Source organism: Nostoc sp. ChiQUE02 (assembly GCF_034531305.2).
GTDB lineage: Bacteria > Cyanobacteriota > Cyanobacteriia > Cyanobacteriales > Nostocaceae > Nostoc.
Map to the genome: position 1 here is coordinate 115,344 of NZ_JAVRBN020000001.1, position 230,686 is coordinate 346,029.

Genomic DNA, 230,686 nt, shown 5'->3' on the forward strand with positions numbered 1-230,686 from the left:
CTCTAGCACTGCGACCAAATCGGGTAATTTCCCAGCCTAACCAACTGCCCCCGGTTGCTAATTCTACCCGTAAATCTTGCCGATAAATTGCGTCGTTAAATAAAATTGTCTCCTGTGGCAACCATTCTAAACAAGCACCAGCGTTAACTTGCATCTCGATGGTTTGTCTAGATTGCAACCCATTGCTGCGGTATATCTTGCTTGCAGCAGCTGTAGTGATTAAAGCTTGGGCTTGGGGTTGGAGGTGGATATTAGAGGATAAGCGATCGCCTCCTACCATTCCCCCGGCTGTGTGTAAAATTACGCTATGACAAACTCTTTCCCCTTCTGGATAAAATGGGCGTTGTACCTTCAGGGGGGCTTGTTGGCGATCGTAAATTAATTGGGTTTTACCCTGGCGATCGGCATAGACTAAATTAAGTTTGCCATGCCAACCTTCTGCTATTTGCGAATTGCAGGTCATTTATAAATTCAAGATTAAAGTTCAGATATCTTATATTTATTTAATGCATTCTCTGCTACTTTACTTGCAATTTATCATTGTTTTTCGCCAAGGTGTACGCTAGTACGATAGACCATATAGATAAAACCACTTTCATCACGAAAGCGCTGATATAATTCTTGAAACCTATCAATAAGCTGTTTGTATGCCAAGCCTTCACGCGGAAGGTAAGAAACACTCATTGCTCGTCCAATAAGTCCAGTTAAATCTAACTGTTGTCTATAAGTAAAATTATATTCACGGATGTTAATAAAATGGGGAGTTACTAACAATGGCTCTACCGATTGCATTCGAGATTCTGCTGGGTGATTATTAGATGCTTCGCGGACTATTCGGCTATATTCTGTAGTTAAGGCATCTTCTTGATCGCGGTTATTCCACACCACAGCCAAGCGTGCTGATGGTTTTAAAATGCGGTGAAATTCCAATAAAGTTGGTTCGGGATTGAACCAGTGGAAAGCTTGAAAACAAGTAACTAAATCAACTGAATTATCAGGTAGTTGGGTAAATTCTGCTGTTCCATCACGAAACTCTATCAAAGGATGTGGTTTAGCAGCTTCTCGCATCGCCGCGTTTGGTTCTATGGCTATAACATTAACCTCCCTTTCAGCTAACAATCTTGAAGCAATTCCTGTACCTGCACCAATATCTGCTGCTACAAGTTGTGAATTTTCACCTAATCCTTCTAAAATAATATCAATTGCATCTGCGGGGTAACTTGGTCGATATTTTACATAATCTTCTGCTCTGTCAGAAAATCGGTTGAGTGGGTTTAAGGTATGTAAAGGGGTTGTTTCAGGATTAATTTGGCTCATGAGTTTTTATGTAAAAGTGGAAGTGCGTAGGCGTAGCCCGTCGTAGACATCGCTGTAGTTCAGAAAAGCGATATCATAACAATTAAACCGCTCCAAACAGTAACATCTACATACAATAATGGAAAGATTGCTAAACATCCACATTGAGAAATTACCTGAAGGCGTTTATTTAGCAACATCTGATGAGCTTCAAGGTTTAGTAGCTCAAGGACGGACTGTTGCTGAAACTTTAGAAATTGCCCGTGATGTAGCGCGTAAGTTATTAGAAGCACAATCTCAGGATCAAGAACTAGATTATTTGCAACCAATAGCTGAACAATTTAACTATCCTTTAGTTGTAGGTCAGTAGTCAATTCATGGGACGGCTAGCTGGCTTTAGCTACAGACAGATTATCAAAATCTTCAAAACCTTTGGCTTTGTTTTTCATCGTCAAGCCGCAGGGAGTCATGAAATCTGGTTTAATCCTGAAACTAATCGTTACACTACTATTCCCAATCATTCTGGTGATATGCCGGAAGGAACATGACGTGCAATTTTAAAGCAAGCTGGTATTGAACCTGAAGATTTTTTTAACCGCTCTTAGTAATAAAGGGGGTTTGTATTCACTATGATTAAGCTTGTTCCTACTATTCTAACCAAGCTACCAAATCAGCAACTTCTGAAAAATCAAGCAAATTTTCTCCCAACTCCTCTAACTGTTCAGCAGATAAATTCCGAACCTGCTCAACTAATGATGCATCAATATCACCAAAGCGCCGTTTAAGCTGACGACGAATCACTTTCAATGCTTCCTTTTGAACGATATCTTGATAAATTACAGATTCTTTTATAATATCCTCCCGCAAAAATTGCCGAGCCAAATCTTTTAAAACTCAAACCTGCGATAAGTTCTATATAACCTGAAATATAAAATCAAAAATATTTTTATACCGCGCCTCTACGATCCATTTCAAAACCATATACATAGATATCAGCAACCTTATAGCGTTTCTCTTTTTCACGCCATTCAATAATGCCAATTTCACTTAAAAAAGAAGCAAATTCTTCAAAGTCTGCTATATCATGTGCTGACTCTTGCCATACTGTTTGTAACTGTTCTTTAGATAAGAAGGCTAATTTACCCTTAAGAGAATCAAAAAATTTAGTCAAATCAGGGTACTCCTCTTTAATTTCTTCACACCGCTTTTCTGATGCTTTTTTCAAACCAAATTCTAAGGATTTTCCTTGAAGTAGACGGTCTGTACGAAATTTGCTTGATGATTGCCCCTTATAGCTTAGTTCTTGTTCTTTTGCTCCTTTCAGTAATATACTTAAACTCCGAGGAAAAGTAGTGCTACTTGAGTCTGTTAATCGTTCATAAACCCATCGAGATACATTTTTAGCTCTATTTCCACCTCGGCGACGACTTCCCCATAGTAATTCTAAGGCTTTATCAATTGCCTCTTCTGTAGCTTGATCAATACTTTCAAAAGCGACAGGAGAAATACGGTCAACCAAATTCTTGAAATCTTCAGATTGTATTGTTTGACGAAGTGCTAATCGTAAAAAATCAATCCTAGTCCACTGTAAGATAATATCCCGTCCAGTAAAATGGCTTTTATTGTCAAAACTTAAACGATTCCATATATCTTCTCTTAAAAAGATTTTAAATCTAATTTCTGTTAATCTGTTAGCATCACAAGATTGCACTAATTGAAATAATCCAGTGAGTGCTTGCTGTCTTATTCCTCCTACTTCAGGAAAATCTTCATCTAAATCATCGTAAAGAAACCACAGTTTTTGAGAATTATTTTTGGCTTCTTCATTAAGCAGAATATCTATGGCATCTTTGACTATGAGCCGTAGTTCAGAGTTAGTAGATAATTCTAACAAAACTTGAGTAGATTCAGACTGCCATCTTTCTTTAGGTAAATTATTAATAATTTTTCTCAATTCACTATACTTTGCACTTTTCTTTCCTTTAGGAAAGTTAAACAAATTTTCCTGATGACATCTAAGTAGTAAATAAGCTCTCCAGAAAGCTTCCCATGTGCCTCTATTTTGTTGTAAAGTTTGATGGATGATTTGAAATTCATCACGAGATGGGCGACTTTCCTGAAATCTACCATGTGCTGACAAAAATACAGTATTATCTAACCGTCCATGAGCTAGTTTTTGAGCAACACTTTTGTGTTTTAGAAAAAGCCAATAAAGTGCAGTTTTTCCAGTGCCTTTTCGCCCTCTAACTAGGCAGGTTGTATCGTCTAAAAATCTTTCAAAATCAGTAGTACGCTGAAATAATAGATTCAAATCTTGTCTTGGATCAGCAGCATTTACTTCAGGAAATTGCAGACTTTCAATAATATTCCACCGATGATCTATTGTATTTAAAACATTGCTACGTTTGAGTTCATCAGTTTTTTCATCAATTAAGTTAGCAATTTTTGTGTAGTAATCTTGCATACCTTGTACAGGATAGCTATCAGCCAAAGCGATTGGCAAAAGATAAGGGACTACTAAAAGTTTTTCTATTGGAGTTTGAGAATTATCTAAATCTGGCTCATCTTCATCTGTTTCATAGTTTTCATTTGTTCCCGTATTTAATCTGTTCAGCAATGAGTACCAAATTTGTTTTACTTTCGACAAACCAATCTCAGTAACATCAGGAACAGGAGAAAAAACAAAATTAATTGATAAATTTTTTAGCCCTTGCAGTGATTGGATTAGTAGTTCTATTCCTTGTTTATTTTGTTCGTTAGGAAAAAGAAATATAATTGCTTCGTCAGCTGCTTGAATTAATGATAAAGCTCCCCATTGATTGATTCCAGTTCTCGAATCAATTAAGATAATATCAGGTTTTAATTGTTCGTAAATTTCACGTTTGAAAAAAGACCAAAGACTTTGATTTCCATCAATAATAGTAGTAGCATGAAGATCATCAACTTTGGAGACATAATCAAGATTAAGACAACCAGCGGGAACAACAAATAATCTTCCTGTGGCGTTAGAGATTTTCACTTCGCCAAATATTTCAGCAATTGTAATACTTGGTTCTACGTCTTCTGGTAAGTAGGAACGCTCATAAAAATAGTCAACTATTCCATACTTTGGTTGTGGCTTGAGGTTGAATGCTGTACTCAAGCCAGGTGCTTCTAAATCTAAATCCACGGCTACGACTTTAAGACCACGTACTGCCAAAATTGAAGCAACATGGGTTAATGCAGTAGTTCTACCTACTCCTCCTTTAAAGGAATAAAAGGTTACGGTTCTGGGTAAACTGGGTTCAGGCTGGGGAAGTTGAGGTTGATTTTGCGGATTTGCTGCTTGAATTGCTAAATCTTGCCAAGTTTGTACTGAAGCTGTATTAAAAGCCTGTGGTGCTGAAAGATTTAGTGAATCTGCTTCTTGAGGCGTATATAAAGAAATAAACCCAGGAGATAAATGAGGAACTTTTGATTTAAGTAAATTAAAACTTTCTTCTTTCCTCTGAGGAATAGATAAATCAATAAAGCGATCGCTTACAATAGTCAAATTCAATAAACCTGATGTAGAAATATTTAAATCAACCCATTCTTGTGAATTATGCACATATTGGTTTGCAATTTCCTGCTTTAGCAAAACCTGCCAATTTTCTTGCATTTGACCACCTCTTTAAAGTTGAGTAGCTTGCTTTTGTAACCACCTCTTAAGATTCTGATAAGCTTTTAACCAGCCTTTGTAACTTTCATCATCAGGCTCAAGGCCACAATAACGCATATCTATAAAATTTTGGCTATTTGGATTTTCCACTTCATTAAGCCATTTTCGCACTTCAGGAAAATGAGCAATTCTAGATTTAAGTCGATTGTGCCGATTTAATGCTTCTATGTAACTATGTCCCGGATTAGTAATAGTATGCCCAGGATTAGTAGAATCTGTCTTCCATTCCTGAGTTGCACCCTTTGCTAAGGTAGCAAAAATCATTGCTTTTAATAAACACTCAATGGTTACACCTCCAAAGTGCATAGCGGCTACTCTTCTTTCCGATTCTTTTCTACATAATATTTCAGTATCACAGTGACGCTGCATAAAAGCGGCTTGGTAATCTTCCATTTTGTTATTTTTTCGTTTGAAACACCTGAATCTTGACACAAAAAAAAGCCGCCTCCACAAGGAAAGCAGCTGTTTTACTAAAAATAATGTAACTACAAAGTATTAGTAATCGAAGTCGCCGCCACCAGCACCAGCGCCAGCAGGAGCGCTATCTTTAGGCTCAGGCTTGTCAACTATAATACATTCGGTTGTCAACACCATACCAGCGATGGAAGCAGCGTTTTGCAGAGCAGAACGAGTCACTTTAGCAGGGTCAACAATACCAGCAGCTAACAAATCTACGAATTCGTTTGTCGCAGCGTTGTAGCCAACGTTGAAGTCTTTCTCTTTCACGCGTTCAGCGATCACAGCACCATTCTGACCGGCGTTTTCAGCAATCCGCTTCAGAGGTGCAGGTAAGGCGCGAACGACAATCAACGCACCAATCAACTCTTCATCCTTAAGATTGCTCTTTGCCCAAACTTCCAATTCAGGAGCAAGATGAGCCAAAGTTGTACCGCCGCCAGGAACAATACCTTCTTCCACAGCAGCTTTGGTGGCGTTGATAGCGTCTTCTAGGCGCAGCTTCTTGTCTTTCATTTCGGTTTCGGTCGCTGCACCCACTTTCACTACAGCAACACCACCAGAGAGTTTAGCAAGACGCTCTTGTAATTTCTCTTTGTCGTAAGAAGATTCGGTTTCTTCGATTTGACGACGAATCTGTTCGACACGAGCCTTAACAGCAGCTTCGTTACCTTCGGCAACAATTGTGGTGCTGTCCTTGGTGATGGTGATCCGGCGAGCTTTACCCAAGCTATCCAGCTTGGTGTTATCTAGCTTCAAACCAGCATCTTCGGTGATTAGTTGACCACCAGTTAAAACAGCGATGTCTTCTAGCAGTGCTTTGCGGCGATCGCCAAAGCCAGGAGCCTTAACAGCAGCCACGTTGAGTACACCGCGTAAACGGTTTACTACCAAGGTTGCCAAAGCTTCTTTTTCGATATCTTCGGCGATAATCACCAAAGGACGACCAGCACGGGCTACTTGCTCTAACACTGGTACGAGGTCTTGTACCAAAGCGATTTTCTTATCGGTTAGCAGGAGGAAAGGCTCATCAAAAACCGCTTCCATCCGTTCAGCATCGGTGGCAAAATAGGGAGAGATGTAGCCTTTGTCAAAGCGCATCCCTTCAGTGATTTCCAACTCGGTGAACATAGATTTCCCTTCTTCTAGGGAAATTACGCCTTCTTTGCCCACCTTATCCATTGCTTGGGCAATCATCTGACCAACTTCTTCGTCATTACCAGCCGAGATCGCACCAACTTGGGCAATGGCTTTGGAATCTTCCACTGGACGGGCGTGTTCAGCAATTTTTTCTACCAAGAAGGCAGTAGCTTTGTCAATACCGCGCTTCAGGGAAATTGCGTTAGCACCAGCTGCAACGTTCCGCAAGCCTTCTTTGACGATCGCATGAGCTAAAACGGTGGCAGTGGTGGTGCCATCGCCCGCAGCATCGTTGGTCTTAGAAGCAGCTTGACGAATCAGAGCTACACCAGTGTTTTCAATGTGATCTTCTAATTCGATTTCTTTGGCAATGGTTACACCGTCATTCACAATTTGCGGTGCGCCAAATTTCTTTTCTAGGACTACGTTACGACCTTTTGGGCCAAGGGTAACAGCTACAGCCTCAGCCAGGATGTCAATGCCTCGTTCCAAGGCGCGACGGGCGTTTTCGTTGTAGATAATGCGCTTTGCCATAGGTGTCTAAATTCCGGGAGTAAGTCAATTTTTTTCTTGAATTGGGCATTGGGCATTGGGCATTGGGCATTGTCTTTGACATTCCCTATTCCCTATTCCCCACTCCCCACTAGATAACAACTGCTAAAATATCTTTTTCAGAAAGCAGTACATATTCTTCGGTGCCGAGCTTGATATCAGTGCCAGCGTACTTAGAGTACAGCACCTTATCGCCGACTTTAATTTCCAATTCCTGACGGCTACCGTCATCATTACGCTTGCCAGGACCAAGGGCGACTACTTCCCCTACCTGGGGCTTTTCCTTGGCGGTGTCGGGCAAATACAGACCACCTGCGGTCTTTTCCTCAGAGGCGCTCACTTTTACGAAAACGCGATCGCTCAAAGGCTTAACTGTAGAAACGCTTAGAGATAAAGCTGCCATAATTATTTTCTCCAGAGTTTAGCACTCTCAACTCCTGAGTGCTAATCTACCGAAAAGTGGCGTCCAATGGCAAGAATTCCTTGAGTACGGGTTCCCGAACTAGAGAGTCATAGATGTACTTAAGTATAAATGCTTAATTATTTCTACCTTTCGGGTTCTGTTCCGTAAGTTACGAAGAGAGTAGGGAGTGGGGAATTAGGAGTTAGGAGTTAGGAGTTATAAAAATTTTCCTCATTCCCTTTCTCAGCAACTTTATTTGCAAAGCTTGGAAATTGTTATAGAACTGTAATCAGGGAGCCGCTCGATGAGTAACAATACAGTAATCCAGTCCAGCCATCAAATCCCCAAAACCACTAAATCCCTAGAATGTAAGACCCTGAGTAATTGTGTAGAAAGTTTAGGACTTGCAAAAATTCAGCGGTACATTTTCATTTGCGCTGACCAGACAATTGCCAATTGCTGCTCAAAACGAGCTAGTCTGGAATCCTGGGAATACTAAAAAAGCGACTTAAAGAGTTAAAACTTGATGAGCCGCAACAGAGTCATCCCATTTGTGTCTATAAAACTAAAGCCAACTGCTTGCGTGTTTCTTGTTCTAGACCCATAATAGTGGTTTACCCTGATGGTGTCTGGTATCGCCAAGCAAACCCGGAAGTTATTGAGCGGATCATCCAAGAACACTTAATAGGCAATAAGGTGGTAGAAGAATATGCAAGAATATGCATTTTGAACCCATCCTTTGCCAGAAACTTCCCCAGTTTCTTGTGAACACCTCATAGAGGCTTAACAACCGAAGGATATGGTACAGCAGTAAGCTTTAAGAAAGTGCGGGTTGGTTTTGAGGTAGGGTCATCTTTAAGCCAATACTTACTTGTGAGTCAGAAGGATTATTATTTAATCAGTGTTTTTTCGCCCGCCACTTTCAATGCGATATATAATAGCGCATTATAGATACTACTGCTATACGTATCCTTGCTGGACTTTTGCTATCCAGCTACTAGTCTCTTGAAAGTGCTCGGCATTTTTGAGACTTCGAGACAGCAAAGGCAAGTTAAGTAGGAAAAAGGACAACATCTCGAATAACCCACCATAGAGGATAAATATTCAAGACTTTGATGGACCGAAGCGCGACAAGTGCCACTGCTATGAAAGAGCCCAGCATGAAAGATCACAAACGACTTCTATTGATTGATGATGACCCTAACCTCATCTTGCTGGTGAAGGATTACTTGGAATTCCGGGGATATGAAGTCATCACCGCCGAAAATGGACGTGAAGCTCTGGAAATTTTAGAGCAAGATGTTCCAGACATGATCATCTGCGATGTGATGATGCCGGAAATGGACGGATATACTTTTGTGGAACAAGTCCGGCAAAACGAACGCACCAGCTGGATTCCGGTTCTTTTCCTTTCAGCTAAGGGACAAAGTGCAGACCGAGTTAAGGGTCTGAATAAAGGTGCTGATGTTTATATGGTCAAGCCCTTTGAGCCAGAAGAACTCGTAGCGCAAGTTGAATCCTCGCTGAAACAAACTATCCGTTGGAAAGAACACCAAGCAAAAGGAGGCGAAAACGGTTCCCGTATCCAGGTTCCCTTCGATGTGCAGTTAACCCCAACCGAACTGAAAGTAGTCCAGTTTGTTGCTAGGGGTTTAGCTAACCGGGAAATTGCTGAAGAACTCAATGTTAGTCAGCGCACGGTTGAAAGCCATGTGTCCAATATGTTGGGCAAAACCAATCTCCACAACCGCACTGAACTAGCGCGGTGGGCGATTGAAAATCAAATGGCTTAAACAAAGTTAAGAGTTAAAAGTTAGGAGTTATGAATTATGAATTTTTTAACTCCTAACTCCTAACTCCTAACTAAGATTTACCACCCATCTTCTTCAGGGCTAGATTGGTGCAAAACTTCTAAATCCAGTTCATCTAGGTAAGTTAGGGCGCTTTCAATCTGAGAAACAGTACCTCGCAGTTCCAGATCGAAGCAGCTATATTGTGGCACGTTTGCGCTTACCAGAGCATCAGCAATAATGACTGTGACACCATACTGAGAAACCAGTCGTGAAATGACTGGTTCCTCATGCAAGTCTTTAGGAATGCGAACCTGGATGCGAGTTTGGGTGCGCCTATTATCTAAAATATCAGTATTAGATTTTACTTGTTTATTTGGAATTGCCATTCTAGCTTCCTACTCGACTTCTGGGATGAAAGTTTTGTTTTGCACGATTTCTTTTAACACTAGCGCCACTTATCCCACCCAGGCAAGCAAGAAAGTATTTGCCTTGGCAAACCATTAATCTAGATGTAGTAAATGTGAAGAATTGCTCATAATTCGGTAGTTATGAGGTTAATTGTTATTTTATAGTGCTTTTCGATCAGCTTGAATATACCCAATAAATTAGGGTTACAACAATTGTTGTAACCCTAATTTATTGGGTATGAAATTTAATACTGAAGTGAGAAATGCTATATATGTTACTTTGTCAAAATTTTAGGGAACTCTATTAATAGAACCTTATAGATTTAGTCTTCTGTTTAGATATCAATAATAATCGATTTTTTAGGATATTTACTTCTGTGTAATGATCTATTGTATAAATCCTTATTGCCCAAAACCTGTTGACGCAGTAAATGCAAACAACCTTATTTGCCGTAACTGTGGGTCAGTTCCTAACAAAGAAATGCGCCAAATAGTAATCTATTTGAGAAAGACAAGTTCACAATTAGTCAGTGAAAACAGTTTTAAATTAAACAAGACTTACCATCAGTTTGAGGTAATACGCCTGTGGGAACAACCGACAGACAGGTTTATGAGTATTCCAGGCCTATTGCCCTTTGCCGTGCTAAGTCAGACAAACGATCCTACAATGGTATTAACCCAAGTAGCCAAAGCAGTTGAAGCAATTAGCCATCGCCAGCTACAAAGAAATATAGCTGCTGCCAGTGGCATATTAGCAGGTCTGGTGTTAAATAAAAACGTAATTAGCAAGATTTTAAGGAGTGAGATTATGCGCGAATAAGTCATTTATCAACAAATCCTAGAAGAAGGCGAAGCGAAAGGGGAAGCTAAAGGCAAAGCCGAAGGGAAAGCAGAAACAACAAGAAAGTTGGCTTTAAATTTGTTGCGAATTGGAATGAGTTTAGAGCAAATTGCTCAAGTTACTGAATTATCTATTGAGCAAGTTCAAGTTTTACAAGAGGAGATTCAAAAATCTTAATCTTAATTAATAGTTTTAGAAAATACGTGGCTATAAAAACATTGAAACCCGCGAATGCAGGTTTCAATGTTTTTATTAATCCGCGCAGACGGAATTGCTTTGTGTAGACGCGATAACAGGTCTAAAATTTAAACTAAAACTCAGCACTTTGTGGTGTACGCGGGAACGGAATCACATCACGAATATTTCCCATACCAGTCATAAATTGCACAAGTCGTTCAAAACCTAGTCCAAAACCCGCATGGGGAACAGTACCATAACGGCGCAAATCAAGATACCACCACAAGTCTTCTGGGTTTAACCCTTGCGCTAACACACGGCGTTCTAAAACTTCTAAACGTTCTTCGCGCTGGGAACCACCGACAATTTCGCCAATTTTGGGTGCGAGAATATCCATTGCGCGGACGGTTTTTTCATCGTCGTTCAAGCGCATATAAAAAGCTTTGATTTGCGCTGGATAATCTGTAACGATCGCAGGCTTTTTAAATAATTGTTCAGCTAGGTAGCGTTCGTGTTCTGATTGTAAATCTAAACCCCAACTCACTGGATATTCAAATTTAACATCAGCTTTTTCTAAAAGTGCGATCGCTTCTGTGTAAGTTAAGCGTTCAAACTGATTATTAATAATATTTTCGGCTGTCGCCAACACAGATTTATCAATGCGTTCATTGAAAAATTCCATATCTTCTGGGCAAGTTTCCAACACATATTTAAAAATGTGTTTGAGAAACGCTTCAGCCAAATCCATATCGCCTTCTAAGTCACAAAAAGCCATTTCTGGCTCAACCATCCAAAATTCTGCTAGGTGGCGCGAGGTATTGGAATTTTCTGCACGGAAGGTAGGGCCAAAGGTGTAGACGTTACTAAACGCCATCGCCATCACTTCCGCTTCCAACTGGCCGCTAACTGTTAAATATGTGGGTTTAGCAAAAAAGTCTTGGCTGTAATCTACTGCTTGGTTTTCTATGCGGGGAATATTCTTTAAATCTAAACTGGTAACGCTAAACAGTTCACCCGCGCCTTCGCAGTCGCTAGCAGTGATGATCGGTGTGTGTACCCACAAAAAGCCTCTTTCTTGGAAAAATTGGTGAATTGCTGCCGAACAAGCATTTCTGACACGGAAAACTGCACCAAAGGAATTGGTACGCGATCGCAAATGTCCAATGGTTCGCAGAAACTCAAAGGAATGGCGTTTCTTTTGCAGGGGATATGTATCGGGATCAGCTTCACCGTAAACTTTCACGGACTCGGCTTTCAACTCAATCCGCTGTCCTTTACCAAGAGAAGCTACTAGTACCCCTGTGACCTCTACAGCAGCACCTGTATTTAATTTTTTCAATATAGCTTCGTAATCTGGCAAATCCTGATTAATGACGACTTGCAAATTAGCTAGTGATGAGCCGTCATTGACTTCAATAAAAGCAAACCCTTTGGACTCGCGTTTCGTCCTCACCCAGCCTTGAACTTGGAGGGACTCATCAGGTTGGCCACTTCGCAATATTTCTGCAATCCGTCGATTTACCATATTTACCCAGCATAAGACTTTAATATCCAGCCTATGATAACGCCCATTCCACCAAAGCGGACGACTTGCCAGAAAGGTTTTTTGAGGCTACGCCAAGAAAATAACTGGCTTTCTAAGTTCACTTCTAGCCTTTCCAACTGCTGTTGAATGTGCCGTAACTCTGCTTTGATTTCTGGTGTCTGAGATTTATTGTGCTTTAGTTGATCCCGGCGCTGTTGCCATTGTGCCTGTTGCTGGCGATCGCGTTGCACTTGATCGTAACGTTCTTTTAAGGACAGGAGCGATCGCTCTACTTCTTCTAATTCTTGTTCAAAATCTGGTTCTGGATTTTCTGCTGACGGCTGTGATTGTTTAGGCGGCTTCATTTACAGGTAGTACAGTAGAAGTAAATGCAAATGTGCCAATAGTTATGTCCCAATCTACCCAGCTGCCGAAAACCAGTCAACTGAATGAACTTAGTACTCTGGAACTAGCTCAAGCCCTCATGGAAAGACTGAGCATTTCCCCTAACGATTGGCATCGCCTCAAGTCTAACCGCAATTCCCGCGCTAATGAACAAGTGGCAGCAGCGATTGTGTATCTTTTAAAGAATCAGCCACAAGAAGCTCAAGCTAGATTAGAACAAGCAATTGGTTGGTTAGATCGCTCCATTTCTGCCCCTCCCTGTCCGACTCACGGCAAAAGTTAAGAGTTAAGAGTTAGGAGTTATGAATTATTATTCAACTCCTAACTTTTAACTCTTAACTCCTAATTACGTTACCGTCGCAGAGATAATCCTCGGCGATTTTCCATTTGTTTACAAAGCCTCAATTCTGTCCCTTTGCGGTTCCACTCCACCTGATCAAAAATTTGATGCAGAAGGCATAAACCACGACCACTTTCTGATTCATCTGGTGGTAAATAGTCTGTTGGCTCTTCATCACTAATAGATGAAGGACTAAAGCCGCTACCCTGGTCTGATATTATCCACCAATATTGATTATCTATTAAGGAAAAACGGACTACAACTGTTTTACTTGGATCGAGATTATTGCCATGTTTAGCTGCGTTTACTAGGGCTTCTTGAAGTCCTAGCCGCAATTCTGCTTGTAACTTTGCTGGAATTTCTGCCAACAGTAAATCTAATATTGGACAAAGATAGAGGGTTGAGGCAAAACTAATAGTGCCCCAATAACGTCCAACTGGACGGAGTGAAATTGTAATCACAAGAGAAACCCCATAGCTTTCAGTTAGCTAGACATCAGTTTGCTATTACAGGCACCCTGATAAAACTTGAGGTGGTCATGCTGCCTTCAAACTTGCGTCTTTAAAACTAAATTTTGAAAATGCTAGGGAGCATTGGCTCTATATATATATGAGTTGGGATTGGCTTAAATATATAGCGGCTGGAATAAGTTTGATAATGAAGTCAGCAACTTAAAAAGATGCTAGTAATTTAAGAGAGTATTGGCATACTCTAGTTAATTGCCGATTTGTAATTTACACAATCCACTTCATATTTTTAAGAACCTATGCAACTTGAATTTCTTTAAACAAAATGAATTTCTATTTTTAGCTTAATTCAATCTTAGCATCTTTAGTATGCACTAGACTACCAATTTCAAATTTCAGTTTTTTTTAAAGGACTTACTACCCCTTGTCCAAATGTGATAGCACAAGAAAAGCGGCAGCTTCAACATGAGCCGTTTGAGGAAAAAAATCGGCAGGTTGCACCCGTGTGATAGTATATTGCCCATCTTGACAAAGTAATTTTAGGTCGCGGGCGAGGGTGGCTACTTTACAGCTGACGTAAACGATCCGAGATGGTTTCAATTGCCGTAAAGTATCTATGACAGCGCGATCGCACCCCTTACGTGGCGGATCGAGTATTACTACTTCTGGTATTGTGCCCATTTTTGGAAGCAATTTCTCTACTGCCCCGACTTGGAATGTCACATTATCAATTCCGTTGCGTTGGGCATTCAAAATAGCTTGTTCCACTGCTGCTGCTTGCACTTCTAATCCTGTAGCTTGACGGACTTTTTTGGCGAGGGGTAAAGTTAAAGTCCCAATACCACAGTAGGCATCAACTAGCAACTCATGCCCTTGAAGATTGAGTTCTGATTGAATTATCTGCAATAGTGCCTCTGCTGTTTCTGTATACACTTGGAAAAATGTATCTGGGCGTACTTGAAATTCCAGTCCAGCAAAATTTTCACGCAGGTGGGGGACTCCAGCGATGCAACGGGTTTCTGATCCAAAGATAGCATTTGTGCGATCGCCATTGCGATTGAGCGACACTCCCACTAACTGCGGATAGCGCTTTAACCATTCCTGGGCTTGGGTTTCAATTCCTGATAAATTCCAGTCTTTCACCACCAAAGTCAGCAACATTTCTCCAGTGTGTCGGCCAATCCGTAAACCAAGATGGCGAATTTGTCCAAGGTGGCGCTGTTCATCATAAATTTGCCAACCCCGTTGTTGGATGTCCTGCTTCACTTCCGCAAGTAAGGGATTTAATCGTGAGTCTTGGACTGGACATTGATTTAAGTTAATTAATTGGTGACTACCTTTTTGGTAGTAACCAGCTTGTACCTGTCCTGTTGCCGATGTACCCAGAGGATATGTAGATTTATTACGGTAGCCGAAAGCAGAAGGGGCGGCAAGTACCGGATCTACTGGTGGTTGGGCAAAACCGCCAATGCGTTCTAAAGCTTGGATAACTTGATTTTGCTTGGCCACTAGCTGGTAATTATAATTAATATGCTGCCACTGGCAACCACCGCATTTATCCGCCACAATACAACTAGGTCTGATCCGGTGGGGGGATGGTTCCAATAGCTGCTGGAGCTTCCCGTGGGCGTATTTGGGTTTAACATGTACCAAGCGGACAATGGCGCGATCGCCTGGAACAGTATCTGGGACAAACACTACACGCTCATCAGCGCGTCCCACTCCATCACCTGTATCACTCAGGTTAGCGATCGTCACTTTGATTAATTCACCCTGTTGCCAAATTATTTTTGTCATTGGTCATTAGTCATTAGTCATTAGTTATTGGTCGTCATTGGAAAGAGACAGAGGGGCACAAAGGTTGGAGTAGAGGGGAAAGAGGTAATTTTTTATTCTCCCCCTTGCCCCCTACCCCTGCTCCCCTGCTTCTTACACATTCCTTACTCCCTCATCTTGCCAAATAGATAAATTCAATACATAAGTAGCTCCGATCCCTTCACTTGTGTACCTCCGACTCGCTAAACTAACAGATAATATTTCAGGTGATTTCAATCATCATGACTGTAATTAGCCAAGTTATTCTCAAAGCTGACGACGAACTGCGTTATCCCAGCAGTGGCGAACTTAAAAATATCAAAGACTTTTTGCAAACCGGCGTACAACGGACGCGGATTGCGGCTACCTTAGCCGAAAACGAAAAAAAGATAGTTCAGGAAGCAACCAAACAACTTTGGCAGAAACGTCCTGACTTTATCTCCCCTGGCGGTAATGCTTACGGTGAACGCCAGCGCTCTCTATGTATCCGTGATTTCGGCTGGTACTTACGTCTAATTACCTATGGCGTGCTTGCCGGCGATAAAGAGCCAATTGAAAAAATCGGTTTGATTGGCGTGCGGGAAATGTACAATTCATTGGGCGTTCCTGTGCCTGGAATGGTAGAAGCGATCAATTCCCTCAAAACAGCCTCCCTTAGCTTACTGAGTGCAGAAGACGCTGCCGAAGCAGCGCCCTACTTTGATTACATCATTCAAGCGATGTCTTAATACAAAGTCTGTGCTGGTTCTAGGAGTATATTTCTGGTCTACTAGAGTGAGTGCAAGATATTAGCACTCGATAGGCATAAGATCCTCAATTTGATCATACCTTCCCCACATTTGGTAGTGGCTGTGGCAAATTCTCTGTCAAGTTACCAACCAGTTGTGGGGAAATTTTATTGGGTATATTTATGGGGTATTGGGCATTTATCAGGGAATACGGACATAAAAAAGCGACAGTCCTTGATTAAGGCTGTCGGCAATTAAGTGTGTTCCCTATTAATGACTCGGCTAGAGTTCAGTTGTCACTAATTATGCCTAGTTAGCGATCGCAGGAAGACGATCCTAATCATAGATAGGTGTGATTCTCGTCACTTGATTGTTACAGCTAAACTGCATATAGCCGAATAATCTCTGAGTAAGAGTAGATTTATGTAAGTTCAGGAGCTAGGAATTTCACTGATCTTAAAAAGTCAAGTTATTTATAAAAAATAAAGCATTTGGTGGAAAATGCGTCTTCATCTTATCTACCTCATGCTTAGAACAATCTTGTTGAGCGCATTCTGGGGTTGTACTGGCCCATCTCAAAAATAAGTTTCATCTGGTAACAGCGTCACAGCTAGCCATTGGATCGCTCCTACAGGCTAGAATTGGCAGCAAAACTGATTCTATAATGTCCCACAGCAAACTGAGCGGGGTAACTATGAAGCCGAACTTGGTAATCCTGCTTGTTCAAAGGGAAATTTCCAAATAAGAGTTATCTGGATTTCTAGAACTGCACTTACAGGGCAAGTAAATCGATAGAATAATGCTCTGTACAATTGGTGCATAATTTCCATGACTGCCACATCTCCTGCTTTCTTTTCCCCTCAAGAAATCGCTGCTGAAGGTCTTAAACCAGAAGAATACGCAGAAATTGTCCGTCGGTTAGGACGTCATCCCAACAAAGCTGAACTGGGAATGTTTGGGGTGATGTGGTCAGAGCATTGCTGTTACAAAAATTCTCGACCTCTACTCAAACAATTTCCCACCGATGGGCCCCGCATTCTCGTGGGGCCTGGTGAAAATGCTGGTGTTGTAGATTTGGGTGACGGACTCCAACTAGCCTTTAAGATTGAATCCCACAACCACCCTTCAGCAGTCGAACCCTTTCAAGGAGCGGCAACGGGAGTCGGAGGTATTCTCAGAGATATTTTTACAATGGGTGCGCGTCCCATTGCCCTATTAAACTCACTGCGCTTCGGTTCCTTAGAAGATGCCAAAACTCAAAGGCTGTTCCAAGGCGTAGTGGCAGGAATCTCTCATTATGGTAACTGTGTGGGAGTACCCACCGTTGGCGGCGAAGTTTACTTTGACTCTGCTTACTCTGGAAATCCTCTGGTGAACGTTATGGCACTAGGGTTGATGGAAACATCAGAAATCGTCAAATCTGGAGCATCTGGCTTAGGCAACCCCGTGCTGTATGTTGGTTCTACCACTGGGCGCGACGGTATGGGAGGCGCGAGTTTTGCTAGTGCAGAATTGAGCGATCAATCCATAGACGATCGCCCTGCTGTGCAAGTGGGCGATCCCTTTTTGGAAAAGTCGTTAATTGAAGCTTGTCTGGAGGCTTTTAAGACAGGTGCAGTTGTCGCCGCCCAAGATATGGGAGCAGCGGGGATCACCTGTTCTACCTCAGAGATGGCGGCAAAAGGTGGTGTGGGAATTGAACTAGATTTAGATAAGATTCCCGTGCGGGAGACGGGGATGGTTCCCTATGAATATCTGCTTTCGGAATCTCAAGAACGAATGCTGTTTGTTGCCCACAAGGGGCGTGAGCAGGAATTAATCGATATTTTCCACCGTTGGGGACTTCAAGCGGTAGTCGCTGGTACAGTCATCGCTGAACCGATAGTGCGGATTCTCTTCCAGGGTAAAGTAGCAGCAGAAATTCCGGCTGAGGCTTTGGCGGAGAATACCCCACTATATCAGCGAGAGTTGTTAGCAGAAGCACCAGAATATGCCCGTCAAGCTTGGGAATGGACTCCTGATTCCTTACCTCCTTGCACAATTGCTGGAATAGAACTCCAAGGAAACCTGCAAAGTTGGAATGATATTCTGTTAACTTTGCTCGATATACCCACGATCGCTTCTAAAAGCTGGGTATATCGTCAGTACGACCATCAAGTACAGAATAATACGGTAATACTGCCAGGTGGTGCAGATGCGGCTGTTATCCGTTTGCGTCCCCTAGAAGAAATCCCCAATCTAAAATCTCAACTCCCAAATCTAAAATTAGGGGTGGCGGCGACGGTAGATTGCAATCCTCGTTATGTTTATCTTGATCCTTATGAGGGAGCGAAGGCAGTGGTGGCAGAAGCTGCACGCAATCTTAGCTGTGTGGGTGCAGAACCTCTGGCGGTGACAGATAACCTGAATTTTGGCTCTCCAGAAAAACCGATTGGTTACTGGCAATTGGCAGAAGCTTGTCGCGGTTTGGCAGATGCTTGTCGAGAATTAGCGACACCCGTCACAGGCGGAAATGTTTCTTTGTACAATGAAACCCTCGATTCCCAAGGCATTCCACAACCCATTTATCCCACTCCTGTTGTGGGTATGGTGGGCTTGATTCCTGATATAACTAAAATTTGTGGTCAAGGTTGGCAAGCATCTGGCGATGTGATTTATCTTCTCGGATTACCTCTGGCATCCCAAAACAGTTTGGGAGCATCTGAGTATTTAGCCGCTATCCACGGGACTGTTGCTGGAAAACCACCACGGGTAGATTTTGACTTGGAACGCCGCGTTCAGAAAGTTTGTCGTGAAGGAATTCGTAATAGTTGGGTACGTTCAGCCCATGATTGTGCTGAAGGCGGAGTAGCGATCGCTTTAGCAGAATCTTGTATTGCTGGCAACTTTGGTGCCGAAATCAATTTAGAAATAGCACCAACGCAGTTAAACCGACTAGATGAAGTGCTATTTGCCGAAGGTGGTGCCAGGATTTTAGTTTCTGTAGCATCAGCACAACAAGAAATTTGGGAATCATACTTACAGGAACATCTGGGTCAAGAGTGGCAAAAACTGGGTAAGGTTCGTAATTTTGAGACGGGTTTGGGGGTTTTCACTACTGATAACCAAGCCTTAATCAAAGTTAGGATCGAAGATATGAACGATCGCTATTCCCACGCGATCGCCAGACGTCTCGCCATCCAAACCACTACTTCTGAGTTCTGAGTATCTAGACTTCACTCAAAACTATTAGCATCCCTGAACACAATTACGGTACTGTTTTAATGGATGGTTAAAGATTTGTTAAGAACTCCTCGACCATCTACATAATCCCAGTGACTTGACCCCCCCACCAGGAGCAAAGCTAGCATGATTTCTATTCATTCTGTCACTTCGGATGAATACCCCGACCAGACCAACAACCCAATCAATAGTCATGAAAATCAGCCTGACAAGCCAGAAGAAGCTTGTGGTGTTTTTGGGATCTACGCCCCAGGAGAAAACGTTGCTAAACTGACCTACTTTGGATTGTATGCCCTCCAGCATCGGGGTCAAGAATCAGCTGGGATTGCCACCTTTGAGGGTACACAAGTACATCTCCACAAAGATATGGGCTTGGTGTCTCAAGTTTTCAATGAATCTGTCTTGGATCAATTGCCCGGTAGTCTTGCTGTTGGTCATACTCGCTATTCCACCACAGGTTCTAGCCGCAAAGTTAATGCCCAACCCGCAGTACTAGAAACCCGTTTAGGTTCATTAGCTCTTGCACACAATGGTAATTTAGTCAATACTGTGCAACTACGTCAAGAGTTGCTTGAGAATAAATGTAACTTAGTCACAACAACAGACTCAGAAATGATCGCTTTTGCGATCGCAGAAGCCATAGATACGGGCGCTGATTGGCTAGAAGGTGGAATTCAGGCATTTCAACGTTGCCAAGGAGCCTTTAGTTTAGTTATTGGCACTCCCGTCGGCGTTATGGGTGTCCGTGACCCTAATGGAATCCGTCCCTTAGTAATCGGCACTTTGGCTGGTAATCCAGTCCGTTACGTTTTGGCTTCGGAAACTTGTGGTTTAGATATCATTGGAGCCGAATACCTGCGAGACGTAGAACCAGGTGAATTAGTTTGGATTACTGAAGAAGGTTTGGCTTCCTATCATTGGAGCCAAAAATCTGAGCGGAAATTGTGTATCTTTGAGATGATTTACTTTGCCCGTCCTGATAGCGTTATGCACAACGAGAGTTTGTACAGCTATCGAATGCGGTTAGGACACCAATTAGCTAAAGAATCTTTTGTAGATGCCGATATTGTTTTTGGTGTTCCTGATTCTGGTATACCTGCTGCTATTGGATTTTCCCAAGCTTCTGGTGTCGCTTACGGCGAAGGACTGATTAAAAATCGCTATGTTGGGCGAACCTTCATTCAACCAACCCAAACCATGCGGGAATCGGGTCTGAGGATGAAACTCAACCCCCTCAAAGATGTGCTGGTAGGTAAACGAGTAATTATTGTAGACGACTCGATTGTACGGGGTACTACCAGTCGTAAACTAGTCAAAACCTTACGTGACGCAGGTGCAATAGAGGTACACATGAGAATTTCTTCTCCGCCTGTAACTCATCCCTGCTTCTATGGCATCGATACCGATTCTCAGGATCAGCTGATTGCTGCTACCAAATCAGTAGCAGAAATTGCCAAGCAACTGGAAGTAGACAGCCTTGCTTATCTCAGTTGGGAGGGAATGTTAGAAGCCACACGAGAAGACACCAATAGTTTCTGTTCTGCCTGCTTCACCGGAGATTATCCTGTAACGATTCCTGAGCAAGTCAAGCGTTCTAAGCTGATCCTAGAAAAGGTAGTGGTGTAGGAATTGGGGGATTAGGGAGAAGAGGAGACAAGTCCACACTCAGACTTTTCGCTCCTGCTCTTGAGAGGCTTTGAATTCTCCTCCTTCTCTAGTCTACGGTGTACACACAAGTCCTAAAATCCTTGTTTGGTTAAGATACAAACCTTTCCTCGTTCCTATGCTCCGCATGAGAATGCATTCATCTGGCTGCTGACTCAATGTCTGATTGGAGGCAGAGCCTCTAATCAGCCATTCCCCCATTCCCATGCTCTGCATGGGAACGAGAGACACTCCAGGCGAAACTTTCAGCAAATCCCAATCAAGTTGATGAATAGGGCAAGTCATCGCCCCATTTACCTTTACTAACTCAACTCAATTGTTCAAACTTAAATTTCCCTTTAATAAACTTGTTAAAGTATTGACCATCAGACGGTGCATTTTCTAAGCCTTCCTTTACACTAAGGGGTACTTTGAAATACTCATAAACACTTCCACTGTCAAATTCAATAGTTAGTGTTTGAGTTGTTGGATCATAACGAAATTCTTTAATCAGGCTGCTGGGAGGTTTGAGTAAGGGGAAAGCGATCGCATCCCGAATACTGGCACAATCGGTTAATAACATCACTAACCGATCAATCCCAATCCCTAAACCACCTGTAGGCGGCATCCCGTATTCCAAAGCTGTCAGAAAGTCTTCATCTACACCTTGGGCTTCTAAGTCGCCAGCAGCTTTCCGCGCCGCTTGAGCTTCTAAGCGTTCTCTTTGATCGATAGGATCGGTAAGTTCTGAAAAGCTATTCCCAGTTTCTCGCCCAACTATAAATAACTCAAATCTTTCCACCAAACCAGGCACAGAACGGTGAGGTTTTGCTAAGGGCGAAATTTCTACAGGGTAATCAATTACAAAGGTAGGTTGAATTAAATTGGCTTCTACCTTCTCTTCAAAGGCTAAATTTAGTAACTTACCAATTGATTGGGCTTCATCTATACCAGGAATAGCAGCATTTTTACTTGCTGTTTTTGCTTCTTCCAAACTTTGGAACGAATTAAAATCCAAGCCTGTAAATTCTTTAACTAAATCGTGCATTGTCACCCGCCGCCAAGGTGGTGTCAAATCTATAGGTTCCCCTTGGTAGGTGATTTGCAATGTGCCGAGTACCTCTTGGGCGACAGTGGTAATAATCCCTTCTGTCAGCGCCATCATATCGTTGTAGTCGGCGTAGGCTTGGTAAACTTCAATCGTCGTAAATTCGGGATTGTGTCGAGTCGAAATTCCCTCATTGCGGAAAACCCGCCCCAATTCAAACACCTTTTCAAAACCACCCACAATCAACCGTTTGAGATGAAGTTCTGTGGCAATTCGCAGATACAACTCCATTTCTAAGGTGTTGTGGTAAGTGATAAATGGACGTGCATCTGCACCCCCAGTCTCACTTTGCAAAACTGGCGTTTCAATTTCCAGAAAATCCCGTTCTTCTAAATAACGACGAATACCGGCAGTAATTTGGGCGCGACGGCGGAAAGTTTGCCGCACTTCCGGGTTTACAATCAAGTCAACGTAGCGCTGACGGTAGCGCTTGGCAACATCCGTTAATCCATGCCACTTGTCGGGTAGGGGCAAAAGGGATTTGGTAAGGATAGTATATTGTTTAACGTAGACAGATAACTCGCCCTTTTCAGTCCGTTTAATAGTACCTTTGGCTCCTAGAATGTCGCCTGCATCTGTAAGTTGCTTCAGGTGATTGAAGGCATCGGCATCAATATCTGCCATGCTTTCTTGGATGCGATTTTTATCCAGATAAAGCTGAATTGTACCGGTTTCATCTTGCAAGGTGAAGAAAGCCAATTTGCCGAAAACGCGACGTGCCATAATGCGTCCGGCTATGGCAACTTCTAAATCAACTTCTTCACCGCTGGGTAAATCGGTAAACTTTTCTTGCAACTGCGCTGCATGATGGGTAGATTCCCAACGATAGGCATAGGGATTAGTCCCTAGCTGCTTGAGCTGTTCTACTTTCTCCAGCCTGGCGGCTCGGATATCTTCTTCCGACATGGTAACGAACTAAATAGGGCAAGATTAATTATAGATGCTGCCAAAGTTGAGAGTAAGAGATAATCGTCTAAAAGTGATGTGCGTAGCTTGCTTCCACGTTCGCGGAGCGTCTCGTAGAGAAGTGTACAAAGCTACTTCGACTGCGCTCAGTACAAGTCAGTGACCACCGCAGGCATCGCCACAGGAAATATACAATGACACAAACTAGAGTGCGCTTGTGGACTGTAAACGAATATCACCGGATGCTGGAGACGGGCATTATTACAGAGAATGAACGAGTAGAACTGATTGATGGGCAAGTTATCCCGATGAGTGCGAAAAATCCTCCTCACGCAGCAACAACGCTGTGCGCGTCTGATTATCTCAAGCGGCTGCTAGCAGAAGTTGCTCTAGTTCGGGTACAAGATCCCATTCAGTTAAGCCAATATTCGGAACCTGAGCCAGATATCTCTGTTGTCCAGATTGATGCGCGAAAGTACATTGATCATCATCCTGCGCCGAATGAAATATTTTTACTCATTGAGGTAGCGGATACAACACTAGAAACAGATCGTAAACAAAAAGCGCCTCTTTATGCTAAAGCAGGAATTACTGACTACTGGATTTTGGATGTGAATCAGCGTCAGGTTTATGTTTTCCGCGAACCGGGTTTGGAAGGCTATAATTTTGAATTTATTTTGCAGGAGGATGCAACGTTATCGTTGATTGCTTTTCCAGAAATTGAAGTCACGATTAATCAACTGTTTCCCTAAGCCTCTCGGACTGTGGGTTAGAAGAATAGTAGAAGTGGGATGGGATTCTAAGAATAAGTTGTACATCGCATTAATAATTAAAATAACTAAGTTAAATAAAGTAACATAGCATTTCCCAAATTAGTTGCTTCTATGTAGTAAGCAGCTATTTCTTTGTAGTATTCTGTTAAGTAGTCTATTGTCTCCGCCTCTGACCAATCTATGATACTCACTCGTTCTTGTTTAATTTCTTCTTGCTTATACCTTGCTATAAAGCCATTTTCTGAAAGTTCCGATAAAGCTTTAGCTACTTGCCTCACTTCATCAGGTGTTAAATATCTGTGTTTACCATAACCTTCTTTATTTCCTATTTCTGTGCCACCCCGAATGGCATTTACCAAGGGTAAATTATCTATATCTAACGTAGGAATCGTGTACTGTTCTACGTGCCGTTGATTATTTATAATTTTATGAACTAGTTTAAAAAAACTCCAATTATTCAATGGAATTTTGGGTAAGTTATTTAGAGAATTTTCACTTACTAAAAAAGATAATTTATCTGTATGTGTGTATCCGGTTAGTAAAAAATGCAGTTCATGCCACGATTTTCCTAAAGATAATTCTGAAATTTGCCACTCCCTCAAAAACTCTGCTTTTGTATTTTCTCTTTGTTGGTTATCTGCCCACTGAAATTTTTTAAATTTATCCTCTGAATCTTTCTGTATACTCAGCCGTGAGTTGCCTGATATATAAATAGCTTCTTCCCAAAAGTGAGACTCAGGCAAATACTTAACACTAAAAAATATATCCAATAGAGATGAATCTCTTTGAAAATTATCTAACATTAAAGGTGATATTTGCTTAAGTTCAGCTACAATACCCATTTATATCTCTTTTTATTCAAAAGGGGCAATTAGTATCTAGTAGATTGAATTTTGTTCTGCAAAAAAAATTCTATAAATCTAAATTTATTTGGTTTTACTGCATTAAACTCATATTCACGATCTGCCGTATTCTTTGATAAAATTGGTATGAGACAGCTAAAATAAAAATTGCTTGCGATCGCTACTAAAAAATTATTAGGCGATCGCTTATTTTAAGCCTTTAATTATGTCCTATTTTTAGCAAATGCCTAGATGAAATAGCTTTCATTTTCAAGTTAGTAAATTGCACGATCGCCTTTACTAAATCTTGCTGTTCTGGTTGCAAATTTAGTTTTTCTAGGGCTTGCTTGATATTATTACCAGCGCGGAGGTTGTGATTAAGTTGGGCACGTTGCGATGTGCTTAACACTGCCTCAATTTCCCTGTTTCTTCTCTGACGCACAGCTTGGAGTTCTTGGCGTTGTAAAGGAGTCAGGTTAATGTCCGACGAGGTGGAATAGTTTGCAGTTTTGGTAGTTTGGGCGAAAATAACACCAGAAGTAGTATTGATTTGAACGGGTGCAGCTAAGGCAATTCCCGGCAGAAAGAGGACAAGAGCAAGAATACTAGCGAACACAGACAGCCATTTTGTCAAGTAAATTGCCATATTGCCATATTGAGAAATGCCTAGATATAACTTATCAAACAGTCGCGATTCTATTTCTTGGCTTGATGGGGTAGGTAACGAATCTCTAGCACTCGTCTGCTAGAGATTCGTTACCCAATCCCTAATATTTAACCTCCAAAACCAGGAATTAAACGCTTGAGGGCACGACCGGCAACGTCGCCATAGCGCAGTTCTCCACACATAATCTTGCCCATGATTTTGGCACCGGAGGGGCGCTTAACACCAACTTTGTAGCCAATGCCAGGAAAGCGATAGAATGCTCCAGCTAATTTTTGCGCCCAAGCCATCTCAGTACCCCATTCTTCATTAATGGCTTCGCTATATTTTTCTAAAGCGTTTGTATCACCAGAAAGTGCCTCATTTATGGCTCCTGCTGCAATCAAACCGCTAAAAATTGACGGACGAATGCCTTCTGCTGTCATGGGATCGACTACACAAGCAGCTTCCCCAGCCAAAACCGCATTTTGGGTATGCAACTTTTGTTTCCCATCCCATAAGCAAAGGGGATAACCATACTGCTTGCTAGTTTTGATATCTACATTAAACGAGCGCGCATACTCATCTAAAATCTTCTTAAAATCCTGGGGTTTGCCGCCGACAAATGTACCGACACCAATGGAATAACCGTCCGCCTTCGGGAAGTTCCAAATGTAGCCGTTTTTCACCAACCCAAACTCGAAGTGAATTGTAGATTTATCCTTCACAGTTGCGGCAACTTCTGCTTCCAAAGCTCCTGCTAAACGGCGTTTCCGGTCTTTAAAGCCTAGCCATTTTGCCATTGGACCTTTGACACCATCAGCCGCGATTAAGTAGCGACCTGTAACTGGGCCATTGGCTGTGTTAACTTGCCAATAGTCACTTTGAAACTCAATACCCGTTACTTCCGTATTATCTCGTAGTTCAGCCCCATGCTTCTGTCCTTGCTGCACTAGGAAATGGTCAAAAATATCTCGTCGCACCATCCAGACTGGCTCTTTAGTGGCAATTTTCGCTTCCACGGGGTCGCCCAAATTCCAGGTAAAGCGAAGGGAGTCGGCTTTTACAGAAATCGCTGGGCTAAAATCAAAGTCAAACCATTGAGCGATCGCTGGAGATACACCACCGCCACAAGGTTTATATCTTGGCAGGGATTCTTTTTCTAATATTAATACTGAGCGACCTTGTTTGGCTAAATGATATGCAGCTGTTCCACCAGCTGGCCCAGCGCCGACGATGATGCAGTCGTACATAAGGCTGAATTTTTGCTCCTCAATTAGTTTATTTTCTATTGAGATACTCGATCAATTTTTGTTTGATACCTCAGAAATGATAAAGGCTGAAGAATTTATCCATCATCCTTCAGCCTCTATACTTCAGACTTTAGACTTTAAACAGTCGTGATGTCTTTTTCTTTTTCTGCCAATAGTGAGTCTATTTTGGCAGTGTACTCGTTTGTCAGTTTTTGCAAGCTATCTTGTTGGTCTTTTGATTCATCTTTGGAGATTTCAGAGGCTTTCTCCTGTTTCCGAATCGCGTCTATGGCATCGCGGCGGATGTTGCGAATAGCAACACGACCCTCTTCAGCATACTTAGATGCCATTTTGACGAATTCTTTACGGCGATCGCTCGTTAAAGGCGGAATATTCAGCCGAATTACAGAACCGTCGTTACTGGGTGTTAAACCCACATCTGAGAGGGAAATAGCCTTCTCAACGATGTTGAGCGTGTTGCGCTCATAGGGCTGAATCAGAATTGTCGAGGCATCTGGCGTGCTAATATTTGCCAGTGATTTTAAGGGCGTAGGCGAACCGTAATAGTCCACTAATACCTTATCTAATAGACTCGCATTGGCGCGACCAGTGCGAATCGTGTTAAAAGCTCGTTGAGTTGACTCAACAGAACTTTGCATCTTACTTTTCGCGTCAGCTAATATCACAAGAACCTCCCACAAGGGTACCGATGGATTCTCCCAAGACTGCTCGGTGGATGTTACCTCGCACCGTTAAGTCAAATACCAGAATTGGGATATTATTTTCTTTACACAAGGCGATCGCAGTACTATCCATCACCCGCAAATCTTTGGCTAAAACGTGTGCGTAGGTGAGGCTATTGTAACGCTTGGCGTCAGGATGAATCTGAGGATCGGCATCATACACGCCGTCTACTTTGGTAGCTTTAAAAATCACTTCCGCATCAATTTCTGCGGCTCTTAATGCCGCAGTAGTATCTGTAGTAAAGAAGGGATTTCCTGAACCCGCACCAAAAATTACCACCCGTCCTTTTTCAAGATGACGGATGGCACGACGACGGATATACGGTTCCGCTAATTCTTGCATCGCGATCGCAGTTTGCACCCGCGTTTGTACCCCTATACGTTCCAGCGAATCTTGCAGCGTCATGGCGTTCATTACCGTGGCAATCATCCCTATGTAGTCAGCGGTTGCCCTGTCCATCCCCGCTGACGCCGCTTTGACGCCACGAAAAATATTGCCGCCGCCAACAACGATGGCCATTTGAACGCCAGTGGCTATCACCTCTGCTACTTCCTCAGCTATTCCTTTGACCACTTCTGGATCAATGCCATAGCCCATGTTGCCCATTAAGGCTTCACCGCTCAGTTTGAGTAAAACCCGTCGGTAATTCGTTCCCATGAAGTTCCGCTTTATCAAAAAAGTTGCAATTGCCTCCAATTTAAGATAACAGTTACAGGGACTATCTATGTCTAGTTACGCCAAATCAATGTAGTACCTATTGGTTCTGTTTGTGGTACATCTATTTCTTGACCTTTAAACAGAGAAGCGATCGCAGTTCTCAAATAATCCTCTTCTACTGATGATGAGTCTTGGCGATAATTGTCAATTCTACCTTTGTAGCGAACTATACCATTAGCATCTATTAGAAAGGCCATTGGTGTTTTTGTCGCGCCAAAACTGCGGGTAACATCTTGCGTCGAGTCCCACAAGTAGGGGAAATTCAAATGGTGGCGCAGGGCAAAAGCTTTCATATTTTCAAAGCTTGACCGAGTTTCGCGATCGCCATCACTACCATTCATGCCAATTAGTGTGAAGCTTTTTGGGGCAAATTCGGCTTGAATGTTTTTTAGCTTGCCTATATACCACTCTACATAAGGACAGTGGTTACACATGGAAATGACGCCAACTGCTCGGAATTTCTCAAGATAACGCCTAAGATGGTGTACTTGACCATCAATTCCTGGCAGTTCAAAGTCTGGTGCATAACTCCCAACAGGAGTATCAATTGTTTCTAGTAGATTCATGTTTTCTGACTCGCAGAACTAGGAACAAGAAAAATATTATTAAATTCAGCGTCAGTTTCCAGTTGCAAACCACCCCTTAGCCGATGCCTCATATTCGACAATCTTATAGACCAAATTGGCTATCGTAAATTGTGAAACTACTGAATCTACCACTGATGCTAATTCACTCACATCTAAAAAATAGGGAAAAGATTACTCACATTAGAGAAGTTATGATTCCTAATACTGACATAATCTAAGTTGTGAGTAAATTACCTCTATCAACAAGATGAAAACTCTTTATACTGGATAAAACTATCAGTTTAATGCTAGTGTTATCAGCCTAGAAGCTTCTGTGGTATATGTATAGGCTATCACTAGAGCAAAAAATTTATTTTTAAAATCTGATAAATTTTATTCAAATTCAAAACAATTTTACTTGCGCCTTCCTACTAAAAGGCTTTTACCCTTGTTTTCATCAAAATTCCCATGACAACCTCAAGTTCAAAAACAGCACTTACCTCTACAAAAACCTGGATTTGGCAAGATTTCCCGATTTGCTATCAAACCCAAGGAACCACTGGGCCAGCTGTTGTTCTGGTGCATGGATTTGGCGCTTCTTGGTGGCACTGGCGGAAAAATATTCCCGTATTAGCGGAAAATTGCCGTGTTTATGCTATCGATTTGATTGGTTTTGGCGCTTCCGCAAAACCTCAACCTGGTGAACAAATTGCCTACACACTAGAAACTTGGGGACAGCAAGTAGCAGATTTTTGCCGTGAAGTTGTCGGTGAGCCAGCTTTTTTAGTCGGAAATTCTATTGGCTGTATTGTAGCTATGCAAGCAGCGGTTGGCAACCCAGATATTGCCTTGGGAGTTGCTTTGCTCAACTGTTCTTTAAGGCTGTTACACGATCGCAAACGGGTAACTTTACCTTGGACTCGTCGTGTCGGAGCGCCTTTACTGCAACGCCTGTTATCTATCAAACCAGTTGGTGATTTCTTTTTCAATCAACTCGCCAAACCGAAAACAGTGCGGAAAATTCTGCTGCAAGCTTATATGAATGCTGAGATGGTGACAGATGAGTTGGTAGATATTCTCACTTCACCAGCAAGCGATCCTGGTGCTGGGGCTGTATTTCTAGCCTTTACTTCTTATTCTACAGGCCCCTTACCAGAAGACCTTTTACCACTACTACCCTGTCCGGCGATTATTTTGTGGGGAACGGCTGATCCGTGGGAACCAATTAAGTTAGGGAGAGAATTAGCTAACTTCCCGCAGGTACAAAAGTTTATTCCTTTAGAGGGAGTAGGGCATTGTCCCCAGGATGAAGCACCGGAGTTAGTCAATCCGATTTTACTCGATTGGATTTGGGAGCGAAAAGCGGTAATAGACTCGACAAAATTAGAGGCATAATTTGCATCCAGTTAACCAAAAATTTTCAGAATGCATATTAGAAATTGATTCTTCCCTTGTAATAAGTTAAAGGGCAATACCTTGGGTTAAGGCTTAACTCTTTGTCAAACAAAATCAATTTTTTAACGAACCGCATACTCCTACGGAGAAGCAAGCTAGCAAGAGCGTCTCGTTAGAGAAGGACGCATAGACACGTTCGCGGAGCGTCTCGTAGAGAAGTGGCTTCCCGTTCGCGTAGCGTCTCCGAAGGAGAAGGGTAGGGCGCAAAGGAAGAGAAGAAAGAGAAAAAAGGGAAGAAAGAAATGCTTAACTGAACTGTATTGAGTTAAAGGGAAAATAGAAAGATAGATGCTATTGTTAGCATCTATCTTTCTTGGGTCTAGTCAGTTGATGTCATGCATTAAGAGAATATGGGGGATGGCTCAAACTCTCTCATAACTTGATTTATCTTGAGCAAGTTATGTGAGTCTTCTACTTTCCCCACTAAGTGCAAACTTTAAATGCAGGAATCACTCAGTGCTTAGGCTTTGCTAACTTAGTATCAACAGTAGCCGCGTCCGTAGCCGCGTCCATAGCCGCGTCCATAGCCGCCGTAGCCGCCACCGTAATCACCGTATCCGCCACCGTAATCACCGTATCCTCCAGATAGAAGCTGCTGTTCTTCTGTCGATAGCTCCACAAGCAAATCAGGTGTAATGTTTTGATCTGACATAATTGTTTGCCTCACTTTTGTACAGAGCCTCACTTTTGTACATAAGTCTTACGCACATGATTACGAAAAACTCAGGTGAGTAATACTTATGCTTTTACTTATATATATTCTTTTGCATGATTAAACTATCCTAAAGTTATAAATTAATAAGCTGTATTTCTAGCAATTCTATTTGATTTATGAAAATTCCAAATTGAAGATTACTAATTTATTAAGAGTGCGTAATGATTAGTTATGGCTATTGTTAAACATAGGTAAGCATCCATGATGACATAATATCTTCATGGATGCAAAATCACGGCTAAAGCCTTGTCTTGAATTTCTCCCGGAAAAAATGTGCTCGTAAAGCGATCAAAACTATTTGGATATGGAGCAATAGGGGAACAGAAAGATAAACACTAATCCTCACAATCTCCTTGCTTGTCTAGTTAACAGAACATAAGAGACTACCAAACTATCTCAAAATCTGATTGATATTGAGAAATTTATATGAGTTTTCTCCTTCCCCTACTCACTAATTGCAAAGTTTACTTTTTGGGTTTGGGTAGGTCAATAGTACCCTTAAGTTTGACAGGACGTTTTTTGTCACCATAAATAACAAACCCTTCAAGTTCCTCAATAGGGTATTCTTTTCCTCCAGATAGAAGCTGCTGTTCCTCTGTCGATAACTCTACAAGCAAATCAGACATGATAATTTGATCTGACATAATTGTTTGCCTCACTTTTGTACATAAGCCTTACGCACATGATTACGAAAAACTCAGGTGAGTAATACTTATACTTTTAGTTATATATATTCTTTTGCATGATTAAACTATCCTAAAGTTATAAATTAATAAGCTGTATTTCTAGCAATTCTATTTGATTTATGAAAATTATAAATTGAAGATTACTAATTTATTAAGAGTGCGTAATGATTAGTTATGGCTATTGTTAAACATAGGTAAGCATCCATGATGACATAATATCTTCATGGATGCAAAATCATGGCTAAAACCTTGTATTGAGTTTTTCCCAAAAAAGTTACTCGTCAAGTAGTCAAAACTACTTGCATCTGGAGCGATAGGGTAACAGAAAGGTAAACACTAATCCTAGCAGTTTCCTTGCTTGTCTCTGGTCTGCTAATTTAGCGCCTTAATAAAACATAAGAGACTGCCAATTTATCTCAAAATATGATTGATATTGAGGAAGTTATATGAGTCTTATTCTGCAATCATTACTTAACATCTTCTCCATTTCCTCCATTTCCTCCATTTCCTCCATTTTCTTTATCCTCGAGATCAGGCAGACCTGTAACCTTGCCGGAAAGTGTAACAGGAAAACTCTTGTCACCGGATTTCAAAGTACCTGTAGCTTTAATACGTCCAGTTTTTCCTCCAGATAGAAGCTGTTATTCTTCTGTAGATAAATCCACAATTAAACCAGGTTTGATGGCTTGAATCGACATAATTTTTTAACCTCACTTACTAATATATAGATTTTACAAACTATGCATGAAAAACAGAGTTGTAATATCTATACTTTTATTTATAACTAGAGTATAAAAATATTCAACTATCCTAAAGTTAGAAAGATAAAACTAAAATATATAGCTTTTGATTTATATTTAATCCTATCCCAGGTTGAATGATTTTTAATAATTGCGCTACAAAAATTCTAGCTTTTATTATGTGAACAAAATTACTGATTTATAACTTTTTGAATGGTTATTACTTTCAGAATTTTTTTTGCTTAATAGTTTTGCTTGAGCTTATAAAGCTTGATATTTGTTTACCTCTATTAATATATGTGTATATATAGCAATAATGAATAGTTTATGAACAACAAAATCCCCGACTTGTCAAAAAAGCCGGGGAGATGTGACTTGCAATTATCACAAATCAAATTTTAAATTCAAAAAGCTACAATTATGAAAATAGATTATTTAAAATTTTACTTATAAAAATCTGCCATCTATTTCCATCTTGGCTAAAAATTGGCAACCCAACTTTTATAGAAGAACCTATGGTAATCTGTGAAAAATTATATCTGGTGTTTTGTGAAGAGACATCACCACCTCCAAGATTTAATGTGCTGTCCGCCGTGCTTTGGATATTAGTTTTTTGGAAGAAAAAATTCCCTTCACTTGGGTAATTTATACTTTGTCCAGCAGTTAGGCTTTCTTGTTCTTCTTCAGACAGATACCTAAATAACTCAGGATTGTTGAATTTAGAATTTTCAGACATGGTGTTATCTCCTCACACTGAGCAAAATTTTCATAGTGATAGAAACTTTAAATGCTCTCCTTGTTGAGATAGAAAAGTTTCTAAAGTCCCTTGTAGTTTCACTTGACCTTTATCTAGTAGCACGATCCAATCAGCGCGATTGATGACGCTGGGACGATGGGTAATCAAAATTGTGGTTTTGTCTTTTCGGTATTCCAAGAGCCGATCTAGCACGTGGGATTCGCTTACCGGATCAAGTCCGGCAGTTGCTTCGTCTAAAATCAGTACAGGTGGATTAGTAAGGATGCCTCTGGCGATCGCTAATCGTTGTCTTTGCCCACCAGAAAGATTTGCCCCAAATTCCCCTAAAACAGTTTGATAATTATTCGGAAGTTGACTGATAAAGCCGTCTGCATCAGCAATCTGACAAGCTTTGACAATTTCCTCAAAGGAAATATAAGGCATTCCTAAGCGGAAATTATCCAAAATTGAACGACTCCAAAAGTGAGGTTCTTGGGGTACATAAATTACTTGTTGTCGCAGGCAATCCAGGGAAAGGTCTTGGATGTTAAAAAAACCAATACGGATATTACCAGAGTTTGGTTGATACAAGCCTGCGAGCAATTTTGCTAAAGTACTTTTACCACAACCAGACTCACCAATCAAAGCAATCACCTTCCCTCCAGGTAACTTGAGAGAAAAATTTTCTATTAAATCAACTCTGCCAGCATGGTGAAATTGGAGATGGGAACAACGAATATCTGCATTCTCAGAGATTTGTGCAGTCGGCTTTTGACCGCTACCGACTACTTCTGGTGTAGCATCAATAACTTCCAAAAGGCGAGAGATTGCTGTTTGGGAGTGAATATATTCATCTATTAAACCAACTAACGAGTTAATTAAAGCCAAAACGTTAACCTGTAAAATATTAAAAGCTAGCATTTGACCTATGCTTAATTCGCCTTGAATTACCAGAATGCTCCCTAGCCCAAGTATGATGATGCCGCCAATACTGGAAATGAGTCTCGCAACAGTACCGTTAATAATTCCAATTTGGATAGTACTGTAAGTGAGATTGGCTAGGCGACCAAAACGACTTTGAAGTTCATCCCAGAATTGGGGAGCGGCGTTTGTGGTTTTGACTACCTGTGCGCCCTTAAAGGTTTCTACTAAAACGCCTTGATTTTCTGACCCCAAGACCAAGAGACTGCGGGTCTTTTGCTGGAGAATGGGCAAGAAAGGCAGAGTAGATAGAGTCATTAAGAAGATAATGAAAATGACTACTAGCGTCAACCGCCAGCTATAAAACAGCATGAAGCAGAAAGAAACTATGGCAATGAAAAATTGACTTGGTAAAAGAACTACAATCTGTGATACCAACTGGTTGATTTCGTTGATATCTCGCAGTCGGCTGATGATTTCGCCACTACGGCGAGCTTCATAGTAATTTAAAGGTAATTGGAGAATTTTTCGCCCAAACTCCAAGACTAGCCCTAATTGTAGCCGTTGACCAAAATGAGCAATCATGATGGATTGCAATGCTTGCAGACCACTGCTGAATAAGCTCATGACGATAACAGCCAGAACCACAACAGTGAGTAACTGGGTATCGCCGCGCACAAGAACATCATCTGTCAGCAGTTGGATGAGGATTGGGCTACTGAGAGCGAGCACACCCAGGACAATATTGATCATCAAAACTTGACTCAGCAATCCCCCATAAGGCAAGATCCGCATTAAAAAGCGCCCTAAGCCAGCTTTTGCTTTTTCTTTGGGCTGCTTAAAAAAGCGATCTGGATCTGGCTCTAGTAAGAGCATCACGCCATTCCAGGCTGCTGTTAACTCTTCTCGATTGATATAACGGATACCTACACCTGGATCGGCAATAACATATTTTTTACCCCGTTTGTCGTACAAAACAACCCAGTGGTGGCCCTGCCAATGAATAATTGCTGGTAAGTTTATTTCTGTGATTCTGTCTACGATCGCAGGTGAAGCTTTAACTGCTCTAGCATTGAAACCCAGATTCTCAGACCCGCGTTTTAGACCCAGCAAAGTTGTTCCTAGCTGTCCAGTCCCTACTGCTTCTCGGCTGCGATTGATGCTTAAAAAATGCCCGTAATGTTTGGAAATCGAAGCTAGACAAGCTGCTCCACAGTCTTCTTCACTCAACTGGGAAACACACTGATAATTTTTACGGAATTTAAATAGATTAAACATATTTACCGACCTTTAAAATTGGTACACAAAGTTAGCAGAGCAATTTTGAATTAAAAATCCGCGATTAATCGGGCTTTTCTGAGAATGAAATGAAGTACCGTTTCTTGGCGGGAAATAATATCTGCTCTACCTTCCATCCCCGACTTTAGATGACACTGGCGATCGCCTCTACCCAAATATGGTTTTTGCGGTTGAATAGTTACCTGATAAGCGAGTACCTGCGCCACGTTCTGATCTACGTTGTTTTTTAAAGTTGGTAGAGCATCTGGTGCAACTGTTTCGACGGTTCCTTGGAGAGTCCCATAGTCTGGATAGGGACAAGCAGAAACCTGCATTTGGACTTTTTGACCCGCTTTCACCTTGTCAATATCTTGAGCCTGCACACGAGTTTTAATTAACAAAGGAGCTTTGAGGGGAGCAATCTGAGCGATCGCTTCACTGGGTTGTACTACCTGTCCTGGGTTGCGAAGATTCAATTGCAGCAGGGTTCCGGCGATTGGCGATCGAATTACACTTTTATTTAGATCGGTTTTTACTTGTTGTAGTTCTTGACCACTGCGATCGAGTTGCTTTTGCAATTCAAGGCGCTGCTGTAAAAGAGTCTCTCTTTCTTTGTTCAAAGCGGCTAAGGTCGCTTCACCTTTTGCTTGTTCCTGCTTAATCCGTTCAGATGCCACCGTTACAACAGCATTACTAGGATTGATCGCGGTTCTAGCCTTTTCTAAGTCCGTTTGTGCAACCTTAAAAGCGTATTCTTTTTCCTCCATGAGATTTTTAGCGTTAGCTTTAGCTTCTTCTAGCTTCGCCTCAGCAGACTTAACCGCTTGTTCTTTTTCCTCAAACAGATTGCGAGGAACTGCTCCCGATGCCACTATCGGCTGCAATCGCTCTCTTTGTAGCCGAGTTAATTTCAAAGCTGCTTCCGCCTCTTGAACCGTTGCTGTTAAGACTTTTTCTCGCAGTAATCGCTCTTTTTGCAGCTTCGCTAAGGTCAAAGCTGATTGTGCTTTTGTCATATCAGCTGTAGCTTTAATTTGCTGATCTTGATAGTTGCGTTGAATACCACCTAACTCAGCTTGTGCAGCCATAATTGTGCGGTTAATTAAGTTTGTCTGAGCCGCAATCTGGACATTCATTTGACCGAGTTGAGCATCAATTTGATTTAGTTGTAATTGACTCTGCTGAATACTGCTTTCTAATTGACTCTTTTGAGTCTGGAGTTGAGAATCATCAATGTAAGCAATAGCTTGTCCTTTAGTTACCACCTGATTTTCTTGAACATCGATCTTTTGAATGGTTCCGTTCATCGCAGACTGGACAATTCGTTGTTCTCCAACAGGTCGGATGCTTGCAGGGGCTTTAACCGTGACGTTGTAATTGAGAACCGATGTAAGACTCACTCCTGCCACAAAAATAGTTAGCAGAATTCCTCCTCCAAAGTTTGTCCATTTCCCGATATGGGGGAGAAACTCGTTGACTTCAACTAAATGAAGTTGGTCTGGATTGGGTTCATTAAACCTATTCCAAAAAGAGTCATCCTCTGTGCGTAAGGATTTCACGGTATTGCACCTTTTGTTATGAATGGATAGATGAAAAAAATCAGGTTATCTAAAAGCCAAGCCTGCTGCACTAACACAAAGGCGTCGATAAATCCCTCTAAATAAGATGTTTACGGCTTACCTGCTCAAAACAGGCAATAAACAATTGAGAATACTTTGTTGCAATAGGTATCTACTACGCTAAATAGTGAAACGGTAACATATGCTGCTAACAGCGACAAACATGATGCTTTGCAATGTTCTATAATCAAAAAAGGGGGAAGAGAAAGGTATGCGCGACGCGCTGAAATCACCTTCCTCACATTTCTAACGTGTGCAACGCGTTAAAAAAAACGTAGGAGAACGCTCAAACTCCCTCAAAGTCCTCACTTACGTTGAGCGAGTTATAATAGTCTCCTTCATCCCCCTTTTATTCCAAAAACGCGATAATTTAGTGCGACATTATTGTTAGCCCCACTTGCGCGATCCTAATGAAAAATCAGCATCACAGAGATTGATTGGTAGATGCAGTTTTGCGGAAAGTCTTGAGTTTAGATATTTGGATTATATAGATAGCACATCTGTAGACATGAGATTTCTGAAATCTGCGATCGCTTCTACAAATAAATGAGAAGAAAGCTTGAGTGGCTAAATTGCTTAACACCACCTAAATAGCATAGTCAAGTTTGTTATTTGACTAAACAAATCGTCATTCTTAACTATTTAAAAGCCCATACTCGCCATTCCCTGCGTAAATTTGTTTTTGAAGCGCTCTGAAGTGACAACTTTTGCAGGTTATTCGTGGGAATGGTTAAAGAATAGAAACGACGGATAAAGCCGTAATTTCCCTGGAAACAGATCTACCCAAATCGATCTGATTATTTGATGTGACATGATTGTTAGCCTCGTTAGCCTCACTTACGTTCCTCTTTGATAAAAGATTCCAGAGGCTAACTCGCTTATGCAGTGTTCCCTAAAGCATTTAACCAGATAATTAGGCTCTACAAAAGGGAAAATCACAGGAAAGCTCTGGAATCTAGGGCTGGTTCCAGCACCTAAAAAGGGGAAACCTTGAGCACCCATATTACTCAGCACTATCACAATAGCCAAGTTTGCAGTACCATCTTGAAAATTGAACAAGATGGCTCTTGCAATATCAGCTATTTTGATCAAAGTTGGACATTCTAAGTAGGAAAGTAGCAAAAGAGAACAAGTCAGATGAAAAAATAGATTTATTCTTCACTTTTGACTGTTTGAGAACCCTACTTACTATTGCCTGCTTAAATTTGCCAAGTGCTTTGGTGTGATAGCTGATTTTTCAAGCTATCTATGCTTCGCCACCTTCAGTACCAGTACCAGTACCAGTACCAGTACCAGTACCATTGCCAGTACCGTTCTCAGTACCATTGCCAGTACCATTTTCAGTACCAATTGGTGAGCTACCCAAGGCTCCAATCCCTGTAGGAATTTCTACACCCAAGCCCAAGAAATCTAGTGCAGCCGTATTGACAGTATTAGTAAAGCCTGCGGAGGTAGCGGTGCTACCGTGGGGACCGGAAGTGGTTCTTCCAAATACAGCACTTCGTTTGTTACCAAAATTGCTGCCGCTTAAGTCAAAGTCGGCACCACCGACTAACATCTGTTGTTGCTTATCAGATAAATCATTAAGCAACTCAGATGTAATTATTTGATGTGACATGATTGTTAGCCTCACTTACGAAATTAGGTGGGTTGACCACCTAAGACCCAACTATAAGGATTGTTTGTCATGATTTCATAAACCTGGAGACATAATTGAAAATTGGATTTTTGTTTCTTAAGGTAGATATAAAATCTTTGATTTCTTTTAGATATACTAATTGCATAGAGTAACAATGGTTGATATTCGGTGTTTTTAAACTGATTTAAAGTAATTGAACATATATTTATGATTTTGCATATCTACAACCACTACCTTTAGATTATTAGGTTTGCGTATATAGTAATAATTTTTGCTTAAGTGTCGGGAAAAAATGCATAAGCAGTTGCTAAAAATAGACAAGCTGTCGTAATCGTTGTAATGACAGTAACTTCCTTTGTAACGAGTCGTTACTGAGAGCATCTCGATTTGGCAAACATAAATGCCAAATGACTATAAGTTGTGACTAAAGGAACAAAGCCTGCTTTTGCAGGCTATTTATTAACTAACGATGAAATTTTGGCACTGTCTCTCAAGGCAATTAGTAACTTAAGACTAACTGACTTAAAAAGTAAGCAAGCGCTGCACTACCCAAAGGAACTGTCAAATTGTCAATACCCAAAAATGAAAAAGCTTCTAAAGCCGTAGCTATAACTGCCACCATTAGTGATATCGCCCAAGTTTGCCAAGCGTTTCCTTGAGTTCCAACTAAAATCAAACTGCTGACGACATAGCTAACAAGCATCATAGTCAGGGAGCCTTCCCAACTTTTTTCTGACCCAAAAATTTTATACTTATTTTTACCAAAGCGTTGCCCAATCAAAGCTGCTAGTCCATCTCCCCAAGTCATGATCAAAATTCCTAGTGCTGCATACTGGGGTTGTTGCAAGTACCAAAACCAGGCAACTAAAATACCGAAACTGATAGAGTAAAAAAATGTCCCTAAACTTTGGCGTCCAACGCTATTAATACCAGGAAGAATAGAAAATCGGTAGGATAATAAGGTGATTGCACTCGCTAAAATTGAAGCTGTAATCCCGACGCTAGCAGGAATATATAGCCACCAAGCCAGTAAAATCACATTACCAGTGCCAATATGAACTATCTTCCGCACGATTTCTGGCTCGTTGGTGAAGCGGTTTACCACCCATGCAATCAGGAGGATGAGTAACACCCAAATTGCAGCGATGGCAATTTGCAGCCATAAAAGCGGAATTGAGGTGAAGTCAGAAAATGTAATTAACAAAGATACAACAAAATGAAAATTTTTACCTTTGTTACTAATTTATAAGATTTAGGTAACTGCAATGAAATTATTATTGATTTGGCTGATTCGGGGCTACCGAATGTTTATCTCGCCATTGTTTCTCCCAACTTGTCGCTTTCAACCAACTTGTTCGATGTATGCTATTCAAGCCATTGAACGATTTGGAGTATTGCGTGGTAGCTGGATGGCAACTCGGCGGATTTTGCGCTGTCATCCGTTTCATCCAGGTGGTTATGATCCAGTACCAGAAGTGGTGGAAAAAGTGACAGAGTAGTAATTTAGTACAAATTTGTTGGATTTAGGGAAGGCGAGATGCGGAAGTGACAAGAGCGGTAAATTATTAAAGGAAGTATCGCTGGGTATAGCCATTTGGGAAGATGTCAACAGTTGAGGTTGTCATCTACCTTGGGAAGGTTAAATAATTTAATTTAGACTTACCATGATTAATCCTACTGCGATTTCTATACCCGAACCACAAATTCCCAATCCTCAACCGAACCCGCTACCGAGTCCCGAACCTGTACCAGGACCAGCGATTCCCCAACCCTTACCGGGGCCTGTACCAGAACCAGTACCTGCTCCCATTCCTCAAACAGTTCCAGGGCCGATTCCTCAAACAGTTCCAGAACCAATTCCCCAAACCATACCGGAACCTGTTTGAATTACCTTTGTAATGTAATCCAAAATCCAAAATCTAAAATGCTAAGAGCCGGAATTGTCGGACTTCCCAACGTCGGAAAATCTACTTTATTTAATGCTGTAGTTGCTAATGCCAAAGCAGAAGCAGCTAACTTCCCTTTTTGCACGATTGAACCGAATGTCGGCGTTGTCGCAGTACCGGATGAGCGGTTAAATGTTCTTGCTAAGATTGCCAGTTCGGCACAAACTATCCCGGCGCGAGTTGAATTTGTAGATATTGCCGGTTTAGTTAAAGGTGCAAGTCAGGGTGAGGGACTAGGGAATCAATTCCTGTCCCACATCCGGGAAGTTGATGCGATCGTCCATGTGGTACGTTGTTTTGAGAATGACGATATTATCCACGTTGCTGGTTCTGTTGACCCAGCGCGAGATATTGAAATCATTAATATAGAATTGGGTTTATCAGATTTAGCCCAAATTGAGCGGCGAATTGACCGCACTCGCAAACAAGCTCGTACCAGCAAAGATGCACAGTTTGAAATCACAGTCTTAGAAAAATTAGCTGCGGCTTTAAATGAAGGTAAATCGGTGCGTCAGGTGAGCTTGAATGAAGAAGAAACAGTAATTATTAAAGGACTGGATCTACTCACTTATAAACCGATTATCTACGCCGCGAATGTATCTGAGGATGAGTTGGCAACTGGTAATCATTTTGTGGAAACAGTGCGGCAAATTGCAGCAACTGAAAATGCCCAAGTTGTAATAGTTTCGGCTCAAGTTGAAGCTGAATTAGTGGAATTACCAGAGGAAGATAAAGCTGATTTCCTCGCGTCTTTAGGTGTGGAAGAAGGCGGTTTGAAATCATTGATTCGGGCAACTTACATGCTTTTAGGCTTGCGGACATATTTCACTTGCGGCCCTAAAGAAACCCGCGCTTGGACAATTAATGCTGGAATGTCTGCACCTCAAGCTGCTGGCGTAATCCACAGTGATTTTGAGCGGGGATTTATTCGCGCCGAAACAGTTGCTTATAAAGACTTGGTAACAACTGGTTCGATGAATGCTGCGAAGGAAAAAGGGTTGGTTCGCAGTGAAGGGAAAGAGTATATTGTGCAGGAAGGGGATGTAATGTTGTTCCGATTTAATGTGTAGGTGTAATTAATGAGTGGCCGTTATCAATCAGATAATGGTCAACCCACACCAAGTTGCGATCGCTCTAAATAACTTGACAAAAAGTTTGATATGTGCATATTACTTAATGTGGTTGCTAGGCGATCGCAAATAAACCTGCCAGATAGCAGTTCGCACAAGTTATCAAAGGACATACTTCAGCTACTTCCACCCACAATATATACATAGGAACCCAAATTCTCATCATCTGTACCAACAATCACACCGCCTGCTGCACCGGGAACAAGTTCCATTCCTTCAATTTTGTGGTAATCAGAGCGGTAGAGGGGAACAAGTTGAGGATTTTGATGCCATGTAATTTTGTTACCATGCAATCCCAGATAACCAGCGACATATACAGCTGATTGAAATGGGCCATCATCTCCGGCATCACTTGCTGAGGTGATGTACACAATTCCTACGGGATCTACCTTAATATCTGAAATATGGCGAACATTGCCAGATGGAAACGGTACTTTCAAACTGGCAGAACCTGCGAGAGTAATTTGATATTTAGCTAAGTCAAACACTCCCCAAAAAATAGTTGCTGGTTGTTCTCCTTCACCTCGATGTCCCCAAATAGCAACTAATTTTCCGTCTATATTTTGCAATCCAAATGCTTCAAAATTATTTCCTGGAATAATTCCTGGTAGATTGAATTCCTTGAGAACCGAGATGGTCTTATTGGCAGGCTCTAACTTGATGTAATAAGCTTTTCCAGAACTGCTTATAGCGATAAAAGAGGATTTTGTTTTATCTGGAACAGATGTTAAAGCTTCTAAGTCGATGGGTAATTCAGTATTATTTGGCCAGTTCAAGGGTAAATATTCAGGTTGGTTCTTCCCCTTAATGCTGATGATTGCGATACGAACTTGGTGTTTTTGTTTGTTGTCATGGACAATCAGAAAATCGAGCGTATTGCTTTGCTGCTCTATCAGAGCTATACCACTGATACCGAAAGGGATGCCACCGCGAACCGGACGCCAATCTTGCGCCTTAACTTGCACAGATATGAGTAACAATGCACTCAAAATTATTATATTGATGATTAATCTGAGAAACCGAGGCATATTGATTTAGCCAAGCTGTGAGTATCAGTAAGAGAAGTGCGTTAGCCGATGCTCAAGCATATCAAATCTAAGCAATTTGCACCCACATCAATAAAGCAGCCTTTTGTACTCACAAGTATCAGGATACTTACGTAATTGCTTAACTCACGATAGTACTTTCTGTAAAGAAAGCAATAATTCGTTGACGGTATAGGGCTTCGACAAAAACGTATTGACACCAATGGCAGCTGCTGCATTGAGCTTATTGTCAGACATCAGTCCACTGCTGGCAATAATTCTGACTTGGGGGTTAATTTTTCGTAGGGTACGGATGGCAGTTAAACCATCCAAGGAGGGCAGCATCATATCCATCAGTACGGCACTAATTTTGTCCCTATTTTTAGCGTATAGCGCGATCGCTTCAATGCCATCACTGGCAACTAAAATTTTATAGTTGTGATCTTCTAGTGATGTTCTCGTAATCTCTTGAATCGCAGCTTCATCATCCACAACCAAAATCAATTCTCCATGTCCTGTTTGTGGTGGCAAATCTTCTGGGCTGAGTGTTTCCATTCCTCCTACTGCTGGCAAGTAAACTTTAAAGCTAGTGCCACTTCCCGGTTCGCTATACACATTCACAAAACCTCCGTGACTTTTAATAATCCCCAGTACGGTGGAAAGTCCTAAACCAGTGCCTTGTCCTACATCTTTTGTGGTAAAGAATGGCTCGAAAATTCTATCTAACATTTCTCTAGGAATCCCAACTCCAGTATCAGAGACAGTAATCACTATGTAGGCTCCCTCTTTGGCTTCCAGGTTCATGCGGGCATAATTTTCATCAATCAACAGATTTTCGGCAGAGATACTCAAAGTACCGCCATTAGCCATAGCATCGCGGGCGTTAACACAGAGGTTCATCAGCACTTGATGTAGTTGGGTACTATCCCCAGAAACCATCCACAACTCCTGCGGTATATCAGTGCTGATTTCTATGGATTTGGGAAATGTCTCTTTGAGAATCTTGGCTACTTCCACAATCAAATGCTTGAGTTGCAAAGTGATCCGCTTACCTCCCACACCTCGCGCAAAGGACAGCACCTGTTTGACTAAATCAGCGCCGCGTCTAGCGTTGATTTCGAGAATTTCCAGTAGATGGCGAGTTCGCTCATCTGCATTGGGAAATTTCAGCGGTAGCAGTTGCGCTCCTGCCAGAATCGGTGTCAGGATATTGTTGAGATCGTGAGCAATGCCGCTAGCCAAAGTGCCAATACTTTCCAAGCGTTGAGCGCGAAACAATTGGGCTTCTAAATGTTTTTTCTCCGTAATATCTGTGTCAACGGTGAGAATTGATTTAGGCTTACCCTGTTCATCGCATACTAAACTCCAGCGACTAGCAACAAGGATTTCCTTACCCATTTTAGTAAGTTTAGTTAACTCACCTTGCCACTTACCTTTACTAATAGCTTGTAACAGAGCCGCTTCGATTTCCGGTGAAGGTTCGTCATACAAAAGCTCACTAGCATTTTTGCCCCAAGCCTCTGTAGCTTGCCAGCCGTAAAGTGTTTCTGCGCCTTTGTTCCAGAAGATAATTTGATTGTTTAAATCTCGCACGCAAATGGCATCTGTAGTGACATCTAGTAATGCTGCTTGTTCGCGGATTTTTTCTTCTGCCATTTTGCGATCGCGCTGCGCGGCTTGCCGTTCGCTAATATCGATACTGGCGCAAGTCACGCCGACAACTTCTTGCGATTCATTTCGCAATGGCTCGACAGTTAAATCGTAATATCGAGTTGTATCTTTGATTGTAATTGAGACTTCCTCTCGCGTTCCTATGCCTGTGGTTAGCACCCCACGTTTAATTGCAATCAGATGTTGAGCATCTTGTACTGGGATGATATCCAAGTCTTGTTTGCCCAATATTTCCTCAACAGTCACTCCAGATGGGGGATTGTAAACCCAGGTGTACCGTAACTCTCGATCTTGGTTGTAGACAAAGATTGGAGAGTTTTTCAGGGCAACCCGAAATCGCTCCTCACTATGGCGTAGTGCGTCGTCTGCCCGTTGACGTTCGATGGCATAACGCATTGAACGCACCAGCAAGTCGCCAGTTACTTGCCCTTTGACTAAATAATCCTGTGCTCCTTCCTGCATTGCCCTAATTGCTAGGGTTTCATCGTTTATCCCCGTGAGCACAATTATCGGAGTGGCTTTTGCTTGATGGTGAGCGATGACAAAGGTTTCCAGTCCCTGGCTATCTGGCAGCGAGAGGTCTAACAGAATTACATCAAAAATTTCCTTTGCTAAGTAGTTAAGGGCTTCATAAAGTCGCTCAACGGGCATCAAATCAACTAAAACTGTGGTAACTTCCTTTAAAAACTCTTGTAATAAAAAGACATCACCAGGGTTATCTTCTACTAACAAGACCTTAATATTTTTACCTGCCATTTCCACTACTCCGGTGGCAGTTTTACGATCGCAAACCAAAAATTTTCTATTGATTGTACAATTTTAACGAATTGATCGAAATCTACTGGCTTAGTTATATAACAGTTTGCACATAAATTATAAGCTTTGAGGATGTCTTCTTCAGCTTGGGAAGTCGTCAAAATTACTACAGGAATTCGCTTGAGGTTTTCATCTCCTTTAATTTCTGCCAGTACTTCCCGCCCATCTTTTCTAGGGAGATTTAAATCGAGCAGCACAATATCTGGATGGGCTGCTTTGACATATTTTTCCTGCTTTCGCAAGAATGCCATTGCCTCTACACCATCTTCGACCACATTCAAGTGAATGGAGATTTTGCTATCTTCCAGGGCGATGCGTGTGAGTTGGGCATCGCCTGGATTGTCCTCTACCAACAAAACCTCAATAGGCATAATCGCTGTTATGGTACCCACGATTGCTTACCTGCTCTATCTGGAATTGTGAAGTAGAAAGTCGAGCCTTGACCCAGTTTCGACTCAACCCAGATCCGGCCGCCGTGGCGTTCTATAATTTTCTTACAAATTGCCAGACCAATTCCAGTACCCGGATACTTATCTCTACCGTGCAATCGCTGAAAAATTATAAAAATTCGTTCAGCATACTGGGATTCCAGACCAATACCATTATCGCGCACCCAGAACAACCATTCATCTGCCGACGGGGTAACATTTAAACTTTCCCCATCTGGGTTTCCATCTGGCTTCGCTACCCCGATGTGAATTTGTGGCTGCTGATTCTGGCAAAATTTGATCGCATTGCCAATCAGGTTTTGAAATACTTGTGTCAGTTGGGTAGGATCAGCCATCACTTCCGGTAGAGTATCATGAGTGACAATTGCCTTACTATCGGCGATCGCAATTTGAAGATTAGCGATCGCCTGTTCTAAGACAACACTACAATTTACTGACATAAAGGGCTGCCCACGGGTGCTGACGCGAGAATAATTCAACAAATCATTGATTAGGGTCTGCATTCGTCGGGCCCCATCTACTGCGTAGTTAATAAACTGATCGGCATTGGCATCTAGTTGAGTTTTGTATCTTCGCTCTAGTAGTTGTAAATAACTCGTTACCATCCGCAATGGCTCTTGCAAGTCATGAGAAGCCACATAGGCAAATTGTTCTAATTCCGCATTAGAACGAGCGAGTTCCTGACTTTGCTGGCTTTGTTTTTCTAATAGTTGCGCTTGAGATAAAGCAATCCCAATTTGGTTAGCTAATTGCTGTAACAACTCTGTCTCAAAGTTATTCCACCGTCGAGGTGCGGCACACTGATGAGCCAGCAACAAACCCCAAATGCCGTCCCTGACGAGAATTGGCACTACGAGGTTAGCTTTGATAGCAAACTGCTGAAGAAATTCTCGATGGCATGGTTGAATGTGAGCGGTTTCAACGTCTTCCATTGCACTCACTCTTCCTTGGCGATATCTTTCTATGTATTCTTCTTTAAAGCAGGGGTCAAAAATATTTTTTCCCAGAATTACCGGCCAACCAGGTAGCACCGCCTCTTGCACTACTGTTCCCGAACCATCAGCTTCCAGTTGAAAAATTAAAACTCGGTCAGCTTGTAGTAATTTTTGTACCTCTGTCACCGTCGTTTTAAGAATTTCGTCTATTTGCAAAGATTCTCGAATTTTTAGGGTGATTTCGGCAAATAGTTGCGATCGCAAATTCTGCCGCTTTAATTCTTCATCTGCCTGCTTGCGATCTGTGATATCAGTATAAGAACCCACCATGCGAACTATATCACCCAATGCGTCCCAAAGTGCCTGTCCTCGATCTAGAATCCATTTATAGCTGCCGTCTTGGCACTGGACTCGATATTCACAGACATAAAACGGTGTTTTCTTGGCAAAGTGGTCTTGGAAAGCTTGAAGTACCCAATCTCGCTCATCGGGGTGGATTCGTTTTGTCCATTCATCCCAACCGTTGGAAACTTCGTGGTCTTTATAACCGAGCATTTCCTTCCACCGAGTTGAGAAGAACACTTCATTAGTCTTAAGGTTCCAGTCCCAAATACCATCATTATTACCATGTAATGCTAATTGCCAGCGTTCTTCACTCTCTCTTAGTGCTTCTGCCGTTTTCCGTCGTTCAGTAATATCTTGAAAATAAACAGACAAACCGTCTTTTGCCGGATAGGCGTGGACTTGAAGCCAGCAGTTTAGTGGCGGATAAAACTCCTCAAATTCCACACTCGCCTGTTCTAAGATTGCCCTGTGATACTCACGATGGAATGTTGTATCGACGATTTCTGGAAACACCTCCCAGATGTTTTTACCCAAAAGCTCATTCTGTTTTTTTTGCAACAGCCGTTCTGCTTGACCATTAATGTAGGTGAATCGCCATTTTTTATCTAAGGCAAAAAAACCATCAGTGATGCTTTCGAGAAGATTGGCGATGCGGGTTCTCGCAGCTTCAGATTGAGCGCGGGCTGCTTGCTCGTGCGTCATTAGTTTCTCGGTAATTTCCGATACCTCAGTTACATGACGCCTGAGTTCTAATTGGTCGATTACCAGGCGACTCAGAGCTACAAGCGCTTCCACTTGTTTTTGGCTCAATTTTTTTGGAACTTGGTCAATTACGCACAGAGTTCCCAGCATATCTCCCAACGGGGTAATTAAGGGTACACCTGCATAAAACCGCACATAGGGATAGCCAGTTACTACGGGATTATTTGCCAATTTTTCATCAGCTAGGGTATCAGGAACCACCACAACATTACGCCGCTCTTGGCAAAGGTAAGATAACCCAACACTCCGGGGCATTTCTGATACATCTAAACCTACTTTTGCCTTAAACCATTGACGGTTTTCATCAATGAAATTTACCAAGGATATGGACGTGCCACAAATAAATGCCGCTAACTGAGCAAGATTGTCGTAGGCTTCTTCGGGTTCGGTGTCAAGAATTTGATACTGGCGGAGGGCTTCTAACCTCACCGCTTCTGTATCAGTATCAATGTGTCTAGCTTTCATTAACTTTTCTTTATAAATTCTAATTTTATATCTAGTCAGTAGCTTGGCTACTTTATAAATAGCTTAACGCCGTGTACAACCTTTATTTACTCTAACTTAACCCCCCAGACCCTTCCCTATGAAGCTATCCATTAGATATCTGGTGAAAAAGAATATAGAGACGTAGCATTGCTACGTCTCTATAAGGGTTTTGGATGATGTCTATTAGCCTGATTTTTTTAATATTTGCCAGAGCGATCGCTCACTAAATCCCGTAGCTTTAAAGCTACATTGTCTATTCTCAATAAAAGTTAAGCGTATATGAATTCGCCAACAACATCATAAATATAGGGAAGAGATATAGCATTGCTATTTCTCTCCCCTGTCTTTAAATCTATTCAACTGTTCTGTCAGTTGCTAAAAACTTTGTAAGTACTTACGAAGCAAAGATTCAATCTACTCTAAACCACCGAAACCATTAGCACCAGCACCAGCCCGAATGATAGCTGCTTGATCTTCAACTGCTGTAGCCGCAGTTAGTGCAGCTGCTGCTGCATCAAGGAATGGATTTCCGCTACCAGTCGCGGCCGTTGCATCAGTAAATGTGGCTGGGCTGACAACCAGACTATCTATGGTTTCTTGGTTTGTTCCTGGGTCTGTAATAGTAGGTGTAATTGTTAAGTCTCCACTGAAGGATGCGCCAGTAGGTGCAATCAACTCACCACTGACACTTTGAGAAGCACCTGATGGTCTCACAACTGTTACAGCACCACGAACAGCAGCTTGACCTGCACTTGCTGGCGCAGCCAGGATATTACCAACGCTAACCAAACCCAACAAGCAGATGCTTCCTTTGACGATTGCAGAAATTTTCATGATTAACAAACTCCTCGTGTTGTTTATCTTTGCGTTTTCAATATAACCATTACCTTTCATAAAACTTTCAGTAATCATACTGGAGTTTTTCAAAATCCTGGCGGTCATAAATTAAAAAAACTAATAGACTAAATCGTTAGTGCGGATCTCAACAAGAGCAGTAAAATCTAGATAAAACGGAGATTCAACAAGACTTGTATCTACTTAATGCCTGTATTGAGCTTGTGGTAATACTTACCAAGTTCAGGATTTGAAAAACCAAATTAAAAAAGTATTACAGGTAGGGCTTTAGACTGCTTCTCACAACATAATTCTCTGTAAACTCCACTTGATAATTACTCAGAGATTTTTAGAAATGCCCATGTCATATCTTTGCTAAATCTTAAATGCATCTTCATGGGTAATATGCCGTGGGCAACGATTTACACCCCTAGACTTATTGCGGTTCTTATATGGATGCAATATTTTGTCAGGCGGGACAACTTTAAGCCACTACCATATTCCAGAGAGTTGAAAACGGCTATAAAATCTAGTTATAGGTTTGGGATGAGTGATTCTCTGAAAGAGACGCTATGCGCGATCGCACATAGCACGCACCAGAAGCGATGTCTACGATGGTCACTGAGCGGCTGGTGAACGGAGTCGAACCATGTCTCTCGTAGAGAAGTGCGGGCTACGTCTACGCAAAAAAACCAAAAATTTCTTGTTAATGTTGGCTTTCCTGCCCACACGGGTTTATTTTTTTGTCTTTAAATACAAATAGATTTTTGATTTCAGCATTATCTCTGTCCCTTACCAGTAGCGAGGTAGAGAATCAGCACAGCCAAAAGTTGCCTCAGCGTTATGCTCAAGCACCATTTAATTTACTATGTTTATTGTCCCCCAGTTTAATGGGCCACATCTGCCTGCCCTTAGGTCATTATGGCAAAATCTAAGAAAAGCGCTACTCCCATCAATCTCAGCGATCCACAATATTATCTTAACCGAGAGTTAAGCTGGTTAGAATTTAATGGCAGGGTGTTACATGAAGCCTGTGACGATCGCACCCCACTTCTGGAACGTCTCAAGTTTTTGGGAATATTTAACTCTAATTTGGATGAGTTTTTCATGGTGCGCGTTGCTGGTTTAAAGCAACAAGTAGAGGCAAAAGTTAGCCTATTAACTCCCGATGGTCGGACACCACAACAACAGTTAGACGATATTAGGTCTACCCTCATTCCCCAGGTCAAGAAACAGCACCAACATTTTGAGCAAGTACTTCGTCCGCTACTAGCAAATCACGGCATCCATATTCTGGATTACATAGATTTGAATCAAAAACAGCGAACTCATCTCAACAGTTATTTTGAGGAACAAGTCTTTCCAGTTTTGACTCCTCTGGCTGTTGACCCTAGTCATCCCTTTCCTTTTATTTCTAATCTCAGTCTGAATCTGGCTGTTGTAGTCAAAAACCCAGATACCGAAGAAGAATTCTTTGCCAGAGTCAAAGTCCCCAGTGTTCTCCCACGATTTTTACCGATACCGCCTGAGTTGGGAGATCAGAACAACGACAAACCTGCCCACTGGACTGGAGTACCTTTAGAACAAGCGATCGCTCATAACTTGGAATCTCTATTTCCAGGGATGAACATTCAAGAATATCATCCGTTCCGCATTACCCGTGATGCCGATTTGGTTTTAGAAGAAGATGAGGCAGATGACTTATTGTTAGCGATTGAACAGGAACTACGAAAACGGCGGCTGGGTGGAAGTCCAGTCCGACTAGAAATTCAGTCCCAGACTCCTGAAATAGTGCGATCGCGATTATTGCAAGATTTGGAATTAACAGAAAGCGATCTTTACGAAGTAGATGGTCTTTTGGGTCTGCGGGATTTGATGTATTTTATGTCCTTGCCATTGCCAGAACTCAAAGATCCACCACGCCAATCTGTTGTACCATCACGCTTGCAAAGGCTGAGAGAACCGAGTTTAGACCCAGATGCCCTGGAGACGGACGAAGGAAAAGATTTTTTTGCAGTGATTCGGGAAAAGGATTTGCTAGTACACCATCCCTATCAATCCTTTTCGGCTACAGTGGTGCGCTTTATCACCCATGCCGCCTACGATCCGAATGTGTTAGCCATCAAAATGACCCTTTACCGGACTTCTGGCGATTCGCCCATCGTCAACGCCTTAATTGCCGCCGCCGAAAATGGCAAGCAGGTATCCGTACTGGTGGAATTAAAAGCGCGATTTGATGAAGAGAATAATATTTACTGGGCAAAACGACTAGAAAGAGTTGGAGTTCATGTTGTCTATGGTTTAGTGGGGCTGAAAACCCATAGTAAAACCGTCATGGTGGTACGGCGCGAAAAAGACCGGATACGTCGCTACGTGCATATTGGCACTGGTAACTATAACCCCAAAACGGCGCGACTGTATACAGATTTGGGATTGTTTAGTTGCCGTGAAGAATTGGGTGCTGACATCACAGATTTATTTAATTTCTTGACAGGTTACTCAAGACAAAAGTCTTATCGAGAGTTGCTGGTTGCGCCTGTGAATATGCGCGATCGCTTTTTGGCACTAATTCACCGCGAAATCGAAAATGTTCAAAATGGATTTTCTGGACGCATTGTTGCCAAAATGAATTCCCTAGTCGATCCACAAATTATCGCCACTTTATATGAAGCTTCCCGCGCCGGAGTACAAATAGACTTAATTATTAGGGGCGTTTGTTGTTTGCGCCCAGGACTCAAAGACATTAGTGAAAACATTCGCATAATCAGCATTGTCGGTCGCTTTTTAGAACACTCTCGGATTTATTATTTTCATAACAATACACAGGAGGAAATCTATATCGGCAGTGCCGACTGGATGCGCCGCAACCTAGATCGCCGAGTCGAAGTAATTACCCCAGTGAAAGACCCAGATATTGCTAAAGATTTGCAAGAAATTATGGGAATTATGCTCGCAGATAATCGTCAAGCTTGGGAATTACAAGCCGATGGCACTTACATTCAACGGCGTCCTTATGATGATTCTCCAGAAGCTAATTCACAAAAGCTTCTCATGAATATGGCATTACGCTCAAGTGGTGTAGCCTCAAACTTGAATTGATTAAAAAATAACTTACTTATACCTTGACAACTAGCTCAACTTAGGTTTCTGAGAAAACTTGAATTTTGTGAGCAGTTACCTAAGTTATTTCTCATGGCTTCACACAAGTTATTCAACCATAGGATAGAGTTAGTGCTAGCACTTGTTCCCATAAACTAGAGGGGTTATTCTGAATAATTTCGTCTTTCCCCTCAATGTTAATGTTATCCTGTGAGCTTTCTACCTTGCGTGTTCTAGTAGTTGATGACCACGAGCTAACTCGTTTAACCTTACAATTGGTTTTTTCTTGCCAGGAAAATATTCAAGTAGTAGGTTTAGCCAGTAATGGTGAAGAAGCTATAGAAATGGTTAAACGTTGCCATCCAGACGTAATTGTTCTAGATTTACAGATGCCAGTTATGGATGGCTGGAGTGCGTCTAGTCACATTAAAGCTATATCTCCGAACACCCAAATCCTTGCTTACTCTTCAGTGGAAGATGTAAATTTTCAGGGCACAAAGACCATGTCAAGCTTTGATAATGTTTGCAAAAAAGATGTACCTACAAGCGAACTCATTGCCTTAGTTAGGCAGTTAGGTCAGCGTACAGGAGATGGTTCAGTTGCAGGATAAATGATAAAGCTATGTTGCTTCGCCAACTCAGGCTTAGTTCAATTTTGGGGATTTGAGCACATGATAGTAATGAGGAGCGTCGATATAGCCTGAAGTTGAAGGTTAAACCGACGCAATTTTTAATGAATTCTACTCTACCGGAATAGTGCGTCTAAATTCATCAATTAATTCATCCAGTTCTTCCAAAGCCTGATTTACGTCAACTCTCAAAGTTCCCAGGTTTGGTTGCTCTAGTAGGCTTAACAGGTACTCACGTTTACTTTGAACTGCGACAATTCGTTCTTGTATAGTCTGTAAATCCATCATTCTTTTCCTATCTTTAACTACCTTTAAGTTTAAAGTTAACTCAAAATCCAATATTCTGGGGCGCTATAAGTCATTGGTAATTTATTATACTTGTTAGTCCTGAGAAACTTTCCGTGTCTCTCGTACCCCTACTCTTCAAGCTTTCTACGCGTAGCCTCTGACTTCTGTTTGTGTCAGTCTTAACCTGGCAATTTTCAGTTTGTTGAATACTACCGAATGGGGACGATATTCTTTCCTAATTTGTTACCCATAGCCGATGATAATAAAACTGAGGTATTCAGACTTTATACTAATTTAAGCTCATGCTACGCCAAATCTCTTTAGGAACACTCGGTCTAACTATCGGCGGTATATTAACCATCATTGGCTTCGTCGCCTATGCTGATAATAATGCCACACTCAATCTTGTCGGATTTTTTTACGGGATTCCTCTATTGTTGGGAGGGTTGGCGCTGAAAGCTAATGAACTCAAGCCAGTACCCCAAACTACGTCACCGTCAGCATTGGTACTGCGGGAACAGCAAGCAACTGATACTCAAAATAAAATTCGCAAAGATATCACCCGATATTGTTACGGTCAAGATGCTCATCTAGATACAACCCTTTCTTTTCTGGGTTTGAGTCCCACAGACCAGGAACGTCCAACAGTCACAGGGTTGCGAGAAGAAGAAGTCAATGGGAACTATGCCCTAATTTTAGAATTTGATTCACCTCTAATACCAATTGATGTGTGGCAAAAAAAGCAGGAAAAAATGACTAACTATTTTGGTCCTGGATTGGAGATTCAAATAACGCAGCCATCTGAAAATACAATTGAGCTAGCGCTGATCAATACTCCAAAAGAGTCCCTAGTCAGTAGTCAATAGTCAATAACAAAAATTATTGTTACCCAAATGCCATGCTTTTATGGCTTGTCGTTAACCACTTTTTGTAACAGTCAAAGTGCCACGCTAATTGACATCCCACCTATAACTTAAGTTCTGGATTAATAGCTTCTGTCCACTCAGCGTGGACTTCAATTTTCCCTTTCACAGAAGATGGCCATATACATCACTTAAAATCTTGTGTTTAATCCTCTTAAGAAGACTTTAGCTATTAGCCTCGGAATTTATTTCAAGGTGGGATAACAACGAAGTGAAAGATTTCAAAGATGTTGGTAATGACAAAGTTTTGAAGTATAAGGTTTCTCTCCTGCTTTCTTTGTTCGCACAATGTCTCCGTCAGGAGAAGTTCTGATGCCTGCAACAAACTACACCAACGCATAGCACAGCGTTAACAAGTTATTGAGCATCGGAGCCTACTTTTATTGTTAACTCCTTTTGGGCTTCACAACTGACCAAAAAGTTACTTTTCTAAACGAACTGCATACCACTGTAAATATTGCCCTGGGCCAATATCTAATTCGCAGCTGGTGTCGAGTAAATATTGTGCTTGAGCTTCCACAGTATCAAACTTTTGCAAGTCAGGCGGCAAATCTTGAATTATAAGTTGTTGGAGAGTTGTTTTGAGCTTTTCTAATAACTCTAATTGTGTCAGAAATTGTTCTGGTTGATTTGTTTCTAGTACCACAAAATGATCCTGTTGATACATTAATGAGTCTGGCATTTTAAAGATTTAGTAAATGTAAATAGGTTTTGACTTTTTTTGTAAAAAGTTCTGGTTGTTTGTGTACTCAAAAAGATGGCGGTTTTATGTGCTGTCTGTGAAGCAATTATAGGGTTTAGTTGTTAAACATATTAATTTTTGTTTATTATATTTATATTTAATATAACCTTAGCTAGTAAATTGGTATCTTGATGAATAAACAATCTATTTTTTAATATAACTAGATATACTGAAACGAGTTCAATGATACATGAGAATTTTTACTTAATTTATTAATTCATAATGACTCGAAGATTAAGCTTTACACTAAGCTTAACCTTAATCTTATGTAATTATACTAAATGTCCACAAGCCTTGCGAATAGACTAAATAAATTTAAGTCAGGTGATATTAGTCTTTAATATTAGCTATCTTCTGAGAACGTTTCGGCAATTGCTTTGCCCTGTCTCACTAGATTTATAAACTAACTACATAACTACATAATTAAGGTATGCATTTGCAATTCTCAAACAAATTGCAATTTAACTTTAACAATGGGGAAATATAAAAGTAACATTTCCTCCCATAACCATAGCCGAACAAAAAGGTAGCAATTGCCTTCGTGTTCCAATTATAGATTGTCTATGCAACTTAGTTATCTACCGCTTGCTTGGCTCAATAACATTGAGCGGTCTGTTGTCAAAAAACAGTTGATTGTGAAGCCAGACACACCTTTGCCGCAAATCCTGGCATTGAAGAAAAGAGCGATCGCTCCCATGCGATTGAGTTGCACAGCCTTTTTCAGGATAGTCCCGCAAGTGGAAGGCAACTCATGTCAGGCATAAGCCCATTTTCTGTTTCTAAGCAACCACCACTGATTCTTGTGGCTGATGATGACAAGACTATTCGAGTATTGTTGCGTAAAGCTATGGAACAAGAAGGTTATCGAGTGGTCGAGGTCAATGATGGTAAACAATGTTTAGATGCTTACGAGACTATCAAACCGGATATAGTTTTGCTAGATGCTGTAATGCCTGTGATGGATGGCTTTACCTGCTGTAAGCACTTGCTCCAGATTGCCAGGAATAATTTAATATCAGCCCTTGCAACTTTTGATACTGACTCGACCCATAACAATACTGTGATTTCCAAGATATGGGAGCGCACTCCCATATTGATGATCACATGCTTGGACGATGAGGAATCCGTAAACCGTGCTTTTGACGCAGGGGCGACTGATTATGTCACTAAGCCAATTCATTGGCCTGTATTGCGTCAACGGTTGCGCCGACTGCTACAGCAAGCGCAAGTTTACAAACAATTAGAGGCGGCAAACCAAGCTTTGCATCACCTTGCCAATGTAGATGGCTTAACTGAGTTGGCTAATCGTCGCCGCTTTGACGATTATCTTAATACTCAGTGGATTAATCTTGCCCAAGAGGGATCTCCCCTGTCAATGATTTTGTGTGATATCGACTTTTTTAAATTTTATAACGATAGATATGGCCATCCTGCTGGAGATGTCTGTTTACAAAAGGTGGGTGCTGTCTTAAGCCTTAAGGCACAAAAGCATCAGGATTTAGTAGCGCGTTATGGTGGTGAAGAATTTGCTGTAATTATGCCATATACCCCTGCATCTGGTGCAGTTCACGTTGCCGCAGCGATACAAGCGGGAGTCAAAGATTTGCAAATTATTCATGACGGGTCTGCGGTGAGTGAGCATGTCACTCTCAGTATGGGCGTGGCAACTGTTGTCCCGACTTGGGAATCTTCACCTTCAGATTTGATTGTGTTGGCAGACAAAGCACTCTACCAAGCTAAAGCTGGGGGGCGCGATCGCTTTATCTCAAGTTCTTAATTGTCATTAGTCACTTGTACTGAGCATAGTCGTAAAGCCTGCGGCATAGCTACGCTTAGGGCGCAGCCTCTCCAAGAGTTGTATTAGTCATTAGTCATTTGTGAATGCCCAATCCCTAAGAAGGATAAACTGGCAGTGTGAAGTGGAACCATGCTCCGTTATTGGGGGCAGAGTCCACCCAAATTTGACCATAATGTGCCAAGATGATGCGTTGGCATAGACAAAGGCCAATGCCATAACCTTCTGTACCTTCATCCCGTTGCAGGCGGAAGTGGTTTTCAAAGATGCGATCGCGATTCTCTACAGGAATACCAGGCCCAGTATCGCCAATACTAAACTGAACTTTTTGGGTAGTGCGGTGCAATCCGGCAACGCTAATCTTGCCACCTTCTGGGGTGTATTTGATGGCATTATCCAACAGATTTATTAGCACTTGGCGGATGCGTTCTGGGTCAGCATATACATAAGGTAGGTCATTGGGAATATCCGTTTCTACCTTTTGGGATTTGGCTGTGTAGCGATCGCCCAATTCTTCCAGTATATCTAAGCACAGGTTACCTAGCTGGACTTTTTGTGGTAAAATTGGAAACTCTGTGTCTTTGCCACGACCTACCTGCAAGAGGTCAGTAATCATCCGATCAATGATCTTAGTTTGATTACGGGCTTGTTTTAATAGATGCGCCGTCAAGGATGGTTTAAGGCGCTGGAATTGGCCTGTCTCTAAATTGTAGTTAGATTGCAGAGTTTCGATCGCGATCGCGGCAGCAGTTAGCGGATTGCGGAGATCGTGTGCCAGCATAGCAATCACCCGGTCTTTAAACTGTAGCTGCTCTTGAAGATTATCTTTTTCCTGTTTCAAGCGAAAAATTTCGTCTGAGAGTCGGATTAGTTCAGCAGAAACAGCAACAGAACGGATAGTGGATTTGGGTGATGTTACCCTAGAATTATCGTCTATACGTTCTTGTAAGTCTTCCTGTAATTTCAAGTAAGCGTCTACAGCGGCTTGCCAGCGAGGCCACCAGTTTTTCAATTGCGCTATGATATTACTCCCAGCCAGAACCTGTTGTGGTTCCGGATGGATTTTGATTAAAGCTGGCGTTGCTACCAATTTAAAATGTTCTGCTAAGTAAGGTTGTTGTCCAACATCGATAGTTTGAAGTTCAAAACTATACTCAGCCTGCAATTCTTTTAAGTAAGCACGTATTCGCTGCACTTGTTGTCGGGACTTTGGACGTCCATCGACAAATAATAGCAGCTGGAGTGGAGCCTCAGAATAAATAGGCTGATCCTGGGAAACTTGCATGTAATCGTATTTCAGCACTGGTAACAACCCGGTGACGCTTTACAGAAAGTAAAATGGACTGACGGTTGTCGATGGTCGTTGTTTTTTCTTCAATTTAATATCTATTTTAGATTTTCATACTCTTATCCGATCTGCGTTTTTGACATTAGACATATCTTTTTAAGCCTTTTGCCCCCTTTTGGTTAACTTCATCTCCAAGAAACACCCTTGCCCTTGAATATAAGTCTTAATTTGCCCTGAATCAAAAATTTTCGCCAGAGCCAGCAGGTGAAAGGTTTAATACTATGTCAAATCGGCTAGTACAGCACCATGTCAATTCGAGTACTCGCTTTGAATAAGCGATCGCCGAACCAAACGCAGATGCTAATTGTATCTAATCTATCAGGAAGCTGTTAACTGTTCAGACCAAGTTTGTAGAGGGTTTTCTCAACCGCCAGTGCATCCGATGAAGTGTCTTTTTTGCCTCTACCCAATCATTAGGTAGGATTGGGTAAACAGCCGTAGCTAAATATGTACTGCCTCTACAAGTTGCAAAGCGAACTCTGTACCCAGCTTTCCTAAAAGAACCCTTTCCCTATCCCAGAATAACCGGGGGATGGGTTGCCTGAGGGAAAGCTTTGGATAACATAGAGGCGATGCCTACGGCGGTAAACTACGCACTTTTAGAGAAAGCACTCACTGCTTTCGAGGCTGCCAAGAAACTCTTGACTACAGCACAAGTAGCACTTTTCCTAGAAAATCAATTTAGAGATACTAAGGAAACTGCTGCGACACTTGACTGCTTTACCTATGACCCCAGTCGCCAATAATAACGAACTTACGCTAAGTTCCTGGAATTGCTTAACACTGGCATTTTCCAGCTATTGCCTTATTCAGCTTACCATCGTTAGATGAATAATTTCTAGAATCGACTGTAAGCCAGTGTTAGCAAACTTGATCTATTCCCCTCCTTGAGTGAGGCTAAGGAGGGCTTTAGTTCTAGTCTATCACTTCAGTTGCTTGGCGTAGGCTTTGCCCGCCGTAGGCATCGCATCAAATTAGTGGATCTGGAAGTAGATTAAAGCTTTTGCTAGCTATGCTATTCTTTGGCGAGTTCTTAATCAGTTATTCGCTCTACCAACTGAATATTTCCAGAACTATCTTAAAAATTGATTCTCAATCTAGTAGTCTGCCACATTAATTTTGATCAGTTCGTGGTGGGTAACTCTAGCCCTCATCTAAGCACTAAAGTGCTTACTACAAACTCCCTTAACCTCTCATAATCGCTGTGGTGGAGTACTAGGGCATGTCATCAATTAAATCTGAAATTGGCTCATGGCAAGGATTTCAGGAGTCTTTGTCACAAAAATACTAACAGACTCAATCCCTTATCTGATAAAGCTTTTGGCTCCTAATTGATGACACGCCCTAACTTAGAACGCCAAAATTACAAAACTTTTATCTAGCAAGCATTCTAGATTTGTTTCTGTTTTTTTTCAAAAATGTTAGTTTGCCAGAATTTTAGGGAATTCTATAAATAAGCATGGGAATTATCAAAACCTAATGGCTGTAAAACGAAGACAATACGGTAGCTTTTGCTACCGTTTACTCATTTTTTGAGATATCATCACCTTTACTAATACGAAAAAGAGCAGGGAAAGAAGCAAGGGGGCAGGGGGCAAGGGGAAGAATACAAAATTACCTCTTTCCCCTCTGCCTCTTCCCAATGCTCCATTCCCATTTAATGAACAGTCTGCGCTAGGGTAGGAATTGAAACTCAATTTGTGATTTCCTGTGCCTCCCTGCAAACGTCCAGCTGTATTTCTAATTTGGACTGTTCTACTCACTTCGTTAACAGCCTGTGCTAACAGTCCAGTCGCCAAAAACCTTGAGCAATCTTTGGCGGCAGATCCGAAACTGCAAAGCAATCCAGTTGTCTTTGGAGAATCTCAGAGTAACCAACCGCAAGCACAGCAAAACGAATCAACAGTTCAGTTACCTGCTGATTTTCCTAAAGATATCCCACTATATTCCAATGCCAAACTACAGGAAGTTACACCTGCTAGCGGCTCAGAGAACAGAGTCTCAACTCGTTGGTTGAGTTCTGACCCCAGCAACTTTATTGCTAGCTTTTATCGCAGCCAGTTTCAAACAAATAACTGGCAGATTTTGCAACAGCCAACAGATGATGCAGGAGGCACTTTTGAGGCACGTCGTAACGATTTGCTGTTGAAGGTTTCTATTCAGCCTCAATCAGTTACTAACGCCACACCCAATCAACCCCAAACAGCCACTGAATTACTGATTGAGTACGTACCGAATAGTACCGCAACAGCACAACCTACCCTAACTACAAGTCCTAACGAAACTACTAACGCCGCTCCTCAACCAGGAGATCCACAGTTCATTGGCCCGGTACCACCTGCAAACTTGACAGCACAGCCACCAAGTACCACTAATAACCAAACAACATCTATAGCCACAGCGGAATCTCAAGCATTCAACGATCTGAACAAGGCACCGCAAGAATGGCGGCAACACATCCAAGACTTAGCTACATTAGGTGTTTTGTCTTTAGAGCCAAAGACAACTAAGAGCAACTCTACTGCCACAACTAACCAGTTTGAACCCGGTAAAATCGTTACACATCGGGAATATGCTCGTTGGCTAATTGCTGCTAACAATGCTATTTACGCCAGCAATCCAGCTAAACAAATTCGTTTGGCATCAGAAACTACTCAACCAGCTTTTAGTGATGTGTCCGCAAAAGACCCTGATTTTCCAGCAATTCAGGGATTAGCTGAGGCTGGGTTAATTCCCAGTCCTTTGTCTGGTGATTCTACAGTAGTTTTGTTTCGTCCTGATGCACCCCTAACGCGGGAACAGTTGCTGCTGTGGAAATTACCTCTAGATACTCGCCAAGCTTTACCCTCTGCTAACTTAGATGCAGTTAAACAAACCTGGGGTTTCCAAGACACTGCGCGAATTGACCCCAAGGCTTTAAGAGCAGTGTTAGCTGATTACCAGAATGGCGAACAATCGAATATTCGGCGGGTATTTGGCTATACGACTCTGTTTCAACCCAAAAAATCAGTAACTCGTGCTGAGGCTGCTACGGCTTTGTGGTATTTCGGCAGTCAGGGAGAGGGTGTGTCGGCTACTGAGGCTTTGAAATTAAAGCGAAATTAAAGGGATGTCTACGAAGAGTTATGCCATTCTGTTGCAGTTAGTTGATCGTTAGCAGAAAAGTGGCTAATGCCCATGCTTTAGCATAGAAAGTTTGCGATTTCTTTGTAATAGGCTTATTTTTTATCAAGAAAATGTAAATCTAAGTATTTTCAGCGTTTTTACCTGTGTTTGATAAATTTTTGAGGCATAGTTAAGTAAAACAACGTAAATGAACTCAATAGACGTACTTAGTTTTGAAGTAAGTCAAAAGACAAGTTGTCAAACTATGCCCTTTGATTACTTTTAAACAAATTAAAAAATACCACGGGTAAAACAAATATGAAAAAACAAGCTTTAGCGGCAGGATTTGTTCTCTTTTCTTTCATGTTGCCACTCAAGGCAAATGCTGCGAGTTTTACCAAGTTTTATGTATTTGGCGATAGTCTTTCTGATACTGGCAATGTTTTCGCTGCTACTGGTGGTTTAGTTGCTCCAACAACAGCCATTCCCCAAGATCCACCCTACTTTCAAGGGCGTTTTTCCAACGATCGGGTGTGGGTAGACTACCTCGGAGATCAGCTAGGATTAAAACCCTCTCCATACATTACTTTAAATCCTACTATTCCCAACCAAGGTATTAACTTTGCTGTCGGTGGTGCTAATTCTGGTCAGGGTAATGCTATTGTTCCTAGTGCGCTGTTACCGGGAGTACTAGAGCAAGTCGGCTTATTGACACAACCGATTCTACAAGCCAATCAGAAGCTTGATCCAAATGCACTTTATGCTGTATCGGGAGGTGCAAATGATTATCTGTTTGGTAAAGCTATCAATCCGGCTCAAACAGTCCAGAATTTATCAGATGCAGTAGGGTTACTTGCCTCATCTGGTGCAAAAAATATTTTAGTCTTTAACTTGCCTGATTTGGGCAAGATTCCATTTGCATTTGCTACAGGTCTATCTAGCAACTTGACTGGTTTGACAATTGACCATAACAAGAGATTAGCAGAGGAATTAGACAAATTTAGCAACAACTCGGATTTGAATCTAACGTCTGTGGATGTGTTCTCCCTATTTAATCAAATAGAAGCAAATCCAGGAAAATTTGGGTTTCAAAATGTGACTACCCCTTGCGTAGTCGGGAATTTACAGACAACCATCAGTGTATGCCCTCAACCAAAGGATTATTTATTCTTTGACTCCGTGCATCCAACAACAGGCGTTCATAAGTTAGTTGCAGATGCTGCACTGGCGGCGATTGAGGCTAAGTCTGTTCCTGAACCTGCGATAAACTTGGGGATTTTAGCTCTCGGTGCTTTTGGTGCGGTAGGAGTGCTGAAGCGTCAACAAAAAAGATTAGCGCTTGGAGCAACAGGTCGGGTTGTTGATGCACAATTGTCTCATACAACAGTTGAAAACTAAACTAACTGTATTGATGTGGGATTACGATCGCTTATTTCAAATTATTGAAGAATTAGTTATGCACCATTCCCCTAGTGGTGCAGAAGCTGAGATTAACCAATTGTTGATGAAACGATTTGCGGCGCTGGGTGTGGAAGTCTGGTGCGATCGCGCCGATAATATTATTGCCAAGATTCCAGGGAAAAATCCAGACCGAGCAATTGCTATTACTGCTCATAAAGACGAAATTGGCGCAATTGTCAAGAGTCTCGGTGATGAAGGTCGTGTGGAAGTCCGCAAACTTGGCGGTTCTTTCCCGTGGGTTTACGGCGAAGGCGTTGTCGATTTAATCGGAGATAACAAAACCATTAGCGGCATTCTCAGCTTTGGTTCCCGCCATGTTTCTCACGAATCGCCCCAGAAAGTGCAACAGGAAGATACTACTGTTAAGTGGGAAAATGCCTGGATTGAAACCAAGCTGACATCTGCTGAATTAGAAGCAGTTGGCATTCGACCTGGAACTAGAATGGTGATTGGCAAGCATCGCAAGCGTCCAATTCGGTTAAAAGATCATATTGCCGGTTACACCTTAGATAACAAAGCTTCTGTTGCCATTTTGCTAGCTTTGGCTGAAAACGTGAAACAGCCAGCTGTTGATGTTTATTTAGTGGCGTCAGCAAAAGAAGAAGTGGGGGCGATTGGGGCGCTATTTTTCACTCAAAATCAGCGTTTAGATGCCTTGATTGCTTTAGAAATTTGTCCCTTATCTGAGGAATATCCTGTTAAAGATGGGGAAAATCCTGTACTTTTATCTCAAGATGCTTATGGGATATATGATGAGGGGCTAAATGGACAACTGCGCCATAGTGCCAAGCAGTTAGATATGCCAGTGCAGTTAACAACTTTGAGCGGATTTGGTAGTGATGCCTCGATTGCTATGAAATTTGGCCATGTTGGGCGTGCTGCTTGTTTGGCATTTCCTACCCAAAATACACATGGCTATGAAATTGCTCATCTAGGAGCGATCGCTAATTGTATCAGTTTGTTAAAAGCTTTCTGCGAAACTGAGTTTGAGTGAAGGTTAAAAACTCATTCACTTGGCGAAAGAGAATGTATAAATTGAAGTGCGTAGTTTGCCGTCGTAGGGATTATTTTTACAAGCATTTTGCTAAATGCTTGATTTGTGTCAAACTTGACTATTGAGCAATACTTTTATCAAAGCCGATGATGGGATTTGAACCCACGGCCTGCTGATTACGAATCAGCTGCTCTACCACTGAGCCACATCGGCGTACACAATCTAAAAGTATAGCATGATTTAATCATGGTAGATCAAAATCCTAAAAATCGCCTTAATCCTGAACAGTATGCCAGCCTCAAAGCAGAAATAGCCGCTCCTTATCGTGGCTTACGACAATTTTTCTACATTGCTTTCGGTGCTTCTGGTTCACTCGGTGCATTTGTCTTTTTCTTCCAAGTGCTTGCCGGACGCGATGTTGAGAGTGCTTTGCCTAGTTTAGCTCTCCAAGTCGGAATTGTTGCCTTAATGGTCTTCCTCTGGCGCTGGGAACAGCGTCGGCAACGACGCCCCCAATCGGCTAAAAATCCTAATTCCTGAAGGGAGAAATTTTAGCTATTCAATTGTTTACTGCTTTCGTTTTATATATCTTTAATATTCCTCAAATTTATTAATGCTTTTATGAAGTTTAAAATATCAAGAAATAAAAAATAAAAAAATTATTAGGAAATCCCAAAAAGCAAAAATTACTGAGAAACTAGAAATCGTTGAAACGGGGTCAGCCAATATAAAGACCCTGACCATAAAACCAATCACATTCAAATGGGGTCAGTTATATTTAAAGACCCCAAATTTTATGTTTAAAAAATCCGAAAACTAATAAAGCTCACATCAATTGGAAGCGCCAGACTGATAATTTGTTAGTCTGGCGCTTCCAATTTGCTAACTTGGCATTTACTGAACTGTTACCAAATAGGATGAAGGAATTGGTTGAGCACGTCCAGCATTGACGAGTGCCTGGTAAACAAAGGCAGCAACTTCGGCTCTAGTCGCCTGACGATTAGGATTGAGTTGCTTTGTTGTGGGATAGTTGATCACTAATTGCCGTGCAGTTGCAGCAGCAACAGGAGCGATCGCATAATTAGGAATCTGGGCAGCATCAGTGTAAAAGGAAAGGACATTCTGATTATTTGCAGTTAAGCCCAAACCATTAGCTAAAGCGACTAACGCCTGCACTCTCGGAATTTGCTGCTGTGGCTTAAAAGTGCCATCGGGATAACCAGAAACAAATTGACTCTGGTAAGCAGATTGAATTGCAGCATAAGCCCAGAAATTGCTTGCTACATCCTTAAATTTAATTGCTGCGCGTTTGGTTGGTGGTGTTAGGGCTTTAGTGACAATAGTGGCGAATTGAGCGCGGGTTACAGGTTCATTGGGTTTAAAGCTGCCATCAGGAAAGCCAGCAATAATATTTTGGGAGGCTAAAGCTTCGATGTAGGTTTTTGCCCAGTAATTTGCTGGCACATCCTTAAAGGCAACGGGCCCTCCAGGTGGTACGTCAACGGTTGCGGCAACGAAATCTACTGAGCCGAAAATCTTTTTCTGATCGATATCGTTGCCAACAGCGACAATTTTACTGGTTTTAGTGGCGTTGTTCACATCATAACGAGTGTTATTGCGGATAAGATTGCCACCAGGATTTTCGTTGGTGCCAAGGTCGGGTGAAGCGTTGACGGTCGCGACTACTCCATCCCGCTTATTGTTTTGAATAACATTCTTACGCAATACGGGCTTCGCTGACTCTGAGATAAAAAGACCGTCTTGGTTTTCGACGATTTGATTTTCCACAACTAGGGGTGTGGAAGTGCCACCGATCGCTAGACCAAAACCAGTATCCTGAAATAAGTTACTCCGAATTTCTCCTTGGGCAGCTCTAGCAACTGAAATCCCATTGCCTTTGTTTTGCACAAAGAGATTACCTTCGATTTTGGGATTGCCTGTACCTGTGACAAAAACACCCTCTCTGACACTGTTAGTAAAAGTACTGTTTTTGATAATGGGATTAGTTGACTCCACCCACACAGCCGTACCGCGGCTATTTGGGTTAGTGACGGTGACACCAGTGATGGTCGTATCTTGCTCGGCAAGGATGGTAATGTCCTGTCTGGCAAAGGTGCGACTCGTGTAGAAACCTCCACCTGTAATCAATATTGCCTGACCTTTAGTAGCTTCATCACCCCGCAGTGTCACTCCTGGTTTAAGCAAGAGTGGGAAGGTTTCGCCACTTTCCTGGTTATAGTTTCCAGGTGCTAATTGAATAACTGCACCTGGTTGGGCTTGACTGAGAGCGAAACTGATGCTTTTGTAGGGTGCAGTTGAGGTTGCACCACCACCAGCACTATCTGCACCTGTTGCGGGATTAACGTAAATTACTGCGGCTGTTGCAGGAGCTTGCGCTGTGAGAGTTGGGGCAATGCCTGCTGGGTGATTAGCACCAGCATTAACTTCACTCGGTAGTAGTATTGACCCACCGGAGACAACTAATAAAGCCGTTAGTCCGGCTCCGACGCGCAAAGTATATCTAAGATGACTACTAGAAAAAAGGCGAAAATTTTTCGCTGGAGAAATGTGAAAACCCCGATATTTCATTTTTTCCGTCTGTGATGTGCTGAATTACGGTATGTCGAACAAGGTTGAAGGTAGCAGCTTTATAGCTACTGTAAAACCCATGCAAAACTATACTGGATGATTAGCACTGATTCAGCTAAATTCCTTAGATAGATCACAGAACTTATACATTAGTTATATTGTGTTATTCAGAAAATTCGACTAGTACACTGTAGCGGAAGTTTGCCTACCTTTAACCTGTTGCTCAAGCTTCTTGTCTAGTTCATTGAGATGGTAGCTGGATTTTTGCGGTGCTGTACTAGGGACGTTCAAGATGAGTCCATGTCTATCGACAAGTCTCTCGCTGTCTTGTCTAAGTGCTCATCCTGCCTTTGCTACTGAATGATTTATTTTTTGGTATTCCCTCAAGCCAGATGCCGCAACTAATTCTGCTGGAATATCATCACAGGAAAAGCAAACCTATTGGAAATTCGGAGAAATGCGTTTTAATTTTTTGGGTTGCGCCTTAGTTTCAGTAGGCAGTACCTGTCTTCTACTTTTGTCCACTCCTGCCTTTGCTGCGGAACAAGTAGTGCTGAAGTATGGTATCTTCCGTGAATCACTTTCTGTAGAGGAACTTTCCACCTTTGCCCAAACAGGTGAACTCTCACGTTCACTAAGAGTTAATTTAGCTTTAGCCCGACAAGACCCCAAAGCCGTTCGTCAGTATTTAACGGAGCCAGTGAAGGTAAACCCTGTATTTTTAGATAAAGTGCTAAATAGCCAGATTGGTAATATTATTTTGGATCAAATTAGTCAAGTTATTTCTACACCGTCTCGGAGAGCAGATCGGCAGGCTTTAAGAGCCGCTTTGGTACTTTCTGCGAGTCAAGACGGGCAAGTGTCGCTGATTGAAATTATTAAGAATTATCCCACAAATGAAGTAGAAGTTGATGGCGATCGCTTGGAAAGTGCATACCGTCAACTTCGTCGCTTGCAAACAAGCTTACAAGATTTATTTGGTGTTTAGTAAGCTAAAGTTTCTAAAGTTTCCCTTAAATACCGTTGTACCTGATGTTCCAAGCGAATTCCCTCTAATTGAGCATCGCGTTCTAGTTGCCAGCGCTGAAAACCGGAACTAGTGGAGATCGCGCATTTGAGGCTATACCAAATTTCAGTATCAGCAGAAAATTGGCGATCGCTAGAAGCTGGAATTTGAGCCATAGTTTCTCATTCCTTTGTTTTAACTTCAACGGTAAATTAGGATGGGGCACTTGTACTGAGCAAAGTTGTTGGCGTGGTCACGTAGCTCTGTCGAAGTGCAGCCTCTCGTAGAGAAGTATTGGGCATTGGTTATTAATTATTTCCTCTGCTCCCCTTCCTCCCCTGATGCTTATTTCTAGCCTCTTAAAGTAAATAATATTACTTTGAGGGCTACTAAGAATCTGTATTAATCCTAAACAAAGATTGCAACAACCGGGGCACCATTTGATTAACCCGCACCCCTAAAATTGTGAAATCCTGCTTAATCTTTTCTAAAGATAATGGCTCTATGCCAGCGAATTCTGTGTCATTAGTCACTAAAACTCGCATTACACTCACAGGTATTTGTAAAAATAGATTGCTGCCCAAAAACGCTAATCCCGCAAGCAATAGTGCAACGCTACGCCATTGTGGGAGAAATTTAGCTGAATTTGCTACTAATGGGGCAATTTGGTAAAGCTGCCACAGCACCCAAACCGACAATACTGCTGCGACTAATGCCAGGATCCGATTTAACTTTGTATTAATTAAACAGAGAATTTTTCGCTGCCGCTCAGTCAGATTTTCTGGCTTTAGGGCTATTCCTAAAAGAGCAAATATATAAAAAGGGCGACGTAACTGCATCCATAGCAGGGGGAGAATACCAATGGCAGCAACTAAAAATAGCTCCATCCACACTGGTAAAAACGGCTCGCCTACAGACAAAAACAATAAGCAGAGGACTAAAAAAACAGGCAACGTCGCTAATCCTGCGACGTGAATCCACAAAATAGGTTCAGAGCGAAATGAATGCATATTATAAAAAGTTATGAGTTATGAGTTAGGAGTTAGGAATTAGCAGCTTTTAACTCCTAACTCCTAATTTACCACTCCTAACTTCTAACCATCTTACCCTCAACACTATCTCGTTAAGGTGAGAGTGCGGCGCTTCGTAACCATTTGATAGGCTTCGATGATGTCACCTTCAACCCAATCATTGAATTTATCCATGCCGACACCGCATTCATAACCGGCGTTGACCTCACGAGCATCTTCTTTCATCCGTTTTAGGGAGTCAAGGACGCCTTCATAGATCACCTTACCGCCGCGTCGCACCCTGACTTTGCAGTTGCGAACTAGCTTGCCAGATTGAACGTAGCAACCAGCAACCGCACCACGACCGACTGGAAAGACGGCACGGACTTCGGTTTGACCCAAGGGTTCTTCCACCAACTCTGGTTCCAAAAGACCTTCCAAGGCATCTTGGATATCTTCTAGGAGTTTGTAGATCACGTTGTATTCCCGAACATCTACACCCGCTTCATCGGCGGCTTGTCTAGCGCCACTCGCAAAGGTGGTGTTGAAACCAATAATTACAGCGTTACTGGCAGCTGCTAAGTCGATATCTGTCTCGGTGATTTCCCCAGCAGTAGCCAACAGCATCCGAATTTGGACTTCGTTTTGGGGGATTTGCTTGAGCGCTCCCACAATGGCTTCTACAGAACCTTGTACGTCTCCTTTCAAGATCAAGTTGAGTTCTTTCAACTCGCCTTCTTGTGCTTGAGCCGACAGCGTTGTCAGGGTAACACGACCTTGTAAGAGGCGGGATAGGCGTTGTCTGTCTGCGCGATCGCTAGCGAGTGCTCTGGCTTCTTTCTCGTTTTGGAAGACCTCGAACTCGTCGCCTGCTGCTGGCACATCACTTAAACCTAGTACCTCGACAGCAAAGGAAGGAGAAGCAATGTCTACTCTCTTGCCTCTGTCATCCACCATCGCCCGGACTTTACCGAAAGCCGAGCCAGCTACCAAGATATCTCCCACATGCAAGGTGCCATTCTGAATTAGCAGGGTAGCAACTGCTCCCTTGGCTTTATCCAGATGTGCTTCAATGACAGTTCCTTTGGCGGTACGATCTGGGTTGGCAGATAGTTCTGCAACCTCTGCTACTAAGAGAATCATCTCTAAGAGCGTATCCAGGTTTTCACCTCTAATCGCGCTCACGGGAACCATGATCGTCTCACCACCCCAGTCTTCTGAGGTCAGACCATACTGGGTGAGTTCTTGTTTAACGCGTTCTGGCTGTGCCCCTTCTTTGTCAATTTTGTTGATTGCAACAACAATTGGCACTCCCGCTGCTTGGGCGTGGCTAATGGCTTCAATGGTTTGGGGACGGACACCATCATCAGCAGCCACTACCAACACAGCAATGTCTGTTACCCGCGCTCCTCGTGCCCGCATAGCTGTAAAGGCTTCGTGACCAGGAGTATCCAGGAAGACTATCTGTTGCGGTTTGCCCTCGTGTACTACATCCACATGGTATGCACCAATGTGTTGAGTGATCCCGCCAGCTTCGCCAGCAGCCACTTTTGTTTTGCGGATTGAGTCGAGCAGGGTTGTTTTACCGTGGTCTACGTGACCCATAATTGTCACGACTGGCGGACGGCGGTGGAGATATTCTAGGTCTTCTGCGCCGACCATTTCCGTAACTTTCCGAGCTTCTGCTTCTCGCTCGGCGGTTTCGACTTCTATTTCTAGTTCTTTTCCTACCAGGGTAATTGTGGGAATATCCAGATTTTGGGTGATACTCACCGCCATGCCTTTGAGGAACAGGATTTTAACAATCTCTGTATCGGGAACGGCTAAAACGTCAGCCAGTTCTTGCACAGTCAACGGGCCTGTGATCGTGACCTTTTCGGGACGGTCACGTTTTGTATCGGCTTCTTGTTGGCGACGGTTCTGGTGATGGTCGCGGCTGGAACCAGACTTGGAACCAGACTTTCTACTTCCTCTAGCAGTTGGGGCGCTAGCAAGGGTTGCGGCTGGCATCTGTACAGGTCGAGTCGCTTTCGGTTTGGGAGGACGAGCAATGGAAAGGCTGACTTGGACGGTGGCAGGTGAGTCGAGATCGTCATCATCGAGCAAATCTTCTTCAAACTCATCATCAAGTATTGGCTTGATCCGCTTGCCTTTGACGCCAGCTTTAGCCTTCTCTTTAACTTCGTCAATTATTTCCTCTTCTACCCACTTTTTCCCACCTTTGGTCGGGCGAGGCGGACTTGGGCGTTTCAAATCGAGGAGATCGGGTGCGACTGGTTCATCACCCAACCCTTGAGATTTGCCGGCTATTCCTGACATTTGTCTGGGTGGAGTAGCGATCGGCATTGCGGCTGCTACAGCTTCACCTGGACGTGCTGGTCTGGGCCGTTGCCCTTCTCCTAGTTGTGATGGTGCAGATGGTCTATTGCCCCTCTGCTCTGGTCTGGTGGGTGAAGGGGTGGGACGACTTGTTCTTTGTGGTGCACCTTGTGGGGACTGGTCAGTTGGTAGTTTAGCAACTCTCGGCTTAATTTGATCGCGATCGCCTTCCACGGGTCGTAGCCGTTGATCGCGTTTGAGGATCGGTTTATCTGCCTGAGAGACTGGCTCATCTGCCACCTGGGCTTCTTCCGCCGCAGGTCTGGCTGGAGGGGCAACTAGTTGTGGTTTTTGAGGTTTTTCCGATTTCGGTCTGGGTGGAACTATTTTTTCCGGTTTTTGGGATGCTATTTTTTCCGACGCCTGATTTGGATTAGGCGTTTGTTCCAAGTCAGCGATCGGAGGTTGTTCTTGAGTCTCAGATTGAGTCCGGGGTACAGGTCGAGTTGGTACCGTCGGCTTCATGGGTGAGACTGGTGTCGCGAAAGGCCGTGGAGGAGAGGGAGGATTAGCTTCAGACAAGGCAGCTTGGGTATTGGTAGCAAGTGACGCCTCGGAGGCGTTGGAAGTAGTATTTCTCAATATTTTGGGTTTGCGTATTTCCAAAATTTGCTGTTTGTGGGGTGCAGCAGGTCGGTTACGTCCGCCGTTCGGTGGTGAATTTGGCTTATGGCTGGTTGTACCTAGTTCCTTTTTGGCTGACACATTCGTAGCTGCAAGCTTTTCTGCTGCGGCCCGGATGTTTTCTGCCTCGGATTCTGAAATCGTGCTGCTATGACTTTTGACCGTGATACTGAGCTGGCTGCAAATTGCTAGTAGCTCTTTGTTATCCAAATTCAATTCCTTTGATAATTCATAGATTCTAACTTTGCCGTTGGTCATCCACTCTTCCCCTTTAATTTACAGTTTTAGCGGATGGTTGCCTGGTTTGCGACATCTCCATCCTTGGATTACTGTTTTTAGACTGCCGTTCAGTTTTTGCCGGTGCCTCCAATCAGGAAAGAGAGATGTTTCGGTTTAATAAAGGCATCCCCACCAGGAATGATGGTTAAGGGACACCCATAAAAATTTTTTAAATAAAAGATTTTTATAGGAACCCTGGACGCCGAACTGCGCCTGAGCGCTACCAGGTTGCCATTTTGTACTTTCTTGTTTTGTTGATTCTGAGTCTTCCACAACACAATTGATTACATCTTGTTCTGGGATTGTTGCCTCGCCCCTCTTGTTATTGGAGAGCCGAATGCCTTTTACACCCATTTACTATTTTGGCACTAACCTTAACGATCAACACAGGGTGTGATGAAAGCGCGACTTCGGCTTTCGACACAATTCTTCTGGTGATTACGTCACAAAGTTGTTCCAACTAAATTTGGTTTTGGGTATTATTGGGGGCTAGACGTTGCGACAAGCTTTGGTACAGTGTTTCTGGCACTGATGCATGTAGCGATCGCCCTAGTCGATTTTTTTTTTGAGCCGCTTGTAGGCAACTCGTTTCCGGACAAATATAGGCGGAACGCCCCATGCCCTGATCTAATTGTACCTTTCCCGATGGAAAGACGCGGACAATCCGCCAAAACTCATCTTTTGAGCCTACTTTACGGCAACTAATACAGCGCCGATAATTTGGTTTCATCGGTTCTCTGCAATCTCAGTCCAGGATTTTGGATGTAAAAAGAAGTTTATTATTACTATTTTTTACTTATACCAAGTAGCTTTTGAGAAAATAATCCTTGAGACTGAAACTACAATCTACAGTATCAAAACTTTACAAAATTAATCAATTACTCGTCATCGTTATTGTCAAAACTATCCTCCTCTTCTAATTCCTCCTGATTTTCATCCTCTAATTCTTCCTCAAAGTCCAGATCATCTTCCTCTGATTCCTCTGATTGATATTTTGTTCTTACAGCTGTAAATTTGGCATCCTCTCCCGCATAGTCATACTTAGCTTTGTCTTTGATGTCAATTTTCCAACCAGTCAGACGGGCTGCCAAACGGACATTTTGTCCTTCTTTCCCAATGGCCAAACTCAGTTGATCTTCAGCGACGAGTACGTGAGTTTGCCGGGATTCAGGATCCATAAGGCGTACTTCATCTACCCGTGCTGGACTTAAGGCATTGGCTATGTATGTTGCTGGGTCTGGCGACCAGCGAATTACATCTATTTTTTCACCGCGTAATTCGTTGACTACCACTTGAATTCGCGATCCCCTGGCTCCAATACAAGCGCCAACTGGGTCTACATCGCGATCAAGAGTATCTACTGCTATTTTAGTCCGGGGGCCGACATAACGGGAGGGTGGGTTTGCCTCCCTAGCTACGGCAACAATCCGTACCACTTCATCTTCAATTTCTGGGACTTCGTTGGCAAACAGATAAACTACCAAACCAGCATCAGCACGAGATACAAGCAACTGTGGCCCTCGTTGCTGACCTTGGGAGACTTTTTTGAGGTATACCTTAAAGGTGGCATTTGCCCGATAATTATCGTTGGGCAACTGTTCCCGCTTCGGTAATTCGGCTTCCACTTCTGGCTGACCAAAGCCGCTGCTAACTGCCAAAACCACCGATTGCCGCTCAAACCGCAGGACTCTTGCTTGCAGCACAGTTCCTTCTAAATCTTGGAATTCTTCTTGCACCATCTGGCGCTGTTGATCCCGTAATTTTTGTGCAAGTACCTGCTTGGTTTGCATCGCCGCCATCCGACCAAATTCTCCTTGATCGGGAGTAACATCCAGCACTACAGAGTCCCCTAACTGCGCTTCGGGAGCTACTTGTTGAACTTCGTCTAGGGAAATTTGGTGGTCTGTGTTATTGACTTCTTCGACAATGGTTTTGGTGGAAAGAACGCGAAATCCTTCTCCTTCAATATCGAGTTCTACTTCAAAATTCTCAAAATAATCTTCATCAAACTGTTTGCGCTCTAAATTTTGGGCACGACGATAACGTTCGTATCCTTTGAGCAGTGCTTCTCTAATAGCTGATTGAACCGCAAGCCGGGGTAAATTCCGCTCGCGACTTATACTTTCAATTAATTCTTTTAATCCAGGTAAAGTAACCATTGACATAAGCAATCTCCTTTAAAAATTAGGGAGTGGGGACTGGGAGCTAGGGACTGGAGACTGGGGACTGAAAACTACGCATTAGAGCCAGGGATTAGAGAATAGCTTTACACTAATCCCTAACCTCTAGCCCTTAACCTTTAGCCCTTAGTTCCTAATCTCTAGCCATGAGCTAAGGTGCTCTAGTCTCTAACTCCTGAGCCATAGCCCTTGTGTTTATCGGTGCTCGTCTAGCTGCACCTTAGTAATTAGGGAGCGAGGAATTTCGACTACACGACCTTTTTGGTTTAAGTAAAGTGCTGTCTCATCCCGGCGAATCAACTGACCAGTCCACTCTTGTTGTCCGTCGTAGGGTGGCGAAGTGGAGATGATGACAGGAAATCCTTTAAAGGAAATAAACTCCCTGTCAGTGACCAGTTGCCGCGAAATACCAGGACTAGACACTTCCAAGACATAGGCATCTGGAACGATTTCCGCAGCATCTAAGGAGGCTTCTAAAGCACGGCTCATCCTTTCACAATCGTTCAAACCGGTGTCTTGCTGAGGATTGCGAATGTCTACCCGCAACACTGGTGGACTTTGGTTGGTGTGAAAAACCACGCCAACCACTTCCAATCCCAGTTCTTCTGCCACTGGTGTCGCCAAATCAATAATTTGTGGAACTAAAGGATGAGCCATGAGAGAATTCAATAAAAAAAGTGGGCTTCGACCCACTTCCTGCGATAGGTATATCTTCCAAGAAGTCTTGTGACGAACCAATGATGATTCGCCTAATTCGAGTTTAGCGCATTTCTTGGATAGTCAATAGGCATTGGGCATTGGGAAGAGGCAGAGGGGTAGGGAGCAGAGAGCAAAGGGGAAAGAGGTAATTTTGTATTCTCTCCCTTGCCCCCTGCTCCCCTACTTCTTACCCTTCCCGTATTTCTGGGAGAGTACTGCCTTTATCCACTACTGCTGGAACTGATACTTGTGTTCGTAGCTGCCTGGTTTGCTCGATGATTTGGTCTATGTCTTCTTGGGACAAACGCTGGACGTAGTTGATTTTGATTTCCTCTAAGAAGTCAAAAAGTAAACTCTGAATTTCTGAAAGTACGTGTTTTTCCTTTATTTCCGCTCCCAAGGCGTCGCTGAAGCTTTGTACGAGTTGACTGGTGAGTTTTGCACCAACAGGGTCTTCAACAGCACTAACTAAAGTTTTGTAAAGATTAGTTGTGATTTGAGTCGCCATTTGTTCACTTAATTGGCTTTGGGCTTGTCCCACGCCAGGGAGGTTCTGGAGGTTGCGGTAGACGGGAACTTGATGAAAAACGGTTTCAATGTTGTGGCGCAAAATGGCAACGATCGCAGGTTGGATTTCGGGTAGCACTTGGTAGACAATTGTTTTTACCAAAAGACCTGCGATCGCTTCCACCTCATTCACATTATTAATATCTATGTAGGGGCGTAAATTTTCTTTTTGTGAGAGCCAGCGCGTTAACTCACCCCGCTCAATTGAAGCCTGAACCTGATTAATTACCCTCACCACTACAACTTCTGTGAGTTCTTCGGCAAAGTTGGCAACAATTCCCTGATGAATTTGCCGCCGCACTGGATGGAGATCCAATAACTGCGCTCGGTCGAGGCGGACTAATACAGGTAGAATTCTCAACCACCGCCAAAATGGCACTACTAAAAAAAGGTCGTACCAACGCCACAATAGCGCTTCAAACCAGCTTAAACCAGGATGTTGGCGTCTGATCGAGTAGGTACGCCCCAGCAACTCTACGCCAAATAAAATCACAAAAGGTAAGTCAATAATCCAGAAATTATCAACAAAGTCGCCACTTTCCCCGATTTGGCGGTAGTAGTTAGAGGCAATCAAAGGGCGGATGCTCTCGTTAAAAAAATTAATTTCTTGAAGCCAGCCATTTTGTGATAAGTATGGTTGACTCCAAAAAGTAGCAAAGGACTGTTTTGCAGATTCATTACCGATGCGATCGCGCATCCGCTTTTTGATTTTTTCCAGAGTCCCACTCTTATTCACTCCCGCAAACGGGTTACTGTCAATCATCTCGCTGCTAAGACGACTTATTTGTATTAGCCTGCTATTTACCTGAGGCGACTGTAACCCAGTTTGGCTAACTTGTTTTTCTAATGCGTCTACTGTTTCTAGATAATTTTTTGTGTCTCGATGACTTTCAATACCTTTTATTGGGTCATAAATCTCAATAATTTGGGGAAGTTTTCGCAAGTAAAAATCCCGCCAAGGTACGTAACTTAAATTAAACAAAACTAAACCTAAATTTACGGTGGCAGCAATTGCCATAAATCTTTCAAACCAAAGATTACGTTGTTTAGAAGATTTTATACTTTTCATTTTTTGTTATAAATTATACATTAAGTGGATAGTTGGTTATAAGCTCTTTCATTTATTGATTTTCGGCTATTTCCCACCAATTACAGCAATTTGCAGTTGATTAGACCACAGTAGAGGCACACAGATGTGCGTTGTAATTTAGTAGACTTCTTGCAAAAGTTCCTTTTGCAAGAGGTAGGGGAAAGGGGAAAGGGAAAATTCCATCCCTTTCCCCCACTTCTGCAAGAAGTCTAGTGTTCAAGGGGTGTATTCGATTCAAATGATAATCGCTAGCTCTCTGCTAATACAAGATACTTCTTTTGATGGATGACACAAACCAATTTGTGTCATTTTAGTTAAATTTAATAAAAATAATTCATAAATTATTCAAAAATCATTAAATAATCGCGAAAAAAGTTATTAAACAAACTTAAAATGCAGCTGTTAAAGTTTATAATCCTGCTGATTTAATCCAAAGGAGTTTTAAGTATGTGGTGTGGGTTTGGAAAATCAAGCGCGACCTTTGCTGTTACCTGCCTGATAACTGCTAGTTTGGTAATTGCAGACACAGGTTTCGCGGCCCGTCAACGTAGCTATACGCCAGAGCAATTCCGTGCTGTGTTGCGGGGGTTAGGCTATAACGTCAAGGTAACAAATACTGCTTTGACGGATGAGGAAACTAAAAAGGCAATTCGTGAATTTCAGACAGGTTATAAGCTAAAACCAGTTGATGGAATAGCAGGGCCAAAAACCCAAGATTTTGCTGCTAACATCGTTCAAATTCTGCACACAAATTTGAATGCAGTGGTAAAGCCAAATCCTCCCCTCCCGCGCGATCATTTTTATGGTTCCCGCACGGAAGCAGTGGTAAAGGAGTATCAAAAGAAATATCAGTTACAGGAAACTGGAATTGCTAATTTAGCACTCCGCCAAAAGCTAAATGAAGAAGCAAAGACAGTCTTCAGTCAGCCCACAGCGAAACCAACGGCTACACCGACAGCGAAACCGACGGTTAAACCCACAGCGAAACCAACGGCAAAACCAACAGCTACACCGACAGCTACACCAACAGCTACACCGACAGCTACACCGACAGCTACACCAACAGCTACACCAACAGCTACACCGACAGCTACACCAACAGCTACACCAACAGCTACACCAACAGCTACACCAACAGCTACACCAACAGCTACACCCTAGTCGCCACAAAAAACTCCTACCCCAAAGCCCCTCAAGTCATCTGATTTGGTTCTTCTAAGGGTCGGCCTTTGGGTGTAGGTAAAATTGGACGGCGGTCATTGTAAGGCATCGGAATGTACTGCACGCTGGGTCGCCCTCCTTGTGGCTGTGGGTACAAATCCATGAGATTATAAATAGAATGGGGCAGTCCGACGGTTACGGGCAGCCCCATTTCTGTCGCTTCCTCAACAGTGATCGGATAGTCGTGGGTGACGCGCCCAGTTGTCAAGGCTTCGATAATCGATTCGATATTTTCTGGCAGAACTTTTTGTTTGGGTATACTGTCTTTAAGCAGAGTCCGCACAAACCGCTGTACTTGCTGAATTGCTTTGCGTGAAAGATCGGCCATAATTAAAGTCTGGTCATCAATCTCACCGATGGGTTTATCTTCAACTACTTTTAGGATACTAGCTGCTGGGTAGTTACCCAATTGGGGATCAACTGGCCCCAAGACAGCGTTAGCATCCATAATAATTTCATCAGAGGCGAGGGCAAGCATTGTACCGCCACTCATGGCATAGTGGGGTACAAAAACTGTAACTTTTGCCTGGTGGCGAATTAATGCTCTGGCGATTTGTTCCGTAGCCAAAACCAAACCCCCAGGAGTATGCAAAATTAAGTCAATCGGCACATCTGGGGGTGTGAGGCGAATTGCTCGCAATATTTGTTCTGAGTCTTCGATAGTAATGTAGCGAGACAAGGGAATTCCTAGTAAGCTAATGGACTCTTGGCGGTGAATTAGCAAAATCACCCGACTTTTGCGTTCCTGCTGGAATTCTTGTAAAGCACGCAAGCGCCGATATTCTATTTGACGTTTTTGCCAAAGGGGTTGCAAAGAAGTCAGAAGGAGGAAAATCCAGAAGAAATCACCAATACCAAAGCCCATAAAATTTATTGTTCAAAAATAACGGTTGCCGTCATTATTGTGACAAGCTTTAGGCGATCGCAGTTCTATCTGTAGATTTAAAAGTATTGAACCACACTCAGCAAAAAGGTTATGAACTATAAATTATTTATTACCCCGTCGCCAAATCTTGATAGTGTCGTCATCACCACCGCTAACTAGGGTTTGGCCATCAGGACTGAAAGCAATGCATCTAACATAGTTGGAATGCCCTGTAAGTGTGCTAATTTCTCTGCCACTTTGTACGTGCCACAGTTTGATAGTGTTGTCCCAACTGCCACTGGCGAGAAATTCTCCATCCTGGCTAAAGGCAACTGACCAAACTGAATCACAATGACCAATGAGAGTACGAATTTCTCTGCCTGTATTTACGTGCCACAGTTTAACCGTGTTATCACCACTGCCACTGGCAATAATTTCCCCATCCTTGCTGAAGGCGGTACAGTTGACGAAGAAGGAATGACCTGTAAGTGTGCAAATGTTTCTGCCTGTGTATACTTGCCACAGTTTGATGGTGTAATCATTACTGCCACTAGCCACCAGCTGTCTATCCTGGCTATTTGTTGCAGGCGTTCTCGGAGAGTAGGCAACTGACGAAACTGAGTCGGAGTGACCTCTGAGAGTTTGGATTTCTATGCCAGTGTGTACCTGCCACAGTTTGATTGTGCAGTCAGCACTGCCGCTAGCCAGAAACTTGCCATCTGGACTAAAGGCAACGGAATTCACCCAGTTAGTATGACCAATGAGGGTACAAATTTCTTTACCTGTGTTGACATCCCACAATTTAATCGTGTTATCCCAACTACCGCTAGCTAACATTCCTCGGTTCAGGTCTCCAACTCCCGCAGATTTGCCGGACTCCCCTTGATAAGAAAGATTTGGAGAGATTGGGCTAAAGGCGACGGAATGAACCATGCTGGAATGACTAGAAAACCAACGACCCAGTTGACGCACTAGCTTGCCAGTACCCACTTGCCAAAGTTTGATGGTCATGTCATTACTGCCACTAGCAATAAATTGCCCATCTGGGCTAATGGCGATCGCATGAACCATACTAGAATGACCTTTGAGGGTCTGTATGCATTGCCAGTTCTGCTGATCTAATACAACAGGTGGAGGTAGTTTAAGCCTAGGCGTTAGCACTAATGTAGACGATGTTTTTGCTACATTAATTTCATTAGCAGGGCCCAATAAATCCAACCATTCCTGCACAGATTGGGGACGGTAGGTTGACTCCAAATCCATGCCGCACATAATAGCCTGATTTACCCTGTTGCTAATATTGGGATTAAAATATTGTGGTGGTTCTAAATTAATATTGTGACGTCTATCATCTGCACTTGTTGGTACAACTGCGGTAAGCAAATTATACAAAGTAGCGGCTAGGGCGTAGATGTCAATGTATTCTCCTCGTGGGGCTTCTGATTCATACTGCTCTGGTGGGGCAAAACCAGGAGTACGATATACAGTATGCCTTTGGATCATATTAGGAATAAATTCTCTAGCGATGCCAAAATCTATCAGCACTGCTTCTGATTTATCCATGCGGATCATAATGTTGCGTGGTTTAAGATCCCGATGCAGCAGTCCTTTAGAATGGATTAGGGTCAAAGCGTCGCCAATTTGCCGGATGTAAAGCAGCGCTTCTGCTTCTGATAGTACCCCTATCCGCCTCAAGCGCTGTCCTAAGTCTTCACCTTCGATGTACTCCATGACCATGCAGGGTAAATTTCCCTCATCAAAGATGGTTTCTATCTGTACTATGTGAGGATGGTGACACACAGCCAGCCTAACTGCTTCATCACGAAAATCTTGCCGTAACTTGTTTCGGTGGAGTATCCAGGCGGGGTGATTCAGGATTTCTTCTTTGAGGGTTTTAATCACTCGCTGTTGATTCCGTTGATTTCTGGCAAGATAAGTAATGCCAATTCCGCCTTCACCTAGTTGGCTTTCGATTATGTAGCGTCCCCCGAATAAAGACTTTCCTGCATTCCACACCATTAGTAATATTTAACAATTGCTGGTATTTATTTTGGCACGGTATCAGAACAGCCAACACGAATTTTTGGGAATTCTATTTGAATTGCTGTTGTGGCTTTTTGTAACTTAGTTACTTAGAGAGCATTTTCATTAACCTCAATAATTACTAATAGTATAAAGTTGGATATACCCTAATAGTTTTAGCTAAACTATACCTTTACACCAAAATGTTTAATTGATTGATCGTGCTAGAGTAAACGATGACTTTAACCATATTTGTTCATAATAATTTGACTTGTAGGTAATCTAAAATTATGCTAAAGAATCTGAATTTGAAACAAAAGTTTACAATTCTGCTACTGGTTATTCTGACATTCGGTCTCAGCTTGAGTGGATTTGCTCTTTCTTCTCTGCTCAGGGAGAATGCTAAACAAGATATTAGTTCAACAGCTCTCATGCTCATGCAAACCATGAGTTCTGTTCGGAAATACACCAGTACCCAAGTAAATCCAGAGTTAGTGGATAAATTGGCTACTGAGTTTTTGCCGCAAAGTGTGCCTGCATACTCAGCACGGGAAGTCTTTGAAATTTTACGGAAAACACCAGACTACCGTGATTTCTTTTATAAAGAAGCAACTCTCAATCCCACAAATCTTCGGGATAAAGCTGACGGTTTTGAGACGGAAATCGTAGAAAGGTTCAGAAATAAATCAGACCTTAAAGAAGTGAGTGGATTTCGCTCAATTCCAGGTGGGAATATCTTTTATATTGCTCGTCCCCTGCCAATTTCGGAAGGAAGCTGTCTGAAGTGTCATAGTATACCTGAAGTTGCACCTCAAAGTATGATTACTCTTTATGGTACAGCTAATGGATTTGGGTGGAAGCTTAATGAAATTGTCGGCGCTCAAATTATATCAGTACCTGCCAATAGTGTCATCAACAAAGCAAATCAATCTTCCTTACTAATTATCATAATTGTATCAACTATATTTATAGCGACTATACTGTTAGTCAATTTGTTTTTGAATCGACAAGTTGTTATGCCTCTCAAACGCATGACTCGCATAGCCGAAGAAGTTAGTACCGGACACATGGAAGTTGAATTTGAGCAGATGTCTAATGATGAAATCGGTAATTTAGCTAAAGCCTTTAGACGGATGCAGTTAAGTTTAGAAATGGCAATGAAAAGAATCAAACGTACTCAGGGAAGCACAGGGGACTAAACAATTCAATGTCTAAATATCTATGAGAATAAGTTTTTTTTGAATTCAAAAGCTGCTTGAAAGTTAGGAATTTCCCTAGCGAGGAGTTCAATAAATTGGTCAGGTGAAATGTAAGGATTTTCAGTTAATATTTCTTCTATAATCAGATTTGCCATTGGGCCGATATGGTAGGCTAATCCTTGCTGGCAACTTTTGATAAATGCTGGTTGCAGAGAAAGTTGTTGTGGTTGTTGTTCAATTCGCCCCATTTGTGGACTAGTAGGTGAACTAAGTGAACTATAAATTGTTTCTCCAGTTTGGTTATATGACTGTGATATTGCCGACATAGCCTGAAATTCAGGATTAAATACGGTGGCAGGCAAATCATCAACCATGATTGCAGGAGACATCCCCACTTCTGGTTCTCCAATACGCTCTAAATCTCTCAGAACTTCCCTGGCTGTTTGGTATCGCTTATTAGGCCTATCTGCCAACATGCAATCAAGTACTTGAGCGAACTCATCAGTAACATAGGTATAATAACGCCAGTTCCACTCAAGGGAGTACTGATCCATTAGTAAAGATGGATCTCTACCTGTGAGTAGTACAATAGCTGTTACACCCAAAGCATAAAGGTCACTAGAAGGAGAACATAAACCCAAGCTAATCTGTTCTCGGGGAGCATATCCCACTTTGCCTACAAGGGACATTTTGCCAACAAAAGTTACCTGGTGGTTAGAACTTCTCCCCTCGTTCACGTCAGCAATTTGCTTGCCGACACCGAAATCAATCAGCACTGGCAGATCGTTGCCATCAGGTAACATGATGTTGTCAGGAGAAATGTCTCGATGGATAATGTTGTGCTGGTGGACGTATTCCAAAACAGGTAGCAGATTCTTTAGCCACTGTATAACTTCGTCTTCAGAAAAATTTCTTCCTTGACGTTGAAGTTCTCCTAGTAATCTAGAATATGTTTTACCGTCAACATACTCTTGTACTAGAAATAGCCGACCATCTCCTTCAAAGCAAGCCAAAAACTTGGGAATTTGAGGATGTTGCAATTGATGAAGAATTTTCGCCTCTCTTTTAAATAAGTTGCGATATTGCTCCAGTCCACTCTCCCCTGTGCCAATGGGTGCAAATTCTTTGAGAACACAAGGTTCATCAAACCTACGAGTGTCAAAGGCCAAGTAAGTTCGTCCCAATCCTCCCTGTCCTAGAAGTTTTTGGATAATATAGCGGTTATCGATTAGAGTTCCAGCAGCTATTTCTGGCCTTGTCATATGGGTCTGTGACATCTCATCGCACTCCTTGCGATTTTATTTTTGATAGATTATTTAGTTTGCTGAAAGTCAGAAACTCTAGCAGATAAAGGCTGATAACATCCTTCAAATTGAGGTTAGCACCACTAACGAGACAAGGAAATACACTTTTCTACAATCTTTGGATGGTCTTGTGTGACCAAATAGACAATTTTTACCTGGGTAGTTTGATCATACTACTCATACTTAAGTATTTTAGCAGCCGCAACATAACCAGTGTCTGCGGTAATGTCTGCAAATGTTCAGGGTATCGCTTTTTGGATTTGCTGCTGAACCTTATCTTACCCTTAGTAACCCAATTGGCACTGAGTTGAGGAAGAGTAAGGACATAGCGTGACATCATGATTTTTCAAAAAAACTGAGGTTGCTATAGACTTCCTGAAGAAAATATTATATGTATTTCAAGTGCTGAATATGCGATCGCTCTCAAAAATTAATCTTTCTGGGAGCGAATATCGTTATCAAATAACTGCTTCGGCATCGGCTATCAAAGTTTTCAGTACAGGTGATTCCCCAAAAGCAGAAAATTATGCTGCGTATCAGAAAAGACTCCTGAAGCTACAATAATTCATCTAGCTCATCAGGATTCACACCTAACTGACGCAAACGTTCTGCTAATTGTTCTGCTTTTCGTTTGGCTTGAGAAGCTTCTTGTTTAGCTTCCGTAGCTTCTTGTTCCGCAATGATAGCTCATTCAGTTGCAGCAGCAGCTTCCTCTGTGGGTGCGGGAATTAATTCTCCCGCCAAAGTGAACCACCTTATCGCTCTTCCATCACTCTAAGCAGAGGAAAATAAGAAATCCTCAAAATATATTGCATATTGTATCTGGGCGAGATGGTGAAAAATGCTTAGATTTCAACCTGAACCAAATATGATTTTCTGTTTCAATCTGGTAAAATCACTCTCTAGATCGCTCTTGGCTCGTCTTGGTAATTGTCAATTGTGAGGACTAATTAAGTTGCTCGACAGATGCAATTTACACTGTTCAAAAAACTGAACAGCAAGCGCCTTACTTGCGGTTTGTTTACTACCCAAACCCCTAATCACAGGCGTAGTGAAGGCACAAGCCGTTCGTACTGAGTAACTGAACTTCCCAAACACTCCAAGATAAAGCTCAAAACCCATGACGAGAAAAATTTTAACTGGACTGAGTTCAGCAGCCTACGAACACCCTTTTGATCGCAAAGCTTTAGCTTCTTTGCAAAATATGCCCGGTGTCTCTCTGCTACTCAAAAAAATTAACGAATACGGTATTGATCGCCTACTCAGACTGCAAAGTCTTGGTAGTGAAATCAGAATTTCACCCCGTAATTTTCCCGAATTACATCAAGCATTTGTAGAAACCTGCCAAATTCTTGATGTTGCTCCACTTCCTGAATTGTATCTGTTTCGAGGCACAGGTCATATTGAAACCTACATTGTTGGGGTGGAAAAACCCCTTGTCGGTATCAATTTAGATGCAATGGAGTGGCTTGGCTTGGATGAGTTGCTTTACGTTTTTGGACACGAAGTCGCTCGCATCAAGAGTCAGCACATGGTGTATCACCAAATGGCAATTGTTATGCCAACTTTGAAAAATTTGTTGAGCAGTACCACACTGGGGGTAGGTGGCTTGGTAGCTGGTGGAATGGAACTGGGTTTGTATAATTGGCGGATGATGGCTAGGTTCACTGCCGATCGGGCTGCAATGCTTGCTTGTCAGGATATTGACGTAGCAACTACTACACTGATGAAACTCGCGGGTTTACCAGACGAGTACCTCACCACTCCTGTAATCGAAGATTTCCTTGTTCAAGCCCGTGAGTTTGCATCCAATAACTTTGACACTGTTGATAAGGTCACCAAAATATTAAGCTATACAGAACCCGGGCTTTCCTGGGTAGTTATGCGGGCTGGCGAGTTATTAAAATGGGTTGATTCAGGAGAATACGATAATTTAATTCAACAGACAAATTTAAAGACACCGGAAGAAGCAGAAGAAAAAGAAGGAAAGACAGCAGAAGAAAAAGAAGGGTGGAATTTTTTGACTTCTTGGTGATTGAATTTTAGATTTAGAATTGCCCGATTTTAGATTAAATTTTTCAATATAAAATGCGCCTGTGACGCTCAATGACTTGCTAATACAGTGCTATGCCAATTCAAAGTACTTTCATTGAGCGTGGGCTTATATCATTTCGACTTAAAGGCTTATCGTTTAAGCTGATGCAAAGACATGGGGAAGCAAGAAGATTTTAATGATAAGTGATTAGCCGGACTTGATATTAATCTAAAATTCAAGTTGCGCTGTAAGCACACCAAAACTGCGACTCAAAATCTAAAATTGGCTGACTTCTAAACTCGCAAACAACCTAAGTATTAAGAGTAACGGCTAATTTATCAGCAATTCCTGAAATCCAGTTTTCATCTTGTTTGGTGTAACTGCGAGGAGCATTCGCTCCCAAAATTAGGGCCCCTTGGTTGCCAATAGGTTGACAAATTATACCTTGAGTATTTTCTGGTAAATAATCAAATTCAAGCCTACCTGGATATACTTTTAACGCAACTAGATAAATTGGCTTTTGTTTTTCGAGTACCTGTTTTAAGATTACTCCTGGTACAACTTCAGATTTAGTACCTAGAATCCCGCGACGCAACAAAACTTTACCTTGGTAATAAACCACAAGCGATCGCGTTACTGTATTGGTCAACAATAAGTGAGATGCCCAAGCTAGTTCAGTTTTCACGGCTTCAGGTAAATCTGCTGCGAGTACAAAACCTTCTTCTCCAATTAGTTCTACAGTATCAGGCGATCGCGGCTGAACTTGCTGCCAAATTAAACCCGTCAAAATTAACACCGCACTCAAAATCACACCCAGCACATCACCACGCGATTGAGACTGGGTTAATTCTGGTGTTAATAAACGGTTAATTAACAAAAGCACAGCGCCTACCCCACCCACGATAATGGGTAGACGCCGCAAAACTCGATTAGGATCAGGTTTAGTCATTAGTCATTAGTCATTAGTCATTGGGCATTGAAAAGAGGCAGAGGGGCGAGGTGCTGTCCTTGCAGAGGGAAAAACTTCTCCCTTGCTCCCTGCTCCCTGCTCCCCTGCCCTCTTTCCCCCTGCTCCCTCATCTCCTCACTCCTCCCCTGGTTCAATAATCCGCTGGAAAAGATAACCAGTACCCCGCGCTGTCAAAATCAATTCTGGGTTGCTAGGATCATCTTCTAACTTTGCCCGCAAACGGGATATATGCACATCCACTACACGGGTATCAACATGGCGTTCTGGTGTGTAACCCCAAACTTCCTGCAAAATTTCCGAACGAGAAAAAGCTTCTCCAGAGCGACTGACTAACAACTCTAACAAGCTGAACTCCATACCCGTCAATCGAATCCGCTCATCGCCTTTGTAGACTTGTCGCTTATTCGTATCGATTTTAATATTAGCGACATGGATTACCCCAGAACTGGGAATGCCAGAAGCACTGGTTTTGTCTACCCGGCGCAACACCGAGCGAATCCGGGCTTCTAGCTCCTTGGGGGAAAATGGTTTAACTACGTAGTCATCAGCACCCAATTCTAGCCCGGTGATGCGATCGGCTACATCACCCAAGGCTGTTAGCATAATAATGGGGACATCTGATTCTTTTCGTAATTCTTGACATACACCATAGCCGTCTAGCTTTGGCATCATTACATCTAAAACTACCAGGTCAGGCTCAGTTTTGCGAAAAGTTTCCAAAGCTTCTTCTCCGTCACCAGCCGTCACTACATCGTAGCCAATCATGGAAAGGCGCGTTTCCAAAATCCGGCGAATGCTGGCTTCGTCGTCTACCACCAAGATTTTTTCTTTATGACTTTCCAAGTTTCTCAAGGCTCCTTGACTAAAAATTTACATGATTAATTTTTAATACCATAATATTAAGATATCATTCCATGAATTGATTTGGAAAAACCTCTAAATACTACTATTATTGGTTTTTAGTTTTTTTCAAGAATTAAGTAAATATTAAGATTATTTAATAAGATTTAAGAATGGCAAAGCCAAAAACCTTTTTTACTTGTAACGAATGTGGAGCAGAATCGCCCCAGTGGTTTGGGAAATGTCCAGCTTGCGGCACTTACAACTCTCTAGAAGAACAGATTTCTATTCAATCTTCAGTAGATGTACCCAGTCGGGGGGGAGTGAGTAGTTGGCAATCGACTCAAAGCAATGGCAAATCTCACGCTAAACCAGCTAAAGCGCGAGCCTCCTTAACATTTGACCAAATTACCGATCGCCAAATTGCCCGCTGGGAGTCTGGTTATGAAGAATTGGATCGGGTGCTTGGAGGTGGGGTTGTCCCTGGCTCTATGGTGCTAATTGGGGGCGATCCGGGTATCGGTAAATCAACTTTATTGCTGCAAGTATCAAACCAATTAGCACAGAAATACCGCATCCTTTACGTAACTGGCGAAGAATCGGGACAGCAGGTAAAGTTACGAGCTTCCCGTTTAGGAGTATCAAAAACCCTAAGTGTGGTTAATGAGGAGAATGTTAAAGTAGTAGTAGATCCTACACTTCCTATAGACCCTGACAGTATAGGTGCAGATTTATATGTACTGCCAGAAACAGATTTAGAAGAAATTTTACGGGAAATAGACTCTCTCAAGCCAAACGTGGCGGTGATTGATAGTATCCAAACGGTGTTTTTTCCAGCGCTGACTTCTGCACCAGGTTCGGTGGCTCAGGTACGGGAATGTACAGCAGCACTGATGAAGGTGGCGAAGCATGAAGATGTCACTATGCTGATTGTGGGACACGTTACCAAAGAAGGAGCGATCGCTGGGCCAAAAGTTTTAGAACATTTAGTAGATACGGTCTTGTATTTTGAAGGCGATCGCTTTGCCTCCCATCGGTTATTACGGACAGTAAAAAACCGCTTCGGCGCAACTCACGAAATCGGCATCTTTGAAATGGTGACAGATGGATTGCGAGAAGTCTCCAATCCCTCAGAGCTATTTTTAGGCAACCGTGACGATCCCGCACCTGGTACGGCAATTGTCGTTGCTTGCGAAGGTACTCGCCCCATCGTTGTAGAATTGCAAGCTTTAGTGAGTCCCACCAGTTACCCTTCCCCTCGGCGTGCTGGAACAGGGGTAGACTACAACCGCCTGGTGCAAATTCTCGCCGTCTTAGAAAAACGGGTGGGAATTCCCATGTCTAAATTAGATTCCTACGTTGCGTCTGCGGGTGGGTTGAATGTGGAAGAACCGGCGGTAGATTTAGGAATTGCGATCGCAATTGTTGCCAGTTTCCGCGATCGCATCGTCGATCCCGGTACAGTATTAATCGGTGAAGTTGGGTTAGGCGGACAAGTGCGATCGGTTTCCCAAATGGAACTGCGGTTGAAAGAAGCAGCTAAGTTGGGATTTAAAAGAGCGATCGTGCCAAAAGGGACAAAATTCCCCGACTTAAATATTGAAATATTACCCGTCTCTAAAGTAATAGATGCGATTATCGCCGCCATCCCGCATCAAGAATTGACAGCCGACGATTTAGAACCTGATGAAGATGAGTAGCTACTGGGTACTGGGAAATTGTTCCAAAATTTGGGAAGGGTCAAAGTAAATTCCATATTTTTACAAGTGAAAATCCAGTACCCAATCCCTTTTACAAACCAAAGGAAAACCCATCATGACAACCCTCACCCAAGACTACCAAATCACTTGGGAAAAACTACCCGATGATTACAAACTCCCAGATGATCCAGTGGACAACATCAATCAACCAGCTTTAGCTGCTGCACTCACGGAAAGCCTACAATTAGCCAGAAAAACTTCAGCTAACACCCTAACAACAACTAATTACGGCATTTGTGCCACTCTAAACAACAAAATAGTCATTAAAGCGCCTGATTGGGCTTTCATTGCCAAAATTAATGTTAATAGAGAAGAAGTAACACGCAGTTACACACCTGAATTACAGGGTGACATTCCCGTAATTGTGATGGAATTTATTTCCGATACACAGGAAACAGAATATTCTATCAAAGCCACATATCCCCCAGGAAAATGGTTTTTCTACGAGCGCATCTTAAAAGTGCCAAACTACATCATCTTTGAGCCAGATAGCGGCAGTATCGAAACGTATCGCTTACAAAACACAGAACAGTACATTTTGCAAGAGCCTGATGAAAATCAACGCTACTGGATAGCAGAAATGAATCTTTACCTTGGGGTGTGGCAAGGTACTCGTGAAAACCGCACAGGAAAGTGGTTACGATGGTGGGATGAACAAGGAAACCTTTTGCCTTGGGGTTCCGAGTTAGCCCAACAGGAACGCCAACGTGCCGAACAAGAACGCCAACGCGCTGAACGACTAGCAGCACAATTGCGGGCGGCAGGCATTGAGCCTGAAGTATGATGAAATGTTTTAGGAAAAATTAAAAGCCACTGATCCCCGACTTGTCAAACAAGTCGGAGATCTTATTTCTCACAAATCATTAAGTAAATCTGAATATCAGTTGTTAGACAAGATGAGGGTTTAACAACTGCGATCGCCATAGGTTTATTGCAATTGAATATACTTGCTATTGTCGGCTGCATCAGAATCGCCTAAAATCTACCTTGCCAAACGCTGATATTTATGGTGTGCCAAAATAAATACCAGTAAAACTACGGTCTTGACTAATGGCGTGGAATCCAGGGCAGCAATTGTTTGGCGATCGCTACATAATCGAGAGAAAATTGGGTGAAGGTGGAATTGGCATCACCTATCTGGCAAAAAACCGACGCGCTGAATTACGAGTCATCAAAACCCTCAGAGAACAAATCCTCAATCATCCCGCCTGGATAAGCAAGCAAGATAAATTACGCCAAGACTTTCGAGATGAAGCTTTACGACTGGCTTTGTGTCGTCATCCTCATATTGTGCAGGTAGAAAACGTCTTTGATGAGGTTAATTTGCCATGCATGGCAATGGAGTACATTGAAGGTGAAGATTTGGGTAAGCAGATAACCGAAAAAGGAGCATTGCCGGAAGCAGAAGCACTGCTATACATCAGGCAAATTGGGGACGCTTTAACTTTAGTTCACGAAAAAGGCTTGCTGTATCGGGATTTAAAGCCAAATAATATTATGATGCGTCCGGGTAAACCAGAAGCAGTCTTAATTGACTTTGGTATTGCCAGACAATTTATTCCCGGTGGAGTCCAACAGTATACTCAGAATCTCACTCCCGGTTATGCCCCACCAGAGCAGTGTCCCCGATGCTGAACGACGGGAATATATAGATGTTATTGTATGCTTTGCTGACTGGACAGTTGCCAATGCCATTATTTTAGAAGCTCTTTTCTATGCAGCTTCATATTAAATTGGTATAACGCTCTTCCATCACTCTCATGAGAGAATAATAGGGTAAAGTGTCGAATCATCCAGAAAAAAGCGTAAACCACCCCCTAGATCCAGTTGTGGCAAAATTCAGTGAACATGATTGCTGGGACTTTGGTTCAGGCTGGAAGAATCTACTCAACAATTTACGCTTAGTCATTCAACCTTTCAGATTCTTTAATCTACTAAAACCTTGGCTTAGGGTCTTTCCAGTTTCGCATTTATCGATTGGATTTCTCGCACTTATTGCATCGATGAATCGGATGCGAGGTGCTATTCCAGACACCTTATACTTTGAGGATTTCTTATTTTCCTCTGCTTAGAGTGATGGAAGAGCGCTAGTAATGACTAACTGACTTAGAAATTTAGAAATTTACAATTCTATCTATGCAAATTATTTATTGGCTATTACTTGCTGTAATGCTTGTGGGTATCATTGGTGCTGTAGTTCCTGCCATTCCTGGTAGCAGCTTAATTTTAATTGCAATTATCGTCTGGGGAATCGTTAGTAGTTCCTTTGCAGCTATCAAGATTCCACTTATTGTGACAATTATTGTTTTACTCCTCAGTCTCGGAGTGGATTTTTTAGCTAGCTATGTGGGAGCAAAACAAGCTGGAGCTAGCAAGTGGGGGCAAATTGGCGCAATTGTCGGTTTGATCGTGGGATTTTTGGGATTATTGCCAACCTTGCCTTTTGGGGGGCCACTGTTAGGAATTTTACTAGGCCCGCTTTTGGGAGCAATTATTGGTGAGTACCTTTACCGACGTGAATTCGGGTTGGCGGTTAAGGCGGGCATAGGAATTGTAGTTGGGTCTTTGGTTGGAAATTTGATTCAAGGGTTGTTAGCGATCGCAGCAGTTGTAGTTTTCGTTGTGACAACTTGGCCACAAGTATTTGGCTCTTAGTATTTGAAAGGTTTAGCACATTTAATAACAACGGTAATAACTAGCAGTTTGGTTCCTCTCATTTATTTTACGAGAGGAACTGTTTCACTAAAGATTAGTAACTGAAGCGAATAGATACACTGCATACTCTACTTATCTAAAAAATGGTTGAGCAACATGAAGTATTAAAAACTACATTTAATTTGGTTATACTTAAAGTAATTTTCTTCAATTCAGAGCTATTGCCAACAATTTGAACCTTATTAAATGAAAGATATACTAAGCCCAGATAGGTAATGAATTAAGATTTCATGAAGGATAGTAATACGTTAAAGATGTAATGAAGACCACTCAGTAAATATTGCAGGACCTAAATCTATGTGATTTCATGGAGATAAGAAATACATCACGCAAGTTTCGCTTTCACTGACAGTATTTTCTTCTATAAATTACTGAGATAAAAAGTAAAGCAATTGCTCTGATTTAAGGTTATTACTAGGAGCCTCAAACAATAATGATTGGTTTTAAATCTACATTACTAAATGTAACTTTAGCTATTACTGCTACAATCCCTTTAGCTACTGCTGGGTTGTTTAGCTTTGCTGGTTCTGCACAAGCTGCTGCACTTAGTGGTGAAATTCAGTTTACCGGTGGCTTTACTTTATCTCCCTTCGCTAGTAGCCAAATCACATTTTCTAAAGATGCGCTAAGTTTTACTCCTCAGCCAATCACTCCAATTGGAATTGGTTCTACAACAGGGAACTTTTCAGCTTTTAACTCAGGCAACATAGGTAACATCATCTCATTTTCATCAAAAGTTGCAGACAATCCATTTATTGACTTTGGTTATCTTGCTATTCCTGGTATCATTTCCCCTGGAGGAGATACTAGTTCTATAACGGATGGATTGAATACTTTTACCTTGACTTCTTCTAGTTACAAACTAAATCAAAGCGGTCTTAACGTTGGTATAGATGTTGCACTTTTCGGGTACTTTACCAGTGCAACTGGGGAAAAATCCAACGGAGGAGGAAACTTAACTTTCCAAGTCAACAATAAGAGTGTTGCTAGCGTAAATTCAATTCTCTCTAGTGGTAGTTCAATTAGTAATTTAAGTTTTTCTGGTGGTACATTTACTACTTCAGTTCCCGAACCAGCTGCATTACTAGGCTTGGGTGCAGTCGGTGGAGTAATGGCTATGTCTCGCCGTCGCAAAAGTTTCGTTCAATAGACCCATCCTAAATATAAAAAAGTTACTTTTAGTTGCTAAAAGTAACTTTAATTTATCTATTCGATCTGGCTGGAATGCAAAATTTACCAACTAGGTCGAAATTTTTTCTGCTGTCACACAAATCTATATAAAACGTGAATTTTCTTAACCGGAGATATACTTAAGCTGATTGCAAAGAATTTTTGGCTTCAGTTGCGATCGCTTCTACTTCATCATCAGCCAGAGTTTCTAATATAGATTTGGCTTCTGCATTACCCAAACGAGCCAAGGCTTGTACAAGTCTGTAACGAATTTGCCAATCTGGATTAGTAGCATAGGGAGCTAATAGGGGAACTGCTTGTATATCTCCCAAGTCACCCAAAGAACTAATAGCAGCAGTTTGGACTAATTCATTTTCTGATGAGAGTGCCTCTTTGAGTAGTTCAAAGGCTCGTGGATCGCCTAACTCTCCTAATGTAGCAATAATACTGAATTGGATTAGCCATTCACCGGTTGTATGATAAAGCTGCTGTAAATCTTCAAAAGCTTCACGTAACTTCAGAGCACCTAAGCAGTCTGCTGCTGCTGCTTGTACATCTACTTCGGAGTCATGAAGCAAGCGATCGCGTAAGATATCCAAGGATAACTGTAAATCTTGCGTTCCGAGTGTATCCATTTGACTCACCGCTGAGTAACGGACACGGGAATTGCGATCGCTAATAGCACTTTGAATTAATTCAAAGCCGATCGCAGGTTCCAGTTGACGGATTTGATTTACTGCACGTAAGCGATCGCCTAAATCCTCAGAACTGAGCAATTGCTTAACAGACTCCGGAGTAATACTCATTTAGTTATCCTTGATTTTCAAAAGTGTAAAAAAAGAGTCAAAAGTCAACACAACAGCCAAGTGTCATAAAACTCTTGACTAATGACCAATGACTAATGACCAATGACTAATCTTGACTTGCTGCCATTGCTCGAATAATATCACCACGAGTGAGGATACCAATTACTTGACCCGCGCCTTCAAGTACTGGCAAGCGGTGAACGCTGCGATCGTGCATGATTGTGGCTGCTTCCCTTAAAGTTTTATCAGGAGAAATAGCGATCGGGTTTTTACTCATCACCTCCCCAACGGTTTGCCCTAGTGCTTTGTGCAAGTCACGTTCATACGTAGCAGGATTTTTTAAATAGATAACGCTATCAAGAAACATAATGTACGCAGGTGGAGTAACACCAGTTTCTTGCCACATCAAATCGGTTTCTGAGATAATGCCCACCAATTTACCAACATCATCCACAACAGGTAATCCGCTGATGTGGCGTTCTGCGAGAATTTGGATAGCTTCCTTCAGTGGAGTTTCTGTCCGAACAACAATTGGATCGCGGCTCATCACATCGGCAACGGTTTTAGGCATTTATTTACTGACACCTTTAATCAAAGTCCCTGCGATCATTGTAGAAAATTGCGGGACTCAACCTGATGCAATTAATAGATTGTTACGGGATTGGGCATTGGGCAGAAGGAAGGGTGCACAGAAGAGGAATTTTCCCCCTGCTTCTTTCCTACTCCCCAATCTCTTTTAAAGCAGCAATAATTTGAGTATTTGCTTTAGGAAAAGGAAACTGCTCCAGTTCTTCCAAATTTACCCAGAGAATCTCATCGGATTCCAAAGGTTGGGGAATACCTGTAACATGGCGGCAGTGATGTACTGTGAGGGTAACGCGCAAATCTGTGTAGCTGTGGTCAATAGTAATCAGATGCTCTCCCACTTCAATTACTATTCCCAGCTCTTCGGAAATTTCCCGTTGAATACACTCTTGGATAGTTTCACCAGGCTCAATTTTACCACCAGGAAATTCCCACAAACCACCCATCATTCCTTCTGGACGACGGCGATCGATTAAAATTTGCTTTTGGTCATTCCAAATTACTGCAACACCAATGATTTTATGGGGTGGGAAAGAACTGGTTTCACTCATAGTTGATTGGGAAAATCGGGAGTAGGAGAAGAATTTCTGATTTTTGACTCTTGACTAATAACAAAACTCGGCAGACTGGTTTTAACTCTGCCGAGTTTAAATTTATTGCGAAGGTTGTCTACCGCTATTAGTTTATCCACAAATGTGTACTAATCATTTACCAATACGCCTCTAGTGGAACTAGTCACCAAATCACAGGAGTTTACAAATAACCGAATCTAAAAACTTCGCGTTACTCTACGCCAACCTCCGCGTTCCTAACCTGCGGTAAGGTGATATGCGTTGAAATTTCAACCTAATGCATCACTATTTTGGATATTTTAAAAAACTTAGCTGATGTATAGTTGCGAATTAGAGGCAAAGATTTCGCAGAGGGTTATTTCAAATTTGTATTAGCGTGACTGTGACTAGCTACAAACCCAACAATATTGAATTTGCCAAATTTTATTATATTTCTAGTCAACTTCGCTGTTGTTGGTTTCAGTCCCTTGTAGGGCGATTTCAAAATCCATTCTCTGTTCAGCGTTACGCAAGAAATAACCACTAATCATAGCAGAAGCCAAAAGCCGACCGAGACTTTCCCGACTGGTGGTAACAGTAACACCAAAGTGTTCTGAAGGTAGATTACCCAATAATCCTGTAATATTTCGTTCCATCACCTGAAAAACTTCGGCAGAGGTGGGTTTGGATAGCTGGGTAACTGTCTCTGGACTCAAGGATTTAACGTACTGCCATAGTAAATCGCTAGTTTCTGATTCGCTATTGAAAAATTCTGAGACACGATTGGATGGGTTACTCATTTTTTAGCTCCTTAACTACCACTACTGGCTGCGGTGCTTGTGATTTGAATACTAAATGCTTGTTTTGGATTTGACTTAGCTAGCTATTTAGTCTTCCTGTCAACTAATGTAACAGCCTAGCGTAAGAGTGGAAGTAGGTGTAACCGTACCAAAGTCAGCGTATTTTCTCACCTTAATAAATAGAGTGAGGAGTAAGGAGTTAATTAAAAACTCATCACTCCTAACTTTTGCCTAACTTGCCAAATATTCATCCATGTTGGCTTTAGACTTGCGAAGTTTAGTTAAGGCTTCCCGCTCAATTTGCCGGACTCGTTCCCGGCTGATGTTCAGTATTTCACCAATTCTAGCCAGCGTCAGGGCTTGCCCATCAGTTAACCCAAAGCGCAGTGTAATCACTTCCCTTTGTTGTGGCGTGAGATCGCCCATCAGGCGATCTAAGTCATAAGAAAGGGAAGATTGCATGACAAATTCTTCTGGAGATGCTCCTGGATCTTCCAACATTTCACCGAGTTCGGTGTCGTAATTATCACCCAGCCGCAAATCCAAGGAAAGGGGCAAACGCGCTTTTTCTAGATACTCTCGTACTTGTTTGGGGGTCAATTCTAATTCTTGAGCTAGCTCACCAGCCGTGGGAGCGCGTCCCAACTTTTGAGACAACTGACGCTGCGCCTTTTTAATCTTATTTAATTTTTCCGTTATATGGATAGGCAGCCGAATTGTGCGGGCTTTTTCGGCTATAGCACGAGTTATCGCTTGCCGAATCCACCAATAGGCATAAGTAGAAAATCTGTACCCTTTAGTGGGGTCAAACTTTTCCACGCCCCGTTGCATACCAATACTACCTTCTTGGATCAAATCCAGTAAATCGACATTGCGCTTTATGTACTTTTTAGCAACGGACACTACCAGCCGCAAATTGGCTTCTACCATCTTGCGCTTGGCAATTTCACCATCAGCGATCGCTTCGTTCAACTCTGGTGGTTCTAGCTTTGTCGCTTTGGCCCACTCTTCTAGAGTTGGTTGACGACCTAACTGGGTGGCAAGACTTTCCCTTGATTCGTGCAAAGCGCAGGAACGTTGCACCTGTTTACCATAGAAAATCTCTTCCTCGTGGGTTAAGAGTGGCACACGGCCAATCTCACGCAGGTAAGTCCGCACGAGGTCTGTGGCTGTCTGAGCGGTCTTCATGGCGCTACTCTTTGGTAATGATGGGTTTGGCGGTAGGGTCATTAAGGGATAGATGCTTTATTAGGGTACTACCCAGTCAGACTGGGAACCCATACTATGGTTTGCAACTTTACGCGCCCGAGAAACTCGGCTGCTCATAATAATCAAATTTAGGCTTCTTAACTGCTAAAACTACAGTTATTTCCTACTTTTCACAAGTATCTACAGTTAGATAAAAGGTTGCTTTTTAAACATTTTTTATTGAATCCTTATTAATAATTGTAACATTTATGAGAATGTTTTGGCTATATAGCGACATTAAATTCCCTGGTTGTTCCAGTTCATGCAATGTCGCCCATTTTTTCAAGGCTGACTAGAAGTCAATCTAATAAATTATCTGGTTCAAATAATTTTCCTCATATTTGTTAAAGTATCTCAATGAGAACTATATTCATTCTCTTATAATAATTACTTAATTTTCTTGGGCATTGGGCATTGGCAAGAGGCAGAGGGGCAGGGTGTAAGGGGGAGAATGAGTAATTAATTTACCTTTTTCCTCCCTCTGCTTTCTGCTCCCTGCTCCCTTGATTCTTCATTTCCTCCTGCCTCCCCTGCCCTGTTTCCCTTTTCCCCCACTCCCTACTCCCTACTCCTTCGCAATCGGGCAGTACTCTTGAATGGTTTTTACATCCAAAGTCGTATTTTGTAAGGAACGGATGGCGGCGACGGTAGCTTTTGCACCAGCGATAGTGGTGATAATGGGAATTTTGTAACCTAAGGCTGTGCGGCGGATTAACCTAGCATCAGTCTGGGCTTCTTCCCCTGAGGGTGTGTTGATAATAAGTTGGATTTTTTTGTTTTTGATTGCATCTAGGACATGGGGACGACCTTCATGGAGTTTCAGCACCAACTCAATATCCAACCCCTGTTCGAGAAGAACTCGACGTGTACCAAGTGTAGCCATCACTGTAAAGCCCAAATCGATAAATTCCTTCACCACAACACCGGCAGCAGCTTTATCGCGATCGCTCATTGATACAAATACAGTTCCAGTCAGTGGCAAACGCTCCCCAGCACCCAATTCTGCTTTGGCAAAGGCCCGGCCAAAGTCGCTGTCAATCCCCATCACCTCACCAGTGGATCTCATTTCTGGGCCCAATATTGTATCAGTTCCTGGGAATTTATTAAAGGGTAATACAGCTTCTTTTACTGCAATATGTGTAGGAATGACTTCCTCGGTAAAATGTAGCTCCTCTAGAGTTTTACCCGACATAATTAAGGATGCTAATTTCGCCAACTGTATGCCTGTCGCTTTGGAAACAAATGGTACTGTGCGAGAGGCACGGGGGTTGGCTTCCAGAATATAAACTTGGGGAGAATAACTACTTGCGCCGACAACGGCAAATTGGATATTCATTAATCCCACGACTGACAGCGCTTGTGCTAGCTGCACTGTCCAAGTGCGAATTTGATTGAGAACTGCTGGTGATAGGGAAATGGAAGGTAAAGAGCAAGCAGAATCTCCAGAGTGAATCCCCGCTTGTTCAATGTGTTCCATGATACCACCAATCACCACCCGTCCAGTATGATCGGCGATCGCATCTACATCCACTTCGATGGCATTTTCCAAAAACTTATCAATCAAAATCGGATGTTCTGGTTCCACAAGTACCGCAAAGGTCATGTAGCGTTCCAACTCAGCATCAGAATAAACGATTTCCATTGCCCTTCCCCCCAACACATAGCTGGGACGCACCACCACTGGATAGCCAATGCGTTTGGCAACAATCAGCGCATCTTCGTAACTCCGAGCGATACCATTAGGCGGTTGGGAGATATTCAACTGCTGGAGAATCTTTTCAAACCGCTCCCGGTTTTCTGCCATGTCGATGGAATCTGGGGATGTACCCCAAATTTTAGTCAGCAGTCCTGATGTGTCATTGTTAAGAAACTCTTGTAAAGGAATAGCCAACTTTAGCGGTGTTTGTCCGCCAAACTGGACAATTACCCCGACTGGATTTTCAGTTTCGATGATGTTAAGGACATCTTCTTTTGTTAAAGGCTCAAAGTAAAGGCGATCGCTAGTATCGTAGTCTGTCGAAACTGTCTCTGGGTTAGAGTTGACCATAATCGTCTCATACCCCGCTTTCTTCAAGGCATAGGCGGCGTGACAACAACAATAATCAAACTCAATTCCCTGCCCAATCCGGTTGGGGCCACCACCCAAAATCAACACTTTTGGCTTGGTTGCTGGCAAAACCTCTGTTTCTTCTTCGTAGCTAGAATAGTAGTAGGGAGTAAATGCTTCAAACTCAGCGGCGCACGTATCCACTGTTTTGTAAACTGGGATAATCCCAAGTGACTTGCGGTAGGCGCGAACTTCATCTTCGGTAGTTTTGGTGGCATAGGCAATCTGGCGATCGCTATATCCGTCTCGCTTCACTTCATAAAGTTGCTCTTTTGTCAATTGCTGCAAAGGTGTCCGCTTGAGGAATTTCTCGACATCTAGCAGTTGCTGAAATTTATCTAGGAACCACGGGTCAATACCAGTTAGTTCGTAGATTTCCTCAGCACTAATCCCTAGTTGTAAAGCATGGCGCACAGAGAAGATGCGATCGGGGTTAGGTGTCCGCAGTTGGGCGCGAATTTGTTCACCACTGGGTAATTTTTCGGCTTTGTCGCAACCCCAACCAGCGCGTCCGGTTTCGAGCGATCGCAACGCCTTTTGGAAGGATTCGTTAAACGTTCGGCCAATTGCCATTGCTTCCCCGACTGATTTCATTTGGGTTGTCAGCACTGGGTCAGAGCCAGGGAACTTTTCAAAGGCGAAGCGGGGGATTTTTGTCACCACATAGTCAATTGTCGGCTCAAAGGACGCAGGAGTTTTCTTGGTGATGTCATTTTTAATTTCATCCAAGGTGTAGCCCACAGCCAATTTTGCTGCCATTTTGGCGATCGGAAAACCAGTGGCTTTGGAAGATAAAGCTGAACTGCGGGAAACGCGGGGGTTCATTTCAATTACAACCACATCGCCATTAAGCGGATTGATGGCAAATTGAATATTAGAACCGCCAGTTTCCACTCCGATCTCGCGGATGATTTTAATTGCCATATCCCGCAGCCTTTGATATTCTTTATCAGTGAGGGTTTGCGCGGGAGCGACAGTAATCGAGTCTCCGGTGTGGATGCCCATAGGGTCAAGGTTTTCGATGGAGCAGATAATCACCACGTTATCTGCCAGATCGCGCATCACTTCAAGTTCATATTCTTTCCAGCCGAGTAAAGACTGGTCAATGAGAATTTGCGAAACGGGGCTGGCATCTATACCTACCTGTGCCATTTCTTCAAATTCTTCTTGGTTGTAAGCAATACCGCCGCCACTCCCACCCATTGTGAAAGCTGGACGAATAATTAGGGGATAAGTACCAATTTGGCGGGCGACAGCTTTGGCTTCTTCCAAAGATTCGGCTGTGCCGCTGGGACACACAGCTACCCCAATCCTTGCCATTGCCTCACCAAAAAGTTTTCTATCTTCGGCTTTCTCAATGGCTGGTAGTTTAGCGCCGATTAACTCAACGTCGTACTTTTCCAACACCCCATTTTTCGCTAAAGCAACAGCGATGTTGAGGGCGGTTTGTCCTCCCATCGTTGGTAGTAGAGCATCTGGGCGTTCTTTTTCGATGACTTTTTCGACCAATTCCGGTGTCAGTGGCTCAATGTAAGTGCGATCGGCCGTTTCCGGGTCGGTCATAATCGTTGCAGGGTTGGAGTTGACTAAAACCACTTCATAGCCTTCTTCTCGGAGTGCTTTGCAGGCTTGAGTGCCAGAGTAGTCAAACTCACAGGCTTGTCCAATCACAATTGGGCCAGAGCCTAACAGTAGAATCTTCCGGAGGTCGTCACGGCGGGGCATAGTCGTTGCCTTGGAATATGAGAATACAAATCCTGATTATTTTAAGGGTCTTTACCCCCTGTCGTGCTTTTTATTATTAAGTTTTCTAAGTTTGATGACAAAGGCGGACTGGAGGAGAGGAGGAAGGGAGGTAGGAGAGAAGAGTTTTCCCCTCTGCCCTCTGCCCCCTGCTCCCTGCCCCTCTGCCTCTTTTCCATACCCAACGATTATTTTGTATTTCTAATTTTATTTAATTGTGATGCTCAGATTTCTAAAGCTTTTGCGATTCTTTATTATTTAAGATAATGAACCTCGCAACAAATTTATGATTTTTCTTGGTATATATCTGTTTGCTTATTTAGCACACAATAAATTACTTAGATAAAAATTTATCTTAACTAGCTAATTGCTAAATATTTTCAACGTTAAATATTATGTGAATATGTTTACTTAGATTAAAAATGGCAGAGAGATAGGGATACCATTCTCTGCCATTTTTTATAATATTTTAAGAGTTCGTGCTGCCAACTTTTTCTTTCAGTCTAGGTAGACAAATCTAGATTATGAGAGTTTTAGCTTTGAGCAGCTTGGACAAACCCTAATGTTAAGCTGTCTTTGGCGAGGAAGTGAGACAAATGATATGCACGTTCCTCAGTTTTCAACAAAATCTTTTCGTAGAGATAGCGTGTGCCCCGATCGCCTAAACTCTCTGCTTGAGCAGCTTGACGACGAATCACGCCAATAATGGCTTGTTCTGCGGCTAAGTCATTTTCCACCATTTGGCGAGAGGAATATACGCCTTCAGATTCTTGCTCAAAACAGGTTAATTCTGCTAATTTGCTGAAGGTAGCTACTGGCACACCACCTAGTCCATCCAAGCGTTCTCCAATTTCATGGACGTGATCTTGTACTTGGTTGTAGCTTTCGTTAAAAAACTCGTGCAGAGAGTAAAATTCTGAGCCTTCAACTACAAAATGATGCTTTTGGTACTGCAAATACAGTGCCTGGAAACTAGCTAATACAACATTGAATCCTTCTGTAACTGGAGCAGTTACGCTGTGATCCAGTAACACAGGATTGTCATATACATGACCAAAATTCCGTAACAAAGTTTGCGTTTCAGACATTGTGTTCCTCTCTTTTTAACAGTTTTAGATTTTAACTGCTTATTCTTAACATATTAACATTTTAATAATAAGAGCAGGCCGATTCGCCATTACAAAATTTTGTATTTTTGCTTACTAAAAATTTCAAGTTTATTGTTGGCTGGATGATGACATGCTCATCAAGTTGCATGTATTTATCATTAACATTGACATCAAAACTTAAATGTGCATATTCCCAGAGAGTGCCAGAAAGAAAAAATTATCCTTTATCCTTCCGTTTGTGCAGCGTCTCCGTCAAGAGAAGTTCTGAACGCTGACTTCCAGCGCTCAGACTTCTCTTTTTGTCCCCTTCATCCCCCTCTGAATATGGGATGGCTGCAAAAATTTAAATTTTTTTCCCAAAGTTACTGAGAATTGTTTGCACTTAAGGTATGCTGGTTTTAAGAGGCTAAACTCCTAAAACTTTTAAAAAGCAGGGACTTAAATCGCGGTAGTTACTGCAAGTTTGTTGCACTTTGAGGGCAATTCTCTTGAAATCGTTTAGTTCAGAAATAGAAATAAAGCACCTTGTAGAGGTGAATTGGGCAGACCGCTGGCAAGTGTATCAACGCCTAAAGGAGTTAGACATTCCCTGTAGTTGTGCGGCTAACCAGCCATTAAAAGTTGAAATTGGCAATCCTACTGCGGCTATTCAACTTTGGAGTGTGATACGGCGATTTACAGCCTCCCGTAAAGACCAGATTTGGTCTCTTGAGTGCTGCTGGCAAAGTCGCTACCAGCAGTTCTAATCTGTAGCTGCTACTGAGAATTTCTCGCTTGATAGCTTGTATTAGTTAAAAGGAGGTCAAAAAAATGGGTGCATCTCACAGTATGGAAGTATCAGAATTTTGCCTTGAAGGCAGGTTTATAGATTTTGTTATTAAAGATGGCTATAAGCTTAAAGGTTTAATGCTGGGGACTCATGAGGGTGAGTCTTATATTAAACTCGCTAAACATTTACGGGCTGCTTTTGATTTGCGATTACCACCAGGGACTTGGTTGCAAGTGGTTGGTTATAAAAAGCATGATTTGAAGGATGGCACAGTCACCCTGAAGGCTGAACGTGTGATGGCGGCGCGTTCTGATATGGAGAGAGTTAAGACGACTACTTCAGTACAAGAACCCCCATCTATTGATAATGTCAAGGTAAAGCCAGCTAAGGCTAAAGCCACGATTTTGGTGTGTCAAAAGTCTGATTGTATGAAACGCGGTGGTAAAGCAGTTTGTCAGGCGTTGGAGGCAGCTTTAAGCGATCGCGGTTTAGAAGACCAAGTTACAATCAAAGGCACTGGTTGTATGAAAAATTGTAAAGCTGGGCCAAACCTAGTTATGCCAGATAAAACACGCCATAGTCGAATTCAAGCTGTACAAGTACCGGCGCTAATGAATCAGCATTTTGGTGACAAGAGTTTAGAAGCACAGCCTGAGAATTTAAGGGAAGTGGCGATATCTAATGGCAAATTTTGGGGAAGTAATTCATAAAATCTTGACATTTTAATGAGAAAGCTTAATAATATCTTCTCAAGTGTGTTCCGTTAATACTCGGCCGTAAAGTCCGCTAGAAGTTTGCAATAAAATCAAAAAACTGGCTTTAATTAAGGTCAGTTTTTTGAATGAATAGGATTTTTATTAAGTAATTTTTAACCGGGATGCTCCCATAATTTGGAAAAATTCAAGGGAATGTGGTTGATTGATGAATGCGTAGACGCAAAGAGACTTGTCGTCAGACATCGCTTACATTTGAAGCGTCAATCATCAATGATTTAAAAACAAATGCCACATACCCCTCAGTGGATATACATCGTTTTTTTAACATTTTCCACAATAGTCATGATTTTTCTATTCCGTCATGACTGGAATCGCCTTGCTAAACTCTACAGCACCCAAGAAGCGCCGCCACAAAGCTTCTCCCGAATGCAAAGCGGTTCTGTGGGTTTGGTGTATTACAAAGGAACTTTAAATGTTGGTACAAATCCTCAAGGGATTTATTTGAGTATTTTCCCCTTGTTTAGCTTTGGACTTACGCCGTTGTTGATTCCCTGGAGTGCCATTAGGAAGATTGAACCTGCTAACCAACTTTTTATTGAGCGTTTTTGTTTGTATCTTAGTTGTCCAAAAGTCAAGCTGATTTTAAGTAAAGATATTTTGGAATCAGCTAAAGAATTTTTAGCCACACAGGGATTTGAGTGGATTTAGATAAATCTCGTTTTTACCTGACTAATACCGTAGGGATACATCATTGCGACTGTCATGAGCAACTTCAGCTTCCAACTTCCTGACTCTTTGTACAAAAGTTTGCAGGAACTTGCCAAACAAGACGGGATTTCTATCGATCAGTTTGTGGCGACAGCAGTTGCGGAAAAAATTGCTGCATTAACAACTGAAATTTATCTAGGAGAGTTAGCAAAGCGAGGCAGTCGAGAAAAATACGACGCAGTTTTAGCGAAAGTACCAGATATTGAACCGGAATCTTACGATCGCTTACCTACCGCTTAATAACAAAGCGATCGCCTATAGTTTCTCATGAGAAGATTAAAGTAGTGAAAGCGATCGCTTAATATTTGTATGCAATTGAGTTGAGCGATCGCCTGCACATTGTCATGAAAAGGAAAAATCGCTTAATATTTAGCTGTGTCACGTCACTACAAATTCTTAATATTTGTAAGTCGCTCATCGGAGTCTTAACTAGAATCTTCTTTAAGTCTGCTACCTTTTCGACTCTTTAAGATTCGCCCGTTCAAGATTCGCCCGTTCAAGATTCGCCCTTACAAGAAACGCCCGTAGAAGATTTGCCTCTTCAAGATTCGCCTCTTCAAGATTTGCCCCTTCAAGATTTGCCCCTTTAAGATATGCCCGTAAAAGATTCGCTCGTGCAAGATTCGCCTCTTTAAGATTCGCCCCTTTAAGATTTGCTCGTGTAAGATTCACCCTTACAAGAAACGCCCGCGCAAGATTCGCCTGTGCAAGATTTGCCCGTGCAAGATTTGTATTTTCAAGATTTGCCCCTTCAAGATTTGCACCTTCAAGATTCGCCCCTTCAAGATTCGTCCCTTTAAGATTCGCTCGTACAAGATTCGCCCGTACAAGATTCGCCCCTTCAAGATTTGCCCCTTCAAGATTTGCTCTTTTAAGATTCGCTCGTACAAGATTCGCTCCTTTAAGATTTGCATTTTCAAGATTCGCCCTTTCAAGATTCGCCTGAACAATATCTTTAAAAACTAAAACGCAACCTTGTAAATCCAAAAAACTCAGGCAATTCAAGCAAAACACATCAGTATTGGTAGTGATTCTTTGCCCTTGCAAGCGGGAAATCCAGATACCGAAAGCTTCAGGAGTATGCCATTGAATCTTTGAAACTGTCTCTGTCACTCTAGCGCAAGCATTTAACACAGCCAACAACGCTTCTTCTGCATTTCGTGCTTGTCTATTTTCTTCTTGAAAATCAGGTCTGGGAGTCAAGCGTTCCATCGGCATTCCATGATGCAACATAAAACTAATCAGATGGCATAATGTCTGCTGCCAATTGCCAACATCCGATGCATTCTGTAAACGCATTTCATCCGCAACAAACTTAAAAAGGTATTCATCTATATGGGATGCACCGCAGAGAATTGCCCACCTTTTTAAAGCCTCGCGCTCATTCCATCCTTCATCTGGATCATCCTGGCGAGCCTTCAACTTTTTATGAATAAGTCTAACTTCTCGCACGATGCGTTTTCCTGTCAAATATTCACCAAAACTTTTGTGGGTAAATTCAAAAGTTTTTTCCTGTTCCTTAACTCCACTCTCACGAAAATAAAAGGCAATCAAAAGACGAATTACGCCTAATTTTGCACTTTTCTGAAACTTGTCTAAAAGACGTTTTAAATTACCGTTTTCACAATGGGCTTCAATTTCTCTGACTGTTGTTGTTCGTCCATCTCCATGCCAAGAAGCTAAAGCAATTTCTTCCAAGATGCGAACAAAGTCTGTTTCGTCAATTCCACGAATAGCCGGATGTTGATAACCAGCCCAACCACGCTGATAAACTGCCGTGAGTAAATTTGCATAAATTGCATTTAGATTGCCGTCTGTAGGAAATTTATTTTGCTGGTTAAAACTCAATGCCACCAGGTAATTCAGTAAGGGTTGTGCAGTAATTTCTGTAAGGTTATCTTGGTTTAACTCTTGTGGTAAACCATCATAAGCTCGTCCGCTAGCATTGCCGTATTTCTGCCACCAAATCTGACGTTGATCTTGCTGCAACAAGTTTTGCTCGTCAATGTAATTCTTTCTCTCATCTTCAGTCACAAAATAAGGCAATATATGCAAGATTTGCTGTGGTTTGCGAAAGTCGCTAATATTTGCTTGCACTACCAGTTCTCGACTACTGATTAATACTTGTAAGCAATTTTCACGCGCATTAAAGCGCTCTACTTTTTTTTGGACTTCACACACAAATTGTTTAGCAGTTTCAGTGGCAATTTTGCCCTGTATGGCAAGCTCATCCAAACCATCAAATATAATGAGTAAGCGTGAATCAGCCTTATCTTTATCTAGGGGATTATGTCTGAGAAAGCCATCGTCTCGCACAAACTTACCAACTGCATCAACTAAATCATCCGAGGGTTCAAAATGGTGCAAGGGAATAAATAAAACTGGAATTTTCCCTTTTTGTGCTTGGTTAGCTGCAAAGATTTTGGCAAAGGAGGATTTACCACTTCCTGGACCACCACTAATCACTCTAATTGCATCATGGCAATCGCCTTTTTCTAACCAAGCTTCTAGTTCAATTTCTAAGTCAAGAACAATTCGCTGATATTTATCATCATCTCTCACCCTGCGTTCAAATTCTTCTGATTTTTCACCCGCAACTTTCCGCTTATAGTAGGCGTGTAAAGGAACATAAACCTGTTTTAAACTAAAAGCTTCTAAAAACATCGGTTCTTCAATCTGTTTTTGTAGCCAAGCTAAATAACACTGCCATGAGTGTTCCCGTTTATTGGCTTGAGTAAAGGGGGTATCCAGTTCTTCTTTTAAACAAGCATATTTTTCTGGATTTTTTGCCCACTCTTGATGTAGGGCATATACAAAATAGGTGGGAAGACGATGACTAATTGTTAGTGCCTGGGCTTGATTGACGCTAAAGTATTTTAACCAGTCGGCAAAAGCAGTTTTAATCGCTTCCAAAATCGGCAAATCTTTGGGACGGCGAAAAAAATCTTGGTCAATACGCAATTCTATACTTTCTAGGGAATGGTTGAGGCGATCGCACAATAGCTCAAGATCGCTTTCGTTTGGTTTTTCAAACAGTAACTCTTGATTTCCTTTTATCAAACTCACTATTGCTTCTACCAAAGAACGGTAAATTAGTAACCAAGCAACTTCCTCTGGTGCTGCTGCTAAACCTAGTGCTGCTGTAGCTTCCAGAGCATCTTTGGCTACTTCTCCCCACTGTCCCAAGACCCCATTTATTACACCTTTCCCTAGCGATTTGAATAGTTCTTTAAAGTCAGCGTTAATGGGTTTATTCCATAATGCAACAGGTTTGCTAACTGAAAATCCAGAGGTATTGCTCATCGCTGTTGTATGACGCTGGTAGATGTACTGAGTCAATATATTTCAACAAGGTTTTATTAGACTTTTCCTGAAAACCAACAGTAAATTTTATAATTTGTCTAGATAAACTTTTAATTTCAGGCTAAAAGGTGCAACTTGGAGGATAAAAGGTGCAATGTTGAGGCTCAAAGGCGCAACGTTGAGGCTAAAAGGCTCAATCGTCAGCCTCAAAAGCTCAACGTTGAGGATAAAAGGCTCAACTGTCAGCCTCAAAGGCTCAACGTTGAGGATAAAAGGCTCAATCGTCAGCCTCAAAGGCTCAACGTTCAGGATAAAAGGCTCAACTATCAGCCTCAAAGGCTCAACGTTCAGGATAAAAGGCTCAAAAATGCCTTGGCGACTAGAAGTCGCGGCTACACAAACAAAACCCGCCTGCGCGGGTTGCAAAAATCTTTATACCATTTCAATTGATGATTACAATACATCCTTGGGTAAAGACGCGATTCATCGCGTCTCTACAAATGGTCTATTTGTCGCATTCTTTTTTCAAATTGGTATTTAGATAGAAAACATGGTAGGGAAGCACAGATGTACTTCCCTACGAGTAACGTGTAATTCCACCCAAATTGATAACTGCTGCGTAGGCGCAGCCCGCCGCAGGCATCGCTTATCTCAGGCTTTAGCTAGCTGCGGCTTCAGGTTTCTTTTTCTTAGAACGGCGGCTAAACCTGCGTCCCATTTCATCAATGACTGCATCCAAACCTGTAACATCACCGCTAGCTTTGGCATAGTTGTAAATTGCCAAGGCTGCTGCATAAGCTTCACTACCAGCTGCTATACAGGTATCATCCACCAATTCTTGCAGTTGTGTTAGAGACAACAGCACCGGATACAAGTCCTCATATATTTCCAAATCCCGGCGCATTTCTTCCAAATCAAAATAACGAGGCAAAAAATTAGGGTTTTGTGTCGCCACTTCTAAGGCTTTGCTAACAAAAGCCTGGCTTTTATCTCCCATCTTGACTATAGTACGTCGGTCTTCAGGGGTCAAATCAATCAAAAACGGTAACTTTTCTCTAATTGTAGCGATCGCCTGCATGACTGCTTCTTTGTCTGCTGGGGCTAGGCTGGCACTGATGCGATTTTCTGGCATTTTTAATACTCCTTTAGGGTACTTAGTTTCAGTATTCCCAAAGTTGTAGAAGCGATCGCATTAGTTTTGAAAACAGGCTACCACCAAGACACTAAGTCGCGCCAGTAGGGTGTGTTATACCGTAGGCTAACGCACCTTGAATTGTTGATGATGCGTTGTGCTGTGCGACAACATACCCTACATTTAATTTTAATTTTCTTAATAAAGTTTGAAATATTAGCACCGACTTACTTACATAGAATCGAGCCGATGACGTAATTGGCTACTAAAAGCATCAATTACTGTAACGACTACCAAAAGCACTAACATCATGGTTGTTGCTTTGGTGTACTCGAACCCGTCGATGTAACTTTTCAACTGAAAGCCAATACCACCTGCACCAACTACACCCAAGACTGAAGCAGCACGGATGTTGTACTCAAACATCCAAAAGGTGTAACCCAATCCCAGAGGTAGTACTTGCGGGAGAATGCCGTATTGAGCAATCTGTAGCTTGGAGGCTCCGATAACTTGCAAGGATTCAAGAGAACGCGGATCAACCGCTTCAATTGCCTGTTGATAAAATTTAGCAAGGTAGCCGATGGTGTAGATTCCCAAAGCTAAAGTTCCTGCTGGTGCGCCTAACCCAGTGGCGGCAACAAAAATTAGCCCCAGAATAATTGAGGGGACAGAACGCACAGTATTTTGCAGTAAATTAGCTAGCGATCGCAACCACCCAGGTGCAATATTGCTGGCGCTAGCTATAGCAATCGGTACAGAAAGAATTGCCCCAATGGTAGTTCCCCATAAAGACATCTGTACAGTTTCAATTAGTGCCTTAACTGCAATATCTAAAACTTTCCAATCGGGAGGAAATAACCGGGTAATAAAATCGGTGATGTATGGCCAGCTAGAACGCAGCAGTTCAAAATCGAGTTTGAGTCCTCGCAAAGCCCAACCATAAACTACTACGACAATTAATGAGATGAGTAGAGAACTTAGCCAAGGGTAGAAGCGTAAGCGTTTTGACTTAAAAAAGGAACTCATATTGTATTGAAGAAGAATTCAGAATTCAGGAATCAGAATTGAATTCAGAATTCTTGCTCCTGAATTCTATTTTGTTAAATCAAATCCCACTCAGGGAACTCTAAGAAATAAATTATCCAATATTGTGGGGTGGGCATCTTGCCCGCCCAGTCTACATGGCGGGCAAGATGCCCACCCCACAGGAGTTAATTGGATATTTTTTTATTTGGAAGTCCCTCAAGCCGAAACTCTAGCAAATTGAGCTTGTAAATTGTCACAAAGTCCTTGGTAAACGACGCGTCCAGCATCTAAGACGATCGCTCGTTGGGCATATTTTTCTGCGATTCCCAAATCGTGCAAAACTGCGACAATAGTCATACCTTGCTGAGTGTGCAATTCAGATAGAGTTTCCATGACTTGTTGGGATGCTACAACATCTAAGCCAGTGATGGGTTCATCGACTAAGAGAATTTGCGGTGATTGAATTAAAGTCCGAGCGATCGCTACTCGTTGTTGCTGTCCGCCACTTAATTGACTGGTTTTTTGAAAAGCTAACTCTCCGAGTCCTAACTGTTCTAATAAATTTAGTGCCAACAAGCGATCGCGTTTGGAAAATCCCAACAGTGTCTGCCAAGTTGTTCTTTTACCAAGGCATCCGCACAAGACATTTTCCAGTGCTGATAACTGCCGAATCAATCCACCACCTTGAAATAACATCCCAACATCGCGCCGAATCTTTGGCAGTGTTCGGGAATTCATCTCAACATTATTGACGATAATTTCTCCTGTGACTGATGGCACTAGTCCAACTAGCGATCGTAGTAATGTAGACTTACCAGCACCGTTTAACCCCAGCAAAACGACAAATTCACCCCGTTTAATCTGGCAATTAATCCCGTTGAGAATAGGACGATTGAGAGATGCAGCATAAGCTGTCTCTAGGTTATGACACTCAATAACATAATCATTCATAGAAATTTATTGAACAGAATTCAGGAGTCAGAATGGGCTAAACGCCCCGCTACCGCTAACAGAATGAATTTTGACCGAAAACGCGGATAGCGCCGCGTCTCGTAGAGAGGTCAAGATTGGTGAATTCTGAATTCTGAATTCTGAATTCTGAATTATGGTTCAATGCCAGCAATTTGCAGAGCATTACGGATAGTTGCTAGGTGACGATCGTGGTCAATTCGCACTAACTCTGTGGAATTATACAAGTCGGTTAGCAATTTATTATTTTGCGACTTATTTAATTTCAGTAAAGCGTTGATGATTTTTTCCCGTGTTGGAGCTGGAACATCATCATCAATGGCAATACCGTGGGCAGGTACACCATTAATTTTGTGCAGAACCCGTAACTTACTCTTCTCTTCTGCGGTGATATAAGGTGGATTGAGAGCATATTCTGACACAACAGCCACATCAGCTTGACCGCGCACAACTGCTTGCAAGGCTTTGCTGTAATTGCCGCCGTAAGAAATTTGACCAAAGAAACCATCTAAGCGATCGCGGTTGGGTACAAATTTTTGTTTGACCAACTCAGCGACAGGGATAATAAACCCAGAGCCAGAAGTAGGGGAAGTAAAAGCAATTTTCTTGCCCCGCAGTTGTTCTAAAGTGGCTTTAGCTGAATTTTGAGTTTTTAGGGGACTATTGTTGGGGACAACAAATGTTGAGCTATAGGTGTATCTTCCAGAATAAGTGGAACGAACTTCGGCTAGATACAAGCTGGCGTTTGCTAATTGTTTCGCTTTCAAAGCCGGACGGCTACTTAAAAAAGCTACATCAGCCCGATTTGCTCTCAAAGCTTCCACAGCAGCTGTATCATCACTAACTTGTGCAAGGACTGGAATTCCTAACTCTTTCGATAAAAAAGCCCCTACCGCATTTGCCTTATTTTGCAAGTCTGTAGAATCAGCACGACTGGGAAAAACTATTGTTAAAGTCTTCAGCCCTTGGGCAAGTAAGTGTGGTTTCTGTTGATTAGCAGTGGGGTTGGCGATCGTTGCCTGCATAGCCCCTACTGTACTGACTACTAGACCTGTAAGCACTGCAAATGCCCCACTAGCACCCAATAAGCTCTTTTTTCTCACACTCATTTGCAACTCTCCATTAGGAAGTTTTCTCAGTTCTTTTGCTAATTAATTTCAATTACCCTCTAAAAAAGATTTATAGCTTTTAAGAACAAAAGTCAATAATCAAGCCTAGTTTGTTTGTAGAGTTGTAGGCTTCTTTTGTGAGTGTATTGGTACTAACCGCTAATTACAGCGATCGCATCAATTTCTACCAACACATCTTTAGGTAAGCGCGATACCTGAACACAAGCCCGCGCTGGGGCTGTATTTTCCGGGAAATATTTAGCATAAACGGCATTCACCGCCGCAAAATCATTCATATCAGCTAAAAATACAGTGGTTTTCACCACGTCTTGAAAAGTCGCCCCGGCTGCTGTGAGGATGGCTTCAAGATTAGCTAATACCTGCTCAGTTTGTTTTTTGACATCATCAGTGTAGACGACATCACCAAGGCGGGGATCGATGGCAACTTGTCCAGCAATGAATACAAATTGACCTGAAGCTGCGATCGCTTGATTATAAGGGCCGACTGGTGCGGGTGCGTTATCAGTATTAATTACTTTACGAGTCATAGATATTACTTTCTCTAACGATGTTTTCTGTTTACCGATTTCCGCTTCAGCAGCGATCGGTTTGTAGACTTCTCCATCTGGCATTATCGCACCAGTCAGGTCAGCATCTCGACCGCACTCGTATAATACTGTTACAACAGACTGCAAAACATTATTTATGAATAAACCAGGATGAATATTAAAGAACTACTGCTCCAAGAAATTGAATCATCCTCAGATGTTCTACTAGCTGAAACCCTAGATTTTTTGCGTTTTCTCAAGACAAAATCAAGAACCGAGGAAATATCTCTTGACCTGTCTACGGAAAAAAATGATGATACTTCCAATCAGAAAACAAAACCGGAAATACAGGAAGCAACACCAATTATTAGAGGCTCTAAAGCAGAAGACTTACTAAAATTTGCTGGAACCTGGCAAGGGGATGATTATGAGGAGTGCTTGCAGCTTGTTTACGAAACCCGTTCCCCGGCTGAATTTTAGTGATGTACCTCCTAGATACCAACCATTGTAGCCGGATCATTTTTGGAGAAACAAACATCATTCGTCGGTTACAAGAACACATCGGCTTAGGCGTTGCAACTAGCGTTATTGTGCAAGGTGAACTCCTTTACATGGTGCAAAAGTCTTCTCAACAAGCAGCAAATCTTCGCTTTGTCAAAACTTTTCTGCAAACCATTGACCTTTATCCCATTAGTGGAGGAGTTGCAGATGTTTACGGTAGCCTCAAAGGAGAAATTGTCAAAAATTTTGGCCCCAAAGACAAAGCAAAGCGTAGAAAGTTTACAGTTCAAGATTTGGGTTTTAGCGATAACGACTTGTGGATAGCATCAACTGCTCTGCACTATAACCTCACCGTCGTCTCAGGGGACAGCGATTTTCAAAGGATACAACAGGTGCAAGCCTTAGCGTTAGAATCTTGGCTTTGACATTCCCTTTGTGCGTCTGTAGCTGTCGTTGCTGCACGGTGCAAGCCTTAGCGTTAGAATCTTGGCTTTGACATATTCCTGCGGAACGTTTACCCAAACTCTATGGTAGAGAATTACAGATATTCTTCTCCCCTCTTCCTTCTCTTCGAGACGCTGCGCGAATGCGCTCTTTGCGTCTTGGCGGTAGCCTGCGGCAAGCCGCTCCGCGTCTACGTCCCTCTATCCCAACCTCGGACGTATACCATAATGCCGATACCGCCAATAATCGTGCAGAATGCGATCGTGGTCAAAACATAAATTACCAGGCACTTGCCAAGACTCAAAAATACCTACACCCTTAGCATCATCCCCAGCCTGAGGTTCCCCCGTCGCTGTCGCTAAAAACACAATGCTAATGGTATGCTGACGCGGATCGCGATTGGGGTCAGAATACACCAGTAATTGTTCAACTAATTCCACCTGCAAACCCGTCTCTTCCTCAGCTTCCCGCCGCGCCGCCACTTCCACCGCTTCGCCATAATCTACAAAACCACCAGGAATAGCCCAACCTAAGGGTAGATTATGTCTTTCAATTAACACTATTGGCCGATGAGGTCGATCTACTAGTTCAATGATGATATCAACTGTCGGTGTAGGATTTCGGTAAGTCATAGTTATTTAGTCATTAGTCATTGGTTATTGGTCATTAGTTATTAGTCACTTGTACTGCCCTTCTCCTGTCGGAGACGCTGCGCGAACGACTACGCTCAGGAACCGCGTAGTCGTTGGCGCAACCTCTCCAAGAGTTGTATTGGTTATTCACAAATGACAAAGGACAAAGGACAAATGACTAATGACAAACAAAATGAGTTTACTTGATTTACCCTGCAAATACTGTTCCGTGATAAATTCGATGCGATCGCGTAGCGTGTCCATCAGACAATTGCTCCCTCTCATAATTCAGGTTACTTATGCCTTTTCCTAGATCCAGTGGCATTTTGCTGCATCCTACCTCCTTTCCCAGTCGATTTGGCGTTGGGGATTTAGGCTTAGAAGCCTATCGCTTCATCGATTTTCTTAAAGAGAGCCATCAACAATATTGGCAAGTTTTACCCTTAGGCCCCACTGGATACGGTAATTCTCCTTATATGTGCTACTCGGCAATGGCGGGAAATCCCTTGCTGATTAGCCCAGAAAAACTCTTAGAAGAAGGTTTGCTAACTGAACAAGACTTTGCTAATTTACCAGCATTTCCGGTGGAAAAGGTAGATTTCGAGCAGGTTGTGCCGATTAAGATTGGGCTACTCAAAAAAGCCTGTGAAAATTTTAGAGTGAATGCTACGCCCATCCAACAAAAAGAGTTTGCAGGTTTTTGCGATAGCAAAGCCTATTGGCTAGATAATTACGCCTTATTTATGGCGCTGAAAGATGCTAACGAGAATGCAAACTGGCATTCATGGGAGCCAGAATTTGTCAAGCGCCAACCCGAAGCATTAGCTCAGGTAGAGCGTCGACTGAATGGGGAGATTTTTTATTACAAGTTCGTCCAATTTGAGTTTTTCCGCCAGTGGTCAGACCTGAAAAGCTACGCCAACATGCGCGGTATAGACATTATCGGCGATATCCCCATTTACGTAGCTCATGATAGTGCTGACGTGTGGGCGCATCCCGACATCTTTTGCTTAGATGAAGAAACAGGAGAAGCTGCCCAAATGGCAGGAGTCCCACCAGATTACTTTAGCGCCACCGGTCAATTGTGGGGCAACCCGGTTTATAACTGGGAGGAATTGCAAAAACAAGACTTTAAATGGTGGGTACAGCGCTTTGAGGCAATGCTGGATTATGTAGATATAATTCGCATTGACCACTTCCGAGGCTTTGAGGCATATTGGTCAGTACCCAAAGGCGAAGAAACTGCCATGAATGGTAAATGGGTGGAAGCACCTGGTGATGCTTTTTTTGAAGTGATTAGGCAGAAGTTGGGCAAGCTACCTGTCTTGGCGGAAGATTTGGGAGTAATTACACCAGAGGTAGAAGCGCTACGAGACAAGTATGAATTTCCTGGGATGAAGGTTTTGCAGTTTGCCTTTGGTTCTGATCCTGGTAATCCATTTTTACCATTCAATTACCCGCGAAATGCTGTAGTTTATACCGGCACTCACGATAACGACACAACTGTAGGCTGGTTTAATTCAGCCAGCGACTACGAAAAGCAAAACCTGTTGCTTTATTTAGGTTGTATTAGTCCTGAAGGCATCCACTGGGATTTAATTCGCCTAGCTTTGAGTTCCATAGCCAACCAAGCCATTATTCCCTTGCAAGATGTTTTGGGATTAGGAAACGAAGCGCGGATGAATTTTCCCAGTGTTGCTGAGGGGAACTGGGGATGGCGCTATGAAGCAGCAGCATTGACACAAGAATTAGGCGATCGCTTAAAAGCTCTTACCAGACTTAATGGACGCGCCCCGCAAGCCCAGTGAGGCAGGGGCAGTGGGGAGATAAGGGAGCAGGGGGAGACAAGGCAGACAAGGCAGACAAGGGAAAGGCAGGAGTCAATCCCTCCTTGTCCCCCTTGTCTCGTTGTCCCCCTCATCCTCCTCATCTCACAACTTAGGTTTTGCAGCAATCCTAACTTCTTCCTCTTTCCCCGGTTCTCCCATTTCCTTTGCTTTCTCCTGATTGACGCTCATCAAAACACCACCAGCATTATCGGTTTTTACTGTCAGTTGCTCTTGAGCTTTCCAAATCCGGTGAGTTCCCTCTGGCAGAATACCCTCAAACTCGGTTTTGCCATCGGCTACTACGCGAATCCAGGATGACGCTTTCAAGGTGACACCAATCTGTACAACCTGTCCCTGTTGGATGCTACTAAGGGTATCGCTAACCGATTGAACTTTTAGTGACTCTTTGGGTTGGGTTGGCTCTGGTTTAACAATGGACTTTTGTTTTGGGTACACCTGGTTTTGGCTATTACTTGCTTGTAGTACCGCGTTATTTAATAACTGAGATAAGCCATTTACAGAGCATACAATTAGCAAGATGTAAAGAAAGTAAAGATGAATGGGACGTAGTTGTTCAAGGCTTGAAGTATTCCCCATACCTTGAGGGTTTGCTCGTGTAGAACTGATCGGAAAAGTGCCAGAAAATTCTACTCCATTCAAGCCTAGTGCATCGGCAAATTGCCTGATCAAACCCTTAATATAGACTGGTTCTGGCAGATCGGTTAAATTACCTTCTTCGATCGCCTGCAATAATCGTCGGGGAATTCTGGTCAATACAACCACTTGCTCTAGAGATAGACCCTGTTCTTGACGCAACGCCCAAAGTTGAGCGCCCAATTCTGCCAACTTTTCGGCTCGTTGTTGCTCTAATGAAAGTGATGGCTGGTGATTATTCTTCTTTCTTAGCCATTTCATGCCTGCTGACACTCCTTAACTCCGCTAAATCTTTAATAGGTTGCGTTATCTGCTCTTGCAAAAAGCGAATCTCATGATCTTTGAGGGAACGATATTTACCCTCTGACAAAAAGGGTTCTTTTGAAGTTTGTAATTGAATTGGGCCGATAGCAGTCCGATGCAGCTTGATTACTGGGTATCCTAACTGTTGAGCTATACGGCGAATTTGGCGATTTCTTCCCTCCTGCAACACTATTTCTAACAAGCTTTGTTCAGCACAACTTTCTATTAGGTGTACCTTAGCAGCCCTGGTTTTTCTACCCTCCAACATCACACCCTGACGCCACATTTGGAGTACTGCTTCTGGAGGATGTCCTTTGACCAAAACACGATATGTCTTGGCAATACTGTGGCGTGGATGGGTTAGTCCAAATGTCAGTTCTCCGTCATTTGTCAGGATTAATGCTCCTGTAGAGTCTGCATCTAGACGCCCAACTGGGTGAATACCTGAACCCTCTCGTAATTCTTTTGGTAGTAGATCCAGGACTGTTGGTCTGCGCTGAGGGTCGTAGCAAGTCGAAACCACTCCCGCTGGTTTGTGCAGCAATAGATATATTAAAGCCGGACGCTGCTTTTCGGATACGGGTTTACCATCCACAGCGATCGCATCTTTTTCGGGATCAACTTTTTGACCTAAATGTGCCAATACGCCATTGATCCGCACCCGTGAGTGCCTAATCATCTCTTCGGCTTCACGACGTGAGGCGATACCCCATTGAGCGAGAATTTTTTGTAACCGTTCCTCCATGTGGAAATTGCTTATTTACTGTTAACAATTAAATGATATTTGCATTTTGTGGTGAGTAGGCATAAATGTTACATTTAAGACTTATTTAATTTATGTTCGGTTGTTGAACAAATACTCATAAACAGATTGGTTAGATGCCAGAGCAAAATTCCCAAACAACAAATGCAAATAAAACCCGCATAATTACGCAAGTACTCACAACAGCACTAAAGCTCTGGTTGAGAGCGCAAGTGAGCCAAATATCTGAATTAGAAGTGGAGATTAAAGCGAGCGATCGCCAAATTCTCTCTGGGCGTATCCCGTCGGTATCTATTTTTGCTACTCATGCAGTTTATCAAGGTCTCCTGATTACACAAATTCAATTAATTGCAGAAAACATTCGGATAAACGTCGGCTCCGTACTCAGGGGAAAACCGCTGCGGCTGTTAGAAACAGTACCAGTAGTTGGTGATTTGATCGTAGATGAGAAGGATCTGAATGCTTCTCTCTCATCTGACTTATTATCGACTGCTTTGAGCGATTTGCTGGTTAAGGTTTTACCAACACATTGCCCAAAGTCACAACCAATTAATTGGCAAGAAATTATCCTTGATAACAACCAAATTATACTGCGAGGTATGAGAGTAACCAATAGTCAAACAATACCTCTAGAGATTTGTCTGAGCTTACACTTACTCAGTGGGCATGAGTTGCAAGTGGCACATATCCAAATCAAGCCCGACCAAAAAGATATATCAGAAGACAATCATGAGTACAATCTGGATCTTGGCTCAGATGTCGATATCCAAGAACTAACGCTGATCCCAAGCAAGCTAGTGTGTCGTGGGCGGATTAACGTTAACCCTTGATGATGAATGATTGATTAAAAAATATTAGTAGCCTATTTTAAATGATATAGCGCCTCTTAGGAGATGAGGAGGACAAGGGAGGCATTTTCCTCCCTCCGCCTGCTTCCCCTGCTCCCCCGGCTCATTTATAGTAGCGGCAACAGTAGTGTCACGAAATAATAAACCAAAGGAGCTGTGAAAATATAACTATCAGTACGGTCTAAAATACCACCGTGGCCAGGGATTAATTGTCCAGAATCTTTGACTCCAGCATCCCGCTTGAGCATAGACTCGGTAAGATCCCCCAAAAGGCTAGCAATGCCAATCAGCAAACCCAATGCTAAACCAGTGAAAGGGGATCTGGGTAAGTGTAGATAATATGCTCCTGCTATGGCTACAGCAACACTTGAAGTGATGCCAAAGACAGCGCCTTCTACAGTTTTTTTCGGGCTAATCTCAGACAGACGGGTTTTACCAAAGAATTTGCCAATAGTGTAAGCGCCGATATCAGCTGCCCAAATACACAAAAAAGTCAGCAGTGTTGCTGTAAAACCTTGTGGTAAGGAAGCGGAATTTGCCTTTTCCCAGAAATCTGTCCAGGTTATGGGCCAGTAACCTCCGAAAGGGAGATTGCTAAAAACAGCACTATCAATTGCTCGTAACCGCACCCAGTAACTCGGCAAATAACCTACGTAAAATAGCCCCATTATAGAAGCGGAAACATCAGCGATCGTGGCAAATTTGGGCTGAAATAGCAGGTAAAAACAAATAAGTGTGCCAGCAATTGGCATCACAGCATCAGCTAAACTGCCATCAAGGGTACAAATCACCAGCAAGACTTGGCTGACAGCCATAGTGGTTTTAGCAGCGGGAGCGATGCCTCTGGCTCGCACCAAATTAAAATATTCCTGTTGACCCAAAAAGATGATAACCGCAAAGATGATGGTAAAGTACCAACCCCCCAAAAGGGTTGCAGAAAGAGCAAGAGCGATCGCAACAATTCCACTAATAATCCGAGACCAAGGCATAGAAGTATTTTGGGTTTAGTCTAGTTTCTCACCACTGAGGATAAAAATGGGATCAACGGCGGTAAAGGTTTGAGAAAAGCCGCGCGTCTCTAAGCGGTTAACCGCAGACTGGACGACTTCGATATTTCTAGCCCTTAACAGGGAAAAGCTTTGGGAAATAGCATACAGACTTTCTAGATTAGCAGCTGTGGCTACAACCCGACCGGATGGTGGCAAATAATGCCATGCTGCTTGCAGAATTTCCTGAATGGGGCGTCCTCCCTCAATACAAACGCGGTGAGGGGTAACCTTGAGGTCATGTAAACACTCTGGGGCACTACCTTCAATGACTTCGACATTTTTCACATCAAAGCGATCGCAGTTACGCTTGATGAGATTAGCTACTTCTTCATCCCGTTCCACAGCAATAATCTGTCCGCCTGGACATAATAGGCCCACTTCTACCGGAATTGTACCCGTCCCTGCGCCAATATCCCACAACACGGAATCTGATTTTAGCCGCAGTTGGGCAATCAATAGCAGTCGGACTTCTCGCTGGCTCAGGGGAATTCCTGGCAAATGTTCAAACAATTCATCGGGAATACCAGGGGTAATATAAGGCCAAAGTTGGGAGGGCATAGAACTACGCAATTATACTAAAGATATCGATTTGCCAAATTGAAAAGCCATAAGCTATAAAAACTTTTCAACCGCAGCGTTATCAGAAACCATAATGATTGGCGAAATATTAGGTGAACGCTACGAAGTTCAGCAGCTATTAGGAAAAAAAGCAGGGCGGCGGACGTTGTTAGCTCGTGATTTGCAAACTCAGGAATTAGTTGTCATCAAGTTACTCTCTTTTGGTGGTGACTTTGAATGGGATTCACTCAAGCTGTTTGAGCGGGAAGCTGAAACTTTAAAATCTTTGTCACATCCCTTAATTCCTCACTATTTAAACTATTTTGAGGTAAATTTACCAACCCTCAAAGGATTTGCTCTAGTACAAACTTATATCCACGCCCAAACTTTAGAGCAATATTTACAAACTGGACGGACTTTTACAGAAGTTGAAATCAAACAGATAGCCAAGGCAGTTTTAGAGATTCTCATTTACTTACATGAGCTACACCCGCCTGCGATCCACCGTGATATTAAGCCTAGCAATATTTTATTAGGGGAGCGTTCTGGTAATAGTGTTGGTCAAATTTACCTAGTAGATTTTGGTTCAGTGCAGACTGTCCTTGGCGCAGAAACTGGGACTAGGACTGTGGTGGGAACTTATGGATATATGCCACAGGAGCAATTTGGTGGGCGTACCGTTCCTGCCTCTGACATTTATAGTTTAGGCGCAACATTGATTTACTTGGTAACGGGTACTCATCCAGCCGATTTGCCCCAAAAGGATTTTCGCATTCAGTTTGAACAAGCGGCTAATCTGAGTCCTAGCTTTACCAATTGGCTAAAGTGGATGATTGAACCCAGTTTAGAACGGCGTTTTAGTTCTGCTGCTGGTGCGATCGCAGCTTTAGACAAACCACAACCGACAAATTTGCCTGCTTTGGTTGTTGGTAAACCAGATGGGAGTAAGATTCAACTAATCAAAAATTGGGATTCTCTAGAAATTATCGTGCCATCAGATGGTTTTCATCCATCAATAATATTCACAGGCTTATTTGCGATCGCCTGGAATTCATTTATCCTATTTTGGACAATTGGCGCACTTTCTGCACCTTTTCCTGTCAACATCCCCTTTGCCTTGTTTTCACTTCCTTTTTGGGGTGCTGGCTTTTTCATGCTGTATAAATTTATCTTTAATTTGTTTGGACGCATCTGCTTACGCCTGAATCCAGAACAGATTACCCTAACCAGAGAGTTGTTTGCTTGGAAATTTTCTCGTCCGCGTCCATCACCAAGACAAAGTATCACTAAGCTGGTTTATATTCCAAAACACTTTACTAAAGACTCTGAAGGCACTAGAGTTGCCGTTCCAGCACAATTATATATTTTGTCGGGAGTACAAAAATATCAGGTTGGTGCTAACGATGGCGGTATTAAATCCGAAGCAGAGCTGGAATGGTTAGCTCATGAATTAAGTGATTGGTTAGGTTTGCCAATTAACAATCCAATGGGAAGTTAGTTGCGCTGATCGCGATCAGTTGTCTGCTGGAGCGATGGCTCTAATAAAAAGCCCCTCAGCAGCTAGCTAAGAATTCTGGATTCTACGGACGTTGTACAAAAAGTATGTAAGGAACGATTGCAGGTTGAGTCCTGTTCATAGAGAATTAAAACAATTGACTGGTATTGAATCATGCCAATGTTGGAAGGGTCGTATTTAAAGAAATCATATTAATTGCGCTATTTTAGTTTGGCTTCGACTCAAAAATTTAGCTTATAAAAGTGGTCAAACAATTTACAAAATTAAGCATGGATTGTTGTCAAATTATTTAGTTCAGCCAATACGGTTCAGTTAACGCTATTTAGCCGCAGAAGATCCGCCAACCCCCTTAAAAAGGGGGCTTAGTTCCCTCCTTTTTAAGGGGGTTAGGAAGGATCAGGTCTTAACTGAACTGTATTGTTAGTTCAGCAACTAAAACGTCCTGACGTATGGCTATATTTTAGTTGTTAGGCTCTCGGCGTGGTGTAGCCGCGCCATCAGTTGTGCCAGTTGCATAAGTCCTGTAAGATACAAGGTTGGGTTGAGAAACCGATGCTGTTGGCAAATTATTTCTTAACATTGAAAGATTTGGTAAACCCCTTGTTTTGAGAAATCTTGGGTTTCCTTACGTTAACTCAACATACATCAGCTCAGGAAATATAACTCTCAGGAGAGATTTTAATATGAAGAGAAATAGAAATCTTATCCAAAAAACTCTTTTTGGTATTCATAAGCTGGGTATTAGATTTGGAATTCATATTCTTCCAGTCCACTATTATTCGCCAATCCCTAACATCCTGGAACTAGAACAAACTCGTGATGTATGGGCTAAAAAGTCAGAATTACCTGGTGTATCTGTAAATTTAGATCAGCAAACCGCCACTTTAAAGGCTATCTGTATGCCATACCAGAGCGAGTATGTTGGCAACAAAGTTTACCTAGAAGGCGTATCAAACCATTTTGGACCAGGATATGGGTATATTGAAGCTCAAGCCTTACACGCTTTTGTCAGACATTATAAACCCAAACGAATAGTGGAAGTGGGAAGTGGAGTTTCCACTTACTGTATGCTGAAAGCATCTGAGATAAATGCTAGGGAGACACAACAACATACTAAGATTGTTTCGATTGAGCCATATCCTTCGGAAAGACTCAGAAGTTTGTCCCAGATTGAACTTATACCCAAACAAGTCCAAACTGTACCAATTGAAATATTCACAGAGTTAGGACAGAATGACCTATTGTTCATTGACTCATCTCATACTGTCAACCAGGGGGTGATGTAAACTATCTCCTGTTAGAAGTACTCCCTCGTTTACATCAAGGAGTAGTTGTGCATTCTCACGACATTTTCTTGCCCTATGATTATCAGCGTGATGTATGTCGAACATTTCATCATTGGGCAGAGACATCACTCTTACATGCGTTTCTTCTCTTTAATGAAAGAGTAAAAATTATTGCTTGCTTAAGTCACCTACATTATGAATGCAAAAATGTATTGCGGGAAGTATTCCCAGAGTACAATCCTCAAGCCGAAATAAACGGATTGACACCTGAAAAATACAAACTTTTTGACGCAATTCCTGAGCATTTTCCGTCATCCATCTACATTCAGATCCAATAATAACTATAGGAATCATATTTGATTTTTGAAAAAAACTACGAGAGAATACGGTGGGGTATATCTGTCTAACAGCGAACAATCATAAACCAGAGTAGTGGCCACAAGAGACATAAAAGTATCCCAAGCTTTAGTAGCTTCAAGAGTCTGAGTTACATAACTAATATTGCGTCGCTGCACCATCGTCCTAGCCCCTAACTCTGCCGGGTTATTGTGCAATGGTAATTCAGGATAGACTTATTTATATTGATTTTATTTATACCCTGTTTCTGCAAGCGGGTCGAGCCCTGATCTGTGGTGAATTCATCGGATTTGAGCCATCAATGTTTATATTTAATTACAGATGCCTTAGAGGAAATTTATATGTTTGGACTGGGATGGCCAGAAATAGCTGTAATTACCATAGTCGCTGTTCTAATTTTTGGGCCCAAAAAAATTCCCGAACTGGGAACTGCACTGGGCAAAACCCTACGAGGTTTTAAGGAGGAGATGAAAACTCCCAGTGACGAAACCAATCCGGAGCAAGAAAAACAATAATTAAAGTAGTGAGAATACAGGAGTCAGGAGAAATGCACTCACGAGAAGATGCATTTTCAATATTGAGAAATTTCTGAATATAGTTTTTCCCATAAAGGGAGACGCTTGTAGCAATGAGTTATATGCTCATCACATAGAAGTCCTTCTGGCTCCTGATTCCTGATTCCTGCTTCCTGACGCCTAACTCCTGACTACAGCAAGGTATTAACAACAGAAGAAGGTGTGATCCCGTTTTGGGAATCGATGACAGTTGTGCCGGGATTTTGTTGGTGTGTCTCTTCTTTCGCTAAACCACGCAGCTTAATTAACTTAATAGCCCGAGTAACGCTTTCTGGCAAAATTACTACCAGACTGTTATCAGGAGCCATGTCTAAGCCTTTATTTATCGCTTGGGTTTCATCCAAAATTGATTCATAGCGGCTATCAGGCTTAACTTGGGTGATGCCTTGAATAATCAACTGGGCGGCTGAACCTCGTAGGCGTCCCCGTGTGTCATCGTCTTCTTTGACAATGATGTAATCAAAAATTTGTGCTGCTAATTTGCCCAAAGTAACAAAGTCTTCATCACGGCGATCGCCTGGCCCACCAATTACGCCAATCCGTTGTCCTGTAGTCCAGTTTCGCACAAAGGAACCTACAGCTTCGTAACTGGCTGCGTTGTGGGCATAGTCCACCAAAGCGTGGTAGTTTCCTAAATTAAATAGATTCATTCGTCCCGGCGTTTGACTAACTGAAGCCCGGAAGGTCTTCAAACCAGCACGAATCTGCTCAATCGTGACGTTTTGCACAAACGCTGCCAAACTTGCAGCTAAAGCGTTGGCAATCATAAACGGCGCACGTCCGCCCATTGTTAAAGGTATATTTTCTGCTCTTTCTATCCGATGTGTCCAATCACCTTTAACAATTGACAAATAGCCATTTTCATATACTGCCGCTACTCCGCCCTTTTGGATGTGCTTTCGCACCAATTCCGAGTCGGGGTTCATGGTGAAGTAAGCAATATTAGCCTTAGTTTTTTCTGACATGGCGGCGACGCGGCGATCGTCAGCATTGAGTACCGCATAGCCATCCGGGAATACGGCTTCTGCTACTACACTTTTGAGGTTAGCTAACTGCTCAATGGTATCTATATCGCCAATTCCTAAGTGGTCAGAAGCTACATTCAAAACCACGCCCACATTTGCGGCTTCAAAGCCCAATCCAGAGCGGAGAATGCCACCGCGAGCCGTTTCCAGTACCGCTACTTCCACTGTGGGATCTTGGAGAATGACGTGGGCACTTTGGGGACCTGTGTTATCGCCAGCTTCTACTAAGTAATCACCGATATACGTCCCGTCAGTAGTAGTATATCCTACTACCTTACCAGTCTGTTTATAAATATGTGCTAGTAGTCGGGTAGTAGTGGTTTTACCATTAGTGCCCGTGACACTGAGGATCGGAATTTGGCTAGATTGCTCGTTGGGGAACAGCATATCCATCACTGCGCCAGCGACGTTGCGGGGGATGCCCACGCTTGGAGCAACGTGCATCCGGAAACCGGGAGCGGCGTTAACTTCGACAATTACGCCATCGACTTCCCGCAGAGGACGGCTAATATCCGAGGTGACAATATCGAGTCCGGCTATATCCAAACCGATAATTTTGACTACCCGTTGTGCCAACCAAAGATTTTCTGGGTGAATTTCATCGGTACGGTCTACAGCACTACCACCTGTACTCAAGTTTGCCGTTGCTCTGAGATAACAAATAGTGCCTTTGGGTGGCACGCTATTGAGGGTATAGCCTTGCCTTTCTAGCAGCTGGTAGCTGGTGCGGTCTAGTTCAATCTTGGTCAGGACGTTATCATGTCCTTCACCGCGATTTGGGTCAAGGTTTGTTTCCTCAATCAGTTCGGCGATAGTGGATCTGCCATTGCCAATCACATGAGCAGGGACGCGTTCGGCAACTGCTACTACTTTGCCATTTACCACCAGTACCCTGTGGTCACGCCCAACGTAATATCTTTCGACGATAATTGACCGGGAAACCTGTCTGGCAGCTTCGTAACCGGCTTCAGCTTCTTCCCAAGTTCTGATATCAATAGTGATCCCACGTCCATGATTGCCATCCAGAGGCTTGATGACGATGGGATAACCGCCAACATATTCAATGGCTTGTTCCAAATCGTCTAAGAAGTTGATCACTGTACCTCTGGGTACTGGCGCACCAGCAGCAGCAAGGATGCGTTTAGTGGCTTCTTTGTCGCAAGCTAGTTCTACACCCAAAATGCTGGTGTTGTCAGTCATTGTGGCTTGCATCCGCTTCTGGTTCACGCCGTAGCCTAGCTGAATCAAAAAGCGGGCTTCCAGAGACATCCAGGGAATACCTCTTTTTTCTGCTTCTTTGACGATCGCTTCAGTGGAAGGCCCTAAGGAAGCATCACGGGTAAACTCTTTTAGGTCTTGGATATCTTGCTCTAGTTCTGCCTTGGGATAACGGCCTCGATCAACGATACTCTGGCACAGCCGCACTGCGGCTCGTCCAGCGTAGCGTCCCGCTTCCTCATTCAGGTACTCGATTACTACTTGGTAAATTCCGGGTGTGGCAGTTTCGCGGGTGCGACCAAAGCCGACATGCATACCAGCTAATTCCTGGAGTTCTAGAGCTACGTGTTCCACGATGTGACCCATCATGGTGCCTTCTTTCACTCGCATCAGAAAACCACCACGACAGCCAGGCGAACAATAGTGGCCCTCCAGACTCGGCAGCGCCTCAACTAATCCTTCATAAAAGCCAGGGATTTCATTCGAGGGCGTCTCGGCAAGGGTTTCTAAATCGAGGCGCATGACGATCAGTTTGTGGCGTCGAATGCTCCAATAGTTTGGGCCGCGTAAGGTCTGGATCTTGAGGATTCTCATGGGAATAGGTAGATGGAGATTCGGAACCAAAATTCTAGTTTCTTACTGGAATTGACCGCTAAACTGTTCATTGCAAACAGTTTTTTCTTTTTACATGGTATTCTTATCATTTTTCTACGGTAAGAAATAAATGTGCGGTCAACTCAGTGTAACCTCAGATACTCTATCCCGTCAGCTGGAGATTCGGTGTACAGCAGGCAATACAGTGCGCTGGTACAAGTGGAAGCGATCGCCGTAGCTGAGGATATGGAGACGTAAATTATGCACTGTTAATGGTTCATTAGCACCGACATGGGGTTCGTTGGTATGGGTGACTTCAGTGGGATCAACAATGGTGACACTGCCTTTACCCATAACTTGTAGCCAACCATCACGTTCAAACACTGCACAAGTATCTTCGTCAATGCCAATACCTAAGCGATCGGGATGAGCTGAGATCGCACTAATCAGTCGCCCCATCCGATTACGGTTGTGAAAATGTTGGTCAACGATTACTTCCGGAATAAATCCCAAACCCGTTGCCATATCGACTAGGGAACGATTGGGCGACTCTCCACTACCGCCGCCAGCAATCATATGATGCCCCATCACTGCCGCTCCTGCACTGGTGCCTGCTAACGTAAGTTGCCCCGCCCTCACTCGCTGCCGAATAATTTCCATTGCTGGCGTATCTGCCAATACGCCACAGAGACGCAGTTGGTCTCCTCCTGTCAAAAATACCCCACTACAGGCTTCTAAGGATGCTTTGATCTGGGAGGCTTCACACTGTTCCCGTTCGCGGATGTCTAAAATCTCTACCTTCTGGGCACCCATTTCTTCAAAAATGCGAATATACCGACCACCGATGATAGCGGGTTCGCGAGAAGCAGATGGGATAATTGTAATATAAGCCTTACTAGCACCAGCACGTCCAAAAAAAGTTCGTAGGATTTCGCGCCCATGAACTTTATCTTCTGCGCCTCCGATAACCAGAACGGCGGTTTTAGTTGCTTGGGGTGTCCTCATTTCTAGCGATTTAGCTTGTAATTGCGGCATTGTGTTTTTCCTGTCAACAACTCTCAGGTGAATTTAACAAGGTTCAGTTGCCTGATGATTTTTGCGCTTTACTTCTTTGAGAGGACACTTTTTGGAAGTTTGGAACTGGATTCAGCTACTCTCCAAATTCTCGCTTAACGCTCGCGTTGCCTCAGTCTAAACGTGTTCGTTCCCATTTCTCAAAGCCAGCGCCTTGTTTTTCACCTGTCCACTTGCAGCAGGGCAAAATAGTCTTTGGGGGGCTAGATTCCCACTCTAGAGTTGGGGACGAGCAGTTAAGACTACGCTTTTTTCTGAGGCTGGCTCGATGCATCCTGGAAGTTGTTAACTTGATATGATTAATAATTTAAATGTAGTTGTGACAACATTTAAACATAAATTAAGTAATTAGAAAAACTTTTGATCCCATCTAAAATCCAAGAGGTCTGGTAGTTTTAGATACTATTGATAAAGTTTAACTGGAGTTTGACCCGACCTTGGCTTGCTGATGTTTGCTAGACATTCAAATTTAAGATTAGTGTCCTCGAATACGAATAACTGTGCGCTTTGATATAGTTACGCTTTTTCCTGACTGTTTTAACTCTGTTCTCAATTCTGGGCTGCTAGGTAAAGCTTTAGCCAAACAGATTGCCGAAGTGCATCTGATTAATCCACGGGACTTTACCACTGACAAGCACCGAAAGGTAGATGATGAACCCTACGGTGGCGGCGTTGGGATGCTAATGAAGCCAGAACCTATTTTTACGGCTGTGGAGTCGCTGCCAATTCTACCCCGAAGAGAAGTAATTTTGATGAGTCCACAAGGTCAAACAATCAATCAACCTCTTTTGAAAGAATTGGTGACAAATTATGACCAGTTAGTAGTTATTTGCGGGCATTACGAAGGAGTGGATGAGAGGGTGCTACATTTGGTAACTCGTGAAGTATCTTTAGGCGATTTTATTCTGACCGGCGGGGAAATTCCAGCAATGGCTTTGATTAATGGTGTAGTGCGGCTAATACCAGGAACCGTGGCCAAAACGGAGTCCCTCACCGCAGAAAGTTTTGAGGAAGGGTTGTTGGACTATCCCCAATATACTCGTCCTGCCAATTTTCGCGGTTTAAAAGTGCCTGATGTTTTGCTCAGTGGAAATCACGCAGCGATCGCGCGCTGGCGTTACGAACAACAAATTCAAAAAACCCGCGATCGCCGCCCCGATCTTCTAGAGAAATGGGAGCAGGGGGGGCAGGGGAAGCAGGGGGAGAATAATTTCTAACTCCTGACTAATGACCAATGACTAATGACTAAATGACTAATGACTAAAATTCGTATTGGTAACGGCTACGATATCCATCAACTGGTGAGCGATCGCGCTTTGATTTTAGGTGGAACTCAAATTCCCCATGAACTAGGTTTGTTGGGGCACAGTGATGCTGATGTGCTGACCCATGCAATTATGGATGCCATGCTTGGGGCATTATCTTTGGGGGATATTGGTTATTATTTTCCCCCTAGCGATCCCCAATGGGCGGGAGCAGATAGTTTAGTACTATTAACTCAAGTACATCAACTGATTCGGGATCAAGGCTGGCAGGTGGGAAATATTGACTCGGTGGTAGTAGCAGAACGTCCAAAATTAAAGCCCCATATTCACAATATGCGCGACAAACTAGCAGCGGTTTTAGAATTACAACCGAATCAAATTGGCATCAAAGCTACCACCAATGAAAAATTAGGCCCCGTTGGGCGTGAAGAAGGTATATGTGCTTATGCTGTTGTCTTACTAGTTGCTTCAGAGTAACTTTTCTTTTAGCCTCTGATAAAAATATTCAAGACTAATTAGGATGGAAATAAATTTGAAGCTATGAAATTTTTTAGAAAAATATTTCTGGCAATTAAACATTTATGGTTGCCAATTATTCTGACTTCAGCAACAGCACTTACACTTACCGCCTGCAATCCAGCTAACTTCAAAAGTGCAGCTGCTCAAGTGCCGCAAGTCGTCACCGCAGTTTTGAGTGAGCCTTCAACTTTTAACTATGCTCTGAATGAGTCAGCATATAGCGTCTTTGGTTTCCTCTATGACTCATTGATTAATGAGAATCCCTTAACCACAAAACTAGAGCCTGCTTTAGCAGAAACTTGGGAAGTTTCTGAGGATGGTCAGCGGATTGTAATCACCCTTCGATCAGGAATTAAGTGGTCAGATGGTCAGCCGATGACTGCTGATGATGTTGTTTTTACTTATAACGAAATCTACCTCAATCCTAAAATTCCCACCTCTACCAAAGATGCTTTAAGAATTGGTGACAAGGGCACCTTGCCAAAGGTGAAAAAAATCGATGAGCGTCGAGTTGAATTCACCATATTAGAACCGTTTGCTCCTTTTTTAAGATATGTAGGCGGCATCCCAATTATGCCAGCCCATGCTCTACAGAAAGCAGTTCGCACAATTGGATCTGATGGAAATTCTAAGTTTCTCTCAATGTGGGGAACAGGCACCGATCCTAAACAAATTGTTGGCAACGGTCCCTATGTAATGGAAAGTTACGTTTCCAGTCAGCGAGTTATATTTCGGCGTAATCCATACTACTGGCGCAAAGATGCTCAGGGTAATCCTCAGCCTTACATTGAGCGTATTGTTTGGCAAATTATTGAATCTACTGAAAACCAGTTGATTAGTTTTCGCTCTGGACAGTTGGATGATTTAGAAGTTCCTCCTGAAGGTTTTAGTTTGCTGAAGCGAGAAGAAAAACGGGCGAAGTTTAAAATTTATAATGGCGGACCAGATACAAGTACAACTTTTATTGCTTTCAATCTGAGTAAAGCAAAGAATTCTCAGGGTAAACCTTTTGTAGATCCAATTAAATCTAGCTGGTTTAATAAAAAAGAATTCAGGCAGGCTATAGCCTATGCACTCGACCGCGAAACCATGAAAACAAATGCTTATCGTGGACTCGGTGAACTACAAAATTCATTTGTTTATGTCAAAAGTCCCTACTTTCTTCCTCCAGAAAAAGGGTTAAAGGTATATAATTACGAGCCAGATAAATCTAAGAAATTACTGTTACAAGCTGGGTTCAAATATAACGCCCAAAATCAGCTTTTAGATGCTAATGGTAACAGAGTCAGATTTACAGTCTTAACGAATTCGGAAAGAAAAGTTAGAGGAGATATGGCATCTCAAATCAGACGGGATCTCGCTAATATTGGGATTCAAGTAGATTTGCAAATTCTCAGCTTTAATTCTTATCTAGAAAAACTCAAAGTTACGCAGAATTGGGATTGTTACCTGGGAGGATTTGCTGGAGGCGGTATTGAACCCCACGGCGCTAGCAATATCTGGAGGATTGCCGGTGCATCCCACGCATTTAATTTGGGGCCACAACCGGGAGATCCACCCATGACTGGCTGGGAAGTTTCCGACTGGGAAAAGGAGATTGACAGCCTTTACATTAAAGGCGCACAGGTATTGGATGAAAACAAGCGCAAGGAGATTTATTACGAATATCAGCGCATCGCCTCAGAACAATTGCCGTTTATTCATTTAGTAGAAAGATTGAATCTGCAAGCAGTGCGCGATCGCTTCCAAGGAATTCAATATACTGCTCTTGGCGGCCCATTTTGGAATCTTTATGAACTGAAAGTAACCGATTAGTCATCAGTCATCACATAACAATATCAGGAAAAATGACAAATGACCGATGAAAAAACTTTGCGATCGCTCCTCGAAGCGGTTGCCAATGGTAAAGTTACGCCAGATACGGCATTAGACTCACTCAAAAACTTAACTTATGAATCTGTGGGTGAGTTTGCCAAAATTGACCATCATCGCCAGCTAAGAACTGGTTTCCCAGAGGTGATTTGGGGGCCTGGTAAGACTCCCGAACAAATTGCTCAAATTATGGAGGTGATGCGCCTCCGCAACCCGGTGGTGATGGCAACCCGCATTGAACCAGCAGTTTATACCGTACTGCAATCAAAAGTTAGCGGTTTGCGATATTACGAATCGGCGCGAATTTGTGCGATCGCTCCCCATAATCTCGAACCACAATTTGGGGGTGAAATCGGCATTCTTTCTGCTGGTACTGCTGATTTACCCGTTGCTGAAGAAGCCGCTGTCACCGCTGAACTTTCTGGTTTCCGGGTACAGCGCCTCTGGGATGTTGGTGTTGCTGGGATTCACCGCTTATTAAGTAACCGCCACCTGATTGAGTCAGCATCGGTGTTGATTGTCGTGGCGGGGATGGAAGGCGCTTTACCCAGCGTTGTTGCTGGTTTAGCAAGTTGTCCTGTGATTGCCGTACCCACCAGCATCGGTTATGGTGCAAGTTTTGGTGGTTTAGCACCTTTATTGACAATGCTTAACTCTTGTGCAGCGGGAGTAGGCGTAGTAAATATTGATAATGGTTTTGGTGCAGCAGTGTTGGCGGGGCAAATTTTGCGGACTGCCGAGAAATTGCGGTTGGCATCGGCTGCATCTTGAGTTAAGACATTGAAGTTATATCCAATATTTCAGTAAATATCAGTAACTAATGTAAAAAAACAACTGACACTGAAATTTGCCACCCTCAACTTCTTAATCACCAAATATGAGCCACTACAGCGATTTGACATCTCAGTTACTTTGGCATCTGCCCGTAAATTGGACAGCCCTAGCACAAACAATTACCGACCCAGACCTGATGGGTCAGATTCAAAAATCTTGGAACCACTTTATACAAACAGGTCAAGTGTGGGCATTGTTGATTGGTTTAGTCATTGGCTATATCATTCGGAATCTAACTAGCTACGGTTAAATTTAAAAGTTAGGAGTTGAAAGTGAGGAGTGAGAAGTTAGGAGTCAGAAACTCACAACTCCTCACTCTTAACTCTTAACTCTCCCCAACTCTCTTGATATTTATGACCAAAAAAGAAACTTGGAGCCAGCGGTTTGAATCAGCGTTGCATCCAGCGATCGCTCGTTTTAATGCCAGTATAGGTTTTGATATTGAATTAATAGAATATGACCTCACTGGTTCTAAAGCTCATGCCAAAATGCTTGCTCACACGGGCATTATCTCCCCAGAAGAAGGAGAGCAACTGGTTGCAGGTTTAGAACAAATTCGCCAAGAGTACCGCCAGGGTAAATTTCAACCTGGTATCGATGCTGAAGATGTGCATTTTGCAGTTGAACGACGACTGACAGAAATTGTCGGCGATGTGGGTAAAAAGCTGCATACAGCGCGATCGCGTAATGACCAAGTTGGCACAGATACCAGACTTTACCTCCGCGACCAAATCCAACAAATCAAAAATGAATTGCGAGAATTTCAAGGCGTTTTACTGGATATAGCCGAAAAACACGTTGAAACCCTAATTCCTGGCTATACTCACCTACAACGCGCCCAACCCCTGAGTTTAGCTCACCACCTCTTGGCATACTTTCAAATGGTGCAACGCGATTGGGAACGCTTAGGAGATGTTTCTCGCCGCGTCAATATCTCACCTTTGGGATGCGGTGCTTTAGCGGGAACGACTTTCCCGATTGACCGCCACTACACAGCCAAACTATTGGATTTTGACGATATTTATGCTAACAGCCTGGATGGAGTGAGCGATCGCGATTTTGCGATCGAATTTTTGTGTGCTGCTAGCTTGATCATGGTTCACCTCAGTCGCCTTGCAGAAGAAGTTATTCTTTGGTCATCTGAAGAATTCCGTTTTGTCAGCCTCAAAGATAGCTGTGCCACGGGTTCAAGTATCATGCCCCAAAAGAAAAATCCCGATGTGCCAGAATTGGTGCGGGGGAAAACAGGACGTGTATTCGGTCATCTCCAAGCGATGTTGGTGATTATGAAGGGGCTACCCCTGGCATATAACAAAGACCTGCAAGAAGATAAAGAAGGTCTATTTGATAGCGTCAACACAGTCAAAGCCTCTCTAGAAGCAATGACGATTTTGCTGAGAGAAGGTTTGGAATTTCGTACCCAGCGATTAGCAGAAGCTGTGGCTGAAGATTTTTCTAATGCTACTGACGTAGCAGATTATTTGGCAGCACGGGGCGTCCCCTTCCGGGAAGCTTACAACCTTGTGGGTAAAGTGGTAAAAACTAGTATTGCCGCAGGTAAACTCCTCAAAGATTTGAAATTGGAAGAGTGGCAACAACTACATCCGGTATTTGCAGCAGATATTTATGAGGCGATATCCCCCCGTCAAGTTGTGGCAGCCCGCAACAGTTATGGTGGCACTGGCTTTGTACAGGTCAGCAAAGCACTCATAGCCGCCCGCGCTCAAATCGCTATCGAGTAATAAATAAGGGCGTACAAAAAATGTGCGCCCTAAAAACTAAATAAACTAAATAACAAGGATTTAAGCAGACAGCTTATTCAGTGTCAGCTGCTGCTGCGCCTTCTTCTTCCTCACTCTTCGGTGGTCTTTGTTGGAATCTTCTCTGCATTCTTCCTGTCGTAGTCCGTTTACGAAACTTTCTGGCATACGCCTGGTTCCGTAGCGCCTTTTCTTTTTTCGGGTTACGGCGCTTGGCCATGTTCACCTCATTAATAAACAACAAAAAAGTAGCAACTAGGCATCACGTAGGCAATATCAGCTACCAATATTATTGATATACTTGTAGCCTAGTGCAGCAATCAATACGCTTTAAACAGTGTACTAGTCTACCGCATTCAACCTTGCTCTGTCAATTATAATTCAGAATTATCCCCGCGAGCTAGACGAAAAATAACTTTTCTTAGATTCAAATCCGTCAAAGAGATGTAAATTAGCTAACTAGTTATTGTTCTTGCAACAAACTAATATTATCAATAAATAATTCAGGAGTTAGTCGTTAAAATTCCTCCTGAATTCTGTATAATTGGCCGATGAATAGATGAGTTTAAGACTCCCACTAAATCAAATATTTGATGGGCTTTAATGAGGTGGTAGTCTCAAACTCTACTTAAATTGCCTCTTCTAGATTCTGAATTCTGAATTCCGACTTCTTACATTCATATTAATTTTTTGAATGTGTGCTGAAAAACTATTAGTGATAGCTGGCTTCAGCCAACTAATACTAGCTAGAAACTAAAAAGTTTTCTGATTTAAAAATATTATGTATATATGAATACAGTGCTTCTATTGAAAGTTGATGTTAGAATTAATAATGTTCTACGTAAATCGTCAGAATAAAATCTCAAACCACAAACATTTTTGTATAAATCAAAACTCAATAAAAAGTTTATTAGTTGAGTTTATGTAAGTGGTAGAGAACTATAGAATACAATACAGAAATTTTGAAGATTGAACGTTATTGCTTTTTTTCCGGCAGCTGTCCAGTCCACACGTAGTTTATGGCGTATTGGACAAACAGTATTGGGTATTATATTTCGTCATCCCATTACTGGCACTAGTATCATCCCAATTTTACCCGATGGTCGGATAGTACTGATCCGGCGACGTGACGATGGTCTTTGGGCATTGCCTGGAGGCATGGTGGATTGGGGAGAAGATATTCCCAACACAGTCCGCCGGGAATTGATCGAGGAAACCGGGCTAGAATTGGTGAAAATTAACCGTTTGGTAGGAGTTTACTCCGCGCCAGACCGCGATCCCAGAATCCATTCAATTTGTATTGTGGTTGAAGCCGAGGTGCATGGGACAATGGAGATTAAGGACACTTTGGAAGTCATGGAAATCCAAGCTTTCTTTCCGAATTCCCTACCTTCAGGACAGATGTCTCACGACCATACCCGGCAGTTGCAAGATTACTTAAATGGCTTGACAACATTGGCATAATAATGTTTGGTCATTAGTCATTTGTTTTTTGTCAGATGCTAATGACTAATGACTAATGACTATTTATTATGGTGCTAAAAGTTAACTACTAAATGAAAATGGATACACTATTCCGTAACTCCCGGAGAAAGCTCTCTCAAGGGTTGATATTCTGGCGTGAAGTCGGTGAAAAAACTCCTATAATTTTTTTACATGGTGCTTGGAATGAGAGCAGTCAATGGTTATCTGTAATGGAGTCCCTTGCACAAGATTTCCATTGCTTTGCACCTGATTTGTTAGGGTTTGGTGAGTCAGAAAATCCCAATATCCACCATTCGATAGATTTACAAGTGGAGTGTCTAGCTGAGTTTTTGCAAGCTGTCAAGCTAGAAAAAGTATATTTAGTAGGGCATTCTCTTGGGGGTTGGATTGCTGCTAGCTATGCTTTAAAGTATCCGGAGAAAGTTGATGGTGTGGTACTGTTAGCACCAGAGGGCGTAGAGATAGCAGGACAAGAACAGCATTGTCGAAAGATGCGGCGATTACTGAACTATCCACCACTAATAGTTAAACTGTTGCGATCGCTAACTCCCTTCACTAAAATTCTGGGTTGGCATGAAAAGATTGCACAGGATTTGCAACTGCGTCAGGCGCTATTGCCGTATCCCATAGGTTGCCAGTTACTTTTCAAACGGCGACAAGCAGAAATTGAAGCGGAATTAGTGCAAAAGCGGCTTTACATGATAGATGTCCCAGTTTATATTTTACAAGGTGGCCAAGATACACCAGATGCTTTAGCCAAGAGCCGAGTTTATGCTCAACTGATGCCGAAAGTCGAGTTGAAAATGATTTCCCATGCCGGAAATGACTTACCAGAATCTTGTTCTGGGGTTGTGGCGATCGAGATTCGGGAGTTTATTGAAGGTATCTTAAAAAGCTATAAGTTAAACGAATTAAACTAGCTCATTAAGAGTTTGCTGCCAATCCACTATACATATTCCTTCACTCTCAAAGCGTGAAATGTGTTTCAAGTTTGTTGTCACAACTATAGCGGTTCTCGCTTGAGTGAGATACAAGAACCCCACCCCCAACCCCCTCCCCGCAAGCGATGAGGGGAATATGATATACCTTATATGATTAGGAAACGCTATATAACCTAATCAAAACTCTTCAATTGAAGAATTGCTTGATCAGCAAGAATTACATCACCATCCAAGCTGTCATTACTTGCCGTAGGCTTTCCCTGGTTTCGTGCACATGCCCCTTGCGATCGCCCCAATATTTCCCATTTACTCATCACCTATTACTATTTGCCGCATTCCCCAAAAAATTAAATTTTGTTCCCCAATCAAACGTACTGTAATTTCAGGATATAAGGCTTGTAGATAGTTTAGTAATAAAATGCGATCGCCACCTTTAATCGCAATCTTTCCATCAGGAAATAAGTGCCACCACGTCTCAATGAAATATTTAATTCCAGCTAAGATAGTGTAAATTACTCCACTTTGAATTGCTTCTGTAGTATTAAGTGCAAAACGTGGTGGTAAAGACGCAATTTTTTGCATTTCTACTAATGGTAATTGTCCTGTTTTTTGACCAAGAGCCGCAAATTGCAAGCCTAATCCCGGCAGAATTGCACCTCCAATCAGACCTTGGTTTGCATCCGCAGCTGTAAAAGTCAGCGCTGTTCCAGCATCAATCACCAACATTGGAAAACCCCACGTTTTTCCCGCACCACACAAAGCTAAAGCGCGGTCAATTCCTAGTGTGGGATAAATACCTTTTAGTGGTATTTGGTCTAAGGTAATAACGCGAACGTTGGGATAAGTTTGCCAAATAGCAGTTTGGCTGGGAACTACGGAGGCTATGAAGAGCAAAGGGGGAGATGAGGGCGATAAGATAAGATTTTCTCCCCTTGCTCTGTGATGGGGTGGAAAAATGTTCTTTAGTAAATCATCCAGAGTTTGACATTCAGCCAACTGTTGTATAACAGACTCAGGTAGATGGTCGGTATCCCAAGCTGAATAAAGCGTCTCGCCAATAAACAACGCCCAATGTAGCCGAGAGTTCCCAATTTCCAAAGCTAGCCAAACATTCTCTATGTGTTCTAGGTGCTTATGCGGTTTCACTCTTTTAACTTTTTTAAGTCAGTCATAGGTTTTTTAATAAAAATTAACATTCAAGCCATGTAACAATAAACCTAGAGGAATAAATACTCAATTTGTCAAGGAGGGGAGTTATGGTAGCGCTCACCGAAAAAACTGAAAAACAGCTCACCATACAGACTGTAGAAATCGCTCAAGAGACGACGGCTATTCGCTCTTTGGATTGGGATCGCGATCGCTTCGATATTGAGTTTGGTCTGCAAAACGGTACTACTTATAACTCGTTTCTCATCCGTGGGGAGCAGACTGCCTTAGTTGATACCTCCCACGAAAAGTTTCGTCAACTATACTTTGATACGCTGACTGGACTAATCAAGCCAACAGAGATTGATTATTTGATTATCAGCCACACCGAGCCAGACCACAGCGGTTTAGTTAAAGATTTGCTGCAAATGGCTCCAGAAATCACTGTTGTCGGTTCTAAGGTGGCGATTCAGTTTCTAGAGGATTTGGTACATCAGCCATTCAAACGGCGGATTGTGAAAAATGGCGATCGCTTGGATTTGGGCAATGGTCATGAATTTGAATTCGTGATTGCTCCAAATTTACATTGGCCAGATACCATTTTCAGCTTCGACCACAAAACCAAAATTCTCTATACTTGCGATGCCTTTGGGTTACACTATTGCTCAGATAGCACCTTTGATGAAGACTTGGCAGCTATCGAAGAAGACTTTCATTACTACTACGATTGCTTGATGGGACCGAATGCACGGTCAGTTTTGTCTGCCCTCAAGCGCATGGGGGAACTGAAAACCATCGGTATGATTGCCACAGGACACGGCCCATTACTATCTCACAACGTTGAGGAACTAGTTGGACGTTACCGCACTTGGAGCCAAACCCAAGCCAAGCCAGAAACGGCAGTTGGAATATTTTACGTTTCCGAATACGGATATAGCGATCGCCTCGCGCAAGCAATTGCCAACGGGATCGGTAAAACTGGTGTCGCCGTGGAAATTGTCGATTTGGGATCTGAAGTCGATTTGCAAGAACTGCGGGAACTAGTTAGCCGTTGTGCTGGACTAGTTGTTGGTCTACCTCCGGCTTCTGGCGCTGCGAATATCCAAGCTGCACTCAGCACAGTTTTAGGATCTGCCAAAGAAAAGCAAGCCATCGGCGTATTTGAAACCGGCGGTGGCGATGATGAGCCGATAGATCCTTTGCTGAGTAAATTCCGCAATTTGGGTTTGACAACAGTTTTTCCAGCGATTCGGATTAAACAAACGCCTACGGAAAATACTTACAAGCTGTGTGAGGAAGCGGGTACAGACTTAGCTCAATGGGTAACACGCGATCGCAGCATCAAAGCCATGAAATCCCTTAGTGCTGACTTAGATAAAGCACTAGGTAGACTCAGCGGTGGACTATATATTATTACTGCCAAAAAAGGCGATGTTTCCAGTGCCATGCTAGCTTCTTGGGTTGCTCAAGCTAGCTTTAAACCCTTGGGATTTTCCATTGCAGTAGCTAAAGACCGAGCAATTGAATCACTCATGCAAGTAGGCGATCGCTTTGTTCTCAACATCTTAGAAGAAGGCAATTTCCAACCACTAATGAAGCACTTTTTGAAACGGTTCGCCCCTGGCGCAGATCGCTTTGAAGGTGTGAGAACCCAGCCAGCCGAAAATGGTGCCCCTATCCTTAACGACGCCCTCGCCTACATAGAGTGCGAAGTCATCAGTAGAATGGACTGCGGCGACCATTGGGCAGTATACAGCACCGTCTACGCCGGACGGGTTTCTAAGCCAGATGCTTTGACTGCTGTGCATCACCGTAAAGTCGGAAACCACTACTAATTTTGGATTTTGGATTTTGGATTTTAGATTAATAATCCAAAATCCAGAAATACTCAATATTGCCTGAGTGGAAATTATTGTACTTACTTTTATCCAGTATTTCGATGTTGAATTAACAATCCAAAATCTAAAATTCTTTCAGCCATGTCAAAAAATAAACCCCGTGATGTTCAAGTTTATCCAATAGCTACAGATACAAGAGTGCTGCGATCGCGCAGTTGGTCAAGGCTCAGATTTGAAATTGAATACGCTCTTGCTAAGGGTACAACTGCTAATTCTTATTTAATTGAAAGCGATAAAACTGCCCTCATCGATCCTCCAGGGGAAACGTTTAGGGAAATTTATTTAAAAGCGTTGCAGCAGCGTTTCCATCTCGAAGAGTTAGATTATGTAATTTTGGGACACGTAAATCCTAACCGCGCTGCAACTTTAAAAGCTTTGTTGAAAATTGCCCCCCAAATCACTTTTGTTTGTTCTAATCCAGGGGCGATAAATTTACGTGGGGCGCTGGAAAATCCAGATTTGCAAATTCTTGTGATGCGGGGCGAAGAAACCCTAGATTTGGGGAATGGGCATAATTTACAATTTATTCCCACCCCCAATCCCCGCTATGCAGATCAACTTTGCACCTACGATCCGCAAACAGAAATTCTCTACTCAGATAAGTTATTTGGGGCGCATGTTTGCGGAGATCAGGTATTTGATGAAGGCTGGGAAGTATATAACGAAGATCGTCGCTATTATTTTGATTGCCTCATGGCTCCCCACGCTCGTCAAGTTGAAACAGCGCTGGATAAACTGGTCGATTTTCCTGTGAGAATGTATGCCACTGGACACGGGCCTTTGGTGCGCTATGGCTTAATCGACCTAACCAAAGCTTATCGGGAATGGAGTCAACAGCAAACATCTGCTGACTTGACAGTAGCGTTAATTTATGCATCTGCTTATGGGAATACAGCCACATTAGCCCAAGCGATCGCTCGTGGAATTACAAAAGCTGGCGTCGCCGTAGAATCGATTAACTGCGAATTTACTGAACCAGAAGAAATCCGGGCGGCTGTGGAAAAAGCTGGTGGTTTCATCATCGGTTCTCCTACCCTCGGCGGTCATGCACCTACACCTGTACAAACAGCATTAGGAATTGTGCTATCCACCGCTACTAACAATAAACTCGCTGGTGCTTTTGGCTCCTTTGGCTGGAGTGGAGAAGCGGTTGATTTAATTGAGGGTAAATTGAAAGATGCTGGCTATCGGTTTGGTTTTGACACCATTCGCGTAAAATTCAAACCTGACGATGCCACCTTGCAATTGTGTGAAGAAGCTGGAACCGACTTTGCCCAAGCACTGAAGAAGGCCAGAAAAGTGCGATCGCCAAGTCAACCTGCAACAACAGTAGAACAAGCAGTTGGTCGGATTGTGGGTTCTCTTTGCGTTCTCACAGCAAAAGAAGGCGATCGCTCCAGTGCCATGTTAGCCTCTTGGGTATCTCAAGCCAGCTTTAATCCACCTGGTTTAACCATCGCCGTCGCCAAAGACCGCGCAGTAGAAACATTGACTCATACAGGAAATAAATTTGTCCTTAACATCCTCAAAGAGGGGAATCACCTGGGATTGATGAAGCACTTCCTCAAACCTTTTGGGCCAGGACAAGACCGATTTGCTGATGTCGCCGCCGAAGAAGCTGAAAGCGGTTCTCCCATACTTACGGATGCCCTAGCATATCTCGAATGTTCCGTACAAAACCGGATGGAATCTGGCGACCACTGGCTAGTTTATGCAACTGTCGAGAGTGGCAAATTGCTAGATACTGATGGCGTTACAGCCGTGCATCATCGCAAGTCGGCAACTCATTACTAATTTTAGGGCATTCTTCCATCAAATATTATCCAGAAAATTTCCGTTCAATACCCTAAATAAAGATGTTGTGCGGAAAAATTCTATGATTGAGTCAATGCCACAAGCAGCAAACGGCGAGACAGCATAATAATCTCCTTGCATCGCAAGCCGTCTTATTCTGATAATCCAACGCTCTCTGTTAGAAATTATACTATGACTTTACGTGAACTTGAAGATCAAGCACTGAGATTATCTGCCGAGGAACGTTGGCAGTTAATCAATACATTAATGCGATCGCTCCAACCAAAACTCCAGCTAACGTCAAAGCCGAAGGGTTTAGCTGCGAGTTTAATCGGCATTGCGAAGACTGACACGTTGCCACCTACAGATGAAGAAGTGAAAGCCATGCTAGATGAGCGGTTGGTGCAAAAGTATTTGTAATGCGAGTTTTATTTGATACCAATATTCTACTGGATGCTTTGCTAGCGCGTGAACCTTTTGTGGCAGATGCTGCTTTTTTGCTGGAGACGATTGAATCTGGGCGAGTTGAAGGATTTATGTCGGCAACAACGGTTACAGATGTGCATTATTTGGTTGGACGCCAGACTAAGAGTGCTGAAGTTGCGATTGCCGCAGTGACTCAATTGTTGGCACTGATGGAAATTTGTGCGGTGGATCGTGGGGTGCTGGAACAGGCAATCGCATTGGGATTGACTGATTTTGAAGATGCGGTGCAGGTAGCATGTGCGATGAAGTTGGGGTTGGAGGCGATCGTTACTCGTGATCTAGATGGATTCACAGGTTCGCCGATTCCAGTACTTTCACCTAAAGATATGAGAAATCGATTAGTGTAGCAGAATGGCTGAGAAGTTTCGGGGGAAGGTAGGACTGACGCACAAGAAATCCTACAACCCCGTAAAAAGTTAGCTCTTAGCGTTGTGGCTATTTGCTAAAGCTGTAAATTTGCTGTGTCTCCAAGCGATCGCTTATCGATGAAGGCAGTGTACCATCCGAGAATGTCTGCCGATCGAGCTGGACTTGTAAATTACTCAAAGGATCGCAACCAGAAGAAATTAAAAATTCTAGTTTTTGGATGTATGGCAAAGTTGCGAGTTCATCCAAAATTTGGAAGATTGCCTGGATGTAAGGATGACCATTCTGCTGATACCAATCACAGCTAGCAACTTTTGGCTGATCAAAACCCAAGTGTACTGTTAAAGATGGCTCGTCAAATATAGCGATCGCTAAGGGACGCGCCTCTTCCTGTAACAATAAATCATTACTTCTCGCTAAGTGTCGCAGTTTTTCTAAACGTTCATAACGTTCTGTCACAGCTTCCGGGTCATCTCGCCAGTGGATTGCAACTGTTACCAGATAAGTTTGTAACAGCATGTGACCCAGCTTTTTGGCCTTTGTTGCCAGGTAATAAGAATTGTAGTCGGTTGCCTCAATCAATAACGGCAAGCGATCGACTACTTCCAACCCATAGCCCTTGACTCCGGCAATTTTACGGGGATTATTGGTAATCAAGCGAATCTTTTTGATGCCCAAATCCATGAGCATTTGTGCCCCCATCCCGTAGTCTCGCAAGTCAGCGGGAAATCCCAAACGCTCATTTGCTTCTACTGTATCCAGACCCATATCCTGCAATGAGTAGGCTTTCAGCTTGTTAATTAAGCCGATTCCCCGTCCTTCTTGACGTAGGTATACAACTACACCTTGACCCGCAGCTTCAATCATTTTCAGTGCAGCTTGTAACTGCATCCGACAATCACAACGTAAAGAACCCAAAGCATCACCAGTTAAACATTCTGAGTGCATCCGCACCATCACTGGCTCATCTTTGAAGTTAGCTGGATCGCCCTTGACAATTGCAACGTGTTCTGTATTATCCAGGGTATGGCGGTAGGCGTAAATTTCAAACTGACCAAATTGACTAGGCAGCTTAGTAATCACCTCACGATACACTAAGCGATCGTGCTGTAGGCGATAACTGATTAAATCGGCAATACTAATAATTTTTAAATTGTGACGTTTAGCATATTCGACTAACTGCTGCAACCGTGCCATTGAACCATCGGGATTTTGAATTTCACAAATTACCCCCGCTGGGTATAGCCCTGCTAGTCGAGCTAAGTCCACAGCTGCTTCCGTATGTCCTGCGCGTTTGAGTACGCCTCCGGCTTTAGCCCGAATCGGAAAAATATGACCGGGACGACGTAAATCGGTAGGTTTTGTTGCTGGGTTGAGAGTAACCTGAATAGTGCGGGCACGGTCTTCTGCTGAGATGCCGGTGGTCACGCCCAAATCTGGCCCGGCATCAATACTAACAGTGAAGGCTGTTTGGTTAGTATCTGTAATGTTGCTTACCATCAAGGGTAAGTCTAGCTCGTCTAGGCGATCGCCTGTCATTGCCAAACAAATCAGTCCTCTAGCTTCCACCGCCATGAAATTAATCATATCGGGTGTGGCAAATTGGGCAGCACAAATTAAGTCGCCTTCATTTTCTCTATTTTCATCGTCTACCACTACAATCACACGACCAGCTTTTAGGTCTGCTAAGGCGGCATCAATGGAATCAAATTTAAAAGCTTGGGTAGTATTAGGCTGTGACACAGAAAGATTTCCAGCTACCAACGTAAATTTTTTTAACAATTTCTTCTTTTAGATTGTAGCTCCTTTATAAGGCAGAGAAGTAGACTAGCAATGATTTGATAACGTGGCAAAAATTTCTGCTATTAAAAGTGGGGATATAGTGTAGCGACAGTAGAAGAGGACACAGGGACAAGGGAACAGGGGGATACGAAGATTTCTTTACCCGCATCCTCTTCTTTTCCATCTGAAAAAAGTAGAGGGGTTTGGGGCGTTTTGTACCCTGTGCGTCTAGTGGCTGATATTGTTGATAGCTGAGAACGAATTAACCATTCATGGGATGAGGATTTCAGATCATGGGCAAATTTAGACGCGTACCCGTTGGGATTGTTGGCGCGTCGGGCTATAGCGGAGTACAGTTAGTACGACTACTGATGGATCATCCAGAAGTCGAACTGGTTTATTTAGGCGGTGAGAGCAGTATCGGGAAATCCTTTGGGGATCTCTACCCGCATCTGGCTCATGCAACTAACCTGCTAATAGAAGCGGTAGAACCAGAAATAATTGCTCACCGCTGTGAAGTAGTTTTCCTGTCTTTACCAAATGGTCTGGCTTGCCAAATCGCACCCAAACTGTTGGAAAAAGGATGTAAAGTACTAGATTTGAGTGCAGACTATCGGTTCAGTGATTTAACAACTTATACAAATTGGTATGGCACTGAGAGAAGCGATCGCACAATTGCAGCTACAGCAGTTTATGGATTACCAGAACTTTATCGCGATCGCATAGCTGAAGCTCAACTCATTGGCTGTCCTGGTTCCTATCCCACTGCTAGTCTCCTTGCACTTTCGCCACTTTTAAAGCAAGGCTTAATCAGGCCAGAAACAGCTATTATCGATGCCAAGTCTGGTACATCTAGTAGTGGACGGCAAGCTCAAACCAACTTATTACTAGCTGAAGCAGACAATTCCATAACAGCTTTCAATGTTGGTCGTCACCGTCATACCCCAGAAATTGAGCAAATTTGCAGTGACCTAGCTGGTCACGAACTCATGATCCAATTTACACCACACCTTATCCCAATGGTACGCGGTATTTTGGCAACGGTATATGCCACAATGAGCGATCCTGGTCTAGTGCGAGATGACTTGATCACAATTTTCTCAGCCTTCTATCGCAACTCTCCTTGGGTGAAAGTCTGCGGTAGCGGCGTTTATCCCCAAACCAAGTGGGCTAACGGCAGCAATCTTTGTTATATCGGTGTAGAAGTTGACCCACGCACAGGTCGCGTGATTGTCATGTCAGCAATTGACAATCTAATTAAAGGACAGGCGGGTCAAGCGATTCAGTGCCTAAACCTGATGATGGGCTGGGATGAAACCTTGGGGTTGCCCAAGTTGGGGTTTTATCCTTAGTCAGTGCTGAGTACCGAGTGCTGAGTGCTGAGTGAAAAAATTACTCAGCACTCATTGCTTAGGACTTACTTAGGCCCTAAGCCCACAGCACCAGCATAAACGGCGCGATCGCCTAGTTCATCTTCAATTCGCAACAAGCGATTATATTTTGCTACGCGTTCGCTGCGACACAGAGAACCTGTTTTGATTTGACCGGCACGGGTTGCTACAGCTAAATCAGCGATCGTTGTGTCTTCTGTTTCACCAGAACGATGGCTAATTACTGAACGGATACTATTGCGAGTTGCTAAATCAATCGTTTCCAAAGTTTCAGTGAGTGAACCAATTTGATTGAGTTTTATCAAAATGGCATTAGCGGCTTTTTCCTGGATGCCTCTTTGCAAGCGAGTAACGTTAGTCACAAATAAGTCATCCCCTACCAATTGCACCCGCGAACCTAACTTCTGGGTCAGCAATTGCCAACTTTGCCAATCTTCTTCATGCAAGCCATCCTCAATTGACACAATTGGGTATTGGTCAACCAGTTGTCCTAAATAATCAATAAACTCAGCCGGGGCGTGAGGTTTACCATCGTAAACATACTGCCCATTCTTGTAAAACTCACTAGCCGCCACATCCAAAGCCAAAGCTACTTCTTCCCCTGGCTTATAACCAGCTTTCTTAATGGCAGCAACCAGCAATTCCAAAGCGACTTGATTGGATTCTAGGTTAGGGGCAAAGCCGCCTTCATCGCCCACACCAGTGAGCAACCCTTTCTCATCCAATACCTGACTGAGGGTAGCAAACACCTCTGCACCCCAACGCAACGCTTCCCGGAAGGAAGTTGCGCCAATTGGGACAATCATAAACTCTTGAAAATCCACGTTGTTTGATGCGTGTGCGCCACCGTTAATCACATTCATCAACGGTACTGGGAGTAAATTCGCTAAAGGGCCACCCAAATAACGATACAGAGGAATTGCTAGAGATTCAGCACTAGCTTTAGCAGCTGCTAAGGAAACCCCCAAAATCGCATTAGCCCCCAAATTGGATTTGTTAGCAGAACCATCTATGGAGATCATCGTGCGGTCTAGTAGTTCTTGGTTGAGGGCATCCAAGCCTAACAATTGGGGTGCAAGTGCTTCTTTGACGTTTTGTACTGCCTTGAGTACGCCTTTGCCCCCATAACGGCTTTTATCGCCATCACGCAGTTCGTGAGCCTCAAAAGTGCCAGTAGAGGCACCACTCGGAACCTGCGCCAGTCCTACAACACCGTTGGCTAAATGCACTTCGGCTTCAATTGTCGGTCTACCGCGTGAATCAAGAATTTCGCGGGCTGCGATCGCCTCAATGGCAGTATCTAGAAATTTACTCATCTGTACTTTATCCTTTGTTCGAGTGTGTTACGCATACAGTCCAGTTGCCTAACCCAATCGCTAGCATAGGCGTTTAAGAGACTTTGTTGGCTGAGATTAAAGAAGATTTCCATTATTTATATGGATACGGAGCAATGCCAAGAATGGGTAAGGGAATGTTTATTGTGTCCTTTACCTTTTAATTCTTTCTGTGATGGCATTTCTACCTTAAGACTTTGAGCTAGGTAAAATGTTGGCAGAGAATAACACTAAATCAATTACAGAGAAAAGGTCAATATGCGATTACTACACACAATGCTGCGAGTGGGTAACCTTGAAGAGTCCTTAAAGTTCTACTGTGGAGTTCTAGGAATGAAATTACTGCGCCAAAAAGATTATCCAGGGGGAGAATTTACCCTAGCTTTTGTTGGTTACGGTGATGAAAGCGACAACACAGTGATAGAACTAACCTACAACTGGGGAGTTGAAAAGTACGAATTAGGTAATGCTTACGGCCACATAGCCCTTGGCGTTGATGATATTTACGCTACGTGTGAGGAAATCCGAAATCATGGCAGTAAAGTCGTGCGCGAACCAGGCCCGATGAAACATGGTTCGACAGTCATTGCTTTTGTGGAAGATCCAGATGGGTATAAAATTGAACTGATTCAACTGGGAACTCAAGGGTCAGCAGTCAAACAGGAATCACAAGAGCAACTTGTGAGTCAGTAATTCTTATAATTAAGAATATAGGTGATGGAGTTGAGCTTCAGTAGTGCTGAGTCACTGTTCGCCTTTGGCGTCTTAGCCACTTGCTCCACTTGGGGAAACCCCAGGCGCTTGCGGACTCGCTCTAAGCGAAGCCATGCCGTTGGCGGAGCCTCTCGTAGAGAAGGCTTTACGCTGCGCTATGCGCTAAAGCGTCTCCCCTTCTCCCAAAAGGAGAGGCTAGCGCCAAGGGAGAATTTCAGAGTAGCGGTTTTCGTCGATCCTACTTTCCCCTGAGTGCGGAGTCAAACTCTATCGAAGACAATGTTGTAGGAAAATCCACGCTGATGTCTTGAAAAGCTGAACCAGATGTGGGGAGATGATTCTTCCAGCAGACAGGTGTCTCGCACTCCTGTTAGCCGAAAGTGCAAGACTTTTCGCTTTTTACCTCACCTCTTTAAGCGGGTTAGGGGATCTCCTCTGCGTAAATCCTATTAGTATTACCCTCATCCTGTCGTTGATGAGCAACACTAATAACGTCGGCGTAGCCCGCACTTCTCTACGAGACGCTGCGCTAACGCCATGGTTAGACTCCGCTCACCAGCCGCTCAGTGACCATCGTAGAAATCGCTCCAATACCACCATCTGGGAAAGTCTGTTTATAACAGTATTTTCGTTTTAAATTAGGAAATAGGTAATGGATTAAACTATCACCAATTACCAATTCTGAATTGCCACTAGAGATACACGCGGATATACGCTAAGAATGTTTGGATAATTAGGGACTGGGGACTAGGGACTAGGAATTAGTGACTAGGGAAGAGTTTTTCCAATACCCAATACCCAGTCCCCAATCCCTAACCCCCAATCCCTAAACTAAAAATCAAAATTCCAAAATTCTAAAGATGCAACCTACAGATCCCAATAAATTTACTGATAAAGCCTGGGAAGCAATTGTTAAATCTCAGGATATAGTCCGTGCTTATCAACAACAGCAACTAGATGTTGAACATTTAATTATTGCCTTGTTAGAAGAACCCACTAGTCTAGCAATACGTATCCTAGCTCGATCTGAGGTCGATCCAATCCGCTTGCAGCAGCAGCTAGAAGCCTTTACCCAACGTCAGCCCAAAGTTGGTAAAAGCGATCAGCTTTATCTTAGCCGCAGTTTAGATGTTTTACTAGACCGAGCCGAGGAAGCTAGAGCCAGGATGAAAGACTCCTACATTTCCGTGGAACACATACTTCTGGCATTTGCTGAAGACGATCGCATTGGACGAAAGATACTCAAAGGCTTTAGTGCAGATGCAGCTAAACTAGAAGCTACTATCAAAGCCGTTCGCGGTAGCCAAAAGGTGACAGATCAAAGCCCAGAATCTCGTTATGAAGCCTTACAAAAATTTGGACGAGATTTGACAGAACAGGCAAAATCTGGAAAACTCGACCCAGTGATTGGGCGGGATGACGAAATTCGGCGGGTAATTCAAGTATTGTCTCGTCGTAGTAAAAATAACCCCGTATTAATTGGTGAACCTGGGGTAGGTAAAACTGCAATCGCCGAAGCTTTAGCACAGCGAATGGTCAACGGTGATGTTCCCGAATCTCTGAAAAACCGCCAACTCATCTCTTTAGATATGGGTAGTTTGATTGCTGGGGCAAAATACAGAGGTGAGTTTGAAGACCGTCTGAAATCTGTTCTCCGGGAAGTTACGGAATCTAACGGGCAAATTGTTCTGTTTATTGATGAACTGCATACCGTAGTCGGCACCGGTTCCAACCAACAAGGGGCGATGGATGCGGGAAATTTACTCAAACCAATGCTGGCGCGGGGAGAACTGCGTTGCATTGGCGCTACTACCCTAGACGAGTTTCGCAAACACATTGAGAAAGACGCTGCTTTAGAACGCCGCTTTCAACAAGTTTTTGTCGATCAGCCAACTGTGGAAAATACTATTTCCATTCTTCGGGGGTTGAAAGAACGCTATGAAGTGCATCACAACGTCAAAATTTCTGATTCGGCTTTGGTAGCAGCAGCAACCCTGTCAGCGCGTTATATTAGCGATCGCTTCTTACCAGATAAAGCTATTGATTTGGTGGATGAAGCAGCAGCACAGTTGAAAATGGAGATTACCTCCAAACCAGCGGAATTGGAAACCATCGATCGCCGCCTCATGCAGTTAGAAATGGAAAAGCTGTCATTGGCTGGTGAAGAAAAGGGTACTCCCCAAACTAAAGAACGTTTGCAGCGAATTGAGCAAGAAATTGCCAATTTAACGGAAAAACAGCAAATATTTAATGAGCAATGGCAAGGTGAAAAGCAGATATTAGAGGCTATAAGCGCCTTAAAGAAAGAAGAAGATGCGTTGCGAGTGCAAATTGAACAGGCAGAACGCGCCTATGACCTAAATAAAGCTGCCCAACTGAAGTATGGCAAATTGGAAGGAGTGCAGCACGAGCGCGAAGCCAAAGAAGCGAGCCTTTTAGAAATTCAAAACCAAGGTTCCACGTTGCTGCGAGAACAAGTTACCGAAGCTGATATTGCGGAAATCGTCGCTAAATGGACAGGAATTCCCGTCAATCGCCTGTTGGAATCGGAACGACAAAAACTGCTGCAACTAGAAAGTCATTTGCATCAACGAGTTATTGGGCAAGAAGAGGCTGTAGAAGCGGTAGCAGCAGCCATTCGCCGCGCCCGTGCGGGAATGAAAGATCCCTCTCGTCCCATTGGTTCATTTTTGTTCATGGGTCCTACAGGCGTAGGTAAAACCGAACTCGCCCGTGCTTTAGCTCAGTTTCTCTTTGATTCTGATGATGCATTGGTGCGCTTGGATATGTCTGAGTATATGGAAAAACACTCAGTTTCTCGCTTAGTGGGTGCGCCTCCAGGATACATAGGATATGAAGAAGGCGGTCAACTTTCCGAGGCGGTTCGCCGCCGTCCCTACTCAGTGGTGCTGCTGGATGAAGTAGAAAAAGCGCACCCCGATGTGTTCAATATTCTATTGCAGGTTTTAGATGATGGGAGAATTACTGACTCTCAGGGAAGGACGGTAGATTTTCGCAACAGCGTTATTGTCATGACCAGTAACATTGGTAGCGAACATATTTTGGATATATCTGGTGATGATTCCAAGTATGAAACGATGCGGGTTAGGGTAATGGAAGCCTTGCGATCGCATTTCCGCCCGGAATTTCTCAACCGCGTCGATGACATTATTCTCTTCCATACCCTAAATCGCACAGAAATGCGGCAGATCATCCGCATTCAACTCAAGCGTGTAGAAAATCTCCTCCGTGAGCAAAAAATCTTCTTTGAGATATCCCAATCTGCCTGTGATTACCTTGTTGAATCAGGCTACGACCCAGTTTACGGTGCCCGCCCACTCAAACGGGCAATTCAGCGAGAAGTAGAAAACCCCCTGGCCACCAAGTTATTGGAAAATACTTTTATCTCTGGAGACACGATTATCATTGATAAAAATGAAAACGGTCTGTCTTTTAGCAAAAAAATCCTGGTAAAGGTGTCAGTACCACAGACTGCTACATAGCATCTAGCGAATTTGATGAGAGACAGTTCTCATTAGTATCAACTTACGGTGAAATCGGCGGTTATAAACCGCGTTTACACAGGCAAAACCCGCTTTCGTGGGTTTCAATCCCTCAATTTTTCTTAGTCCGCGGAAGCGGACTTTGTTTGTGTAGCCACGCATTCTATTCGCCCTGGCTTTCTTTATAAATGACCTTTTAATAAAAGAGATGTCAACAACAATCTTCCCGACTTCTCTAACAAGTCGGGCAACTGAGCCGGACATCTGATTATTTTGCACCGAACTGATATCTTTTCTTTAACAGCTGGGTATTATAAGCTTACTCTGCTAACAACATCTTCATAAATTTGTCTTCAAATAAAACACATTTCCGCAATTTTACTGTGAAGTTATGCTCTTATTGTTTATCAGGCTTGAATTAAATAATTCTGAAAAAATCAGTGTTTACCGGATAAAATCAACAATTCATCAATGATATAACTTTAAATAAATTGTCTTTTGTTGTAGCTACTTTCTTTTGAAGTTAGTAAAAACAGATGCAGTAGTTAGATAAATATAGTCTCATTCTTTGCCTGTAGAAATATTTTACAGGCACGAATGGAGATGTCAAAAAAAATAGAAAATCCGCTACAATCCACTTGACAAGGAAGCAGCTATGTCTCGAAAACGTCAGCTAGTCAAGGCAATTCAAAAAACCTTCAAACAAATTAGCAAGCAGTTTTTATCTGCAATTAACAAGCAAATTATTTGGCTCCTGCGGGCTTGTTTTGGCACTCGAAGAAGACGCGGCTCAGAGAATGCTGGGTTTTTATTACCGACAGTGGCAATGGTGTTGATAGTAGTTGTCTTATTGACCACTGCCATTTTATTTCGGTCTTTTGAACGCTCCAAAAATGCCAGTAATGTTCGGGTGAACGAGGCTGTGCTTAACGCTGCGACACCAGCCCTTGACAGAGCTAGAGCAAAATTAGACAAGCTATTTGATGACCGCCGACTCCCACGAGCCACACCCTCAGATACAGCTTTGGAGGGTATCTTCAAAACAAAAATTTATTTGGATGAATATACCTTTGGAGACGAAACTCAACTAAATCTGAATTATACCGGTCAAACAGCACTACCAACTGGATGGATGTTCCCCATTGATACAAATAACAATGGGAAATTTGACACTTATACTCTTTATGGAATTTATTTCCGAAATCCGCCTATAAGTGGTGGCACATACAGTCGTACTAGAAATCCTCTAGAGGCCAGAACTCCACCCATGACCTCTGGTAGTATAAGCAACGGTTGTGAAGATACTTTAGGAACAAGTGCTACTTTAGTTGGGAGTACTGGCTGGTTTAATATTGCTGGTAAGCTTAAAAAAAGCTTTTTTGTTTACACTGCTAATGTTCCCATCACTAACCCACCAACGACTGGAAGTGATGCAAATAAATACGAAGCTTTCACAGGGAATAAAGGTTTTTCAGGTTTAGAGTATCAACAAGACCGTGTACAACTACCGCTAGTTAACAATGCGGTGGTTTATGAGGATGATATAGAACTTACACCTGGTCCCACATTTAACCTAAATGGACGGATATTAACTAATAGTAACTTCCTGACTGGTAGCGGTTTTCAATTTGTTACGCTTTATCAGGTTAGTAGTAAAGATTCCTGTTTTTACGATGATGATAATGCCAAAATTATTGTAGGTGGCAATTTAGCAGCAGGCCCTTTCACGGGTAATGACGATTTAGGTAACAGTACTGGAGTGCATTTATTTCAAGGCAAAGGAGTTAATCCTAATACCGCTTCTGGTGTTAAAGATAACAAATCAGTTAATAGAACACCAAATGAAATTGCCTATAATAGTCTAGCCTATGTACAGCGTATCAATCTCTTAGTGCAAGCGCAGACGCCTAACAATGCAACTGATCCACAGGAAGTCAAAGATGGCATTACACAGCAACTAAAAGTCTTAAATCTAACTACTTCCACTGCCTCCACAGAGCAACAAGCTACTATTCGTAATAACCAGCTAGGACTTTACTTTAAAAAACGTACTCGCCGTGTACCTTATTATGAAGTTCCCTTTGGTATAAATGGAGTAGGAACTTATACTACTAGTACAGTCCTAGAAGGAAGCGGTGAGTCACTGCGTCCGCCGGACACCTGGGTTTATCCCTTTGATCCCAGTGATGGTAAAACTGAGACTAATTATGCCAAATTAAGACTCAAACCTAATGCTTCTGATAACACTAAGCTGTTACCTAGTGCTACAGAGCCAACTAAGCAGCAACAAGTAGGTAAAGAACAATACGTTGGCGATCGCATTTTGCTTGGTAACAATCTACCTGCATTGTGGTGGAACGGGACAACATTTATTGGTTCAGATAGCACAGATACCCAAAATATTACAGGTATTAACTGGGACGACCCGTCAACTGTAAATCGCAATCGTCGCAGTCGTGTACAGCAACTGGCTGATTTAGGAACTGTTGAGCGAGATGGAGATTGGGAATCAGCAGCTTCTAAAGTACCAACTACTCCACAAGATCCTGTAGGCGGCTTACGGGTAGTGACTGGTGCAGGGATTTATTTGCCTAGTAATTTGATTGTTAGTAGCCCCCCAGCAGACTTCACCGCAGCTACAACCAAAATCTGGTCAGATATGATGCCAGTTCCTTCGGAAACAGCTACCGTTGGAACAAGCGTTGATGCTAGAGATATAGCAGGCAACTTTGACTATTCAACAATCCAAGTATCAAATCAACCATATTTACGGATGCGGGCTACGGCAGTTTATCACTACCAAGCGAGTGGCTACAATCCCCTAACCCCTGCACCCATTGCTTGCATAAGTAGTTACTACGACCCCACTAATAGCACCACAGCTAAGAACCTCAATAGTCTTCCGTCTGCGACAGGTTTTATATATGACAAAGCCACAGATGGTAGATCCCATAATGGTATTGTCTACGCAGCTCCAACAAAGACTGTTTCTGACTATTCAGATTTACTAAACTATCAAGCTAGTTTAAGGTATCCCAATGGGCGGTTGGTAAATGAAGTACTGAGCAAAGCTCTGCCAAAAGCAGCTGCTTCTCGGACACTCTCAGAGCAGTCTGCTATTGATACTGCTATTTGTGCCATCCAAATATTAGACGGTACTATCGGCAGTCCAGATAATAGCGTCATCCCTCACGGCGCAATTTACGAAACTGCGTTTTTGGATGCAAGGCAGATTAAGGCAATTCATAGAGATGTAGATGCAGCTGGTACTAGTACCCCAGGTGTACAAACATTCACCAACGCCGATGGTGATGGCAGTGGAAATTTCGCAAACCCGAATACACAATACGAACTTGCCAAAGAAACCCGCCAACCCCTAGAAATTCGCACCACTGTATTAGACTATAATGCGCTGCGGCTGAAAACGTATGGTAGTGAAACACCACAGGAATACTTAATTCCCAATAGCGGTATTATTTACGCTACACGGGATGATGCCCTTTTAGATTTGAGTGCTAGTTCTACTAATGGTAAAGACATACAAAAATCAAATAGCCCAGTAGACTTTAAACTCGATCCAACTCGCCGTCCCAATGCGATTATGTTGAGAAACGGCGACCCCACTGGCAACCCCAACGGAAGCATCTGGCGTGTTCAAGCTTACAGAGATGCAGAAAAAGGGTTGATTTTAGCCTCTAACTTGCCTGTATATATTAAAGGCGACTTTAATAAACATACCCAAGAAGAGTTTACTACAGCTTTAACTAGTGATTTGAGCAATTTCTACTCTCGCACGGCAGCAACCCGTAATAAAAACTTTGCTTGTCGTACTGGTGACGCTAGACTACCAAACTGTACCACTGGGGATGCATGGCGGCCTGCTAGCGTGTTGTCAGATGCGATCACACTTCTTTCTAATAACTTTGAGTTGGGCTACCGCAACGATGGAGACTATGACCTAAATAATAACCTGGGGGACGCTAATTCTATTAACGTATTGAAGCAAAACGGGTTTGATACCAATAACGCTAATGTCATCAATGCTGGCTGGTATGACACCAGTACTGGTTATCCCAGTTCCACCAGTACAAAAAGTTCTTACCTCAATAACTTTGTTACACCCATCCAGCGAAGGAAATACACTACTACAGCTACCGTTCCAGAGTATTTAATGGAGTACTGTCCAAAACTACCTGTTTCAGCTTGCACTGATCCAGTTAATGATTGGGTTATCGCTCCTGGTGTTAAAGCCTCATCTGCTATTGGACTGTCTTTTTCTCTTACTACCTATAAAGCAGGTACATCAGCGCAATTACCAGCAGATTCCAACTATCAGAGGTATCCTCGTCGTCTTGCTTTCAAGCGTGATACTACGACTGGTGAAGTGCTATTGAATAATAGTAAACCTATTATTTTAGGTATCAAGAGTGGAGTAATAAAAGATTTTCCAATAGATAGTTTTACAAGCAATGCAGATACTAGACCAGATCCGAAAAATAATGGTCTATGGTTCCGAACAACCAGTCCTAATGACGATACTCAACAGCTAAAGTTCACTCTAGGTTCAGGGGCAAGCTATCAACCAATTTTATCGCCAGTTTTACAAATTCAAGCAGCTTTCGACGATGAAAATGCATCACCAGTATCAACTAGCAGAATAGGCCCTAGCAATACACAGGATAGTTACTGGATACAATGGGCAACAAGTACCACCTTTAACCTAGCCGCAGCAGGCGGAGACACCCCAGCTCGTCCTACAGAAGATAATGGTGGTTTACACAACTTTGTCCGCTTCCTGGAAAATTGGAACCCAACTGGCGACTTAAACGCAGCTGTTGCAGCTATAGTTAACGGCTCTTTTATCCAAAGAACTCGTAGTGTCTATGCTACTGCACCATTTGTAGCATTTTTAAATAATTCACCTACCATTACCAGCAATCCTCCTACTGTATATCCGATCGCGAATGCTGGTGGTCAAGTACCTTTTTATCAAGCTCCTAAACGGCAGTGGGGTTATGATGTCGCTTTGCTATCGCAATCACCAGACGCATTTTCGCAAAAGTTAGCGATAACGCCAGATGACAAACCCAATGAATACTTTCGGGAAGTTGGTCGAGATGATGCATGGGTGCAAACTTTACTGTGTGCAAAAGACACGAAAGGAACCGTTAGTACAAGTGATGATACTGATGCTGTCGATCAAGCTCAACGTCCTACTAACTGCCCATCATAAAATTTTAGAAGCTGGTGATTAGCAATGATTAAGCACAAACAACAACAAATCCACCCTTCTGGTGAATCTGGTTTCACGATCATTGAATCGTTGGTAGCAATGCTAGTAGTTACTATCTTACTAGCAGCGATCGCACCTACCATCGTCATTGCAACAGCAACTCGCGTCCAATCAAAACGCGTAGAACAAGCCACACAAGCTGCCAGAACTTTCATTGACAGTGTGAAAACCGCAGCAGTGGCAATCCCTGATGCTACTAATGCCACTATTACATTGACTCAATCAGCCGCTGCAACACCCAGGAGTTTAGGTGACAATTTACTTACCACCACAAATATGCCAGTTCCTACAACATCAACATCGCAATATTTATATTGCGTGACAAAAGATGCAAACAATAACTTAGCTATTACAAACCCAGACTGTACTAGCAACACAAACAAGATATTTTACATTCAGGCTGTAAAAATTGTAGTAACAGGAAGCAATCCAACAGATACAACAGGTCTACCAAAGGATGGCTACCGTTTGGGAATTCGAGTTTATCGGTCAGATATTGACTTTACTAAAACTGTCAAAGCTAGCGACGCTAATATTGCAGGCCAGTCTAAAACAACACAAAACATTTTCACTGGGACTTTAGGCGATCGCCAATCTCCACTAGTGGAAATGACCACTGAAATTGGTTCTAGAAACACTTCCTTCAATGCTCTGTGTCAGCGTCTTGCTATTACTAATCCTAGCAGCAGCACACCTAGTAACAACACTTGTAATTAATTCCTGTCTAGTAAGGTTGAAAGCTGACTTTTCACATTATGTGGAAAAAGCAACGTAAAACCTAACCTCCAAGCAAGCTTCCTTTATACGGAAGGGGGAAAATTCAAGCCTCTCTCTTAGAAGAGAAGTTTTCCAGATCCCGTAAAAAGTCAGGTTGAAAAATAAGCTAAAAAACATCTAATTTGCATAATCGAATTGAATATAGCTCTTGTAGGGTGGGCATCTTGCCCGCCCAGTATATGCAATTTAAATATAGAACAGCTTATAACTTTTAGGACACTAGTCATTCAATAACCACAATGGTTAGTATTGCGAATATTTAGTATAACTGTACACCACCATTCGCTAGATGTATTTCTATCACTAAGGGGCAGACCGAAGTTATGAAGAATTTACTCAGATTTCTTCTCAGCATTCAGCTGAAACACTCTAAGTTTGTTCAGCAAGTTAATGGTTTTACCCTGATAGAACTTTTGGTAGCCTTATTGCTGGCATTCCTTGTGATTACACCACTGCTAGGATTCATGGTAAATATTCTCAGTACAGATCAGAAAGAACAAGCAAAGGCAAATTCTGAACAAGAAATCCAGACAGCAGTTAATTACATTGCCAATGATTTACAACAAGCTGTCTATATATATGATGGAGCTGCACTGACTACCAATTCAAATACTGTCCCAGCAAGCTCAGGAATTCAAGATCAAATACCCCCTGTTAAAAAAGCTGGGATTTGTGATTCTTCTGATACTACTGTTACTTGTAAACCCATTTTAGTGTTTTGGAAACGCAAGTTTATCCAACGCGCTACAACAAGCACAGATGATACTTTTGTTTACTCATTAGTTGCCTATTATTTAATCAAAGACAATAGCACCACTTGGTCAAAAGCGGCTCGTATTGCCAGATTTGAAATTAGTGATGGAATTCTAGCTACTGGCGGTATCAGTTGTGGTACTGACTATCCCAATGATAAATATCTTGACGCCAACAACTGCCCTAATCCAGGTTTTCAGCGTTTTAACCTGAATCTACCAGGTGCCGCAGGTATAACTCAGCAAATGAATTCATGGAAAACAGTCTCGTCAGCTTACACTCAACAACCTTTAGTACTAATTGATTTTATTGATCAAACCTCTATTGCAACAAATCCTACTTGTCCTGCGGGAACACTTAGCAAGGGTAGTTTTATGGGCTTTTATGCTTGTGTTGATACTCCCAATACAACAGCACAGGTATTTTTACGAGGTAATGCACTAGCTAGGTTGCAAAATAGCAATTTTGATTACTCTTCAAATAACCAAACTTACTTTCCGACTGCAAGCGTCCGCGTGCAGGGACGTGGATATTTATATAGTAAATAAACTTCAGAATAGACAACACAACTAATAGTGGGGCATTATGGGCAACCTAACTTTAAAGTTATTCCACACTAGGATGTGTAATAAAAACACCAAAGAGCGATTTCATTTTCAAGACGATGCTGGTTTTACTTTAATAGAAGTACTTGTAGTGGTGCTAATGATCGGAATTTTAGCAGCGATCGCAGCTCCTAGTTGGCTAGCCTTTGTAAATCGACAACAGGTAAATAAGGCTAACGATGCTGTTTTAGCCGCACTGCAAGAAGCACAGCGCGAAGCTAAAAACAAAAAACTTAGCTACAGTGTCAGTTTTCAGAAAAATACTACAACCCAAAATGTAGAGGTTGCTGTTTATCGTACTAAAAAGAGTGATGGTAGCAATTTGCCTTTTGCTGAAATCAGCACATGGAAACCGTTAGGGGCAGATGTGGGAGCCAATTCTGATAAATTACTGCTGGGTGCAAATCTTAGTGCTGAAAACATTGCAAATTCTACTACTAATTCTCCTGTATCCTACCCTCCCCCAAGTACGCCAACAAAAATTACCTTTGACTATATGGGAGCTTTGACTTCACCAACTCCAAACTTTGGAACAGCTACAGCCCCTTCGACAGAGCCACCTGGGTTAAAAATAGTGGTAGCTGTACCAAGCGCTGCAAATTCTACATTAGCTAGTAGCGTAAAGCGATGCGTCATTGTGAAAACTCTCTTAGGATCAATGCTTACAGCAAAAGACGATAAATGCAGTTAAATGGTTTAGGCAGAAATCTTTATTCAAAAATACGCAATAACACTGAACATAAAACTGCACGTTGATAGCAAAATTAGAATATCATGTGCAGTTTTAATATTTGATAGTTTTATTTAAGAGTCGCTGATAAATTAGCTATTGGCTGAGTATGTAAAAAGCGTCCTAATCAACATATCAAAATGTAACTTTTGTCAAATGACTAAGAACCTTGACTTTACTGTAGCTATCCCAACTTATAACGGTGAAAGTCGTTTACCTGAACTACTAGAACGACTACAAAACCAACTTCACACCGAAAATTTATCTTGGGAAATTATAGTTGTAGACAATAACAGTACTGACAACACAGCTAAAGTTGTTCAAACCTATCAAAAAAATTGGCAGTGTCCTTACCCTTTAAAGTATTGCTTTGAAGCAAAGCAAGGTGCAGCTTATGCCCGAAAAAAGGCAGTTGCAGAAGCTAAAGGTAAATTCATAGGTTTTTTAGATGATGACAACTACCCAGTATCAAATTGGGTATCAACAGCTTATGCTTTTGGTGAAAAACATCCAAAAGCGGGAGCTTATGGCAGTCAAATTCATGCTGACTGGGAAGTAGAACCACCAGAAAACTTTCAGCGAATTGCTCCATTCTTGGCGATTACAGAGCGAGGTAATTTACCACTGTTATATGAAGCAAATAAAAAATTACTACCTCCATCTGCTGGACTTGTTGTCCGTAAACAAGCGTGGTTAGAAAGTGTACCAGATAAGTCTATTTTAACTGGGAGAGTTAAAGGCAATATGCTTACCAGTGAAGACTTAGAAATGTTGTCTTATATCCAAAAAGCAGGATGGCAAATTTGGTATAACTCTGAAATGGAAATTTCTCATAGAATCCCAAAATTTCGTTTGGAAAAAGATTATTTAATTCCGTTTTTTCGAGGCATTGGACTTAGCCGTTATGTAACTAGAATGGTCAATATAAGAAAGATATATAGACCATTAGCTCTTTTGACTTATATGCTCAATGATCTTCGCAAAATCGCTTTTCATTTACTAAAATATCGAACTAAGCTAAGACAGGATTTAGTAGTTGCTTGTGAAATGGAACTTTTTGTAAATAGTTTAATTAGTCCTTTTTATCTTTGGAAAAATGGATATTTTAAGAAATAGTTTATCAAAACATTAGGTATTATGACTCAATTAACAGTTGAAAATTTAGATATTAGCGTAGCCATTCCTGCATATAATGGAGCGGCCCGATTACCTAAAATTTTGGATAAACTCTTAACCCAGACAGGAGTAGAAAAACTTAGCTGGGAAATAATTATCGTAGATAACAATAGTTCTGATAACACATTAGAAATAATTCAAAATTATCAAAAGATATATGATGGAAACTGTCATTTGAGATATTTTATAGAAACCGAACAGGGAGCCGCTTTTGCCAGACTGCGGGCAGTACGTGAAGCTAGAGGGCAGCTAATCGCATTTTTAGATGATGATAACTTACCTGCACCTGATTGGTTATCAGAAGCATATATTTTTGGATTGGAGCATCCTCAAGCAGGTGCTTGGAGTGGACAAATTCATGGTGATTTTGAAGTAAAACCGCCAGAAAATTTTGAAACAATTCAAGCTTTTTTAGCTATTAGAGAACATGGATCAAATCCACATTTATTTGATGCAGATAATTTAAGACTTCCTCCTGGTGCAGCGCTTGTTGTTCGGAAAGAAGTATGGTGTAAAAATGTACCACAGCGACCTAACTTAAGCGGGAAGTTACCTGGTATTTTGGTACAGGGTGATGACTATGAACCATTGCTTTACATACATTATGCAGGCTGGCAAATTTGGTATAACCCTACTATGCATACTTATCATCAAATACCACATTGGCGACTTGAGAGAGATTACCTTCTAAGTCTGGCACGCGGCTGTGGCTTGTGTATTTTCCAGTTACGCTTGATAAATACTAAAAATTGGCAAAAACCAATAGTGTTTGTGAAAACTATTTTAGGGAATTTACGCCGAGCATTACATCATCTTATTCACTATAGAGGGCAATTTAAAAGTAATCTAATTGCTCTTTTTGAGATGGAGTTTTACGTGGCTAGTATGATGAGTCCTATTTACTACTTAAAATGTCATATAAGCAGAGTATTAAAAAATAAATTCGCCCTATAAAATGATGAAAGCTAGCAAAAAATTACCAAAAATCTCTGTAATTATTCCTGCTTATAATAGTGAAAAAACTATTAAGCAAACAATTCAATCTGTTTTAAATCAAACTTTTGGTGAACTAGAATTAATTGTAATTAATGATGGTTCACAAGACTCAACTTTAGAAGTTGTTAGACAAATTAGAGACTCACGAATAAAAGTATTTTCTTATTCCAATGCTGGTGGAAACGTCAGCCGTAACCGAGGTCTACACCGTGCAGTTGGAGACTTTGTTAGTTTCTTAGATGCAGACGATCTTTGGACACCTGATAAACTTCAGTCTCAGTTAAAAGCTCTGCAAGAAAACGTTACTGCAAAAGTTGCTTACAGCTGGACTGATTATATTGATATAAACGGTCAATATTTACTGTCAGGTCAGCGTATTAAACTAAATGGAAATACTTATGAAAACTTGTTACTAAATAACTTTCTAGAGAATGGTTCCAATCCTTTAATTTGTAGGAAATCATTAATTACATTAGGTGGCTTTGATGAATCTCTAAATGCAGCTCAAGATTGGGATATGTGGCTGCGATTAGCCTCTAAGTTTGATTTTATATGTGTACCATCTGTACAAATCTTATATCGCATAAGTGCTAATTCAGTTTCCTCCAATCTTGTCAGGCAGGAAAAATCCTGTTTGCAAGTGCTTGAGAGAGCTTACAAAGAAAGACCTTCTCTACGAGACGCTACGCGAACGACACTTAAGCATAGTTGGAATATCAGCCTAGCAAATTTATATAAATACCTGACCTGCAAAGCCTTACAAAAGCCATTTAATCGGCAGAAAGCTCTAGCGTCTGCTAGATTTCTGTGGAAGTATTTTATTAACGACCGCTCAAGATTTAAAAATATAAATTTCACTTTAAAATTGTTATTGAAAATTGTCATAATTTGGACTTCGCCCACTTTGCTTTACAGTATTCTTAATAGGCGCGAAGTCAGAAGCCAAGAAACTGAAACATTGCTCAATATCTGGGTAGCTGAAAATCGGTCAGAAAGCAAAAATGGATACCCAGGTGCATTTACAATCTCTAGTTAATGCAAAAAATCTCTTTAATAAGCACGCTAACAGTGGTTTTACCTTGCCAGAGATGTTAGTAGTTGTTGTATTAATTGGTATATTAGCTACGCTAGGAATACCCAACTGGCTGGCTTTTGTAGAAACTTGCCGTCTCAACACTGCCCAAAGCGAGGTCTATTATGCTATTCGCCAAGCACAAAGCCAAGCTACCAAGGAAAAATTGACTTGGCAAGCCAGCTTTCGTGAACAAAACGGCATCGTTCAATGGGCAGTTCATCCTGCTACAGTAAACGCATCTAATGCTAACTGGAATAACTTAGATGCCAATGTACGCTTAGATGCAGAAACGACCTTACAAATTTCAAATGGCGTTAGGCAAATTAAATTTAATTACAAAGGTAATATTGTTTCGCTACCACGAAGTATAACTATCTCCAGTAAGTATGGTGGTAAAGTTAAGCGTTGTGTCTACATCTCTACAATTTTAGGAGCAATGCGAATGGCAAAAGAGCGAACTACAGCCAACAATGAGGGTGACTATTGCTATTAAGATATTTTTAGTTAATTCAAACAAGGTATTGTGTGCTGAATTTACCAGCAAACCCAAAACAGCACCTGATAATTTTCACTCGCTATCCAGAACCAGGTAAGACAAAAACCCGATTGATACCTGTTTTGGGGACTGTTGGTGCTGCCAATCTTCAACGGGAAATGACCGAATATACAATATTCCAGGTTCAAGAATTGCAAAAAGCCATTAACATATCTGTGGAAGTGCGGTTTGCAGGTGGCGATTCGCAACTCATGCAAAACTGGCTGGGGTTGGATTTGATTTACCAGTCTCAAGGTGAAGGGGATCTAGGTTCGCGGATGGCGCGATCGCTTTTCGATGCCTTTCAATCTGGTGTAGAACAAGTAATTATCATCGGTACGGATTGTCCTGGAGTGAATGCCCAAATTCTAGCAACAGCCTTTGAGAAGTTACACACCTTTGACCTCGTACTTGGTCCTGCGATCGATGGTGGATATTACTTAATTGGTTTGCGCCAACCTATACCGGAGTTATTCATTAACATCGAGTGGGGAACTGCTGAAGTATTCCAGAAAACCGTAGACATTGCCCAAAAACTTAATTTACCATACGTGAACTTGTCGCCTTTAGCTGATGTTGACCGACCGGAGGATCTACCGATTTGGGAACAAGCTCTTGCAAGAGAGATGGAAAAATGAGGCAAATGAGGGAAATATAGCGATTTGGCGTTGCTGAATAAACGCGGTGATTGAAGCTGACGCAAAGACGCAAAGACACGGTGACACGGTGATTATTTTTTATGAAAATTCCAAAATCATCCCACAATTATGCAACGCCAGCGATTTTTGGATGGATGCAAGACACACTAGAGGTGCACATCTGTGCGACCCTACAAAATGCCTGTATTAGGACCGATTGAGAACTGTAATAAGGGAAATCGGGTAATTAATGAGTCTTTTCCTTCAGCCCCGCATTAGCTTCGTATTTTAAAACACTAGGAATTTTCTGAAGACACTGGACATCACAAATGTTACTGTGGTCTAGTTGAAAACCAAGAGGCAGATAGCCTTTACCAGTATTGAATCTGCTTTGTGTTTCTACACAATAGTTACGGTCATGGGCACAATATTTAAGTAGCTAGAAATATGAAAATCACTCGCATTCACCGCCAGTTTGAAAAACTATGGTTAACCGCTTTGCTTCCATGAGTACTGCCCTCACACTTAAGGTAGTTGGACTAATCTGCATTTTGTCCTTTTTCGTTGACTTTTTGATTCTATTGTTACCCTTTCAACCTACTGATCGGGTATGGCAAATCAACTTAGCAACAGCACTAGTTGATCGGGGAATTGTTCCTTTAGTAGGTTTGGGGCTTCTGTTTGCTGCCTATTGGATTGATAATGCTGATGCAGGAAGCGATCGTCCCCAAGGTATCGATTTAAGATTTCCCGCTCTGATCCTCTCAAGTATTTTAGGGTTGATGTTTTTACTGATTTTTCCTCTGCACCTAAATAACGTCAATCAAGCTAAGGCTCAAACACTCAACCGAATCACCCAAGAAGCAGATCAAGCAGAAAATCAACTGAATAATCGATTGTCACAATTGCAAGCACAACTGAACACTGACCAAGGAAAAACACAACTAGAGCAGCTGCGAAACCAAACCAAAGCTCAGTTTAGTGAAATCCTCAAAGATGAGCAAAAATACAAGCAAGCACTTGAAAGTGCTCAAATTCCCGCAAATATCAAAGAGTTACTGAAGAAGGCTAAAAAAGATCCTCAAGTACTTGACAAAGCTATCGAACAACAAACAGATATTCAGACGCTGCAAAATCAACAACTGAGCCAAGTTCGTCAGCGCAGAGACGAAGCACAGCAACAAGCTAAAGATACTGCTTGGAAGTCTGGACTACGGATTGGGATTAGCAGTTTGCTGTTGTCCATTGGTTACATTATCATCGGCTGGACAGGCTTAAGAGGTAGGGGTGCTGTACAAGGTGGTAAGCCTAGAGCTACCGCACGCTAATCCACTATTGGCATGGCAGTAGGACGTATCCAAAAATTATTTACAACTGATACTGCCATGCGCTTAATAGCCAATAAAAATAAAAACGCAATTATCACTCAGTAAAATCGCTATAAAACTTGGGTAATGTTCTCAATTTACATACTGACATCTAACGAAGAACTAGATATTGCTGCTTGTATCGAATCGGCGATGCTATCAGATGACATCATTGTTGTGGATTCATGCAGTAGCGATCGCACTGTGGAAATCGCCAGTCGCTATCCCATCCGCGTCGTCCAACACGCTTTTGAAAGCCACGGACGCCAACGCTCCTGGATGTTAGAGTCTATCCCCCCGAAGCACGAATGGGTTTACATTCTCGAAGCTGACGAGCGGATGACACCAGAACTATTCGCGGAATGCGAAAAGGCAAGTGAGAATCCAGACTATATCGGTTACTACGTAGCTGAACGTGTTATGTTCATGAATCGTTGGATTCGCTACAGCACACAGTATCCCCGTTACCAAATGCGCCTCTTCCGCCACGGTAAAGTGTGGTTTACAGACTACGGTCATACTGAGCGAGAAGTTTGTGAGGGTATAACTAGCTTTTTAAAAGAAACATATCCACACTACACTTGTAGCAAAGGCTTGAACCGCTGGATTGACAAGCATAACCGTTATTCCACAGATGAAGCCCAAGAAACGCTGTATCAGTTAGAACAGGGAAAGGTCAACTGGCGAGATTTATTCTTTGGAAAATCCGAAGTCGAAAAACGCCGCGCACTGAAAGATTTGTCTTTGCGTTTACCCGCCAGACCGCTGCTACGGTTTGTATATATGTATTTTATCTTAGGCGGCTGCTTAGATGGACGCGCCGGTCTTGCTTGGTGTACATTGCAGGCATTCTACGAATACCTGATTTTGCTTAAGGTCTGGGAAATGAAGTATCTACCAAAACCTAATTTAGACACAACAGAAATTTTGGTACAAGAGAGTATACAACAGGTGCAGTGCGCGGATTCTGAAACTACACAGGCTGATGCGGCGTAAAGGGACTGGAGATTAGAAGGATTACGCACTACAATTTGAAGCAGCGATCGCCTACGACGGACGGGTACGCGATCGCAAAATCAGAATTCAGAAGTAGAGGTGCACAGCTAGCTGTGCACCTCTATCACGTGTTCCACCTAAACGAGAACCACTATAATAAATTAATATTTTTAACAGAACATTTTCATAAAAGCCGCTCCTGCTCAAATGTGAGTGACTAACCAGATAAACTAATTCCTAAGTTTACCCAGTGGTACTTTCACAATCATGAGCAGCTTTTGATTGAGCGCGGTAGATTAGTAATACCTAAGGACTTGCAACAATCATTTACAAGTCTTACAAAGAAAAGTAACATCCTCTGAGAATAACCAGTTGCCATCGGATTGGTTAGGGACTTCTAGAAATTAAATTATTCAATTTTGGAGCAAAGATGATCGTTAGATTCTTCCTCCCCTGCTTCCCCTGTGCCCCGTGCTTCCCCTGCTTGCCAAAGCGATGGGATATTTTTTTAGTTGGAAGTCCCTTAATGTCTATGTGTATGCTTATAGGAAAATAGCTGATTTCCAGCAACAAGTACGTGTTTTTGCGGCAACAGTCAAGCTGCTAGCGTTTTGGACAGTTACTTGCGGTAGAAGCTGCTTCAAGTAAAGCCTTTGCTATTTGATGAATCTGCTGGTATGGATACCAATAATAAAAGTTCCTCTAGCTTAAAACAGGAGAATCGGGGCTTGGTAATCGATCGCCTAAAACAGGACTTAAAAAACGACCTGATTGCTGGTTTGTTGGTAGTAATTCCCTTAGCAACCACTATCTGGCTAACGATTACCATTGCTACTTGGGTAATCAACTTCCTCACCCAAATTCCCAAACAACTGAATCCCTTTGATGGGTTAAACCCAATTGTAGTAAATGTACTGAATTTATTGGTAGGACTGGCTGTACCACTGCTAAGTATACTATTGATGGGCTTGATGGCTCGGAATATTGCTGGGCGGTGGTTGCTAGATTTTGGTGAGCGGTTATTACAGGCAATTCCCTTAGCAGGACAGGTATACAAAACCCTCAAACAGCTTTTAGAAACAATACTAAAAGATTCTAATGGCAAGTTTCGCCGAGTAATTTTAGTAGAGTATCCCCGCCGAGGAATTTGGGCGATCGCCTTTGTTACTGGTGCAATCAGCAGTGATATCCAAGCCCAGATGTCTCGTCCCGTGCTAAGTGTTTTTATCCCCACAACCCCGAATCCGACTACTGGATGGTACGCAGTCGTTCCTGAAGACGAGGTGGTGAACCTCTCCATGTCGATTGAAGACGCCTTTAAAATAGTTGTATCAGGTGGCATTGTTGCCCCCAATACGCCCTTAGTTTTCCCCAAATCCACACTGGAAGTGAAACACGACGAAATCAAGCAGCAGGTTATTCCCGTTGAAGAAACTTAAAATCAATCTGGCAAAGTCACAAGCAAATGCGTAATGTTGTTGTTTGACTGTGCCAAAATTGATAGACTTGTAAGTTTGTCCCGCCTAGTTAATCAGTTCTCGCACAATCACCCCTCAGTTTTATGCAACCTCGGAAACCCCAGCAAATTGCTCGTGAATTGGCGCTTTTAAGCCTTAGCCAATTGCCAGTCAACCCAAAGAAATTAGATAAATTGGAAGACGATCAACTAGTATCCAAGTTGGTGCTAGGAGCAGTACGCACTCTAACCTCAGAAGTGCAAGATACCCTTGATAATGCCGCAGGTGAACTGCAACGTAGTAACGATCGCCTCTTAAGTAGCCAAACTCGGGCCTCCGACCTCAATACTGCCAGAACAATGCTTCAAGAAGCGATCGCCTGCACTCAGACAGCAATTAATCAGTTGGGTACGGCAGTTGATTTCCCAGTATTGATTCAGTTAGCTAATCAGGACAAGGGAGTCCGTAATTACGCTAAAGAGCTTGTAATTACAGTCAATGAAAATCGACACATTATAGATGAACTCATTTCTACTGCCTTAGTAGATTGGCAAGTAACTCGCCTCGCCCAAATTGACCGTGATATCTTGCAAATTGCCGTTGCAGAAATGAAGTTCTTAGGAGTTCCAGACAGTATCGCCATCAACGAAGCTGTGGAGCTAGCCAAACGCTACAGCGGAGACGACGGACATCGGTTTATTAACGGTGTTTTGCGCCGAGTCACTGAACAGAAAAAAACAGCATAATACCACTGCGTAATTTCTAATTCCTATAACTGCCGTGGAGAAAAGTCTATAGCCGCTTCTGCGGCGGAACTTCTCCTAAGGGGAGACGCTACGCGAACAGAAGGAACCTTCTGTTGTACCGATTCTCCTCAAACTGCTGTTGAAAGGTGAGGATAACCCGGAAGTTTTCACCCCAAGAAAAAGTGCAAAGTTAAATTAAACTCATAACTTATAACTTATAACTCATATAACCAATACTGCTGCAATGGTTTTTAATTGGTTCCGTCGTCAATATAACGATTCCTCTGACACTCCCTCTGATAAGAAGCAGGAAGTAACTCCTCCTGCACAAGAACCCCAATCAGAGCCAGCTGAAACGTCAACACCAACTGCTGAAACTGCACCAGACACAACGGCAGACTTGTTAGCGTTTGCTAAAGCTGCTTACAAAAATATTCAGCAAAAACAACAAGCTGAGGTAGTAGAAACCCCAGCTGATTCAGCAGATCCCTCAGCACCATCAGCAGAACCTGAAACCGCAGAAACGACAATTGCGGAAATCACTGAACTAGAAGCAACTGAGGAGCCTGTTAGCACAACCGTAGAAACTGCACAGCCAGAAGTTATCCAAACTGCTAGTGAGGAAGAAATTACAGAAGATTCCTCAGTGGCAGCAATTGCTGAAAAGCCAGATGTCAAAAGCCCAGAACTAACGGCAAGTGAAACTGAACCAACATCCACCGAACCACTAGCCACGCCAGAGGCAACACAGCCAACAACACTATCCTTTTTAGAACGAGCTGCGGCAGAACGCCAAGCCAAGTTAGAACAACTAATAGCCACCGCTATTGAAGTCCCAGAACCAGAGGTAGCACAGCCAGTAGCTACAACCTCAGAGACAGGAGAGGAAATTCCCGGACTGGTATTTGATGATGGGTTTGTCTGGTCGGCAAAAGTCCTAGCCGCTCAAGGTAGAAGTCCAGAAGACGTTTCTATTGAAGAAATTACCTGGCTGAAAAAGCTCCGGCAAGGGTTAGACAAAACTCGTCGTAGTATTCTCAACCAACTGAAGGCGATCGTCGGTCAAGGACCACTTAACCAAGCTGCTGTAACCGAAATTGAGGCATTGCTCTTACAAGCTGATGTGGGTGTAGAGGCGACAGACTTTATTATCAATGCCCTACAGACAAAACTTCGAGAAGAAGTTACCGCACCTGAAGAAGCGATCGCTTACCTGAAAAAAATCCTCCGGGATATGCTTGATGCACCGAGCAAAACATCTCACAAAACTACCTTTACCCCAGAAAAAGAAACCTTAAACATTTGGTTAATCACTGGGGTGAATGGAGCGGGTAAAACCACCACCATCGGCAAAATTGCCCACCTAGGACAAAAATCTGGTTACAAATGCTTAATTGGTGCAGCAGACACCTTCCGCGCCGCCGCTGTCGAACAGGTGAAGGTTTGGGGTAGTAGAAGTGGTGTAGAAGTAATTGCCAATCCGGGAAAGAATACAGATCCAGCAGCAGTTGTATTTGATGCGATCGCAGCCGCCCAAGCGCGTCAAACCGAATTACTTTTGGTAGATACAGCTGGGCGACTGCAAAACAAGAAAAATTTAATGGACGAACTCGGTAAAATCCGCCGAATTATCGATAAAAAAGCCCCAAATGCCAAAGTAGAATCTCTTTTGGTTCTAGATGCCACTTTAGGTCAGAATGGACTACGGCAAGCCGAAGTTTTCTCCCAAGCTGCCCAACTAAGTGGCGTTGTCTTAACCAAGCTGGATGGCACCGCCAAAGGGGGCGTTGCCCTTGCCGTTGTGCAGCAGCTAGGTTTACCCATTCGCTTTATTGGTGCTGGTGAAGGAATTGAAGACCTACGCCCCTTTTCTAGTTATGAGTTTGTCGAAGCTCTCTTGAGTAGCTAGTTGAAAAATTTGGAGTTAAAAATTTTTCTTGACAAACTGATAAATTTAGGGATAACTGATCTGGTATTATCACTTGAACTAACTAGAAGTAGATCGAGTCTTAAAATCATGAGTTTGTCACAATAAATGGGTGACTTTTGCTAAAATTTCAAGCTAATGCTCTTTTTCTATCCCCTAATTGGGCTTTTTAAATGTAGCAGCACGGGCATTTAGTTGCGATAGACAAAAAGCCCCGTAGACCCGCATTTTGCAGCAATTTAAAGGGCAGGCGAGACCCTCACCTGCACAAATGCAACTATTGTGGGATGGACAGCAGTCTGAGCGGTGAGCAGCACGGGTGAGTCCAGCAATGCAGGAGGTTTCCCTCCACAGGTGACTGGTTTTGCCTATGACGATTTGTACTTCTACGGAGAAGCTACGCGCAGCGTCTCCGACAGAGAAAGCAACTGCGTTAGCGAGTCGAGAGAGCGGCACGCTACGCGTAGCTTACTCAAGATTAGGGTTACGAGCGTCAGTTGTTGCCCAGTGTCTACCTCTAAAGAAGGAGGGCTTCCGAACATCAGAACTTCGGAGAATCGTCCACTGTGGACTCAAAAAGCGAATTGGTGTGAGTAAGCTGGTTCAACACTCCCAGGTGTATTCTCAGCTCCTACTTGCGAAAGTCTTTACAAAGATTTTATGTAGAAAATTGAGAGGTTTGAATTTTGATGGTTAAACAACACTCTTTCGGGCTTTTGATTTCAAGTTCTTGGAGGAATTTTTTTAGATTTAGTGCCATCTTTTCTATTCATATCTTACACTTACCAAATGACTCACCCCTAAAATCAATGACAGGTTAATGGTTTAAGTTTCTTAAGCTGACTCGAAAGATTGGGTTGTCTCACTTTTATCGCGTTTTAATGGGTTAAATTTTTGCATTTTCAGCTATTCAAAATTCGCAAAACGATAAATTTAACATGGAAAAGCTCAATCTTGGCGATTATCTCGGCAATTATGGTATATAAATTAAGTATTTGAAGACTTCTTTACATATTCTCAGCTTTGGGAATGAGTGTAAGTCTGTTTTCAACCAAACCTATTTGAGCGCTTATAGAGTTTTTCACTCAAAAGACTTATAGTCTCCTAGTAGCCTCTGCCCAAAAATTCACTCTGAAAGGGTTATGAATTATTCTTTTAATAAAGTATTTTTATGACTTTAGAGATATGCTTTGGGAATTAGGTTACGAAAAAATGAAAAGCTTTCTGAACTATTACCGAAACTAGTAATTTTTACGGGTTGGGTTTGGACTAAAAATACATGATTTGAAATTACTAATATTCCAACCAAAATACAATAAGCAAATAAAATACTTATAAAATTTGCCTGTTACGTCTTTATACTCTTGCTAAAATGACAAGTCTTGTCTAAATATGGTTTAGCAATGCCAAAGCCAAAAGTTTTATAAGTAATCTAAAATCTGCCAATATAAAGTGCAATAGTACCTGTGCCTGTGTCTCAACTGCCCTCTCAACCCACTGACAATAATAGTAGTGCCGCAACGGATGTCACACCAGTTGTGGCACTCAAAGAACTCGTGGCAAGGTTGCACCGGGAACAGAACAAAATTCAAGATTTGCTAAGTTCTTTAGGATTTGCCCTGAGAAGTTTCAATAATTTAAATCAGTTTTTGGAACTTATCCCGTTGATGGCAACAAGAGTGACAGATGCAGACGGTAGCGCCCTGTTTCTCTACAAACCTAATGGTCAAGTCAGGTTAGAGCAATTACATTGGCAAGATAGTGGTCAGCGAAAGAATATCCGCAAAGCGCTAGAAATAGCCAGTAGTCAAATCACACTGATGCCCAATACTGCCCCTCTAGCAAATGCTACGGGGATTTTGGATGACCAGATGCATCGCTATTTAGGGCCAGATGTGCAAATCTTTGGTACAGCTATTCTGGTGAAGCATACAGAACGGGGATGGCTCTATGTCTTGAGCCGCGATCCAGAATACAGTTGGACAGAAACCAGACAAAAGTTAGTTAGGCTAGTGGCAGACCAAACAGCAGTAGCGATCGAAAACGATGAACTAGCTGTAGAACTCAGAAAAAAAGAACGCCTAGACCAAGAACTAGAAATTGGTGCAGAAATTCAACGGCGACTTCTGCCACGTCAATGTCCTACAATCCCTGGTGCAGTCCTGGCAGCACGCTGTAAACCTGCCAATCGTGTTGGCGGAGATTACTACGACTTTATTGCTACCAATCACAATAAGATTCAGCCCAAAGCTAAAGGCAGTACAGAAACTGCCCGCTGGGGTTTGGTTATTGGAGATGTCATGGGCAAAGGTGTCCCCGCTGGGCTGATTATGACGATGATGCGGGGAATGCTACGGGGAGAAGTGCTACATGGTAACTCCCCAGCCGGAATTCTGCAAAATTTAAATAGAGTTATGTATGCGGATTTGGAAAATTCCCATCGCTTTGTAACGTTATTTTACTCAGAATATAATCCCCACAGCCGAATTTTGTCTTATAGCAATGCTGCACACAATCCTCCCTTGTGGTGGCACGCAGCCACAAAAACTGTCAGCCGTTTAGATACTCTAGGAATGTTAATCGGTTTGGATGCTAACAGCCAATATGAAGATGCTCAGGCTCAGTTAGAGCCTGGGGATACAATTATTTACTATACAGATGGCTTGACCGATGCCGCTGCCGCTGGTGGCGATCGCTTCGATGAAGACAACTTTGTCGCTGGCTTCAATACGGCTTGCAAGTACTGCAATGGCCCACAGGAGATTGTGGATTACCTATTTGACCAAGTTCAGCAATTCATTGGTGCTGACAAGCAAAACACTGATGATATGACACTAGTTGTTCTGCAAATTTTATAGTCGTTAGTCATTTGCACTTTGCCAAGCATGAATCAATGCTTAAGATTATGGTGACTGGGGATTCACCACAGTAATTCTACTAAATTTAATTTTTTATTTATTTTTCTTTGATTTTCCGTAGCAATCGCCCAAATGGTCGCATATCAACCTTTTTTGGCAAATTGTTTGTATTTAGCCTTTTGGATGATACATAAAAAATGATCGTTAGAATACTTTTCTGTTCAAGTAAAAACTATATATTTTGCACATCTAGCACAGTAGGAAACGCCAAGGGGGAGAGCAGGTAAAAGGTAAAAGGTACAGGGTAAAAAGTAAAAGGTAAATTTACTTCTTCATTTTTGCTTTCTTTCTATCCTTGTGACGCAAGCATTTAGCCTGCTCCCTCTTGGCGTTTTAATTTTTCTTTTCTCCGCCGTAGCAAGTTCACAACAGCTACGACGGAGTTTTTGCTTTCTTTGTTTCTTAGGTCTAGACTTGGTTGTTTTAAACTTCCTTGGTATTTAAGTAGATAACCTTCATTTAATGATTTGTCAAGATATTTCTGAAAACATTTTAGATGAAGAATTCAGATGGCTATGGCTATTCTTGCGCCCCAGCTTTTTGCAGACTCCGCACCACATTCTTATAACCATTAAATTCTGCAATCATCAAAGCAGTATAACCACCCCGGTTTTTTAAATTCACATCTGCCCCAGCTTGCATTAATAATTGCACAATTTCGTCATAACCTGCTGAGGCCGCCCACATCAATGATGTTGCCCTCGCTGAGTCTTGAAAATTCACATCTGCCCCCTTTGCCAGCAGCAAATGTATAATCTCTGTGTGCTTGCGTTCGGTTGCCTTGATCAAAGCAGTTTTGCCATCATCCCCTGGAGTGTTGGCATCAGCACCATAGTCTAGCAACACTTTCACTGTTTGGGTGTGTCCTTGTGATGCAGCCAACGTCAAAGGTACTTCACCAAGATTTTTCCCATTAATATCTCCCCCAGAACGCAGCAATACCTCAACAATTTGGCTATGTCCTTGCAATGCAGCTACAAGCAGTGGCGTATCACCCAGGTGGTTCCTAATTTGAACATCTGCACCCCTATTAAGTAATACTTGTACGACATCAATGTAGCCTTCTACAACGGCAAGATGTAGGGCAGTTTCACCATCTTGGTCTTGGAGATTAATCTCTGCACCTCGATCTAGTAAAGCTGCTGCGATCGCAATGTGTCCAGCCGCTGCTGCTGCCGATAGGGCAGTTCCACCATCAGCGTTTTTCAGATTCACATCAGCCCCTGCTGCTAGCAGTGCTTCCACAATCTCCAGATGTCCCGAGTCTGCCGCTAGCGTTAAGAGTGTCTCACCCTCCTCATCTTGGATATTGACATCGACACCAGTTTGGAGAATTGCTTCTAAAACTTCTATTTGTCCCTGCTTAATAGCGATTTTCAACGCAGTATCATCATCTTTATCTGCGATATTCACCTTCGCACCAGCAGCCAATAAGATTCGCACTACATCGATATGACCTTTGAGGACTGCTGCCATTAAAGCTGTGCTGCCATCTTCATTGGTGGCATTTACATCAGCACCTTTGGATAGTAAAAGCTCCACAATGTCAAGTTGTTTGGCACTAGCCGCCAGCATCAAAGCTGTCAAACCATAGAGTTTTCTGGGCAAGTTGATATTTGCCCCAGCATCCAGCAGCGATCGCACAATTTCGGTGTAGCCTAAATTGGCGGCAAACATTAACGCTGTCGTGCCTTGGCGATCGCACGCGTCTACCATCGCACCAGCAGCCAGTAACGCACACAGCCTCTTGATATCACCGCTTTTAGCAGCTTTTAGCAGCAAACTATCGTTGTTTTCAGTCATCGATGAGATTCCACACAGGGGATTTTGTTCGTCTACCCTCAAAATTTAGTCTGAGATTGTTTATCCACTTTGGCAAGAGGTTTATACAATTCAAAATTCACTCATTCAAAATGAAAATTAAGAAATGCAGTCTTGGCAAGCATTCTATCTATTGACTGGATGTAAATTAAAGGTAAGGGAGGCTTCACTCTTGTCTTCTCTCCTCATCTCTGGGCCTCTTTTAATTTGTGCAACTTTAAGCACAGAAAATAGAGTTATGCTAATTTTTATGAAGATTTAATACTTGGGCGAGAACACGATGAGTCTGGAACTTTCTGCGTCGGTGAAATATTGGCTGAACTTCTTCCATCCGGTGCTTATGTGGGCGCTATTAGTACTCTCAATTTATGCTGCCTATTTGGGGCTGCAATTACAGCGTACCAGAAATGCTCAGGGAGAAGAAAAGAAAGAACTGATTAAAGGTAGATATAACGTCAGACACTACCAAATCGGATCTATACTTCTAGCTTTGATGGTGGTAGGTGCAATTGGAGGGATGGGTATCACTTACATCAATAATGGCAAGTTATTTGTCGGGCCTCACCTGCTGGCAGGGCTGGGCATGACAGGTATGATTGCATTTTCTGCTGCTTTGTCTCCTTATATGCAAAAAGGGGCAAATTGGGCGCGTGCAACTCACATTTTGTTGAATTTTACCCTTTTGGGACTTTTTGCTTGGCAGGCTGTTACTGGGGTGCAAATTGTCCAAAGAATTCTCACTAAAACATAGTTAAGTAGTCAGGAATCAGGAGTCATATCAAGCTTAGTACGTGGCGAGTGGCGATCGCCCCGTTATGGACTCCCAAATAAAAATAATCATCAGCAGCGAAAAAGCCAGTAGGCAGCTCTGGTGTCAACAAGGCTGGTAAAATCTACCCATAGCGAACAAGAGCAAATCACGATGCCTACCGAAACTAACCCAGGGAATCAAACTACCACAGGTGCTGATGCTATTGATGAAGCGATCGCACAGGGAATTGATTTTGATGGTTCTCCCATTCCGCCTGCCAAGCTAGAACTTTATGGTAAAGTTATGGCGCTAGAAGGCAACAGACAGCGCAGTGGCGTATCTAATACTATGCGATCGCGCATTGTGCGAATTGGTGCAAAACACATTCCTCAAGCAGAACTCGACCAATTACTTGTAGATGCTGGTTTCGCACCCCTAAAAGAAAAAGAAATTGCCTTTTTTTATAGCGGTAAATAGATATAGCAGCACAGCACAGTCAGGGACTATATAATTCACGGCTACACAAACAACTAAAGTAGCCGTGAAATTACTGTAAATAAACGAACTATTAACCCATCCATAACCTATCTGTCATCGGCAATCCGGTAATCTAATTTCTCACCGAAAGGGCGTGAGCAATGAGCTAATTCTCCAAAATGCGCTCACGATCCCAAAGAATAATCGAGGATATAGATGATGACAAAGGTTGGGTACTCAGTGTTTCAACGCGTCACCACTGCGCGCTTGCTGCGTAAAATATGTTTCCTGGCGCTGACTGTGCCGTTCTTGGCAAGTTCCGCAATCAGTTTGGCAAATGCCAACGAAAAGGAGTACGAATACGAGGGCGAGAACGAGACATATGCCATCGGACTGTGGGGCGATATGCCCTACTCGGATCTCCAGGCGACGACGGGAGTCCCGAACCTCATCGCTGATATGAACGCGCAAAACCTGGCTTTCACTGTCCACGACGGCGACCTGAAGGCGGGCAACTCTACGCCCGGCTCGGTTACGCCGACCACGTGCACTAATGAACTCTACACTCAAGCGCTCGGCTACTTCAATTCCCTGAAGGCACCAGCAGCCTTCACCCCAGGCGACAACGATTGGACTGATTGCGATCGCCCCTCAAACGGTGGATTCAACTCACGCGAACGCCTCGACTACCAGCGTCAGGTATTCTTCAGCAATAAATTTTCCCTTGGGCAGCGTCGGCTAGTCCAGGAGGTACAGACAACACCACTGTGTCTTGGTGCAAACGGTGCAGTGCCCTGTGTTGAGAACCGCCGCTGGACGGTTGGTAAGGTTACTTATGCGACACTCAATATCCAGGGTTCGTGCAACAACCTGTGTGACACTGCGCCCGATCCGCAGGAGTATGCAGCGCGAAACACGGCTAATATTGCATGGATGAGAGAAACTTTTCAAGTGGCAAAGACACGCAATTCGGCGGCGGTCATGTTTATCTCCCAAGGCAATCCAGGGTGGGATCTGACCGACGGAACTAGAGCGCCTTTGCGCGATCCGAAGACGCTCGCGCAAACCGATGCACAGCCTGATGGCTTCAAGGAATTTTTATTAGCGTTCCGCGATGAGGCGATCGCTTTCCGTAAACCGATTGCCTACGTGGATGGTGACTCGCACTACTACCGTATTGACAAGCCATTTCTAGATGCTCAAGGCAGACGTATCGAGAACTTCACTCGTGTCGAGACATTTGGCGACAATGCGGCGAACGGCAACAACGATGTAAATTGGGTCAAAGTGACCGTAAATCCCCGTAGCCGAGAAGTGTTTTCGTATCAGCCACAGATTGTTCCCGGCAATCGAGTCGCGGTTCCGTCTCCTTAACGCCACGCAGTTTCTAATTGTTGGGAAATGCAAACATAAAAGCCCAAAACTGCAATTTTAAGTTTTTACGGAATAGCCCAAACCTTGATTTTTCGGTAGGGGCAATTCATGAATTGCCCCTACTGCGTGTAGTTTTGCCTAAGCCCTATCTTTAGCTCACACATCCCAAATTGCCATCGGTATTTTGGCTTCTTCAGTCTTTTCGCGATCGGGTTGAAAAGTGTATCTTCAGCAAGATATTGTCAACTTTCCCTTGCGTTTGAATTGGCACACAGCTATATGTACTTAAGTAATAGCTGAAAGACTTGGAGAACACATGTCAGGAACTACGCCAAATTCAGAAATGTTATATCGAGTTCTCGGCAGTACAGGAGAGAAAGTTTCTGCGATTGGATTGGGTGGTTGGCACATTGGCTTGAAACACGTTGACGAGCAACTGGGTATCCGAATTGTTAGAACAGCGATCGATCGCGGCATCACCTTTATGGATAACAGTTGGGATTACAACGGTGGAGTCAGCGAGATTCGTATGGGAAAAGCGTTGCGCGATCGCTACCGAGACAAAGTGTTCCTGATGACAAAAATCGATGGTCGTTCTAAGAAAGCAGCAGCAAAACAGCTAGACGAATCACTCCAACGCCTGCAAGTTGATTGCATCGATCTCGTTCAACACCACGAAATCCTTCGGTACGAAGACCCACATCGAGTTTTTGACGAAGAAGGGGCGAATGCTGCCTTGATTGAGGCACAAGAAGCTGGCAAACTCCGATACATTGGTTTCACTGGGCATAAAGACCCTTGTGTTCATCTACACATGCTGGAAGTTGCAGCCACTAATGGGTTTAAATTTGATACAGTGCAGATGCCGCTAAATGTGATGGATGCCCACTACCGGAGCTTTGCAAAGCTGGTTGTGCCAGAACTGGTCAAACAAAACATTGGCATTTTGGGGATGAAAAGCTTGGCAAACGGTATTCTTTTACGGTCAAACACTGTAACGCCAATTGAATGTTTACACTATGCTTTGAATCTGCCCACATCGGTTGTGATTACCGGGATTGACAGCATGGAGATTCTAGAACAAGCTTTTGAAGCAGTGCAAACGTTCCAGCCAATGAATGACGAGCAGGTGCGATCGCTCTTAGCAAAAACGGCAGAAGCGGCATCACGTGGTGAGTTTGAGCCTTTCAAAACTTCATCAATCTTCGACAGCACTGCCCAAAATCCAGATTGGCTGGGAGAGGAACCACAGCGCCTCCAGCAATTGATGTCAGTGTGATGCTTTCTTAGTGTTATCTGTAGAGAAAGTTCAGATGATGATCCAACAGTAAAGCATTTTGTGGTTTAGTAATTGCATCGCCACACTATTTAAGGGACTTCCAAAAAATAAATTATCCAAATTTACTCAGATAAGATTTTTCTTTCTCCCCCTGCTCCCTGCTCCCTGCCCCCCTGCCCCCACAGCAATAGGATATTCTTTTAGTTGGAAGTCCCTTAATTAGATCCTTAATTACCAGCAAAAAAATCTTTACTCAAAATTCAATCTATCAAAATAGTGAATTCATTTAATAACTAATGACGCAAGAACTTCTATCTAGGGATCGATATGGCTCATAAGCTAAATGAAGTAGAAATAGTATACTAAGTCACATGAGATTGTATTCTATGAAATTGAATTATGTTACAAAACAGCTTTACACGGTAAAACGCTGGATGGCTACAACACTGTTTTGTATGTTAGCGATCGCTTTCGTTTGGCAAGGTGCATTTTTATCGAACACTTCAGCAATGGCTGCTCCTACTGCAACCTTGATTGCATCGGCAGATGCGGGCGATCGAGTTCAAGAAAAAACCAGTAAAGATGCTGGACGAGCCAAAAATTTTATCCAAGATACGACAGATAAAGTTAAGGAAGCTGCTAAGAGCAACGCCAGTAAAGTTGACCAAGCTACAGATAATGGTAGTTTTGTTGAACGCAAAGCAAAGAGAGATGCGGCTACAATTCAGAGAAGAGCAAACGAAGATTCGGCTCGGACACAGAACGCAGTAGACAATACAAAGAACGCTGTTGAACGCACTGTTGATAACATCAAGGATGCTTTTGGTAAATAGCAATCTTATTTGATTTCTGAAAATCAAAAGGCTTAGATTCCCGACTTTTCTAAGAAGTCGGGAATCTTGCTGTTTACGAATAATTTAGGAAAGTCTAAATTTATTGCACGAATTAATTTATACAGTCTGTACCGTGGTTCTAATCGGCATGTTATTTGCTAGTTATACATGAAGTAAGACAAAATTTTATAATTAATTTAGGAAGATTATTTTACTAAGCGAATACTGAATTTAGCTAAAATATTAGTGTATTTTTACATACATATTTTTAACCCAAAATAAACTGGCGATCGCTGATATAATTAGCTGCTGTTAGCGAAGAAGAGAAGAATCAATTGTTAAATATTTACCAGCAATTATGCTAGATTTATAGTTATAAATGAAATATTTAACTTTGTTTTATACTAATTTAAGAGAGCAAAATTAAGTAATCTGCTCAACGAATTTCCGCAACCTCTCTTGAAACACTTGTTTTTCTATACGGACTAAAAACAATTTTTAAGTAGCATTACTTATTGACAAATGTGTTATATCTTTAATTGATTGCAACCTCATTTGACGAATTGTTAATGGGTAACAACTTTTTTACCATTATCAATTACGAAGTTATACTTTCCACTACAACTTAGTAACAATGTAAGAGTTTGATTCTGTGGACAACCCGACCGTGGGAAAATCAAAATACCGAGACTAGAAGTTAGAGAGGAAAACCCTATAATATGCACCTGAGCGAAATCACCCATCCTAATCAGTTGCACGGTTTATCTGTTCGCCAACTGCAACAGATTGCCCGTCAGATTCGAGATAAGCATCTCCAAACGGTAGCAGTTAATGGTGGACACTTGGGGCCAGGGTTGGGTGTTGTCGAATTAACACTAGGACTTTACCAGACACTGGACTTAGATCGGGATAAAGTCATTTGGGATGTAGGACACCAAGCTTATCCCCACAAACTGCTTACAGGACGCTACGATCGCTTCCACACCCTCAGACAAAAAGACGGAGTTGCAGGTTATCTCAAACTCTGTGAAAACAAGTTTGACCACTTTGGGGCTGGACATGCTTCTACAAGTATTTCAGCAGCATTGGGCATGGCTTTAGCGCGAGACTTGAAAGGAGAAAAATTTAAAGCCGTTGCTGTTATTGGCGATGGAGCACTGACTGGGGGTATGGCTTTAGAAGCCATCAACCACGCCGGACACATGCCGAAAACGAACCTGTTGGTTGTTCTCAACGACAACGACATGTCCATATCTCGCAATGTCGGCGCGATTCCCCGCTATCTCAACAAAATGCGCCTCAGCCAACCGGTACAATTTATTAAAGATAATCTTGAGGAACAATTTAAGCAAATTCCCTTCGTGGGTGAATCTCTGTCTCCCGAACTCGGACGCATCAAAGAAGGTATGAAACGCTTGGCTGTTCCCAAGGTAGGGGCAGTTTTTGAAGAACTCGGCTTTACCTACATTGGGCCAGTGGATGGGCATAATCTCGAAGAATTGATTGCCACCTTCCAACAGGCACATCAGATACCAGGCCCAGTTTTGGTACATGTCGCAACAGTCAAAGGCAAAGGTTATGAAATTGCCGAACTAGATCAAGTTGGCTATCACGCCCAAAGCCCCTTCAATGTAGCAACTGGCAAAGCTATTCCTTCCAACAAACCCAAACCTCCGGCTTATGCCAAAGTCTTTTCTCACACTCTGGTGAAACTTGCCGAACAAAATCCGAAAATCGTTGGGATTACTGCGGCTATGGCAACGGGGACAGGCTTAGATAAACTTCAAGCAAAACTGCCCAATCAATATGTTGATGTCGGCATTGCTGAACAACACGCAATCACACTAGCAGCAGGACTTGCAACTCAAGGGATGCGCCCTGTAGCTGCCATTTATTCTACCTTCTTGCAACGCGCTTATGACCAGATAATTCATGATGTCTGCATCCAAAACTTGCCAGTATTCTTCTGCTTAGATCGGGCAGGAATTGTTGGCTCTGATGGCCCCACCCACCAGGGTATGTATGACATCGCTTATCTGCGTTGCATTCCCAACATAGTAATCATGGCACCCAAAGATGAAGCAGAATTGCAACGTATGGTAGTAACTGGCGTTAACCATACCAGTGGCCCCATCGCTATGCGTTACCCTCGTGGCAATGGCTACGGCGTCCCCCTGATGGAAGAAGGTTGGGAACCTTTGGAAATCGGCAAAGGCGAAATTCTCCGTACAGGCGATGACGTGTTAATCGTCGCCTATGGCACAATGGTCTATCCAGGAATGCAAGCAGCTGAAATTCTCAGCGAACACGGCATTGAAGCAACTGTAATTAATGCCCGTTTCGTTAAGCCTTTGGATACCGAATTGATTTTGCCTTTGGCTAAGAAAATCGGCCGCGTCATTACCTTAGAGGAAGGCTGTATTATGGGTGGCTTTGGTTCTGCGATCGCAGAAGCCTTAATGGATGCAGATATTCTAGTTCCTGTCAAGCGATTCGGTGTACCAGATGTATTGGTAGATCATGCTGAACCCAATGAATCTAAGACAGAATTAGGTCTAACTAGCCATCAAATAGCAGAGAGAGTGTTGCAAGCTTTCTTTAAGCAGCAAGTATCTGCTGTGGTTTAGTTAATTCTTTGTAGATGAATCGCCCACACCTGAGTCACGAGTGTGGGCGATCGCTACATCAAATTTAGGAAAACTTTCCTACTTAACTACCTTCACCAATCGCAATAAAATTAAAAGCAGACTTTTCTTTCGTAACTGCCAGTTCTGGAAAACCTGCACCTGATTGTTGCTTAATTCCCAAATCCCAGATATTAACTTGAGCCTTGCTTGGGGTTATATCCCAATACGCTTGGGTTAAAAGTTATTGGTGTAGATGATTGGTCTTTAAAGACGCGATAAATCGCGTCTCTACATCCCCTTGTCCACTTTGTTTTGTTCCGTCTTCAGCAACTGTTCCGTAAATAATTTTTTGCGTCATTTTTTTACCTTTCTCTACTCTAGTTTGCATCAACTCACCAAACTTGCGTTTGGCGACGGTCGAGTTCTCCTCAAGGCTAGTTAAAGCCACTTGAAGTCAAGCCTTGCAATCACAGCATTTTGTCATTGCTTGAAAAGTCAGGCAGTTGGTTCCTGATATTTAACTCCTCGTTTTTGATGACGGTCATTAGCAACGATAGGATAAACAATACTGCGTAACCGATTGATCGCACCGACAGGACGATGCACTGCTAGACCATTCCCAGGAGAAAAACTGAGATTTTCCCCAAAGTCATTTTCTTTGGCAGAATTAACCTTCTGATGCTTAACTGTTAGGCGACCAACTGTAATGAAGGGTGATTCTTCTTCATTCCAAACAATAGTGGTATCATCAATAGACATTTCTGGGCTAGTTTGAAATTGAATTTGAAAGTCCCAACTATATTCAGCATCAGGCTTTGCTAAAGCTTGAATGATATCCTCTCGGTAGTAGTTGTCCTCTGTACCTGATGCTTTGGCAAGCTTAAGCTCACTTTCTGGTCTCGACTCAAGAGGAAGTTGTTGATGAGGTATTTGACTAGAAATCGGAGTAAATCCATATTTAATCACAGCCGGATATTCCACAGGAACTCGACCTGGTTGAGATGGATCAAAACCAGATTTGAGTCCTACAGAAAATGCTGAAGCACTCCAATAGCGTTCTTTAAGTAAACTCTTGGGAAAACGTTTGAAACTAGTTTGTAAAAGAGTGGATTCGTAGGGATGCAACTTTAGCCAAAAAAGTACCAACAGCTTAAAAAGCGGAAACAGCCCTGCTCGATAAACTGCCACAAAAAAACTGTGGAAGTCTTTGATAGTTCTAACAAAAAAGAATTCGGTATTGTGGGTAATAATATCTTGGGTTTTTAACTCGTGACTTTGCGGTAGTCGTTCTCCTTCTACGCCTATCACTTTTACGGCCATGGAGCGCGTATCTCCTTCATAATCATTCTTTACTGAAAACGCACCATTGGCAAATCGTAGCCAAACTGGATATTGTTTCGGTGTAGCAAATAAACCTTGTTTGAGGGAAATGCTAGAAAGTTCAGTTTCAGATAATGAGGTGCGTTTGCTCAATTCCTGCTTAATTGCTGCTTCATCAAAGTCAAAGATTTCTAGAGTTCCTTGAACAGCAGCGTGGGTTTTAGAATGCGTATCTCTCTTTGCAGTTTTTTTCTTCTCACCTCCGTAAAGATTTTCCATGTTCTTTTTGACTAACTCACTCATGAGATCGCAATATTTGAGTTCGTCTTTTTCTGGGTATTCGGTAAATAATTTCATTTTTTTAAGTACGATTAACTAATCAATTGAGTTTATTTTTCGCTGCGTAACTTCGACATACTTCGACTGCGCTCAGTACAAGAAGCTCAGTTGCCACCGTAGGCATCGTTTGTTTGCAGTTATTGTCTATTCAGCTTCGAGTGACAGAGTGAGAAAAGTATTATTAAAAGCGATCGCTCCACCATCCAAGACGCTACACATAGCAAGCTTTAAGAGTAGAGCAATCGCACTAAAAGCCAATGTTTATTGAAGGTCAAAACTAACTTTGTACTTTCTGTCTGTGGAAGGAACGTTGCGATTAACTAAATCGGAGACAGTGTTGGTATTTTGAATAATTTCCCAACCCACAGGAGAAAAAGTCTCTTTATTGAAGATATTGGGTGATAGTAAAGGATTAGTTAGCGCCTGAGAAAAGGCATCAATGCCAATTAAGCGTGCTACTAATGGAGGGATAGTTGAATTTTTCCGCCCATCCTCAGCGTAAAGTCCCACAAAGAACTCAATATTATCAACATGACCATATAATTCTTTGAGTTTCTCTTGAGCAAATTCATCGCCGGTAACTTGCTCAAAGGTCGTGACTCTGGGGAAACCACACATTTCTCGATAATCGTTGTAACTTGCTAATTGCAAACGCCTTCCTAGTCGGATTGAAGGTAATTCAGTTAACTCAACCAATATATCCGGGGTGTTAAATAAACCAATTTTTGTACCTGGTTGGGAGCAAGTTTCCTCCATCAATGCACCTAAACCTCGATCAATAAACATCTTATTGTTCCAGAGAGATGCAGCAATAGGGGTTGGTTTGCCGTTATAGGTAAAGGTTTCCGGAATTGCACTATGCCAGCGATAAACGAAATCAAACTCAATTGCCATCCAATTAGGACGATGCCAACTTTCTTTAGTAAAAGCTTCAGGATCGGCAAACAACTTAAAGTGATAGGGAGTTATGTGGTTAATGTACTCTTCCATAATGATTTTGAGAATAATCGCCATGAGAATATTTCTCGCGGTTTGGAAGAGGCGTTCGTCATCCCAATTTGGGTAATTGCTTGCTAATACATCACAAAGCCGATTATGTTCTCTAATACATAGAGTATTGAGCATTACGTAGCCAATTTGTACATTTGCTCGTTCTACTCCCATCGCAAACATATATTGCTTTTTATCTACAGACTGTCTTTTTTCATCATTAAGGGGTTCATAAAGACCGTCAAATTCAGGTTTAACTTTACCCTCTGCTGCATCAGCATAATAAAACAAGGGATATTCTTCTTTTATACCATCTTGGCGTTGGAGTTTCTGAGTTTTGAATTTACCTCCTTCAAACCTTCTTAAAAGATGTGTTTGTTTTCTGCTTAAACCATAAACATTACACAAATCAATCTCATGATTTGAAGTATTTTTTAATTTATTATAGTGATCGATGCGGAGAAAACTATCAGTAAACCACTGCACCCAATAGGGAAACAGCATAGTTGATTTGCTAGAATAAATAGTTTTACTATCTCTTTTACGGAATAAAATAGCTAGGTCTTCAAGTTTTGGTAAATTGCCCTCAGCGTTTAACTTGGGATCGGGTGGTAGATGTCGTCCTGTATAACTGCGATCGTTGAGTGATTCCCAGGAAGTATAAGTATCAGTTTTCTTAGGAATTCTCGTATCAGGAATATGCTCATCTAGAGTCATCATACTGTAGGGATTAGGACGAGTAGGAATTTTAGAGATGAGACTGTTAAGGAGGGCTTTGTTAACTTTGCGTGCTAGAAATTTGTTGCTTTGGATTAATTTCCAAACTCCTTTAAAGTTCGTTAAAACTAATGTCTGAAGTTTGTTATCTAACCCATCTTTGGATGTGTCTCTTTTTGTAGTCATAATTGTTTTTACCTGCTTTTTCTTAATTCTGTATTCAATGCACCCTAAATTTCTCTGCTGCGATTACCCAAAATCATGCAACTTATTTCAGTTTGGAAATAATCTTTTGTAGATTCTTGGGTCGATAGTCCTTGCGAGTTTTCAAACGGTAAATCGTGCTTTCATGAAGGTCTTCAATGACATCGCTGACCTCACGAAACTTGATTCCTGCCAATTTAAAGAATCCAACATTGTTCTTAAAGTCGCATTCATAATTGGGGTTAATACCTGTCGGAATCACACTTGTATCAAAGTCAAGCCCCAATTTCATGTCACCGATGGAATCAATCATCCACTGTAAGGCAGCATCTGATAACCCACTATTTTCTTCGGTTCCACCACCAACGCAGCCGTGGCCACCTGGAAACCATTTTTGAATTACCCGCTGGTTTTCAGCTTCAGGATGCTTTTTCATGGGAGTGACATCAAAGACTTCGCGGATTTCGTCGATCGCGATCGCGTGCAATGCATTCTGAACGCATTTGTTTAAAGTAGTGTCATGGAATCTGTACCGCTGATTCAGCTGTTCGTGCAACTTGCTGAAAACGGGTAGTCCAGGAATACCAAGGGCACCAACGGTGTCAAAGCAACCAAGCAAGGCGATCGGGACGCGATCGCCGAAACGTTGACGGTAGTCCACAGCTATCTTATCTTTGGGTTTAACACCCCGGTCACGGTAAAGCTCGTAAGCTTGATGTGCTTTGGTGACATGGGGACGGTCTAAAAGACCGGAGCAATAGATCATCCCCGCTAGACTTCTAACTGTGTAAGCACCGCGACTGAAACCGAACATATAGATTTCGTCACCAGGAACATAGTTGAGGCTAAGAAATCGGTAGCCATCTTCTATATTTCTATCGATTCCTAGTCCGGTAGCTCCCCCTAAAACCTTTTGACCCTCGGTTCCAACGCCCTCGTCATAAAATACGATCTGTGTAACCCCGTCACTGGCAATCGGTTTCACGGATTGAGCTAACTTAACTACATTGCTTGGATAAAGACTCGTTAACTGTTGCCAAGTTCCATCACAGCAAATCACAAGACGTTTCATACTTCTATTTCAAAGCCTTTGAGTAATTAAATTAACTTTTTATTAAAATGCTTTAGCAAAAATTGCTTAAATTAACATCGACATCCTCGCATTTTCATAATGAGAATGCAAGGACAGTTAAGACAGTTAAGGAGGAAATTAATTAAATATCAAGGTACAAGAATATTTTATTAAGGCGATCGCAACGTCAACTGAAGAGAATTTAAGGCGAATGCCAGAAAATAATTAGGAAAGCGATCGCAACATCACTAGTAAGTAGGCGGGAAAATTAATCGTTATGTAACGAAAAGTGAAGCATAACGATTGTAGTTAAATTTAACACATTGTGTATTGTGATCTCCTCTTTTTCCTTTAGCTTGAACAACATCAATTACGGCATAGATAAGTTCTCGCTCATCGTCAAAATTTTCCCTGCCACTTCATCTTTTTTAAAGTGTTGTCATTCCAATTCAATTGGGTATTCTTCTCCTGTCGGAGACGCTATGTGAACGGGAGGCAAGCTACATTTGGGAGCAATATTTTGGTAAAAAGAAGATATAGATAACAAAAATTTCTTTTATTAAATACTTAAGTAAGGCTATGATATTTCTGACCAATCTGTTGCGCCAGTTAAGTATTTGATGCCCATCTACTAACTACCTTTTTTTATGACACCTTCCACAAACCAGGTTTATCCCGTTATTTGGCACAATGACTCAGTGTCACTAATTGACCAAACTCGCTTACCCAACGAATATACATTTGTGGAAATTCATCGCAGTGAAGATATGGCGCGGGCGATTAAAACCATGATTGTGCGAGGTGCGCCTGCAATTGGTGTGGCTGCGGCTTATGGAATGTATCTTGGTGCCAGGGAAATTGAAACTAGCGATCGCACCGAATTTTTGCAACACTTAGATAAAGTAGCCCAGTTGTTGCGTTCTACTCGTCCAACAGCGGTAAATTTATTTTGGGCAATCAGCCGGATGCTGAAAGCTGCCTACGAAACGCTGGGAACAGTAGAAGACATTAAGCAAACCCTTTTCCAAACAGCCCAGGCAATCAACGCTGAAGATTTGCAAACCTGTCAAGCGATCGGCGACAATGGTTTGGCAGTTTTACCCACTACCCCAGAAAAGCTGACGCTGCTTACCCACTGTAATGCTGGGGCACTAGCTACTGCTGGATATGGCACAGCCTTGGGTGTTGTCCGTTCCGCTTGGAGGGAAGGACGTTTAGAACGTTTATTTGCCGACGAAACCCGTCCCCGTTTGCAAGGCGCAAAACTCACCACTTGGGAATGTGTTCAAGAAGGTATTCCAGTTACATTAATTACTGATAATATGGCAGCCCATTGCATGAAACAGGGTTTGATTCATGCTGTAGTTGTGGGTGCCGATCGCATTGCTGCTAACGGCGACACTGCCAATAAAATTGGTACATATAGTGTAGCGATCGCAGCTAAAGCACATAATATCCCCTTCTTTGTAGCTGCACCCCTTTCCACCGTTGATTTTGAATTAGCCGATGGCAGCAAAATTCCCATTGAAGAACGCGAACCAACAGAAATCTATCAAGTTGGTGATACTATTCTCACACCTGCGGGTGTAGATTTTTACAACCCAGCTTTTGATGTCACCCCGGCAGAGTTGATTACAGCAATCATTACAGAGAATGGAGCGATCGCACCTGATAAATTAGCGAAATCGCAGTTACAGCAATTACCGATTGGGTTAAATCCAAATTAATGGAGAACTTGCGCCGAGTTCTCGATCGCTCTAAATCCGAATAACGGAAACTTTATAGGGGATTGCCCCAAAAAAATCTCCGACTTTTTATAAAAGCCGGGGACTTTGTTTTTTGACTAGTTTTAAATCTGACGCAATACGGTTCGGTTAAGGCAAGAGACGCGATAAATCGCCGTCTCTACAAAGGACTGATTCTTGTAAAGACGGCGATTTATTGCGTCTTTGCGATCTAGGGCGTGTCATCAAAAAACCTTATCCGAACCGTATTGAAATCTGACGGATCAAGATTTATCAGCAATTTTGTCAATAATTTTATCTAAACTTCATATTTTGACTAAATTCAATAAGCAAAATCCGCAATTACTTTCTCAAAATAAGCTTTGACTTTCTCAAACCCCAGTTTGCTTTCTCATTTTGGTGTTTTCCGCAAGTAAAAGAAGCTTTTGCTTTCTCAAACCCCAGTTTGCTTTCTCATTTTGGTGTTTTCCGCAAGTAAAAGAAGCTTTTGCTTTCTCAAACCCCAGTTTACTTTCTCATTTCGGTGTTTTCCGCAAGTAAAAGAAGCTTTTGCTTTCTCAAAATAAGCTTTGACTTACTCAAACCCCAGTTCGCTTTCTGATTTTGGTGTTTTTTGCAAATAAAATGCCATTTCGCTTTTGTAAAATGGTTGATTTATCAGAGGATGTCTGAGAAGTATTAAATATTTGTTGATCCCCCCTAACCCCCCTTAAAAAGCGTGTATACACAAGTCAAATTACCCCCCTTAATCCCCCCTTATAAAGGGGGGAAACAAGAAATCCAGTTCCCTCCCCTTTACAAGGGGAGGGTTAGGGTGGGGTAATTCGACTTGTGACTAATTAACCCTAATAGAATTAACCAAAATGTTGAATAATTGCCTCAGCAAATTCAGAACATTTTAAGGGTTCAACTGGCGGTTCTAGCAACCGAGCTAAATCGTAGGTGACTTGACTACTTGCGATCGCCTCGCTTAAACCTTTCTTAACTAGGTCTGCGGCTTCTTGCCAACCCATAAATTCCAGCATCATCACACCAGACAAAATCACTGAACCAGGATTAATCCGATCTAAGCCGGCGTGTTTGGGTGCGGTGCCGTGGGTAGCTTCAAATATGGCACTTGAATCACCAATATTTGCCCCTGGTCCCATTCCTAATCCCCCAACAATGGCGGCGGCGGCATCAGACAAGTAATCGCCGTTCAAGTTCATCGTCGCCAGAATCGAATACTCATCCGGTCTGGTTTGGATTTGTTGAAAAATACTGTCAGCAATCCGGTCATTCACCAAAACTTTCTCTTTCCATTTACCATCGCCGTGGCTTGCCCAAATTGTGTTAAGAACAGTTTCAACTTCCTTGACAACTTGCGCTTTCTTGTCTGGAGTGAGATTATCAAACCCAGGTTCAATCTGGCGGGCGTTTTCTTCCAAGGAAATATTCGGATTTTTTTCCTTGTTACTCAAAATCCAAGATTCCTGTTCAGTGACGGTTTCTTGGCGAAATTCGCTGGTTGCTAGTTCATAACCCCAATCACGGAAAGCGCCTTCGGTGTACTTCATGATGTTGCCCTTATGCACCAAAGTCACTTGTTGCTTGTTTTTGGGCAATAGCAAAGCGTGTTTGATAGCACGTCTGACTAGGCGCTGGGAACCAGTTTTGCTGATGGGTTTGATGCCAATACCAGAATCAAGAGGGATGCGTTTTTTCCCATGTTCTGGGGTGGCGGGGATTAGTTCTTCATTGAGAATTTTAATTAAGCGATCGCCGATTTCGCTACCTTGTCGCCACTCAATGCCTAAATAAATATCTTCCGTATTCTCCCGATAAACAATTACATCCAGCTTTTCGGGATTTTTGTGGGGTGAGGGCGTACCTGCATAGTAACGGCAAGGACGCACGCAGGCATACAAGTCAAAAATTTGCCGCAGCGCTACATTTAAAGAACGAATTCCCCCCCCAATGGGAGTAGTCAAAGGCCCTTTAATAGCTACACCATATTCTTCAATTGCAGTCAGAGTGTCTTGAGGTAAATACTGATAAGTACCGTATAAATCGCAAGCTTCATCCCCAGCGTAAACCTTAAACCAACTAATTTGACGCTGACCCTTGTATGCTTTGGCTACCGCAGCATCTAGTACTTTTTGGGTAGCAGGCCAGATGTCTATACCTGTACCATCGCCACGAATAAAGGGGATAATTGGATTGTCCGGTACGATTGGTTCACCATTTTTGAAGGTGATTTTTGCTCCGGTTGCGGGGGGGGTAATCTTTTCGTACATCGTTCACACACTCCTAATCGATACGCTGCTATTCAAAAAAACCTTATGTGGCAGGCTTGTATATTTTGCTATGTCTTTTGTTCACCAAGCCATAAGGCGCAGATTTTCCCCCTATTCCCCTTGTACATTATTTGGGGATTAAGTGTGGGATTCAGTGAAGCGATCGCAATTTTGTACGATCAAAAATAGTAAACTACTTTTCGCTATCAGTGCTTCGCCTTGGAGAATGCCCGATAGCTTACCGCTCTTTCACTGACCGCTAAAACGAGAATGGCATGACAGACCCAATGATTTTATCAGGCCCTGCAAATGACATCGACTCCCTCCGACGACCGTTAATCGCTGGGTCTGAAAAAGTCCAACAACAGATAATCCCACAATTAGCTGAGTTGGGTAATGAGGGATTAGACGTGTTGATGGAATTTTTACTGAAACGACGTGAGAACCCAGCGACTTGGGTTGATGGCAAAGCTTACCAAGTCCTCTATAACTCTGACGCACCTCAAGTCAAAGAATTTTTGCGCTCCTGTTTTCCTGAGGGAATTGTACCTCTAAAATCAGAGTGCGGGATTAACTACAATTCTTTGCAACAGCTACTAGCTGTTCAAGACTTCCAAGCAGCCGATCGCGTCACCATCGAAAAAATGTGTGAACTATCAGGGCCAACGGCTGTACAACGAAAATGGTTGTACTTTACTGAGGTAGAAAATACCTCGGCTGTTGACTTGCAAACCATTAACAACCTCTGGTTAGTCCACTCAGAAGGTAAATTTGGCTTTTCAGTGCAGCGAGAAATCTGGTTAAGTTTAGGTAAAAACTGGGAGAATTTCTGGCCGAAAATTGGCTGGAAAGCAGGTAATAATTGGACGCGATACCCTAACGAGTTTACCTGGGATTTAAGTGCGCCTAAAGGTCACTTACCGCTCTCTAATCAACTTCGAGGGGTACGAGTCTTTGCTTCTTTACTTTCTCACCCTGCTTGGTCGAAGAATCCAGAAAAATGATTTTGAGCCTACGTATAAATAAATTATGATCAATCCCAGCAACCGAGAATTCTACGTCATCATTGAACGGGATGAAGATGGCTACTATGTTGGAGAAGTCCCTCAGCTAAAAGCCTGCTACAGTCAGGGAGAAACAATTGATGAATTGATGGCTAATATCAAACAAGTAATGGAACTTTGTTTAGAGGATGTCTGAGAAGTCAAAAACGTCATGCTGTAGTGTGCGATTGGAGTATGACTTAAAGAGCTTAAAAGTCAGAAAGTTCGGCCCTGAACGAAAGAGCTTTGGTAAGACAACAATTCGTTTAGAACCTGATGTTGCACAGGTTTTTCCCAATGCCGATGCCGTGAATGAGGCTCTAAGATTTCTGATTAGAGTTGTGCAGGACAACCAAGTTTTTGCACTTACAAAGCAGCCTCACAGTTCCTCAAAAGGGGCAAATAAAAGCCCCTAGTACTGAGTTGGAGGTTACTTAGCGCAGCTCCCAAACTGAAAATATCAAATTAGATAATGGCAAACGTTCGTCTAGAAGATATTAAGCGTAGATTCAATAATGTCACCGCTATTGAGGATATTACCTTTGAAATTCCTGATGGCGAGTTTTGGGTTTTAGTTGGGCCATCGGGTTGTGGTAAGTCGACAATTTTGCGAACGATCGCTGGTTTAGAAACCGCTACATCTGGCAAACTCTATATTGGCGATCGCTTGGTGAATAATATCCCAGCCAGACAACGCGATGTAGCGATGGTATTCCAAAACTACGCTCTCTATCCTCACATGAGCGTGGCGGAAAATATCGGCTTTGGGTTGCAAATGCGGAAGGTTGACCGGAAAATCATTCAAGAACGGGTGATGAATGTGGCGCGATCGCTTTCTCTGGATCACTTGCTGGATCGTAAACCCAAACAACTTTCTGGGGGACAGCAACAACGAGTAGCATTAGGGAGAGCGATCGCTCGTGAACCACAAGTATTTTTACTTGATGAACCTTTATCTAATTTAGATGCCCAATTGCGTGATGATACAAGGGCAGAATTGAAACAGTTACATCAAGAATTAGGCATTACAACAATTTATGTCACCCACGATCAAGTTGAAGCGATGACTTTGGCTGATAAAATTGTCGTGCTAAATCGAGGGCGGATTCAACAAATTGGCGATCCCCAAACTATTTATGCAAGTCCTGCTAATCGGATGGTGGCAGCTTTTTTAGGCAGTCCACCAATGAATATTTTGCCTGCAATCTATGAAAATAACGGTTTTGATGTGAGTGGACAGTTATTAGCAATTCCAGCAGTTGTGAAAGAAAAAATACACTTGCGTCAAGGACACAGTTTTGATTTGGGGGTTCGCCCAGAGCATATAAAAATCAATACTGATTCAGAACTAAGTACTCAAAACTCAGGATTGTTATCTGTTGAAGTTAAAGTTGTGGAACCTTTGGGAAGGGAAACTTTGATTCGTGCTGGTTTACCTGGTTCGGCGGTGGTGTTGAATATTCAGGTGGGTGGGGATGTACGTCCACGTCCAGGCGATCGCCTTTCTCTACAACTCGATTTAAATCAGTTGTTTATATTTGATCCTAAAACTGGGGACAGAATCTTATAAAGAGTTTCTTAAACTACTAGAAATAATCGCAAATTACCAATTTTTTGTAGCCAGAATCTAAGAAAATAAAAACTGCAATAGATACTTAATCGATTCGCTGCAAAAACTTATATGACTATTAATCGACGCAATTTCTTGTTTTTACTCACAGCGAGTGCGGGTGCTTTTGCATTAGATGCTTGTGCATCGGCAGAGAAATCTCTTCAGGGAAACACTGCAACTCCGGACACAACACCAAATACAACACAAAATACATCACCAAATGCAATACCAAATATAACAGGGGCTATCCAACTACCCCCTTTAGCTTACGCCTACGAAGCCCTAGAACCACACATCGATGCCAAAACGATGCAATTTCACCACGATAAACACCATGCAACTTATGTGAAAAACCTGAATGCAGCGTTAGCCAAACACCCAGAACTCAAAGGCAAAAGTGTTGAAGAACTGTTGCGAAAACTTGACACCGTACCACAAGATATTCGCAAAACAGTACGCAATAATGGCGGTGGTCATGTGAACCACTCAATGTTCTGGCAAATTATGAAGCCAAAAGGTGGGGGAGAACCAACAGGAAATATAGCCTCCGCAATTAATCAAAATTTTGGCTCTTTTGCAGCTTTCAAAAAACAGTTTAACGAAGCTGGTGCTGGTCGTTTTGGTAGTGGTTGGGTTTGGCTAGTGCATAACAAAGGTGGCAAGTTGGAAGTGACAACCACAGCTAACCAAGATAGTCCCTTAAGTACAGGTAAATATCCCATCTTGGGTAATGACGTATGGGAACATGCATATTATCTCAATTACCAGAATCGCCGCGCCGATTATTTAGATGCTTGGTGGAACGTGGTTAATTGGGATGAGATTAACAAGCGGTTTGTAGCAGCAACCAAATTTGTCTAAGCCAAGACAAAAATTTAAAGTTATAGGCACTTATGAACTGGCAACAGAAACAATATTCTGTTGCCAGTTTTGTAATGCGAGTCTTGCTACCTAAAAGCAGGTAACTCTACTAAGCTTTGTGAGTGGCTGTAGCTTTCTTTCGCGTCATCCACAAACCCATACCAATAGCAACTACTGAACTACCCATAGTAAAGGGTTCAGGAACTGCAACAGGACTTGCAACAGGCCCTGTGACTGTGCCAGTATAATTAATACCACTACCACTATTTAGAACGGAGAAACTTACTGAACCCGGTGTTGTGGATGAACTGATTACAGAAAAGTCCAATCCAGTAAATGGATTTCCTGTCAAGGTATTCGCCGTTGCATTCTTAAGTGACAATAGAACATTATTGGCATCGAAAAAGAGTACATTCAGAAATGATGAATTTACATTTACTCCAGTTACACCTTCCAAGTCTGAGAGGGTAATGCTACTAAATTTGTTGAGCTTTTCCGTGGGTGTGCCAGTGGCAAGTACATTGTAATTGTATGTACCTCCCGATTGACTAAGAAAATTGACACTTGCTGCTTGTGCAGGTTTAGCACTTACAGCCGCTAAAGAAAGAGCTACGCCAGCAGCAGCAATGCTCAGATTTTTGGCTAATTTCATCCGCAAATTCTCCGAATAGGTAAAGTTTATTAGTCTCAGTACAAGCTCGCAACTGAGATAATTTCAATATATTGCCTGTAACCTTTAATTGGAGGCAAAAAAGGTACTTTCGACTAAATCTTCAAGTTTATATGGTTCTTTATAAAGATAATTAAGGAATAAATATTACGAGCAAAGATGGCTGGAGTCACCAAAGTAAAAATAGTTGAATCAGTTGACCAATTGCATGAACTGTTGAGAAAACAAAAAACAGCATCAAGCCTGGAACGTATTCAAGCTTTGTATTTACTGAAAATAGGGTAAGTAAAAACAGTACAGGATGTAGCTGTGGTGTTGGGAAGAGGAAGGGTAACGGTACAAAGATGGTTAAAGACTTATACAGAGTCAGGAATAACGAGTCTGTTGTCAACAAAAAAGAGTCAAGGGCGATCGCCAATTATTTAATCTTCGGCAAGAGAGCAACTAGATAGAGAACTCCAACAGCCAATATCTTCAAGTACCAGAAAATATCATTTTGCTGTTTCAACCACCACATACACCACAAGTTAATCCTATAGAACGCTTTTGGCAAGAAATTAAAATGTCTTTGAGTTGGGAATCCTTTCACTCTTTAGACGAGTTGAGAGAATTTGTATGGCAACGTCTTGAAACATTCAACACATCAATTGTTGCTTCTATTACAGGTTGGGGTTTTATTTTGGATGCTTTATTTGTATCAGGCTTTTCGTGAATTGGTATAAAGAGTCAAAATATAAACTTATCCTGATTCTCCGAACTTCTAACTCCCCAATAAGCAGGCGTATTGCATCCAACTGAGAACCGCTTTAATCACCAAGGTTAATTTGAGAATCCTATAAATAACCAATGATAATCGTCAGGATGTAAGGGGAGCCAATCTGAGGTGATGCTATCAAATAACAAGAATTCTCCTAACAAGGGGAATCTACCGCTACGCTTAGTGCTTGTGCTTCCTTTCGTTTTGCAAATCTTCGCCGCAGTAGGACTGACGGGCTATTTATCTCTTCGCAACGGACAACAAGCAGTAAATGATTTAGCCAATCGATTGCAACGTGAAGTAAGCGATCGCATTGACCAGCATTTAGATAGTTACCTGAATACAGGTCGTCACCTAGCTGAAATTAATGGCGGTGCGATGGATATGGGATTACTTGACCCAGACAATCCACAGCAACTTGGGCAGTTTTTCTGGAAGCAACTCCAACTACATAATATTGGCTATATTGGTTTTTGCTTGCAGACAGGAGATTTTGCAGGTTCCGGACGCTTCTTTGACGATGGTCGGGTTACAGTCGATGAAGTTTCCCGCAAGCGCAATGGCAACCAACATTGGTATATCTACAACACAGATAAACTAGGGAATCGGGCTAACCTGGCCACCGATAATGGTCGTTACATTGCTAAACAAGAAGCTTGGTGTGAGGAACCAGCAAAGACAGGCAAATCGATGTGGACGCTTTATCAATGGCAATCGCCACCTTATACGCTATCCGTGTCTGCTAATCGCCCAGTCTATGACAAAAACAAGAATTTGATTGGTGTTATTGGAGTTGACCAGCGACTCACGCAGATTAGTGATTTTCTTCAGCACTTAAAAGTCAGTCCATCTGGGAAAACTTTTATTTTGGAACGTAATGGATTGTTAATTGCAAGTTCCAACAAAGAACAACCTTTTACACTTGTTAATGGCAAAGCTAAACGGCTTCAAGGCTCTGACAGTAAAGATTCACTGATTCAAGCTACTGCAAAATATTTAACTGAGCGTTTTAAGAATTTGTCAACCATCAAAGGCAATCAGTCGCTGGAATTTAGACTCAATGGCCAGCGCCAGTTTGTTCAGGTGGCACCTTGGCGGGATGAATGGGGTTTAGATTGGCTGGTGGTTGTGGCGGTTCCAGAATCAGATTTTATGGGGCAAATTAACGCCAACACGCGCACAACAATTTTGTTATGTCTGGGTGCATTAACATTAGCAACTATTTTAGGCTTCTACACCTCTCGTTGGATTGCCCGTCCTATTTTGCGCTTGAGTCAAGCATCAGAATCGATTGCAGCAGGTGAGTTAAATCAACAGGTAGAAATACCGTCAGTAAATGAATTGGGTAGATTGGCGCAGTCCTTCAACCGCATGGCGCAGCAGTTACGGGACTCTTTCACCACTATTGAGCAAACCAATCAACAATTAGCTAAAACTAACGAAGAATTAGAAAGTCGGGTAGAAGAACGCACCCACGAGTTAAAGGAAGCGAAACTTACCGCCGATGCTGCCAATCATGCCAAGAGCGATTTTCTCGCAAACATGAGCCATGAACTGCGGACACCGCTCAACGGAATTTTAGGATATGCCCAAATTCTTGCCCGGACTGCATCTGACGAAAAACAACAGCGTGGCATCGATATTATCTATCAATGTGGTTCGCATTTACTGACTTTAATTAACGATATTCTCGACTTATCTAAAATCGAAGCTCGCAAACTAGAACTACAGCTGGTTCCATTTTATCTACCTGCGTTTCTACAAAGTGTTGTGGAAATCTGCCGCATTAAAGCCGAACAAAAGGGTATTGAGTTTATTTATCAGCCGCCGGAGAATCCAGCAATGGGCGTTGTTGCTGACGAGAAGCGTTTACGACAAGTTCTGATTAACTTGCTGGGAAATGCCATTAAGTTTACCGAAAAAGGCAGTGTCACTTTTAAGGTGGAAGTGCTGTTAGGGGATATAACTAATCTTCGCTTCCAAATTCAGGATACAGGCATCGGCATAAGTCCCCAGCAATTAGAGAAAATTTTCCTCCCCTTTGAGCAAGTCGGGGATAGCAAACGCCAAAGTGAAGGAACGGGATTAGGACTTGCTATCAGCCAGCGATTTGTTGAATTGATGGCTAGTCAAATACAGGTTGAAAGCCAATTAGGGGTTGGTAGTAAGTTTTTCTTTAATATTGACTGTGCGATCGCAACTGATTGGGTACAAGCAAATTCCGTAACATCATCTGGGAGAATTGTCGGATATTCTGGCGTTGGCGCAACCTCTGTGAAAGAGAATCGCAAAAAAATCCTGATTGTCGATGACCGTTGGGAAAATCGGTCAGTAATTGTCAATCTTTTGGAACCCCTTGGTTTTGAAGTTATCGAAGCCAACAACGGACAAGAGGGTTTAGAAAAAATTACAAGCGATCGTCCCGATGCGATCATTTGTGATTTAGCTATGCCCGTAATGGATGGCTGGGAAATGCTCAAACAATTGCGTCAATCCGAAACTTTACGTGATGCCATTGTGATTGTCTCTTCTGCCAGCGTGTTTGAGATTGACCGCCAAAAGAGTTTAGATGCTGGTGGTAACGATTTCTTGGCAAAACCCGTGCAAGCAGATGAACTTTATGCTGCATTAGCTAAGCAATTACAACTAGATTGGATATATACAGATATTAAATTAAAATCTCAAGTTAATACAATAGCAAGCCCCATAACCATTATAATTCCACCTATTTCTGATTTAAAGGTATTATTTGAACATGTGGAAACTGGGTATTTTAGAGGTATCCGAGAAGAGTTGGATCAACTAGCTCAATTAGATGAGCAGTTTCAACCCTTTATTCAAGAACTCAGGGAATTGGTTAAAGGCTTCAATATTCAGACAGTTCGTCATTTTCTGCAAGAGTCGATAAACCAATCTCAAGAATCAACAAAGATTTAGGTAGGAGATTGAAAACTGATGGCAAATGATGGAAAAGGTCAAACAATTCTGATTATTGACGATCATCCAACTAATATCGAAGTGCTATATGATGCACTTGACCAAGCCGGTTATAAAGTCCTAGTAGAAATGGATGGTTGGCACGGCATCGAGACGATAAAAAACTACCCTCCTGATTTAATTTTACTAGATGTAATGATGCCAGGAATTGATGGTTTTGAAACCTGCCGTCAATTAAAATCTCAACTGACAATCTGCGAGATTCCGATTATTTTCATGACTGCTTTAAATGATACAACTGATAAAGTCAAAGGTTTAGCGTTAGGAGCTGTAGATTATATTACAAAGCCATTTCAACAAGAAGAAGTACTTGCACGTATTGGTATTCATCTGAAACTGCGACAAGCAAATTTAGAATTAGCCCGACAAAAGAATATTTTAGAGCAACGGGTACAAGAACGCACCGCAGAGCTTTCGCAAGCGCTAGATAATTTTAAAAACGCACAATTGCAATTAGTGCAAAGTGAAAAAATGGCAACCTTGGGTAACTTAGTTGCAGGTGTAGCACACGAAATTAATAACCCCCTGGGATTTCTCAAAGGCAGTTTGAGTAATACTGAAGAGTATATCCAAGACTTATTTAAGTATGTGGAATGTGTACAGCAACATCATCCCCAACTTCCATTTGCAGTCACAAAACTTGCAGAGAAAATTGACTTAGAATTTCTCAGCCAGGACTTACCAAAACTGCTAGTCTCGATGCATGTAGCGACAGAACGTATTATGGACATTAGCACTAGTCTCCGCACTTTTTCCAGAGCCAATACATCTGAAAAAATTGCTTGCAACCTGCATGAAGGGATTGAAAGTACACTGTTAATTTTGAAGTATCGCCTCAAAGCATCCCAGAAACGTCCGACGATTGAAGTGATTACAGATTATGGTGAATTACCGCCTGTTCAGTGCTTTTTAGGACAGTTAAATCAAGTATTTATGAACATCATTGCCAATGCAATTGATGTATTAGATACAGAAAGCGTTGGGCGAACATTTGCTGAATTAGAAGTTAATTCTCAGCAAATTATAATTCGCACTGAAGTATCTAGCGACCAGAATACGGTAGTAATTCGGATCAAAGATAACGGTTCGGGAATGCCAGAGGATATTAAAGTACGTATCTTTGACCACTTGTTTACCACTAAAGAGGTTGGCAAGGGAACGGGATTGGGATTAGCGATCGCTCGTCAAATTGTTGAAGAAACCCATAATGGTAAGTTGATCTGCAACTCCGTTTTGGGTGAGGGGACAGAATTTGTTATTAAGATTCCAGTGTCTTAATGGCTACTATCTTAATGACAGATACAAGGAAAAAGAAATTCTTTTTCCCCACTATTCTCATCTTTCCCCTCAAAGCGGCTTTTGAGTAGGTATACCAACAGCACGGGGAAAATTAGCTGGTGTGGTAGCTAGCTTACGCAAATACACACAGTGGCGGACGCTGTGACTCAGAGGTGTTGTAAATTGTTCGATTGATTCAATCACGCCACCCAACTGGTTCACAGCATTCTGCAAGGCAGTTGTTTCATCCTCTGTCCAATTACCGCGATAAATTATAGCTAAACCTCCCAGTTTGAGCAGTGGTAGAGTATATTCTGCACAGACGGAGGCTGCACCGACAGCACGGATTAATGCAATATCGTAAGCTAGTCGATGCTGCGGGTGATGAGCGATTTCTTCCGCTCTAGCAACAATGGTTTTGGCATTGTTAAGGGCAAGTTCACTTAATATATTGTCGATAAAAGTAATTTTTTTCCGAGTGGAATCAAGAAGAGTAATTGTGCAATTAGTTACAGTAATTGCCACTGGAATACCAGGAAAACCCGCGCCTGTACCAATATCGATGAGAGCAGGGGAAGCGGGGGAGAAATTTGCTGATAATAGGGGTACAATTCCTCGCAGAGAATCCCAGAGATGTTTTTCCCAAAACTCTTGGGGGTCAGTGATCCGAGTTAAATTTAGTTGGCGGTTACCTTCTAGAATTAACTCATAAAGCCTTTGGAATTGTGCTTGCTGTTGGACAGTTGGTTGCCAATTGAGAGTTTTCTGCCAGATTTCTGCCATCTCAGGCAATAAGTTTGTCATTAGTTATTAGTCATTAGTCATTAGTCATGGGGCATAGTTATTTTCCTTGTCCCCCTGTTCCCTTGTCTCGTTGTTCCCCCTGCTCTTTTCTCACACCGTCGGTAAAGGTTCTTTAACTTTGGCTTCTAGTGTCTTTGGGTCTACTGATTCTAATTCACCGTGGTTGAGTGTCCAGCAACGGTCTGCGATCGCTAATAGATCCCCAGCATCGTGTGTCACTACCAACAGCGTCCAATCTTGTTTCAGTTTCGCTAATAAATTTACCAGTTGCCGACGCATTGACCAATCTAACCCAGCTGTGGGTTCATCCAATAACAGTAAATTTGGCTGGCGAATCAATTGCACAGCCAAAGCTAAACGTCGTTGCTGACCACCACTTAAAGCATGGGGTGCGGCGGAGAGCGATAAATGCTCTAATCCCACCTCAGTCAGGGCCTGTCTGACTCGTTCTGACCCTAACTCAGGATGTCCTAAACGCAATTCTTCTAAAATCGAACCACCGCAAAAGTGCCGCTCTGGAAACTGAAATACTAACCCGGCCAATTGTTGTAGCTGTTCAGGTAGAAGTTCTTGTTCCCGCCAGAAGAGTGCGCCGCTAGTGGGTTCGGCTAGTCCTGACAAAATTTCTAGTAAGGTACTTTTACCCGAACCACTCGCGCCAATAATCAGACCTAGCTGTTGGGGTGCTAATTCCAAGTTGATCGATTTGAGAATGGCTGTTGGGCACGCTGTAGGGTGATAAATTAGATTTCGGAGATAGAGCATTTGTTAAGATTACCAAAAAGTCAGCAAATTACTGATTAGCTACACTGAGAGCATCTGAAAAAATCTGGAAAAATTTCTAGCGCATTACCTGGATTAACACCTTAATTTAGCAGCAAGAATAATCCACTTTTTCTCCATTGTGGCAGACTCACCCTTAAAACTTTGGCTATAACCAGCCTGGGAACATGGAAAAATTACCAAAGTCAACTTCTATATAAGAAAATTTTGGTTGAAGCAGAGGCAAGTTAACACTTCGACTTCTCTACGAGACGCTGCGCGAACGCTCAGTGTGAAAATTAACCATTTTTTGCATTCTAAGTAACACATACAACTATTTCAACCGCAATTATTCTGAGGGTTAAAATGACTAAAAGGTTTTCTTCGCCTCGATTAGTAGTGCCTGCTAAACTCACTACCCTTGCTCAGACTGCTTTTGCAGCTGCGTTCGCCTTTGGCGTTGCCCCTTGGGCAATCGCACTTAATCTGTGGGTAAATCCCTCCCTGGCTGGCGATCCGTTTCGCAATCGCGAACCTCATCAAATTGGCGACCAAACAGAAGCAGCTTTTAAAGCGATTTTCCAACAGGGCAACTATCGAGCAGCAGAGCGTTATCTGGAACAAGCAGTATCCAAAGAGCCAAATGAACCTCTAGCTTATGCCATAAAGGCATCTTTGGCATACGGAAATAAGGATTGGGCTAAACTAGACACCTACAGTCAGAAAACTCTAGAAACTGGACAAAAACTGATTTCTAGCGATCCATTGCGTGGTAATTTATACACTGCTGTTGGCCATTTTTTAGAGGGTGCAGTAGTTCTCACCCGTGAGGGTACTGTCAACGGTGTACCGGAAGCCTTTAGTCGGTTACGGCAAGTTTATGAATATTTAGACAAAGCCGAAGCAATTTCTGCCAACGATCCAGAACTGAATTTAATCAAGGGTTATATGGATTTATTATTGGCAGTTAATTTACCTTTTGCTAGCCCAGATCAGGCAATTGGACGTTTAGAACAAAATGCTGCTCCTCGGTATCTTGTGGATCGGGGTATTGCTCTTGCTTATCGGGATTTAAAACGGTATCCACAGGCACTAGAGTATGTCAACCGGGCGATTACAACCACATCAGATAATCCAGAAATTTATTATCTTAAAGCCCAAATCCTTAAACAACTGGGGCAAAAAGAAAAAAGCCAGCAGATAATCCAGGAAGCGATCGCTAATTTTGACAAAGCATTGGCTAAAAAATCGCAACTTCCAGGCGATTTAGTCAAACAAATTGAGGGTGAACGCAGCAGGGCTGTTAGTTTGAAGAATCCTGGGTAATCGGCCATAGGGCATCGGAAATAATTCAATCCCCACTCCCCACTTTGATATGCTAATTTGCAGAAGAGTTAATTGAGATATTAGACCAAAATGGAGATTCAGTTCCGCGAAATTAATCCTTTCGATGTGTGGATTTGGCTGAAATTCAGCACAAATCCTTCTGCACGTGAAAAGCAATATGTAGAAGAAGTTTTCAATTCCTGGTTTTATCTGGGTAAATTGGGTGCATTTAATGCAGAGAATCTTCAGGTGCAGGACACCGGACTCGATATCAGCTACATGAATTATGATGAGCAAGGGTATGACAAAAGCTTACTAGCACTGATGCACAACATGGGTGAGTTTGAATATGAGGGTCAGTGGGGGCGTTGTTGGTTTGACTTAGGAACCAGTGATGCGATCGCTCTGGATATTTTAATCAACGCCCTCACACAGGAATGCGGATTAAATAAAATCCAGAATTATGCCACCTGTGGTTTAGCGGTGTAATTCCATTGCGGCAAATAATCATCAAACACAATTTCCATCGTTTGCTTGAAATCCTCTGTAACTTTACGGCCCGTTTTGTATACTTGATCCAAAATAGTTGTAAACACTTTCAGACCAGTATGGGTCTTTGCCTTCGCCATCAAGTCCTTGACCATTTCGACCGAATCGAAAATTACACCCTGACAAACACGAGTCAGATGAGGGAACAGACGATGTTCAATCGGATTGTATTTAGAAGTGTAAGGGGGATAATGGGCAATCCGAATCTCAATTCCCAACTCATTGACTAAGGCTTGCAAATCTTGTTTGAATAAATATTGCCGAGAACTATTACTGCCACCACCATCACACAGTAGCAATATCGAACTTGCCGACCCATAATCGACTGATCCGTAATGTTGCCACCAATAGCGAATAGAATCACAAGCAAACTCACCCGTATCGTGACTAGTACCAATCTGGATGTAACCAACATTCAGTGTCAGGTCATACAAGCCATGTGGAATCGCAACTCCAACAGCCAAAGATTTCCAATCATGGTCGAAGACCTGAATTTCTTCTGTAGTATACATCCGTCCCTCTCGATACAACTGTCCGATTAGTTCTTTTTTTTAGTATCCATGCTCAAAACCGGATTGCCTGCTTGCTGATAAGAAACTTTCAGTTGTTCAATGTTTTCAAACTGTTCATTGCGTTGTGGATGTTCACCTGTTGCCAACCGTTTCTGGGCTTTGCGTTTGCGATAATTGTACTTCTGCAATAATTGGTCAACTACTGTGACACTTACTACTATCCCCTCACCTAGTAACAGTTCAGCAATAAGATGTCGATTCAAATTCGTCCATTTGACCTGTTCATCCATTGGTGAACCTGCTGTATGGCAAGCAATAACTTTCAAAAATGCTGCATCAAGTCCCTCTATTGTTTCAAAGGCTGACTTGCGTCCCCCACCATGATGACGAATCTCACTCATGCTCATAGCTGATTTATCATCGAGTTCCTCTATGCCAAACCTAATTGTGTAATAATCACACCCAAACAGTTGACTGATGTAGGTTATCCCTCCCCATCCCAGTTTCACTGCTTCAATTGCCGCATACCGACGACGATCTTTTTCTGACAACGAGTGGTAAAACTGTTGCATTTGTTGCTCGACTTTGAACGGATAGGGATTCATACATTCAGTTGGTAGTCACTCGATAAGTTCACCCTATCATTGCTCTGTCTATTTTTGGATCTTATTTAATCCTCAATCCACAGCTAAGTCAGGAATATGTGACCATTGAAGAATTGTACATCGGTGGCGAAAATCCAGATTGGCCTATTGAGGATAGCGAAAGTCGTCCTCAATCTATTTACGATAATTAGTTACAAAAATGAATAAAGCAGGCGAAATTCGGGTAATAGCCTTGGGGCTAATTCGAAATGGCGATCGCATATTTGTTTCTGAAGGTTACGATCAAGCAAAGCAAGAAACATTTTATCGAGCCTTGGGCGGTGGTGTTGATTTTGGGGAAACCAGCCACGCTGCCTTAGAACGAGAGTTTCAAGAGGAAATTCAAGCAGAGTTAAAAAATATTAAATATCTAGGTTGTATAGAGAACCTGTTTACATTTAATGGTAGGCAAGGTCATGAAATTATTCAGCTTTATAAATGTGACTTTGCTGATTCCAAATTTTATCAACTGGAAAGTTTAGTTTTTTCAGAATCACAACATCATAAACATAGAGCATTATGGATAGATATCTCTCGCTTGAAATCTGGGGAATTAAGATTAGTACCTGAAGTGTTTTTTGAATATTTATAAATTATCTGTAAATTTCCTAAGATTACTTTGCTGTTAATTATGTCACTGCACTCAACAAAGACACAATATACTGGTTGAGACTCACGCCTTCTTGTTCAGAAGTCTCAGCTAAACGCCGATGTAAAGATTTCGGCATCCGTAGTAGTAGTTTACCGCTATAGCTATCATTATTACTTGGTAAGGGAATATCATCGCCAGCTTCATAAGCTGTTTCAATCCATAATTCCCGCGCTTCATTGAGATTTGCCATTGTCTCTTCAAGGGTTTCGCCTTGGGTAAGACATCCAGGTAAATCTTTAATTTGAGCTACATATCCCCCTTCTGGGTCGGGGTAAAGTGTTACAGGGTACTGAAAATTTAAATAATATTCTAAGGACGGCTTCTCAATCTGCTGGTTCTTCTGGTTCAGTGTCTTCATCAATCCACTCTTCTAAATTTAATAACTCAACTATTTGCTGTACATAGACTTCTTTAACTTTTTGTCCTCCTGTTTTGGGTACAGTAATGATTTTACCTTGGGAGTCTCGGAAGCTATGATGGCTACCCTTAGACCTTTTCTCTTCAAAGCCAAAAGCTTCCAATAGATAGTAAACTTCCTGAAACCGCACTTCTGAAGGTCGCTTTAGGAACTGATCTACTAATTTTCTTAATTTGCTCATTGAGAGATGATACTATATATAGTATCAAAATTTTACAAAAAAAAAGCGATCGCTCTAATCAAGACCAATCTGCGTTAATTCTGCTTCAGATTTCGCCACCGTTCCTGCACAGTAAGCACTCATCTTTTGATCAAAATCGGGTATGCGATCGCACAATCTAACTCTTGGGTTTTACCTGCACGGTATTCAGTCATTGCCTCGGTTGCCAGGAAAGCGAGTACGTCAGGAGAACGGGCGAAGGCTGCATCCCAATAGCGTTCATCTTCTAGTTCTTCCAAAATCATTGCTGCGATGCCTGCGGCGAGCTACGCCTACGCATCTTGTTCATTGTCCGGTAAATTTTTTAGTTTGGCGATCGCTAGTTCAAGTAGCTGTGTTATGGCTGTTAATCGTTACGAAAGATTCCATTAAAGTAAATCTTCTTCAGATAGCTGGGCTATTTTCATCAAGGCTTTCAAGGTTCCAACTTTCAAATCTTGATTGCGGTGAACAGGAATTGACAGGATTTTTTGTACTTCAGGGTTTTCATAAATATGATGGCTGCCAGTAATTCTTTGCAAAACGTTGAGCTAGTTTGTGAGAATATGCTAGTAAGCATACCTGTTTGCTTTTAACTGTGGCTACTCAAATTAATGTTTTCCACTCCAACAGAGTGTTAGAGAGTGTTAGACTACGCTAACTGACTGCCTACAGTTCTCTTTAAAGTTCAAGTATGTCCAGCAGATTATAGTCATTTATTCTCCTTTTTTTATAATCTAAATATTCTTGATATGTTTTGAGATTGTGTTGCTCAACATCTCTAACAAATCCTTTTTTCTCGCTGTTAATTTTTCTCATCAAAGTTATCGATCCAGAACTGAGGCAAAAATCAATCTCCCCAATTTGAGCAACTTTTTCAGACAGCCCACCTTTACGGTTTACCTGCTTTAATTTCCCGCTTTTAGAAAGACGGTTTAACTTCAGAGATAGAGTCTCTTCTTCTTCACCCAAAAAATATTCACAATAATGATAAATTCTAAATCCATAATCTGCTTGAGCTACAGATGAATCTTCTAAATTATTATGTTGTTTGATCCTCTGAATGCATTCATCAAGTAAGTCTGCCATACGATCGCAAACAAACTGACATATATCTACATACCCAAGTCGATTTTTTGGAAAGTAGTCAATCTGAGAATGAAAAGAAACTGCTGAACCAGATATTCGATATCCCCAAACAACAACTTCTCCCTCATCCTCCCAATAGTCAGGACGCTTAATTTGATTTCCGTACATATCCGTGCTATCAAAAATACCCTCAATACCAAGGTATGTTGGGCCAATGTGAAATTTTTCTTTTTCCATCGTTGGTTGTCCGCGCTATAGAACTTAGATGCCTAATCTCTCACAGGCAAAACTAACTCACCACCGGAAATTACACAGATAACAGTGATGTCTAAGACTGGCTATGCCTACGCACTTTGCATTTTACTCAAAACGTCGCAGTGTTGGATAGCTATTAACGCATGTAGGGCTGTGCCATAACAAGACCGGGAACAACATGGTAATGTTTAAAATTGAATGTACAAAGTGTTGCACCTTGCCCAACAGCACAAGCAGCTATCAGCGCATCTAACAACCCTAAACTGTGAGATAAATGGTAGGTCGTAAAGTCAGACAAGGCGCGAGTCAAGTCAGCCTCAGTAGTCCAGACTACAGGTAGCGGCGCAACCAGTTTTAAAGCATTACTCAATTGTTGCTTGTTTTGAGAATCCTGAATCAGTTCCATGACTACAAAGCCGGGCACACTGGGCAACTCTGATAAACTGGCAAACCAAGTTATTGCAGGAGCATGACCTCGTTGAATATCAATCAAAACGTCGGTATCTAGCAAATACATCAACTTTACCTATTCTCGCTCACGGGTTTGGGCGTCATAGCGTAACTTGCGAGCGTATGCTTGACTATCTGTAATATCAGGTCGTGAGTTTATCACACCTTCGCTCTGCCAATAAGCAACAAGTTCGGCTCCTGTCTTGGGAGGATTTGCTAAAACCTGTCTCACAGAAAGAATCCGAAGAATGTATTCAGAAAGAGGAAGGTTTAGCCGAGAAGCTTCAGTAAAAAGCTCGTTTTCTAGCTCTGGTGGCAAATCAAGATTAATACTCACTGTGCTTATCTCCTGTAGGTTTGGTTCTTAATTGATAAAAACTTGAGCAAAACTTATCAAGCAATTGATGACTAATCTTTTTCTACCATTTAAACAACAGCTGCCTCTGGAATCGCACCTTGCATTCTTCCGAAAGCATCAATCAAATTCTGCAATTGTTGATCTGCTTTAAAAACTCCTAATCCGCGTACTGTCACTTTCCCCGGAGAATAGACAAACCGCGTCTTGAGATTGTCTGGTAAATTCGCCGCCAACAAATTCCAAGCGGGTTCTTCCATCGGCGTTTCTAAAACAACGTGCTGCTTGTTTTCTGGTTTAATGCGGCTAAATCCGAGTTTTTTCGCTAGCTGTTTGAGTTCCATGACTCGCAAAAGTTGATTTGCAGAGACTGGTAAATTACCATAGCGATCGCTCCACTCGGCTGCAATCTGCTTTAATTCTGATTTAGATTTAGCTGTGGCCACCGCTCGGTAAGCACTCATCTTTTGATCCAAATCGGTGATATAATCCGCCGGAATAAATGCTGTCAGGTTAAGGTCAATCTGGGTATCCTCCACTTTCGGAATTTCTTGTCCTCGGATTTCCCGAATTGCTTCTTCTAGCATTTCCATGTATAAATCAAAACCTATGGCATCCATTTGACCGGATTGTTCTGCACCTAACAAGTTACCCACGCCTCTGATTTCCATGTCGCGCATCGCTAGCTGATACCCAGAACCTAGCTGAGTAAATTCCTGAATGGCTCGTAATCGTTGCCGTGCCGCATCAGATAATGCCCGTTGCTTCGGATAAAATAACCAAGCATGAGCTTGGATACCTGCACGTCCCACACGACCGCGTAATTGATAGAGTTGTGCCAATCCAAAGCGGTGAGCATCTTCAATCAAAATCGTGTTGACTCGTGGAATATCTAAGCCAGATTCAATAATTGTCGTACAAACGAGGATATCTGCATCGCCATTACTGAAAGTGAGCATGGTGGATTCTAACTCGCTTTCATCCATTTGACCGTGAGCGATCGCAAACCTAGCTCCCGGTATCACTTCTCGTAAATTGGCTGTTGTCTCTTCAATCCCATCTACACGTGGAACTACATAGAATACCTGTCCACCTCTGTCTAATTCTTGACGAATGGCAGTGCGGATACTTTCGGAATTTATTGGTGACAGATGGGTTTTAATCGGTCGTCTGGTTGGGGGTGGTGTGGTAATCAAGCTCATTTCCCGAATTCCTGACAAGGACATATACAAAGTCCGGGGAATCGGAGTGGCCGAGAGTGTAAGCACATCCACCTGAGTTTTCAAGCTTTTAATTTTCTCTTTCTGATTCACCCCAAACCGCTGTTCTTCATCCACTACCAACAGTCCTAAATCCCGGAATGTCACGCCTTTACCTAAAAGTTGGTGCGTACCAACTACTACATCTAATTCACCCGTTGCTAAACGCTTTTGAATATCACGGCGTTCTTCAGCAGACCGAAAACGGTTAAGCAAACCGACATTTACGGGGTAGGGTGCAAAACGTTCTTTGAGCGTATGGTAATGCTGCTGTGTTAAAATAGTCGTCGGCGCAAGGAGTGCCACTTGTTTACCGGCGGTGACTGCTTTAAAAACAGCACGAATCGCCACTTCCGTCTTCCCGAAACCGACATCGCCACAAACTAAGCGATCCATTGGGCGATCGCTTTCCATGTCGCGTTTTACATCTTGTACAGCTTTGAGCTGATCCGTTGTGGGTTGGTAGGGGAAAGAATCTTCTAATTCCTCCTGCCAAGGCATATCACCTGGAAAGCTAAAACCTTGTTGTTGCGATCGCGCTGCATACAGTTTTAACAAGTCCACCGCCAATTTTTTGATCGCTTTGCGGACTTTATTCTTGGTATTTTCCCAAGCTTTACCGGTCATCCTGTTGAGTTCTGGTGCTTTATCACCTGCGGCGCGGAACCGGGATAAGGCACCTACTTGATCGGCTGCGACTCTTAGTAACCCGTCAGCATACTGCACCACTAAATAATCACGGGTTTCGTCATTAATCGTCAAACTTTCCAGCTTGACAAATTTGCCAACACCATGATTTCTGTGAACTACATAATCGCCTGGACGCAGCTTATTGGGATCGACTTGTTTAGAAGTAGCTTTGTGGCGTTTGCGGATATAGCCGGGAGTCGCCAAGGAATGCTGCCCAAAAAATTCCCGATCTGTGACAATTACTAATCGGTACGTAGGTAGGATAAAACCTTCTAGTTCCGCAAGACCAGAATATTTGAGGGCTATGGGAGTATGGTTTATTTGCAGCTTATCTATCGCTTGGTAGTCGCGGGGATTCGGGATAAACTGAGCCGGACAGTCATGTTCTTGCAACAGCGAGACGGAACGCGAAGGTTGAGCAGAAAGTAGCCAGATCGAGAAATTGCGATCGCGTTCTTGGCGGATGGTTTCAGCTAGTTTCGCAAACTGGTGCGGCGTGACTGGAACAGGTCGGCTAGCAAGATTTATCCCATCATTTTCCTCTGACAGTTCTGATAAATATAATGTTTTAAACTTGGCAACATCAATCAGAGAGTCATCAAACGAACGGTGGATTTTCGGCAATGTTAGGGGAGTAGATTCTTGTCCATACGCCATTCCCCACTGTTCCTCAGCATTTTCCACCCAGCGATCGCTATGAGCATGACACTGTTCTGGCTCATCAATGGCAATCAAGGTATTCTCTGCTAAGTAGTTTAGCAGAGATGCTGGTTGCTCGAAAGCTAACCCCAAAAAGCGACGGCTACCCTCCAACAGTGATGAGTTCTCAGTGCTAAATTCTGAGTCAGTATTTAACTCAGCACTCAGCACTCGGAACTCAGGACTATTTTTCAGTGCTGCCATCACCACGGGAGTGAAGCTAGTGGGGGTAAGAATTAACTGGTCAACTTTGTCAAGGGCTGAACGTTGAGTCGCTGGGTCAAATTCTCGCATTTGCTCGATTTCATCGCCAAACCATTCCAACCGGACTGGAAACTCAGATGAAACTGGGTACACATCAACAATATCGCCCCGTCGGCTCCACTGCCCTTCTGTTTCCACCAGAGGTACTCGTTCGTATCCCAAAATAGTTATTTTCTCACTGAAGGCATTCAAGTCTAATTCCATCCCCCGCTTCAAGGTAAGACAGAATTCCTGAAAAGCTTCTGGTGGTGGTAAATGAGGTTGCAGCGCCCCTTGAGTAGCTACAATCGCCATTTTGGGTAATTGAGTATTGGAATTTGGGGGTTTTTCTTCCCCATGCCCCATACTCAATTCCCCATGCCCCATTCCCAAATCTGCCAATACCTGCATTTGCCCCCAACTCATTTCAGTTTCCGGGTCAAAAGGTTCGTAGGGAGAAGCCTCGGAGGTGGGGTAAAAATGTACTGTTTGCCATCCCATTGCCTCCAGTTGTGCGTAAACGCGTCCAGCTTCTTCCAGAGTGGCGCAAACCACGAACAAATCCTTGCCCTGAACCTGCGCTAATGCCGAAGCCACCAGAGCCTTGGGCAGCCTGGGAATGCCATTTAACCGCAATTCTTGTTGTCGATTCAGCTTAGAAATAAATTCAGTAGTGAGCGGCGATCGGCCTAAGGCACGCACAATAGAAGAAAATGACATAAGTACTACTAGCGATGGGAGTCTTTGTGGGTCAGCAAATCTTGAGGCAGTTTATGTCAACTATTTTAAAAGTGTTAACAGCCTTCTTATTCCTTCGATGGAAGAATAATGCACAGCGACTAATAAACTTAAGAACTATAACTATTACTTTGTGTACAGTCAAAGCATTTATCGAAGCACCTTTAATACTAGATACTAGGGATTGAGCTACGTTCGCTCTGATAAGCGGCAATTTTAAACATGTCCTCCATCACTTTTGAAATTCTAATCATTTTGGTGCTAATTATTGCCAATGGCGTGTTTTCTATGTCTGAGATGGCGATTGTCTCGGCACGGAAAGTAAGGCTACAACAGCTTGCTAATCAAGGAGATGCCAAGGCAAGGGCAGCATTGAGACTAGCTGAGTCTCCAAATCATTTCCTGTCAACCGTTCAAGTAGGTATTTCCCTAATCGGTATCCTGACTGGTGCTTTTGGAGGAGCAACAATTGCCAACCGACTGGCAGTCTATGTAAAACTTGTCCCCTTTTTAGCACCTTATAGTGAACCGCTATCTTTCGGAATAGTGGTTTTGATCATTACCTATTTGTCACTGATTGTTGGCGAATTGGTACCGAAGCGTCTGGCATTAAACAACCCAGAAAGGATTGCATCGATTGTAGCTATTCCGATGCAAGCCTTGGCGGCGATCGCTTCTCCTGTAGTCTATCTCTTAAGCGCTTCTACAGATTTGATCCTGCGATTACTGGGAATCACAGCTTCTACCGAGCCACAGGTCACCGAAGAAGAAATTAAAATCTTAATCGAGCAAGGCACTGAAGCGGGAACCTTTGAGGAAGCTGAACAGGATATGGTGGAGCGAGTCTTTCGTTTAGGCGATCGCCCTGTCAGCTACTTAATGACACCTCGTCCGGATATTGTTTGGCTAGACTTAGACGACTCTGCCGAAGAAAATCGCCAAAAAATGGTTGATAGTGCTTATTCTCGGTATCCAGTTTGTCAGGGTGGACTTGACAATGTGCTAGGTGTAATCCCTGTCACCGACTTATTAGCCAGGAGTTTCCGAGGGGAAGCACTGGACTTGACGATCGGATTACGACAACCCGTATTTGTACCAGAAAGCACCCGTGGTTTGAAAGTTTTGGAATTGTTCAAGCAAACCATCACTCACATGGCGCTGGTAGTCGATGAATACGGCGTGATTCAAGGATTAGTCACTCTCAACGACATTATGAGTGAAATCGTGGGTGATGTTCCTTCAACAGATGGGCAGGATCAACCACAAGCTGTGCAACGCGAAGATGGTTCCTGGCTTTTGGATGGGATGCTGCCTGTGGAGGAGTTTTTAGAACTTTTTGGTATGGAAGAGTGGGAATCCGAGGAACGCGGCAGTTATCAAACCTTAGGTGGTTTTGTTATCACCCATTTAGGTCGTATTCCTACCGCAGCAGATCATTTTGAATGGCAAAGTATGCGAATTGAAGTGATGGATATGGATGGTAACCGCGTTGATAAAGTGCTAGTTGTACCAAAGGGAAGTAAATCAACGGATACGACAAAATCTGACTAGCGATCGTTGGAGTATTAGGAATAGAGCATTGGGCATTAATGATTATAAATTCACGCCGTATGCAACTTTTACTTAAACGGATACAAGCCCCTAAATTTATTTATGGGGATTGTTAATTTTGAATTTTGAATTTTGAATTCGGAGCGAAGCGACGTGACTGCTGCTGTATTCCTAGAAAACGTCTACAAGTTTTACAACAATGTACCTGTAGTCAATGACCTATCATTCAAAATTGAAGCGGGGGAGATATTTGCTCTACTTGGCCCGAACGGTGCGGGTAAATCAACCACAATTCGGATGCTGACTACACTAACGAAACCGTCCCAGGGACGGATAGAAGTAGGTGGATATGATGTGACGAGCCAAGCAATGTTGGCAAAACAGAGTATTGGCGTAGTCTTGCAACAAACCAGTGTGGATAACGATTTAAGCGTCTGGGAAAATATGGAATTGCACGGGAGACTACATCATATTAGTAACCCGCAGCGACAAAAACTGATTAATCAATGGCTAGAGTATGTTGAGCTAGCAGAAAAACGTGATGATTTGGTAAAAACCCTGTCTGGGGGTATGAAACGACGGTTGCAGATTGCGAGAGCTTTATTGCATCAACCGCAAATTTTGTTTTTGGATGAGCCAACGGTAGGACTAGACCCCCAAACCAGGCGACGCCTCTGGGAAATTATTCGGGATTTGAATAAACAAGGGATGACGATGCTACTGACGACCCATTATATGGATGAGGTCGAATTTTTATGCGATGCCTTTGGCTCTACCAAGCCCGGACGCATCGGTATTATGGATAGCGGTAAGCTAATTTCTTTGGGAACTTTACAACAGCTGCGTTCTGCTCACGGTGAAGGTTTGGTAATGAAGCAATTAGGTGTGTCTGAAGTGGGAAGTGATGGCGTTCGTAGTTGGGAATATCTGTTTTTCCCATCCTTGGAAGCAGCGAATATCTACTTGAATGAACAGCCCGATAAAACCGGAATGATGGTGCGTCCCTCTAACCTAGAAGATATTTTTGTGGAATTAACGGGACGCCAGTTAGATTAACCTCATCCTCCTAACTGTCGCAGCATGGTTTCTACCCTTTCTACGCCATCTAAGTCATTGCGCCGCTTGTACAAGTCGCGGGCTTTCTGAAGTAAGCTGTTCGCTTGTTTGGTTTGTCGTCGCTGTTTATACATTGAACCCATCAACTCATAGGTCTGGGCGTTGTTTTTATCCAACTCGATTGCTTGTTGGTATGCCCAGGTAGCAGCAGTATAGTCTCCCATCCGAGACTGCGTCACAGCCAATCCTAAATAGGCGTTAACGTTGTTACGGTTCAGCTGTATGGCACGACGGTAGCCTTCCTTTGCTCCAGCTGTGTCGCCCAAATTCGCTTTAATGTAACCCACAGCGTAGTAAAAATCACTATTGTTAGGGTTGATGCCGATCGCCCGACGATAAGCTGTTAATGCTGCTTGGTAATTTCCCTGTTGAGCGTATAAGTAACCAATACCTGAATGAATTTTTGCATTCTTGGGATCTATTTTAGCTGCTTGCTGATAAACAGCGATCGCACCACCATAATCGCCCGTATCCACTAACCTCCGTCCTTCTTCTAATAGTTGCTTTAACTCTGGATTTTTAGCTTGCGCCACTAATACCTGAGCCTGAGCCACCGAAGGTATGGTGAAGGTAAAACATCCTAGTAACACCACACTAAACACGAATGATGTTGGCTTGTACACAGTAAATTTCCTGAAATTTTAGAGGACTTTTTTTCTTGTACATTAAAACAAAAATATGGACTTTTGAAAACTGTATTTCTTCGTATTAATTAAGATATGAATAGCTCATCTACTTTTTCCTTTACAATCAGCACGATATAACAGAGTTTTCACTGAAGAATGAAGTATCAACTATCAAGGAGCAGATGAAGTTACGCTACATATAAAATCAGTACAACCACAAAATGACACCTTTTTTAACCAGTAGTTATACGTGTTACCCGGCAAATCCCAACAAGCATCTGACTTAATCCTATATGTTGATGCGCCAAGCCTACAAGGTTTGACATTCATTCCTGTTTTTTCTTTTATTTAATAATTTGCTGACTCTGTATCCAATTTTCCTCAAAGTTTTAGTCTTTTCTACTACCCTTTGGAAAGCTAGCATTTAGGCGTTTAGATCATTTTTGCTCATTACACGGTAAGATAAATTCAACAAGCAAAATGTTCCTTTAATTTATAATTTATTAAGACAATACTAGTGAGACCACAGTTGCTATGGCGTTTGGCGATCGCAATCTAAAATTATGTCAGAGGATGTTTATCAAACCTGTGTTCTGTAATCAAACTTACAATTACTAAAGTATTTTGCTCAACATCTCAATAATAAATATCAACTTATATCCTATCTAGGAGATTAACTTATGATTATAACTACCACTGATGTGATTCAAGGAGCCGTTATTGAGTCCTATTTAGGCATTGTGACAGCAGAAGTAGTCTACGGCAGCAATTTCTTGCGGGACTTTTTGGCTGGTATCAGAGATATTATCGGTGGACGCACTGGTAGCTATGAGCGCCTATTTGAGCAGGGTCAACGCAAAGCACTAGAAGAATTAGAACAACGAGCACAACGTTTAGGAGCAAATGCTGTGATTGGTATTGAAATTGATACTGGCACAATCAATATTGACCAGTCAGGAGTTCTTTTATTGATTACTGCCACAGGCACTGCTGTGAGGATGCGTTAATCTTTTATCGTTTTATCGGCTGTCTAATTACTTTGTTAGGATTTTTGCATAAAGGTTACAAACTTTTGTATTAAGTCTAATTTTTTAAAATTCAGATGAGTCATCATAGCAGTTAATAACTATATTTTAAGTTAAGAATTTATATAAAAAGCTCTAGTAAATCATTAAATAATAAATAAATGCAGAGTTGTATTAAAAATTGTTAAATACGTTTGTTTTTTCTCACTAAAGATAGAGTAATTAAATATTTCTATTGATAGATATAAAAGCAGATGCTTTAGTTATTTAATTTTAAGCATAAACAAGAATATACCTGAGCAAAAACTTTGCTGAAACAGCACTGGAGAACATAAGCTATGTCATACGTAAATCGGGCAGGTGATAACGTTATTTCTACTGAGCCTGTGGTAGCTGGCCGAGTAGCTGAATATCACGATCTTGTTCGCTGGGGACCGATTATTGCCGGTTTGTTGGTTGCTTTAGCTACTCAATTAATTTTAAGCGCTATAATTGGTGCTGTTGCAGCAGGTGCAGTTGAAAGTTCAGGTGCACCTAGATCAATTGCCCCTAACGCTGCGGGTAATGCGGGGCTTTGGTCAACTATTGCTTTACTAATTTCCCTATTTACTGGTGGTTGGGTGACAGCCCGTGCTTGTGGCCCAATGAACCGCAATACAGCTCTTCTTAACGGTGCAATTCTTTGGGCAACAACTTTGGCAGTTAGCTCGTGGCTATTTGCAAGTGGAGTATCTGGTGCTTTTGGCGTTGCTGCTTCCAACGCTGGGGAAGTGATAAACCAGGTACAACAGCAAGGTGGTGCCCCCAATATACCGCGAACCAACGTAACTGCTCAAGAAGCTCGTCAGATTGCAGCAAATGTCCGTTCGGGATTGTGGTGGTTTGTGTTTGGTTCCTTGTTGAGTTTAGTAGCCGCAATGATGGGATCTGTAGCTGGTGCTCGTAGTCCCCGAACTAACAATTACAATCCTTAAAGAATTGTCTGAAAAATCAAATGTTATTTATTTTAAATAAAAGCACCTTCAAAAAAGGTGCTTTTTGTTTTTTATTTAAGACTGACGTTTGTAGCGTCCAATTAATTCTGCCGTTGCCAAAATATGAGTATCAATTGCTGCTAAAAGTTGGCTTTTGCTAGCACCTGCTGCTAAACCCAACTTTTTATCTATGGCATAAAGTTTAAAAAAGTAGTGATGGATGCCACTGGGAGGACATGGGCCGCCGTAACCAAACTTGCCAAAATCGTTTTTGCCCTGTACTCCGCCATTGGGTAGAGTTTCTACAGCCGCTATATGTTCTGGTAATTGGCGAACTGTAGCTGGAATGTCGTAAACAACCCAATGAACAAATGTCTGTCTGGGTGCATCAGGATCATCAACAATTAATACTATGCTTTCTGTTCCTATGGGAACTTCATCCCAGATGATGGGTGGGGAAATATCTTCACCGTCACAGGTGTATTTAGCAGGAATTAAATCATTAGCTTCAAAGGCACTACTTTCTAATTTCATGGTTTTCACCTCCTTTTTAGATTGACCACTACTGCTAGTGGTGATTAGGGTATTGTCATTCCCAACAGAATTACAACTAACTAGAGATAATTCTGCTAATCCAAATATAGCGATGCTATGGCCTAGAAAAACTCGCCTTCCATTTATCATCAAGTATCCACTAGATTAGGGATTTATTTTGTTGTACCAGTACTAGGTTAGTGCAATTGCAAAAACAAATATTTTTCAATATTTGTTTCTTATATATCTATAATTCTGTTGGATTCAATTTACTATAGGGTTTCTAAAATATACATAAATTTCACCATTCTTTATATAGTCAATTTTCTACTAAATAGTAACTTTAGTTGTATATCCGAAGTTGAGTATCAGTATTGAATGTTTCTTTCTAAAGGCTCATGAATATAAAATATTTGATTAGCTAAATTGAAAAAGTCAATGAATTGATGAAATGGAAAACCCAGATCGGGTTTTGACTTGCTAAAAAAGCAAAAACTTTAGTTAGTTATAAGGAGTACTATCATGGCAGACACAAGCAAACGTGGTTTTGCCTCAATGGATGATGACAAGCAGCGCGAAATAGCAAGCAAGGGCGGACAAGCTGCCCATGAGAAGGGTACCGCCCACGAATTTACATCTGAAGAAGCTCGTGAAGCTGGGCACAAAGGTGGTGAAGCTGTAAGTCAGGATAGAGAACACATGGCTGAAATCGGTCGTGAGGGTGGTAAGAGTTCTCACCGCGGTGGTCAGAATGAAGATAATGATGATGTTGATAATGCCGATAATGAAGAAAAGAGTACTCAAGGAGGCACACGAGAACAACATTCTAAGGCAGGGCGGCAGAGTCACAAAAATAAATAGACTCATCGGCGGCTACTTAAAAGATTCTCATTCCAATATTCGACTTTAGCCAAAATTGCTAAAATATCTTATCTACTAATATCGCGCTTCTAAAAAACAAAAATGTTTCTTAGAAGCGCGATATTTTGGATGGTTATTTTTTATAAGTAAATGAGATTAAAACTTTACTCCTACATTTCACCATTTCAGGTATGAACCTTCAATGCCCTGTTCACGTCGAATTTTGCCATCTTTTTCAAACCAGGCAATTACTTGCTGTGTTGTCAAATCTTCAATAGCAACTCCGTACTCTTGGGCGATATGCTTCAAAAGTTTAAGTGATGAAATTGTCAATCGCGTTAAAAACTTTTCTGGGGAAGACAACAAAGCGGCGTCTACTTTTGCTGACTCTTCCAGGGTTAAAAATTGTGTTGATGGTTGCTGTGGTGGTACATCCATAAATGCTATCTCAGGAACTTAGTTGATTATTGATAATGGGTAATTGCTATTCAGCTATTATCCATTACCGAAGCTAGATGTAAAACCGAGTTTATTTATGAGAATTTTGCTGGCGAGCTTGTACCAAATAGCCACAACGATGTTCGCCATCAATAATCCAGTGGGTGCGTTCTACGGTACAATCTGGTAATACGGCTGCAAACATTTCTAATTCATGACCACAGATGCTGGGGAAAGACTCGGCAACGTTGGAAATGGCGCAGTTATGCTCCATTAAGATAAAGCGATCGCACTCAAAGGAGTCATTCACATCAACGGGGTGACACTCCGCCATGAAGCCTTCCGCTTTTCTCAACTCTACTAAGTTGGCTACACGTTCTCGCAGTGAACCGTTACCGACGCGATCGCGGTATTCTTTGGCTTTGCGCTGCCACTGTTTCTCTAAAATCGATTTAAATTGGTCGTGTCCTACCGTTTCGGCTAAGGTGTCTAGCAACGAAACCGCAAAATTTCCGTGGCCATCACCAAAGCGATCGCTCATTGTTCGGTGCAAGCGATCGCGTCCTTGACGACTCAGTTGATAAAGATGCTGCGGACGCCCCATCCCCGCCGCCTGCACTGATGTTGCATACAAAACTAGCTCCTCCGTCTCCAAATCTTTGAGATGGCGACGAATCGCTTGCGGGGTAACGTCTAAAACTTCAGCTAGCTCCAAAGCCGTTGCTTTTTCGTGTTTGTGCAGATACTCTAGGATATCTTGCTTGGTTGAGGACTGGTGGGTAGTCGCCATCTTCATGTGGTGCGAGACGTTCAGCGAACGTCCCAAAAATTTCTTTGAAAATTTGACTTTGACAACATTGTTGTTGTTAATCTAGCGTAAAATGAAGATAGGTTAAACAACAATGAAGTTGTTTTAGTCTCCACCACTATTCTAGCAGCCGTGTAACCATTCCGTAACGGGAGATGGGAATCGGTTAGCCGCAGCCCGTCTCCCATCCTAAAAGAGTTCCGAACACGAGAGATTATTACTGATGAGTGCCACTGTCAAAACCTTAGTCAACCAACCCTACAAGTACGGCTTTGTCACCGATATTGAAGCCGACACTATTCCGCGTGGACTAGACGAGGACGTTGTTCGCTTGATCTCCTCTAAGAAGAACGAGCCGCAGTTCATGCTGGACTTTCGCCTCAGAGCTTATCGCCAGTGGCAAAAAATGACAGAACCAACTTGGCCTAATGTCAAGTATCCGCCAATTAATTATCAGGATATCATTTACTACTCAGCGCCAAAACGCAAGAAAGAAAAACTAAACAGCTTGGATGAAGTTGATCCAACCCTTTTAGAAACCTTTGAGAAGTTAGGCATTTCCCTATCTGAACAGAAGCGGCTGGCAAATGTTGCCGTTGATGCAATTTTCGATAGCGTCTCTGTCGCCACTACATTTAAAGAAAAGCTAGCGGAAGATGGTGTTATTTTCTGTTCGTTTTCCGAAGCGTTACAAGAACACCCAGAACTAATCAAAAAATATTTGGGTAGTGTTGTTCCCATCGCTGACAATTATTTTGCCGCCTTGAACGCCGCCGTATTTAGCGATGGTTCTTTTGTATACATTCCTAAAGGCGTGAAATGCCCAATGGAACTGTCTACCTACTTCCGCATCAACTCTGGTGACACGGGACAATTTGAGCGGACTTTGATTGTCGCCGAAGAAGGTAGTTATGTTTCTTACCTTGAAGGTTGCACCGCACCGATGTATGATAGCAACCAATTGCACGCCGCAGTTGTGGAACTCGTTGCCCTCGACAACGCCGAAATTAAATACTCCACTGTACAAAACTGGTACGCTGGCGATGCTAATGGTAAAGGCGGTATTTATAACTTCGTCACCAAGCGCGGTTTGTGTCAAGGCGTAAATTCCAAGATTTCCTGGACTCAAGTAGAAACAGGTTCGGCAATTACTTGGAAATATCCTAGCTGTGTGTTGGTGGGTGATAACTCTGTGGGTGAGTTTTACTCGGTGGCGTTGACAAATCATCAGCAGCAAGCCGATACCGGCAGTAAGATGATTCACGTTGGTAAGAATACCCGCAGTACAATTATTTCTAAAGGAATCTCCGCAGGTAATTCTAGTAATAGCTACCGGGGTTTGGTGAAAGTCAACCCGACTGCGAAAGGGGCGAGAAATTATTCCCAGTGTGACTCAATGCTGATTGGGGATAATGCCCATGCCAACACTTTCCCCTACATCCAGGTGCAAAATAACGGTGCGAAGGTGGAGCATGAAGCTTCTACTTCCAAGATTGGGGAAGATCAATTATTCTACTTTGCTCAACGGGGTATTTCTTCAGAAGATGCCATTTCGATGATGATTAGCGGCTTCTGTAAGGATGTTTTCAATCAGCTACCGATGGAGTTTGCTGTGGAAGCTGATAAGTTGTTGAGTTTGAAGTTGGAAGGCAGTGTTGGATAGCCCTTGTAGTCAGCATTTTAGTGCTGGGAAATCGCTAGGAACTGAAAAAATTAACGCTTGTAGTCAGCACTTTAGCGCTGGAGAAAAGCGCTAAAGCGTTTACTACGAACTAAAAAAGAAGAGAGAGAACATGATTATTGAAAATAGTGAAATTGTCCTGTCAGTAAAGAATCTGACGGCTAATGTTGATGGGACACCAATTCTCAAGGGAGTAAATCTTGAGGTGCGATCGGGTGAAATCCATGCGATTATGGGGCCGAATGGTTCTGGTAAGAGTACCTTTTCTAAGGTGTTGGCTGGACATCCGGCGTATGAGGTAACTGGCGGTGAAGTGATTTTTCAGGGACAAAATCTGCTGGAGTTGGAACCAGAAGAACGCGCCAGAAGTGGTGTGTTTTTGGCGTTTCAGTATCCGTTAGAAATTCCGGGTGTGAGCAATTTGGATTTCTTGCGAGTGGCGTACAATTCCCGTCGCAAGGCGCAAGGTTTAGAAGAAATAGACGCTTTTGATTTTGACGATTTGATTGAGGAAAAGCTGGATGTAGTGAAGATGAATGCCAGCTTTCTCAGTCGGAGTCTGAATGAAGGGTTTTCTGGTGGCGAGAAGAAGCGGAATGAAATTCTGCAAATGGCGCTGCTGGAACCAAAGTTGGGAATTTTGGATGAGACTGATTCGGGTTTGGATATTGACGCGCTCCGAATTGTGGCGAATGGGGTAAATCAACTAGCAAGTCCAGAAAATTCTACAATTTTGATTACTCACTACCAACGATTACTCGATTATATTGTGCCTGATTTTGTGCATGTGATGGCACAAGGGCAGATTATTACGAGTGGTGGTAAAGAACTGGCGCTGGAATTAGAGTCTCGCGGTTATGACTGGGTACTGGAAGAATTTGCTGCTGCTGAGGTGGGTGTGTAATGAGTATTCAAGTATCTCCCAGCCCAATACCTAATTCAAATGCAGTCAGTTTGACATCGATGTTAGATAGAGATGATTATCTGACTGGCTTATTAAATCAAGTAACTGCAACAAAAACAGAAGGTTGGTTGCAGGATTTACGCCAAAGTGCTGCTAATTGGGTACGTCACTCGATTATCCCCACCACCCGCGAGGAAGAATGGCGATTTACTGATTTGTCGTCTCTGCGAAAGGTGCAATTTAATGTAGAGGCGGGAAATTTTGCGTCTTTGCAATTTGATATTTTGCCAGAAGCGGCTAATAGTCGTTTGGTATTTGTTAATGGCGTTTTTGCGCCGGATTTATCAGCAGTTACAGATTTGCCATCTGGAATTGTGGTGAGTAATTTGGCTGGTTTGTCTGTGGTTGAGCAGGAAGGTGTACAGCAGTATTTAGCTCAAGCTGAGGGAGCGCAGGAAGTTTTTACTGCTCTCAATACGGCTGGGATAACTGATGCAGCTGTGGTGTGGGTGAAGAAGAATGTGGTAGTTGAGACGCCAATTCATCTGGTATTTATTTCGGCTGCGGGTGAGAGTGCGACGATTTCACAGCCACGTTGTTTGGTGGTGGCGGAAAGTGGTTCGCAGGTGAGTTTGGTTGAAGAGTATACGAACCGCAGAAGCTCAGAGAAAGAGGGAATATATCTCACCAATGCAGTTACGGAAATTTGGATTGCTGACAATGCCGAGGTGAGTCACACTAGGGTTGAGCAAGAAGGTGCAGAGACTTTTCATATTGGGAAAACTGCGATCGCACAAGCTCGTGATAGTCGATATACTTGTCATGCCATAACCTTAGGTGCAAAGCTTTCACGGCACAATTTGGAGATTTTGCAAACTGGTGAGCAAACCCAAACGACTCTCAATGGTTTGACGATAATTTCTGGTAAGCAGTTGGCAGATACTCACAGTGCGATCGCACTCAACTATCCCCACGGTACAAGTGAGCAATTGCATAAATGTATTGTAGGCGATCGCGCTCATGCGGTGTTCAATGGTAAAGTTTTTGTACCCAAACCAGCGCAGTTGACAAATGCAGCCCAGTTGAATCGCAATTTGCTGCTATCATCGAAAGCCAGAGTTGATACCAAACCCCAATTGGAAATTACAGCGGATAATGTAAAGTGCGCTCACGGTGCTACCGTTAGCCAATTGGAAGATGATGAAATATTTTATCTGCAAAGTCGGGGAATTGATGAAAACGATGCTCGGAAGTTGTTAATTAACGCCTTCGCCGCTGAGGTTATCAACCAAATACCAATTCTCTCTCTGCGAGAAATCCTTTTAAACACAGTCAATAATCTTAAGTCTATGACTAATGACTAATGACTAATACTTCTCTACGAGAGGCTGCGCCAACGGCTTACCTCGGCTCCCCTCGGCACGAGTCGCTCAGTACAACTGATTAATGACTAATAACTAATCTACCAATGACTTTCACTCCTACCAAAACCCTTGCTGATAAAGTTCGCGCTGACTTTCCAATATTGCATCAGGAAGTCAATGAGAAAACCTTAGTTTATCTAGATAATGCTGCAACATCGCAAAAGCCTTTGTTCGTATTAAATACCCTGCGGGATTATTACGAGCAATATAATGCTAATGTACATCGCGGTGCCCATACCCTGAGTGCTAAAGCTACCGATGCTTATGAAGGTGCTAGAGATAAAGTTGCCAAATTCATCAATGCTGCATCGCGTCAGGAAATCGTCTACACCCGCAATGCAAGTGAGGCGATTAACCTAGTAGCCTACAGTTGGGGAATGAATAATTTGCAGCCGGGAGATGAGATTATTCTCTCGGTAATGGAACACCACAGTAATATTGTACCTTGGCAATTGGTGGCGCAAAAAACGGGTGCAGTACTTAAATTTGTGGAACTGACACCAGAAGAAACTTTTGATTTGGAACAGTTTAAAAAGCTGATTTCCGAAAAGACAAAACTAGTGTCGGTGGTGCATATTTCTAATGCTTTGGGTTGTATTAACCCAGTGGAAGAAATTGGTGCGATCGCTCACAAATATGGTGCTAAATTCTTAGTTGATGCTTGTCAGAGTGTTCCCCACTTCCCTGTCGATGTACAGCAGATAGATTGTGATTGGTTGGTAGCATCCGGTCACAAAATGTGCGCCCCAACTGGGATAGGATTTTTGTATGGCAAGTTGGAATTGTTAGAATCAATGCCGCCATTTTTTGGTGGTGGTGAGATGATTGCAGAGGTATATTTAGACCATTCTACTTACGCAGAATTACCGCATAAATTTGAAGCTGGTACACCTGCAATTGGAGAAGCGATCGCACTTGGTGCTGCGATAGATTATCTTAGCAGTATCGGCATGGATAAAATCCACGCCTACGAAGCAGAATTAACAGCTTATTTGTTCCAACAATTGGAGCAAATTCCCCAAATTAGAATTTATGGCCCCAAACCAAATCCTAAAGGGGAAGGTAGAGCCGCTCTTGCGTCGTTCACAGCCGGAGAAGTCCACGCTAACGACTTATCTACATTATTAGATCAAGAAGGCGTTGCTATCCGTTCTGGACACCACTGCACACAACCATTACACCGTTACTTAGGTCTTGCTGCAACCGCACGAGCAAGTCTATCTTTCTACAATACCCGCGAGGAAATTGATATTTTCATCAAAGCACTGAAAGAAACTCTCGACTTTTTTGCAGGTTTCCTTGCTTAAAGTTACAAAATATTCAGATACTAATTGTGCCAATTATTAGCAATCTATCTTGCTAATAGTTGGCACAATTTAATTATTTGGAGTTTAATGAACGTGAGGCAATAACATTCATAAAATTTATAGTATTGTCATCACTATAACTAACTGGAAGTTCCTCAAGCTCATTGGGTAAGTGCTTGAAATTGATTTGGACGAGTATTATATTAATAATATATGTAAAATCATCGGGATTTTATCTAACATCCTGATAGAAAAAGGATTGCAATATGCTTGTTAAGTCAACCCTTGCAGAACAAAGAACAGTCTTACACAACGTTAGCTGGGAAACCTTTGAAGCCTTGCTGAGAGATACGGGTGAGCATAGAGGTTCTCGGTTTGCTTACGACTGCGGTATTTTAGAAATTATGACCCCACTTTTTGAACACGAAAATCCTAAAATTCAGTTTGACCGATTTATATTCGCTTTAGCTGAAGAAGTGGGAGTAGAAATTAAAAGTGCTGGTTCTACAACACTGAAGCGAGATTAGCACTTCGAGGTATAGAACCAGATAACTGCTATTATATACAAAATGAATTGAAAGTCAGAGGTAGGGTAACGCTAAGTTTAGAAACAGATCCGCCGCCTGACTTAGCAATTGAGATTGACATTACCAGCAGTTCAGTTAACAAATTAGGGATTTATTCAGCGTTGGGTGTAACTGAACTTTGGAGATATAATGGGCAGGATTTAAAATTTTATCAGCTAATAGAGGGGGAATATGTTGAGTGTAAGTTTAGTATTGCTTTTCCTCTAGTATCAGTGAGTGAAATAAGCAGATTTATTGAGCAAAGTAAAAGTATGGGAGAAATTGCTTTGCTTAAATCATTTCGCGCTTGGGTGCGGGATAAATTAGGGTAGATTGGTGAATATTTGTACTGTAAAGACTGTACAAAACCATTAAAATATGAATAAAAAAGTAATTTTTTTGTTATAATATTCGGTCAATAAATAAGGTGGATTTATCCCACCTTACTAATTAGTATAAAAATTATTAAAAGCTTGAATGTATTAATTTAATCTTCTAACTGCACTTGGAGAAAGACGTTTACACAATTCTTCTTGCTCAACGCTATTAGCATAGCAAATATTAACTGGTATAGAGCCTTCTTCGACTGATTCTAAAGAATTTAACATCAACAAAGTAGGACGACGTTGAAGTTCATCTTTAAAGATTGTTGTTTCACCTGGTTGAAGTATAATTTCATCTACAGCAATTTTATTAGATTCATTTAGTTTTAATGAACCATCAAGTTGCTTGTAACTTTGATAAAAAACTTTTACAAATCTCTGAGAAACGTTTCCTGAATTTGTGATTGTACCTATTACATAAAAATATCTCTTTTTGCCAATATTCTCACTAATAATCTTAACCCTATCAATAGTCAAATTTTGTCTATTTGTGAAAGATATCGAGGGTAGATTCTGATTAGATTTAGATCCACATAAAGCCCCTAAGTCTATACTTCTACCATTTGCAGTTTGCCAATAACAAAGCGAATCAGCACTTACATTTTGTGCTAAGGCACTTCTAGGCTTTATGGACTGCGGCAAACCAATTTCCATACATATAAAGCTTAGGAGAAATACAAAAATATTTCTATAAACAGACTTATTCAGATGTAAAATCATAAAACCAGACCGATAATAGAGTAATTACAAATTCATTGTTACATAAGTAACATGATAGTTAAAGCAGAAAAACTACTTAAAGCTTATATAGATATAGCCATTATTAAAATGCATATATAGCTATATTCACTTAAAAAGCTTATTTGTATGTATAAATTACTATGCATTATTTTATTCTATTTTTTGCCCACAAGAAAAAGTGATCTTATCTTTACCCTCTAACCAGGTATTATCTTTCTTAGACGTGTGAGGATTACTAGATTGGCTAATATCGGCTCGAACTATCAGTTAATCAAAGCGATCGCACCCTAAAAAATCAACTCAATGAATCTGGATCTATCCCCAACTTCCGCAATTCTTCCGCCAGCCTTTGAGCGCGTTGTTCAGCAGTGGTAGCGCGTTGTTCGGCAGCAATAGCCCGTTCTTCTGGTGTTAAATATCTGACTCCTTTTTTGTCATACCAATACAACCAATCCCGCGTAATTCCTTGATAGGTTCCCCGTTCATAACCAATTGCTAAACCTATCTCTGATAACCAAACTAGATTTCCTGGCTGCAATACATATTCACCATTTACTAAGCGATAAACTTCTAAAGGTGGTTTTCTCCGGCGTTGGGGATTGTAGACAACATAATACAAAATCTCCATTTCAGCATAAAGTTTCTTTTTGCTGGTGTATTCCCCACGCCGTCTGTGAGAAACAACTTCTAATGCCATAATTGGCATCACCTTTTCTTCCCACAACACATAACTTAAACGCAAGTTCTCATCAAAAACTCGCTCAACTCCTAAACTTAAAAACCCATCGGGCACAATCGGCGGTAATTCGGGATCGTAATATATCCCCATATCAACACCAAAAAACCAATCCATTCGGTTTGTCCATAGCCAAGCTAAGATGGCTTCTAGCAAGCCCGGAATCAAATGTTGTAGTTGATTATCCACAGGTTCATCGTCAGAATCGGGCAGATCCTCGGCGGAGGGTAAGCAGTGCAATGGGTTGTAATTTAACATGGTGGGTGCGTAGGCATAGCCCGTCGTAGACATCGCAAACTTATAATATTGATGATATCTATCCACCTCTGACTTTTTCTTGCGATAATTCCCAAGGGGGACGCGCTCCCTACTGGTCAGTTAAAGGGGGATAGATGACACTCAAGCGGTTGATTTTAATTTTTGTGCTGACGCCGATAGCAGTTCTGTTGGCAGTTTCGTCTTTATTCGGTAGTTGGCAAGAACCTCAGTTTCAAAGTCGCCTAGAACTGTACCAAACCAATATTGCTCTACAAGCCCAAGCTTGGCAATCAGAAAATAGCAGCGATGACAATCTCCAGGGAATTCGGGAAGCAATACTTGGTGAGCAACCTCTGGAAAGTGCCACCAAGCAGTATCAAGAGGCGCGTCAATCAGTTCAAGCTAATTTAGACAAAGTTAACAACAAACTTGCACAATTACGCTCTCAACCTGAAATAACTCCCATACCTCCGAAACCTCTACCGGACGTTCCTCCCACTGCTAAAACTTCTAAACAGGGACAGCAACAGTTACAGCAGTCTTTTAAGCAATTACAAAAATTACTGGCTGAATTAGACCTGCGACTGGGAATTTTACAAGCACAGCAAGGACAGACGGATACAGCTCTCAAGACTTGGAGCCAATTACAACAACGCTCAGATATCAATCCAGAGTTTGGGGAAACCGCAGCTGTATTGAGTGGACTGTGGAGCAATCCTCCCCGTCTGCTCCAAAATGCTCAAGAACGGATTCAAAAGAATTTAGAAGGTTGGTTTCGCTCTACTGCTTTGGTTCAGCTATACCAACTCCAGCAACGACAAGACGCTTTATTAGCAGTTAAAACTTCACAGCAAGAATCTGCTGCTCAAGCAGTGCTGAAATTAGCTGTTATTGGCACTATTCCCACCTTGGCAGCATTAATTGGTCTAATATTGCTGATTTTCTTATTTGCTCAACGCTTGTTCAAAGGAAAAGCCTCGTTACTAGCTCAAAATGCTGATATCCCTTGGTCAACGCCTTGGGATGGTGAAACGATTTTGCAGGTTTTTGTTGTCGGCTTTTTCTTCATGGGGCAAATTTTTGTGCCTTTAGTGCTGTCGCTGCTCCCTATCCCGCGTCCCGTTGCTGATGTGCGGCTTCAGGCTTTTTATGTTTTAGTTAGTTACTTTCTGGTAGCATCGGGTGCGCTGTTAGTACTGTATTTCTCTCTCAAGCGCTTTTTTCCACTACCAGAATTTTGGTTTCGCTTTCGTTTTCAAGATAAGTGGTTTTTGTGGGGATTGGGGGGCTATTGCGCGGCTTTACCTATAGTTGTGGTGGTATCTTTGATCAATCAACAGCTATGGCAAGGACAGGGTGGTAGTAACCCGCTGTTGCAACTAGCACTGGAAAGCCAAGATGGTATAGCACTAGGCATATTTTTCTCCACAGCAGCGATCGCAGCTCCATTTTTTGAAGAAATTCTATTTCGCGGCTTTTTGTTACCCTCTCTGACTCGCTACTTACCCGTGTGGGGATCGATTCTAATCAGTAGTTTGTTGTTTGCGATCGCTCACCTCAGCTTGTCAGAAATTCTGCCCCTCACCGCATTGGGGATTGTGTTAGGCGTAGTTTACACGCGATCGCGCAACCTCCTCGCTCCTATGCTCCTCCACAGCCTCTGGAATAGTGGCACATTATTAAGTTTATTTGTCTTAGGTAGCAATTAGCACTAAAGTATTACTGTTGCCTAAAACAAAAATATTTGCTTTTATCTCCATAGGTAAGAACAATTTACTGGCTATAATTGGTTACAAGCATAAATACTAGCTGAAAACCCAATTAAGATAATGGCAAAAGCAGATCAAAGGATGCTGTTAACATAAACAACAAAGTATTTAGTTAACTATTTATTATCATTCGGTTGATTTTAGCCATTTTCGAGATGTTAATTATCTTCTTGAACCATTTTTAGCTGTCATAAATTTGATTGTAAATCCGTTTTGCGCTCATGGAAGTGAGAGGGATCGGCAACTGAGAGGAGGTTAGAAAGATATGGAAGATGCCTCTTGCACTTCTACATTCAACTAGCCTCGTATGGTGCGATGGCGTTTCACGCCCGCTGTCAGCGATGTCTACGACGGGCTACGCCTACGCAAAAAAGTCCGGAAATAATACTGATGGACTTGTAAAAAGTGGTGTATCAGCGCAGCTTTTGCTGATTATTGAGGTTCATTCTTCTCAAGATAAATGTCTTACCTAAAAATCTGCAAAACTGCTACACCAGGGTTTGTGATTATCAAATCCATCAAAGGTGATTAAGGAGCGCCAGATTTTCAGGCTACGCCGCAAGACATCTTAGCGTCCCTTCTGGAATAGAAGCACGCTGATTTTAATTATTCCTCTTGGAGTTTACTGGTACTGAAAAAATTAAAAATTTATTAAGCAAATCCATTTACTTGCGTTCATTACAATAAAGACATTATTTTTATACTTACTTATCAAGGAGCAGCAATAATATGGCAAATCTCAACCCCAGTCACCCTACCAAACAACTTCTAGCTGGTTACTGTGGCATTATCCTTGGAGCATTTGGGGTTCATAAGTTTATTCTAGGATACGCTTCGGAAGGCTTTATCATGTTAGTGATTTCTGTCGTTGGGGGTTCTTTCACCTACGGCATTGCCTTGTTAATTATGCAACTTGTAGGTCTAATTGAAGGCATGATCTACTTGAATAAGTCCCCTGAAGAATTTGTAAATACCTATTTTGTGAATAAGCAGGGTTGGTTTTAGAAACTTATATTTCACACTTGGGTTCCTGTGTGAAGTTATATCTTTTAAATGTATGTTTGAAACAAAGTTCTTGCTGAGAGCAGTTCGAGCTTACGCAAAGAAGCATAAGAATCAGATTTGATTTTTGAAATACATGTAGTGGTGTGGTAAGGCTAAAATGCTGTAATAGCTAAAAGCTAGTAATAAGGATTTATTGCCAAAAAACCATAAATCTAATGCACTATCTAAGCTGTGCTACGCCACTACATATACTTAGATTTTTTTAAAATAAAATTCAGAGTCTTATATCCTTTGAATTGGTTAAAATTCGTCAATTTATTGCTGTGAGAAATATGCAGATATTAAGTAAGAATAATTACATTAAATAGGGGAAGATCCTTTATAGTTGAGGAATATGCTTCATAGTATTTAATATCAGAACTACTCACAAAACGTCGAATTAGAGCATTATATTGTTATCCAGTAAAACAAACAAAATTACAGATTATAGGGCTATTTGCAGTTTTGACCTACTATATTCTTCGCTTGTACAGGCTATCTTAGAGTGGAGAAATATCTTTTTATTCTATTAGCTTTCCCTTGGACAAACTTCTTTTTCGAATAAGTATTAATTGAATTTATTGTGTATTTTGTACAGATTTATAGGTGTAACAAGATATTTTTGCTAAAAAATTCTGAATCCTACTATTATGCTAACTATTAAACGTAAACAGTTAATCTGGATACTCTTGTTGTTGTTGGGCTTTGGCTATTTCAGCGCCATGTCTAATTTGGAAATTCACAATTTTTGGAAAAGCCTGATTGTCCTTATGCCAATACAGGCTGGAGCTATCATTTATGTGACTTATCTACGCTGGAGCCGTGATTGACCCTCAGCAAGATACGAGAAATTAAGAAATTTAATAGGGTTGACATACAGTCGTAGTTCCATATTTAGCCTACGCTCAAATTAGAGACGCTTTTAGTCAGGCGTTGAATTTCTGTAGCGAATCTAAACACTTGCCATGCAACTTGTCCCGAAAACTAAGCTAGCCCCAGAACTTGACCCAATCCTAGAGAAAATTATTCTCGATGTTGGGGGTATGAAGTGTGCTGGGTGTGTGAACGCAGTAGAGCGACAACTAATCCAACATCCAGGAGTCAAGAGTGCCTGTGTGAACCTGGCCACAGAGGTAGCAGTTGTAGAGTCAGAAACTGGTGCGGTAGATGCAGATGCACTGGCACAGCGATTAACAGCCGTTGGATTCCCGACTCAACCCCGAAAAGCTAGTGGTACAGTCGCAGGCGAAATATCTACCTTACCAGACCCAGCAGAACGACAACGCCGAGAAATGCGGTCTTCTGTTAGGCAGTTGGCGATCGCTGCGGTGTTGCTAGTATTGTCGGGAAGTGGACATTTTGGTAATCTTGGTAGCTCAATTCTGCCACTGCTAAATAACATCTGGTTTCACTGTGGACTGGCGACAGTGGCGCTATTAATTCCCGGTCGCCCGATTTTAGTAGATGGCTGGCTAGGCTGGCGGCGAAATGCGCCTAACATGAACACCCTGATAGGATTAGGAACGCTGACAGCCTACATTGCTAGTTTAGTAGCGCTGCTATTTCCTCAAATGGGTTGGGAGTGCTTCTTTGACGAACCAGTAATGATGCTAGGCTTTATTCTCTTAGGAAGGACATTAGAGCAACAAGCTAGAGGTCGTGCCGCTGCCGCATTTAGGAAATTGCTAGCACTCCAGCCACAAGTAGCACGATTGATTGCCAACCCAGAGAAAGGAGGAGTGGGGTCTTCTAGTGTAGAAATTCCTGCTGAACAGGTGCGTATTGGTGAATGGTTACAAGTGCTGCCAGGTGATAAATTCCCTGTGGATGGTGAAGTGGTGCTTGGTCAAACAACAGTCGATGAGTCAATGCTGACTGGGGAAGCCGTGCCAGTAATTAAGCAACTGGGAGATATGGTGACAGGGGGGACACTAAACCAGTCAGGGGCGATCGCTATTCAGGCAACCCGGATTGGAAGTGATACAACTCTAGCCCAAATCGTCGCTTTAGTAGAAGCCGCCCAAACTCGGAAAGCACCAGTACAGAAATTAGCAGATACAGTAGCTGGTTACTTTACCTACGGTGTATTGACAGCATCTG

203 protein-coding genes, 1 tRNA gene and 9 pseudogenes (2 of these 213 only partly in view) are annotated in these 230,686 nt (G+C 42.4%); 111 read left to right on the forward strand and 102 right to left on the reverse strand.

All coding sequences use genetic code 11. The features are described 5' to 3' along the window. Positions 1 to 463, reverse strand: partial view of an urease accessory protein UreD gene (locus RM347_RS00515; protein ID WP_322722106.1) — the 5' portion only. 377 nt of this gene lie to the left of the window's left edge; only the first 463 of its 840 coding nucleotides appear in the window; the start codon lies at positions 461 to 463; its stop codon lies off the left edge, out of view. Positions 464 to 537: 74 nt separating this feature from the next. Further along, positions 538 to 1,317 carry a class I SAM-dependent methyltransferase gene (locus RM347_RS00520; RefSeq protein ID WP_322722107.1) on the reverse strand — a complete coding sequence of 260 codons (780 nt, stop codon included), beginning with the start codon at positions 1,315 to 1,317 and terminating at the stop codon, positions 538 to 540. Positions 1,318 to 1,435: 118 nt separating this feature from the next. Here RM347_RS00520 and RM347_RS00525 point away from each other — a divergent pair, with 118 nt between their 5' ends. Then, positions 1,436 to 1,666 (forward strand): type II toxin-antitoxin system HicB family antitoxin, encoded by a 231-nt coding sequence (locus RM347_RS00525; protein ID WP_100898366.1) that lies wholly within the window; start codon positions 1,436 to 1,438, stop codon positions 1,664 to 1,666. 7 nt (positions 1,667 to 1,673) lie between these two features. Further along, positions 1,674 to 1,844 carry a type II toxin-antitoxin system HicA family toxin gene (locus RM347_RS00530; RefSeq protein WP_322722109.1) on the forward strand — a complete coding sequence of 57 codons (171 nt, stop codon included), beginning with the start codon at positions 1,674 to 1,676 and terminating at the stop codon, positions 1,842 to 1,844. A gap of 100 nt (positions 1,845 to 1,944) precedes the next feature. Here RM347_RS00530 and RM347_RS00535 read toward each other — a convergent pair whose 3' ends face one another. From RM347_RS00535 to groES, 5 genes are all read right to left on the reverse strand, one after another. Further along, the gene (locus RM347_RS00535; RefSeq protein WP_322722110.1) at positions 1,945 to 2,178 is read right to left on the reverse strand and encodes a DUF4351 domain-containing protein; all 234 of its coding nucleotides are present in this window, start codon (positions 2,176 to 2,178) and stop codon (positions 1,945 to 1,947) included. Between the two features lie 64 nt (positions 2,179 to 2,242). Continuing rightward, positions 2,243 to 4,936 (reverse strand): ParA family protein, encoded by a 2,694-nt coding sequence (locus tag RM347_RS00540; RefSeq protein ID WP_322722111.1) that lies wholly within the window; start codon positions 4,934 to 4,936, stop codon positions 2,243 to 2,245. A 12-nt stretch (positions 4,937 to 4,948) separates the two neighbouring features. Next, positions 4,949 to 5,389: a hypothetical protein gene (locus tag RM347_RS00545; RefSeq protein WP_322722112.1), complete on the reverse strand. Its 441-nt coding sequence runs from the start codon at positions 5,387 to 5,389 to the stop codon at positions 4,949 to 4,951. Positions 5,390 to 5,491: 102 nt separating this feature from the next. Beyond that, the gene (gene groL / locus RM347_RS00550) at positions 5,492 to 7,126 is read right to left on the reverse strand and encodes a chaperonin GroEL (protein WP_322722114.1); all 1,635 of its coding nucleotides are present in this window, start codon (positions 7,124 to 7,126) and stop codon (positions 5,492 to 5,494) included. A gap of 109 nt (positions 7,127 to 7,235) precedes the next feature. After that, positions 7,236 to 7,547, reverse strand: coding sequence for a co-chaperone GroES (gene groES, locus RM347_RS00555; RefSeq protein ID WP_292766180.1), 312 nt, complete (start codon positions 7,545 to 7,547; stop codon positions 7,236 to 7,238). A 609-nt stretch (positions 7,548 to 8,156) separates the two neighbouring features. Here groES and RM347_RS00560 point away from each other — a divergent pair. Next, positions 8,157 to 8,315 (forward strand): (2Fe-2S) ferredoxin domain-containing protein, encoded by a 159-nt coding sequence (locus RM347_RS00560; RefSeq protein ID WP_322722115.1) that lies wholly within the window; start codon positions 8,157 to 8,159, stop codon positions 8,313 to 8,315. Positions 8,316 to 8,662: 347 nt separating this feature from the next. Further along, on the forward strand, positions 8,663 to 9,340 hold the full coding sequence (locus RM347_RS00565; protein WP_012407592.1) for a response regulator transcription factor: 678 nt from the start codon (positions 8,663 to 8,665) through the stop codon (positions 9,338 to 9,340). 77 nt (positions 9,341 to 9,417) lie between these two features. Here RM347_RS00565 and RM347_RS00570 read toward each other — a convergent pair whose 3' ends face one another. After that, positions 9,418 to 9,726, reverse strand: coding sequence for an NIL domain-containing protein (locus RM347_RS00570; RefSeq protein ID WP_322722116.1), 309 nt, complete (start codon positions 9,724 to 9,726; stop codon positions 9,418 to 9,420). 403 nt (positions 9,727 to 10,129) lie between these two features. On the opposite strand from RM347_RS00570, the pseudogene RM347_RS00575 reads away from it, so the two are divergent. Together RM347_RS00575 and RM347_RS00580 are read left to right on the forward strand one after the other, a co-directional pair. After that, positions 10,130 to 10,204, forward strand: a pseudogene (locus RM347_RS00575) (hypothetical protein); the annotation flags it as partial. Between the two features lie 153 nt (positions 10,205 to 10,357). After that, entirely contained in the window at positions 10,358 to 10,567 is a 210-nt protein-coding gene (locus RM347_RS00580; RefSeq protein ID WP_322722117.1) for a hypothetical protein, read from the forward strand. 331 nt (positions 10,568 to 10,898) lie between these two features. Here RM347_RS00580 and asnS read toward each other — a convergent pair whose 3' ends face one another. After that, positions 10,899 to 12,290 (reverse strand): asparagine--tRNA ligase, encoded by a 1,392-nt coding sequence (gene asnS / locus RM347_RS00585; protein WP_322722118.1) that lies wholly within the window; start codon positions 12,288 to 12,290, stop codon positions 10,899 to 10,901. A 2-nt stretch (positions 12,291 to 12,292) separates the two neighbouring features. Next, positions 12,293 to 12,655, reverse strand: coding sequence for a hypothetical protein (locus RM347_RS00590; RefSeq protein ID WP_322722120.1), 363 nt, complete (start codon positions 12,653 to 12,655; stop codon positions 12,293 to 12,295). A gap of 44 nt (positions 12,656 to 12,699) precedes the next feature. Here RM347_RS00590 and RM347_RS00595 point away from each other — a divergent pair, with 44 nt between their 5' ends. Continuing rightward, positions 12,700 to 12,978 (forward strand): DUF6439 family protein, encoded by a 279-nt coding sequence (locus tag RM347_RS00595; protein ID WP_094328229.1) that lies wholly within the window; start codon positions 12,700 to 12,702, stop codon positions 12,976 to 12,978. A gap of 68 nt (positions 12,979 to 13,046) precedes the next feature. On the opposite strand, the gene RM347_RS00600 is transcribed toward RM347_RS00595, so the two are convergent. Further along, a complete protein-coding gene (locus tag RM347_RS00600) occupies positions 13,047 to 13,496 on the reverse strand; it encodes an ATP-binding protein (protein WP_322722121.1) in 450 nt (149 codons plus the stop codon). A gap of 423 nt (positions 13,497 to 13,919) precedes the next feature. Next, positions 13,920 to 15,299 (reverse strand): 23S rRNA (uracil(1939)-C(5))-methyltransferase RlmD, encoded by a 1,380-nt coding sequence (gene rlmD, locus RM347_RS00605; RefSeq protein ID WP_322722122.1) that lies wholly within the window; start codon positions 15,297 to 15,299, stop codon positions 13,920 to 13,922. A gap of 260 nt (positions 15,300 to 15,559) precedes the next feature. Here rlmD and RM347_RS00610 point away from each other — a divergent pair, with 260 nt between their 5' ends. The 3 genes from RM347_RS00610 to purF all read left to right on the forward strand — a co-directional run bounded on the left by RM347_RS00610 (position 15,560) and on the right by purF (position 20,893). Continuing rightward, positions 15,560 to 16,045, forward strand: coding sequence for an allophycocyanin subunit alpha-B (locus RM347_RS00610; RefSeq protein ID WP_094348587.1), 486 nt, complete (start codon positions 15,560 to 15,562; stop codon positions 16,043 to 16,045). Positions 16,046 to 16,873: 828 nt separating this feature from the next. Beyond that, positions 16,874 to 19,249 (forward strand): phosphoribosylformylglycinamidine synthase subunit PurL, encoded by a 2,376-nt coding sequence (purL, locus tag RM347_RS00615; protein WP_322722124.1) that lies wholly within the window; start codon positions 16,874 to 16,876, stop codon positions 19,247 to 19,249. A gap of 144 nt (positions 19,250 to 19,393) precedes the next feature. Beyond that, a complete protein-coding gene (purF, locus tag RM347_RS00620) occupies positions 19,394 to 20,893 on the forward strand; it encodes an amidophosphoribosyltransferase (protein ID WP_322722125.1) in 1,500 nt (499 codons plus the stop codon). Between the two features lie 93 nt (positions 20,894 to 20,986). Here purF and RM347_RS00625 read toward each other — a convergent pair whose 3' ends face one another. Together RM347_RS00625 and lysS are read right to left on the reverse strand one after the other, a co-directional pair. Beyond that, complete coding sequence (locus tag RM347_RS00625) at positions 20,987 to 21,217, reverse strand: hypothetical protein (RefSeq protein WP_322722126.1); 231 nt, start codon at positions 21,215 to 21,217, stop codon at positions 20,987 to 20,989. A gap of 22 nt (positions 21,218 to 21,239) precedes the next feature. Then, positions 21,240 to 22,925: a lysine--tRNA ligase gene (gene lysS / locus RM347_RS00630; protein WP_322722128.1), complete on the reverse strand. Its 1,686-nt coding sequence runs from the start codon at positions 22,923 to 22,925 to the stop codon at positions 21,240 to 21,242. Positions 22,926 to 23,119: 194 nt separating this feature from the next. On the opposite strand from lysS, the gene RM347_RS00635 reads away from it, so the two are divergent. Further along, positions 23,120 to 23,677 carry a Uma2 family endonuclease gene (locus RM347_RS00635; RefSeq protein ID WP_322722129.1) on the forward strand — a complete coding sequence of 186 codons (558 nt, stop codon included), beginning with the start codon at positions 23,120 to 23,122 and terminating at the stop codon, positions 23,675 to 23,677. 86 nt (positions 23,678 to 23,763) lie between these two features. Here the strand turns inward: RM347_RS00635 and RM347_RS00640 are convergent, their stop codons facing one another. The 6 genes from RM347_RS00640 to RM347_RS00665 all read right to left on the reverse strand — a co-directional run bounded on the left by RM347_RS00640 (position 23,764) and on the right by RM347_RS00665 (position 28,463). Further along, positions 23,764 to 24,540: a DUF1877 family protein gene (locus RM347_RS00640; protein ID WP_322722131.1), complete on the reverse strand. Its 777-nt coding sequence runs from the start codon at positions 24,538 to 24,540 to the stop codon at positions 23,764 to 23,766. Between the two features lie 220 nt (positions 24,541 to 24,760). Beyond that, on the reverse strand, positions 24,761 to 25,186 hold the full coding sequence (locus RM347_RS00645) for a hypothetical protein (protein WP_322722133.1): 426 nt from the start codon (positions 25,184 to 25,186) through the stop codon (positions 24,761 to 24,763). A 128-nt stretch (positions 25,187 to 25,314) separates the two neighbouring features. Continuing rightward, positions 25,315 to 26,436, reverse strand: coding sequence for a geranylgeranyl reductase family protein (locus RM347_RS00650; protein WP_322722134.1), 1,122 nt, complete (start codon positions 26,434 to 26,436; stop codon positions 25,315 to 25,317). A 137-nt stretch (positions 26,437 to 26,573) separates the two neighbouring features. Continuing rightward, positions 26,574 to 27,122 carry a ribosome recycling factor gene (gene frr, locus RM347_RS00655; RefSeq protein ID WP_322722135.1) on the reverse strand — a complete coding sequence of 183 codons (549 nt, stop codon included), beginning with the start codon at positions 27,120 to 27,122 and terminating at the stop codon, positions 26,574 to 26,576. Beyond that, positions 27,109 to 27,837 carry a UMP kinase gene (pyrH, locus tag RM347_RS00660; protein ID WP_322722137.1) on the reverse strand — a complete coding sequence of 243 codons (729 nt, stop codon included), beginning with the start codon at positions 27,835 to 27,837 and terminating at the stop codon, positions 27,109 to 27,111. Before pyrH ends, frr begins: the two co-directional genes overlap by 14 nt. A gap of 71 nt (positions 27,838 to 27,908) precedes the next feature. After that, positions 27,909 to 28,463: a thioredoxin family protein gene (locus tag RM347_RS00665; RefSeq protein ID WP_322722138.1), complete on the reverse strand. Its 555-nt coding sequence runs from the start codon at positions 28,461 to 28,463 to the stop codon at positions 27,909 to 27,911. Positions 28,464 to 28,931: 468 nt separating this feature from the next. On the opposite strand from RM347_RS00665, the gene RM347_RS00670 reads away from it, so the two are divergent. Next, entirely contained in the window at positions 28,932 to 29,858 is a 927-nt protein-coding gene (locus RM347_RS00670; protein ID WP_322722139.1) for an alpha/beta fold hydrolase, read from the forward strand. Positions 29,859 to 30,399: 541 nt separating this feature from the next. On the opposite strand, the gene RM347_RS00675 is transcribed toward RM347_RS00670, so the two are convergent. From RM347_RS00675 to RM347_RS00710, 8 genes are all read right to left on the reverse strand, one after another. Continuing rightward, on the reverse strand, positions 30,400 to 30,570 hold the full coding sequence (locus tag RM347_RS00675; RefSeq protein WP_322722140.1) for a hypothetical protein: 171 nt from the start codon (positions 30,568 to 30,570) through the stop codon (positions 30,400 to 30,402). A gap of 527 nt (positions 30,571 to 31,097) precedes the next feature. Next, positions 31,098 to 31,277, reverse strand: coding sequence for a hypothetical protein (locus tag RM347_RS00680; RefSeq protein WP_322722141.1), 180 nt, complete (start codon positions 31,275 to 31,277; stop codon positions 31,098 to 31,100). 509 nt (positions 31,278 to 31,786) lie between these two features. After that, positions 31,787 to 31,912 carry a hypothetical protein gene (locus RM347_RS00685; RefSeq protein WP_322722143.1) on the reverse strand — a complete coding sequence of 42 codons (126 nt, stop codon included), beginning with the start codon at positions 31,910 to 31,912 and terminating at the stop codon, positions 31,787 to 31,789. Positions 31,913 to 32,477: 565 nt separating this feature from the next. Next, positions 32,478 to 32,795, reverse strand: a complete 318-nt coding sequence (locus RM347_RS00690) for a hypothetical protein (protein ID WP_322722144.1) — start codon at positions 32,793 to 32,795, stop codon at positions 32,478 to 32,480. A gap of 30 nt (positions 32,796 to 32,825) precedes the next feature. Next, positions 32,826 to 34,994: a peptidase domain-containing ABC transporter gene (locus RM347_RS00695; RefSeq protein ID WP_322722146.1), complete on the reverse strand. Its 2,169-nt coding sequence runs from the start codon at positions 34,992 to 34,994 to the stop codon at positions 32,826 to 32,828. Between the two features lie 50 nt (positions 34,995 to 35,044). After that, positions 35,045 to 36,553 (reverse strand): HlyD family efflux transporter periplasmic adaptor subunit, encoded by a 1,509-nt coding sequence (locus RM347_RS00700; RefSeq protein ID WP_322722147.1) that lies wholly within the window; start codon positions 36,551 to 36,553, stop codon positions 35,045 to 35,047. 1,306 nt (positions 36,554 to 37,859) lie between these two features. Then, the gene (locus tag RM347_RS00705; protein WP_322722149.1) at positions 37,860 to 38,231 is read right to left on the reverse strand and encodes a CTB family bacteriocin; all 372 of its coding nucleotides are present in this window, start codon (positions 38,229 to 38,231) and stop codon (positions 37,860 to 37,862) included. Positions 38,232 to 38,751: 520 nt separating this feature from the next. Beyond that, the gene (locus tag RM347_RS00710) at positions 38,752 to 39,456 is read right to left on the reverse strand and encodes a diacylglycerol/polyprenol kinase family protein (RefSeq protein WP_322722150.1); all 705 of its coding nucleotides are present in this window, start codon (positions 39,454 to 39,456) and stop codon (positions 38,752 to 38,754) included. A 61-nt stretch (positions 39,457 to 39,517) separates the two neighbouring features. On the opposite strand from RM347_RS00710, the gene yidD reads away from it, so the two are divergent. From yidD to ychF, 3 genes are all read left to right on the forward strand, one after another. Next, the gene (yidD, locus tag RM347_RS00715) at positions 39,518 to 39,751 is read left to right on the forward strand and encodes a membrane protein insertion efficiency factor YidD (RefSeq protein WP_322722151.1); all 234 of its coding nucleotides are present in this window, start codon (positions 39,518 to 39,520) and stop codon (positions 39,749 to 39,751) included. Positions 39,752 to 39,916: 165 nt separating this feature from the next. Beyond that, a complete protein-coding gene (locus RM347_RS00720) occupies positions 39,917 to 40,138 on the forward strand; it encodes a hypothetical protein (protein WP_322722152.1) in 222 nt (73 codons plus the stop codon). A gap of 38 nt (positions 40,139 to 40,176) precedes the next feature. Beyond that, positions 40,177 to 41,268, forward strand: coding sequence for a redox-regulated ATPase YchF (gene ychF, locus RM347_RS00725; RefSeq protein ID WP_322722154.1), 1,092 nt, complete (start codon positions 40,177 to 40,179; stop codon positions 41,266 to 41,268). Positions 41,269 to 41,306: 38 nt separating this feature from the next. Here the strand turns inward: ychF and RM347_RS00730 are convergent, their stop codons facing one another. The 6 genes from RM347_RS00730 to RM347_RS00755 form a co-directional block, all read right to left on the reverse strand. Continuing rightward, positions 41,307 to 41,441 carry a hypothetical protein gene (locus tag RM347_RS00730; protein ID WP_322722156.1) on the reverse strand — a complete coding sequence of 45 codons (135 nt, stop codon included), beginning with the start codon at positions 41,439 to 41,441 and terminating at the stop codon, positions 41,307 to 41,309. A gap of 3 nt (positions 41,442 to 41,444) precedes the next feature. After that, the gene (locus RM347_RS00735; protein ID WP_322722157.1) at positions 41,445 to 42,356 is read right to left on the reverse strand and encodes a hypothetical protein; all 912 of its coding nucleotides are present in this window, start codon (positions 42,354 to 42,356) and stop codon (positions 41,445 to 41,447) included. A gap of 144 nt (positions 42,357 to 42,500) precedes the next feature. Next, positions 42,501 to 44,780, reverse strand: coding sequence for a hybrid sensor histidine kinase/response regulator (locus RM347_RS00740; protein WP_322722453.1), 2,280 nt, complete (start codon positions 44,778 to 44,780; stop codon positions 42,501 to 42,503). A gap of 5 nt (positions 44,781 to 44,785) precedes the next feature. Next, positions 44,786 to 45,232, reverse strand: coding sequence for a response regulator (locus RM347_RS00745; RefSeq protein ID WP_322722158.1), 447 nt, complete (start codon positions 45,230 to 45,232; stop codon positions 44,786 to 44,788). Further along, positions 45,220 to 47,796 carry a GAF domain-containing protein gene (locus tag RM347_RS00750; RefSeq protein WP_322722159.1) on the reverse strand — a complete coding sequence of 859 codons (2,577 nt, stop codon included), beginning with the start codon at positions 47,794 to 47,796 and terminating at the stop codon, positions 45,220 to 45,222. Before RM347_RS00750 ends, RM347_RS00745 begins: the two co-directional genes overlap by 13 nt. 435 nt (positions 47,797 to 48,231) lie before the next feature. Continuing rightward, a complete protein-coding gene (locus tag RM347_RS00755) occupies positions 48,232 to 48,651 on the reverse strand; it encodes a hypothetical protein (RefSeq protein WP_322722160.1) in 420 nt (139 codons plus the stop codon). A gap of 921 nt (positions 48,652 to 49,572) precedes the next feature. Here RM347_RS00755 and ppk1 point away from each other — a divergent pair. Then, positions 49,573 to 51,750 carry a polyphosphate kinase 1 gene (ppk1, locus tag RM347_RS00760; protein ID WP_322722161.1) on the forward strand — a complete coding sequence of 726 codons (2,178 nt, stop codon included), beginning with the start codon at positions 49,573 to 49,575 and terminating at the stop codon, positions 51,748 to 51,750. Positions 51,751 to 51,944: 194 nt separating this feature from the next. Then, on the forward strand, positions 51,945 to 52,361 hold the full coding sequence (locus RM347_RS00765; protein ID WP_322722163.1) for a response regulator: 417 nt from the start codon (positions 51,945 to 51,947) through the stop codon (positions 52,359 to 52,361). A 129-nt stretch (positions 52,362 to 52,490) separates the two neighbouring features. On the opposite strand, the gene RM347_RS00770 is transcribed toward RM347_RS00765, so the two are convergent. Beyond that, positions 52,491 to 52,667, reverse strand: a complete 177-nt coding sequence (locus RM347_RS00770; protein WP_322722474.1) for a hypothetical protein — start codon at positions 52,665 to 52,667, stop codon at positions 52,491 to 52,493. 302 nt (positions 52,668 to 52,969) lie between these two features. Here RM347_RS00770 and RM347_RS00775 point away from each other — a divergent pair, with 302 nt between their 5' ends. Then, entirely contained in the window at positions 52,970 to 53,533 is a 564-nt protein-coding gene (locus RM347_RS00775; protein WP_322722164.1) for a DUF2854 domain-containing protein, read from the forward strand. 478 nt (positions 53,534 to 54,011) lie between these two features. On the opposite strand, the gene RM347_RS00780 is transcribed toward RM347_RS00775, so the two are convergent. Then, complete coding sequence (locus RM347_RS00780) at positions 54,012 to 54,272, reverse strand: chlororespiratory reduction protein 7 (RefSeq protein WP_322722165.1); 261 nt, start codon at positions 54,270 to 54,272, stop codon at positions 54,012 to 54,014. 623 nt (positions 54,273 to 54,895) lie between these two features. On the opposite strand from RM347_RS00780, the gene RM347_RS00785 reads away from it, so the two are divergent. Next, positions 54,896 to 55,096: a hypothetical protein gene (locus RM347_RS00785; RefSeq protein ID WP_322722166.1), complete on the forward strand. Its 201-nt coding sequence runs from the start codon at positions 54,896 to 54,898 to the stop codon at positions 55,094 to 55,096. Beyond that, positions 55,084 to 56,109 carry a PleD family two-component system response regulator gene (locus RM347_RS00790; RefSeq protein WP_322722167.1) on the forward strand — a complete coding sequence of 342 codons (1,026 nt, stop codon included), beginning with the start codon at positions 55,084 to 55,086 and terminating at the stop codon, positions 56,107 to 56,109. Before RM347_RS00785 ends, RM347_RS00790 begins: the two co-directional genes overlap by 13 nt. A gap of 115 nt (positions 56,110 to 56,224) precedes the next feature. Here the strand turns inward: RM347_RS00790 and RM347_RS00795 are convergent, their stop codons facing one another. Next, positions 56,225 to 57,430, reverse strand: coding sequence for a histidine kinase (locus RM347_RS00795; RefSeq protein ID WP_322722168.1), 1,206 nt, complete (start codon positions 57,428 to 57,430; stop codon positions 56,225 to 56,227). A 599-nt stretch (positions 57,431 to 58,029) separates the two neighbouring features. On the opposite strand from RM347_RS00795, the gene RM347_RS00800 reads away from it, so the two are divergent. The 4 genes from RM347_RS00800 to RM347_RS00815 all read left to right on the forward strand — a co-directional run bounded on the left by RM347_RS00800 (position 58,030) and on the right by RM347_RS00815 (position 63,035). Next, positions 58,030 to 58,221: a hypothetical protein gene (locus tag RM347_RS00800; protein WP_322722169.1), complete on the forward strand. Its 192-nt coding sequence runs from the start codon at positions 58,030 to 58,032 to the stop codon at positions 58,219 to 58,221. 964 nt (positions 58,222 to 59,185) lie between these two features. Further along, on the forward strand, positions 59,186 to 60,580 hold the full coding sequence (locus RM347_RS00805) for an S-layer homology domain-containing protein (protein WP_322722170.1): 1,395 nt from the start codon (positions 59,186 to 59,188) through the stop codon (positions 60,578 to 60,580). 318 nt (positions 60,581 to 60,898) lie between these two features. Beyond that, positions 60,899 to 61,978, forward strand: coding sequence for an SGNH/GDSL hydrolase family protein (locus tag RM347_RS00810; RefSeq protein WP_322722171.1), 1,080 nt, complete (start codon positions 60,899 to 60,901; stop codon positions 61,976 to 61,978). A 13-nt stretch (positions 61,979 to 61,991) separates the two neighbouring features. Next, a complete protein-coding gene (locus RM347_RS00815) occupies positions 61,992 to 63,035 on the forward strand; it encodes a M42 family metallopeptidase (RefSeq protein WP_322722454.1) in 1,044 nt (347 codons plus the stop codon). 141 nt (positions 63,036 to 63,176) lie between these two features. Here the strand turns inward: RM347_RS00815 and RM347_RS00820 are convergent. After that, a tRNA-Thr gene (locus RM347_RS00820) sits at positions 63,177 to 63,248 on the reverse strand. Between the two features lie 33 nt (positions 63,249 to 63,281). Between RM347_RS00820 and RM347_RS00825 the strand changes: the two genes are divergently transcribed. Then, on the forward strand, positions 63,282 to 63,575 hold the full coding sequence (locus tag RM347_RS00825) for a DUF3493 domain-containing protein (RefSeq protein ID WP_322722173.1): 294 nt from the start codon (positions 63,282 to 63,284) through the stop codon (positions 63,573 to 63,575). Positions 63,576 to 63,929: 354 nt separating this feature from the next. Here RM347_RS00825 and RM347_RS00830 read toward each other — a convergent pair whose 3' ends face one another. Next, positions 63,930 to 65,624 (reverse strand): DUF1565 domain-containing protein, encoded by a 1,695-nt coding sequence (locus RM347_RS00830; protein WP_322722175.1) that lies wholly within the window; start codon positions 65,622 to 65,624, stop codon positions 63,930 to 63,932. Between the two features lie 457 nt (positions 65,625 to 66,081). Between RM347_RS00830 and RM347_RS00835 the strand changes: the two genes are divergently transcribed. Then, the gene (locus RM347_RS00835) at positions 66,082 to 66,612 is read left to right on the forward strand and encodes an alpha/beta hydrolase (protein WP_322722176.1); all 531 of its coding nucleotides are present in this window, start codon (positions 66,082 to 66,084) and stop codon (positions 66,610 to 66,612) included. Here the strand turns inward: RM347_RS00835 and RM347_RS00840 are convergent. The 7 genes from RM347_RS00840 to RM347_RS00870 form a co-directional block, all read right to left on the reverse strand. Further along, on the reverse strand, positions 66,609 to 66,806 hold the full coding sequence (locus RM347_RS00840; RefSeq protein WP_322660560.1) for a hypothetical protein: 198 nt from the start codon (positions 66,804 to 66,806) through the stop codon (positions 66,609 to 66,611). The genes RM347_RS00835 and RM347_RS00840 overlap by 4 nt on opposite strands. Before the next feature lie 213 nt (positions 66,807 to 67,019). Beyond that, complete coding sequence (locus tag RM347_RS00845; RefSeq protein WP_322722177.1) at positions 67,020 to 67,640, reverse strand: low-complexity tail membrane protein; 621 nt, start codon at positions 67,638 to 67,640, stop codon at positions 67,020 to 67,022. A gap of 105 nt (positions 67,641 to 67,745) precedes the next feature. After that, positions 67,746 to 70,901 carry a translation initiation factor IF-2 gene (gene infB, locus RM347_RS00850; RefSeq protein ID WP_322722178.1) on the reverse strand — a complete coding sequence of 1,052 codons (3,156 nt, stop codon included), beginning with the start codon at positions 70,899 to 70,901 and terminating at the stop codon, positions 67,746 to 67,748. A gap of 481 nt (positions 70,902 to 71,382) precedes the next feature. Beyond that, complete coding sequence (locus RM347_RS00855) at positions 71,383 to 71,652, reverse strand: YlxR family protein (RefSeq protein WP_322722179.1); 270 nt, start codon at positions 71,650 to 71,652, stop codon at positions 71,383 to 71,385. Positions 71,653 to 71,800: 148 nt separating this feature from the next. Next, on the reverse strand, positions 71,801 to 73,087 hold the full coding sequence (gene nusA, locus RM347_RS00860; protein WP_322722181.1) for a transcription termination factor NusA: 1,287 nt from the start codon (positions 73,085 to 73,087) through the stop codon (positions 71,801 to 71,803). Positions 73,088 to 73,297: 210 nt separating this feature from the next. Next, the gene (gene rimP, locus RM347_RS00865) at positions 73,298 to 73,759 is read right to left on the reverse strand and encodes a ribosome maturation factor RimP (protein WP_322722182.1); all 462 of its coding nucleotides are present in this window, start codon (positions 73,757 to 73,759) and stop codon (positions 73,298 to 73,300) included. 229 nt (positions 73,760 to 73,988) lie between these two features. Next, the gene (locus RM347_RS00870) at positions 73,989 to 75,437 is read right to left on the reverse strand and encodes a hypothetical protein (protein ID WP_322722183.1); all 1,449 of its coding nucleotides are present in this window, start codon (positions 75,435 to 75,437) and stop codon (positions 73,989 to 73,991) included. A 468-nt stretch (positions 75,438 to 75,905) separates the two neighbouring features. On the opposite strand from RM347_RS00870, the gene RM347_RS00875 reads away from it, so the two are divergent. After that, the gene (locus tag RM347_RS00875) at positions 75,906 to 76,619 is read left to right on the forward strand and encodes a peptidoglycan-binding domain-containing protein (protein WP_322722184.1); all 714 of its coding nucleotides are present in this window, start codon (positions 75,906 to 75,908) and stop codon (positions 76,617 to 76,619) included. Positions 76,620 to 76,650: 31 nt separating this feature from the next. On the opposite strand, the gene RM347_RS00880 is transcribed toward RM347_RS00875, so the two are convergent. Then, positions 76,651 to 77,544: an SDH family Clp fold serine proteinase gene (locus tag RM347_RS00880; protein WP_322722185.1), complete on the reverse strand. Its 894-nt coding sequence runs from the start codon at positions 77,542 to 77,544 to the stop codon at positions 76,651 to 76,653. Positions 77,545 to 77,667: 123 nt separating this feature from the next. After that, positions 77,668 to 79,563: a serine/threonine-protein kinase gene (locus tag RM347_RS00885; RefSeq protein WP_322722186.1), complete on the reverse strand. Its 1,896-nt coding sequence runs from the start codon at positions 79,561 to 79,563 to the stop codon at positions 77,668 to 77,670. Between the two features lie 293 nt (positions 79,564 to 79,856). On the opposite strand from RM347_RS00885, the gene RM347_RS00890 reads away from it, so the two are divergent. Beyond that, positions 79,857 to 80,765, forward strand: coding sequence for a c-type heme family protein (locus RM347_RS00890; protein WP_322722188.1), 909 nt, complete (start codon positions 79,857 to 79,859; stop codon positions 80,763 to 80,765). Positions 80,766 to 80,785: 20 nt separating this feature from the next. Here RM347_RS00890 and RM347_RS00895 read toward each other — a convergent pair whose 3' ends face one another. Continuing rightward, positions 80,786 to 82,042: a protein kinase domain-containing protein gene (locus tag RM347_RS00895; RefSeq protein ID WP_322722189.1), complete on the reverse strand. Its 1,257-nt coding sequence runs from the start codon at positions 82,040 to 82,042 to the stop codon at positions 80,786 to 80,788. A 438-nt stretch (positions 82,043 to 82,480) separates the two neighbouring features. Between RM347_RS00895 and RM347_RS00900 the strand changes: the two genes are divergently transcribed. Continuing rightward, entirely contained in the window at positions 82,481 to 82,633 is a 153-nt protein-coding gene (locus RM347_RS00900; protein WP_322722191.1) for a hypothetical protein, read from the forward strand. On the opposite strand, the pseudogene RM347_RS00905 reads toward RM347_RS00900, so the two are convergent. Next, positions 82,625 to 82,828 (reverse strand): annotated as a pseudogene (locus RM347_RS00905) (Uma2 family endonuclease); the annotation flags it as partial. The gene RM347_RS00900 and the pseudogene RM347_RS00905 sit on opposite strands and share 9 nt — an antisense overlap. 361 nt (positions 82,829 to 83,189) lie before the next feature. On the opposite strand from RM347_RS00905, the gene RM347_RS00910 reads away from it, so the two are divergent. Then, positions 83,190 to 84,104: a M48 family metallopeptidase gene (locus RM347_RS00910; protein ID WP_322722192.1), complete on the forward strand. Its 915-nt coding sequence runs from the start codon at positions 83,190 to 83,192 to the stop codon at positions 84,102 to 84,104. A gap of 310 nt (positions 84,105 to 84,414) precedes the next feature. On the opposite strand, the gene RM347_RS00915 is transcribed toward RM347_RS00910, so the two are convergent. Further along, complete coding sequence (locus RM347_RS00915; RefSeq protein WP_322722193.1) at positions 84,415 to 85,053, reverse strand: cofactor assembly of complex C subunit B; 639 nt, start codon at positions 85,051 to 85,053, stop codon at positions 84,415 to 84,417. Positions 85,054 to 85,188: 135 nt separating this feature from the next. Continuing rightward, positions 85,189 to 85,917 carry a response regulator transcription factor RpaB gene (gene rpaB, locus RM347_RS00920; RefSeq protein WP_292717362.1) on the reverse strand — a complete coding sequence of 243 codons (729 nt, stop codon included), beginning with the start codon at positions 85,915 to 85,917 and terminating at the stop codon, positions 85,189 to 85,191. A gap of 170 nt (positions 85,918 to 86,087) precedes the next feature. On the opposite strand from rpaB, the gene radA reads away from it, so the two are divergent. From radA to RM347_RS00945, 5 genes and pseudogenes are all read left to right on the forward strand, one after another. Beyond that, entirely contained in the window at positions 86,088 to 87,614 is a 1,527-nt protein-coding gene (gene radA / locus RM347_RS00925; RefSeq protein ID WP_322722195.1) for a DNA repair protein RadA, read from the forward strand. 115 nt (positions 87,615 to 87,729) lie between these two features. Further along, a complete protein-coding gene (locus RM347_RS00930; protein WP_322722196.1) occupies positions 87,730 to 88,458 on the forward strand; it encodes a Uma2 family endonuclease in 729 nt (242 codons plus the stop codon). A 266-nt stretch (positions 88,459 to 88,724) separates the two neighbouring features. Continuing rightward, positions 88,725 to 89,368, forward strand: a pseudogene (locus RM347_RS00935) (serine/threonine protein kinase); the annotation flags it as partial. A gap of 442 nt (positions 89,369 to 89,810) precedes the next feature. Next, entirely contained in the window at positions 89,811 to 90,329 is a 519-nt protein-coding gene (locus RM347_RS00940) for a DUF456 domain-containing protein (protein ID WP_322722197.1), read from the forward strand. Between the two features lie 493 nt (positions 90,330 to 90,822). Further along, positions 90,823 to 91,539 carry a PEP-CTERM sorting domain-containing protein gene (locus RM347_RS00945; RefSeq protein WP_322722198.1) on the forward strand — a complete coding sequence of 239 codons (717 nt, stop codon included), beginning with the start codon at positions 90,823 to 90,825 and terminating at the stop codon, positions 91,537 to 91,539. Positions 91,540 to 91,699: 160 nt separating this feature from the next. Here RM347_RS00945 and nblB read toward each other — a convergent pair whose 3' ends face one another. The 7 genes from nblB to RM347_RS00980 form a co-directional block, all read right to left on the reverse strand. Next, positions 91,700 to 92,365: a phycobilisome degradation protein NblB gene (gene nblB / locus RM347_RS00950; protein ID WP_322722199.1), complete on the reverse strand. Its 666-nt coding sequence runs from the start codon at positions 92,363 to 92,365 to the stop codon at positions 91,700 to 91,702. A gap of 106 nt (positions 92,366 to 92,471) precedes the next feature. Continuing rightward, positions 92,472 to 92,936: a CBS domain-containing protein gene (locus tag RM347_RS00955; protein WP_322722201.1), complete on the reverse strand. Its 465-nt coding sequence runs from the start codon at positions 92,934 to 92,936 to the stop codon at positions 92,472 to 92,474. 148 nt (positions 92,937 to 93,084) lie between these two features. Beyond that, positions 93,085 to 93,501, reverse strand: a complete 417-nt coding sequence (gene mutT / locus RM347_RS00960) for an 8-oxo-dGTP diphosphatase MutT (protein ID WP_322722202.1) — start codon at positions 93,499 to 93,501, stop codon at positions 93,085 to 93,087. A gap of 455 nt (positions 93,502 to 93,956) precedes the next feature. Beyond that, a complete protein-coding gene (locus tag RM347_RS00965; protein ID WP_322722204.1) occupies positions 93,957 to 94,301 on the reverse strand; it encodes a DUF760 domain-containing protein in 345 nt (114 codons plus the stop codon). A 231-nt stretch (positions 94,302 to 94,532) separates the two neighbouring features. Further along, positions 94,533 to 95,489, reverse strand: coding sequence for an RNA polymerase sigma factor, RpoD/SigA family (locus RM347_RS00970; RefSeq protein ID WP_322722205.1), 957 nt, complete (start codon positions 95,487 to 95,489; stop codon positions 94,533 to 94,535). A 625-nt stretch (positions 95,490 to 96,114) separates the two neighbouring features. Continuing rightward, positions 96,115 to 99,381, reverse strand: a complete 3,267-nt coding sequence (gene carB / locus RM347_RS00975; protein ID WP_322722207.1) for a carbamoyl-phosphate synthase large subunit — start codon at positions 99,379 to 99,381, stop codon at positions 96,115 to 96,117. A gap of 551 nt (positions 99,382 to 99,932) precedes the next feature. Then, positions 99,933 to 100,487: a Dps family protein gene (locus RM347_RS00980; protein ID WP_194044835.1), complete on the reverse strand. Its 555-nt coding sequence runs from the start codon at positions 100,485 to 100,487 to the stop codon at positions 99,933 to 99,935. 509 nt (positions 100,488 to 100,996) lie between these two features. On the opposite strand from RM347_RS00980, the gene RM347_RS00985 reads away from it, so the two are divergent. The 4 genes from RM347_RS00985 to RM347_RS01000 all read left to right on the forward strand — a co-directional run bounded on the left by RM347_RS00985 (position 100,997) and on the right by RM347_RS01000 (position 103,001). Continuing rightward, positions 100,997 to 101,254 (forward strand): Asr1405/Asl0597 family protein, encoded by a 258-nt coding sequence (locus RM347_RS00985; RefSeq protein ID WP_322722208.1) that lies wholly within the window; start codon positions 100,997 to 100,999, stop codon positions 101,252 to 101,254. A 64-nt stretch (positions 101,255 to 101,318) separates the two neighbouring features. Continuing rightward, complete coding sequence (locus RM347_RS00990; protein WP_322722209.1) at positions 101,319 to 101,987, forward strand: (2Fe-2S) ferredoxin domain-containing protein; 669 nt, start codon at positions 101,319 to 101,321, stop codon at positions 101,985 to 101,987. 348 nt (positions 101,988 to 102,335) lie between these two features. After that, the gene (locus tag RM347_RS00995; protein ID WP_322722210.1) at positions 102,336 to 102,701 is read left to right on the forward strand and encodes a hypothetical protein; all 366 of its coding nucleotides are present in this window, start codon (positions 102,336 to 102,338) and stop codon (positions 102,699 to 102,701) included. Positions 102,702 to 102,755: 54 nt separating this feature from the next. Then, complete coding sequence (locus RM347_RS01000) at positions 102,756 to 103,001, forward strand: toxin-antitoxin system HicB family antitoxin (RefSeq protein WP_322722211.1); 246 nt, start codon at positions 102,756 to 102,758, stop codon at positions 102,999 to 103,001. A 210-nt stretch (positions 103,002 to 103,211) separates the two neighbouring features. On the opposite strand, the gene RM347_RS01005 is transcribed toward RM347_RS01000, so the two are convergent. The 7 genes and pseudogenes from RM347_RS01005 to RM347_RS01035 form a co-directional block, all read right to left on the reverse strand. Next, complete coding sequence (locus RM347_RS01005) at positions 103,212 to 106,100, reverse strand: pentapeptide repeat-containing protein (protein WP_322722212.1); 2,889 nt, start codon at positions 106,098 to 106,100, stop codon at positions 103,212 to 103,214. Positions 106,101 to 106,151: 51 nt separating this feature from the next. Then, complete coding sequence (locus RM347_RS01010; RefSeq protein ID WP_322722213.1) at positions 106,152 to 106,490, reverse strand: hypothetical protein; 339 nt, start codon at positions 106,488 to 106,490, stop codon at positions 106,152 to 106,154. A 232-nt stretch (positions 106,491 to 106,722) separates the two neighbouring features. Then, positions 106,723 to 107,196: a hypothetical protein gene (locus RM347_RS01015; RefSeq protein ID WP_322722214.1), complete on the reverse strand. Its 474-nt coding sequence runs from the start codon at positions 107,194 to 107,196 to the stop codon at positions 106,723 to 106,725. Between the two features lie 231 nt (positions 107,197 to 107,427). Further along, positions 107,428 to 108,222 (reverse strand): phosphonate ABC transporter, permease protein PhnE, encoded by a 795-nt coding sequence (gene phnE, locus RM347_RS01020; RefSeq protein WP_322722215.1) that lies wholly within the window; start codon positions 108,220 to 108,222, stop codon positions 107,428 to 107,430. A gap of 216 nt (positions 108,223 to 108,438) precedes the next feature. Next, positions 108,439 to 109,173: a phosphonate ABC transporter ATP-binding protein gene (locus RM347_RS01025; protein ID WP_322722216.1), complete on the reverse strand. Its 735-nt coding sequence runs from the start codon at positions 109,171 to 109,173 to the stop codon at positions 108,439 to 108,441. Positions 109,174 to 109,325: 152 nt separating this feature from the next. Then, positions 109,326 to 110,300: a phosphate/phosphite/phosphonate ABC transporter substrate-binding protein gene (locus RM347_RS01030; protein WP_322722218.1), complete on the reverse strand. Its 975-nt coding sequence runs from the start codon at positions 110,298 to 110,300 to the stop codon at positions 109,326 to 109,328. A 152-nt stretch (positions 110,301 to 110,452) separates the two neighbouring features. After that, a pseudogene (locus tag RM347_RS01035) lies at positions 110,453 to 110,956 on the reverse strand (Rid family detoxifying hydrolase); the annotation flags it as partial. Between the two features lie 63 nt (positions 110,957 to 111,019). On the opposite strand from RM347_RS01035, the gene RM347_RS01040 reads away from it, so the two are divergent. Continuing rightward, the gene (locus tag RM347_RS01040; RefSeq protein ID WP_322722219.1) at positions 111,020 to 111,328 is read left to right on the forward strand and encodes a hypothetical protein; all 309 of its coding nucleotides are present in this window, start codon (positions 111,020 to 111,022) and stop codon (positions 111,326 to 111,328) included. Positions 111,329 to 111,330: 2 nt separating this feature from the next. Next, positions 111,331 to 111,774, forward strand: a complete 444-nt coding sequence (locus tag RM347_RS01045) for a type II toxin-antitoxin system VapC family toxin (protein WP_322722220.1) — start codon at positions 111,331 to 111,333, stop codon at positions 111,772 to 111,774. Positions 111,775 to 111,993: 219 nt separating this feature from the next. On the opposite strand, the gene RM347_RS01050 is transcribed toward RM347_RS01045, so the two are convergent. After that, positions 111,994 to 112,425 (reverse strand): NUDIX hydrolase, encoded by a 432-nt coding sequence (locus RM347_RS01050; RefSeq protein WP_322722221.1) that lies wholly within the window; start codon positions 112,423 to 112,425, stop codon positions 111,994 to 111,996. A gap of 299 nt (positions 112,426 to 112,724) precedes the next feature. On the opposite strand from RM347_RS01050, the gene malQ reads away from it, so the two are divergent. Continuing rightward, complete coding sequence (gene malQ / locus RM347_RS01055; RefSeq protein ID WP_322722223.1) at positions 112,725 to 114,233, forward strand: 4-alpha-glucanotransferase; 1,509 nt, start codon at positions 112,725 to 112,727, stop codon at positions 114,231 to 114,233. Between the two features lie 123 nt (positions 114,234 to 114,356). Here malQ and RM347_RS01060 read toward each other — a convergent pair whose 3' ends face one another. Beyond that, entirely contained in the window at positions 114,357 to 115,169 is an 813-nt protein-coding gene (locus tag RM347_RS01060; protein ID WP_322722225.1) for a helix-turn-helix domain-containing protein, read from the reverse strand. Continuing rightward, positions 115,144 to 115,956: a pseudouridine synthase gene (locus RM347_RS01065; protein WP_322722226.1), complete on the reverse strand. Its 813-nt coding sequence runs from the start codon at positions 115,954 to 115,956 to the stop codon at positions 115,144 to 115,146. Before RM347_RS01065 ends, RM347_RS01060 begins: the two co-directional genes overlap by 26 nt. Before the next feature lie 134 nt (positions 115,957 to 116,090). On the opposite strand from RM347_RS01065, the gene RM347_RS01070 reads away from it, so the two are divergent. Further along, positions 116,091 to 116,804 (forward strand): LmeA family phospholipid-binding protein, encoded by a 714-nt coding sequence (locus RM347_RS01070; protein ID WP_322722227.1) that lies wholly within the window; start codon positions 116,091 to 116,093, stop codon positions 116,802 to 116,804. A gap of 125 nt (positions 116,805 to 116,929) precedes the next feature. Here the strand turns inward: RM347_RS01070 and RM347_RS01075 are convergent, their stop codons facing one another. Further along, positions 116,930 to 117,811 carry a phosphatidate cytidylyltransferase gene (locus RM347_RS01075; protein ID WP_322722228.1) on the reverse strand — a complete coding sequence of 294 codons (882 nt, stop codon included), beginning with the start codon at positions 117,809 to 117,811 and terminating at the stop codon, positions 116,930 to 116,932. Between the two features lie 15 nt (positions 117,812 to 117,826). Then, positions 117,827 to 118,429, reverse strand: a complete 603-nt coding sequence (gene cbiT, locus RM347_RS01080) for a precorrin-6Y C5,15-methyltransferase subunit CbiT (protein WP_322722229.1) — start codon at positions 118,427 to 118,429, stop codon at positions 117,827 to 117,829. A 94-nt stretch (positions 118,430 to 118,523) separates the two neighbouring features. On the opposite strand from cbiT, the gene RM347_RS01085 reads away from it, so the two are divergent. The 4 genes and pseudogenes from RM347_RS01085 (at position 118,524) to tatA (ending at position 122,103) form a co-directional block, all read left to right on the forward strand. Further along, positions 118,524 to 119,927 carry a serine/threonine protein kinase gene (locus tag RM347_RS01085; protein ID WP_322722230.1) on the forward strand — a complete coding sequence of 468 codons (1,404 nt, stop codon included), beginning with the start codon at positions 118,524 to 118,526 and terminating at the stop codon, positions 119,925 to 119,927. Positions 119,928 to 120,008: 81 nt separating this feature from the next. Further along, positions 120,009 to 120,261, forward strand: a pseudogene (locus tag RM347_RS01090) (IS701 family transposase); the annotation flags it as partial. Between the two features lie 367 nt (positions 120,262 to 120,628). Beyond that, positions 120,629 to 121,231 (forward strand): class I SAM-dependent methyltransferase, encoded by a 603-nt coding sequence (locus RM347_RS01095; RefSeq protein ID WP_322722232.1) that lies wholly within the window; start codon positions 120,629 to 120,631, stop codon positions 121,229 to 121,231. A 698-nt stretch (positions 121,232 to 121,929) separates the two neighbouring features. Next, entirely contained in the window at positions 121,930 to 122,103 is a 174-nt protein-coding gene (gene tatA, locus RM347_RS01100) for a twin-arginine translocase TatA/TatE family subunit (protein ID WP_265274923.1), read from the forward strand. 191 nt (positions 122,104 to 122,294) lie between these two features. Here tatA and cphA read toward each other — a convergent pair whose 3' ends face one another. Beyond that, positions 122,295 to 125,000 (reverse strand): cyanophycin synthetase, encoded by a 2,706-nt coding sequence (gene cphA / locus RM347_RS01105; protein ID WP_322722456.1) that lies wholly within the window; start codon positions 124,998 to 125,000, stop codon positions 122,295 to 122,297. 171 nt (positions 125,001 to 125,171) lie between these two features. Then, the gene (locus RM347_RS01110) at positions 125,172 to 126,035 is read right to left on the reverse strand and encodes a cyanophycinase (RefSeq protein ID WP_322722233.1); all 864 of its coding nucleotides are present in this window, start codon (positions 126,033 to 126,035) and stop codon (positions 125,172 to 125,174) included. Positions 126,036 to 126,574: 539 nt separating this feature from the next. On the opposite strand from RM347_RS01110, the gene trmD reads away from it, so the two are divergent. The 6 genes from trmD (at position 126,575) to argH (ending at position 132,306) form a co-directional block, all read left to right on the forward strand. Continuing rightward, entirely contained in the window at positions 126,575 to 127,291 is a 717-nt protein-coding gene (gene trmD / locus RM347_RS01115; RefSeq protein ID WP_322722235.1) for a tRNA (guanosine(37)-N1)-methyltransferase TrmD, read from the forward strand. Positions 127,292 to 127,330: 39 nt separating this feature from the next. Beyond that, on the forward strand, positions 127,331 to 127,816 hold the full coding sequence (ispF, locus tag RM347_RS01120; protein ID WP_322722237.1) for a 2-C-methyl-D-erythritol 2,4-cyclodiphosphate synthase: 486 nt from the start codon (positions 127,331 to 127,333) through the stop codon (positions 127,814 to 127,816). A 63-nt stretch (positions 127,817 to 127,879) separates the two neighbouring features. Beyond that, the gene (locus RM347_RS01125) at positions 127,880 to 129,673 is read left to right on the forward strand and encodes an ABC transporter substrate-binding protein (protein ID WP_322722238.1); all 1,794 of its coding nucleotides are present in this window, start codon (positions 127,880 to 127,882) and stop codon (positions 129,671 to 129,673) included. Positions 129,674 to 129,712: 39 nt separating this feature from the next. Continuing rightward, positions 129,713 to 130,501, forward strand: coding sequence for a nickel pincer cofactor biosynthesis protein LarB (gene larB / locus RM347_RS01130; protein WP_322722239.1), 789 nt, complete (start codon positions 129,713 to 129,715; stop codon positions 130,499 to 130,501). A 106-nt stretch (positions 130,502 to 130,607) separates the two neighbouring features. Beyond that, the gene (locus RM347_RS01135) at positions 130,608 to 130,814 is read left to right on the forward strand and encodes a hypothetical protein (protein ID WP_322722240.1); all 207 of its coding nucleotides are present in this window, start codon (positions 130,608 to 130,610) and stop codon (positions 130,812 to 130,814) included. A 103-nt stretch (positions 130,815 to 130,917) separates the two neighbouring features. Further along, positions 130,918 to 132,306 carry an argininosuccinate lyase gene (gene argH, locus RM347_RS01140; RefSeq protein ID WP_322722241.1) on the forward strand — a complete coding sequence of 463 codons (1,389 nt, stop codon included), beginning with the start codon at positions 130,918 to 130,920 and terminating at the stop codon, positions 132,304 to 132,306. A gap of 73 nt (positions 132,307 to 132,379) precedes the next feature. Here the strand turns inward: argH and RM347_RS01145 are convergent, their stop codons facing one another. After that, positions 132,380 to 132,544 (reverse strand): hypothetical protein, encoded by a 165-nt coding sequence (locus tag RM347_RS01145; RefSeq protein ID WP_167407613.1) that lies wholly within the window; start codon positions 132,542 to 132,544, stop codon positions 132,380 to 132,382. 749 nt (positions 132,545 to 133,293) lie between these two features. On the opposite strand from RM347_RS01145, the gene RM347_RS01150 reads away from it, so the two are divergent. Further along, on the forward strand, positions 133,294 to 133,788 hold the full coding sequence (locus tag RM347_RS01150) for an NUDIX hydrolase (RefSeq protein ID WP_322722243.1): 495 nt from the start codon (positions 133,294 to 133,296) through the stop codon (positions 133,786 to 133,788). Between the two features lie 98 nt (positions 133,789 to 133,886). Next, the gene (locus tag RM347_RS01155) at positions 133,887 to 134,729 is read left to right on the forward strand and encodes an alpha/beta fold hydrolase (protein ID WP_322722245.1); all 843 of its coding nucleotides are present in this window, start codon (positions 133,887 to 133,889) and stop codon (positions 134,727 to 134,729) included. A gap of 194 nt (positions 134,730 to 134,923) precedes the next feature. Here RM347_RS01155 and RM347_RS01160 read toward each other — a convergent pair whose 3' ends face one another. Together RM347_RS01160 and RM347_RS01165 are read right to left on the reverse strand one after the other, a co-directional pair. Then, positions 134,924 to 135,064: a hypothetical protein gene (locus tag RM347_RS01160; protein ID WP_428850505.1), complete on the reverse strand. Its 141-nt coding sequence runs from the start codon at positions 135,062 to 135,064 to the stop codon at positions 134,924 to 134,926. Further along, on the reverse strand, positions 135,057 to 135,896 hold the full coding sequence (locus RM347_RS01165) for a pantothenate kinase (RefSeq protein WP_322722247.1): 840 nt from the start codon (positions 135,894 to 135,896) through the stop codon (positions 135,057 to 135,059). Before RM347_RS01165 ends, RM347_RS01160 begins: the two co-directional genes overlap by 8 nt. A gap of 110 nt (positions 135,897 to 136,006) precedes the next feature. Between RM347_RS01165 and RM347_RS01170 the strand changes: the two genes are divergently transcribed. The 4 genes from RM347_RS01170 to RM347_RS01185 all read left to right on the forward strand — a co-directional run bounded on the left by RM347_RS01170 (position 136,007) and on the right by RM347_RS01185 (position 140,421). After that, a complete protein-coding gene (locus RM347_RS01170) occupies positions 136,007 to 137,731 on the forward strand; it encodes a diflavin flavoprotein (protein ID WP_322722248.1) in 1,725 nt (574 codons plus the stop codon). 144 nt (positions 137,732 to 137,875) lie between these two features. Next, positions 137,876 to 139,588 (forward strand): diflavin flavoprotein, encoded by a 1,713-nt coding sequence (locus tag RM347_RS01175; RefSeq protein WP_322722250.1) that lies wholly within the window; start codon positions 137,876 to 137,878, stop codon positions 139,586 to 139,588. A gap of 192 nt (positions 139,589 to 139,780) precedes the next feature. Further along, a complete protein-coding gene (locus RM347_RS01180) occupies positions 139,781 to 140,008 on the forward strand; it encodes a hypothetical protein (RefSeq protein WP_322722251.1) in 228 nt (75 codons plus the stop codon). Next, the gene (locus RM347_RS01185; protein WP_322722252.1) at positions 140,008 to 140,421 is read left to right on the forward strand and encodes a PIN domain-containing protein; all 414 of its coding nucleotides are present in this window, start codon (positions 140,008 to 140,010) and stop codon (positions 140,419 to 140,421) included. The genes RM347_RS01180 and RM347_RS01185 overlap by 1 nt, the downstream gene beginning before the upstream one ends. An 88-nt stretch (positions 140,422 to 140,509) precedes the next feature. Here the strand turns inward: RM347_RS01185 and ribBA are convergent, their stop codons facing one another. Beyond that, positions 140,510 to 142,183, reverse strand: a complete 1,674-nt coding sequence (ribBA, locus tag RM347_RS01190) for a bifunctional 3,4-dihydroxy-2-butanone-4-phosphate synthase/GTP cyclohydrolase II (protein ID WP_322722253.1) — start codon at positions 142,181 to 142,183, stop codon at positions 140,510 to 140,512. 332 nt (positions 142,184 to 142,515) lie between these two features. Between ribBA and argC the strand changes: the two genes are divergently transcribed. Continuing rightward, positions 142,516 to 143,574 carry an N-acetyl-gamma-glutamyl-phosphate reductase gene (gene argC, locus RM347_RS01195; RefSeq protein WP_322722254.1) on the forward strand — a complete coding sequence of 353 codons (1,059 nt, stop codon included), beginning with the start codon at positions 142,516 to 142,518 and terminating at the stop codon, positions 143,572 to 143,574. A gap of 65 nt (positions 143,575 to 143,639) precedes the next feature. Here the strand turns inward: argC and eno are convergent, their stop codons facing one another. Next, positions 143,640 to 144,929, reverse strand: a complete 1,290-nt coding sequence (gene eno / locus RM347_RS01200; RefSeq protein WP_322722257.1) for a phosphopyruvate hydratase — start codon at positions 144,927 to 144,929, stop codon at positions 143,640 to 143,642. A 276-nt stretch (positions 144,930 to 145,205) separates the two neighbouring features. Here eno and gloA point away from each other — a divergent pair, with 276 nt between their 5' ends. The 18 genes from gloA (at position 145,206) to RM347_RS01290 (ending at position 171,093) form a co-directional block, all read left to right on the forward strand. Next, a complete protein-coding gene (gene gloA / locus RM347_RS01205; protein WP_322722258.1) occupies positions 145,206 to 145,640 on the forward strand; it encodes a lactoylglutathione lyase in 435 nt (144 codons plus the stop codon). Between the two features lie 24 nt (positions 145,641 to 145,664). After that, entirely contained in the window at positions 145,665 to 145,913 is a 249-nt protein-coding gene (locus RM347_RS01210; RefSeq protein ID WP_428850502.1) for a hypothetical protein, read from the forward strand. A 608-nt stretch (positions 145,914 to 146,521) separates the two neighbouring features. After that, positions 146,522 to 149,164, forward strand: coding sequence for an ATP-dependent chaperone ClpB (clpB, locus tag RM347_RS01215; protein ID WP_322722259.1), 2,643 nt, complete (start codon positions 146,522 to 146,524; stop codon positions 149,162 to 149,164). A 655-nt stretch (positions 149,165 to 149,819) separates the two neighbouring features. Further along, entirely contained in the window at positions 149,820 to 154,397 is a 4,578-nt protein-coding gene (gene hpsA / locus RM347_RS01220) for a hormogonium polysaccharide biosynthesis protein HpsA (RefSeq protein ID WP_322722260.1), read from the forward strand. 24 nt (positions 154,398 to 154,421) lie between these two features. Then, positions 154,422 to 155,174, forward strand: a complete 753-nt coding sequence (hpsB, locus tag RM347_RS01225) for a hormogonium polysaccharide secretion pseudopilin HpsB (RefSeq protein WP_322722262.1) — start codon at positions 154,422 to 154,424, stop codon at positions 155,172 to 155,174. Between the two features lie 383 nt (positions 155,175 to 155,557). Further along, positions 155,558 to 156,535 carry a hormogonium polysaccharide secretion pseudopilin HpsC gene (gene hpsC / locus RM347_RS01230; protein WP_322722263.1) on the forward strand — a complete coding sequence of 326 codons (978 nt, stop codon included), beginning with the start codon at positions 155,558 to 155,560 and terminating at the stop codon, positions 156,533 to 156,535. Between the two features lie 37 nt (positions 156,536 to 156,572). After that, positions 156,573 to 157,283 carry a type II secretion system protein gene (locus tag RM347_RS01235; protein WP_322722264.1) on the forward strand — a complete coding sequence of 237 codons (711 nt, stop codon included), beginning with the start codon at positions 156,573 to 156,575 and terminating at the stop codon, positions 157,281 to 157,283. 195 nt (positions 157,284 to 157,478) lie between these two features. Next, positions 157,479 to 158,438 (forward strand): hormogonium polysaccharide biosynthesis glycosyltransferase HpsE, encoded by a 960-nt coding sequence (hpsE, locus tag RM347_RS01240; RefSeq protein WP_322722266.1) that lies wholly within the window; start codon positions 157,479 to 157,481, stop codon positions 158,436 to 158,438. Between the two features lie 21 nt (positions 158,439 to 158,459). Then, entirely contained in the window at positions 158,460 to 159,452 is a 993-nt protein-coding gene (hpsE, locus tag RM347_RS01245) for a hormogonium polysaccharide biosynthesis glycosyltransferase HpsE (RefSeq protein ID WP_322722267.1), read from the forward strand. 1 nt (position 159,453) lies between these two features. Then, positions 159,454 to 160,530 carry a glycosyltransferase gene (locus RM347_RS01250; protein ID WP_322722268.1) on the forward strand — a complete coding sequence of 359 codons (1,077 nt, stop codon included), beginning with the start codon at positions 159,454 to 159,456 and terminating at the stop codon, positions 160,528 to 160,530. After that, positions 160,496 to 161,062 carry a type II secretion system protein gene (locus RM347_RS01255; RefSeq protein WP_322722269.1) on the forward strand — a complete coding sequence of 189 codons (567 nt, stop codon included), beginning with the start codon at positions 160,496 to 160,498 and terminating at the stop codon, positions 161,060 to 161,062. Before RM347_RS01250 ends, RM347_RS01255 begins: the two co-directional genes overlap by 35 nt. Before the next feature lie 32 nt (positions 161,063 to 161,094). Next, positions 161,095 to 161,742 carry a TIGR04282 family arsenosugar biosynthesis glycosyltransferase gene (locus tag RM347_RS01260; protein WP_322722270.1) on the forward strand — a complete coding sequence of 216 codons (648 nt, stop codon included), beginning with the start codon at positions 161,095 to 161,097 and terminating at the stop codon, positions 161,740 to 161,742. Positions 161,743 to 162,227: 485 nt separating this feature from the next. After that, positions 162,228 to 163,070, forward strand: coding sequence for a hormogonium polysaccharide biosynthesis protein HpsJ (gene hpsJ-B, locus RM347_RS01265; protein ID WP_322722271.1), 843 nt, complete (start codon positions 162,228 to 162,230; stop codon positions 163,068 to 163,070). 126 nt (positions 163,071 to 163,196) lie between these two features. After that, positions 163,197 to 164,105: a glycosyltransferase family 2 protein gene (locus RM347_RS01270; RefSeq protein WP_322722272.1), complete on the forward strand. Its 909-nt coding sequence runs from the start codon at positions 163,197 to 163,199 to the stop codon at positions 164,103 to 164,105. A 677-nt stretch (positions 164,106 to 164,782) separates the two neighbouring features. Then, complete coding sequence (locus RM347_RS01275; RefSeq protein WP_322722274.1) at positions 164,783 to 165,544, forward strand: DUF502 domain-containing protein; 762 nt, start codon at positions 164,783 to 164,785, stop codon at positions 165,542 to 165,544. Positions 165,545 to 165,666: 122 nt separating this feature from the next. After that, positions 165,667 to 166,308, forward strand: a complete 642-nt coding sequence (gene nusB / locus RM347_RS01280) for a transcription antitermination factor NusB (RefSeq protein WP_190896800.1) — start codon at positions 165,667 to 165,669, stop codon at positions 166,306 to 166,308. A gap of 244 nt (positions 166,309 to 166,552) precedes the next feature. Continuing rightward, a complete protein-coding gene (gene ftsY / locus RM347_RS01285) occupies positions 166,553 to 168,217 on the forward strand; it encodes a signal recognition particle-docking protein FtsY (protein ID WP_322722275.1) in 1,665 nt (554 codons plus the stop codon). Positions 168,218 to 169,701: 1,484 nt separating this feature from the next. Further along, positions 169,702 to 171,093 (forward strand): PP2C family protein-serine/threonine phosphatase, encoded by a 1,392-nt coding sequence (locus RM347_RS01290; protein WP_322722276.1) that lies wholly within the window; start codon positions 169,702 to 169,704, stop codon positions 171,091 to 171,093. A 579-nt stretch (positions 171,094 to 171,672) separates the two neighbouring features. On the opposite strand, the gene RM347_RS01295 is transcribed toward RM347_RS01290, so the two are convergent. Next, a complete protein-coding gene (locus RM347_RS01295; RefSeq protein WP_322722277.1) occupies positions 171,673 to 172,956 on the reverse strand; it encodes an ankyrin repeat domain-containing protein in 1,284 nt (427 codons plus the stop codon). Positions 172,957 to 173,254: 298 nt separating this feature from the next. Between RM347_RS01295 and RM347_RS01300 the strand changes: the two genes are divergently transcribed. From RM347_RS01300 to dxs, 6 genes are all read left to right on the forward strand, one after another. Beyond that, positions 173,255 to 173,725: a DUF4079 domain-containing protein gene (locus tag RM347_RS01300; protein WP_322722278.1), complete on the forward strand. Its 471-nt coding sequence runs from the start codon at positions 173,255 to 173,257 to the stop codon at positions 173,723 to 173,725. A 171-nt stretch (positions 173,726 to 173,896) separates the two neighbouring features. Then, positions 173,897 to 174,202, forward strand: a complete 306-nt coding sequence (locus RM347_RS01305; RefSeq protein WP_100898458.1) for a small RNA NsiR4-regulated ssr1528 family protein — start codon at positions 173,897 to 173,899, stop codon at positions 174,200 to 174,202. 240 nt (positions 174,203 to 174,442) lie between these two features. After that, positions 174,443 to 175,576 (forward strand): hypothetical protein, encoded by a 1,134-nt coding sequence (locus tag RM347_RS01310; protein WP_322722280.1) that lies wholly within the window; start codon positions 174,443 to 174,445, stop codon positions 175,574 to 175,576. Positions 175,577 to 175,892: 316 nt separating this feature from the next. Then, on the forward strand, positions 175,893 to 176,855 hold the full coding sequence (locus RM347_RS01315; protein WP_322722281.1) for an aldo/keto reductase: 963 nt from the start codon (positions 175,893 to 175,895) through the stop codon (positions 176,853 to 176,855). A gap of 386 nt (positions 176,856 to 177,241) precedes the next feature. Then, on the forward strand, positions 177,242 to 177,688 hold the full coding sequence (locus RM347_RS01320) for a hypothetical protein (protein ID WP_322722282.1): 447 nt from the start codon (positions 177,242 to 177,244) through the stop codon (positions 177,686 to 177,688). A gap of 719 nt (positions 177,689 to 178,407) precedes the next feature. Then, entirely contained in the window at positions 178,408 to 180,315 is a 1,908-nt protein-coding gene (gene dxs / locus RM347_RS01325) for a 1-deoxy-D-xylulose-5-phosphate synthase (RefSeq protein WP_322722283.1), read from the forward strand. Between the two features lie 241 nt (positions 180,316 to 180,556). Here dxs and RM347_RS01330 read toward each other — a convergent pair whose 3' ends face one another. The 4 genes from RM347_RS01330 to RM347_RS01345 all read right to left on the reverse strand — a co-directional run bounded on the left by RM347_RS01330 (position 180,557) and on the right by RM347_RS01345 (position 184,957). Next, the gene (locus RM347_RS01330) at positions 180,557 to 180,763 is read right to left on the reverse strand and encodes a hypothetical protein (protein ID WP_322722285.1); all 207 of its coding nucleotides are present in this window, start codon (positions 180,761 to 180,763) and stop codon (positions 180,557 to 180,559) included. Between the two features lie 47 nt (positions 180,764 to 180,810). Beyond that, positions 180,811 to 181,992, reverse strand: a complete 1,182-nt coding sequence (locus tag RM347_RS01335) for a catalase (RefSeq protein WP_322722286.1) — start codon at positions 181,990 to 181,992, stop codon at positions 180,811 to 180,813. Between the two features lie 243 nt (positions 181,993 to 182,235). Then, positions 182,236 to 183,867, reverse strand: a complete 1,632-nt coding sequence (locus RM347_RS01340; protein WP_322722287.1) for a peroxidase family protein — start codon at positions 183,865 to 183,867, stop codon at positions 182,236 to 182,238. An 82-nt stretch (positions 183,868 to 183,949) separates the two neighbouring features. Further along, positions 183,950 to 184,957 (reverse strand): DUF2235 domain-containing protein, encoded by a 1,008-nt coding sequence (locus tag RM347_RS01345; RefSeq protein ID WP_322722288.1) that lies wholly within the window; start codon positions 184,955 to 184,957, stop codon positions 183,950 to 183,952. A 647-nt stretch (positions 184,958 to 185,604) separates the two neighbouring features. Between RM347_RS01345 and mtnA the strand changes: the two genes are divergently transcribed. Further along, a complete protein-coding gene (mtnA, locus tag RM347_RS01350; protein WP_322722289.1) occupies positions 185,605 to 186,684 on the forward strand; it encodes an S-methyl-5-thioribose-1-phosphate isomerase in 1,080 nt (359 codons plus the stop codon). Positions 186,685 to 187,556: 872 nt separating this feature from the next. On the opposite strand, the gene RM347_RS01355 is transcribed toward mtnA, so the two are convergent. Then, positions 187,557 to 188,978, reverse strand: a complete 1,422-nt coding sequence (locus RM347_RS01355) for an NADP-dependent isocitrate dehydrogenase (RefSeq protein WP_322722290.1) — start codon at positions 188,976 to 188,978, stop codon at positions 187,557 to 187,559. A 275-nt stretch (positions 188,979 to 189,253) separates the two neighbouring features. Between RM347_RS01355 and RM347_RS01360 the strand changes: the two genes are divergently transcribed. From RM347_RS01360 to RM347_RS01375, 4 genes are all read left to right on the forward strand, one after another. Further along, positions 189,254 to 189,982, forward strand: coding sequence for a GUN4 domain-containing protein (locus tag RM347_RS01360; protein ID WP_322722291.1), 729 nt, complete (start codon positions 189,254 to 189,256; stop codon positions 189,980 to 189,982). A 25-nt stretch (positions 189,983 to 190,007) separates the two neighbouring features. Next, on the forward strand, positions 190,008 to 190,178 hold the full coding sequence (locus RM347_RS01365) for a type II toxin-antitoxin system HicB family antitoxin (protein ID WP_322722292.1): 171 nt from the start codon (positions 190,008 to 190,010) through the stop codon (positions 190,176 to 190,178). Between the two features lie 315 nt (positions 190,179 to 190,493). Beyond that, positions 190,494 to 191,591 (forward strand): ABC transporter ATP-binding protein, encoded by a 1,098-nt coding sequence (locus RM347_RS01370; protein WP_322722293.1) that lies wholly within the window; start codon positions 190,494 to 190,496, stop codon positions 191,589 to 191,591. 111 nt (positions 191,592 to 191,702) lie between these two features. Next, positions 191,703 to 192,494 (forward strand): superoxide dismutase, encoded by a 792-nt coding sequence (locus RM347_RS01375; RefSeq protein WP_322722295.1) that lies wholly within the window; start codon positions 191,703 to 191,705, stop codon positions 192,492 to 192,494. A 109-nt stretch (positions 192,495 to 192,603) separates the two neighbouring features. Here RM347_RS01375 and RM347_RS01380 read toward each other — a convergent pair whose 3' ends face one another. Further along, positions 192,604 to 193,146 carry a hypothetical protein gene (locus RM347_RS01380; protein ID WP_322722296.1) on the reverse strand — a complete coding sequence of 181 codons (543 nt, stop codon included), beginning with the start codon at positions 193,144 to 193,146 and terminating at the stop codon, positions 192,604 to 192,606. A 330-nt stretch (positions 193,147 to 193,476) separates the two neighbouring features. Between RM347_RS01380 and RM347_RS01385 the strand changes: the two genes are divergently transcribed. From RM347_RS01385 to RM347_RS01400, 4 genes are all read left to right on the forward strand, one after another. Next, positions 193,477 to 193,590: a helix-turn-helix domain-containing protein gene (locus RM347_RS01385; RefSeq protein WP_416211952.1), complete on the forward strand. Its 114-nt coding sequence runs from the start codon at positions 193,477 to 193,479 to the stop codon at positions 193,588 to 193,590. Between the two features lie 70 nt (positions 193,591 to 193,660). Continuing rightward, entirely contained in the window at positions 193,661 to 193,876 is a 216-nt protein-coding gene (locus RM347_RS01390) for a hypothetical protein (protein ID WP_322722298.1), read from the forward strand. A gap of 174 nt (positions 193,877 to 194,050) precedes the next feature. Further along, complete coding sequence (locus RM347_RS01395; protein ID WP_322722299.1) at positions 194,051 to 196,858, forward strand: hybrid sensor histidine kinase/response regulator; 2,808 nt, start codon at positions 194,051 to 194,053, stop codon at positions 196,856 to 196,858. 18 nt (positions 196,859 to 196,876) lie between these two features. Beyond that, on the forward strand, positions 196,877 to 198,196 hold the full coding sequence (locus RM347_RS01400; protein WP_322722301.1) for a hybrid sensor histidine kinase/response regulator: 1,320 nt from the start codon (positions 196,877 to 196,879) through the stop codon (positions 198,194 to 198,196). Between the two features lie 69 nt (positions 198,197 to 198,265). Here the strand turns inward: RM347_RS01400 and rsmG are convergent, their stop codons facing one another. Both rsmG and RM347_RS01410 read right to left on the reverse strand, forming a co-directional pair. Then, on the reverse strand, positions 198,266 to 199,000 hold the full coding sequence (gene rsmG / locus RM347_RS01405) for a 16S rRNA (guanine(527)-N(7))-methyltransferase RsmG (protein WP_322722302.1): 735 nt from the start codon (positions 198,998 to 199,000) through the stop codon (positions 198,266 to 198,268). 90 nt (positions 199,001 to 199,090) lie between these two features. Continuing rightward, positions 199,091 to 199,765, reverse strand: coding sequence for an ABC transporter ATP-binding protein (locus RM347_RS01410; RefSeq protein ID WP_322722303.1), 675 nt, complete (start codon positions 199,763 to 199,765; stop codon positions 199,091 to 199,093). A gap of 363 nt (positions 199,766 to 200,128) precedes the next feature. Between RM347_RS01410 and RM347_RS01415 the strand changes: the two genes are divergently transcribed. Continuing rightward, positions 200,129 to 201,088, forward strand: a complete 960-nt coding sequence (locus RM347_RS01415; RefSeq protein ID WP_322722304.1) for a Sll0314/Alr1548 family TPR repeat-containing protein — start codon at positions 200,129 to 200,131, stop codon at positions 201,086 to 201,088. A gap of 90 nt (positions 201,089 to 201,178) precedes the next feature. Further along, positions 201,179 to 201,577, forward strand: coding sequence for a DUF3531 family protein (locus tag RM347_RS01420; RefSeq protein ID WP_322722305.1), 399 nt, complete (start codon positions 201,179 to 201,181; stop codon positions 201,575 to 201,577). On the opposite strand, the pseudogene RM347_RS01425 reads toward RM347_RS01420, so the two are convergent. Next, positions 201,550 to 202,754 (reverse strand): annotated as a pseudogene (locus RM347_RS01425) (ISAzo13 family transposase). The gene RM347_RS01420 and the pseudogene RM347_RS01425 sit on opposite strands and share 28 nt — an antisense overlap. Before the next feature lie 80 nt (positions 202,755 to 202,834). Between RM347_RS01425 and RM347_RS01430 the strand changes: the two are divergent. Further along, positions 202,835 to 202,945: pseudogene (locus tag RM347_RS01430) on the forward strand (DUF3531 family protein); the annotation flags it as partial. An 8-nt stretch (positions 202,946 to 202,953) separates the two neighbouring features. Next, positions 202,954 to 203,385, forward strand: coding sequence for an NUDIX hydrolase (locus tag RM347_RS01435; RefSeq protein ID WP_322722309.1), 432 nt, complete (start codon positions 202,954 to 202,956; stop codon positions 203,383 to 203,385). A 37-nt stretch (positions 203,386 to 203,422) separates the two neighbouring features. Here the strand turns inward: RM347_RS01435 and RM347_RS01440 are convergent, their stop codons facing one another. The 8 genes and pseudogenes from RM347_RS01440 to mfd all read right to left on the reverse strand — a co-directional run bounded on the left by RM347_RS01440 (position 203,423) and on the right by mfd (position 209,822). Then, positions 203,423 to 203,803: a type II toxin-antitoxin system HicB family antitoxin gene (locus tag RM347_RS01440; RefSeq protein WP_322722310.1), complete on the reverse strand. Its 381-nt coding sequence runs from the start codon at positions 203,801 to 203,803 to the stop codon at positions 203,423 to 203,425. Further along, positions 203,769 to 204,044, reverse strand: coding sequence for a type II toxin-antitoxin system HicA family toxin (locus RM347_RS01445; RefSeq protein WP_322722311.1), 276 nt, complete (start codon positions 204,042 to 204,044; stop codon positions 203,769 to 203,771). The genes RM347_RS01440 and RM347_RS01445 overlap by 35 nt, the downstream gene beginning before the upstream one ends. A 119-nt stretch (positions 204,045 to 204,163) precedes the next feature. Next, positions 204,164 to 204,424 (reverse strand): annotated as a pseudogene (locus tag RM347_RS01450) (hypothetical protein). 27 nt (positions 204,425 to 204,451) lie between these two features. Continuing rightward, positions 204,452 to 204,604, reverse strand: coding sequence for a type II toxin-antitoxin system HicA family toxin (locus RM347_RS01455; protein WP_416211950.1), 153 nt, complete (start codon positions 204,602 to 204,604; stop codon positions 204,452 to 204,454). A 139-nt stretch (positions 204,605 to 204,743) separates the two neighbouring features. Continuing rightward, complete coding sequence (locus RM347_RS01460; protein ID WP_322722312.1) at positions 204,744 to 205,388, reverse strand: hypothetical protein; 645 nt, start codon at positions 205,386 to 205,388, stop codon at positions 204,744 to 204,746. A 154-nt stretch (positions 205,389 to 205,542) separates the two neighbouring features. Continuing rightward, a complete protein-coding gene (locus tag RM347_RS01465; protein ID WP_322722313.1) occupies positions 205,543 to 205,923 on the reverse strand; it encodes a PIN domain-containing protein in 381 nt (126 codons plus the stop codon). A 9-nt stretch (positions 205,924 to 205,932) separates the two neighbouring features. Beyond that, a complete protein-coding gene (locus RM347_RS01470; RefSeq protein WP_322722315.1) occupies positions 205,933 to 206,193 on the reverse strand; it encodes a hypothetical protein in 261 nt (86 codons plus the stop codon). A gap of 89 nt (positions 206,194 to 206,282) precedes the next feature. Beyond that, entirely contained in the window at positions 206,283 to 209,822 is a 3,540-nt protein-coding gene (gene mfd, locus RM347_RS01475) for a transcription-repair coupling factor (RefSeq protein WP_322722316.1), read from the reverse strand. A gap of 240 nt (positions 209,823 to 210,062) precedes the next feature. Between mfd and RM347_RS01480 the strand changes: the two genes are divergently transcribed. Together RM347_RS01480 and RM347_RS01485 are read left to right on the forward strand one after the other, a co-directional pair. After that, complete coding sequence (locus RM347_RS01480) at positions 210,063 to 211,391, forward strand: hemolysin family protein (protein ID WP_322722318.1); 1,329 nt, start codon at positions 210,063 to 210,065, stop codon at positions 211,389 to 211,391. Positions 211,392 to 211,544: 153 nt separating this feature from the next. Continuing rightward, positions 211,545 to 212,447, forward strand: coding sequence for an ABC transporter ATP-binding protein (locus RM347_RS01485; RefSeq protein WP_322722320.1), 903 nt, complete (start codon positions 211,545 to 211,547; stop codon positions 212,445 to 212,447). 2 nt (positions 212,448 to 212,449) lie between these two features. On the opposite strand, the gene RM347_RS01490 is transcribed toward RM347_RS01485, so the two are convergent. Further along, positions 212,450 to 213,130 carry a tetratricopeptide repeat protein gene (locus RM347_RS01490; RefSeq protein WP_322722322.1) on the reverse strand — a complete coding sequence of 227 codons (681 nt, stop codon included), beginning with the start codon at positions 213,128 to 213,130 and terminating at the stop codon, positions 212,450 to 212,452. A 683-nt stretch (positions 213,131 to 213,813) separates the two neighbouring features. Here RM347_RS01490 and RM347_RS01495 point away from each other — a divergent pair. Then, complete coding sequence (locus RM347_RS01495; protein WP_196528493.1) at positions 213,814 to 214,140, forward strand: YbjQ family protein; 327 nt, start codon at positions 213,814 to 213,816, stop codon at positions 214,138 to 214,140. Positions 214,141 to 214,496: 356 nt separating this feature from the next. After that, a complete protein-coding gene (locus RM347_RS01500; protein WP_322722323.1) occupies positions 214,497 to 215,132 on the forward strand; it encodes a hypothetical protein in 636 nt (211 codons plus the stop codon). Positions 215,133 to 215,207: 75 nt separating this feature from the next. On the opposite strand, the gene RM347_RS01505 is transcribed toward RM347_RS01500, so the two are convergent. Further along, entirely contained in the window at positions 215,208 to 215,666 is a 459-nt protein-coding gene (locus tag RM347_RS01505) for a YbhB/YbcL family Raf kinase inhibitor-like protein (protein ID WP_322722325.1), read from the reverse strand. A 522-nt stretch (positions 215,667 to 216,188) separates the two neighbouring features. On the opposite strand from RM347_RS01505, the gene RM347_RS01510 reads away from it, so the two are divergent. After that, positions 216,189 to 216,527, forward strand: a complete 339-nt coding sequence (locus RM347_RS01510) for a KGG domain-containing protein (RefSeq protein WP_322722326.1) — start codon at positions 216,189 to 216,191, stop codon at positions 216,525 to 216,527. A gap of 177 nt (positions 216,528 to 216,704) precedes the next feature. On the opposite strand, the gene RM347_RS01515 is transcribed toward RM347_RS01510, so the two are convergent. After that, positions 216,705 to 216,965, reverse strand: a complete 261-nt coding sequence (locus RM347_RS01515) for a hypothetical protein (RefSeq protein WP_229484329.1) — start codon at positions 216,963 to 216,965, stop codon at positions 216,705 to 216,707. Positions 216,966 to 217,056: 91 nt separating this feature from the next. Next, complete coding sequence (sufR, locus tag RM347_RS01520; RefSeq protein WP_322722458.1) at positions 217,057 to 217,755, reverse strand: iron-sulfur cluster biosynthesis transcriptional regulator SufR; 699 nt, start codon at positions 217,753 to 217,755, stop codon at positions 217,057 to 217,059. Between the two features lie 241 nt (positions 217,756 to 217,996). On the opposite strand from sufR, the gene sufB reads away from it, so the two are divergent. The 5 genes and pseudogenes from sufB to RM347_RS01545 all read left to right on the forward strand — a co-directional run bounded on the left by sufB (position 217,997) and on the right by RM347_RS01545 (position 223,987). Beyond that, positions 217,997 to 219,436 carry a Fe-S cluster assembly protein SufB gene (gene sufB / locus RM347_RS01525; protein WP_322722329.1) on the forward strand — a complete coding sequence of 480 codons (1,440 nt, stop codon included), beginning with the start codon at positions 217,997 to 217,999 and terminating at the stop codon, positions 219,434 to 219,436. A gap of 130 nt (positions 219,437 to 219,566) precedes the next feature. Next, positions 219,567 to 220,358: a Fe-S cluster assembly ATPase SufC gene (sufC, locus tag RM347_RS01530; RefSeq protein WP_322722330.1), complete on the forward strand. Its 792-nt coding sequence runs from the start codon at positions 219,567 to 219,569 to the stop codon at positions 220,356 to 220,358. Next, complete coding sequence (gene sufD, locus RM347_RS01535) at positions 220,358 to 221,722, forward strand: Fe-S cluster assembly protein SufD (protein WP_322722331.1); 1,365 nt, start codon at positions 220,358 to 220,360, stop codon at positions 221,720 to 221,722. The genes sufC and sufD overlap by 1 nt, the downstream gene beginning before the upstream one ends. 104 nt (positions 221,723 to 221,826) lie before the next feature. Further along, positions 221,827 to 223,089: a cysteine desulfurase gene (locus RM347_RS01540; RefSeq protein WP_322722333.1), complete on the forward strand. Its 1,263-nt coding sequence runs from the start codon at positions 221,827 to 221,829 to the stop codon at positions 223,087 to 223,089. 266 nt (positions 223,090 to 223,355) lie between these two features. Then, a pseudogene (locus RM347_RS01545) lies at positions 223,356 to 223,987 on the forward strand (Uma2 family endonuclease). Positions 223,988 to 224,137: 150 nt separating this feature from the next. Here the strand turns inward: RM347_RS01545 and RM347_RS01550 are convergent. Continuing rightward, positions 224,138 to 224,758: a hypothetical protein gene (locus RM347_RS01550; RefSeq protein WP_428850503.1), complete on the reverse strand. Its 621-nt coding sequence runs from the start codon at positions 224,756 to 224,758 to the stop codon at positions 224,138 to 224,140. A gap of 316 nt (positions 224,759 to 225,074) precedes the next feature. Then, positions 225,075 to 225,773 carry a Uma2 family endonuclease gene (locus tag RM347_RS01555; RefSeq protein WP_322722460.1) on the reverse strand — a complete coding sequence of 233 codons (699 nt, stop codon included), beginning with the start codon at positions 225,771 to 225,773 and terminating at the stop codon, positions 225,075 to 225,077. A gap of 134 nt (positions 225,774 to 225,907) precedes the next feature. Between RM347_RS01555 and RM347_RS01560 the strand changes: the two genes are divergently transcribed. From RM347_RS01560 to RM347_RS01575, 4 genes are all read left to right on the forward strand, one after another. Continuing rightward, positions 225,908 to 227,482, forward strand: a complete 1,575-nt coding sequence (locus RM347_RS01560) for a CPBP family intramembrane glutamic endopeptidase (RefSeq protein WP_322722335.1) — start codon at positions 225,908 to 225,910, stop codon at positions 227,480 to 227,482. A gap of 789 nt (positions 227,483 to 228,271) precedes the next feature. Beyond that, entirely contained in the window at positions 228,272 to 228,547 is a 276-nt protein-coding gene (locus RM347_RS01565) for a TM2 domain-containing protein (protein WP_322722337.1), read from the forward strand. Between the two features lie 689 nt (positions 228,548 to 229,236). Further along, positions 229,237 to 229,416 carry a hypothetical protein gene (locus RM347_RS01570; RefSeq protein ID WP_322722338.1) on the forward strand — a complete coding sequence of 60 codons (180 nt, stop codon included), beginning with the start codon at positions 229,237 to 229,239 and terminating at the stop codon, positions 229,414 to 229,416. Between the two features lie 135 nt (positions 229,417 to 229,551). Continuing rightward, positions 229,552 to 230,686: the start of a heavy metal translocating P-type ATPase gene (locus tag RM347_RS01575; protein WP_322722340.1), read on the forward strand. The gene runs 1,292 nt beyond the window's last position; the window shows 1,135 of its 2,427 coding nt (coding positions 1–1,135); it begins with the start codon at positions 229,552 to 229,554; its stop codon lies beyond the right edge, outside the window.

Excerpts from the sequence above, each read along its gene's own strand:
- RM347_RS00590 (WP_322722120.1), bottom strand. The coding sequence starts at position 12,655 with ATGAAGCCGCCTAAACAATCACAGCCGTCAGCAGAAAATCCAGAACCA.
- RM347_RS00885 (WP_322722186.1), bottom strand. The coding sequence starts at position 79,563 with ATGGTGTGGAATGCAGGAAAGTCTTTATTCGGGGGACGCTACATAATC.
- yidD (WP_322722151.1), top strand. The coding sequence starts at position 39,518 with ATGAAATTATTATTGATTTGGCTGATTCGGGGCTACCGAATGTTTATC.
- RM347_RS00665 (WP_322722138.1), bottom strand. The coding sequence starts at position 28,463 with ATGAATCTACTAGAAACAATTGATACTCCTGTTGGGAGTTATGCACCA.
- RM347_RS00545 (WP_322722112.1), bottom strand. The coding sequence starts at position 5,389 with ATGGAAGATTACCAAGCCGCTTTTATGCAGCGTCACTGTGATACTGAA.
- RM347_RS00675 (WP_322722140.1), bottom strand. The coding sequence starts at position 30,570 with ATGTCAGATCAAAACATTACACCTGATTTGCTTGTGGAGCTATCGACA.
- RM347_RS01495 (WP_196528493.1), top strand. The coding sequence starts at position 213,814 with ATGATTATAACTACCACTGATGTGATTCAAGGAGCCGTTATTGAGTCC.
- RM347_RS00825 (WP_322722173.1), top strand. The coding sequence starts at position 63,282 with ATGGTAGATCAAAATCCTAAAAATCGCCTTAATCCTGAACAGTATGCC.
- hpsJ-B (WP_322722271.1), top strand. The coding sequence starts at position 162,228 with ATGGTTAACCGCTTTGCTTCCATGAGTACTGCCCTCACACTTAAGGTA.
- RM347_RS01555 (WP_322722460.1), bottom strand. The coding sequence starts at position 225,773 with ATGTTAAATTACAACCCATTGCACTGCTTACCCTCCGCCGAGGATCTG.
- RM347_RS01320 (WP_322722282.1), top strand. The coding sequence starts at position 177,242 with ATGAAATTGAATTATGTTACAAAACAGCTTTACACGGTAAAACGCTGG.
- RM347_RS00770 (WP_322722474.1), bottom strand. The coding sequence starts at position 52,667 with ATGATGGATTTACAGACTATACAAGAACGAATTGTCGCAGTTCAAAGT.
- ispF (WP_322722237.1), top strand. The coding sequence starts at position 127,331 with ATGACTAAAATTCGTATTGGTAACGGCTACGATATCCATCAACTGGTG.
- RM347_RS01295 (WP_322722277.1), bottom strand. The coding sequence starts at position 172,956 with ATGACTGAAAACAACGATAGTTTGCTGCTAAAAGCTGCTAAAAGCGGT.
- nusA (WP_322722181.1), bottom strand. The coding sequence starts at position 73,087 with ATGTCAATGGTTACTTTACCTGGATTAAAAGAATTAATTGAAAGTATA.
- RM347_RS00670 (WP_322722139.1), top strand. The coding sequence starts at position 28,932 with ATGACAACCTCAAGTTCAAAAACAGCACTTACCTCTACAAAAACCTGG.
- RM347_RS00735 (WP_322722157.1), bottom strand. The coding sequence starts at position 42,356 with ATGCCTCGGTTTCTCAGATTAATCATCAATATAATAATTTTGAGTGCA.
- hpsC (WP_322722263.1), top strand. The coding sequence starts at position 155,558 with ATGAAGAATTTACTCAGATTTCTTCTCAGCATTCAGCTGAAACACTCT.
- RM347_RS01540 (WP_322722333.1), top strand. The coding sequence starts at position 221,827 with ATGACTTTCACTCCTACCAAAACCCTTGCTGATAAAGTTCGCGCTGAC.
- tatA (WP_265274923.1), top strand. The coding sequence starts at position 121,930 with ATGTTTGGACTGGGATGGCCAGAAATAGCTGTAATTACCATAGTCGCT.
- hpsE (WP_322722266.1), top strand. The coding sequence starts at position 157,479 with ATGACTAAGAACCTTGACTTTACTGTAGCTATCCCAACTTATAACGGT.
- RM347_RS00970 (WP_322722205.1), bottom strand. The coding sequence starts at position 95,489 with ATGAAGACCGCTCAGACAGCCACAGACCTCGTGCGGACTTACCTGCGT.
- dxs (WP_322722283.1), top strand. The coding sequence starts at position 178,408 with ATGCACCTGAGCGAAATCACCCATCCTAATCAGTTGCACGGTTTATCT.
- RM347_RS01500 (WP_322722323.1), top strand. The coding sequence starts at position 214,497 with ATGTCATACGTAAATCGGGCAGGTGATAACGTTATTTCTACTGAGCCT.
- RM347_RS01370 (WP_322722293.1), top strand. The coding sequence starts at position 190,494 with ATGGCAAACGTTCGTCTAGAAGATATTAAGCGTAGATTCAATAATGTC.
- RM347_RS01550 (WP_428850503.1), bottom strand. The coding sequence starts at position 224,758 with ATGATTTTACATCTGAATAAGTCTGTTTATAGAAATATTTTTGTATTT.
- RM347_RS00780 (WP_322722165.1), bottom strand. The coding sequence starts at position 54,272 with ATGCCAGACTCATTAATGTATCAACAGGATCATTTTGTGGTACTAGAA.
- gloA (WP_322722258.1), top strand. The coding sequence starts at position 145,206 with ATGCGATTACTACACACAATGCTGCGAGTGGGTAACCTTGAAGAGTCC.
- RM347_RS01075 (WP_322722228.1), bottom strand. The coding sequence starts at position 117,811 with ATGCCTTGGTCTCGGATTATTAGTGGAATTGTTGCGATCGCTCTTGCT.
- RM347_RS01460 (WP_322722312.1), bottom strand. The coding sequence starts at position 205,388 with ATGGAAAAAGAAAAATTTCACATTGGCCCAACATACCTTGGTATTGAG.
- RM347_RS01570 (WP_322722338.1), top strand. The coding sequence starts at position 229,237 with ATGCTAACTATTAAACGTAAACAGTTAATCTGGATACTCTTGTTGTTG.
- mutT (WP_322722202.1), bottom strand. The coding sequence starts at position 93,501 with ATGAGTGAAACCAGTTCTTTCCCACCCCATAAAATCATTGGTGTTGCA.
- radA (WP_322722195.1), top strand. The coding sequence starts at position 86,088 with ATGGCAAAGCCAAAAACCTTTTTTACTTGTAACGAATGTGGAGCAGAA.
- RM347_RS01300 (WP_322722278.1), top strand. The coding sequence starts at position 173,255 with ATGAGTCTGGAACTTTCTGCGTCGGTGAAATATTGGCTGAACTTCTTC.
- RM347_RS01185 (WP_322722252.1), top strand. The coding sequence starts at position 140,008 with ATGCGAGTTTTATTTGATACCAATATTCTACTGGATGCTTTGCTAGCG.
- RM347_RS00720 (WP_322722152.1), top strand. The coding sequence starts at position 39,917 with ATGATTAATCCTACTGCGATTTCTATACCCGAACCACAAATTCCCAAT.
- RM347_RS01415 (WP_322722304.1), top strand. The coding sequence starts at position 200,129 with ATGACTAAAAGGTTTTCTTCGCCTCGATTAGTAGTGCCTGCTAAACTC.
- RM347_RS01505 (WP_322722325.1), bottom strand. The coding sequence starts at position 215,666 with ATGAAATTAGAAAGTAGTGCCTTTGAAGCTAATGATTTAATTCCTGCT.
- RM347_RS01365 (WP_322722292.1), top strand. The coding sequence starts at position 190,008 with ATGATCAATCCCAGCAACCGAGAATTCTACGTCATCATTGAACGGGAT.
- RM347_RS01030 (WP_322722218.1), bottom strand. The coding sequence starts at position 110,300 with ATGAGTGTGAGAAAAAAGAGCTTATTGGGTGCTAGTGGGGCATTTGCA.
- RM347_RS00755 (WP_322722160.1), bottom strand. The coding sequence starts at position 48,651 with ATGAAAATTTCTGCAATCGTCAAAGGAAGCATCTGCTTGTTGGGTTTG.
- phnE (WP_322722215.1), bottom strand. The coding sequence starts at position 108,222 with ATGAGTTCCTTTTTTAAGTCAAAACGCTTACGCTTCTACCCTTGGCTA.
- RM347_RS00785 (WP_322722166.1), top strand. The coding sequence starts at position 54,896 with ATGCAACTTAGTTATCTACCGCTTGCTTGGCTCAATAACATTGAGCGG.
- RM347_RS00930 (WP_322722196.1), top strand. The coding sequence starts at position 87,730 with ATGACAACCCTCACCCAAGACTACCAAATCACTTGGGAAAAACTACCC.
- RM347_RS01420 (WP_322722305.1), top strand. The coding sequence starts at position 201,179 with ATGGAGATTCAGTTCCGCGAAATTAATCCTTTCGATGTGTGGATTTGG.
- RM347_RS01250 (WP_322722268.1), top strand. The coding sequence starts at position 159,454 with ATGATGAAAGCTAGCAAAAAATTACCAAAAATCTCTGTAATTATTCCT.
- RM347_RS01380 (WP_322722296.1), bottom strand. The coding sequence starts at position 193,146 with ATGAAATTAGCCAAAAATCTGAGCATTGCTGCTGCTGGCGTAGCTCTT.
- RM347_RS00740 (WP_322722453.1), bottom strand. The coding sequence starts at position 44,780 with ATGGCAGGTAAAAATATTAAGGTCTTGTTAGTAGAAGATAACCCTGGT.
- RM347_RS00965 (WP_322722204.1), bottom strand. The coding sequence starts at position 94,301 with ATGAGTAACCCATCCAATCGTGTCTCAGAATTTTTCAATAGCGAATCA.
- RM347_RS00530 (WP_322722109.1), top strand. The coding sequence starts at position 1,674 with ATGGGACGGCTAGCTGGCTTTAGCTACAGACAGATTATCAAAATCTTC.
- RM347_RS00775 (WP_322722164.1), top strand. The coding sequence starts at position 52,970 with ATGCTACGCCAAATCTCTTTAGGAACACTCGGTCTAACTATCGGCGGT.
- RM347_RS01270 (WP_322722272.1), top strand. The coding sequence starts at position 163,197 with ATGTTCTCAATTTACATACTGACATCTAACGAAGAACTAGATATTGCT.
- RM347_RS00625 (WP_322722126.1), bottom strand. The coding sequence starts at position 21,217 with ATGACTTGCCCTATTCATCAACTTGATTGGGATTTGCTGAAAGTTTCG.
- RM347_RS01170 (WP_322722248.1), top strand. The coding sequence starts at position 136,007 with ATGGTAGCGCTCACCGAAAAAACTGAAAAACAGCTCACCATACAGACT.
- sufC (WP_322722330.1), top strand. The coding sequence starts at position 219,567 with ATGATTATTGAAAATAGTGAAATTGTCCTGTCAGTAAAGAATCTGACG.
- RM347_RS01255 (WP_322722269.1), top strand. The coding sequence starts at position 160,496 with ATGGATACCCAGGTGCATTTACAATCTCTAGTTAATGCAAAAAATCTC.
- nblB (WP_322722199.1), bottom strand. The coding sequence starts at position 92,365 with ATGAGTATTACTCCGGAGTCTGTTAAGCAATTGCTCAGTTCTGAGGAT.
- RM347_RS00890 (WP_322722188.1), top strand. The coding sequence starts at position 79,857 with ATGCTAAAGAATCTGAATTTGAAACAAAAGTTTACAATTCTGCTACTG.
- lysS (WP_322722128.1), bottom strand. The coding sequence starts at position 22,925 with ATGTCGGAAGAAGATATCCGAGCCGCCAGGCTGGAGAAAGTAGAACAG.
- eno (WP_322722257.1), bottom strand. The coding sequence starts at position 144,929 with ATGAGTAAATTTCTAGATACTGCCATTGAGGCGATCGCAGCCCGCGAA.
- RM347_RS00640 (WP_322722131.1), bottom strand. The coding sequence starts at position 24,540 with ATGGGTATTGTAGCTGAACTTAAGCAAATATCACCTTTAATGTTAGAT.
- RM347_RS00880 (WP_322722185.1), bottom strand. The coding sequence starts at position 77,544 with ATGGGCTTTGGTATTGGTGATTTCTTCTGGATTTTCCTCCTTCTGACT.
- RM347_RS00940 (WP_322722197.1), top strand. The coding sequence starts at position 89,811 with ATGCAAATTATTTATTGGCTATTACTTGCTGTAATGCTTGTGGGTATC.
- RM347_RS00645 (WP_322722133.1), bottom strand. The coding sequence starts at position 25,186 with ATGGCAATTTACTTGACAAAATGGCTGTCTGTGTTCGCTAGTATTCTT.
- RM347_RS01355 (WP_322722290.1), bottom strand. The coding sequence starts at position 188,978 with ATGTACGAAAAGATTACCCCCCCCGCAACCGGAGCAAAAATCACCTTC.
- RM347_RS00840 (WP_322660560.1), bottom strand. The coding sequence starts at position 66,806 with ATGGCTCAAATTCCAGCTTCTAGCGATCGCCAATTTTCTGCTGATACT.
- infB (WP_322722178.1), bottom strand. The coding sequence starts at position 70,901 with ATGACCAACGGCAAAGTTAGAATCTATGAATTATCAAAGGAATTGAAT.
- cbiT (WP_322722229.1), bottom strand. The coding sequence starts at position 118,429 with ATGCCCTCCCAACTTTGGCCTTATATTACCCCTGGTATTCCCGATGAA.
- RM347_RS00705 (WP_322722149.1), bottom strand. The coding sequence starts at position 38,231 with ATGTCACATCAAATAATTACATCTGAGTTGCTTAATGATTTATCTGAT.
- RM347_RS01160 (WP_428850505.1), bottom strand. The coding sequence starts at position 135,064 with ATGAGTAAATGGGAAATATTGGGGCGATCGCAAGGGGCATGTGCACGA.
- rlmD (WP_322722122.1), bottom strand. The coding sequence starts at position 15,299 with ATGACAAAAATAATTTGGCAACAGGGTGAATTAATCAAAGTGACGATC.
- RM347_RS01515 (WP_229484329.1), bottom strand. The coding sequence starts at position 216,965 with ATGGATGTACCACCACAGCAACCATCAACACAATTTTTAACCCTGGAA.
- RM347_RS01335 (WP_322722286.1), bottom strand. The coding sequence starts at position 181,992 with ATGAAATTATTTACCGAATACCCAGAAAAAGACGAACTCAAATATTGC.
- RM347_RS01085 (WP_322722230.1), top strand. The coding sequence starts at position 118,524 with ATGATTGGCGAAATATTAGGTGAACGCTACGAAGTTCAGCAGCTATTA.
- RM347_RS01315 (WP_322722281.1), top strand. The coding sequence starts at position 175,893 with ATGTCAGGAACTACGCCAAATTCAGAAATGTTATATCGAGTTCTCGGC.
- ychF (WP_322722154.1), top strand. The coding sequence starts at position 40,177 with ATGCTAAGAGCCGGAATTGTCGGACTTCCCAACGTCGGAAAATCTACT.
- sufD (WP_322722331.1), top strand. The coding sequence starts at position 220,358 with ATGAGTATTCAAGTATCTCCCAGCCCAATACCTAATTCAAATGCAGTC.
- malQ (WP_322722223.1), top strand. The coding sequence starts at position 112,725 with ATGCCTTTTCCTAGATCCAGTGGCATTTTGCTGCATCCTACCTCCTTT.
- RM347_RS00810 (WP_322722171.1), top strand. The coding sequence starts at position 60,899 with ATGAAAAAACAAGCTTTAGCGGCAGGATTTGTTCTCTTTTCTTTCATG.
- RM347_RS01565 (WP_322722337.1), top strand. The coding sequence starts at position 228,272 with ATGGCAAATCTCAACCCCAGTCACCCTACCAAACAACTTCTAGCTGGT.
- RM347_RS00595 (WP_094328229.1), top strand. The coding sequence starts at position 12,700 with ATGTCCCAATCTACCCAGCTGCCGAAAACCAGTCAACTGAATGAACTT.
- RM347_RS01025 (WP_322722216.1), bottom strand. The coding sequence starts at position 109,173 with ATGAATGATTATGTTATTGAGTGTCATAACCTAGAGACAGCTTATGCT.
- RM347_RS00580 (WP_322722117.1), top strand. The coding sequence starts at position 10,358 with ATGAGTATTCCAGGCCTATTGCCCTTTGCCGTGCTAAGTCAGACAAAC.
- RM347_RS00520 (WP_322722107.1), bottom strand. The coding sequence starts at position 1,317 with ATGAGCCAAATTAATCCTGAAACAACCCCTTTACATACCTTAAACCCA.
- cphA (WP_322722456.1), bottom strand. The coding sequence starts at position 125,000 with ATGAGAATCCTCAAGATCCAGACCTTACGCGGCCCAAACTATTGGAGC.
- sufR (WP_322722458.1), bottom strand. The coding sequence starts at position 217,755 with ATGGCGACTACCCACCAGTCCTCAACCAAGCAAGATATCCTAGAGTAT.
- RM347_RS00915 (WP_322722193.1), bottom strand. The coding sequence starts at position 85,053 with ATGACTAAACCTGATCCTAATCGAGTTTTGCGGCGTCTACCCATTATC.
- RM347_RS00980 (WP_194044835.1), bottom strand. The coding sequence starts at position 100,487 with ATGTCTGAAACGCAAACTTTGTTACGGAATTTTGGTCATGTATATGAC.
- RM347_RS01045 (WP_322722220.1), top strand. The coding sequence starts at position 111,331 with ATGTACCTCCTAGATACCAACCATTGTAGCCGGATCATTTTTGGAGAA.
- RM347_RS00750 (WP_322722159.1), bottom strand. The coding sequence starts at position 47,796 with ATGAAAGCTAGACACATTGATACTGATACAGAAGCGGTGAGGTTAGAA.
- RM347_RS01070 (WP_322722227.1), top strand. The coding sequence starts at position 116,091 with ATGCCAGAGCAAAATTCCCAAACAACAAATGCAAATAAAACCCGCATA.
- RM347_RS01400 (WP_322722301.1), top strand. The coding sequence starts at position 196,877 with ATGGCAAATGATGGAAAAGGTCAAACAATTCTGATTATTGACGATCAT.
- asnS (WP_322722118.1), bottom strand. The coding sequence starts at position 12,290 with ATGGTAAATCGACGGATTGCAGAAATATTGCGAAGTGGCCAACCTGAT.
- RM347_RS01305 (WP_100898458.1), top strand. The coding sequence starts at position 173,897 with ATGCCTACCGAAACTAACCCAGGGAATCAAACTACCACAGGTGCTGAT.
- RM347_RS01445 (WP_322722311.1), bottom strand. The coding sequence starts at position 204,044 with ATGAGCAAATTAAGAAAATTAGTAGATCAGTTCCTAAAGCGACCTTCA.
- argH (WP_322722241.1), top strand. The coding sequence starts at position 130,918 with ATGACCAAAAAAGAAACTTGGAGCCAGCGGTTTGAATCAGCGTTGCAT.
- RM347_RS01110 (WP_322722233.1), bottom strand. The coding sequence starts at position 126,035 with ATGCCGCAATTACAAGCTAAATCGCTAGAAATGAGGACACCCCAAGCA.
- pyrH (WP_322722137.1), bottom strand. The coding sequence starts at position 27,837 with ATGGGAACGAATTACCGACGGGTTTTACTCAAACTGAGCGGTGAAGCC.
- RM347_RS00765 (WP_322722163.1), top strand. The coding sequence starts at position 51,945 with ATGTTAATGTTATCCTGTGAGCTTTCTACCTTGCGTGTTCTAGTAGTT.
- RM347_RS01345 (WP_322722288.1), bottom strand. The coding sequence starts at position 184,957 with ATGAAACGTCTTGTGATTTGCTGTGATGGAACTTGGCAACAGTTAACG.
- RM347_RS00955 (WP_322722201.1), bottom strand. The coding sequence starts at position 92,936 with ATGCCTAAAACCGTTGCCGATGTGATGAGCCGCGATCCAATTGTTGTT.
- sufB (WP_322722329.1), top strand. The coding sequence starts at position 217,997 with ATGAGTGCCACTGTCAAAACCTTAGTCAACCAACCCTACAAGTACGGC.
- nusB (WP_190896800.1), top strand. The coding sequence starts at position 165,667 with ATGCAACCTCGGAAACCCCAGCAAATTGCTCGTGAATTGGCGCTTTTA.
- argC (WP_322722254.1), top strand. The coding sequence starts at position 142,516 with ATGGGCAAATTTAGACGCGTACCCGTTGGGATTGTTGGCGCGTCGGGC.
- RM347_RS00730 (WP_322722156.1), bottom strand. The coding sequence starts at position 41,441 with ATGTCCTTTGATAACTTGTGCGAACTGCTATCTGGCAGGTTTATTTGC.
- carB (WP_322722207.1), bottom strand. The coding sequence starts at position 99,381 with ATGCCCCGCCGTGACGACCTCCGGAAGATTCTACTGTTAGGCTCTGGC.
- mfd (WP_322722316.1), bottom strand. The coding sequence starts at position 209,822 with ATGTCATTTTCTTCTATTGTGCGTGCCTTAGGCCGATCGCCGCTCACT.
- rimP (WP_322722182.1), bottom strand. The coding sequence starts at position 73,759 with ATGGCTCATCCTTTAGTTCCACAAATTATTGATTTGGCGACACCAGTG.
- hpsB (WP_322722262.1), top strand. The coding sequence starts at position 154,422 with ATGATTAAGCACAAACAACAACAAATCCACCCTTCTGGTGAATCTGGT.
- RM347_RS01125 (WP_322722238.1), top strand. The coding sequence starts at position 127,880 with ATGAAATTTTTTAGAAAAATATTTCTGGCAATTAAACATTTATGGTTG.
- hpsA (WP_322722260.1), top strand. The coding sequence starts at position 149,820 with ATGTCTCGAAAACGTCAGCTAGTCAAGGCAATTCAAAAAACCTTCAAA.
- RM347_RS00945 (WP_322722198.1), top strand. The coding sequence starts at position 90,823 with ATGATTGGTTTTAAATCTACATTACTAAATGTAACTTTAGCTATTACT.
- clpB (WP_322722259.1), top strand. The coding sequence starts at position 146,522 with ATGCAACCTACAGATCCCAATAAATTTACTGATAAAGCCTGGGAAGCA.
- ppk1 (WP_322722161.1), top strand. The coding sequence starts at position 49,573 with ATGGCAAAATCTAAGAAAAGCGCTACTCCCATCAATCTCAGCGATCCA.
- RM347_RS00995 (WP_322722210.1), top strand. The coding sequence starts at position 102,336 with ATGATTTTTCTATTCCGTCATGACTGGAATCGCCTTGCTAAACTCTAC.
- larB (WP_322722239.1), top strand. The coding sequence starts at position 129,713 with ATGACCGATGAAAAAACTTTGCGATCGCTCCTCGAAGCGGTTGCCAAT.
- RM347_RS01410 (WP_322722303.1), bottom strand. The coding sequence starts at position 199,765 with ATGCTCTATCTCCGAAATCTAATTTATCACCCTACAGCGTGCCCAACA.
- purF (WP_322722125.1), top strand. The coding sequence starts at position 19,394 with ATGATTTCTATTCATTCTGTCACTTCGGATGAATACCCCGACCAGACC.
- RM347_RS00650 (WP_322722134.1), bottom strand. The coding sequence starts at position 26,436 with ATGTACGACTGCATCATCGTCGGCGCTGGGCCAGCTGGTGGAACAGCT.
- RM347_RS01465 (WP_322722313.1), bottom strand. The coding sequence starts at position 205,923 with ATGTATTTGCTAGATACCGACGTTTTGATTGATATTCAACGAGGTCAT.
- RM347_RS01235 (WP_322722264.1), top strand. The coding sequence starts at position 156,573 with ATGGGCAACCTAACTTTAAAGTTATTCCACACTAGGATGTGTAATAAA.
- RM347_RS01395 (WP_322722299.1), top strand. The coding sequence starts at position 194,051 with ATGCTATCAAATAACAAGAATTCTCCTAACAAGGGGAATCTACCGCTA.
- mtnA (WP_322722289.1), top strand. The coding sequence starts at position 185,605 with ATGACACCTTCCACAAACCAGGTTTATCCCGTTATTTGGCACAATGAC.
- rsmG (WP_322722302.1), bottom strand. The coding sequence starts at position 199,000 with ATGACAAACTTATTGCCTGAGATGGCAGAAATCTGGCAGAAAACTCTC.
- RM347_RS01560 (WP_322722335.1), top strand. The coding sequence starts at position 225,908 with ATGACACTCAAGCGGTTGATTTTAATTTTTGTGCTGACGCCGATAGCA.
- RM347_RS01135 (WP_322722240.1), top strand. The coding sequence starts at position 130,608 with ATGAGCCACTACAGCGATTTGACATCTCAGTTACTTTGGCATCTGCCC.
- RM347_RS01175 (WP_322722250.1), top strand. The coding sequence starts at position 137,876 with ATGTCAAAAAATAAACCCCGTGATGTTCAAGTTTATCCAATAGCTACA.
- RM347_RS00875 (WP_322722184.1), top strand. The coding sequence starts at position 75,906 with ATGTGGTGTGGGTTTGGAAAATCAAGCGCGACCTTTGCTGTTACCTGC.
- RM347_RS01155 (WP_322722245.1), top strand. The coding sequence starts at position 133,887 with ATGGATACACTATTCCGTAACTCCCGGAGAAAGCTCTCTCAAGGGTTG.
- RM347_RS01340 (WP_322722287.1), bottom strand. The coding sequence starts at position 183,867 with ATGACTACAAAAAGAGACACATCCAAAGATGGGTTAGATAACAAACTT.
- RM347_RS01145 (WP_167407613.1), bottom strand. The coding sequence starts at position 132,544 with ATGGCCAAGCGCCGTAACCCGAAAAAAGAAAAGGCGCTACGGAACCAG.
- ftsY (WP_322722275.1), top strand. The coding sequence starts at position 166,553 with ATGGTTTTTAATTGGTTCCGTCGTCAATATAACGATTCCTCTGACACT.
- RM347_RS01065 (WP_322722226.1), bottom strand. The coding sequence starts at position 115,956 with ATGGAGGAACGGTTACAAAAAATTCTCGCTCAATGGGGTATCGCCTCA.
- RM347_RS00540 (WP_322722111.1), bottom strand. The coding sequence starts at position 4,936 with ATGCAAGAAAATTGGCAGGTTTTGCTAAAGCAGGAAATTGCAAACCAA.
- RM347_RS01180 (WP_322722251.1), top strand. The coding sequence starts at position 139,781 with ATGACTTTACGTGAACTTGAAGATCAAGCACTGAGATTATCTGCCGAG.
- RM347_RS00695 (WP_322722146.1), bottom strand. The coding sequence starts at position 34,994 with ATGTTTAATCTATTTAAATTCCGTAAAAATTATCAGTGTGTTTCCCAG.
- RM347_RS01480 (WP_322722318.1), top strand. The coding sequence starts at position 210,063 with ATGTCCTCCATCACTTTTGAAATTCTAATCATTTTGGTGCTAATTATT.
- RM347_RS01360 (WP_322722291.1), top strand. The coding sequence starts at position 189,254 with ATGACAGACCCAATGATTTTATCAGGCCCTGCAAATGACATCGACTCC.
- RM347_RS01015 (WP_322722214.1), bottom strand. The coding sequence starts at position 107,196 with ATGCCAGAAAATCGCATCAGTGCCAGCCTAGCCCCAGCAGACAAAGAA.
- RM347_RS00895 (WP_322722189.1), bottom strand. The coding sequence starts at position 82,042 with ATGTCACAGACCCATATGACAAGGCCAGAAATAGCTGCTGGAACTCTA.
- RM347_RS01000 (WP_322722211.1), top strand. The coding sequence starts at position 102,756 with ATGAGCAACTTCAGCTTCCAACTTCCTGACTCTTTGTACAAAAGTTTG.
- RM347_RS00830 (WP_322722175.1), bottom strand. The coding sequence starts at position 65,624 with ATGAAATATCGGGGTTTTCACATTTCTCCAGCGAAAAATTTTCGCCTT.
- RM347_RS00565 (WP_012407592.1), top strand. The coding sequence starts at position 8,663 with ATGGACCGAAGCGCGACAAGTGCCACTGCTATGAAAGAGCCCAGCATG.
- RM347_RS00680 (WP_322722141.1), bottom strand. The coding sequence starts at position 31,277 with ATGTCAGATCAAATTATCATGTCTGATTTGCTTGTAGAGTTATCGACA.
- RM347_RS00990 (WP_322722209.1), top strand. The coding sequence starts at position 101,319 with ATGGGTGCATCTCACAGTATGGAAGTATCAGAATTTTGCCTTGAAGGC.
- hpsE (WP_322722267.1), top strand. The coding sequence starts at position 158,460 with ATGACTCAATTAACAGTTGAAAATTTAGATATTAGCGTAGCCATTCCT.
- RM347_RS01510 (WP_322722326.1), top strand. The coding sequence starts at position 216,189 with ATGGCAGACACAAGCAAACGTGGTTTTGCCTCAATGGATGATGACAAG.
- RM347_RS01210 (WP_428850502.1), top strand. The coding sequence starts at position 145,665 with ATGGAGTTGAGCTTCAGTAGTGCTGAGTCACTGTTCGCCTTTGGCGTC.
- RM347_RS01435 (WP_322722309.1), top strand. The coding sequence starts at position 202,954 with ATGAATAAAGCAGGCGAAATTCGGGTAATAGCCTTGGGGCTAATTCGA.
- RM347_RS00790 (WP_322722167.1), top strand. The coding sequence starts at position 55,084 with ATGTCAGGCATAAGCCCATTTTCTGTTTCTAAGCAACCACCACTGATT.
- groES (WP_292766180.1), bottom strand. The coding sequence starts at position 7,547 with ATGGCAGCTTTATCTCTAAGCGTTTCTACAGTTAAGCCTTTGAGCGAT.
- RM347_RS00855 (WP_322722179.1), bottom strand. The coding sequence starts at position 71,652 with ATGAAACCAAATTATCGGCGCTGTATTAGTTGCCGTAAAGTAGGCTCA.
- RM347_RS00870 (WP_322722183.1), bottom strand. The coding sequence starts at position 75,437 with ATGAAAAGTATAAAATCTTCTAAACAACGTAATCTTTGGTTTGAAAGA.
- groL (WP_322722114.1), bottom strand. The coding sequence starts at position 7,126 with ATGGCAAAGCGCATTATCTACAACGAAAACGCCCGTCGCGCCTTGGAA.
- RM347_RS01275 (WP_322722274.1), top strand. The coding sequence starts at position 164,783 with ATGGATACCAATAATAAAAGTTCCTCTAGCTTAAAACAGGAGAATCGG.
- RM347_RS01050 (WP_322722221.1), bottom strand. The coding sequence starts at position 112,425 with ATGACTTACCGAAATCCTACACCGACAGTTGATATCATCATTGAACTA.
- RM347_RS00610 (WP_094348587.1), top strand. The coding sequence starts at position 15,560 with ATGACTGTAATTAGCCAAGTTATTCTCAAAGCTGACGACGAACTGCGT.
- RM347_RS00815 (WP_322722454.1), top strand. The coding sequence starts at position 61,992 with ATGTGGGATTACGATCGCTTATTTCAAATTATTGAAGAATTAGTTATG.
- RM347_RS00910 (WP_322722192.1), top strand. The coding sequence starts at position 83,190 with ATGACGAGAAAAATTTTAACTGGACTGAGTTCAGCAGCCTACGAACAC.
- RM347_RS01095 (WP_322722232.1), top strand. The coding sequence starts at position 120,629 with ATGAAGAGAAATAGAAATCTTATCCAAAAAACTCTTTTTGGTATTCAT.
- RM347_RS01375 (WP_322722295.1), top strand. The coding sequence starts at position 191,703 with ATGACTATTAATCGACGCAATTTCTTGTTTTTACTCACAGCGAGTGCG.
- RM347_RS00525 (WP_100898366.1), top strand. The coding sequence starts at position 1,436 with ATGGAAAGATTGCTAAACATCCACATTGAGAAATTACCTGAAGGCGTT.
- purL (WP_322722124.1), top strand. The coding sequence starts at position 16,874 with ATGACTGCCACATCTCCTGCTTTCTTTTCCCCTCAAGAAATCGCTGCT.
- RM347_RS00635 (WP_322722129.1), top strand. The coding sequence starts at position 23,120 with ATGACACAAACTAGAGTGCGCTTGTGGACTGTAAACGAATATCACCGG.
- RM347_RS00690 (WP_322722144.1), bottom strand. The coding sequence starts at position 32,795 with ATGTCTGAAAATTCTAAATTCAACAATCCTGAGTTATTTAGGTATCTG.
- RM347_RS01040 (WP_322722219.1), top strand. The coding sequence starts at position 111,020 with ATGAATATTAAAGAACTACTGCTCCAAGAAATTGAATCATCCTCAGAT.
- RM347_RS00570 (WP_322722116.1), bottom strand. The coding sequence starts at position 9,726 with ATGGCAATTCCAAATAAACAAGTAAAATCTAATACTGATATTTTAGAT.
- RM347_RS01440 (WP_322722310.1), bottom strand. The coding sequence starts at position 203,803 with ATGAAGACACTGAACCAGAAGAACCAGCAGATTGAGAAGCCGTCCTTA.
- RM347_RS00845 (WP_322722177.1), bottom strand. The coding sequence starts at position 67,640 with ATGCATTCATTTCGCTCTGAACCTATTTTGTGGATTCACGTCGCAGGA.
- RM347_RS00835 (WP_322722176.1), top strand. The coding sequence starts at position 66,082 with ATGCGTTTTAATTTTTTGGGTTGCGCCTTAGTTTCAGTAGGCAGTACC.
- RM347_RS01060 (WP_322722225.1), bottom strand. The coding sequence starts at position 115,169 with ATGAAATGGCTAAGAAAGAAGAATAATCACCAGCCATCACTTTCATTA.
- RM347_RS00900 (WP_322722191.1), top strand. The coding sequence starts at position 82,481 with ATGCGATCGCTCTCAAAAATTAATCTTTCTGGGAGCGAATATCGTTAT.